Below are 230,686 nucleotides of genomic sequence, written 5' to 3' on the forward strand. Positions count from 1 at the left end.
TCAATTACCGAAAGGTAGACCACGAAGTTGCATCAAAAGTGTTACGTAACTTGGGTAAAAATCAATCGTTCCGTACAAAAAATAGTTTTATTTCATCAGCTTTATTCAAAGCTCTTGATGATGCAAATGAGGTTCGTGGTATTACAATGCAAACTGGTTATATGACGAATGAAGAAATTGCATTAAAGCTGGAAGATGCTAACACTATTATGAAATATAAGAGTATGATTGACACAGCTCAATTAAAAAAACAAATCTCTCCTGTAGAAGCAAGACAAATGAAGGAGTCTTTAGACATAAGGATGCTTTCTAATAGTGAAGGTTACGCATTTATGGATTACAAGTTAATGAAGGCTTTTGATGGAATGGATGAGGTTCGTATCAATATGAACGCCGAAAAAGTAATGTTCAACAACTATATTGAGGTAGCTATTGAAAAAGAAGCTGAAAAACAAGGTCTTGGTAATGGTTTATGGAAAGAGAAAGGAATCGCTTTTAATAAACCATTAGAGATTGATATCAATTCTATGTTCAATGAGAGAAATCATCTTACTCTTGGAAAATATGAACTTAACAATATCAAAAATAAAATTATTGATAAAAAACGTTTTAAGAAAGGTGATACAGTATCTATCCTTGGCTTCAACGTAGATGACATCAATAAAAAATCGCTTGTATTAGGTAGACAACGTGAAACAGGACATGGATTTAAAGTGGTAACTGAGGGTGGTTTCCGTGCTACTATGACCCCAATGCTTGGTGATATTATGGGTGATTTATACGGCGTAGAAGGGGTAGAACAGGTGATTTCTCATCAAGTGGAAAAGGACGGTTCTACTGATTTACCGGCCTTAATCCGTGGTTACGATACTCAAATTCGTCAACAATTCAGTGGTTCTGTAATGAATAAGAAAATCACTACTGACTATGCTACTGAAGAAAGAGCGTTATCTTCATTCTATAAGGATGTTGAACAAATGCTTGGTATTAAAACAACTAATAAAGATGGCCAGTATGTAGTGAATTCTAATTTTGGTTTAAATGGAAAACAGCTAGACTATAAAGGACGTGAGAAGCTTTCATCTAAGTGGATGAGGAAGTTAGGTCTTAACCGTGAAGTATTTGCTGACATCACAATGGCCTATGAGGCTTGGGATCGTCATGGTGGAATTAATCATAGTAAGAACACGGTTAAAGAGCCTGGGGTATTAGATGATTCTGATTTTCGAACAGGGTTATATGTTCCGGGAGAATCCTCTATATATTCTAACTTTATGCATGATATGGTTTATAGTTCTAAAGTAAAGCCAGAAATTAAAGCACAACAAAAAGTATTTAATGAAATGGTTAAGTTTGGTGGTAACTATGAAAATAATTGGGAACCTAAAACAGGAGATGTAGTTATTGATTACACTCCTAATAGTACGAGGCTAATGACTGATGTAAATGCAAAGATGAAAGATGGTGTACTTCATGTAAGTAAGGATTCATTTGAAGCAATTCCACAAAAGTTTGATTATACCCAACCTTTCAATGTTGAGGATTACAGAAAAACTGTTATTAACGCTGGATTGATGGAATTTAATTTAGATCCTGGTGTTAAAGGTAAGAAAATCCAAGAACACTTACTTAGAACAAAAGGAACGGCATACTTGAAGCTTCCAGAATTTGCAGCAAATCAATACATTCCTCTTTTGGATATTAACTCAATGAAACTACCTGGTAATGTTAATTTTGTTGAGAAAACAGAATTCCTTGATACATTAAAAGGCTACTATACTTCTATTATTAGAAAAACAGAAGAGTACAATGACTTGTTTACAACAGATAAGTTTTCCGCAAGCGATACAGTGACGCGACGTGGAGTTCTAGAAACGGAAATTAATAGAGAAATTTCTCAACTTATTGCAAATTTTAGTGATTCAACTTCAAAAACGAGTAGGGTTAAGCATATTTCTGGGAATTTTAGTGGAGATAACTTAGCGGTGTTTTTAACTCCTTCTGGAATAAATGATGAGAAACAAAGAAATACTGTGGTGAATGAGATCATAAGATTGCGTGATTCTGATAAGGAAAATAACAAATTAGCAGTTGATGTAATCAATGCTTCTGAAGCATTCTTCTCAGAAAATAGTGCTGAGAACCTCACTCTTGGAAATCTATATGGTGCTGGAGCATACGAAAAAAATCGTAAAGGTACGGGTGTATATAATGACTGGAGAACAGCTAAGAATGATGAACCTGGGGTTGGTAAAGCCGAACAAGAAAAATCAATTCTAGCTCGTGCTATCTTTTCTACAATTGACAGTATAGATAATACAAGTATGAGGATATCTGCAGAGTTTATGAAGATGACAAAATCAAAAAAAGAGCCATTCGATGAGGCAGAAGGTTCAGGTCAAAACGTAGAAGAAGTAATGGATAAAAGAATAGCTGTTGAGCCAGAATTTTTCTTGAATAAAGCAATGCCACTTCATCATACAATGCATAATGGGATGAATGAATCACTATTAGATATTGCGACTGTTGGTAAGAAAGTATTCAGTGGAAGTGCTACAAGTTTAGCTGGGATGGGGACTATAGGATTTGATGAATTATGGGCGACAAGCGCTCTAATGAAAGATACACCAACACCAGAAGGCCTGCAAGAGATGGCACCAGTAGCACCTGAAACTTTAGGGTCCCCTACGGCCCGTATAACACCTAATCAAAATGGTGAGTACATTAACATCTCTGTAAAGGCATCAGCTAGTAAGAGAATGAATCATAATAATCTAGCAGCGATGATAAACAATGAAATCATGGCAATGTCGAATGTCAAAATGAACACGAGTGTTAACGTAAATGATAATTCGAGAAAAATTGACAGCAAGTGGTTAGAGAGCGCTATTGCAAATGCTATGAATAAGGGTTATGCATATTAATAGACAAATGAGAGTTAACATTTTGTTAGCTCTCATTTGTTTTAATACAGAAAAAGAGGTGACCAGATTGAAAGAAAAAATATTAATTACCTCTCTAACAAGAGTTAGAAGAAATGCGCCTTGGCGTGTTGGTATATACATAAATGAAAACTACACATTTATTCATGTAGGAGGTGGTAAAGGGAATGTGGCAACTAGTCCAAGGTTTAACATGTTCCTTGGAGAGGTGGAAAAGAAAGTATCTCGTTATCCTGTAGATATTAGTTTCTATTCAATCGAGAATAATAGGGAGATGGAAGTCACAAAGATGCGTGACCAAATTGTTTATCTGGATTGTGGTTACAATTCTCATAGACTATTATCAAGTGCTCGTTTCTACTACGAAAAAGAAGTGCTTTCTAATCCCTTAGAATTAGCGCAGCAAAAGACAGAAAAAAACAATACAATCTTTAATGCAATGGAAGAACACAATGAAACAATTACTTCTTCAGACTACATCGCGGTTGGTAGAGTAGAGAAAGTTACAGACGGTGATACGATTGATGTGAAACTACTGAAGGTGTCTAATTTTTTATCTAATCACTTAAAAACAGAACAAATAGTCACAGTTCGATATAATGGTGTAGAAACACCAGAAACATTACAGTCGGGGGTGGAATCCAGCAAAGACTCTAAAAATACTAAGTTAGGAAAAACATACGGTATTACCATGCAGGATATGTATGCAATCGGAAAAGAGGCCCATGAATACAACGAGCAAATCTTAGGGTGGAACGCAATTCAAAAGCCACTTGTTGTTGTTCACTTTGATCGTCAAAAAAGAGGAGAGGCACCTAAAAAGGACGGGAAATCTAATCGCTACATTGCGGATGTATATGCAACAAATGAAAGAAGTGCAGATATCGTATTTGACAATGTTGAAAATGGAAAGCCATTTGTACATGTAAACAAGTCTCTTTTAGTAAAATACTCTAATCAGTTCACTCATGTTCCTCTTGGTATTTTCCCATTTGAGTTTGCAAATACCTTAACAGTTCTTAATCCCTTAAACTGGATTACTGAATTAAAATTAAAAGCATTTGATACAGGTATTGGTGCTCCGTCAGCAGGCTCAAATGATGAAGAGAGTACTCCTGATATTGGTGAACCCTATAATGAAGATATCAATCCTGAAACGACAAATATAAAAGGAACAACAGGCCCTGCATACAACGCTTTAGATTTTTTCAGTCCTTATGACGATAGATTGACGGTCTTTACAGAGGGCATAAATTCAATCGAAGATTTAAAAAGACATTCCAAAGTTAGGATTGGTGATGTAATACTTACAATCCCACCTACTTCTATTGAGGTAAACAAAACTTCGAATATCTCCAAAATAAAAACACTTCGTACAAAATCCTCTGTAATAGTTAACAACGGCCAATCGCTTACCACGTTAAGTATGGATCTTTATTTCCACGATCTTGAATCAGTTAATGGTAAGAAATATCCTTGGAAGAAAGAATACGGAAAAGGGGAAAAAACTCAACATTTTTATGTGGATGGACTTAGACCATTACTGGCACAATTCGCTAAAGCACCGTTTCTTCCAGTTGATAACTATTACATTAATAACGTGCTAGGTATTTGTGACGTAGCTTTAATGAATATCGAAGTAACTACAGTTCCTAATTTCCCAGAGTCTTTAACTGCCAAGTTAACGCTTGTTGAATTTAATTCAGAGGCATACTTAATGAATCATAGTACGTTAAATGACTCAATAAATTACCCAATGCTAAGATGGTACTACAATCAATCTTTAGCGGATCGTGGGGATAAATATCGTTTCTTTAAAGGATTAGAAGGCCCAATTAAAAGTGACATCAAATTCACTCTTGCTGACGAAACGTTCCTGGCTACACGAAAGCACGCTATTGATTACATGAAGAATGCAGATTCTCCAGAACAAAGAAAAGTCGAATTAGAGACAAAGGATAGGGATTACAAAAATAGAAAAGAAGATGCATCTGTTGTTAAAGAAATCTTGGATCAGTATTATCGTTATAAAGATTCTAAAATCAAAAAACACACAATCATTGACTACTTTAGTAAGCCAGGACTAGATAAAGCATCTACAAGTATTCAAGGATTAATTAGAGACAAGTACAAAATTAAAAAAGAGGAAGCAGAAAATGCTATTGTGGAGGCAGGCGAACTATTTTCTAATATATATGATAATAAATATAAGGATGTAAACACTATCTTAATGCATAAGGAAATCTTTCTCCCTTATGAGTCTCGTTTATTCTACAAAATCCGGTTTGATTGGAACTTTTTAGAGTCATTTAATAATCGTTATGATGAAGACCCTCCTGTGGATTATGATAAAAAACAATATCGTGGAAAAGAAAAAGATGGTCTTATTATTTTAAAAAGATTAAAAGATGCAGGTAGCCAAAAAATACTTGAAAATAAATTCAAGGAGTTTTATGAGAAAGAAACATTCCGTATTCCGGCTAACGATACTGCAATCGAAGCACTTAAAAAAATTGCAGAAGGCGCTAAGAAAATGGAAGAAGAAGTAGCTAAATATAAAGGCGAATTTGATGAATATATGAAAGTCATTGAAGCTAGTGAGCGCATGATTCCAATGAAAGAGTACCCTATCTCTGGGAAGGTTATCCCAATCTCTATCAATGCTCGTTTCTCAAATGAGTTTAGCGTTTCTCATATTCAATCTAGTGAAGCTGCAACTCTTCAATATATGGGCGGTGGAGATCCCTACATTGATTTACTTTTAGAAGTAGATGAAGATGGTGCAAGAGATTTTAACAATCTTATTGCGACTTCCGATTACTACGCTAAGACATATAATCAAGGTATTACAAATGGATTTATTGGTATTGAAAATGATCTTTCTCAATTATTTGGTATTCGATTTGTAATGTTCGAAAGTATTTCTGTAAACACAATTCCTAACTTCCCGGGAAGATACCAAATCATGCTACAAGGTATTGGGTTTGATAAAACACAACGTCAACATGAAGAATTAACTGCATTACCTGGTAACAGTAAGCAAATGGATCTTGAGAAATTGAAGGTTAACAAGATAGCATTTATGAATGACCGTATGATTGAAGCTAGACTTCACAAACTGGAAGTATATCCTGATATGGAACTTCCGACTTATGCCCAACTTAATGCCGTATTACCAAAGATGGATGCAGGAGTAACAGAGTATCCCAACATAACGTCTGGGACATATCTTGATCCTGACTTTTATTTCTCTACAGGTAGCACATTAAGACAGGTAATCGAAGAGTCATACATGGGAAATCATCAGTTAAACATGTTTGATGCTACAGGTGTAGCTGCTTTCACAAGTAATCAATCAGACAAGCTATTTGATACAACTGAAGCAGACTGGGCAAAGCTTAAGGAATTAGAAAAAACTGAAGGTGTAGGACCTCTTGGCTGGAAGTTTGATTGGGGTAAAAAGGAAGATGCTAAGAAATCTGACGCTCCAAATACATCGGCAGGCCCTGTCATGGCTGATCAAGGAGGTACTGTATCTGTAAAGAATGCAGATGTTCAAAAGTTTCTAACAGAGAAAAAAGATGATAAATTTGCTTATGAAACTTTCCCAACTATGGAAGAATGGAAAACACTGTTCCCTGACGGAGGAAATGACTATGGCACGATATCTCAAAAACCTAGTGGTGATGAAGCACTTATCTACCAAGAACTGAACAGTCTAGTTGATAAGTACTTTAAGAAATATTATTCAGCCCCTACATTCATTGAAGGGTGTAGAGGGGATTTAAAAGAGGCGGACAAAACTAAAAAGATAGTCTCTTATCAGCCTGCGGAAGATATTTATTATGCAAGTTTTAAAGTAAGAAGAAGTAAGTTAAGAGGTCCAGATACTACTGCGATTAGTGATTTAATTAAGAAAGAAGTCATTAAAGAGCCTAAACAACCGAATGATATGGATTATATGGACTTCGCTAAAACAGAATCAAAAATCACAAAAGAACGATTCATGACACTTATGAAAGCATTCCTTGATAAAACAAGTCAGTGGAAGCATTTCAAAGGGAAAAAACCTACTGTAAGTAAGGCTGGACGTGTAGGTTTAGCGCAAGTAGACGTTTCTTCAGCTGATATGAAGGTTGATGAAGTAAAACGCTTAATGTACAACTGGAGATACAATTTACAGACAGCAGTTAAGCAACTTGCGGAACACTACGAGAAGCTAGATAAGTTAGATAAGGATCGTGAGAACTATGAAGCTTATTGTCGTCCTTGGGATGGAATGTTTGCCTTGTATGAAAAGCCTGATGCTAAAATTAAATTTTCTAAGGATATCGAAGACAATAGTTTTGCAAGTGGTGTTATGAACCGGTTCAACCATTATGCGACTAAGCCATTTAATACATTTAGTGGTTACAATAAGGATGTCTATAAAGGATATGCAGGATTAACTCTAGATGAGGGCGTTACGATGGGTGACGGGAATAAAGATGACTATGTGGATCAACTCTTAGAGCTTGAATACTATGATTTAGAGGTATTAAAAGCAAACAACTTAAAAGTTGATTCTGATAAGAAAAATATCAAGAAGGTCATGAAAAAACATCTAGAAACAATGGATAAAAATTCACTATACTCGATTTATGAGAAGCATTTAAAAATGCTGTATGAATTAAGTAAAACAGATGGCTGGATTGAAAAAGCTGCAGACTTTGTTGGGAAGTATAATCTAGCTAACCTTGCTACAAGGGGCGCTGTTGGAAAGTTCGTCGATAAAGTTACAGACAAAATCGCTGGGAGTAAAAAAGATAAGAATGGATACGAGTATTCACAAAAAATCTTCGAAAAAGGTGCAAAGCTTTATGAAATAATTCATCAAGTTGATGAGACTGCTAAAGCCTCAACAGAGTCTACAGACCTGCGCTTGTATAATGATGTTGATCCACGCGTGCTGTATGAAGAAATGTTCTATGATTTAAGATATCATGATCAACGTGGAAGAATGCTTCGTGCATTTCCAGGATTCCAGATGTTTATCATCCATGAAGGTGATTACTTTGGTAAGTACAAATTCTGGGATAATATGTACGGATTCAATGCTATTCAAAGTATAGACGTTCATCGTTCTCGTAAGGTAGCTGCAGATACAGCAGTAATTTCTATGACTAATGTTTATTCGAACTTAACAACTCGTCGTACTGATGTTGACTATGTAGACCGTCAGTTAAAATGGTGGGACAACTATATCTGGAATGATATTCCTCAAGATTTAATTGAGAAAAAGGAAAACGAAATTCATAAGAATCTTTTCCTAGAAACAGGAGCGCGTATCCATTTGAGAATGGGGTATGGTGCAACAGCTAGTGCATTACCAATTGTTTTTAATGGTACGATTTCAGAACTTGAGATTGGTGATGTAATTGAAATCATTGCTCAAGGTGATGGAGTTGAATTAGGAAACGTAGTATCTGGTGACCCTGATGATGACAACGATGGAATCTTCAGTGTAACTGAACCACGAGACCTAATTTGTAGTCTTATGAGTTCAAAAGGAAGTTGGTTTAAAGACTTCATGAACGGTGTAGTAGATGAGCGGTTATTCAAAGACAACCCTCTAGGGATTATGCATTTTGGCCAACCATTTGACGTTAACAGTTCAAAGGATTCAAAACCCATGGGTAATCTAATTTGGTTTAATGATGAATATGGAGAAGTTGCTCAAAATATCTACTCTTCAAATGGGACTCCTACATTTTCGGAATGGTTGCACCCTAACGGAGAACGAAATAATATTTTCGAAGATTTTAGCTGGAAACGTCTATGGGAAAATAAGTTTAAAATCTTTAATCCAGGAGATGCAGACAATGTAGTTGTTAAATTCTACAACAACACAGTTTGGGATATTATACAAACGATTACCTATTCAACTCCGGACTATATAGCAGCTGTTCATCCGTTTGAATTACGATCGACACTATTCTTCGGTAAACCGTACTGGCGTTGTGCATTCGAGTACGATTCTCGATATGAGTTTGACCCTATACAGAAAACATGGTCAAGATATCTTACAGGGCAACCAAGACGCCCATACATGCAAAACAAGTTCTACATGTCGGCTTATGATATTATAGAAAATAATATTAAAGCTAGTGAGGATAATATTTTCACAAATGTTATCGTAAACTATGATGGAAAACAAACACCGGTGTTGTATGCAGATGCTGATATTCGTTTTGACAAGCAGAAAACAAGAGTAGTAGAAGCAGACATTGTAGCAAAGTTTGCAGACTTCTATACTTCAGAAGTAATGGCTACATACTTCGGACATTCTACTCTTAGAGATAGTATGAAAGATATGTATAAAGGAAATCTACTAGTATTGGGAGATCCTACCGCGAAACCTCATGACATGATGCACATCAATGATGAGATTAACGACCTTCAAGGAAATGCGTTAATCAAATCAGTAACACATCACTTTAGTATGGAAACAGGATTCGTTACTTCTATAGAACCAGACCTCTTGGTTGTAAACGATGATCAAGTAATGCTTGAAATGAGTAAGTGGTACACGAGTTTTGCTCAGTCATTAGCTGCTACAGCTGCAATACGTGCAGCTACTAATAAAGCTGGAAGAAACTTGGCTAAATGGATTACTAAATCTAAAGGAATCCCTGCGGATGTAGGAAAATGGGTATCTACAAAGGGACTAAGACATACAGTGAGCATGGCTAATACTGGCGGGGATATGGATAAAATCCTAAAAACCATGGATAGCATTATCGCACAAGGGGATGGAGATGTTTCAAATCTGCATAAGCAACTAGTACAAGACTTTGAAGAGGTAGCCCAAAAACTGCAAAAAACTTCAGGCAAAAATTCAAGTAAAGTAGGGTTTCTTAAAAACACAAGTAAAAAAGCTATATTGCAATCAGGAAATGCTTTTGCAAAAGTTTTATCAAGCTCTGATGATATAGCCAAGATTGGTAAAGGAGCATTAGGTATGATTCGGGGAGCAGCTTCCTTCACGCCAGTCGGATTCATTGTTAATGCAGGCATATGGATTGGTACAGAAATGCTGTTTGAACACTATCGCCGTTTTAAGGAAAACCTTCAATGTGTTGTCGCAATGCCATTAACTTATAGAGGGAAAGAATTAACAGCAGGTATTAATAACCATGCAGGGATGATTTATGGTGATGCACCAGGTCGATACGATAATATGTTCAATGCAACATTATTCCATGACGATGGGGATGCAGAGTTCTTCGGTAACGCATTTATAGAAATTGCTAACTTCTTTACCGGTTCGGGGGGAGAAGAAGGTGTATATGCAAAAACTGAGAAAGCTCATCAACTTAATAAGTTAGCTAAGAAAGAGCAATAATATAACGAAAGAAGAGGCATAGCCTCTTCTTTTTCTGTGTTAACTATAGCGAAAATCAAAATAAATGGTTAGTTTATCAAAATAAGGAGGAATAGCTATATGGCACAAAAAGACAAACAAACATATAATATCGAATTGTATATAAAGAAAATAAAAGCAGCGAAAGAAGTATATGCGGAACGTAAGAAGTTTCTAGAGGGTTTCTCACTTAAAAAGAAAAAAGACAAGCCTAAAGATGGAGGCGGAGAAGTTGCAGCATCAGGTGGTGGCGGTTCAGTAAACTTCAATGGAGAATTGCCTACGGTTGCTCAGTACACTGGACCAGATGTTTACACCGACAAACTCCTAAACGGAGGAGTATACCAAAATGGACTTAAAGGTAAAATAGCTGGTACTGATCAATGGAATCAGCATATTAAAGAACAAGCAGCAAAAGCTGGCGTCAACCCTCTTATGGTTAAAGTAATTATGGCAACGGAATCTGGTGGAGAACACAGTTCAACACCAAATCCTTGGAACTGCGTTGGCTTGATGCAGACGGAAAAAAATATCACTGGTGAACTCGGTTTAGACTTCGGCAAAGCATGTACTGACGAAATCTACAATATCTATGTAGGTTGCATGATTCTTAAAGAAAAACATAATTATGCTGGAGGTGTTATCTCTAGGGCTGCGGACAGATATTCACGCTTTAAAAGTCGAGGGTTTGAACTAAAGCAAAACGTTCATGGGGTTTCTTGGTTATATAACGGTTTTAGTGTACCTGATAACGCAGGTGATAAGCTTTTAGGCGGTGGCTATGTTTATGCGAACCAGGTAGCTGAGATGTATAAAGGTTTTGGAAGAGACGCATATACAGATACAATTTTAACTCTGGACGTTTTATCTGGCGGCGGGGGAGGAAGTTCATCTTCTGCTGGTGGTAAAGGTACAGGTGGTAAATGGGAGTATGGAAAAACATTTGCAAGCGGTGCAGAAGCAGTTAAATTTTTGGATACTGTAGATACAACGATGATTAATGGAATCTATGTCCACCATACTTGGGACCCAGACCATACAAAGGCTAAAGGTGTGTCATTAGCAACATTAAATGACAATATGAGAAGATTCCATACACAAACAAATGGCTGGGATGATATCGCGCAACACTTTACTATCGGTGTAGATGGACAAGTAATTCTTGGACGCAATATTTCATCCGTACCATGTAGTGCAAAAAATTATAATGGTACAGCTGATAATCATCCAGCAATGTATGAAATGATTGGAAACTTTGATAAAGGTGCGGATGTTTTGCAAGGTAAACAGTTGGAATCAGCTGTTGCTATCGCCAAGTATTTTGCTGGCAGACCAAATGGTGTGAAGTTTCACCGTGAAGGGTTAATTAATGGTAAAGAACCGAAGAGTTGTCCTGGTACTGGAGTAGATAAAACATGGTTTATGAATCTAGTTACAGGCAAGGCAAAAGTAAGTGCATTTTCTGCTCAATCAGTACCTGTATCAGATTCATATATTGAAGCGAATTATGCAGCAGGCTGTGACCTTTCTCAAGATCCGATAAGAGAAGATTTCATGGATACACCAGTCAAGCTACCACCAACAGAAGATGAATTAGCACACGCTAGAAGTTTTGCAGTTAAGATAAGTATCCCTACTGCACAATTAAAAGAGAACAGAATTATTGCTCCAAAGTACCCAAGGTCAAACTATGTGGAAGACTTTAAACTGTCATCCAGTTATGACATGAAGAAAAATTACTCCCCATTACCTCCACATGAGTTTATTCATCTAAATGGTCCTCAAGAGAATTTCTACACAAGTGAAGCAAGACAAGCTTTCCGTCTTCTTAAAGATCGACTTGGATACAAAATCTTAAGAATAGCTAGAGGGTTTGATCCTTCTGATGGAGAGTCTTCTCATTCTATTGGTATTTCTATGGACATATATACTGATTCAACAGAAGAAGCAATTTATATAGCTGATACTGCATGGTTAACAGGATTCCGAGCTATTGCGGTTGGTCCTAAGTTTGTTCATGTTGATATTGGTCCTGAATCAGCTTGGGGATATGATAATCTACCACTTTATCAGGGACCAGGTACATTAAGGGCGGGTGAGTTTAGTTATGGCTACAAACAAAGAAACCTATAATCTCGAATCATATAAGAAGAAAATTAAAGCAGGTAAGGAAGAGTATCAAAAAAGAAAAGAGTATCTTGCTAAATTTGAACTTCCTAAAACTGATGATGAAGAGGAAGAAGTAGAAGAAACTTCCGATGATAGTAAAAAGCCTGAAGACCAAGGTAACGCCGTAAAAGAACCTGATGGAGGAGTTGGTAACTTCACAGGTTCGGGTGAACTAGGCGTTCCCGCAGAACCAAAATCATATAGATTCACTTCTGTTATGGGAGCACGTTGGGGAACAAATCATAATGGAGTGGATTTAGCTCCAAACACACCTGGAGATACCAACTGTAAGATACTTTCTGCAGGTGATGGAGTTGTTCTTCAAGCTAGAAGTGGAGTAGGTGGATTTGGTACTTGGATAGTTATTAAGCATAAGGATGACTTATATACGATTTATGGTCACATGCCTCCTAATACATTAAAAGTAAAAACCGGTGATACAGTAAAAAGAGGACAACATATTGCCAATATGGGTATGCAGGGGCAGTCAACAGGTGTCCATTTACACTTTGAGGTTTGTACAGACTTTGTTAATAACAGAAGAGGAACTACAAAGAACCCTGAAGACTATGTTGATATTCGAGGCAGCGCTTCAGCTATTCAAGTAAAATCTATTGCACCTAAGGCTAGCTTCTCAGCAAAAGCGGATGAGAAAGAAGAAGGTAATGAAAGACCAATGCATGCTCTTTATGAGAAGGATGGAGCAGAATTATCGGAAGAAGAAAAACTAATTGATCAGACGTACAGAAGTTCTTTCCCGTACCTACCAGTTCAATTCATAGGAGATTCTCTTAAGAAAAGTGACATCACAAGAGAGTACTTTCTTCTTAATCGTATTGGTTGGGCCCGAACTACCAAGTATGAAAAGATGGTTTCCTTAAATAAGGAAAGATTTATTCATAGTGACAAATACGATGGTCATGAAGGAAATCTTTATTCACCAGATGCAAAAAGGTTGTTTGAAAGCTTGCTTTTGAAAACCAAAAAGCCTTATTTTGAAGTTATTAGTGGTTTTCGCTTTAGTAACCCTGGTCAACTTTCACCCCATGAAGCAGGTTGTGCAGTTGACATTCTTGTTAGAAGTATTGAAGAGGTAAGGGAAATTGCAGACTGTGCATGGCAATTAGGTTTGAGGTCGATTGCGATTGGTGGAGATTTCAAAAACAAAAAGGGTTTTATTCATATAGACATTGCGCCAAAAGGAAAGGACATTATGTACGATGGAGTTCCTATTTATGGGGGACCAGGAAAGTGGGTGACAGCATGAAAATTAAGAGGAAATTGAACAGTATAATAGCTGAACATGATTGACTATGGAAATCCATTCATTGCTATTAGTGAGAATTATGACAAATTATTTATCTATCATAATGAAGAAAGGAAAATAAAAAATCCGTATTAATTCTATGTAGCCTATGAGAATATGCACAAATCAATCTATAAACCTATGAAAGATGATTTCATAACTCAAGAAAGTATTAAAGAGAAGGTGATTCAATGAACTTTAATAGTCAAATCCATCAGTCTATTTATAGTAAAGTAGTTGTACCGTCTTTAAATAGACTACAAGGAACCATTGAAGGTTATGTAATTCAAGTAGATTACACAAAACTAACCTGTGAAGTAGTCTACTCAGATGAAAACAGTCATGCTTTACGAACAATGAAAGAAGTATCTTTACCTAAAGATGGAGACGGTGTATTTACACAAGCTGTTAAAAACGGTGATAGAGTTTCAATTTCCTTTAAAAATAAATCTAAGGAATCACCTTATATTTCTACAGTATATAAATCAAATCACAGCGAAGAAAATTATCTTAGTCCATATGGTGGAAGAACAATTAGACAATCCCGTGTTTTTTAGAAAGGAGGATTCCAATGAATGAAGCATATATAAATAAAACATATGGAGATGGAGACAAAGATATTCATTATCCTTATTGGCGCCAAGTATTACAAAATGAACTTGTTAACTTTAAGGCCAAGAGTTTAGAAAAGGAATTAGAGAACTGGCAATTTATTAGCGAAGATGAAATTGCATTAAAACACCCAGTGACAGGTTCAACCTTTAAGCTCTGTGATGACGGCTCAATCGAAATGTTTGTTAATGAGGATACTGGCATTCGTTTGGATGCGAAAGATAATACAATCATCTTTTATGGTGACAGTATTCATTTTGCTACAAAGGAAATGAGAATGCATACAAAACCATATGGATTCATTTGGAATAATCATAACCTAAATCCTTATTTATATTATGGTGATAAGGTAGGAGAGAAGAGAAATATTCCAAAAGCTTCAATGATTTCTACACTAGAAGATGGACAATCCGACATCAATGTTCCTTTGTTCCAAGAGCAAAAGAGAAAACATTATTACGATGCGAAAGTTACATCTATGATTGAAGATCTAGGAATAGAAACTTCAAGAATAAAGAGAGGAGGATAACAAATGAAAGTGGATTTTCGTTTTTCACCTGAAGGGGATTTAGAGCTTGGTTCTCCTAGTTACAATGACTTTGATGAATTACTCTATATCGATTCAGTAGGAAATATCTCAACAGATAGCTCAGAAGGATTATTAATAAGGGATATTCCATTACAAGTATCTTACTTAAGCGAGAAGCAAGTAATACTCAATAGATTAAGAACAGACAATCCGGACTGGTTTATACATCGGGAGATAGGGGCTGATTTATCGGAATTAATTGGTCTTCCTAACACAAGAGAAACAGGAGACTTAGGAAAGTCCCTAATTGAAAAAAGTTTAACTCGCGACAAGTTTCTACTTCCTAGTGATCTAAATGTTAGACCCGTCCCTGTTAATTCGAGCGAAATACTCTTCTATATTACTGTTAGAAGAAAAATAGCAGATTTAGTTATACCAGTTCTATTTAATTTAGAACATGGTTTATTATCAGAATATGAGGTGAACAGTTAATGAGAAAATCAAAGGATGAAATGCTCGAAGCGGTTTTGACTCGACTTCGAACTGAAGGTGGAATTACTGAAGCAAGTCCAGGATCGATTGCTCGAATGTTTGCAGAAGTAATGATAGAAGAATTTAGTCCGTTCTACGATGAATTAGATTTAATTACTAAGATGGGTTTTATTTCAACATCAACAGGCGGATATCTGGACCTTATTGGTGAACTGTTAAACTGTACTCGTGATGGAGATGAAACAGACGATAACTATCGTGCAAGAATCTCTAATCAAGTATCTGTTGAACAGAGTGCAAATTTAATTTCCATACGATTAAAAACACTACGAATTGATGGTGTTGCTGATGCTCAGTTTAAAAGATTTACAAGAGGAACAGGCTCGTTTACATGTTATGTTACTCCTCAAGTTTATCCGATTGAAAACGATTTATTAACTCGTGTAGAAAGCGTTATATCTGAAGTAGCTGCTTATGGCATGAATGTAGAAGTAAAAACAAGTGAATACAACCCCGTGGACATTACTCTCAACTTAATTTTCCACTCAAAAACAACTTCTCTTGAAAGACAACATATCCGCAATAAAGTAGTTCAAAATGTTGGAGCATACATGAAACAATTAAACATGGGTTCTCCAATTATTATCAATGAAATTATTCAACGTGTAATGGAAACAAGCGAACAAATTCTTGATATGGAATTTAAAAAACTTATTGTCGGTGAAAAAGAGTACTACATTAAGAATGTGGAACCTTCATTAGAAGAACGATACTTCTTAAGAAAAATTAACGTAGCATAGAAAGTAGGTGGCACATTGTTAAACAAACATACAACGAGTATGATGTCCATGCTTCCTCAATGGATGAAGATGGCCAAAGATCCGAAATCGATAGGGGCCTTATTTTTAGATGCATTTGGTGTTGAATTATCAGAGATTGAACGTTACATAGAGCAAGCTTGGAACAACATGTACATCGGTACAGCAAACTTACAAACAGCCGATTACTGTTATAAGATTCCGCTTGCTACTCGTGACGTTGTGGATGTTGAAACACCAGATCTTCACGTTCGTTTAGTTATTGATGGTGTAAAAAGAGATTGTATGCCAGTTGATACTTTGCGAATATTTTTTGAAAGTGACGACAACTCCTACATGATTGATACTATAGAAGGTTATGTGTATATCAAAGTAATGGATTACTATATGAAGGATAATATCTTCAAACCATTCGATGCAATTGAGGTAGGAGATACTCTTCATTATGAATATATGCTTCATCATATCTGGAACGTATTTGACGAGTTTGGTATGTTGTTAGGTATTTCTAGATTACCAGGTGAAAGAAACGAAGACTTTAAGAATCGTATCTTAGATGTCTTTAAGAATCCTGGTGGAGCAACAAAGAAAGGGCTTATTAATGGTATTAGTAGAGAACTTGGCATTGATAAATCTCAAGTTGAATTAGGCTCGCTATCTGATGATAAGTATGTTCAAACAAAACTTATGAATACAGATGGGACACCTTCTCAAACATATATCCAATACGTAAATCAGATTAATAGCAATCTAGGTTTCTCTTGGGATCATATGAACTGGGGAGAAGCTTATTGGCGTAGTATTGAAGAAAACAATATGGGGTTTCATTATCTACCTCATATCTGGGATGGTTTCTCTGCTTCATGGAAAGATAACGAAGTACAATCAGGTATTGGTAGCGGTGACGATTTATTAGTAACTGCTCCAAAAGAAGAGTCTTCTGTTCGAGAATTCAAAGCTTATGTTGGACTACATGGAACAGAGGAACAAATTGAAGAGAATCACCCAGAAATCCAATTCAAATACAAGATAGTTGCTAAAGGAAAAATACCAAATGATGAGTATGATTTAGAGAATTATAAATATACAGTAATGGCTTCTGAAATTATTCCGCTTCATTACGTATTAGTAGCTTTACGTGAATTCCTATATCAAACTCATATCACTTGGGACAATCGTTATGGTTATACATTTAGCGACAATACGTCCCCTGGTATGGAAATCGTTACCGGGGAAGATGCTCTTCATAATAATGAGGAGCCACAAATTAAAATTCATGTAGATATGAAAACTGCTGATAGAACAGTGACACCTGTTTTAGAAGAGCTTATAGTGGATTGGACCGATCAGAATGATACGCCTCAGTCTTACAAATTAACAACAGATGAAGACTTTACTCTAAATAATACAATGACCCAAACGACGTTAGCTGATGTAGAAGTAGGCAGCGGTTCTGTAACTCTTGGTAAAGGTTCATTCTCTGCCGTTATAGATACAGAGGGATCATTCTCAAGAGGATCACAAGGTATATCAGTAAGAGTTAACCGAAAAGGTTCTTTATCTCTTAATCTACCAAATTAACAAGGAGTGGATAAAATATGGCTGAAACTGGCTCAGTACAAAACGCAGTTGGGAATAATGTTTACCCAGATTTAGTTCTTACTCGTTTCCCAGAATTATTCGACGAGCGAAGTGGTTCTAAATCGAACCCCAACCTGCAACGATGGACAAACCTTAAAGATTATAATATGGCTGAGCATGTAAACTCTCTACAAGATGCTGTAATGGCAGTACAGCGTATGCTAGGAGAATTAGCTCAAATGCCAGCTGCACCAAAGGATGTAAACGGAAAACCTATTACAGACCCAAACGTGCTACTAAACCTTAAACGAACTTCTACCGTTAAGTCTCGTATAGATGCACTTGAAACTCATGACTGGTATGCTGAGTTCGATAAACGATACGGTGGACCAGTATGGAAGTTTGATAAGGACAAACCTACAAATCCTACAATTCAGCAACATCGTCACTTAGGTAGCACTTCAGGAATCCCTGGTATGCCAGAGAAGATTATGCTTACACAAGAAGTACAGGGTAAACTTCCGAAGGCAAACGTTGATTTAACAAAGACTGCTACGGGAATCACCGGTTCTGACATCTACGTAGAATCAACTTCAAATACGAGAGTAGCTGATGCGATTAACGACAAGATTTCTGAAACAACAGGTGGGACAATTGCACAAAATGCAGAGTTGAAAGTATTAGGGAAGACAAACACTCGATGGACAAGAGAGTTTGATTCAAATGATGCATCTTCAACTGGTAACACTGCAGTTGCTGACTCAAAAACATTATTAAACAAAGCAATTGAAAGTGGTGCTACTGCTGCTTCAGACCTGTTAAATGCTCCATTAGATGGAATGCATTATGGTCGTTATGTTGCGATTGTAAGATTATCAACAAGTAGTCTTCCTTCTAATGCGGTTGTTGAGATTTCTGCAGTTAACTCAAAGACAAACCAAGTTATTAACAAAGCTACTTTAAACGGAACAGACTTTGATACAAGTGGACAGTATAAAACATTCTACTTGATCTTCAATCATGACGGTTCTACAAAACTACGTGTTAGAAAACTAGCTACAACATCTTCTGTAAAAGTTCGTTTTGATTATGCGATTGTTGAACCAGTTCACCCAGCGGTATTTGATCGCTAAGAAAGGATGTTATACAAATGGCAAAACGACCAGAAGGATTATCTCCTAATTTTAACTCCATCGTTTCTCCAGACGTTCCTTCCTCACTCATTTTTTCATGGACATTCATTAAAGAAAATTCTGGTGATTATCAGAAAAATGCAGAAGTAAAGGTATATAAAACGGGCTCTAACAAAGCCCTTATTACCTTCTCTACAGGAACAGATCAACAAGTAGACATAACATCTCATCACGTTGTTCTTGACCTAGAGCAGACTTATGAATGGGAAGTAAAAGTAACAGCTGCTAACGACTCCACTGCTTTTAGTGGAAGAAAAAGATTTAAATTTGGACCTGTATTTTTACAGGATGGACTTGTATGGCGAGATGGACCAGACGCATATGAATACATCGGGACTCGTCAATACTTTGAGGAGATTAGAGAAAATGCTGCCTCAGTATTAGAGGATTATGTAATAGATTCTATAGAAGAAAACGATGCATTAGAAAAGGCTTTGGCTTTATTTACTCGTGAAACGGTTCCTAGTCGTACCGATTTTGAAAACCTCGAAAGTATCCTGTGGTTAATTGCAAAAAAAGAAGATACATATGGAGATGAAATTCAAAGACTTATTGAAGATGGCCTAGGGGCTCAAGACATTCATAAGATATATACAATCTTTGACCGTCTTATTAGAATTCCACCAAGAGAACCAAGTAATGTGTACTTAACATTTGGAGGTCTTGAGCCGCTTTATGTAAAAAGTGGAAGGGCGTACAATAATGGTAAAGAGGACTTATCTGTTGATGTTAACTGGCAGCCCTCAGATCTTAAACCAGGTACATGTACGGTTAACTTTTTAAATGAGCTATCAGAAGATGTTTCGTATTACAAGATTGAGCTAGAGGTTGGTTTCACTGATAAGACTTGTACTCATACATTATTTTATCGAGTAGAAGATGTAGAATCATTCGGAAGAAAAATTAATATCCCAATGGATCACATTAACTTTGTGCATCTTTCTTCCTCAAAAGAAACACGTTATGTTTTACGAGTTTCTGCAGTAGATAAAAGAAAAGAGCAATCAGTGCCTTACTACAAAACCTACAAAGTGGATAATGTTCCCCTTGGTGTAGCAAGTTATAACCTACGTGTTCAACAATACGATTTATCAAATCAGTGGATCACCCAGTCTTACTACGACATTTACAATGGTCCAAATACAGCTTATGTTCATAATGTAACAGGCAATGTAGATGGTGTTTACCATTATGCTGTTCGTGTATTTGATAAAAATGGACATGTAAGTGATTGGTTTTGGATTTTAGATTATATAAAAATTGATCCGTTAAAACCGCCCGCAGCTCCAAAACCTCGTATGGCGTGGTCTTCACAACATGAACTGAATTTCGTTTGGGATGCTGTTCCTACTGCTGAGTATTATGAGTACTTACCTACGTGGTGGGCAAACCCAACTATACAAAGAACAAACAACTTGGACTCACCTCATGAATGGTTAAATCCAGATACAACATATGTTGAAAAGGTAAGAGCTGTAAACCGAGCGGGCGCATCACCTTGGGCTACTGTTAGTGGTAAAACACAACCAAGACCAATTCTAGAGAAGTACCAAAAGGGTGTAGGAAGTAGAACATGGCGTACAAATTATGTTATTTTAATGCAGAGCGGTAGAGTTGTAAGAAATCCATCTGAATGGCGTAATGAATACGATGACCGAGAAGTGTTTCATGGAGAATGGATAGAGCTTCGAAACAAAGAGCAGGATGGTCTTTATGTTAAAAAAGGAACAAGATGGGGCAATAATAAATGCTTGTTCTTCCTTGATCACAACGACTGGAGACAAAAATTACAGGGGAAAGAAATCTTAGATGTTCAGTTTTATATTCGTAGAAGAAACACAGATCATGGATATGGTCAAGATGGACGCTTCCTTCATGTATGGGCACACAATTATGCAGGTAAATGGGATCTCCCTTCAGCAAAAAATGGACCCAATTTATTTAATCATCAAAAGATAGAAAGAATAGACTTTAATCGAGGAGAGTCTCATTGGATCTCTCTTAATAAGTCATTTGGCGAAGGCTTACGTGACGGGTGGATAAAAGGAATTGCATTCTATCATCCTGAAGCAGAGTATGGGCCATATTCCTACATGCGTTTTGACGCTTACACATTCCAATTTTACGTAAAATATCGATAGGGAGAGAGAAATCTCCCCCTCATTTTTTTAAGGTGGTGACACAGATTGGCACAGTACCAAAGAAACTTTTATTCTAGTTCATTGTATGGACGACTAAAAGCATTTTATGGAGATTATCTAACAGAAGAATTTGATGCTCAAGAACCTTTTAGCTATCATATTGATGCAAAAATCCAAGCACAATTACCTTCTACGTTTTACGCAGCAACCAGCAGGGAATTTACACGGATTGATTCAACGAAATGGACGGTATCAGGAAAAGATATTAAAACAAGAAATGCTAATACACCTGTAGAATTTGTAGCTACAGGTGATAACTTAGAAGTGCATGTGCGCCTTCAAAATGTGGGTACTCAGAACATCGAAGCAAAGCTATATAAAGAAGAATTGGTAGCAGAAGCATACCAATGGGTAGAGAAGCAAACAAAGTCAATCAATACATTATCCCTAACAAATCCAAATAAAGTAGATAAAATCGCTTTTGATTCTTACGGTTTTGGTGATTATAAGGTAGTTATCCAAGCAATTGATACGACAGCAGATGCAATCATTGTTGGAGGTAAATTAAGAACAAGTGATTTCAATATTGAAATTCGTACCTCTGCTAATAAAACTACATGGTCGAAATGGGAGCCAATTACTTTAAACAAAAAACTTATTCAAGGGCAGAATTATTTATCTACAGGACAGAGCGTAACGCTTTACAAAAACGTTCGTTACGTTCAAGGAAAAATAATTTTATTATCTTCAGATAATGCAACTTCCCCTATTATTGATAGGGTTGAGTTACGTTCGGAAGATAGTGGATTATATGACCAAAATGGTGATTACACCGTTAAAATTGATATGACACAGGTGGCAACTAGTGTTGGAAAGTCATTCAAGCATGTAGATAAGATACGTTTTATTCAGAGGCAACCAGCTGGTACTGAAATGAATATTCGTTCTTCTTCTAGTCGAGACAACATATTCTGGGGTCCAATAACAGCACCTTATCGTCAAAACACAAAGCGTCTTCGGTTAAAACGTGGGGCCACAAACCATAGTGTAACGTTAGGCCCAATTAATGAAGGAAGTAAGTTCGATTTTAGTAAGACAACTGCGCTATTAAGTTGGGATACACAAGCATTCTCTCCGAAGGATGCAAGTAATACCAAGATAACTTATATTTTCTCTAAAACAAGAACAAATCAGAAGGATCCTCGAAACCTTCTTCAAGTAATTGATAATCCAATGAATGTAAAAGATCGAGCGATTAAGTTCTCCCCTCAACCATATTTCTTAACTGTAGAAATGACACGTTCTTCAGCAAGGGGAACACCTGTAGTTGATCTTATAGATGTTTACCAAAATATTTTATACAAAGAGGTAGTCAATATAATTAATAAAGATGTATCTGCTGTAGATGGTTTAAGTACAGGTAGAAAATCACTTCAGAAAATTAGTGACTATCCATTCAAATATCCTAGTATCTCAAATCAAATTCCATTTAATCAGCAACAAATTACTGCTGCTCAGCAAAAATATGAGCTTACAGACCAAACAAGAAGACCTTCGGATGTTATGCTGTACCTTAAATCAGAGGAGAATAAAGGGTCTAGAACTGGTAAATCTACATCTGCATCTGATGAAGTAATCGCAAAAGCTATACAAAGGAAATTGGAATTTGGAGATAAAACAGGAGTCCTTATGCATTATCAATATGGTGCAGGGAAGGTTCAATATCTAAGACCTTACGAAAGAGAGTTAGATTCTACATTTACACCATTTTTATTGCCGAATCTTAAGTACCGTTATTACATTAAAAATGGATGGCCAAACGAAGTACACAAAGTCGTTAATGGACAAACATTAAAAGATGTAGCTGAAATGTATAACACGACGGTAAATGCAATTAAAGGAAGCAATAAGGACATTCTGCTGAATGAAGATACAACATTGGTAAAGGATCAGCTTATCACAATTCCGAACACATCCAAGAACGACGATGTTTCTCTATTATTTAAGAACGGTACAGTTTATACACAGAAATCTAGTCATAACTCAGTTTATGATAAAAATCATGGCTTAAACGTTACAGACTTTTCAAGTGAACCAATAAGTATCAAGGTTCCGAACACTCCTCCAAGAGGGTATGTAGATTGGGCATCAGAAGAAAAGATTTATACAGGTATAATTAATGCCAATGATATCCGCGGGGAGTTTGTTCGTACACAATTTAATCTTTCAACTCTTTCGGATTTTAATCGTGAATATGTAGTAGCAAATGGTGACACATGGGAAAGTATTGCTTCTAAATATGATATATACGTACAGGATTTGAGGGCAGCTAATAATTCAATTGAGGAATTAAAAGTAGGTAATACAATTATTATACCTCCAAATATTATTCTGCCAGCATTAGCTCCTGAAGCAGAATTTGAAGATGCGATGCCTTATAAGATTTCTATTATTGAAGATTCTGTTCATAAGAAGGATGGAGTTAGAATTGATGAATCTTTTGTTCCTATCGATTGGAATGGAAAACATCTTCCTCTTGAAGTTACATACAGAACATCTGAACTTCTTACAGCTGAAATGGTAAGAGGTTCAGATGCTAATGGAATGGATCCACTGCCTTTAAGTGAGGTTATCGAGATTGTCTCTTGTAAGAAAAAAAACGGAAGTGTAACATATCACATTTGGAACGACACTTTAAAAACAGGTGACTTCAAATTAAAGAGTAATTATATTGATTGGTCTCCATCTCAGGCAGGAGTATTAGAGCCTGCACCAGGGGAAGAGTACGTTGTTGTTTATAAACGTCGTGAAGTAGATAGTGTGAAAGTTCATCTAGATACAACTTATTTTGAAAAGGTGGGGACAGACATTGTATGGCGTTCACCTGAAGTGAAAGTATTTGATGGGGTCTGTACACCAACGGAAGACTTTAAGCTAGAGCTTCCTACACCTCAAACTTTTGAAGGATATGATGGGATTTATAAGAATATTAGTTACATTATAGAGGATAATGACTTGTGGGTAGAAACAAGTGTCCAAGATATTGACGGTAAGAAGTTCTTGGTAGGTACCTTGAATGGAAAAGATCCAAGCAAGAATTGGCATCCTGAAATTCAGAAAGGTTACTACTATCTAAACGAACAAGAGCATTATCTATATTCTGAGCCATTAAAAACAGTATTAGCTGAAAAAGAATTGCCGACAGCTGATGGTATCGAGTATGTTAAGGGGCCAACTGGAATGGGGGCAATGTTATTACCTGCTAGTAGCAACATAGTTAGAGATTCTGTATTTGTGAACGATGATTGGCAAAGGTCTAAAGTCTTTAATGCCACATCATTCTAAATGAGTTAGGGAGAGGAGAGATTCCTCTCCTTTTCTTATGGACATTAATAAGAAGTAAAGGTTAGATTGTCAAAAGAAATCAATAAAAAGGTGGTGCAGAAATGTTCACTAATCCGGGAACAATTATTAAACACGCTACAATTCCAAACGCGATTACGTTCCAAAGTGCAGGGTATGTTTCTATTTCAAATGAACTCTATGAAGATAGTAAAGTAATATTCTCGTTTTCCAAGCCGACGGAAAAGGTAGCATTAATCCCTAAATATTTAAGTGATGGAAACTATTTATTTACTTCTTTAGATAAAGAAAACAAGTTACATATAGGCGGAATTGTAAAAGATTCTGAGAAGATTTATGGAGTCGTAGATGTAAAGGATAATATTTTGAATTCTAACATTTTAACAATCTCTTCTAATGGATCTCATTTTACAGTTGACCTAAACAATAAAACGGTATTTAAATTTGAATCTGCTTTATTTGTAAATGGCCAAGTTCGTGTATGTGGTGAAGTAGGAGAAATCTTTTATTCTTGTGAAATACAAGAACCCCAATCTACTGCATGGAAAAGTAATGCAGAAAGTGGGGGAGTAGAGGTTAAGACGATTAAAATAGGGGATCACGAGTACATAAAGCTCTTAGGCTCTACTACTAAGAAAGCAACGTTCTCTCAATCTATTTCTTTACTTGCAAAAGACCATACACTTTCATTCAATGCTCAAGGAAATGGTGAGTGCTTAATTAAATCCGGGGAGACAATTTTAAAACAGATTGACATCTCACAAGGAGATTTGTCTTATATCTCGCAATCTTTTAATTTATTAACCCCGCAAACAATTACCTTAGTATTCCAAACAGACGAAATTCTTATTGTAGGAAAACATCAATTAGAAGACCGAGTTGATTCTACACCGTATATACCGAATTCTAGTATTATTGATTCAGTAGTTCGTAAGGGGTCATCATTAAAGTTCCCAGTAAAGAGCTTGTTTGATAAAAAAGCAGGGAGTATCTATTTAAAATTAACTACAAAAAAACGTATCGATAGAGACCAAACTCTTTTCCGCTCAGATACAAATGAACTATCTCTTGCAGTGCGTGGAACTAATTTATCCTATACTGTTGGTGCAAGTTCAATTACTATCCCTAAAACACTCGGAAGAAGTACGTCATATGAATTCCTTTGTAGTTGGAATGATGAAGGTATTGAGTTAACTATTAATGGTGAAAATGCGAAAGCTTTAAATACAGGGCTTTTACTTACAACTCCTCAAGAATTGATTTTTGCAAATGAAGAAACACCTATTCAGGAAGAAGTTATCTTAGAAGAGTGGGCACTGTTCAATAACAAATTACCAGATGCTTCTAATATTAAAACGCAGCTACCTTTTGCAGTTATGCAATCTTTATTTGATGGAGGAATTAGTGGCCAGAATGTTACTTGGTCTGAAATCCCTGTAGCGCCAATTGATCATTCACCGATCCTGGTTCAAAAAGAAAATGGAGACACGTTGCAAAAAGTTTCATTCTTTAATCATGAAACAGGAGCATATCAAACGTGGAATCAAGAACCATTCAAGTATGACGGCAAAAGTGATTACGTTGAGGTTGCTTACAATAACCTTGATGAGAAATTTAGAGATATTGCTATCCATACAGAGGATGGAGAAAAAATAGGTGAGCCTTACAGAATAGATGGTAAGAGGTTTTATTTCTCTTTCCACACAAATAGAAAGGCAGTATTAAAAAACAAAACCCTCTATGCAACGTATCAAGTAAACGATACCTACACAGTTGATTACAATATCAAAGCTGTTGATGGTTATCGAATTGATTTCGCTAAACACGATGGTGGGAAAAGAATTGTGTATCAAGAAGGAAACCGTTATGGTGAACCGAGGAAACTAGCAACAATGATTGATATGAATCCAATTCAAAATCAAAATCATGAAGGGTTCTTATATATTACGAACACAATAAATAAGACAGATAGCTTTAGAATCACAGCTACACCAGATCGATTACATGCAGATGGAGCAAGTTTCTCAACACTTATTATTGAACCGCTTGATTATGAAGGAAACTTTTTATCTCACTCTAATTTAGAAATTATTGCTTCTAAAGGATTTATTTCTAGACATATCTCAAGGGATGCAGTTGAGGCACAAAAACGTTCGGGACAGTATCTATATCAATACCATGCTCCATATATCCAAGCGAAGCGTACAGGTGAGATTATAGAGGATTATATTTGGATTATAGACAAAGATAACAATATCGGTGTTTGCTACAAGATGCTGTTGAGTCCTGTTTCAAAGCCAGATAAAGTTCAATTAACTCAAGATGAAAAGAACTTATTAACTACAAAAACAAAAATCATTAACTACCTCCTTATGTATGAGGGAGTAGAGAAATATGAAGATGAGGAGCTTTTCGCTATTTTAGATTTTAACCAAGACGGTCGCGTTACAATGGACGAGATTTTAGTCCTAGAAACGAATCAGAAAGATAATGAATTGATTGTTATCTTAAACAAGTTAAAAGAATGGGAGGATACAAACCATGCAGATGCAACCTCATAAAGATCTCGTTCGCAGTGGTCAAAGAAACCGAGGGTACGCTATTCGTATTGGTAATAAGGTTCCTAAGAATAGTGCAAACCTTGCATATGTACAATCAAAATCTGTATCACCCGAGGAGAACATCTTATTAGAGGATGTTTCTTCTCAAATTCAAGAAAACGGATTATCTAATTTCATAGAAAGAGATTACATGGTTTATCCAAATCACAATTTCTTATTAGAAACTGAATCCGGGCAAGCTATTTTTCCTACTGATGCAGTCTATGTAACGGATGAATTTACTATTCGTAAAAATCGTCAAGATACTCCAAAACCGGTATTCTATCAAATGGAGTTGAAAGGACGTTTCGATGCAAGAACTGCTCAAGTTATTCCTTATCTAGGCGGCTTCTCTTCTGAGACCGAACAAGAGGCTATCCCCTTAGAAGAAGTTGTGATAGACAAAAGAAATGACTTAATTTATATAGGTAATAGTATACGCATAGAAGCAAACAGTGGACCTTTACAGGACGGTGATGTGTTTAAGGTTCAATTAATTCGTGAAGACAACTTTGTATACCGTATTGTTGTATTTACAAATTTCCGTAACAACAAAGATGTTACATACAAAGTAATCTATCCTAATTACAAAAATGACAGTAAAGAGAGCGAATTAAAGGAGGAAGTCCTAAACGCATATCCATTCTTCGAACAAGTAACAATGGACAAATTTAAAGATACTGTTTCTGAAATAGAATCAAATCCGGATAAATACAAACATTTGAAAGTCTATGCAATTGAGGAGAAGGGGAATGATTTTTCTTTCTATGCAACATCTGATGTTATGATTGCAAACTATCAAACTCGAACACCTCAACTATTTAAACATCGCGTCGAAGCAAAATTGAAAACCAAATTAAGTGAAACAAACCCAGGTAAGATGAACATTGGATTTAGTTTTGTTCAATCGGTAGTTAATGTTGAAAATTTATCTTCTATTGGTAAAACAATCAATGAGCACCTGTCGCTTCCAAAATATATAGAATTACAAAATCCGCATCCAACAGAAGTAGATCTTTTGAAAAAAGATGTTCGATATTGGGCAGTTAACCTTGATATGCCAGATCACCATTATGAGGATTATGATTTACTCGTTATAACTGGTTACGGTAAAGCCGACTTATCTATGTTTAAAGACAAGTTTGAGCATTACTTAAAAAATGGAGGTACGATTTGGATAGATAATGCTGGTAGTGGAATTAATATTCTTGATTTCAAAACGAGCAAAGGGAATACATTTATTTCTGATATCGGGTTTTCGTCAAGTAGTAATGAATTTGGAGTTAAGGAAATTAAAAAAGACTCTCCATACATTAGTCGCTTGCTACCAATTCAAAACGTTGGAGATTTAGGCTATGCGGACATTTCTCCGGCTATCCTATTTGGACAAGATGAGGAAAGTAACCAGTGGGATACAATTGTAAAACACTTAAATGGTGGCCCTTCAATTATTAAGAAAACACTGTTTGATAAAGGTACTGTTCTTGTTTCTAACTGTGGAATATTCAGAGCATTTTACCACAACCAAAAAGAAAGTGTAAACCTTGTTTTAAACTCGATCCTTTATCATTCAGAAGAACAATGGGTGTTTACTCCTTGGAGAAATGACTTCGTATATCACCGAGATAATTTATTTGCTCAGGAATACAAAGTGAACAATACGGATGTTTATATTAATGACAGAAGTGATTACAATGTAAATCAAATTGTCGCAAAAAAAATTCTTTATAAGAACTGTAAAGAATACGTGAAAATCTACTGCAAACCTTGGTTCTATAATGCTACAGGAGTGTATGAACATGCTATAGATGGTGATAAATCAATTCCAATTAACAACAGTGGATTTGAAAGTGGTCAAGTAGATTCAGGTGGACAGCCTATTACTTCTTGGACAACTGATACAGTAAATGCAATCCCTTCATGGAATACAAAGAAGTTAGCTGGTCAAACAGTTACATTCACACATGATTCCACAAAAAGCCTATTCGGTGTTCGTCAGGTATCCTTAGACTCATCAAACGGAACAACAGGAGCTCATGTCTTTTGGGAAAGTGAAGATATCTATTTATCTATTGATGATTACAAGGTGAATGCATGGGCAAAAATTGATCAAGTACGAGGGATTACAACAGATGGTGTGAAAATCGGTATTTATAACTTACAGGGTGAAAAAATTTCTTCTTCTATTTCTATTACAGGGAAAAAAGATTGGGTTAAGTTAGAAACGAATTTCCACATCGATAAACCCCAAAAAATTAAGATTCGTTTAGGCTTTGTAGATGGAAATGGTTTTGGTAAAGCAAGCTTTGATGATGTTACATTAGATACAATCGGAGCAGTTAGAGGTGTTGCACAGAATGAAGGAGAGAAAACTCTCTATGCATTTAGTATTAAACCGAATGCTACAACGATTGATATTGAAGCAGAAGGCTTTGAAAATGCAGACATCACTAGAGCTACACCGGAAATTCCATTCACATATACGATTATGCCATTTATTCATCAGTGGATTTCCTTCGGAGTAGACCCAGGAACAGGACTAGAGTTTGGTCGTTATGAGCGAATGTATGGACCACCAGTTGCTTATTCTAAATCAATTCGTAAAACAGAAGGATTAAAGAATCTAGGCTACTTACATACGCTGCTTCCTCCAGTGCCAAGTGGAAAAGAGTGGTATGACAAGAACAAAATTTTCTACAAGATTTCACTTGGTTCAGAAAACTTAGAGGAAAACAATTTAGTTAACCTAAAACTGTTTGACCGTAAAACAGGCATGGAATGGTTCTACAGTGGAGATCTTGTTATTGGCCATAAAGATATTTTTTGGGCAACAGACAAACCAAGTTTTGTTCTTCATGCTGAAACTGGATTTGAAACAATAAGAGCTTCTAAGCGAAACTTTGGATTGAAGTTAATTGATGACCGTCGTATCTATAGTGAACTTCCTCAAACAAAGGATGCTAAAGAGAACTGGTATTTAAGAATTCATAACGGACAATTCATTAAGGATGACCTTGGATATAAAGAGTGGTCAGAGATGCATGCTAGTAATAATCTTGCTGTAATGAATCAATACAAAGAACGAGTTATGAAAAAAGAGAAGTATCAAGTCAACGAATACGCTTCTCAAATTTTTAATCCTTCTATCGGAATTATGACAGTAGAGAACGAGATGGAGTACATTACTCCTTCTACAGTAAAAGTACCTCACAATAATCTGTATGTAAGCCAAGGCTCTGTAGAAAAAGAACAGCTTTTAGTTGAGGGCTTAGCGAATTCTGCAGGAACATTGTTCCGAGCTAAACAAAAAAACTGGATTCGTAACGATAAGGTTCACATCTTTATAGATGCTGCAAACAATGGAAACATCGTGGAGATTTTCGAAGAGTATCCATTCGAGATTAATCATGACGAGGGTACTGTTTTCTTCCCAGGTAGAAATATAACTGGTAAAGTGTACGCTACTTATGAACATCGTAACTTCCGCCTTTATAAGCGAATCTACAAAAATACAAAAATGTCTAACGACTTATTGGAAAATAAACGTATCGATCCGGTTACGAAAGAAGTAATCATGTATGGTTCAAAAGAAAATTGGTTAATCCAACCAGTGCCAGTTCTAAAAACTACTAAAGGTAAGGCAACATCAGCTAATACAATTCCTGCTACAAATTATCGAATCGATTATGAAAAAGGGAAAGTGGTCTTTAAATTTGAACCAGTTGGGCCTGTTTATGCAGACTATGGTTATTTCGAAAACAAAGAGCTAACAGCAAATGATTATGATATCCAAAACGGAATCTTCTTCTTAAGGGAAAACATTTCGTTTAAAGATAATTTGTTTGCTAAGTATTCTTATTTTGATAACTTCTACGAATATAAGGGCTTCTATAGTGAAACACTTCGAACATTCCTTCATTTAGACCTCAACCCATCCGTAGGACATTACTCAACTCTTCCGATGACTACTTATGTGAATGGTGTTCAAAAGGTAGAGTACAAGAAAGTTCCATCTTCAAAGCTTCTCAATAAGCTTATCCATATTTACATTGTTCCTGATTCTGAAAACGGAAACTCAATCCGTCACTGTTTCAGTGGGGAAGAGTGGAGAAGCATCCAGCAGTCAAACCCTATGTATCTTCTACTTGCTAAAGTCCAAGTAAGAGAGCATACGAGTGTTAAAGATGTAGTTGTTATGGATGCACGTACTCGTGGTGGTGGCATTTCTGAATCGCTATCAACTAAGATAATTGATGAGAGAGTGCAAGGAAGACAGCGTTATTGGGACATTGGTAATTGGGATGGAAAAGCCTTCTACCGAAATGGCGTCCTAATTGTCACCCTTCCTAAATCCATATTAACCGAATACGGTGGTAACTTATCAGAAGAATATGCAAAAGAAGTTATTGATAAGTATGTTGCTTTTGGAACGCACTGCATTATTGAATGGGAGTGATTGGTTTGAATTATCCATTAGGAGTATTCCAGTATTACGACAAGGATACTAATACAACCCACGTACAGTGGAGTTATGTTGATGATCCAAATCTTACCCATTTCGAAGTTGAAATCTATGATCAAAACTTACGCAAATGGGTGAAGTGTGATGGGCGAAATGGAATTATAGAAAAGCAACCGAAAATAGGAAGTAATTATTAATTAATGGGGCGGATAATTCCGTCCCGTTTTTATGGCAAAAGTAATTTGTAATGGTTATAAAAGAAACATACTAAAGACAAAGTAGGTGAATGTATGAAAAAGGAATTAATTTTCCCTGTGCCTTATTCTGAGTTTGTCCGTAAGAAGGATGCACAGTATGACGGGGATCCCAATGGAGATTACGTCATGTCTGAAGATGTTAATGAACTTCAGGAATCTATTGAACGAATAGAACGTGTCATTAACTTTAAGGAACTAGGAAGCACAGTTTCAAATGAGCTTAATAAAAAAGTAGATAAGGCAACCATATCTGATTTTGGTAGCCCGTTATTCGTTGGTTATAGAGGTGCATCTATTAACACGTATGATTCTATCGAAAAACGAATCAATGCCTTTAGTTACATTCCCCATGTCATGATTAATAAAGAAGAATCTACTAACTTTAATTTCTTTGTAGATGAAATTAAGAAGAGTGGAACGCTGCTATATGGTATTATCAACTCTCCTAATGTTGTTTTAAATAACATTGAGGCTGCTATAACATGGTTCGAATCTAAAGGTTTTCATGGAGTGTTACTATCTAGTTTTGGATTTGAAAGCGGATGGAACAGATCGCAACAAAACCAAATTCTTCAATATATTCATGAAAGAGGAATGGCAGCAGTTATCACTGGTGAAATAGAAACCACATTATTTAATAAGCCTCATAAAAACAACCCTCAACAAGTAGACCTTAAAACATTAAAAGACGACATCTATCTGGCGCAGGATGTTTTTGTTTTAAATGGTGCTAAAAATAATTCCACGGTAATTCCTTCCGTTGTTTTCAATTTAAACAAAGCTCAAAAAGAAAGAGGAATTCAGATTTTCGTTGAAGATACAGCAGATGCAAGTAACGATAACAACAAGCTTTATCTATACGGGAAAATGTTATCTACACTGTACAACTTAGATGGATACAGTCTCGTTCCTCAGAGTCGATATGCTTTAAATGAAAAGGTAGAAAGATATCTTCATGGATTTGAGTTAGGGAAATGGAAAGCGCAGAATCCAGTCTACGTAGAAGAAGCAACTGCTACATCACGTTCTTTCTCTAAAGGAAGTCTTGTATTCGATAAAGTAAAAAACGAATGCTACATAAAAGGGGTAGGGTTAAATCCTTCAATCTACACATGGCAAGATAAACAAATCCCTGGTAGTGCAATTGATTTCGCAAGTGCCATTTATGGTTCTGAAGGTATTGAAACTCTTGTTGATGCAATTAATGACAATAATCATCTAATTCACTATTCGAAAATTGCTGGATTAACTGGAAGTGGTGCAACTCCGGATTCAATCAAGGATACTGTTATTAGGGCAATCAACAACTCACCTGCTGCTGTATCTAAGAATGGTCCTGGTGGTTATGATGCAATAGCAGGAAACGACTTTTTACATGGTGGCGTTATTGACTACATTGACGCAGGATCTATTAAATCAGGGGTACTGAACATTGAAGCAATCAAGACCAATATCATTGAAGCAATTAATGCTTATATTGGTACAGCTAAAATCAATACAGCTGTTATTGGTGAGTTATCTGCAGAGCACATTGCAGCAAATGTTATTGATGCAATCAATATTTATGCAAAGAACATATCTTCAGAGTCTGCACTAATTGACAATGCGGTTATCGGGGAGTTAAAAGCCGAGAACATTCAAGCGGCCGTGATTAAAGCTGTTAACTTATATGCAGGAGAGGCCGTAATTGATTCAGCAAAGATTGGCCAACTTGATGCAGACCATATTAAGGCAGCTGTAATTGAAGCAATTAACGCGTCTATTGAAACTGCGGTAATTGACTCTGCAAAGATTGGTACCTTAACTGCAAGTCATATTAAAGGTATGGTTGTTGAGGCTATTAACCTTTATGCAGGACAAGCAAAAATCGATGCTGCTCAAATTGGTGCCTTAAAAGCTGAAAACATTTCAGCCGGATTAATCGAAGCTTTAGAAATCTCAGCAGGTAGTGCGGACTTCGATAGATTACAAGCTTCTGTAATTGAAGCAATTAACGCAAGTATCAAACATGCTTTTATTGATGGAGCGATTATTGGTGAAGGTACAGTTGACTCTGCTCAAATTGCTGACGGTAGTATCACAGATGCAAAGATTGTTAGCTTAGTAGCTAATAAGATTGTTGCAGGTACTATTGATACTGGGCAAGTTACCCTACAAGGAACAAATGGTCATTTAAGAATTACAGGTAATAGATTACAAGTTTTTGATAATCAAGAAACACCTGTTGAGCGTGTATCTATTGGTGATGTTAATGCTGATGGATCCCTTTATGGGTTACGTGTTCGTGGTGCTGATGGAGTAACTGTTCTGTACGATGAAAAGGGTGTTTACTCAGAAGGTATTACAGACGGGGCCATTACGAATCCGAAAATCCAAAAAGGAGCAGTTGATGGTAAAAAGCATATTGCAGCCAATACAGTAACCGCTGATAAGTTGGTAGCGGAATCTATTACTGCAAGAGAGTTAGCAGCGAAATCTGTTAATGCTAATCACTTACAAGCAAACTCTATTGTTGCAGGTAGTGGAGTTATTGAGAAAGGTGCTATTGGTGAAGCTGAAATCGCACAAGCTAGTATCACAGATGCTCACATCAAAACGTTAAGTGCCAACAAAGTAACTGCTGGTTCTATTCAGATGACGAGTAGAAACTTAGTATCCAATGCAACATTTAGAAGAGGGACAATAGATTGGATTCTTGATTCAAACTTTAGCACTTATGAAGTAAGTGAAATTGTTCGTTTAAATACTACAAATAGTCTTCACTTATTTACCACTGGAAAACCTCTGCAAAATTCAAGTGCATATTCTAAGTTTATTCCCGCAAGTGTAGGAGAAAACTACTCTGCTTCTGTATATGTCCTCACAAAAAACCTCTCCGCTTATGATGGTGGACATCCTAGAGTGGAAGTCGAATACCACAACGACTCAGCTCGTATCACATCAAAAATCACCACATCTATATTAACAGGAAATGATATATGGCAACGTATTAGTGTTACAGAAACTGCTCCTGCAGGAACGACAAGAGTTCGTTTACGAATCTATCATCCTAAAAACGGAGATTCTTATTTCTGTAGACCAATGCTCCAAAAAGGAAACATCGTAACTGAGTGGACTGGTGACGGTTCATTTATGACTGAAGATGGTTTCTATACAGGAGAATTACATGCGGAACAGATAACTACTGGAAGGATCAAAGCTGGTATGGTTCAGATTGGACCAGGTACACAGTTTGAACCAGGTTATAGCCCCGGTGAGCTTCTTCAAGAAATAGAAAAACGAACTCCTTATCGTGTAGAAATAATAAGTACAAATGGAATGTTCTTTAAACAAGGTGTTGTTTCAACGACATTAAAGGCTCAGGTGTACAAAGGTTCTACTGACGTAACAAGCCAATTACAAAACAATCAGTTTCTATGGAGAAGAGTAGATAAAGATGGTAATGAGGATATTCCTTGGAATCAAGCACATGCAGGATTAAAAGAAGTGCCAATTACCAGACAGGATTTAAAACAAAGAGCAACATTTCTATGTGAGATTATTAATAATTAGGTGTTGCGATTCCATAATGTAATAGATTACTTTGATTGGGTAAAACAAAGTAGTCTATTACTTTTTTTAATAAAACATAAAACAGAAAGAAGGGAAGAATATGGAAGTATTAGCAACTGGGCACATATCACTTGTTGATATTAACGATGCGATTGTATCAGATGTACCGCCCGCTGACCCTTCATTAGGAGCACTTTGGATTGACACAACTAAAGATCCTAATACATTAAGTAGTTGGGACGGGACTAATTGGGTTGAACAATCATTATCTATTTCCTCATTAGATCCATCATTTTATCAAGACGTAGAAAAACTAAAAGATTTTGCTGATAAAGCAGGAAGTGACGGTATCATTTCTTCAGGCGAAAAAGCAAATATTAAATTAATTCTAATGGAAATCACAGGTGATGTTCTTTCTGGACAAACTCTTCCTACTCTTGAAACGATTGATAAGGCAAAGGGTGGACAAGTTTATTTAGCAAGAGCAGAAGCTAGAGCTTCAGGTATTCCAATAACTCATGCGGATTATACAGCTTTTGAAACAGCCTACATTGATTTAAAAACATATTTAGAGTCATTAACTCCGAGACCTTGGTTAACAGGGGATACAACAATTGATCCTGTTACATGGACAGCTAAATGGGATGCTTATTATGAAAAGCTTTCAAGATTAGCAGTTGCAACATCTACATATCTAGCAAATAGTATTAGACCAGGAGAAGACTACAACGGTGTTACTATCAATACTGATAAAGGTATTGTCGTTTTAAGAGGTGATGGTCTTTTTAGAACAATCCTGAATGCAACTGAAGGTATTTCTATTGAGAAGAACCATGCAGGTACATGGAACAAGATGTTCTATACAAACCTAGACGGTAAAATCTATGCAAACGGATTAGTTATTAGTTCTGATTCTAAAATAGCCGGAACAGATGCAAGCACAATCAAAGATAATGCTGCAGCTGGTAAAGCAGGTATTGATGATCTAACAAATGACTTAAAGGTTACTCCGTCAGAGAAAACAACAATAAGTAGAGAATGGGAAGCCATTAAAGCAGAATACGCACAAGTTTTAGCACAAGCAACTGCTCTTGGTGTTACAACTTCTACTTATACGACATCTTATACAAACCTAGATGGCGTTACTCCGAAAATAGCAGCCGAAGTATTAGCTACTATGACAACCACTTATACATTCGCTTCCGCATCTGCGAGAGATGCATTTAGAACAAAGATAAGTGCTTATTTCAATGAATCTGAAAAAATCAAAAAAGCGATTAATGATGCGATTAATAAGTCAGCAAATAATGCTAATGACAAAATCGACAATCTGAAGATCGGTGGACGAAACATCGTTAGAAAGAAACAGGTAGTGCCTGTTAATACAGCAAGTTCTTCATACGATGAAGCCACAAATACTTGGACTTTGACTGCAAATAATGGTGCAGGTGGTGCATGGGGTGCAGGACTAAAAGTGAGTGGTGACACTACTATTGTTCCAATCGGAAGTTGGTTGACTCTTAGTTTCGAAGTGTATTCACCAATTGATATTACATGGAATAATGACACTAATAACTTTTTTGTTGGTACGTCAAACACTCCAAATGACAATGATGATGTTGCACTAAGAAAAAACTCAGGTCGAAACATTAAGGCGAATACATGGACTAAGTGCTGGTTCATGTGGAAAAACAAAGATTCAGCAACTAACGATTTATATGACAATTCTAATTTTGGTCTTGTTAATAACAGTGGAAGCCCTGTAACGTTCCAAATGAGAAATGTTAAAGGTGAATTAGGAAACAGTGTGACTGATTTTACATTTGCTCCTGAAGATGTCGATGAAAAGACTCAATCAATTATCGATAGCATCTCCGTTGGTGGAAACAACATTGTTCCAAACTCTTTATTTAAAACAAAAGGTTCATGGAGAGATTGGGGATCTTCTTCTGGGACAAGAACTGTAGGTGTACCTGTTGACTTAGCAGGTTTTACAACTGGATTCCAATTTGATTCAACAGTCACTGGAGACTATGGTTATGCGCTTGATAATGTTGCAGTAACTACTGGTGAGACATACACTGCTTCTGCTTGGTTTAAATTAACTAAAGACGGAATGGCAAGGGTACAAGAAGGGAACTCAGATGTTAAGTGGTCATATACAAACGGAACGAAGGAACTTAATACATGGTTCAGAGTAGTTCATACCTTTGTTGCAAAAGCTAATTCTATTAGTATTTATTTTGGTCAAGATAGTAAATATGCTGCTACAGCTGGCTTTGTAACTGGAGTTCAGTTAGAACGAGGGAACAAAGCGACAGATTGGAGTTTAGCAACTCAAGATATAAACGATTTAATTACTGGAATAAGAGTCGGCGGTAGCCAAATGCTGACTGGAACCGACTTCAAAGATGCTTCAGGTTGGAATCGTTGGGGAAGTATTGGGTCTATTGGTCATTATGCACAACCTCAATTACCAACAGGAAAAGCATTGTTTATGGATACACGAAACGGAACTACGCAATTGCCTGTTCCAATAGGTTCTAAAGTTGGTATGGCAAGTGACGGAAGAAAGTTCGCAGTTAAAAGTGGACGGGAATATACACTTTCTATGAATGTAGCAACAAGCGAATTAGGTGATGTACTGGATTACATGTACTTAATGTATACAGTAGCAGGTGGTAATCGTCGCTTAGGTGATATCAAGACAACTGACTTCCCTAAATTCGCACCAATCGCTGATGGAAGTTTAACGAATTATTATAGTGTTAGACTAACGTTCACAGCCGATCGAGACGACGATAACGCGTACATCTTAATTGCTGGTAGCACAAAACGAGAATTAACAGGTACTAATGGTTACGCATGGATTCGTGTTAACTCATTAAAAATCGAAGAAGGAAACGTAGCAACATCTTGGAGCTTGGCTCAGGCTGATATTGACAAGGTAATTGCAGATGCAGATAAGAAAGCAGACGATGCTAAGAATGTACTTGCTGAAATGACAAGTGATATGAAAATCACACCTTTAGAAAAACAAACTTTAAGCCGAGATTGGGAAGCTATTAAAGCTGAATACGCTCAAGTACTTCCGCAAGGTCAAGTAATCCCAAGTGTTTCTACAGCAGCATACACAACTGCTTACAATAACTTAGATAGTGTATCCCCGAAAATTGCCTCAGAAGTTTTAGCTAACATGAATACCACATACGCATTTGCTTCAGCTGCTGCTAGGAATCTGTTTAAAACACAGCTTAATAAGTATTTCGATGAAGCAGAGAAAGTAAAAAGAGCTATTGCAGAAACTACAAATGATTTAAATAGGGAGTTAGCTCAAGCCATTTCAACCGGAAGAATGATATATACCGATCCGATATTCAAAAACGGTATGAATAATGTTGTAGTCTACAACAATAATAGCGCTGGCGGAGCAGTTACAGTGACTAGAATCGCTGCACCAGTTGATGCACCAACAACCTCTTCTTCTGTATTAGAAATTAAAACAACAGGAGCAGCAGCTCCAAGTCATGGTGGATTCCAACAACTTATTAACTCAAGAGCAGGTGCGAAGTTCTTAGTACGAATTATTGCTAAGATACCAGTAGGATACACCCTAAATACAGCAACTAATTCAATGGGAACTGGATATACGGACAGAATCTTAACATCGAACAAAGGAACAGGTAAGTTTGAAGAGTATATTCGTCTTGTTACTTGTGGAACTACTGGGACTTTTTCAAGTGGAGGACACTTCTTTTTAGCAGGTGGAGCTACAGCTACACCAGAAGCGCCAGTAGTTTGGCAATTAGCTTATGCAACCGTGTTTGATGTGGGAGATGCAGACTACACTGTTACAGATAACAAAGGGAAATGGGACGATGCTGCGAATAATGCAAACAATGCATTAAAGCAAGGTTACGTAGTAAATAACCCAACATTCTCCGACTGGACAGGATCATTTCCTGCTGGACTTGGTTCATGGAGCAGTTCAACAGTTTCAAAAGAAACAACTCTAACAAGAACAGGAAGTGCAATGAGGTTTAATGTTGGAAGTGATACTGCACAAATAGGTGCAACTATACTTCCAAGCTTCTTCATAAATAATCTACCAAACCGGCAGCATTATGTTGTCGAATTAGATTTCATGTTGGTAAGTGGTGCAATAACTGGAGCTTGTGTACTGTTGGATTGGAGCGGGATGAATCCATACCGAACTACGATTCATCTTTCAGATATAGAGCCGAATCCGACTTTAGGTAAATGGTATACAGTTCGGGCAGTAATGAAAAGGCCGCATGATAATTTAACGGGATATAATACTATGCAAGGTTTCCTTCTTGCTAACTATTCAGGTTCAACAACAAACAAAGTTAAGAACATTATCTTTGATCGACTTGTTTTCAGGGAGCCTACTCAGCAAGAAATCGATGCTTACGAAATCACAACTATCGAAAATGGTGAAACAGTAATTGATGGAGGAAAACTTAAAACCAATTCTGTAAAAGCAGAGTCTGTAGATGCAAGACGCTTAAGAGTAACGAACAATAGCGGTACTGTTACATTAGAAATTACCGATGAAGGGGAAGTCACTGTTAACGGTAAAGTTTCTATTAATAGTAGTTCTATGTTTGCTCCAGGGTATGATCCATCAAAGAATGATGGTGGGCGAAATATCTTATTAAACTCTCGTTTTGCTACGGCAGATGCGACAAACTGGAACAACTGGGGATCTCCTTCTGTAAGACAAATCGAGGATATTACTGACTTGCCTGGTTTTGATAAAGCAGTTAAGTTTACAACGACAGCAAACAACCAAGGGCTGAATCAAACCGTTTCCGTTGTTACTGGCAATACTTATACAGTTTCCTGTTATGCTAAATCAGCATCTGGACAACCTGTTCTTCAAATATATGACGGTTCAGGTTATCCTTCTGTAACAATGAAATCAGAAAATGTTGGTAAGAATCAATGGGTTAAACTATTCTTTACTTTTGCTGCTAAATCTAGTAATGCACGTGTGGAAATCGGTAAAAGTGCTGGAGGTACGCTAGGAACTTATTGGTTTACTGGTATCAAAATAGAAGAGGGAGACAAAATAACAGGCTGGACTCCTGCTAATGAAGATACTGATGGATTAATAGGAAAAGTAGTAACTCCAAATGGAGACATTAAAGCACTTGATATTGCTTCTTCTATGTCTGTCACACCAGGAGCTATTGATGTAGTAAGTAAAAATATCAACTTAAAAGGTAAAGTAACCTTCTCTGATTTTGCTTCTGGATGGGCACTTGATTCAAAAGGAAACAAGATTAGTAACTCTGACCAACCGGGTTATGACCCTGCAAAGCCGCTTTATCTGGATATGGATGGGAACTACAGACCTTTATCAGATGAAAAGAATTTCATGTCGAACCTATTTACTAAAGACGACACAAATGGAGTTACGGTTATTGACGGTAACTACATTAAAACAGGAACAATTCAAGCAAAATACGCCAACTTTAGAGATGTCCAAGTATACAATGATTCAGGTCAACAGACCTTCCATATTGATAAAAATGGTAACCTATCTACATCTGGTACCTCTCAATCTATTGGATATGAAAGACAGAAAAAAGGTTGGAAGATTGATGCCGATGGTTCTGCTGAATTCAATGCTGCTACTTTCCGTGGAGATATTGAATTAGGGTACTACAATGCACCAACAGATTCTTTTATTGTTACTGGTGGATTATTAAGTAGTATTGGCGGAACTGGTAAAGATTTAAGGTTCTGGGCAGGCCCCAATAAATCTACTGCTCCATTCAAAGTATTCTCAGATGGTACTTTAGAAGCGACTAAAGGATACTTCACAGGAACATTCTCTGGTGAAGTAGTGGTAGGAAATATCTCAATTCAAGATAGTAATTTAATAAAAGGTGATGCAAAAATCATCCTTACTGATGATTCAAAGATTCAGAAAGTTGTTCTTGGAGAATCTGCAGTAGAATTAAATACAAAAACGACTTTCGGTAACTTCTTAACGATAGATATCACTAATCAAAAACTCGATTTCGGAGCGAACGATTTCGGAATTGATTACAAAAACAATACAATCAGAATGAAAAGCTTCTCATTAAAGGGAACGACAGCTTTAGAATTTGTATCAGATGGTTCATCTGGTGATGATTTCATATTTAAAAACGTAACTGGTGATACATCGGTTAGAGTAGATGGTAGTTTTATTGCTAGGGACGATATTGAGATTACGAACGTCTTACGTATGAAAAAGTCTACAGATTCCGGCAATAAGGGTATAGACTATGTATTCATTTAGTAGATAAATAAATTAAGAGAGGAGTAAAACATATGGAGTTATTTTCAGCATTGGCGTCGGGTTCATACCCGACCATGCTTTATACAGTTTATGCAGAACAGACAAGTCGTTCTGCAAATTCAGTTACATATAGCGTTACATGTTGGGCTAGGTTAGATAACCAAACTTACGATTATTTTAACGCACTTGTTTATCCCAAGATTAATATAGGTGGTACTACTGCTTCTTTTGCTGCTTTAGGTAAATTCCCAAAAGGGGCAGGAGCTAAATTTAGCACAATCAGCGTAACTGTATCTGGAATATCAGCGGCAACATCTAGCTTGTCATACACATTCTCAGCAACGTCACAACTTGGTGGAACATCAAGTAGTACAACAGGTTATGTCGGAGGTAAATCAGGAACCGTACCTGTTTCCGTTTATGCTACGACTCCCTCATTAGGTGGCTCTGTTACCATTAGGGATGGTTCAACAGTGGTTTCTTCTTATTATAGAGAAAATCTTGGGACAGGCTCTTTTAATATTAGCTGGCCAAGCGCATCAGGTGCAAACGGAAATCTTGTTTATGAGCTACAAAGAAGTATTAATGGTCAAAACTGGACCATCGTAAATAGTGCTATAAGTGGTACGTCTATTAATGATGCTCCAGGAGCAGGTGCAAACTCGGTTCGATATGCTGTGCTGGCAAAGAACCGTGTAGGAACAGACGAAATGATGTCTGGGTTTATTTACTCTCCAACAGTAAATAAAAATGAATTAAAATCACCGTCATTAACTTCTAGTGCTAATGTTACTTACAATACAAGAACTTTTGTTGTAACACTTGGAGCTGCTTCTGACAATTTGGGTTCTTCAATAAGTTACACCATTAGTGGGATATCAAGTAAATACACAACTATTAATGGAACTACTAGTGTTTCTCCAGGGAACATTACAATCAATGCAAACAATGGTACGGGCGGTACTTATATGACGCTAGACAATCTAAAGGCCGCAGCACTAAATGGGGCTGCCCATTCAGATACAAACCCCTACAAAGGAACCATTGATTTACAGGTAACTGCTACAAATGGTAAAGGCTCATCGAGAACTGAAACAGTAGCTATTCCACTCAATTTAGGAATAGACGCTCCTGTAAATGGAACTCCTAGTGTATCTATAGCAGCCACTTCTTACTACTCAATAAATTCAGTAAACTATATCTTCCCTGAATATAAACCACTTTCACTTTCGATTGCCGGCTCAATCAAGGACATGCTTGGCCGAAATTGTAGCTATGACATAATAATGGAAGAAGGAGAAGCATTATGGGTTCTTAAAAATACAGGTATTGTTACTGCCGCAACTACAGCAACTCTCAACCACACTGAAGTCGGTTTATTAACTAGTAAGAAAAATGTTTCCTTCTTTATAGAAGCTAAAACAATAGGTAACGCATCGAAACTTTCTGCAAAAACCCAAAAAGTAGATCTTCACTACTACAAAAAGCCAAGTGTTACTTCAAGTGAACTATCTCGTATAGTTGGTAAAGCAACCTTCAAAGTTAGTATTACTCCTAATACTTCATTAGCAGGAGCTACAAATACCTCAACAATGCCATCAGGATATACAAAAGGAACTTCAACTATAACTTCCGGAACAGAGTCTTACACAGTAACAAGTAGTACAACTCTTGCTGATTCGTATACTGCGACAATTTCTGTTGTAGTTCGTGATTCAATAGGTTACATATTAAATGGTTCAAATGATGTTACCCTAAAAGTTACTATTCCTACATTTACACCTGCATTATCTATCCGTCAAAGAGGGGTAGGTATTAATGGTTTTGCAGGAACTACGGAAAAACTTTATGTTGGTGGTAATGTAAAAATTACTGGAAACTTAATTGTTGGTGGAATAATTGACATGGGTAATACGAACATCGAAAACGTAAACCATATTACAATCACTGATCCAGGTGGTGGAGAAGGGATAGAATGGAAAGACCCTACAAACAATTGGAAAATTGTAGTTTCACCAGATAATCTTTCAAACGCTACAGGGGATTTACAGTTCGCTCGAAATGGTGCAAGAAGAGCTACGGTAAGAGCAAACGGTGAAGTTGCTGCAACAGGTGGTTTTGCTGCAACTAACCCTGGTAATACCGCAGCATCAATCTCATTAAACTTCCTTAATAATATCGCAAGACTTCGTACTGGTGGAACAGGTGCTGGCGCAGATAATGGATTGGAAATTCACGGAACTGGTGATGTTGTTAGGTGGAAAGTAGACGGTGCTGGTAACGTAACAAACTATGGAAACCTTAATGTTGCTGGAGGTAGAGGAATTTACTTCTTAAACGCATCAGGAATGATGATGGATTCATTTGGGAACATCAAGGTTAGAGATGCAGCTACACATTCAACCGATGCTTCCTGGAGTGTGAGCGATAAAAATGGTTCTATTCCTTTAATAGTTTGGACTGGTGCGAATGGTGGTGGATACACGGAAGCAACAAGTAGGCCATTTACACAAGTTACAGCATTCACGAATGGTTGGCAGGATTACGGTGCCTTTGGTCCGGTTGCTTATACAAAAGACGTTGCAGGATTTGTTGTGTTACAGGGATTGTTAAGAGGTAATAGCGGTACTACTGGGTCTGCATTTCAATTGCCTACTGGATTTAGACCAAAAACAACACTTATCTTTAATGCTATTAATGGTGTTAATGGTAACTCCCGTCTTGATATAAATGCAGATGGAACTGTTGTAATGCAGGGTGGCGCTCATGAGTTCTGTTCTCTAAATGGAGTTAGGTTTCTAGCTCGACAATAAAAGGGGGGTTGTTTATGGGAAGTTTAGAAAATATTGAAGTCGTAGGTGAAGTAGGAATTATAGGGGAGCCTATTATAGAAGAACCTGTTAATGATTTTCCACTTACCTCTATAGATATGGGATTACCATGTTGGGAAGTAGATGAGGAAGGTTATGTGATTGAGCACTACTTAATGTCAGAGGACAAAATAGAAAAAGCTTTATCTGCAGGAAGAAGAATTATTAAGTTTTGCTGGAAAGAAAGTTATTACAAACCCCGATTTGATGAAACTTTAAATGAGTGGGTTGAGGGTGCAGATATGGAAGTTGTTTTAAAGGATGTTAAGGCAGTTAAATTTAATCAACTAAATGATGCATGCAATAAAGATATCTTAGGCTACTTTGATGCTTCTGTTGGTTCAGAGACATATACATTCTCTTTTGATACAGAAGCACAGTCTAATTTCATTGGTAGTTTAGCATTATTTAATGAAGGTCTTATGACAGAAGTTGAGTGGACTGCATGGAAAGGTGATACACCCCATAGAGTTACTTTAAATAGAGAGCAGTTTATGAGTGTTGCATTTGTAGCGTACCAAGAAAAGGATGCGAAAATATCTAAACTAAGAAATGTACTTCAGCCACGAATAGAGGCATGTACAACTATTGAAGAAGTAAATGCTATTCAGTGGGACGAAAAACCAACACAACTAGCTTGATATTTTAATAAGTAGTCCTTATGATTTGTTCAGAAAATAATATGTTCCAAATATTCAATAGGAGGAAAGACAAAATGAATCAACAAGGGAATACAACAAATTTAGATGTAAATCTACTAATCAAAGAATATGAAGCAACAATTACTACGTTAATCAGTGAAAATGTTAAATACAAAACACTTCTAAAACAAAAAGCTATCGAAGAGCAGCAGCTTCAGGAAGAAATGATGCGACATGCAGCACCCCCTGCGCCACCTGCGGTTCCGACAAAAGAAATAGTAGAAGCTGAAGTCGTAGCATAACAATAACTTATATATTGACTGGTCATATACGAATGGTTACGTTCATGAGGGAGCAATAGCTCCCTCTTATTATATTTTGGAGGTGTTTCTGAATGACACAGGTACGAATCCGAATTCGTTCTATTACAACAGACGAAAAATCCCCTTGGGTTTATATTCAAGAAGAGACCAGACAGGAAACTCCAAAAGCAAATGCATTCCAAGTGAAAGCGGAATCTGTTATGAAACGAACCACTAAGACAAATCAATATGGACATTTTCATTACAGCGAAATGCAATATGGAAGAATTGAAGAAATCTTAGCTTCTGCTTTAGAGATAGGTAAATCTCCTATGAGAATAAGAAACGAAAAAGGAGAATGGATTTATATTCAACAAACAACCATCGATAGTGCTTGTCCTGCTATTCGGATACGAAATCGATATAGTGAACAGGCAGGTCCTTGGGTTTATATCCAACATAAGGAGGTGTAGGTATGGAATATTTGAATAATTATTTATCTGTTCTACCTAATTATGATCGTAAAGAAGTAGAGCAGCTATTACAAGAAAATATGGATTTGTTTGATGTAAAAGTCATAACAAAAGAAGAGTTCGAAGCACTTATTCAACAACTTGCAAATAGAAAAGAAAAGGTTACGACTCTTACGACAACGGGTGAAAAAGTAGATGCCGAACATTTTAACCAAATTCACTCGAATGTAGCTTTGGATTTAAAGAGACTTTATAACTCACATCTTATTATTGAGAAAGTAATTGCGAATTACGACAGAATTCTTCGAGGAACATTAGATGATGTAAAAAGAGAAGTGGACTCACTTTCTACTCGTGTTGAGGAATTAAACCTAAAAGCAAAAGGAGAAGATGGTTTAGTCGTAAAGACATACGGTTTTGAAGAAAAAGAAAAGAGTTTGTACATGGAAACAGATCATGATCAATATGCACATTTATTCTTAGACCGCGACGGTAAATCTTTACAAAGCGCATCATTGAATCGTAGTTTTCATCAACACTATTTATCACTACCTATCAGAGAAGTGGAGAACACAATGCAAAATTCAAATGGGGCGACAACTGCAAAGATTGAAGTTATGTATCAAGCACCAAATAGCATTTCAGATAAAAACCATCCATTGGAACATGCAATAGATGATTCACTTGAAACGTATTGGGCGCAAGCAGTTAAAACGAATGCACCTGCTTATACGGAAATAAAAAAACTATAGAAAGGAGGAAAGAGAATGCCTACTCCCATTTATATTGAACAACATTATTCATTATCCATATCTGAATTTGAAGGACTATGGGAAATGACATTTATGCACCCATACAATCGACAAGAGCATTTTAGTATCTATCTAGTTGCTCCTAATAGTGATTATGAACATGCTGAACTTGATGATCGCCCGATTGTAGAAGCTGGACCAAGATTAACGGAAGTATTAAAACGATTACTTTATAAAATCGAATACTATCCTTATTCTTGGGAATTCGCGGGAAAGAAAATTGTTTCATATGGGTATGATTTTGAAACAGACTTTACAGGTACTAGTTTGACCTATATTGATTTAACGGAAATCGCCCTTAAAGAAGTAAATGAGTTTTATAATTTCTTCTCCGCGTTAGAAACAGATGTAGTAGATGAAACAGAAAAGGTCAGCGGAAAAGGTGTTATGGCCAAGCTGAAAATCACGTTAGACAAGCCTAAAACCGTAAATCATTTGTTCATTGATTTCTTTACAGAGTATCCAATCGAGTTACTTTCATTGATGTATCAAGTTGACCAGAATGAAGAATCGACTACTTACGAAATTCCTCTTTCAAGAGCAGTTCAAACAAATGAATCGATCTATCTCCATTTCTCTCCTGTATTTGCAAAGACATTCTATTTAATCATTAAGCAAGAGTCTTACACATTACTAGACCAAACAATGAAGGAAGAAGAAGTAATGAAAGCAGAGCTATGGGATCAAGCTTCAACAAGAAGCCAATCTATTTATGAGTCTGCAGTTGGAGAATATGTAGACCAATTATTCTCTTCTAAATCTGGTATTCAGCTGCATCAAGAAATCTTAGATAGTTACCAAAACATTAATGTAAGTCACTCATCTATTTCATCGGACCCTATGAATTTATACCGTAGTGATTTTGAACAAGCAAAAAAATCTTTAGATAGCCAACAACGATAGAAAGGAGGATTTAGATGGTTAACAGTTTTGAAAGTGCAAGTAAACCAAAAACAACTTTACTACAAAGTCAAAGTACTACAAGTAGCACAACACCTGGACCGCTTCCTCCAATCGTAGAAGGGATTGGTTCAAGTAATCGTACAAATAGTTCAACAGAATATGTTTACCAGTATGGAATAAAGAACATTCAATTAAATCATTCTCTGTATGAACAAGCTGGAATTTTTGTTACAAAACCAATTGAAGTAGAGGGGAATATTGTAGAGGTTTCATTATCTACCTTTGAAGACCATCCGCTGTTTAATGAGCTAAATGGGATGGCAACAGATCGAGTCACTTCTATTGAATACTACATCTCATTAGAAGAAAATCCTTCACTTAATGATTGGGTTTCAATCCTTCCTGAAGGTACAAGGAATGTGAAGTGTGAAAAGCTATTCTTCCGTGGCTCAAGTGCGGGACTTCGATTCCATGCAAACATTAGTGATGAAGATAATACAAGAGTATACCGCAATAATATTTTAATGAATAGGAGTGACTGGTACTTTACAGAAAGAGGAGCTGCTATTCAGTTGGCTGTGCCTCATGATAATAGTTCAATTTACACTATTGATTATGTACCAAACGCAAACCTATTTGACCCCTGGACAGTTAAGGTAGGAGATCGATTTTCTAAAAGGGTTCGTAAAGTGGAGTCTTTCCCAAATGGAACTGATTATAACAATACAATTAAGCTGTCTAAGTATCCATATGTTGATTATAAACAAGTGAACAGTGAAGAGAGTTATGATCCGAATACAAGTGATTACAGACCAATTGATGTATTTTTAACGAATGGTTCAATTGTAGTAGAAGGGGGAAAGACACAAAAAGAGTTCTTCCCAATCTCTTATTCAAGCAAAAATGAATTTACAACAAAAAACCTTACAGATTATAAAACTAACAAAGATGTGTTTTTAAATAAGTACAGCATTGTTCCGGATTCTGTTTACAATACATTTGAGTATAAGCAAGAGAAGAATAAACTTATTTTTACAGAAAGCTTTAATCGATCGGACCTTTATTATAATGAAGCAACAAATCATGGTAATGCTACAGTGGTTGTACACTACGATTACTTAGTGACAAACTTTCGATTAAAAGTTATTTTGCGTAAAAACGTTGGTGATGAACTAGTAGTAACGCCAATGGTCGATAGTTACCAATTAAAATTTAAAGTCATGAAGTAGGGAGGTGCAAGAATGAATGCCCCTGTTATTGAATCTAAAATATTAGAGAAACAAAGAGAATATCTTTTGGAGCAAGCGAAAATACGATTAAGTAGTTCTGCTACAAAAGAAGAAGTATCTCAATTAGCAGATGAAATCTTTTACAGGTATCAATCTTGTATGGGTAAGCCTTTATTCCAGGCACGTAAAGTTGTGTATGGAGAACTACCTTTTCTTGAGGATTACTATGATAACAACAAGGAAATGGAGAAAGACTTAGGTATCTTATTCTCAGAACTAAATACCATTGCTACATACCTGGTAGATTATTTTAATTATTCTCAGAGTGAGAAAGATAGAATCTTATCTATCGTGCGCAGTATTAATGGGGTCGTATCAGACCTTCAAATGTTAACTGAAGAAACAACCCCTAACACGGTTTATTTAAAAGAATCGTTTACGAATTACGATAATGTGGATTCTGCTTTAACTCCAGTAGAGAACAGAAGCATGATTCATACACAAGAAGGCGTATTAACACTGCGTCGTACAAATGCTTTAAATAGAAGCATAGGAAGTAAAGTTCGAGCTATTCAAGGTAATGGAATTGCAGGAACTTATTTTCTATCTCGTAAAGTTCAATCAGATTCAGATTTCGAAAATTACCAGTATGTTTCTTCTCAAATTAAGAATGATGATCCAAAAGCATTAATCGACGGAAATCCGGATACTGTATTTGAATATGAAATGGTAAATATCCCAGAAAGTTATAAGAAACAATCATTCTATTACGACGTTGAATGGGCAAAGGGAAAGGAACATGGTGACTTACTACGTGTAAAGATTGTTGTTCAATTACCTAAGAACGAGACAATCAACTGGATTAATTTAAATCCTTATCATGCTGCAGGTAGCCCAGGTACAGTTAATGTATATTCTATTCGAACGTCTAATGACGGTATTGAATACCAAGGTCTTTTCGAAAAAGACCAATTTGTATTAAACCAAGAAATCAATAAAACACCTCAAAGCTATCGAGCTGAGGATTTATTCGATGGTAGTGAAAACTTTGCTAAAACAAAATTTTCTGGCCAAGGTGTTTGGAGCTTCCCATCAAGAGAAGCAAAATATATTGAATTCGTACTAGAACAACCAAATTCTTATAAAGAATTATTAGGACAAGAAGCATTCTATAGAAGAAAAAAAGATTCTACTTCATTTACACGTATTCGCAAACAGGAGGTGCCTAGTAACATTGTTGATGAAAAATACGGCATCCATACTATTAATAGCGACTATGAGATTAAAAAGGTATTAGAAGCTGTTGAAGGTTGGCGTTACGCTATAGGAGTTCGAGACATCGACATTATGAGTTTCGAATTCGCTGACACGAGTGAATATATTAGCAAACCATTTCTATTTGAAGATGGTATTAAGAAAGTACTTCTATATGCAAATGAAAAAGTTCCTGCTATATACAAAGAGAAGGTAAGTGAATCCAATGATTGGATTCAATACTTTGTTTCTTTCGATGATATAGACTGGCATAGAATCTCCCCACAACATCAGCAACCAGTAAACGATAAGTTCCCTGCAAAGGTGCTTTCAGTTAATGATAACGAATCTGATATTGAAAATGCGTTTGCTCTTTACAAACAAAACCTTCAATTAAAAGAACTTCCAAAGCAAGTAAGGTTAAAAATCATTATGAAGAGACCGGAGAAAACAACAGAAGATGAAATACCTCTTCTTCATACAACACCACTCGTTGAAGACTTCGCTTTAAAAATTCTTACCGAACAGAAAGGGGTGTAGGGGATGTCTATCAATATTCGTCAAAAACGTTTTACTGTAGCGGTAAACCAAATCCTTCAAGAAGAACTGAGAAAGGGAAATCTTCCTACATCCAAGGAATTCGCTTCTCGTTTAAATAAACTATTAAGAGATCAAGAATTAAGTGCTCCTGAGTATACATTTAAGCGTATTCGTAATGGTGAATTAGCTGAGTCTGATTTTTTTAATGAAGTTGTTGAAAAAATTCAAAAAGATTTGATGATTCTTTACGAAAATACAATTGCTGTTCATAACCAGCTAAAGGGAAAGTTTCATTGGTTTGAAGTAGAAAAGAATCGATTAGAGTATGAAGCTAGAAGATTAGAGTCGGAATTAAAAGAGAAAATTTTGCTATATGGAAAGACAGGTTACTTAGCTAGTATCTTTGATACATTGGATGACCTATCTAAAATTGATTCAGAAGACAATGTATCTATCGATATAAAAAATCATCAAATAACACTTAAAAAACAGGAGAATACCTCATTTTTAATTAATCCTGCTAGTGAAATTAAGTTCGTTATGCCAAAGAGTTCTGTAAGTACATTTAAGAAGATTCCCATTTCAGGGAAGATTGAACAAGCATTAAATGTAAATACAAATGAAACATTCCAAGAAGTATGGTTGTCTAAAACGGAAGGGCCAGCTGATGGATATATAGATATCAAATTTAATGATAAACAGGTATTGAATCGAATTGATTTAAGCCTACATACAATTAAAAGTGCTACTGTGTATATTGAATTCACGCTAGATGAACTGAATTATTTCCACTTACCATATTATCCAGATGGTAAGCAGACGGGGAATAATGTATCTTTTTATTTCCCGACAACAGAAATGAAGAATATGCGAATTTGGATTCGCAAACAGGAAAGTGATAAAGAAATTGTCCATCCTGAAGGTTATTCATATCAGTACTTGTTTGGAGTTAAAAAAATTCAATTTTTCCAATTAAGTTATCCAGAAAGAGGAGAGGTTGTTACAAAATTTCTTACGCCAAAAACAGATGAGACATTCTCTATTGGGAAAGTATCATTGGTTACAGAAGAAGAGATTCCGGACGGTACGGATATCGAGTACTTTGTACGAGTAGATGATAGGGAAGAGAGCTGGAAACAGATTTCGCCTGTTAACAGGGATACTGCACAAGCACCTAACCTAATTGATTTTAAATATGTTGTTCATGCTAGTCCAACAAACTTGGGCATTAGAAAGAATGTCGGTGACCAAGAATCTGAGATTATTGAACTGCAAGCAAATGGAGTCGCATTCTACTCATTAGGTTCTATTGAGAAGCGTAAAATCGTTCCGCGAACAGAGCGTTTATATATGGGTAAAGATGCTTGGAGTGTTCAGAAGACAGTCGAGAATTTTGGTGAAACCCATATCCCTTCTCTCGATGATTGGAAGAAGCCATCAAATGATATCGTTCGAAATGTAATACCAATCAAGGAAGGGAATCGAGGACTGATTTTACAAGATGAACAATTCACACAACATACGCAACTGTATTATGGAATGGGTATTTTCTATGAAGGAAAAGAACAAGTGCTTTCTACAATCCCATCATCTACAGAACCGATTGCCATCTTCTTAAATGGAGAAAAGTTATTTGAAGGAATCCCTTCTTCTCAAACTAATGTAAACTACAAATTTAAACAGGGATGGAATGATCTAACTGTGTTGGTGTATGTACAGAATTTGAATAAGGACTGTACGATTGATTTAGGATTTGATCCGATTCGTGTAAGTACTCATTGTTATTTTTCAAGTCAGTTCCTGGAAAAGGTATCTGTATTCGACTTACGATATAACACAAAGAACAACGATTGGTCTAAGTACGCCCTTTATGAGAAAGATGGAAAGGTTTATATTGTGGTTAATCATTCACTACCGGGTGTAACATATGATTTTTACTATGACTATGTGGATGAAGTAGAGCACCGAAATATTCAATTAAAAATCGTTATGAAACAATTCTCAGTAGGGCAGTATACAACACCTGTATTACGTCGATATACATTACAATTTAGTTAGTGAAGAGTTATCAATGGGTAAAGAAATGCTAAGACATACTTGTTACAAGTCTCAGAATAAAAATAGGTAAGTACTGTCCCAATTAGAAATGACAAAACGTATGTGTTGGTAATTTACACAACTGTATTAAAGAAAAATACCTATCTAAAGCTTAAATAAATGAAAGGGATGGCAAAGAGATGAAAATAGAAAAGAAATATAAACCTTCTTTCCATAAAGCCAATGCTCGTTACCGTGGTGTTACTGAGCTTTCCCAATATACGAATTTTGTTCTTGAATCTGCCCACGACCTTTTATTATTAGGAAACATTACAGAAGGAAATGAAGCAACACATAAAGATGGACACAAAAAAGAAATGTACAATAATTTCATTTCTATCATGACAGGTGATCAGGAAGTAGGAAAGTCGAGTTTATTTACGGCTTCCACACTTCAAAAAATTGATTACTCACGAACAGTTCCTATTCCTGAATTAGATAGTTGGAGCCCTTTAAATGGCTGTACAAAAACAGCAGTGAGTGACGCAATTAAGCTCTCTTCAAATGGATTGCTAGATCCAGTAGGAATGTTTAGTACTCTTTATGTAGAACCAGGAGACAAGCTTTATATTCGAATGAAGGTAAGAAGTACAGGTGGTGCTTCAGACTTTTCCTTTGGTTCGAACAATATGCGTATGGGACCAGATAAGAATGGTGACACAAGGAAGGTTCCTTTAGCGAAAAGTAATGAATTTATCACTATCGATTACGTGTTACGTTTCCAATATGCTGAATCGGTATCAATTAATATAAACGTTCATGAAAAACCGAAAGAGTTAAAGGTGGAAAATGTTGAAATAAAAGATCTTGAGATATATTACTTTAATGAAACACCAATTCAAGCTTCATCTATCGACATGGTTATTAAACCAAATGTTGATGAACTAGAAGAAAAAATTAATTCGATACGATAGGGAAGGTGAGTACATGCGCCCGATTACATTAAGAAATCCGAATCTAAACAAGGGGCCTAGCTCTTCTGAAGAGTTTAATAAACTACGTAATGACATCCAGACTGATATTACAAATTTGTTTGATATTGTTAATAGTCATGATGGCATAATCTCTGAAAATATGGATCATATTTTACGTGAAAATTACTTCTTACAAAACCGTCTAAAGAAGTTAGAAGGACGGGTGTATGAGCTAGAAAAGGATTACCAAAATAATAGTGTAGACGGAGAGAGTATCCTAACTCGGTCCTTCTATCATGCAAGCAATATTATTTCCTCAAATGCAAATAATCCCATTAATATAGATACACTTCACGGAATTGTTACCCCAGTTGTTGTTAGATCTCATGATAAGATTGCTTATAAGAATGACTTAGGGGAATACATATTACCTAGCAACCTAGAAGTAAGTGTATTTGAGTCCTCAGATGTAGAGCCAATTGATGAAGAAACAAAACAACGCAAGTTCTATGCAGTAGATTCTAGTGGTATTACTAAAGCATTTGATGGAGATAAGAACTCATTTTGGGTTCGTCAATCTGAATCTAATGAAAACAAATGCGTAACAGAAGTGTATGGATTAATTCATGTGAAAATTCCACAAAATATTTCTAATAACATTTATACAAACACAATTACTATTCATCCATCTCCGGAGTACTCTATGAGTATTCTTGATATTCAATATAAGAATCAAAATGGAGAGTGGAGGCGTATTGAAACCTACCCAATTAAAAAGGTAAACAATACAGAAATTCCAGAAGAGATTGTTGAATCTGGTAAGTTAGTATTCTCATTCCCAAGAAGACAAGTAACAGAATTACAAATTAAAGTAAAACAACCTTACTGGTTTAAGCATGATAACAAACGAATTTTTATGTATGGATTCCAAGACATCGTTGTTGAATACCGTGAATATTCCCAAGATACTGCGGAATTCACAACAAAGTTCTCTTTAGAAGGAACAGATCGTCGTTTTACAAATGTAAACACGCCAAAGGTAACAGTACCCGTTGGATGTCCATCATTTAATGATTACACTGTAAAACATGAATTGTACTTTGATGAAGGACTAACGGAGAAGTTTGATTTTTCAACAGATATTTTCCAACCAATTCAAACTGTATATGTAAAAACACTTTTAAAAACAGCAGGGGATCAGGTACCAATCTTACGCGAGATTGAATTGCCTTACCGACATGAAGAATTAGAAGTGCTTTAAAAAGAGAAGGGAGCATAACCAAGATGGTGTGCTCCCTTCTCTTTTAATTTATTAAATGGTTCATCATTTTCATCAACAAAACAAATTTGTGATTTTTCCAGACACCATCATAATACTTACATTCCCCAGAGATAAAAGGAGGGATATAATTACCGTGTTCTTGATTATATATTATTAGATAATTATTTATTTTATAAGTAAAATACTACAATCACTATTCCTGTAATTAACGCCGCTCCAAAAAAGCCTACTAACATTTTTCCATTATTACCATTAATAATTTCTTTTAGTTCTTCTTTTGCTTTTTGTTTATTTTCTCCACTTGAAAAGAGATAACTAATAAAATAGGCAATTACTAAGAATAATGAAGCTATTATTTCTATCATTATTTATGTACCTCCGTAATTTAAAATATCTCATAAATTATACCAGCTAGAATACTCTAAAGTAAGAAAAATTTAATTATATATTATACTGTCCTTAAATTAAGTTTTAAATTATCACTAGAATAAGGATTTTTCCCTTTTATTCTTAACTACACGAATTTTAGCATCAATGCTTTAATATGATTGTTTAGCATTTCAACAATATGTTTATTATTATTTTAATTAGTAAACGAAAAAGACAGCCTAAGATGGCTGTCTTTTTCGTTTAGGGAGGAATTTAAATAATTAGGTAAAGTAGATAGGATGAAACAAGTTCGAATTCACGGGAGATGTGAAAGTACAAACTTGCGGGGTAACTTACTTACTTAATAAAACCTTTTCATCATGAATATGCAATCTTGTATTGTCAAAATATTAGAAAGAGGGGATTAGAGTTATTATCTAGCCTTTATACATAATACGTATTTAGTTGGATTAGTGTCAGAAAAATAAAATTATTAGAAAACCGCTGAGCAAAAAAATCAAGTTTATATTTAGCCATCGTTCCAAAATCTTCAATATATAGTTGTGAATTTTTACTAATTTTGATGTTTAGAAATTATATAGCCCGTCACTTACAGAGGTAGACACAGTTGCTAAAAGGCTGAGGGTAAAAGTATAGAAAATAGAATTACTGTAAAACGATATATTAAAGGATACACGCTGAATATAATAACAATATTTATAGAAAGGGGAATTTTATATAATTATAATTTAATATAAGATAATTAAAATGAATTAGCGGAAAAAGCTTTACATGCCATTAATTGAACGCCTAGCGAATGTTTCATCAAGTAAGATAAATAAGGAAGTAGATTTTATATACAATTATTTTTGTCAAATAAGATACACAATCAAGACATTCGATAGAGATAAAGTGTGAATAATGAGAAAGGTACTAACTTTTGGATGAAACTAATGTACTTGAAACGTATGTAGTGTACAAGTGCTGCAGAAACAAAGTGATTTGTGATGAATAACGAAGAGTCTTACAAAAAATTATATGAGAATGTATGTGCGGAGGGAATAGACAGTGTTTCCAAAGGAGGATTTAGAAACATTCAATTCAATGAATGTAATAGAGGAATTATATTATGAAATCTAATACGATATTATTTAAGAAACTACTCTTATTATGTACAACGTTTATATCAAATTTTAGTGCCTACCCTGCGAAGAAAGATAGGGATTACAAGTCATACAAGAAATAAGAATTTATTGAAGTTGCAAAAGAAGGAGAGGAAAAGGAAAAGTTGAATCCGACTAAGGACGAAGTATCTATCAAAAAATCTAAGAAGAAAAGCATGGTACAACGAGTGGGGGAATCTAAGAAAAAGAATGAGGAAATTAATGAAAAATATCCGCATTATAAAGATGTGAATGAAAATGCACTAACAGTATGATCAAATTAAGGTCGTAATTTCTTTCCACAAAGTCATAGAGGCAGCGGGAAATCCTAGATTCAGTGAGATAACTAAACTATTCTCTATTTTCGGATATTAGTTCATGGTGGAGAGAATTCAACGATTATAACGTTTGATTTTTATAGAAATGTAACGAAGAAAGAGCAAGATGGTGTTAAAAAATAATGAGGTTAAAGATGAGATGGCTAATAAAGAACAAGAGGACCCTAATCCTGAATCTGTTACGAAATCTAGTAATGTAATTCCAAATGATTATTGGGGGCATGGACATAAAAAAACAAAGGAGCTATTACACGACTAGGATTAAATTATTGATAATAAGGCACGTATAATACACCTGCTACACAAAAGAGAGAAGAACAAGAAATACAACTTAGAGGCGAAGAAAAGGAATTAATTGACTACAATCAGGAGGGAGCAGTTTACAAAGAGCAGCAACGCATATATGAACAAAGAGTTTAATAAAGACAAAAAGTCCTTCAAAGTATGAGAAAACTGTTGAAGGACACTGATGAAAAATTCGGATTTCGTAACCAGATGGTTTGTTTTACGAATAGTTCAAAGGTACCTAAACGATCGATTCATATTATTCTATAGGTTTGCTTCTTTTATATCACTAGTCCTAAATAACCGCAAAAAAACAAAAACGACAACAATCTGAATATATAATTTTATACATTCACTAGTATCTCATTGTAGTACTCAACATAAATTACCAAGTAATCAATAAATTATCCCTTTTGTATATAATTTTCGCAAAATCACTTTGACTCATTAATTACCATCATTATAAAATAATAAAAGGATATATCTTATTGGCAGTTATATGCTTAGGTATGTCCTTTTTATAATTATAAAGAAGAAATTCAAAAACAGTAAGTAAGTGTAAGGAAAACGAGCTGAAGCAACAGACAATGCAAATAATGAAGAAACTCAGGGAAATCTGTCTATTGCTGAAGAAAAGGATTACTAAAAGAAAAAGGGGATAAGTTTAAAATGAATATTAATAAATCATTTAAGGGTATCGCAATAGCAGGGTTAAGTGCTAGTTTCATGCTAGTAGGTTGCACATTAAATACATATGGACTTACACAGTCAGAGTATAGAAAAGTAGATAAGTATTATGATGCAGATAAAATGGTATCTGACCTAAAGAAATTGCACTATAGTGATGAACAGATTGAAAATCAACTAAGAAACGCATTGTCTAGAATTGAGTATGAAAAGGGAAGTAAGGAAGACGAATCAAGTAGTAAAGAAAGTAAATCAAATGTATCAGACACAGAAGGTGAAAACAAGGTAAAGGTATCTGAAGAAGATTACCCTTATCGTTTGACTGAACTACACTTAGAATTCCAGTATCATTTAAAAAAATTAGAAAAGAAAACTGATGAATTATTTACAGAAGAGGGTGTCTACCTAGGTGAGATAGATTCCTTAATTAGTCACATTAGTTTGGACATAAACCGTTTTGAAAAAATCAAACCACCAAAAAAGTATGAAGACTACCAATTTTTAATAAAAGAAGGGGTAGAAGAGATTAGAAAGCACCTAATAAAAGTAGAAGATGCAGTTAGACAGTATGATGCCCGTAAGTATGATGGTGAATATGATAAGGATAAAGCAAAAGAAAGCATACAAAACGGTATGTTTGGGATAGATGATGGTGTTTCTAAATGGGAGACAGTATTTAATGGGATAAACGAGAAATACCCTGATGTAGAGCAAAAGGTAAAAGAAGAGAACCAGAAACATGCGAAAGAGGGTCATCGTGAGGAAGATTTAAACGACAAAGTTAGTGGTTCAGAAGTTGATAAATACAAAGCAGCCATCGTAGAAAATACAAATAAGATGGATGAAGTTATGAGACTGATACAAGATATAGGGCATTCAGATATAAAGGATTATGAGTCAAAGAAAAGTGAAATCCAATTGAGTTTGGATATGGCAAAAATACACGTAAGAGACATCAAATACCTTGAGGCACCTAAAGGGTTAGAAGTTGAACAAAAAAAGATAAAGCAAGCAATGGATAATTACTGGAATGCTCTGCAATTACTCTCAGAGGCATTAGAAGAACAAAATGATAATAAATTGGAACAGGCAGAAAACAAAGCAGAACAGGCAATGAAACTATTTAAAAAAGCAACTGAGAGTATTAAAAGTAAAACGAACTAACCATGAAAATGGGCATATGGCGGTAGCCCTATTGCAAATTAACAAATAAAAAAAGATAAGATCGGAGAGTAGGATCTTATCTTTTCATAAAGAGAAATATATTGCAAGATATCTTATTATTGAATATCTTGTTTCCTCTAATGCTTTTCTTCTTGGTTAAACATCTATTGCGTCATAATTATATAACCAAAAATTATTATTAAAATTCCAAATCCTATAGCAGCATCCAATAACACTTGTCCATCAGTACCTGCACACAATTCTTTTAAATCTGCTTTTGCTTTTTTCTTATCTTCTCCTGTTGAAAAGAGATAAATAATAGAATATGCGACTAGTGAAAATAGTGCCGCGATTATCTCTATCATTACTTATGTCTCCTCTACTATATGTTTACTATTAATTAATAATTGCTTTATACATTATATCAGCTAGGGTGGAAGTATATTGCAGTGTGAGCCAGTCTGATGGGGCTTTATCGACTTAAAAAGAAAATAATATTAAGAGCGGATCATGTCTTTCTCAAAATGGGAAAGGGTTTGCTGTGCAACAAGAGCTTAATTGTATTAAGTGTAGGAGGAATTCGAATGGATGAAATACCAAAAAATAAAAACCTGTTGTTATTGATTTATCTTAGTTTAGGATTGAATTTCATCACAGATCCATTAGCATTATTTATAGGCGGGATGGCAACGGATCCTCCAGACAGCAGGCAACTTGATTTTTTGAAAGGATTTCTCTTCGTTCAAGCAATACCACTTTTTATATTGTTTATATTTTTGGCATGGTACTCTATCCGTAAGAGTAAATATGCTTATGCTGGAATAGCCTTTTTAGTCTGCTATCATTCTAGGTACCCCATTGTTTGGATATATGATATGTATAATTCTTTCGCTAAGAAGGTCTTTTTAATGCCTGATGGTTACAAAGGATGTGTGGGTGTCCTTCATAACATCAAGGATGCACCACCTCTAAAAATTGAAGATAAGAAAATAATATATCAAGTAACTAAAGATGGACTATTGAAAACATCATCGAATGAAAGGATTGATAGAGAAAGTTACCTTGATTCTGGGTGGTATAATGTAGAATTCTATTATGTAGACAAAAACGGAAACCAAGTTAAGAGGTTAGAAGAAAGCATTTGCGGTAGCCCCAAGTCGAGTGCATTCCTTTATTAACGTGTTATATACATCTAATCATAAAAACTAACAAGCGTAACTGAGAATGGTCATAAGACTCAAAGAACTGAGAGTTTTAAATATCAGGTACAAAATTATGATTTAAATATGTTACAACTTTATAGTGCAGACGAAGATGTTCGTATGAGATTGATTAAACAAGGGTAAATATATTAGTAGGGTTAGGTGAAAAAGCCTAGCTCTTATTTTAGGGGGATATTGCATAAATGGAGCGGGTTATACAAGAGTTTTTTTCTCCAAGTAAAAACTATAAGGTTCAAATCTCTAAAAGGAAGGATGGTCTTTACACAACAGAAGCGTATAGGTGGATGGAGGATTGTGGATATGAATTTTGGAGTTATATATCACAAGGATTGACTTTGATAGATAGTAAGGAACATGCGCAAAAGATTGCTATGGAACAACTAAAGGAATGTTCAAGGGATGAGTATTAAAAACATGCTATTTTATCTGTAAAATTATAAGTAATTATGATGTTTTATGAAAATATAGAAGTGAATTTCAATTAATCTTATTTTTCTTATGTGAATTATAGGTTATAATAAAATTGGGTGCAAAGATGCACTATTTGAAAAAGAGTGCAAGGCAAAGAGGAATCCGTAAAGGATTCCTTTTTTGTTTATTAGACAATGAAACAACTTTGTAAGTATCTCCTTCTTTTTTTAGTATAAATGAACTTCTACTTTATAAACATAAAAGGTTTTTTGGGGGAATTGCCATATTCCTGTAACAAAACAAAGGTATGTTATGTGTGTTAAATATAAAGAGAAAGAAGGAAAAGTTGTGAAAAAAGTTTTGCCAATTGTTGCGTTATTAGGCATGATGAGTTTTGGAGTACAGGAAATGAATGTAAGAGCTGATACATACCACAAGGGCGATTCAAAAATTAGTTTTTGGGATTCGAAAAGAAAGGGTACTAATTTCATGAATAGTACGTCATTACCTGAAAACTATAAAAGTGCAAAAGAAGCTAATATTGAATATGTACGTTTAGCACCTGATAAATGGGCAAAAGATAAAGACTTTCTATTTGAGGATAAACCAGATACTTCTGGAAAGGATTTTCTGATAGGTAATGCAGATAACTACCAGGGATTAGTAAAGGAAGATCTAGAAAAATTAAAGGCGGATTTAGATGCCGCACAATCACAAGGAATGAAAGTCGTTCTTACAATGTTATCCTTACCTGGTGATCGATGGCGCCAATTTAATAATAATAAGAATGACGACAGAATATGGGAAGAAGAGAAGTATCAAGAACAAGCAAGTCAATTTTGGAAGGACCTCGCTCTGGAACTAAAAGATAACGCCGCGGTGGTTGGTTATAATATTATAAATGAACCACATCCAGAAACAGCTAAAAATAATAGATATAATGATTTTTGGACGGAAGATTACGAGAAATGGTATGCAAAAGTGGAGGGAACCACAGCGGATTTAAACAGATTTTATCAAAAGGTAATCAATTCCATTCGTGAAGTAGATCAAGAAACACCGGTTATTTTAGATTCAGGTTTATATGCTACTCCATGGGCCTTTAAATACTTAAAGCCAGTAAAAGATAAAAAAACGCTTTACGCATTTCATATGTATGAACCATATGAATTAACGAGTCAAGGTGAAAAGAAAAATAAAGAATATCAATATCCAGGATTAGTAAAAGTAGGAGACTTAGAGAAACCTGTAATGTGGAATAAGCAGGGATTAGAGAAGTTTTTGAAGCCAATCCAACAATGGTCTAAGAAAAATCATGTACCATCTAATCGAATTATTGCAGAGGAGTTTGGAATTAACCGTACTGTTCCAGGTGCTACCCAATACATGCAAGATCTTATTTCTATCTTTAACCAAAAAGGGTGGCATAAATCATTCTATGCATTCCGTGAAGACACATGGACAGGGATGAATTATGAATTGGGAACAGGAAAAATAAAATGGGATGAAGAGGGTAAACCGATGCGTCAAGATAATTCACTCTGGGATGTAATAAAAAAAGATTTACAAACGCGTAAATAGTTTAGAATATTAGGCCTAAGGACTAAATGTAAGCATCTAATTCAAATAGAATTAGATGCTTTTTATTTCGAAAAAAGGTGGAGTTGAATAGAAGATTCCATCTTTTCTTTTGCATAAAGAGTACCAATCAGGTTTATTTACAACGAAAAATAAGATTTTTAGAGAATAGCTTAGAAAAAAATGTGGAGGTTCAAACAAATGTGGTCACAATTGTTTAAACCTTTAAAGTAAAATGGAAGTTGGACAGTTGCTATACAGGCAGCAAATTTACAATATGTTTCGGCTGAGCCTTCGGGAAATATAATAGCAAATCGTAATGCAGTTAATGAATGGGAGAAATTCGAATTAATTCCGACTGGGGAATTATATACGTACGCTTTAAAAACTAAAAGTAATGGGAAGTATGTTTTGTTTGAGCCAAATGGTAGAGTAGTAGCAGATCGTACATCAATTGGTGCATAGGAAAAGTTTATCTTATATAATGGTGGAGACAATAGGATATATGTATTACAAGCACTAAGTAATGGTAGATATATATCAGCAAATGGTGGTAGAGAATTAACAGCTACTAGTTATGTAGCTGGAAGTTGGGAAAGATTTGTTATTGTATACTTCTAAACTTTGAAGTGTTATATATCTAAATGATAATGGCATGTTTAGTTGGTATAAATACCTAATACAATAAAGTTTTAAGCATGTAATACAAGTGTATATTAACGTGTAAAAGGGCTGCAAATAATTAGCAGTCCTTTTTGCATGGACTTACTGAGGTTATAATGAGAAGAAAAAGAACCCTATAGGGTTCTTTTTCAAGGCATATTAACAGTAAGGAGAATCATGAAATGCTACTTCAAATCTTTATTAGGGGAAAGATTTTGAAAAAGCTTAACATGTATTTATTTTTACATAAATGTAAGATGTAGTAAATTGATAATATTTATACTTACTATTACTAATATTCAATTAAGATAGTTAATACTATTTATATAGTGTTAACTGGTGTATAGTACAGTATAGATTTAGAAATTTAATATTAGATTACATTTGTTAAAAAAGTTAATAGATATATTATTTCAAATTCTAACTAACATTTAAACAATTTTAATTGAAATTGGTTGTGTATTAACCCTTATAAGCCAATAAAAGTAAATAAAATAAACAAAGACCCTGTAATAAATACAGGGCCGGATACAGGGTTAAGGGAACGCATAGTTTCTTAATATCATAGTAGCATATATTCTTTGTATAGCTACATGAGGATTTTGACAGAATTAAGAACAAGACAGAAAATCTGTAGGAAAGCAAATATAGTGCTGGAAATGTGATTTTAAATTAAGCTATAGGTATATTGAAATGTATGAAAACTCTTGAGTACCATGATTAAATTGCCTTTAATTATGAGGTTTAGGTTAGAGGGATAATTGGATCTTACTGAAAAGAAAAAATGTTTTTTAGATTAAAAGAAGAAAAGACACCTTTTGGGTGTCTTTTCTTTAAGTAAACAGTTCACATATTGCTGAATTAGATACGAAACTATAATTCGACTACGAAGTAAATCCTAACATAATCTGAACAGAAAAAATATGTAATATTACATTTTTAGTTTTTAATTATTTTATTCAATATAGAGAAGCAACGTAAATAAAAGGGCATGCAGTCGTATCTGCAACCCTTTTTAGGAGGAATTCAAGACACCATTAGGACACGTATTGGTAAACAGGTTCAAAAATAGTATGTGTGAAAAGAAAAAGTCCTATACCAAAAGTAGACAGGACCTTATCTTTTTTACATTTTAAAAAATGAAATTCTGTCCTTTTGAAATCAGTACAGCACACACTTGGTTTGAAATGAAATTAGAAAAAGTATACATGAAAATGGCAGACAACTATTTTGTTGCCTGCCGGTGCCAGTGGGTTGAATGAGTTAGTCAATTCAATAAATTGTGCTATCCCATTACCAGAAGAGTGAAGCCGCTAGTTCAAACGGCTTAGACATAGTTTGTCTAATAAAGAAAAAATTATGAGTAGAAATTTTGTTTGCTCTATATGAAAAGATAAATAGATATTCATCAGACAAGGATAATTTAGCATATCTTGAATAGGGTGTAGGAACGAATTAAAGAAAGGGATATTTGTTTAGGAAGGGACTGACTCAGGAGTGGGACTTTCGGACAGGGGTTGGGGAGCGGTGATTGCCTTTGGCATTGCGACTAATATCGTTGCTTGTATAATGGCAGTATACATTCAAAAATATGAGCTAATGATAAATCATCTTACAAATATTTTATTTTTAATAATTATCTCTTTAACGTTTATAAAGATGAAAATTAACAGATGGGTGGCTTTAGGATTTACATTAGTTGTAATAGAGAAAGGTATTAAAGCGGGCTATGACTTCTACACACATAATTATTATAGTGTCAGTTGGAGTTTAGCTATCATTGTCTATTGCATATACGAGATGGAAAAGTATCATATTGAAATAAACGAATAGGCGCAACAAAAAGGTGTTAGTAGGTGGAATTCTTTTTAAAATACTATAAAAAAGACACTACAAGAGTGTCTTTTTTTTGAAAATACTCTATAATTAACTTTGGGGAAGGTAATGTTAGAGTATTCGTTTAGCATTATCTTTATATTTGATAAACCATGAAATCGAAAGATTTTGTGGTTTATTTTATGAACAATAGATATTAAAGTATTGGTAGTGAGTTATTAATCATTTTAAGCATTAGGGGAGAATGGATTAAAAGTCTAACATCGAATAACGGTTCCGGAATATAGTGTTGCGAAATGATCTCCCATATCCCAAACGGTACTTGCCTGTATATAGCCCTTAAAGCCTTCTGAAGAATAATAAATCTCTTTTGGTATACTTTCTTTAGTTTGGAAATGTGCTTTAGAGTACTTTACATAATGGTTTTTAACAACTTTTGCTTCTGGAACAATAGTGTTTTTTTGTTCCAATTTTGGCCTAGCACTAGAAGGTGGTATGAATTTTACATTGTCTTGGTAATTAGGATCTAAGGTGTCAGCTTGTACACTGTGTGACGAAACAAAGGTGCTTAGACTACTTCCCGCGATTAAAGTTGCAAATACTAACTTTGAGAATTTTGTTAATCTACTCATTCTATAATCTCCTTTTTATTATTTTGTAAGGTATCTCCTTACACCTCACAGTCTATATCCACTACAAAAGGGTGTACATACATATTGATAGACAAAATTCTACAAAATACCGCATGTTTTTGGGGTTTATGTATAATAATCCAATGTCTAATAATCTACCAAAAGTAAAAAGGTAGGTCTTATATAAAAGAAAATGAATAATTTATGCAGGTAATGTATATGGAATTATTGTTTAAATATTCTAAAATGAGTTGATAAAGATGTTGGTAGGTTTTTTGGAAAACAAATAATTCCCTAGGTGAAATTTGGAGGGAACATTCTCTGTTAGAGTTTTTATAAGGGAATTCATTTTCGTAGATTCAAAATGTAAAAATAACTAAAAGAGCAAGTGTTTCAATGGGTAAAAAGCTATGTTGAGTCTTTTTTCTCTGTTGGTGGTCGTCTAATCAATGAAATGACGGATGCTTATGATAGTTTGTGTCTAGCAACATTCGTGTATAAACGAATGAATTAAGAAAAGGGTGAAATATTGGATAACTCGAAATGGATGCCTTTAAGTAATGTTGATGATGATGAGGAAATTTGGGTAGGAGCAAGAGTTAGGTTGTACAATGTTGGTATGAATAGAGAAGATAAAGAAAATAATTTCTATGAATATATTATTTCTTATATCTACGACAACACTAACTACTTACAACTAACTAATTTAACAACAGGAAAAGCAGGTTATATTATTTGTGTCATTGAAAAAGAATTACCAAATAATTATGCTTTGGGCAGAACATTAAAGCAAAGAATAGGTTTAGAAAATACCTATTTTAGATTTGAATAATCAACAAATAAGGGAAGCACCAACTCTAAGGTGTCTTCCCTTATTTAATACTTTTTATCAATAATCAATATTAACAGAGCCTAAATAAAAAAGTGAGAAAAATGATAAACACTCTTCTCACTTTCATCAATTAGGGTGGCATATACATAAATATGCGTTTGGGTGGATTTTGGATGAAAAATCCACATGCATAGTATAACAAAAAAATTATGGCTTTTCGCATGTAATATTGCATATGAAAAATAGTAAAGTTTTAAATTTTAATATTAACAACTTATATATATGTGTTACAATGTAATTCTCTAATTTATTTTATTCTCCTATTTAGAATTTATAGTTTAGTGATTCAATAAAACAAAAGTGGTTGTAATAAATAGATAAAACGATGAAATAATACAGTTAGAATGGTTAAAAGGCAGTTAAATATAAGTATTAAAAGAAATAAATTTACTTATTTATGTTTAGTGAATGTATTATGGTAAGAATTTCATCCGATTGGATTAGCGCTAAACTAGATTTTTATCCAAACAAATCCAATAATTATTTTTTAAATGAAGTATATGTTGCATCAAGTTTATTTGGAATAATTCGTAGTCTAATAATTGCTGAATCTAGAAAAATAACATATTCGAAAGGAGGACAGATAAAACTCTGTCTGTGAAAATTAAATCTCTAAATTATAAAGTATGGATAATAGGATGTAATTGTGGTTTCATTTCGAATGGTACCATAAATGAATGTGGAAAAGTAAAGGAGAAAAATTTAAATAAACTATATAAGTAGTAAAAATGAAAAGGAGAAGTAGCTAGTGTTTAATATAAAAGAAAGATTGGGGCAAATAAAGCTTAAAACGAAGTTGTCTATGGCATTTATAGCAATATTAATTATACCAAGCCTTATCGTAGGAGTATCATCTTATAATAAATCAAAAACAGATCTTAATGAAACAATTCTACAATCAGCAAAAGATAATATAAGTATTTTAGATAAGATTGTTGATGATGAATTAGAAAATAAGCATACAGATATCACTCATTTTGCAAAGGTACTCACACAAGGGGATTATAATCCTGAACAATCGCAAAATGTACAGAATAAATTTGATCAATATATACAGTTACATCCAGAGATAGAAACGATTTATACGGCATCCAGTAACAATCAATTTATTCATGCACCTGTTGGAAAAATACCAGAAGGGTTTAATCCGCTAGAAAGCAGTTGGTATAAGGATGCAGTAAAAGCAGATGGAGAGATTATTGTTTCATCTCCATATAAATCAAAGTCTACAGGAAATATGGTAATTGCAATTGCAAAGCAGAATGCAGATAAAAGTGGTGTCATTGGCGTAGATTTGAATATTAAAGATATCGTAAAAACATCCAAAATGATAAAAATTGGGAAGCAAGGATTTGTATCTATAGTTAGTCAAGATAAAACTATAGTTGTTCATCCATCACTAAAACCTGGAGAGAAATTAGATAAAACTTTAGTGGATGAATTGTACAAGACAGAAGATGGAGTAATTACTTATAGCCTCAATGGTGAAGATCGAAACATAAGCTTTAAGACAAATAAAAAAACAGGTTGGAAAATAGCTGGCGTAATGCCTACGAAAGAAACTGAAGAAGCTACCAATCCTATTTTTTATAAAACGCTCACTATAATAGGTGCTTCATTATTGTTAGGTGGAATTGTAATTCTATTCATACTCAAATCTATAATTACTCCACTAAGACAATTAGTCATTTCAGCTCAAAGAATTAGTCAAGGAGATTTAACCGAGAAAATAGATATTCGTTCAAAGGATGAACTTGGTCAATTAGGTGGTAGTTTCAATACAATGGCAGAGTCGTTACGTAATATTATTTCTCAAATTAACACATCTGCAGGACATGTAGCTGCGTCTTCTGAGGAACTAACTGCTAGTGTAGAGCAAGCAAGTGTTGCGACAGAACAAATTACAAAAGAGATGGAAGAAATCTCGAACAGTGCAGAGGTTCAAAATAATGAAGTTGAGTCTGGAGCTGAATTAATTGGTGAGGTAACACGAAATATTCAATACGTAGCTGAGAATGCTTCTGAAGTATCGGCTTCATCCATATACACTAAACAAAAAGCCAATGAAGGTGAACAATTAGTAGAACAAACTGTAACACAAATGCAGTCTATCCATCACTCTGTTTCTCAATCCGATAATGTCATAAAATTATTAGATAAGAAATCACAGCAAATTGGCAGTATATTAGAAGCGATTCAAAATATTGCGGAACAAACAAATTTATTAGCATTAAATGCAGCGATTGAAGCAGCTAGAGCTGGGGAACAGGGGAGAGGGTTTGCAATTGTTGCTGATGAAGTTAGAAAGTTGGCGGAGCAATCATCCGAATCTTCAATGGAAATTGGAAGTTTAATTAAGGAAATACAAGCAGACGTACATGAGACTGTAAAAGCTATGAATGAAGTAGGCGTAGAAGTACAGTCGGGAATTAAGGTTGCGAATGATACAAAACAAAGTTTTTATGAGATTTCAAAATCTGCAAATGATATTGTATCAAAAGTGCATGGTATGGTAGAACTATCAAATAAAATGACAACTGATGCAATGAAAGTTGATACATCGATTGATCAAATAGCTATGGCTGTAAAAGAAAATTCTTCAAGTATGCAAACGATAGCTGGTTCATCTGAGGAACAACATGCTTCTATGGAAGAGGTAAATTCTTCAGCAATACAATTAGCACAGATGGCGGAAGAACTTCAAGAGTTAATTGGTGGATTTAAGATTTAAGTTGAGATTCTAGGAGAGAATGCTAGAATCTTGTTACAGAGTGGAAATGAAAAATCTTATAACATAGTAAATAAGTATAATATGTACTCTCTATGCGTATTGAACAGGCAGATAAGCCATTTAAAAACCCTCCATTTGGAGGGTTTTTAAATACATTTACATTAAATTTGTGGTGGTGCACCACCATAATCGCCAACACTATATGAAGGAGCAGGATAATGCCCATGAGTAGCAAGCTGATCTGTTTTAGAAAACTGAAAAATTCCCACCGTTAATACCCCAATAAAAGCAATGCCTGATAATAATAAGCTAATTTTTTTCATTATTTTAACACTCCTTTTGCGATTGATTTTTGTCTTGCTTGATAACAAATATGGAAATAGTCACTTACTTTTTGGTGGTTCTCTAATTGTCTACATTTTGTGGCAAATAATTCGGCGTATTCGACAACATATTCCCATAATTCTTCTTCCTCAAAGTATAAGATTCCTTCTTGAATGATTTTTTCTAATTCTTCCAATGGAATATTTTCGTTTAATTTTTTTAAAATAGAGAAGTGGTGTGTGTATTCTTCGTTATGAATTTCTCTACAAATCTGTAGTCCCTTATCAATGAGTTGGCTGGCCGTTGATTGTTCTCCTAACTTATAATGTTCCTTAGCTTGTAGGAAGATGGCCTTGAAGTGTGTAGGGATTTTCTCTGTTACTTCTGAAAGGTGACGAATAGCTAAAGTAGACATACTTTGATCAGAATACAGCCACCCCATAGTATTTTTTACGTATAACAAGGAATCTTCTTCCCTATTTTTTTGTAGTAAATCAATTGCGCAATGTAGATATTCTTCTGCTTGTTCGTACTGTTTTAAATAGATGCAGCAACCACCTAGCAAACTATTACAAAAGGCTGTTTTTACTTCATAACCTTCGTACTTTGAAAAGATTGCTCTCGATTTATTTGCGTACTCGATAGAAGCGAGATTGTTATAGGTATGGTGATAGAAAGTAGCAATTCTATAGTAAAATTCAGCATGTTCAATTTCATCTGGTATAGCTACCAATATTTTTTCTGCTAGTTTATAATGTTCCTCTGCCTCAGTATAATTAGATATAAAAGTGGAATGAATGGATTTGAAAAAATGATAATAGAATTGTAGAAATTGATCTGTAGGCATATCATAATCGCTAATAGTATCAAAACTATTTTGTTGAATACCAAGGCTATCTGTTAAGACCTTGTAACGAAATTCGAGTAGTGAATAGTATAGTAACAAATTTTGATCCTGATGTTCTTGATCCGGCTCAATGCTTAACTTATTAATTTTTTCATCAATTTTCTTTTTTAGATTAGTAGCTTTTATAACTTGTTGAGATAGCATAGCTCGATACCAGTCGTTCAATAGAGAGGTTAATTGCTCATTTCCCTTTACTGAAACACTCATAATATACGCCCCCATTTTCTAAAAAAATCCTAATCCAATTTAATTATAAACATCATAACAAAATAGAAGAAAAAATGGAGTGATATTACAATATTTTTCAAGAAAATTCATAAAAAACAATCAATTTGTGTCGAATATACTTAGAATAAAACATCCAAAAATTATCAAAAGATGATATGAGTCTTTATACGTTCTATCAGGTGAACTTAGAAACTGTGATTGAAGATTTATGAAATTTCCTTTTCTTAAAACGGATCAATTACATATTAATTTTTAAATTATTTTATCGGATACATATAGTATGTATCCGATAAAATATATAAATCTTGCGTATGTAAATAAGAAGACAATAAAGAAAACAAAAAAGAACTTGTAAGAATTCCTACAAGTTCTTTTTTAGATAATGTAAAAAGGTGAAACAGAACATCTCATTATTTGTAATAGTGAAATTATCTTACTTATGGTTTTGTTTTATAGAAGATGTACTATATTGAAGATTTGTTCTTATTGTTGATTAAAGGCAAATTAAAGACTGGTAGGGAGGAAGTGCATAAAAGAGAAAGCCTTCTTTACTTATTCTGAAAAGATAATTCAAAAAGCAATTTGTGTATAGAATAAGCAATGCATGAATTCATCAACATTGGTGATAATAAATCAGAGAATCAATATATAAGCATGAACTTTAGTGGAATAGCTACAAGAAGGGGATAATTCTATAATAGTAGATATAATTATCAAAATTTTCATCTTAGTTACTTTTCGGGTAGGATAAGTAGAAGAAAATAGGAAGTTTTTCTTTGAAGAAAGCTCTTTTGACAGGAATAGATTTTTTCATAACTAGAACAAATAAATTAATAATCGCATATACTGTATTGTCGTTAAAGCAAGACATTATTTTCTCAGAATAAGGGAATCACTAGAAAAATATGTGATTCCTTTATGCTTAAGTATAATGTCAATAGTTGATTTGAAATAACCGAAGAAATAAAATCTTTGTTAATGGACAATCACATAATTTTAGGTATAGTAGGTTTATAATTTAGACTATAAAAATTAATGTATCTTTTATTATTTTAACCAAGAAGACTCCCTCCATAAGGAACTCACAGCAAGTATGGGGAAGTGGGAGTAGTTCAAAGCATACAATATTGTTTGATTTGGCTAATACATAGATTTATCATCTCAGAACTGGTGTAAGAATTATAATGTTTATACCATTCTATTGTATTTTCTAAAGTCTGTTGTAGGGACCATTTTGGCTGCCAATTAAGATTGAATTTTGCTTTGCTAATGTCAAGATTTAGTAAATTTGCTTCATGAAAATTTATTGGACCTATATTTTCTGCTGTCCAATCCCCGCAGCCCCAAATATCTAGTAAACTGGTCACTAATTTTTCTACTGGAACAATATTGCTTAGGGATGGCCCGAAGTTCCATGCTCCTGAATAAAGGATACCATTATTTATAATTTTTTCTGTAAGGAGTAAATACCCGCTTAAAGGTTCTAGTACATGTTGCCAGGGTCTAATAGCAGTAGGGTTTCTAATAATAATGTTTTTGTTTGATTCTAATGCTCGTATACAATCAGGAATAATTCTATCTATTGACCAATCACCACCACCAATTACATTACCAGCTCGAACGCTTGCAATTATTTTCTTGTGTTGAGAAAAGTTTTCTTCTGAAAAGTAAGAATTTCGATAGGAAGAAATTAAAAGTTCACAGCATCCTTTGCTTGAGCTATATATGTCATGGCCGCCCATAGGGTCAATTTCACGATAACCCCAAGGCCATTCTTTATTTTCATAGCACTTGTCACTTGTCACCATAATTCCTATTTTAGCTGATTCATGTAATCGAATTGCCTCTAGTACATTCATAGTTCCTACAACGTTTACCTCGTATGTTTCTCTAGGATATTCATATGAATAATTAACTAGAGGTTGGGCAGCTAAATGGAATACAATTTCAGGTTTATAATCTGTAAAAACCTTATTTAATTTATTAAAATCTCTAATGTCTCCACGAATATCAATTATATTATTTTGAAGGTTAGTAATGTTAAAGTTATCATTCTTATTTTTAGGATCTAATGAATATCCGATTACAGTAGCACCTAATTCATTCAACCATAGGGATAACCAAGAACCTTTAAAACCAGTATGTCCAGTAATTAAAATTGTTTTTCCGTAAAAAGCATTATTAAAGTTTTGGTTTAACAATTAGTCCACCTCCTTTAGTACCCTATTTTTAGGGGGTTAGGTATAAATGTTTATTATTTTTATACCAATTAACAGTTTTTATAATTCCTTCTTCAATATTAATTCTAGGTTCCCAGGAAAGAGAGTTTTTTATTTTTTGCACATCCGCTTCAGGAACCCATCTTTCATTTGTTCTAGAGGAAATTGCACCGTAATTTGGTCTGGAATTGGTTTTCAAATGTTTGAATAATAATTCTACATAATGTTTCAAGGGGTGAATAGTGCCGCTCCCAATATTAAAAATTTCATTTTGTACAGTAGTATTTTCTACTGCTAGGATACAGGCATCTATTACATTTTCTATATAACAATAATCTCTTAATTGATTACATAAAGTTAAATTTACATCTTTGTTTTGTAATACTCGCAAGATTATATAGCTAAAAATTTTATGCGGCTCTTCGCCTTCTCCGAATATGCCAAAAGGTCTTAATGTTATAAGATTAATATTGTTTTCGCTAGCAATTTGATGGGCGAGTATAGTAGCAGCAGCTTTGGTACTTCCATAGATATCCACAGGAGTTAGTAACATATTTTCATGAATAGGTTCCATCTTGTTACCGTATTCAGAACTACTCCCAAAATTGATGATTTTTTTACAATTCACCAATTTTGCTGCTTGAATAATGTTACAAGTCCCTATAACATTTGTTTCTATAGCATGGATGTAATCTGTATGGGCAGAATTTACACCATAGGCTGCCAGGTGAAAGATATAATCGGGATTAATTTTCTTTATTGCATCTTGTACTTGTTTTTTATCTCGTATATCTATTTCATAGGTTTCAATATATTTTAGAATATCCTTTAGTCTCCAAGAGTTTGATGGTGTTCTTATGAAAAGAACAATTTTTGCTTGTAAATTTAAAAGTCTTCGTGCCAAGTGAGAACCAATAAAACCGTATCCACCAGTAATAAGGAAAGTTTTATTTTTAAATGAAGCAATCATAGTGATAATCTATCCTTTATTAAGATGTATTTTTAGTTGCTGAAATAAATAGATTTATTTTTAAATAAGGAAAGTATCAGTCTTAATTGTGATGAGGGGAGGGGTATTTAAAATAATTTTTTATTGTTGTTGTATCAATTTGATCAGCAAATAAAGAGGAGGAAGGTTTTTGAAAAGTATTATGAAGGGTATGACATGTCTTATTCAATTGTTCAATATAAGGAATGTATATATAATCTAAAACTGCTGGAGGTAATTCTAAAGTTTCGTGTTTCCATAAATCGAACTCATTTGGATTAATAATTTGCATACTTCCAAAATGAAAAGCTATTAATTCATCTTGATCAATAAAAACTTTATTATCTGTTTTGGATATAGAACTGCTATTTAAAATGACATTCCAAGGTGCTGCATCAATACCTCTATGAGTCATGATTTTTATATTAGAAAAGATGTTAGGAATGTGATTTAAATATTTTTGATCACCCCATCTATCCATTTCAACATCATAATGATTATTACAATATTCTAGGCATTTATCTTTCCACCATGTTAAAATTTCTTTACTATTTTGATCGTTTTTGAAGCCTACTAAACCAGCTTGGTATATACCGTGTATGCTTTCAATTTCAGTAGAGCTTCTTTGAGGGCAAAGGAATACAGAGTATTTCCACCACTCATCAAGAATGATATTAGGTGCTGTAAAGAAATACATATCAGCATCACAATATATAATGTGATCAACTTCCGGATAAAGACTAAGGACATGTAGACATAGGGGCGCTTTTAATGTCCAACAATACTCTTGTAAACTTCTATCATTTTTTATACTGAGGAGTTCATGATTTTCAATTTCTTTTACCGGAATTAGTATGGCGTGCTTTAATTTTAATTTCTCTAATATTTGATAAGTTAGATCATCCATACAACAGATCCATACAGTAAATTTAGCGTTGAAATTTTCTAAGGAATAATAAGAGGTCAATCCTTGAATTAATCGTTCTTTACTTATAATCATGGAAAAGTTCATAAAATGATTGGATTGATTCATTTTTCTTCTTAATTGTGAATCTTTATATAAAGTTTGAGCTTTATTTATATCTTTTTTACTTAAAAATTGTTTAGTATCTTTATTGAATTTATCCTTTAATTGCTTTAAAACAAATTGAATTCTCTCTAAATACGGAGTGTAAATATGGTTTAATATATTATTGGGTATTGAAATTTCTCCCAAAGACCAAAGATCAAAATCATTTTCAGTAAAGATAGTAATACATGCAAAATGGTAAACAACTAGTTTGTCGTTTTCAATAAATATATCATTTTTAGTCTTGTCAATTTTATAATCGTTATTATATATACAGTTCCAAGGCGCAGCATTTATACCTAAGTTATTTGAAATTTTTACTTTTGGAAAATATATAGGGATATAATCTAAATACTTTTGGTCTCCAAATTTCCCCTCTTCAGCCTCGGCACTGCACCAATCTATACATTTATTTTTCCACCATCTTACACTTTTTAGTCCATAGAGATCATTCTTAAATCCAATTAGACCAGCCTGATATTTTCCGTACATTTTTTCTACCCAATCACGATCTCTTTGGGGGGTTAGGAAGATAGAATGGTCACCCCATTCCTCAAAAATAATATTAGGGTCAGAGAAAAAGCATAAATCACCATCACAATATAGAATAGATGGTAAATCATAATTGACCAATAAATATTCTATCAAGACAGATTTTAAAGTCCAACAATATTCATTTACTTTTCTTTTTCTCTTAATTGCTTTTAGTTCACGATCTTCTAATTCTTCAACTTGTAAAAGGTTTACATTAATTAAACTCATTTCTTTTAATAGTGAATATGCAAAAGGATCTATACAACAAATCCACAATGTGAATTTTTCTGAGTACTGCATTAATGATTGCTGTAAAGCAATAATTTTCAAGACATACTCACTACCTACAATGACGCAGAAATGATTATTTAGATCATGTTGTTGATTATAGAATTGGGGATTAATTCTTTTTTGAGTATTTTTTTTGGAGAGATTTGAAGCTTTAATTCCTGTTGAAAGTGGGTTAACTATTTTCTCATTAGAGGGGATGTACAATCGAGGTAAACTTATTTTTTTATCATTAGAGTTCAATGCTTATTCAGTCCTCTCCACTAAAATTTATTTGGATTCCAACTTTCATTTACAGTTTTTAAATCTTTAGGTGTATCGACACTAGCCCAAAAGTCATTGTGTTCATAGACGGCGAGCTCATTGTCTTTTATTAAATTTCGAAGAGGATCTTCTTCTAGAACACAATCATCATTATTACTTAAATAATTGAATATTTCTTTGTTAAATACAAAAAAACCGCCATTAATTACTTCATCAAGTAATGGTTTTTCTTTAAAATCAATAGCAATTCCATCTTCGACCGCCAATAGGCCGTATTGACTATTTTTTTTAATTCCAGTTAATGTAGCAATTTTTCCTTTTTCTTTATGGAATGCTATTAGTTGATCAATATCTATATTGGCTAATCCGTCACCATAAGTTAATAAAAAGGTTTCACCCTGTACAAAGGATTCAAGTTTTTTTAGTCTTGCCCCGGTCATTGTATCAATTCCTGTATCTATAAAGTGTATATTCCAATTTTCTAATTTCTGAAGTAGCGTATATTGACTGGTTTTAAAATTCAAACTAAAGTCATTCTCTTTCCAGCTAAAGTCCATAAAATATTCCTTAATTTTCTCACCTTTATATCCTAAGGGTAAAATGAAATCAGAATGTCCATATTTTCTATACCAATTCATTATATGCAAGAGGAGAGGCTTTCCTTGAACTCGAACTAATGGTTTGGGAATGTCCTCTAAAATTCCTTGCATCCGAAGCCCTTTTCCGCCACACAAAATTATGACTTTCATAGATTTATTTCCTTCCTCTCTATATATTTTACTAATTTAAACTATGTAGTTTGTTTGGTAAATGGATACACGGTTGTACCATAATGACAATCAACTAAAAAAAATATGTTAGATTTATAATTCAGATGCTGATTAAACGTGGAGAATACACACTGTAGTTTATCATGAATTATATGTAAATTAGGTTCTTTTAAAATCTATGCTGTAGTTTATTTAATATTAATGAAAGAAATTGCTTGTTCTTAAGATAAAAGAAGGGGAAGGAAATCAAGGGAATTGAAGAAGCTTATAATGAAATATCCAAGAAGACAAAATATAAGATAAAGTATGGAAGTAAGTAGTCGTGAATGCACTACATAAGCAGAATATGCTGATCGCATAAATGATTATACAGAAATCAATAGAAGAATAACAAAGGGAATTATCCATTTAAAGGAAAATGGAACAACTATTTTTACATTTTATAAATTCAAAAAAGAGCACCGCATAAAGGTGCTCTAGTGATGGAACTAATTTTGTAAAGAACTATTTATTCAATAAAGAAGGACTTACGAATTATTATATGAACGTTTTGTTAATTAAGTGTGTATCAATTAGACAGGAATTTTATTTTTCTACACCTATTTGATTTTACGGGCCAAATCATGTTAAAAGTAAGAAGAAAATTATTAAGTTAATGTTATTTTGTTTAAAATAACATCCCAATCGGAATCATCACCTTCCCATCTATCCTGATAACGTGGGAGTTCAATTGAACAAACCCTCGATATTCCCCAATTTTGTTCAACAATATTAGATATACCCTCCTTGAAATTAACAATAAGAATATTAAAATCCTTATTTGTAATTTCAGATAATACGTTTTGTAATTCAACCGCTTCATCTCGATTTCCCCAAATTCTAATGAATAAAATGGATTCACTACTATTTATTTTTTCAAGGAATCGATTAATTCTAGTGTCTAATTTAGCTTTAAAAGAAGGATAGGTTGATTTCAAATCCTTTTCGGAATTAATAGGAAAATCATGCATTGAAAAACAATTATAATAAGTGTCCTTTATACAGTAGGTAATTCGTTCTGCCCATTTAATTTGATTATCAAATTCTGATTCAATAAGACCGTAACTTTCTGAACCTTCTATAACCATATTTTCCAACTTCATGAATTTTTTAAATCGATTTTGAAGTAATCTGTTTACATCTGAAAGTGATGGATAATAAAACCAATCTAAAGGTCCAGAAAATGTTCTTAAATTGTGTCTTTTGATTTGGTTGGTGACTTGACACAATCCTCCTAAACTTACAATTACGCCATAGGATTTTTGTATATCTTCTAGGTTCATCCTCATCATCCTTTATAAAAGTAATTTAAATTATCTGTTCAGTATATGATGCAATAACATATTGATGTGGACCTATATATCACAGTACATAGAGCTAAGACATTTGTATAAATTTAAAAAGTCAAATACCTAAGTTGAGGGATTTCATCTTTGACGTTATATCATGGAGTTATTATTGGAATGAAAGCTGGTAGGGATATTGCGCCAGAGTTATATATTCTCCAGTAACTTAATTTAGAAACCTGTTCTTGATTACTGTAGTAAAATTGTTGTTCTTTTAAAAGAATCCTTAGATAAAAAAGAAAAATCTATTGGCTAGCATTTAACCAGTAGATTTTTCTTTTCATCTTCATAGTTTTTCTGCCTCTCTTAAAGTTATGATATATAATCTTTTAAAGACTGACACGGTGCATTTTTTTTCATAATGCACGCAAAAAAATCAGTTTAAGAATTATGTGAAATCGTGTCAAAAAATTAAAGGTAATTATATATGTATTTAAGATGATATCCATCTGCGTGTATTTTTTAAAATTTTTAGATAAATGCAATGATAATGGCTTCTTAAGAATTAATTTAGCACCTTGTTTATTTAGAAAAGCCATATAAACCATTTAGTTCATAGTAAAAGTAATATATTTAATATTAAATGTCTTGCATAATGCGATAAAATTTCACAATTTTTTATCAATATATACAGAAAAAGGTAACGAAACTTAAGCGATATTTAATACTTTTCATATTTGTGAAGTATGTGAATTTGTTTATTTTAACATCTAAGATGTTAGATGTTGTTTTTAAACATTACTTATCCGGATTCATGAAAAGTATTTTAATGCATTATTTTTATTTTATATAATAATATTTAGTTTTAATATTAAAACTAAAATATGGAAGTAACATAGGGGATTTACGCATATAGTAATGTTGATGGTAAAATTAACAAAATTTTCATTTAAATCAGATAAAACTATGATGTTTTTAACTTATAATCATGTTACTACGATGAAAAAATGGCTACTAATTAGTTAATTTAAAAATCAATTTTAGATAGGAAGAGGATAATGAAGACCAGAGATAGTTATAAAATTATTGTAATTGGTGCTGGGACAGCAGGACTATCTTCTACTGCACATTTATTACGAAATGTACCCCTATTGAAAGAAAGTATAGCAATTATTGATCCATCAAAAAAACATTACTTTCAGCCACTATGGAGTTTAGTGGGGGGAGGAATTGTTTCAAAGGAAAGTACGATGCGTAATCAGGAATCGCTTATTCCAAAAGGGGCAACGTGGATCCCTAAAAGTGTTGTTGAGTTATTTCCATCTGAAAATAAGATACTTTTAGATGACGGACTGCTACTTGAGTATGAAATTCTTATTGTAGCAGCTGGTATCCAAATAAATTGGGACAGTATTAAAGGCTTAAAAGAGTCTATTGGCACTAATGGGGTATGTAGCAATTATTCTTATACATATGTTGATTCTACTTGGAGAGAAATCGAAAAATTTAAAGGAGGAAATGCGCTTTTTACCCACCCTAATACTCCTATTAAATGCGGTGGTGCTCCACAAAAAATTATGTACTTAGCAGAGGAGTATTTTTGTAATAGTGGTGTAAGAAACAGAAGTAAAGTAATATTTTATTCTGCAAACAATAACATATTTCAGGTTCCACGATATGCAAATACTTTAGAACAAGTACTAGAAAGAAAGCAAATTATAACGAATTATAATAAAAATCTAGTGGAAATTATCGCCGAAAAGAGAGAGGCAATTTTTGAAGATACGCAAACACTAAAAAGAGAAACCGTACCATATAGTATGATACATGTTGTTCCGCCAATGGGGCCACCTAATTTTATTAAAGAGAGTGAGATAAGTGATCATCAGGGGTGGGTAGATATAAGCCCTTATACTTTGCAGCATGTGCAATATAAAAATATTTTTGGACTTGGAGATTGTACCAATTTACCTACCTCTAAAACTGGAGCAGCAATTCGAAAACAAATACCCGTCTTAAAACAAAATATTATGGACGTACTTAGCGGAAGAGATTTACAGGCTAAATATGATGGATATACATCATGTCCGATTGTTACAGGATATAAAAGTCTTATACTTGCTGAATTTAACTATGAACATGAGCCTCAAGAAACGTTTCCATTTAATCAAGCGAAAGAACGGTATAGTATGTTTTTACTTAAAAGATATATGTTGCCATATATGTATTGGAATTTAATGTTGAAAGGGATTCTATAGGAGAAGATAAAAAGTGGTTACAAAAATTGAAAATTAATTTGAAATAACTAATTGGAGGGAATAGCTATGCTTTTAAAATATTTTTATGATGAAAAATTAGCACATGCTTCCTATTTAGTCGGTTGTCAGAAAGAAGGCGTAGCAATCGTTATTGATCCTAGTCGCTATATAGAACAATATATAGAATTTGCTAAGAAAGAGGGGATGGAAGTAATTGCTGCGGCTGAGACTCATATTCATGCTGATTTTCTTTCTGGGTCTAGAGAACTTTCTAATCTTTACCATGCAAATTTATATGTATCTGATGAAGGAGATTGTGATTGGAAATATCAATATCTTAACGAAGGTCGATACAAATTGGTTAGAGAAGGCACAGAGTTTAAAGTAGGTCATATAAAATTTAATGTAATTCACACCCCAGGGCATACGCCTGAAAGTATTTCTTTTTTAGTAACTGATACAAGTCAAAATAATTATACGAATGATAAACCGATAGGAATATTCACAGGTGATTTTATATTTGTAGGAGATATAGGAAGACCGGATTTATTAGAAACTGCAGTCGGTATTAAAGATACTGCAAAAATAGGAGCGAAACAATTATTTGATTCTATACAAAAAATAAAAATACTTCCTGATTATTTGCAAATATGGCCATCACATGGTGCGGGAAGCGCATGTGGAAAAGCATTAGGAGCAATTCCAACTTCTACATTAGGTTATGAAAAGATGTTCAATTGGGCATTTCGGTGTAATGAAGAAAGTGATTTTATATCGACTTTATTGACGGCACAGCCAGAGCCTCCAAAGTATTTTTCATTAATGAAGAATTTAAATAAGTATGGTCCGCCAATTCGTAAGAAGAGAAAAAGTACTGCTATTAATACAGTAGAAGAACTTCAAGAAATTTTGAAGAGCGTTTATCAAATAGTTGATATAAGGGATGTAGAGAGTTTTGCTGCAGGTCATATCGAGAAGTCAATTAACATACCTTATAACAATTCTTTCACAACTTGGTGTGGATGGTTATTAGATTATAAAAAAGAAACTTTAATAATTCTAGATGAGGAAAAGGTTAAAGTAGAGGCAGTTATTAGAGAATTTGAATCTATTGGGTTAGATAATATTATTGCTTTTGCACCCTTAAAAGTAATACAAAGACTTGATAGATTTGAAAGTTACAAAGAAAAAACATCGATTGAATTATATCCGCATATAAAAGGTGGAAGCGTTAAGGTTATCGATGTGCGTAGTAAAAAAGAGTGGGAGGAAGGACACCTTCATGATGCAATACATATCACTTTAGGTAATCTATTTGAACAACTAGATTATATACCGAAAAATTTTCCAATAGTTTTGCAATGTCGAACCGGATTACGTTCCGCTATAGCAGCTAGTATTTTACAAAGAGCTGGTATAAAGGAAGTAGTGAATTTAAAGGGAGGATTTCTTGCATGGAAAGAAGAAGGGCTTCCTTATACAACATGCAATCTCAATGTGTAGGAAAATATTATATGCTAGGTAAGAATAATTAAAAGAAGTTATAGATGACGTGTTAGAAAAGGGAATCATAATTGTCGCAGATTCAGGAAATACATTAGGATTATTAATTGATTATCCAGTTAAATATGAAAATGTAATATTTGTTTTAGCATTAAATAATTTAACATTGGATCCATCTTTTATGGAATGGCAGTGTTGGAAGTACTTAGGTATTATCAATAAGAACCCAATTTAAAATTCTCTTGGATGCAAGAGAATTTTTTTATTGGGAATAGTAAGGGGGAGGGGAGGTGCATTACATATGGGAAAAGGTAGAAGTAATAATGCTGGTAAAAAGCAACCGAATTTTGATGATTCATCTAATTTTGCTAAACAAAGCCAGCCGACAGAAAAGAAGAAGAAATAAGAACAGGAGCTCTCTTGATAAAGGGAGCTCCTGTTAAAAGTGGACTGACGTTTCAGAATAACATATCGATGGATTAACCCAATAGCCATAAATACAAGGTTTTAATTTTTCGAAGGGCATCTAATTTAATATTATTGTCCCGCTTTTTTATACTTATTGACGCGTTAAATCCATTTAAAATGCTCCTTAATGGCGTTGGGCGTGATCTTCATTAAAATTTTTTAAACCTAATGGGACTTACCATTAAGAGGGCGAGGATTAAAGTAATCCATGCATTACTATATGAAAACAATGCCATACCAGCCAATGATAATCCTGCAGCTGGAATAGGTAATCCCTTAAAATATCCAATAGTTGGTTTAATACTAAATTTAGCTAATCTTAAAGCACCCATTGTTGGGAATAGGATAAATGCCAAAGAAGTTAAAATAGAAGGTGTTGCTATCGTATGAAATAAAAGCGCAGGAGCGACGCCGAAACTAACAATATCAGCTAAGGAATCCAATTCTACGCCAAACTCACTGTTCACTTTTAATTTTCTTGCAATTCTTCCATCAAGAAAATCTAAAACAGCTGAAAAGAAAATGAGAATGGAGGCTGCTCCTAAATATTCACTCATATTCAAGGTGATTGAGAAAACACCGCACAATAAATTTCCAATCGTAAATAAATTCGGTATAACTTTTACAAGCTGATTAAACAAGTTTGTTCCTCCTAAATTAATTAAACTTCACATTTCTGTAGCAATTTCTATATATTCTTCCGTTATTCTTAAAAATATATGACCACTGTATTACTGTAAGCTAATTAAATTTCGATAAGAGAAAAATTGATTTCTTAAATGTTCCACTGGTTTATAAAAATGTTTAATCATTTTCAGTACGCGTTATTGAATATTAGCACCTGATAGTTGATATTTCGAGTAGTCAGGGATTTTCCGGTTCTGGTGCAAAAAATTCAAGGTAATTAAAAATAATCTCTAAAAAGGAGACATAATGATATTATTATTATTTTAAAAAGGTTCGTGGTTGGTATCGAATATAAAAAAATAGAATTTTTATACAAAAATCACCCGAAAGGGTGCCTTTTGTACCTCTTAAAATGACTGAAGATGTGTTTACTTGAGTTCATTAGGTAGTTAGAGGTTGATAGACTATCTTTAACGAAAATGTTGAGTAGTTCATCTTCATTATATATCAATTTAATAATGATTGGGGATTTAGAAAGTTCCATGGAAAGTACATATCAACCTGATTGGAAGATTGGAAATTTAATAACTGGTGATACATGTTACTTAACGCAACATTTTGGTGCGCAAATGAAAATTTTTAAAGTCCACACAAATGGTACCCTAGAACGATTCCAAACAATAGAACCAGAATTAAAATAAAATTTTTGTAGCATCAATTAAATTCATTTCTTTTTATGCAAACACACTTTCAGCGGAACTAACTTCTTCACTATTTTGCGCTGGAAAGACTTTATAAAAAATGGTTACGTTTTCTGATCTTGAAATAACCCTCTCAAATTGCAATCCTGCTTTTTCCAAAAGCTTTACTGCATCAACAATAGAAGTAATTGCTACAAAAGTTTTTCAAATAAAATTTATAAAAGCTTGATAGGTAATACCAAGGGAAAAGACCGTAGCTACTATATGTGCAGTCCATTTAGGCATATTTAAATTTAATACGGTATTGTACAACATTCCATATACGATACAAATGATTAATATGAATGCAATGAATTGAAGAACTAATAAAAATAGAGGTTGTTCCATTTATTCTCACTTCCTTTATTTGATATATTAATATAATTTATTTAAATGTGAAAGTTTTATTTCTATGAATTTCCAAAAAATGTGATATGAAAGGCATAGTAGTAATCACAAGAATTACTGCAAAACTATAATGGAACTAAAAGTATTATGACGAGATCAGTAAAATAGTAAAGAAGGTCACCATTCACGGCGACCTTCTTTACTATGCGTTATACCCAAATAATTTTAAATCTTCTCCTGAATCTGAAATGATTTTCTCAAATCGTAATCCTACTTTTTCTAAAAGCTTTCCTGAGGCGATGTTATCTATAGAAGTAATTGCTACAATTCGTTTCATGTTGAGCTGTTGTACACCGTATTCGATTATCGCAGAAGCTGACTCGTAGCCGTATCCTTGTGAACGGAATGTCTCTAAAAAGGCAAATCCGATATCAACATCTTCTAATGAATCTCTTTTAATAAGGCCACACATACCAAGTGGAGTGAGATCTTCTTTTCGTTCTACTAAGTAAAGGCCAAATCCGAGTTTGTTATACATATCGATGGGACCGTTTACAATATAATTTTTTGCATCTTCTAAGTTTCTAACTCCTTTGTCACCGATAAACTGAATCCATGCAGGATCGTTTACTAACTCAAGAATAAAAGGAGCGTCTTTTATATCAAACCAACGAAGGTTAAGACGTTCGGTTTCAAGAACTATCAATTATTACACCACCTTTAAAAAGTTATAACAATTAGTATGGATTGTGTAAAACAAAAGTGCAACATATTTTAATGGAGCTTTGTTTGTTCACATAAAGTTCGTTTGTTTTGTATAGAGAGATATTTTATAATTAGGATTGATTGTAAAGAGTGAGATGCTTATACAATGACTCCTAGGTGACTAGGAGTTTTTACTATATAACTATCATTATTACTAAATATGACACACTACACATTCTACTCAAGGAGGTACATAATGAAGAAATTATATAATGCATCGTTTACGTATTTGATTATCGGTTTATTATCAGGGATTTTCGCTAGGGAGTATGGTAAGTATAAAGGGATTTTAGGATCTACTTTGTTAAATCTTTTGCATACACATACACTTGTACTTGGCTTTTTCTTCTTTTTAATTGCTTTAGGATTAGCAAAAGTATTCGCGTTTCATGAAGTGCAAGGGTTTAATAAGTGGTTTGTTTTACATAACATTGCATTAACATTAATGTTAGGTTCGCTAGCAGCGAGAGGGCTTCTTCAGTTAAATGGAGCTGACTTTAAAGGGTTAACTTATATTGTAGGATTTTCTCATTCGTTGATGGCAGTTACTTTAATTTGGTTTATGTTGTTAATAAAGAAATCGTTTAAAATGTAGTGGAAAAGAACTTGTAGCGTGTGCTGCAGGTTCTTTTTTGTATGTTTAGGTTTAAAAATCTCATTTTTCTAATTATTTTGTATAAAGATGGTATACTTGTTTTAAATTTAAAAAGGAGAGTTGATTATGGAAATAACAATTGAACATGTAGTAAATGAATTAAAAGGCATACTTCCTGAAGATCGAGTAGTAATAAATATGACAGTACGAGAGTTACATAGTAAAGATGAATCTTACCATGTTAGTAGTTTACCTGATGTAGTTGTTTTTCCAAAAACGACCGAAGAAGTTAGCGCGATAATGAAAATAGCGAGTCAGCACGAAACAGCTGTCGTTCCATTTGGAGTAGGGTCCAGTTTAGAGGGACATGTAATTCCTTACGAAAAAGGAATTACAATGGACTTTTCTCTTATGAACAAAATACTTGAAATAAGAGAAAAGGATTTTCTTGTGAGAGTACAGCCAGGGGTGACGCGCTCTCAGCTTAATAAAGAATTGAAAAAGTATGGATTATTTTTTAGTGTAGACCCAGGAGCTGATGCAACGTTAGGAGGAATGGCTGCTACAAATGCGAGCGGAACGACAGCGGTAAAGTATGGGGTAATGCGTGATCAAGTCCGAGATTTAGAAGTCGTTCTTGCTGATGGAGAAGTAATACATACCGGGAATTTAGCGGCGAAGTCATCATCAGGTTATCATTTAAATGGTATTTTCGTAGGCTCAGAAGGAACACTTGGATGTTTCACGGAGTTAACTTTAAAAGTATACGGTATACCAGAACATGTTATGGCTGCGAGGGCATCGTTTCCAACTATAAATGATGCAGTAGAAGCTGTAATTAACATATTACAGGCAGGTATTCCAATCGCGAGAATTGAACTCGTTGATGAATTATCTATGAAACAAGTAAATCATTACAATGAAACAAGTTACAGAGAAGAACCGACACTGTTTTTAGAGTTTCACGGTAATGAAGCAGGGTTAAAGCAAGATATTGAATTTACGAAAGAAATCGTTCTTGATCATAAATGTATAGAAATTGCATTTGAGATGGAAACAGCAGCGAGAAATAAACTGTGGGATGCAAGACATAACTTAGCGTACTCTTACGTGCATAGTTATCCTGGTAAAAAGCTAATGAGTACAGACGTATGTGTGCCAATTTCGGAATTAGCTGGAGCGATTCAACATGCGAAAGAGGTATTAGATAAAGTAGGGCTTATTGGCGGTATTCTAGGTCATGTTGGAGATGGGAATTTCCATGTACTCTTAATGATTGACACAAATGATAAAGAGGAAGTAAAGAAGGCAGACGAAATAAACGAAAGTATCGTTTTGTATGCTCTTAAACGAGGAGGAACGTGTACAGGAGAACATGGCGTTGGAATCGGAAAACGAAAGTATCAAGAAGAAGAACATGGGGCGGCATTATTTGTAATGGAGAAAATAAAGAAAGCTCTTGATCCGCAAAATATTTTGAATCCGAATAAGGTGTTTCAATTAAAAGATAGGGGCTGAGTGGATGAAAGTACTAGAAGCGATAAGTAATATAGCTGGAAAGTATTTTGCATTTTGGACCGGCTGCTGCACTCCCAAGTGTATTAGCGGCAGTATGGCATAACATTGCAGGGCCAATATTAGCAACCATCTGGTCAAAAAATGCAAAGAATACTTTCAGCGATGAAAATGTATTAATAAATATAGAAAAATAGGAATGATAAATAATGCAAAAACGTATTGTACATTTTGAAGGAATGGTTGTATTTTTAGCCACGATTTATATGTATTCAATATATGAGTTTAGTTGGATTATATTTTTTGTATTCCTTTTAGCGCCGGATTTCTCCATGTTAGCGTATGGGATCAATAATCACGTTGGTGCGAAAATATATAACGTATGTCATACATATATCATATCCATATTAATTGTTCTAATAGGTGTCTATTTTAAGATAGATACCGTTATAATGATTGGCTTAATATGGACAGCACATATTGGAATGGATCGAATGTTTGGATATGGATTGAAATATGAGACGGATTTTAAGGATACTCATATTCAGAGGTTATAGTTGCTTTTGAGGAGAGGGATACTTTGAAACAGAGAATTACTATCGAAGGGTATAACATCCAATGGGAAAGTGAATTTAATAAGCTACACACTTTCATTAACGATGTAATGGAAGACCGCATTTTATCCATTGAACATGTTGGGAGTACATCTATTAAAGGACTTGTAGCAAAACCAATATTAGATATTGATATCGTAATAGAAGATTATGAAATCTTTCCTGAAGTAGTAACAAAGTTTGAAGCGATAGGATACTATCATCAGTTAGAATGGAGCTTTAAAGGAAGAGAGGCGTTTGGAAGAAAGGATACGTTCGTTCCATGGAACGAGGGAAATACAGTTTGGATGGAACATCATTTATAGGTGTGTGATAAAAATAGTGAAGAATTGAGAAGGCATATAGCGTTTCAAGATTACCTTCGTGAACATACTGAAGTAGCTAATGAGTATGGAAACTTGAAGGAAGAGTTAGCAAGAGAGTCGAAAAATCGATCTAGTTATATTGAGGGTAAGACCGTATTTATTACAAATATATTAGAAAAAATAAACTAAGGTAGCATGGAATACATGCTGCTTATTGTTTTGAAATAGAAAGCTGCCATTATAAAACAAATACAAACTGGCCCTGTTGATTGATGCGGTTACTAAATATAATAGGAAATAAAATAGAAAAGAGCGGAAAAGAGGGAGCTTATGTACATACCAAAATATTTCGTAATACAAGATGAAGAGATGAAGTACGAAATAATGGAACAAAATAGCTTTGGGACATTATTTTCTCAACATAACGGAGAACCATATGCAACGCACTTGCCGTTGTTATTAAATAGGGAGACCCTTACTTTACATGGTCACTTCGCACGGCCGAATGAACAGTGGAAAGATATTGGGACTCAGCAAGTACTAGCTATATTTCAAGGACCACATAGTTACATCTCTCCGTTATGGTATGAAACAAACAATGCAGTACCAACATGGAATTACGTTGCAGTGCATGTATATGGTGAATTAGAAATTGTTGAGGATGAGAAGACATTAGTAGATTCTCTTCAAGATTTAGTAAATAAATATGAAGATCCAGAGAGCACCTACTCACTTAATGATGTAGATCCAAATTATATGGGAGGATTAAGTAAGGGAATAGTTGGATTCAAAATAAAGATAAATAAAATAGAAGGAAAAGCGAAGTTAAGTCAAAATCATTCTGTAGAGAGACGGAATTTAGTTGTGGAGAAACTTGAGAAAGTTGGTAGTGAGGAGAGTAAGAGGATTGCGGAGTTGATGAGAAAATAAAGCCTACATGAAAGGGAAATATTCTAAATAAGCGTATTTAAAAAGACCTTCTTAATTGAAGGTCTTTCATTTTTTAAAGTGCTTTTTCAGTTGTTGTTGAGTTGTAGTCTTTACTTACGTCAATAGATTGAACAAGGTCAGGTCTTTGTGGTGCAGGGGTGTCCCCAATGTTTAATGCTACATATCCTAACTGTGTTTTCGGTGTTTCTGAGGTGAAGCTTAACCCAAGAGTTGTGATGCTAATAACAGCTAAGCCAATGATGCTCAATTTAATCTTTTTCATTATATCAAAGCTCCCTTTTCTTCATGTTTTTTTCTTGCTTGATTGGCCATGTAAAAGTATTGACTAGCTTTTATATGGTCTTCTTTTTCATAAAACATATTTGCTAGAACATCAGTGTACTCTTGTATACATTCCCAAAGGTTTTCTGTTTTAAAGTAAGAAATTCCTTCCAAAATTATCATTTCTAAATCATTTATAGAAGTTTTATTATTTAGTTCTCTTAAAATCATGAAACGATATTGAAACTCTTTGTTTTCTAGTTTATTTGAGATGTTTAATCCTTTTTTTATAAGTTCTTTAGCCTGGGTATATTCTCCAAGCTTGTAGTATTCACGTGCTTCAACAAAAAGTGCTTTAAAGTGATTTGGTTGCTTAGTTGTAACCTCTGAAATATGACGCATTGCTAACTCTGAAAGGTTTTGACTTGCATATAGCCAAGCTAAATTATGTCGTACTCTTAATGATAAAGTCTCCTCTGAATACTTCTGTAGAATATTTAATGCTGAATCAAGTCTAATTTCAGCTTGTTCAAACTGTTTTAAATCAATACAAGATAAACCAAAGATGTTATCACACAAAGCAACATTAATTTCACAGTTTATATGTTTTGAAAAAATCGCTTTAGCTTCATTTGCAGATTGGATTGCTACTAGTGGTTGATATGTTTGATAATAATAGGCAGCTAAGCGGTAGTTAAATTCAGCATTCTCTAGTTCGTCAGATACGTGTATTAGCAGCTTTTTAGCGTTCTCGAAAAGGTGTTTTGCTGCATTGTAGTTTCCAATAATTGTATTGTGAATAGCCTTAAAAAAATGATAATAATAAGAAAATAGCCCATTCTCTGGAAGTGGGAAAGAATCAATTTTATTAAAATCATCTTTATTAATATTTAAACCATCTGTTAAGATTTTGTATCTGAAATTAAAAAGTGAATAATACAATTGTAGGTTTGTATCTTCTTCTGAATTAGAGATGGTATTTTCAATATCTTTTTTTATTTTTGTTGCATGGGTAGTTTGATGCTGTAACATAGCTCTATACCAGTCATTAAATAATTTTGTAATTTGTTCATTACCTTGTAGTTGAACGTTCATGAAATCCCCTCACTTTTTGAATATTCTTATAAAATATAGTATCAAAAATAAAAATATTTAGAAATGATGTTTTATATTTCTCAATATTTGTTTAACAAGCTTACGAGTAAGTCTATTGGAATAGTGTAGAATTTGTTTTGAACTAAAGAAATGGCATCGGGGGATGTGCATTTTAAAGTTTTAGTTGAGTGGGGGGATATAAAAAAGGTGCGTTCACACAATTTATATGAACGCATCTTTTTACATATTAAACAATCAAGTGCCACAAAAAGTACGATAAGGGCGATTCGTCGGTGCAGGTGGAATGCAGTATTCTTCTTGATCTGTAGAATACGCATAAGGGTTTGATAAAGCTTCAAGAAGTTTCTCCATTACGCTATAGTCGTCATTTGTAACAGCTGCTTCTAATGCTTCTTCTACACGGTGGTTCCTCGGGATGATTGATGGGTTATTATTTTTCATCATCTCGTAGGCGTTTTCTTTCGATTGTTCTTGTCTGTCTAATCGAGATTGCCACAGTTTGTACCATTCTTTAAATTCAGGACTTTCAAATAGAGCTGTATTTTCGATAGCATCAAGAGTTAATGAACGGAATGTATTTGTGTAATCCGCTTTATATTTCTCCATCATTTTTAAAAGTTGCTCAATAAGTGAGTGATCTTGTTCTTCGTTGCTAAATAGTCCTAATTTCTTTTTCATTCCAAGGAACCACTGTTTTTCATACTGTACGCTAAATTTCGAAATTTCGTCTTGAGCGATTTTTAATGCTTCTTCTTCATCTTCGTGCAGAATTGGTATTAAAGATTCAGCTAGTCGTGCGAGATCCCATGCGGCCATATATGGTTGATTTCCATATGCATAACGACCTTGTGTGTCAATAGAGCTAAATACAGTTCCTTGGTCGTAATTGTCCATAAATGCACAAGGACCGTAATCAATTGTTTCGCCACTGATCGTTATATTGTCAGTGTTCATTACGCCGTGAATAAATCCAACAAGTTGCCATTTTGCGATAAGACTGGCTTGTCTTTTAATGACTTCTTGTAGTAATGCAGTATATTGGTTTTCATGAGATTCAATTTCTGGGTAATGCCTTTTTATCGTATAGTCAGCTAGTGATTTCAGGTCCTCTATTGAACCACGAGCTGCAGCATATTGAAATGTACCGACGCGAATATGGCTACTAGCTACTCTAGTTAAAATTGCTCCAGGTAACTTTGTTTCACGATAGGTTGGTTCACCGGTTGTGACAACTGCTAAACTGCGGGTAGTTGGAATATCGAGTGCATACATTGCTTCGCTAATAATATATTCACGTAGCATCGGACCGAGTGCAGCACGGCCATCTCCTCGGCGTGAATAGGGAGTAGGGCCAGAACCTTTCAGTTGAATATCGAAACGCTCACCTGAAGGAGTAATTTGTTCGCCAATTAAAAGAGCACGACCGTCGCCTAACATATTAAAATGTCCGAATTGATGGCCAGCATATGCTTGAGCTAATGGATGAGCTCCTTCTGGGAGTGCATTACCAGCGAAAATAGCAATTTCAGCTTCCTTTTTCAGTTCTTCAGGGGTCAAGCCAAGAGATATCGCTAATGAATGGTTTAGTTTAACTAACTCCGGTGAGCTTACGGGAGTAGGGGGGATTTCTGTATAAAATGATTGTGGTAAAGTCGTATAACTATTATCTAAATTCCAACCTGTTTCATTATTTTTAGTCATTGTATCTCCTCCTTTTTGTATTTTAAGTTATGTATTTGTACGTATGTATTCTTTGTAAAGTTAACTAAAAGTATAATATAATATTTCCCCTTGCAATCTATTGTAAGGACTTCATTGCACTATGTCTATTTAACAGCAAATTTAAAACCTCCATTTTAAGAAAATGGAGGTTTTATTATTATTTAATTTTTACAATTATTTTTCCTTTTGCTCTTCCAGACTCTGAATATTCCATTGCTTTTTGCGCATCTTCAAAAGGGAAAACTCGATCGATTACCGGTTTAATTTTTCCGGCTTCAATATAGTTTGCAATAGTACGTAATTGATCCCCGCTTGGCTTCATAAATAAAAATGAATATTGAGCATTATGCTTTTTTTCAAGTGCAGTAAGTTTTTTGCTGGCTAATGAAAATAAGAGAGTTTTAAAGAATCCTGAACCAAATTCTTTACCGAAGCGAGCATTCGGCATACCTGAAACGGAAACAATGTTTCCTCCGCTTTTTATAATATTGAATGATTTTTCAAGTGTTGCACCGCCGATTGTATCAAATACCGCATCATAATTTTTTAGTATATCTTCAAATTTTTCTGTTTTGTAATTAATAATTTCATCTGCGCCAAGAGACGTTACTAAATTTGCACCAGTTTCACTAGCAGTCGTTGTGACAGTAGCACCCATTATTTTTGCTAACTGAATAGCGAAAGTACCAACACCACCGGATCCAGCGTGAATTAAAATCTTTTGTCCTTTTTGTAATTGCATGATGTCATGTAAAGCTTGATAGGAAGTTAAGCCAACGAGTGGAATCGAAGCCGCTTCCTCAAAACTTAGATTTTTTGGTTTTAAAGCAATATCATCTTCATGAATGGCTATATACTCCGCGAAAGTACCAATCTTATTTTTTCTTGGACGAGCATATATTTCATCACCGACTTTAAAACGAGTCACTTTTGATCCAACCTTCGTGATGACACCGGAAAAGTCATTCCCAAGGATTAGAGGCATTTCATATTTCAGTAACATTTTAACTTTTCCATCACGTATTTTAAAATCAATTGGGTTAATACTAGCTGCATGAATTTCTGCGAGCACTTCATACTCATTAATTTCAGGAGTAGGTACCTCTGCCATACGCATTGGGACTTTTCCATATCTATCAATTATCATTGCTTTCATATCTTATACCTCCAAGTTTTAATAAAAGTTTTGCAATAGCTTCTCAATATCTAATACAAGATTTTTTAATAAACCTAATTTTGTACGTATATCAATATAATAAAAATTCTTTGTACCTTCTTTTCTCATTAAAATAATGCCAGCTTCTCGTAAAATCTTAAGGTGATGTGATACTGCTGGACGGGAAAGGTGTGTTTGCTTCGTGATTTCTCCTACACGTAATCCTGTTTGACATTCCGTTTCCATTAGCACTAATAAAATAGCTTGACGCGTTTCATCACCAATTGCCAATAATACTTTTTGAGAATCAATAAAATCTTTCTTTATAATATTTAATTGTTCTTGTTTATTCATTTCAATCACTTTGCCTCCAGGTAATTAGTCGAAAGGTTTAAGATGATGAACCATTACTTCGATACGGTAATGCTACATGATTGTTGTATGAGGTGCAATATTGAGAAAGAAAATCGAGACGAATGAATTTTTTATTGTTGAAAATTATAGGGAGATAGAAAAGGGATTGGAAGGACTACATAACACAATAGATGAGGTTTTAAAAACAAAAAATGATGTAACAATAAAATAAGCGGTCGTAACCTTGTATAATCCATAAGGTTACGACCGCTTATAATGTTTGTATTATTTTTGAATTTTACGATAGAACATGGTTCAACGTAAAGTACGTTCTTTTGTTTTACACTTTCATACAGACACAATTCAGGTGGATTATAGATGTATGAAAAGGTAAAAGGAATTTTGGGGCGTAATCTATCTATATGATAATTTAAAATGAAATATAAGTCTATATTTTAATGTTTTTTTTGATTATATTTATGTCACTGAGCTCAGAACAATGATTTGGAGGGGAAATATATGAAATCGAATTATGTACCAGTTTTAATTGTTGGAGGGGGATTATCTGGGTTAGCGTCTGCGTTATTTCTTGCAAAACATAACATTGAGTACTTACTTATTGAAAGGCATCCGTCTACTGCCATTCATCCGAAAGCAGGCGGTCTTACTTTACGTACAATGGAGTTATTTCGAGAATTAGGCTTGGAAAAAAGAATTAAATTGGCAGGTAAAGCATTAGAGAACTGCCGAGGAAGAATAGCGGTTCATACAATAGCTGAGGCGAATAAAGAAGAATTGGAACAAATGAGAGCGACACAATACGGAAACGATGAAGAGTTACTTCAAAAAATAGAAAAGATTAGTCCATCAAAACAAACTGCATGTTATCAAATTATTTTAGAAGAGATGATGTTACAAGAAGCGAAAACATTAGGCGGGCAACTATCTTTTTATCATGAATTAGTTTCATTTGAACAAAATGAAAACGGGGTAAAAGCAAAGATTCGAAATCGTGAAACAGAAAAAGAAAGTGTCATACATTGTGACTATGTAATTGCAGCAGATGGAGCGAAAAGTAAAATACGTGAGCAGTTAGGGATTAAAACTGAGGGGCGTGGAACCATTGGTGGCTATTATATGAATATTTATTTTGAAGCAGACTTAAGTGAGTTTATACAAGGAGACGCATTCGGTTTTTCTATGGTACTTCATCCACAGGTTCTTGGTGCACTGATCCCAGTAGATAACGTAAAAAAATGGATTTACCATGTAGCCTACGATCCATTAAAAGGAGAGGGACCAGAGGATTTCACGATGGAACGTTGTAAACAAATTATTGAAATAGCAATTGGAAGTACAAATGTTGAGTCAGAAATATTAAGTGTTTTACCGTGGGAAGCGGCCGAAAGTACAGCAATGAAATTTCAAGGAAATCGAGTCTTTCTAGTTGGAGATTCAGCACATATTATGCCGCCAACAGGCGGATTTGGTTCAAATACAGGAATACAAGATGCGCATAACTTAGCTTGGAAATTAGCGGCTGTTATAAAAGGGAAGGCAAAACCAAAATTGTTAGAAACATATCATGAAGAGAGACACTCTGTTGCAAAATTAACGACAGCTTATGCAAGTAGTTTACTGTTTCGTGCTGCGAATAGAGAGGAAGGCAGTTTGAATAATATGGATGGTTTAGCTGTTACAGTTGGATATCAGTATTGTTCAGAGGCAATTATAGATGATTCAGTCACTCCGCATAGAATGGATAGCATAGAGTTGAACGGAAGACCTGGAACGCGCGCGCCACATTTATGGGGAACGTATGAAGGGAAGAAAGTTTCTACATTAGACTTATTCGGTAACAGTTTTGTATTACTTACAGGAGTAGAAAATAGTTCTTGGGCTGAGGCAGCACATGCTGTTTCAGCTAAATTAGGAATAAATATAAAAGGGTATCGTGTTGGCTTAAGTGGAGACTTTGTTGTTCCAGAAGATATTTTTAGCAAATTATATGGTATAGAGAATGGAGGTGCTGTATTAATTAGACCAGATGGCTTTATCGGATGGCGTTCGGAAAAAACGGTAGTAAATCCAGATATAGTATTGGAAGAGGTAATGAGAAATTTATTATGTGATTTTTAAGTAACTACAGAAATATTGTTTTATGTGCTTCACTCTACTGAAAAAAATATTCACAAATTTCAATAGGTTTGATATGATTAAATTCGACAAGTTAATAGAGGCCGGAGATATTTGAGAAAAGCCATAAATTTATTTAGGGACACAGGAGTGTAGCCTAAATAATTTATGGCTTTTTTTATTGAATGAACCGTACAAAATAGGGAGTTACATGTGAAAAGGAGGGCTATAGGAATTAAATAGGATAATACTAGTTTTCTATATTAATAATATAGAGAAAGTATATTTGTAAGATTGGAATTTTAATATAGGTTTATAAAAATATTGAAAGTGTGTCTTCTATTTCGTGTAAATCTCATTAGCTTGTTGAAATTTGCAACGTAGGAAGGGTTAGAAGGATGAGAAAGATTATTAGCGTTTTAGTTATTTTCTTTATGACGGGGAGCATTTTTGCTGGGGGAGCTGTTCATGCGAAAGCAGAAGGAAAGCATGAATGGAATACGAATAAGTTTTTAAATATTGCACATCGCGGAGCAAGTGGACATGCACCTGAGCACACTTTTGCTTCTTATGATTTAGTGAAAAAAATGAAAGCGGATTATTTAGAGTTAGATATTCAATTAACAAAGGATGGCCAATTAATTGCAATGCATGATACAGCGGTTGATCGCACTACAAATGGAACAGGCGAAGTACGTGATAAAACGTTAAGCGAAATAAAGAGTTTAGATGCAGGATCATGGTTTAATAAAGCGTATCCAGAAAAGGCTAAGCATGAGTATGTTGGGCAAAAAGTTCCAACTCTTGAAGAAATTTTTCAAAAGTATGGAAGAAGTATGAAGTATTATATTGAAACAAAATCACCAGATGTGTATCCAGGAATGGAAGAGAAATTGTTGGCGTTGTTACAAAAATATAATTTAGTAGGTCAAAACATGTCTTCTAGCCGTGTTATGATTCAATCATTTAGTAAAGATAGTTTGAAAAAGATTCATAGTATGAATGAAAATATTCCATTAGTTCAATTGCTTTGGTATTATCCAAATGAAAACAATGAAATTGTTGAATGGTCTGGCATTACACAGGAACCGAAAAGTGTAACAAATGATGATTTTCAAGAAATTAAAAAGTATGCAGCTGGTATTGGACCAAACTTACGTAATGATAACGGGGAACTAATTATTGATGAGTCCTATATGAAAATGGCTAGGAAAAATGGACTGTTAATTCACCCTTATACAATTAATGAGAAACCAGATATGAGACTGTTAATCAAATGGGGTGCTACAGGAATGTTTACAAATTATCCGGATCGATTACATAGTGTATTGAAGGAAAAATAAGTGGAACAGGGTATACCAGTGTTTTAGGTATACCCTTTTTAATCTAACTCTCCGATAAACAGAATCTCTTTTTCATAGCATTCATCTGCATCATAAATAATTTCTTGAAAGTGAAGCGCTTTGAAGGAATGACAAACTGACATTTCCCATGTCTCCCAAAAATCAATTTCATTTGAAAGAAGAATCCATTTTTGAAATTCACTATCTCTATTAAAGAAATTATGAAAGTAGTCCTCATTTTTAAATATAATGATTTGCGAATCCCAAAAATTATTTATAGAAATCAAAACAACAACTCGATATGTATGTGTATCCCTAGGTTTTATATTTATTAAATGATTTGCTTGATTTAATAAGGTTTGAATACATAATCGTTTTACTTTTCTAGCCGTTTTACAAGAATCGATAAAAGCTTGAGAAACTGGCAATAGCATATTCCAATATTCATCGTTATAGAAAGTAGAAGGGAACGGTTTTGTATGTTCCTCAATTCGCTTTATCATAGTGTTTGTTTTTCGTTTCATACCACGTATTTTCTTTTCACGCATTGTGAGTCATCTCCATAAATTTTTGTAATGCAGCAGAGTGATATATATCTTTTCTAGTAATAAAAGTAGTAGGAACTTTTTTGAAGCTATTTGGCAAAGGGTTGAATGATATGTCATGTTGATGACCATTTAAAATAGACTTCATCATAATTGCTATGCCTATACCTGATTTTACACATGCGAGAATCGCTTCAATTGTTCCAAACTCTAATACTCGCTTAGGTGAAATTCCTTCTTCTTGAAGCCAATCTTCTAATAAATTTCTATAATAGCAACCATGACTAAATGCAAGTAAATTCATGTCTCCTATGTCTTTAAAGGAAGATAAAGGCTTTTTGCTAATGAGAACTAATTCTTCTTCACGAAATATATTTGTATGAAGTTCAGCATGCTGAGTAGAGCCAGCTATAAACGCTCCGTCCAGTTTTCGTTCTAGTACAAGCCTAATCAATTGTTCCGTCGTATTTGATTCTAAAATCAATTCGACTTTTGAGTATTTCTCATAATAGGCCGTTAATATAGATGGAAGTCTTACAGCGGTTGTAGATTCTGTACATCCAATTTTTAAAGTGCCTCTTGGTTCGATCCCATTACTTTGAACTGCTTTAACAGATTGATCCATTAAGTAGATAATTTGTTTGGCGTATGTTAATAAAATCTCACCGTTAGAAGTTAAAGTTACACCTTTTCCGTTTCGGTAAAATAAAGGCACACCTAATTCGTTTTCTAGTTGTTTCATACGCATTGTTACGCCAGACTGTACATAGTTTAAATTTTTAGCTGCGTGAGATATGTTTTTTTCTTTCGCAACTTCGTAAAATACAGTTAAATCTTTTATATCCAAGTATCATCCCTCCAGAAAAGGTATCATTTTTTTTGATGAATTACATGATAAATCTTTATTTTATATGATATCAGAACTTTCATACAATGGAAGGGGATGGAGGGATTATTGTGTTAATGGAAGAAAGGGTGAATAGTACTTATAAGTGGGTTATGTTAATTTTTGCGACGGTTGCTCAAACAACAGCGACACTTATAACGTATGGTGTTGGAGCGTTTGCTTTATTTTGGAAAGAAGAATATACACTTACGAATACGGAGATTGGATTGTTAGTAAGTGTTGTAAATATAGGACCGCTATTTTGTATGCTTTTTGTCGGGCGGCTACTTGATCAATACAATGAAAAGTTGTTAATTTCGATAAGTTCATTTTTACTAGGAGGTTCGTTTTTACTGACTAATATGGTCAATGGATTTAATGGGTTACTCTTTGTACTTTTATTAGTAGGAACGTTTTATAGTGTTTCGCAGCCAGGAGGAAGTAAGGTGATAATGAAGTGGTTCTCAAAAGAAAATCGCGGGTTAGCGATGGGGATTAGACAAGCCGGTATACCGATTGGTGGTACATTAGCGGGAGTATTGATCCCGTTTCTTACAATAAAATATAATATGGCCTATGCGGTAAATAGTATTGCATGTATTTGTATAATTGGAGGGTTTTTATTTTTTATATTTTATAAGGAACCATATATTCAAGAGAAAGTTAAACAAGAACGTAGTAAACTTTCTTTTTGGATGCAGTTAAAAGAAGTGATGTGTAAAAAAGAGTTATATGCAATTTATATAACTGGCATTTGTATGATTTCATTGCAAATGGTGTTAGTTGCGCACTTTATAAAATTTTTAGTATTGGAACAATCAATCACGCCAATTTTAGCTGGAAAAGTATTTTCCGTTATGTTCTTTTCTGGAATGGTTGGTAGGGTTATATTAGCAGCTACTAGTGATTTATTTTATAAGGGGAATAGGCGTACCCTCTTATTTATAACTGTTTGTATTTCTATTTTCTTCATTCTAATATTAGTAATGAGCATACATACAATAACGAATGTATTGTATGGTGTAAGTGCATTGTTAGGGTTCTTTGCAATTGGATGGTTTAGCCTTTTCATAACTGAAGTTGCGGAATCAGCAAGTGAAGAATCGGTAGGGATGACAGTGAGTTTTGCACTTACATTAAATCAAATTGCCATTATTGCTGCGCCTGCTTTATTTGGTTATATTGTAGATAAGAAGGGATATACGTATGCGTGGTTATGCATAGTTGTATTACTAACTATTTCAGCGGTTAGCTTATATAGGGAGTATAGAAAATGAAGGAATGTTAGCAATGTAAATTTTTTATGAAGAAAGTCTAAAGAAATGTTGAATGAGCGACATTTCTTTTTTATTTGTTGTATAATCAAAATGTAAATGAGATTCGTTTTCAATTTCGTTCATTACCTCTTTTGAAATTACCTGTAATTTTAGCCATAATTAGCTGTTTTTCTTTATCGTTATTTGCATGATTTATTTTATTTAAAAATTTTTCAGCATCATTTCCTTTTAATATCATAATCTGTTTTCCGTAATATTAAATTGATACAATGTTGTTTTTTGTTATCCGATAATGAAACATCTTATCATCTAAACGATTGCGTTTATCGGTGTTTTTCATATTACATCTCCATTCTTTTTAGTATGTAACAAATGTTACAAAAGAATTTGAAATTATAGTGTAATGCATCCGATTGTATGTTGGAAATTTTGCAAGAAAGAAATACAATAGAGAGTAGTCAAAATTGAAAATGAGAAAAAGGAATCTAGTTTTAACAGAGTGAATATTAAATAATATTATAATATACTTGATAATTAAAAGATATAAAATAGAATGGATGTACGTTAAGTGAAACTAGATAAAAGAGGGTTCCTAGTATGTTAAAGAAATGGTTAATCGTTTTCTTTATTTTTGCAGTTTTTTGTGGAAGTATTGTTACACTAATACATGCAAATAAAGGAAAAAAATATGATGCAAAGGCATTTTCTAATGTAAATAGTAAGCAAAAAGATGTTAAGCAGGAAATTGATGCGAATGAGAAAAAGCGTTATGAAATTGCAGCTGGAAAACTAGATCAGTACTTAAAAGATAAAGGGTTTAATGGAAGTGTTCTTGTAGCAAGTAAAGGTCATGTGATTTTACGAAAAGGCTACGGTTATGCGAATGTGAAAGATCAAGTATTAACAACGCCAAGAACGAAATATCGCATTGGTTCTATTACGAAAACAGTTGTTGCAATATCTATTATGCAACTAAAAGAAAAAGGGAAGTTGAACATTGAAGACAATGTAAATAAATATATCCCATCGTTTCCAGCAGATAAAAATATTACGTTACGAAACTTGTTAACACATACGTCTGGATTACCAGAACAGGGACAAGGTAGTGTTGACGCAGCATCACGGTTAAAATTAGTAACGTGGATTGGGGCACAAACGTTACAATTTCCAGCAGGGACAGGATGGAAATATACAGATTATAATTATATGGTGCTTGCATATATTGTAGAAAAAATATCGAATAAACCACTTGCTGAATATGTGAAAGAAAATATTTTGACTCCCGTTGAAATGAATGAATCTGGAATGGGCGCAACACTTCCAGAAGATATTTTCTTAGCAGAAGGGTATACGAAAAAAGATAATAAGTTAATAGCCACGCCGCGCTTAAAAATGAACTGGCTGTATGGTTGTGGTGAAATGTATACGACTGTTGAAGATATGAAAAAGTTAGATGAAGCTATTATGGATGGTAAACTACTTTCTAAACAAAGTGTATCAGATATGTTTTCTGCATCACCTGCAAGAAAATATGGATTTAGTTTCTATATTTACCCAGATTATTATCATAACCACGGTGTATTAGCTGGCTGGAACACTTTTAATAATTTTAACTGGGATAAACGAACGTTTGTCATATTATTTTCTAACGTCCAAAATGGTATGAATGACGCATTTAATCAAGAATTCAGGAAAATGGCGAATGATTTAATAGAAGGAAAATAATTATAAAAAATCGGTATTGATATGTAATTATCAATACCGATTTTTTTATTTTGTAAAGTTTTACTTACTGAATAAAGTGAAACTTTAATCCGCAGGACCCCACCTAACTTCTTTGCTTCCGCTGAATTTTGAGGTGAGGGTCTTACTGCCCACAAATAGCGGGATAAATAGGTAAGAAAGGTGATTGACATATGAATAAATCTAAATAGGTAGTTAAATGCTAAGTAATGCAAAGAAAAATTGGTAATTTTTACATTGATAAAAAAGCTTGAGCTTCACACTATGTGAAGCTTTATATTATTGGAGACAAGAACAGGAGGTTGAAAAAATGAAAAAAGCAATAAAGTTTTGTTTAATAGCTACATTATCTACAACGATTATTAGTGGATGCTCTTTTGAGGATAACAATGAAAATGTTAAAGGGAAAGAAGGAGAAAAAGTAGAGGTACAGAAAAATGCTGGGAAATATACGATGCCAGATGAAAAAGATAAACATGAAGGTACATGGCTACAATGGCCACATGAATACACATATGGTGAAGAGTATAAGCAGGAAGTTGAACCTATTTGGGTTAAGATGGCAAGTGCTTTAACTGAGGGTGAGAAAGTCCACATTGTTGCATATGACCAGGAAGAAAAAGAAAGAATCAATAACCTTTTAACAGATGAAGGGTTAAATATGGAGAAGATTGATTTCTTTATCGCGCCTACTGATGATGTATGGGCAAGGGACAGTGGACCAATTTTTGTTTATGACAGCAATAAAAATCTCAAAATATTAGATCCAGCATTTAATGGTTGGGGGAAGAAAACACCTTATAAAAATGATGCTCAAATACGTAAGAATGTGAGTAAACAATCAGGAATTGAAAGAATTGATTGGGGGAAATTTGTCCTTGAAGGCGGCGCAATTGAATTAGACAGCAATGGGACTGCGTTATTAACTCGAAGTGCGGTAACGAATAAAAATAGAAATCCTGATTTATCAGAAAAGGAAATTGAAAAATATATAAGTGATCTTGGGGTATCAAACTTTATTTGGTTAGACGGAGTACCTAATTTAGATATTACGGACTTTCATATTGATGGATTTGCTAAATTCCATAATAAATCTACCATTGTAACGATGAAAGAAGATGACCTAGCTGAATGGGGTTTATCCAATAAAGATATGGATACATTGTTAGATGCCAAAAATGCTTCAGGACAGAAATATAAGTATGAATACTTGCCGCTTAGTAAAGAAAAGGTTGCTTTAGAGAATGGAAAAACTCTCGATTATAAGGGATCGTATATCAATTATTATATTGGGAATACAGTTGTATTAGTGCCTAATTATAATGATCCGAATGATAAAATCGCAAACGATACGATTCAGAAGTTATACCCAGATCGTAAAGTAGTCGGTATTGATGTGAGGGAGTTGTATAAAAACGGCGGTATGATACATTGTGTGACACAACAACAACCAATTGCATTGAAGTAATTAATTGTAATTTCGTTGTGCTGCTATATAGACAAAATAGGTGAAATCTTATCTGTACCTATTTTGTCGTTCCTTATTATTTGTAAAAATAAAATTTAAATATAATGATAATTGGATTTTAGTGTATGTTCGCTTTTCGTTTTATATGGTAAAGGAGAAAAATGTTTGTGTTAAAGAATTTTAAAATAGTGTTTTCGTATTTCCCTATCGTTTTACAGTACATTTTAAATGTAGCTTTAATTTGCTTAGGAGTTGTTCTAAGTGTGTTTCTTATGAAAGAAGTCATTCAGTTTATACAAGAACTGAAATTGGATGGTAATGAATCTAGTTATCATTTAATTGATAGTATCGTCGTATTCTTTTTGTACTTTGAATTCATCGTAATGATTATAAAGTATTTTCAAATGAATTTTCATTTTCCATTACGATATTTTATATATATAGGTATAACAGCTATTGTGCGTCTCATTATTATAGATCACGATAGTCCGTTAGATTTATTGTTATATGCCTGTGCAATCTTTGTATTAATTAGTGCGTTGTTCATTGCGAATTCTAAAATGATGCGTCGGGATTTAGAATAGGGAACATTTGTTGTTGAATTAAATAAGATATTTTATCTTTTTGCAAAAAGGAGTAACGGTATTGAAAGAAATAATCTTAACCAGCCTCATAATGATAGGGTTTATGATTCTATTATTTAATTGTATACTTTCATGATTTAAAAGAATAAAAGGTTAATAGAGAAAGAGGTTTTTGTAAATATGATTCATTACAATAATCAAAATAGTTTACATTTATAAGTTTTGCATTCATAGGTATTGAAGCAATAGGGGTTGAAATTGAAGATCCCTTTGGTCAGGATCCAAATGATCTTCCGCTAGAAGGAATTTGTATAGGAGTAGAAACGCATTTAGTGAATTTATTCAATCAAAACGATCTATTAGAAGTAATGGGTTTGAATCTTGATAAAAAAATCATTTAATCATTTATTGTTGTTTTAAAATATGGTATTTAAAAAAATTGTCAAGAGTCAATTTAAGGCTTAACGTCAGCTTTATATTTTTTATATAAATATATAATATTTCTCCATGCTATAATCCATTCATGAAATGTACATGTTGCATGAGTTGTAATGAAAAAAGACATAAATTGAGGAATAGTTGGCTTTGTAAAATCAGTTATGTAACTACTATTAAAAAGCGAGGTAAATAATATGGAACAAAAACATAATGGCATTATTTTTACTGCAATACCAAACGAATCAAATGAATATTATCAACCATTTTATGAAGACTTGATTTACTTTAATGAATGTTTAAATGAAAAGAAATCAATTGCGGATCAACTTATATCTTTATCTGTTGAAGAACAAGACTTTCATACGAGCTGTTTTGAGTATGATGATATTTGGCTAAGAGATGTTGCACCGGTTGTCACAAATCATCTAGTTAAATTTAAATATCGACCAAATTATTTGCCAGATGATCAAGGGCGATATTTAGATCAACAGTTTAATAAATGGTTGAAAAAGAATGACTTTGAATATGTGAAATCCCCATTAATATTAGATGGTGGTAATCTTATTTGGAATAAAAAAGATACCGTAATATTAACAGAACGTATATTTGATGATAACGATGATTGGACAGAAGAGGAAATTATTGAGCAGTTAGAATGGGATTTAGATGTGAGCCGAGTTATTATTATTCCTGCTGAAGAAGGGGATGTACTAGCACACGCAGACGGAATGGTTAAATTTATTGATGAACATACAATGTTTATTAGTGATTTTTTAGGGGATCATGAATTTAGATATAGTGTTGAAGAGATTATTCAAGAACAAATGCCAGAAGCTGAATTTATAGTTGTTCCTTCATCATATACAGAGAAAGGACAATATGATCAAGAGATAGCATCAGCAAAAGGGTTGTATATAAATATGTTAGAATCATGTGATGCTCTTTATGTTCCTAAGTTTGGACTAGCTAAAGATGAGGAAGTTTTACGATATATTCAACAGTATACGGAGAAACAAGTTATTCAAATTCATGTAGGAGAAATATCAACAATGGGAGGCGCGATGAATTGTTTAACGTGGTATTGTCCAAGTCATTTGTTACCTTCGAAAATGAGAAGATTGAAAAATCAGAATGAAGATTTTTCAATGAAGAAGATTTTTGATTGGTTTTAATAAATAAGTAATGAAAAGAAAATATATTCAAGGAGTATTGATATGTATACCATCGCTGAGTTTTCTCGGATTTGTAAAATGAGTACGCGGATGTTAAGACATTATGACAAAGAGGAGATATTAAAACCGGCATATGTGAATCCGGTTAATGGGTATAGGTATTATGAACAAGAGCAGCTGGAAGTAGCATTGAAAATAAAAAAGCTAAGGGAGTATAAATTTCCTCTTCCAAAAATTAAAATTGTTTTGCAGTCATCGGATCAAGATTCGTTTGTTCAACATATACAATCACAAATTATCGAGTTGTCTCATGAAGTGAAGCAAAATTTACAGGTTATTTCAGAAATGAATGAAATGGTAATGGTGAATAGTAGTCTAAATATTGCTCGCCATAGAAGTTACGATATATTAATGGGAATGAGGAACGAAGTAACGATAATTACTCAAAGAGTAAAAATAGATATAGATGATATGGATGATTATTTTTATGACTTATATGAAGAGGTACAAAAAAATAACTTTCAAATAGTCGGTTCTCCATCTGCAGTCTTTTATGATGAAGAATATATTCCAAGTAACAGTGATATTGAGTTAAGAATTCCGGTTATGCAGGGGAATGATGAAGACGTAGCACCAGAGTATGAAATGAAACAACTAAGTCCACATCATATCGTTACTACTATGCATTATGGAAGTTATGACTATATAGGTTACGCTTATATAGCGTTAGAAGAATGGATTGAAAGAAATGGGTATGTGATAATTAATTCGCCATATGAGGTTTATATAAAGGGACCTGAATGTGATTGTTTAGCAGAAGAGTATGTGACACAAATTTGTTTTTTAGTTACGAAAAGAAATTGAAATAGAATTAACGAAATATTTAGGAGTAACGAATTTTATATGGATAACTGGTATACGCGGAGAAGATAATTATGATGAAGATACGGATTATCATATTGATGGCGCGGCACGGTTTGTAAATGAAAATACGATACTGTATGAATATGATCCTTTCGGTGAAGGAGAGCCATACCTTTTGGAGGCGTACGAAAAGCATTATCAAGAATTGCGACAAGCGAAAAATATAGATGGAAAGCCATTTCAGCTCATTCCAGTACCAGTAACAAGAAAATTGGTAAAAGAAGCAGACTGTAAGGGTTCATATTTGAATTTTTATATTGGTAATGAAGTTGTATTGGTACCTATATACGGTGATGAACATGATAAATTAGGGCTTCAAATCATTGAAGGTCAATTTCCAGGGAGAAGAATTGTCGGTATATATGTTAACGAATTGTATGCATACGGTGGTATGATTCATTGTGTGACGCAGCAGCATATAGAATAGAGTAATTCAAATAAAAAGCATGCAGAGCATATACTCTGCATGCTTTTTATAATGTTGAAAACTCCTCAACAAGTTGAGTGAATTGTTTCAATGCACTTTCAATCGGTTCTGGCGTTGTTAAATCGACGCCAGCTTTTTTCAATAAGTTTAATGGGTAGTCTGAACTTCCACCTTTAAGGAATTCAATATAATTTTTCTGAGCATTCGGATCACCGCTTAATAGTTTATCAGCGATTTGAATGGCAGATGCGAATCCAGTTGCATATTTGTATACGTAAAACGGGCGATAGAAATGAGGGATTCTAGCCCATCCGTATTTTACTTCTTCATCAAATACAAGTGAATCACCGTTATATTCTTTAAATAGCTTTTCATAAATTTCACTGAATACTTGTGCATTTAATGGTTTACCTTGTTCAGCCATTTCATGTGTGATTTTTTCAAATTCTGCAAACATAATTTGTGTAAAGAAAGTACCTTTAAATTTCTCAATAAAATGGTTAACTAAATGGTTACGTACGTTCGTTTCTTTTGCTTCTTTTAATAAATAGTGAATTAATAACACTTCATTTACTGTTGAAGCGACTTCTGCGACAAAGATAGAATAATGTGCAGAAATTCTTGGTTGGTATCCATGTGAATAGTGCGTATGCATACCGTGTCCGCATTCATGAGTAAGAGTGAACAGGCTGTTTAAATCATCGTGATGATTTAAAAGAATGAAAGGGTGAACACCATATACACCAAAGTTATAAGCACCAGAACGTTTTCCTGGTGTTTCCCTTACGTCTATATATCGTTTATCTTTAAAACTTTTTAATGTTTCAATATATTCTTCTCCTAAAGGAGCTAGTGATGCAATCATAATGTCAAATGCTTCACTATATGGAATGTCTTGTTTTGCATCTTCTACTAAATCGACGCCTAAGTCGTATTGTCTTAGTTCATCTACGTTTAATTTTTCTTTTCGAATTTCATTGTATGTATGTAATGTTTGAATGTTTTTTTTCGTTGTATCAATTAGGTTTTCATATACTTCTTTCGGAACCATATCGCCAAATAATGATTTCTCTAGCGCTGATGGATAGTTTCTTAGCTTCGAAACAGTAACATTATTTTTAATAGCAGCGGATAAAGTAGATGCGATGGAATTCTTTAACTGAACATATGGTTTGTAATATGCTTTATAAGCTTCTTTACGCTTTTCACGATTCGTATCTTCTATTAATTTTGCATACATTCCGCGTGTTAAGTTCACTTTTTCTCCATCGTCAGTCGTCACTTCACCAAATAATATATCTGCATTGTTTAACATACCAAATGTGTGCTGTGGAGAAGAAAGAGCTTCACCCATTTGTGATAAAATTGCTTCTTGGTCCTTATTCAATACGTGTTTTTTATAACGATATAATTCAAATAAGTCTTCTTTATAATATTGTAAGCCTTCTGTTTCTTCTATGTAAGAATGTAATGTGCTTTCGTCTATGCTAAGTAAGAAGGGAGAAAAGAAAGATTTAGCTGCACTTACTTTCACGTGTAATTGTGATACTTTATCGACAAGAGATTGCGCGTCAGTATCGCGTGTATCAAGGTCAGATTGTAATCGTGCATAAGCGAACATTAAAGATATTATGCTAGAAATTTCTTCACTCTTCGTTAAATAAGCTAATAAACTATTGCCATCGTGAATATTGCCATTAAACTCGTGTAATTCCTTCGTTAATACTTCAATTTTATGAAAATCACTTTCCCAATCTTCAATTGTATGGTAAATGTCTGTTAAATCCCATTTTTCTATATCAGCTACTTGTAATCGATCTTTAAGTTCTGTCATAATCATTTCCTTTCTAAACATGTAGTTATATTTCTATATAACTATGAAATACAACAAATTGCAAAAAATCCCTGCTGAAAATTGAAAAGCCTTGCTAAAATAACAAGGCTTACATACTTATAGTGTAATTCCGAATTTTGAATGTAAAAGGTTTGTATATTGCATGTCTGTAACGGTTTCTTTCGTTTTTTTACCATTTTTCGCTACTGTAAGGCTATCTTTCGTTAAAGAGGCATGCCCATCTTCAGTTAGTTTTACAATAAGAGGTACTTTATTAAAGGGTGATCCTTCATGTTCAACGATAATTTTTTGTGCTGTATTTGCTTTTTCTTCATCCACTTCTTCTATATAAAATGCATAGCCTAACGTCCAATCATCAGCAGCAGATTGATCCAAGAACTCATTGTTTTTCCGCATCTCTAAAATGTAGTTTCCCTTTTCGGTCATTTCTTTACGAATACGATAATCTCCTGTAGCAGAGTGAATGACTTCACCTGAGAAAGGGACAGGGGCAAGAGGTAAGTATGATCCGAATCCTACTTCAATTAAATAAAGTTCATTATGATGTGTTAAAACGGTTGCGATATGGCCAGAATCAACAGCCCATATGGAGTTTGCAGCGTTATAAACTGTTCCTGAAACGAGATGAACATCGAATCCAGAATCTTTCAGGAAGTAATACATAGTAGGATTGAGTTCATAACAAAGACCGCCACGGTTATTTACTAAAATTTTCTCTTTCAAATTTTCTTTTGATATTTCTTTAAAATTCTTTTCGAGAATATTTAAGTTTTCAAAAGGAACAGTTTGTGCCATTGCGTACATAATGTTAGATAAATCTTCAAATGAAACTGTGTCTTTTTCTTCTATATGTAATCGTGCGAAAAATTGTTTTTGAAAGTCTGTCATCGAAATCCCTCCGTTATGCTTTTATAGGTAAATTGTAAACAATCTTGAATAGGATGTGAAATTAAAACTACGTTGAATATTTGAAATTAGATTAAAAATAATATGGGAGAGTGAGAGATTGCTACTTTACTAACGGTGGGACGAATATTATAATAATTCTGATAAACTATGCAAACGCTTTCTTGGAAGGGGATGGTGTACAGATGTTTAAAAGAATAACAATAGTCGGATTGTCAGTTGTTATGTTTTTACCTAGTATATATGAGGGGAGTAAGGCATATGCAGACACAGTTAACAATGGAACGTTAATGCAGTATTTTGAGTGGTATGCTCCGAATGATGGGAATCATTGGAATCGTTTGCGTACTGATGTTGAAAATTTAGCGGAAAAAGGAATTACATCTGTTTGGATACCACCTGCATATAAAGGAACTACGCAAAATGACGTAGGATATGGAGCATATGATTTATATGATCTGGGGGAATTCAATCAAAAGGGCACAGTGCGGACGAAATATGGGACGAAAGCACAATTGAAATCTGCAATTGACGCTTTACATAAGAAAAACATCGATGTATACGGTGATGTAGTTATGAATCATAAAGGTGGGGCTGATTATACAGAAACTGTAACAGCAGTTGAGGTAGACCCGAGCAATCGAAATGTTGAAGTATCAGGTGATTATGAAATTAGTGCGTGGACGGGATTTAACTTTCCAGGACGTGGAGATTCTTATTCTAATTTCAAATGGAAATGGTATCATTTTGACGGAACGGATTGGGATGAAGGAAGGAAATTAAACCGAATTTATAAATTTAGGGGCATAGGTAAAGCATGGGACTGGGAAGTGTCTAGCGAGAATGGGAATTATGATTATTTGATGTATGCGGATCTTGATTTTGATCATCCAGATGTTGCGAATGAAATGAAAAAATGGGGAACGTGGTATGCGAATGAATTAAATTTAGATGGTTTTCGTTTAGATGCTGTTAAACATATTGATCATGAATATTTGCGCGATTGGGTAAATCATGTTAGACAGCAAACAGGGAAAGAAATGTTTACAGTAGCTGAATATTGGCAAAATGATATCCAGACTTTAAATAATTATTTAGCGAAGGTTAATTATAATCAATCTGTGTTCGATGCACCACTTCATTATAATTTTCATTATGCTTCAACAGGAAATGGAAATTATGATATGAGAAATATTTTAAAAGGAACGGTAGTTGCGAATCATCCTACACTTGCGGTTACTCTAGTTGAAAATCATGATTCACAGCCTGGTCAGTCATTGGAATCTGTAGTGAGCCCTTGGTTCAAACCGCTGGCATATGCATTTATTTTAACGCGTGCAGAGGGGTATCCTTCTGTTTTCTATGGTGATTACTATGGTACAAAAGGAAATAGTAACTATGAAATTCCAGCGTTAAAGGACAAAATTGATCCGATTTTGACGGCACGAAAAAACTTTGCATATGGTACGCAGCGTGATTATTTTGATCATCCGGATGTGATTGGCTGGACAAGAGAAGGTGATAGTGTACATGATAATTCTGGTTTAGCAACATTAATCTCTGATGGACCAGGAGGGGCGAAGTGGATGGATGTTGGAAAGAATAACGCAGGGGAAGTATGGTACGATATTACGGGTAATCAAACAAATACTGTAACAATTAATAAGGACGGATGGGGGCAGTTCCAAGTAAGTGGAGGATCAGTTTCCATATATGTTCAACAATAATTTGGTGATGAAAAAGAAGAGGTAGACTGAAATATAAGTTTTCCTCTTCTTTTTATATTGTGCATATTTATCCCGCTATTTGTGGGAAGCCCGATTGGTGAGGGCTTATTAAAGTTTCACTTTATTTTTCATAAATCTTTATTGTAATAAAAGAGCTAGTCGACCTTTATAACAACAAGAGAGGCATTGGAATATATAATGTCACCCGTGGCTTCTCTTATTCGTACTCGAAGAACATCCCCTTGATTTAAAGGTAGTAAATCAGTTCTGGCGGATGTAGCTCTCACCCCAGAAGCACCACCAACTCGCGTTTCAATTGCGAATTGAATGGAATCGTTTATTGTAAGATTTAATATACTAGACGATATAGCTTGTATTACAAATACAATTGAAAAGGATACAGAGTACACGCCAGTGGTATCAATTGTAATAGAATTATTTAATGGATTTAGGGTAGTTCCACTAGCAGGTCCTGGAATGGTAAAATTAATATTTGTACTAACTACTGCTGAAAAACCGATTCCTACTTCAGAAGTTATTGTTCCAAATATGGGAAGAATCCCTAAACCGGTTGCGCCAGTAGGACCAGTTATTCCGATTCCGGTAGGACCTGTAACCCCAGTAGGGCCAGTTATTCCGATTCCGGTAGGACCTGTAGCCTCAGTAGGACCAGTTATTCCGATTCCGGTAGGACCTGTAGCCCCAGTAGGACCAGTTATTCCGATTCCGGTAGGACCTGTAACCCCGGTAGGACCAGTTATTCCAATTCCGGTAAAACCTGTCGCGCCGGTAGGTCCTGTGATTCCAGTAGGTCCGGTGGGGAATGTAAATGGTGGAATTGATGGTAGTGTGGGACCGATTAAATTTGGTTCCAGAGCAGGTCCGTGTAAAATACTATACTCTTCATTCATATAGTAAACCTCCTATCATTGCTTGTCATAATTATTAAATGTATTTTGGGAAGTAAATGACATTCGCAATAGCGGAGGCGCTTCTTATAATTTCTCTTCAGCGAATATAGACCTAATTTAAGCAATATTGAAATTTATAGTTACGTACTACTAAAGTATGACACCTTTACTTCTCACGTAACATATAGTATGATGATTTCAATAAATTAGATTTCAATGACTATAATATAAATTAATGAGAGGTGCTTTTTGTGAGTGCGGTAGGTATTAAATAGGAAAAATTTAATGAAATAAATCGGATAAGACCAGGGGATTTTTATGTACATCATACCCCTAATTTTGTCATGCATTTATTTCAAAACCTATGAAGATACCTACAATACTTTATAAAGCGTGTAATAAGGGACTGCCATCTATTTTTTATGGCTTATTTCCTCATACGTTATTACACATGCCTTGTAAATGTAAAAGCTGCGGTATCCCCGCAGCTTTTTTGTATATGTTTTTATTGTATAATTATGGAATTTTATATATGACTCATTGGAATCTAATGAGTAGGTATCTTCATTTATGATAAAAATCAATCATAGTGAGGAGAAACAAAATGAATACGATGACTTTTGAAAAGTTACAATATAACGAATTAAAGGATATAGTGAAATCTTATTGTGTAAGTGGATTAGGTAAGGAATTATTAAACAAATTAGAGCCGAGTACGAGTATAAAAGTAGTGAGAAATCGGTTGAATGAAACGACAGAAGCACGAGCTATATTAGATGCAGAAGGGCATGTTCCTTTCTTCGGCATTTCTAATATTGCTAGTACAATTCAAAAATTAGAAAAAGGGATGATTTTAGATCCAGAAGAATTAGTAAGTGTTTCAGACTTTTTACGTGGGTGTAGAAAGATTAAAAAGTTTATGTTAGATAAAGAATTTTTTGCACCAGTATTAGCTTCTTATGCAAATTCAATGACTGAATATAAAAGTATTGAAGAGGAAATTAACTTTTCAATTAAAGGAAATAGTATTGATGCAGCTGCAAGTAAAGAGTTAAAACGAATTCGAAATAATATCGATTCTGTAGATGGGAAAATAAAAGAACGTTTAACGAAGTTTTTAAATAGTAGTGCAAATAAGAAATTCATTCAGGAATTCTTTATTAGTAAAAAGGATGACCGTTATACGATTCCAATTAAATCTTCCTATAAAAACCAAGTTGCCGGAAGTATTATTGAAGCCTCGGCAAAAGGTTCTACTGTATTTATAGAACCGCATACGGTTACGAAATTGAATGCAGAACTAGCAGGTTTGAAAGCAGAAGAAGCGGTTGAAGAATATCAAATTTTAGCGACTTTATCAGGGATGGTATTAGAAAATATTTATAGTATAAAGATTAACATGGAGCTAATTAGTCAGTATGATATGGTATTTGCGAAAGCGAAGTTTAGTAAATCGATTGATGGAATAGAACCGAAGTTAAATGATCATGGCTACATTCATTTAGTGAATTGTAAGCATCCGCTTTTAACAGGGCGAGTTGTACCCTTGAATTTTAAAATTGGTCAAGAGTATCGTAGTTTAATTATTACAGGGCCGAATGCGGGCGGAAAGACAATTGTGTTAAAAACAATTGGATTGTTAACATTAGCTACAATGTCAGGTCTTCATATTGCAGGAGATAAAGGGACAGAAATCGCTATTTTTGAAAATGTATTTGTAGATATTGGTGATAATCAAAGTATCGAAAACGCACTAAGTACATTTTCATCTCATATGAAAAATCTTTCTGAGATTATGAGGATGTCAAATAATAATACGTTACTTTTATTTGATGAAATAGGGAGCGGTACAGAGCCAAATGAAGGTGCAGCACTTGCAATTTCTATTTTAGAAGAGTTGTACTTTGCGGGATGTATTACCGTTGCGAGTACGCATTACGGAGAAATTAAACGATTCTCAGAAATGCATGATGACTTTATGAATGCAGCGATGCAGTTTAATAGTGAAACGTTAGAGCCGCTTTATAAATTAGTTATCGGAAAATCAGGAGAAAGTAATGCACTTTGGATTGCGAATAAAATGAACGTAAAAGAACATGTACTGAAAAGGGCGAAAGAGTACATGGGAAATAAAGAGTGCGCTTTAGAAAAAGTGAATGAAAGTAAAATTAGAAAACCGAAATTCGTACAAGAAAAAAGAGAATCTCATTATGAGTACAAAATCGGCGATCGTGTTAATTTATTGGATCATGATGATTTTGGTATCATCTATAAGGAAAAAGATAATTTTTATAACGTTGTTGTATATTATAACGGTGAATTCGTTGAAGTAAATGTAAAACGTATTACTTTAGAAGTAGCAGCGAAGGAGTTATATCCAGAAGGATACGATTTAAATACACTATTTGTTGATTATAAAGAAAGAAAAATGCAACACGATATTGAGCGCGGATCGAAAAAAGCACTGCGTAAAATTCAAAAAGAAATAAGAAAGAATAGAGGATAAGTTAAAATGGTAACGATTAGACAAGAACAAAAAAATGATTATAGAAAAACAGAAGAAGTCGTAAAAGAAGCATTTTTAAAGGAAGAATTTAGTGATAAAACAGAACATGAATTTGTAAAACGTATTAGAGAATGTGACGCGTTTGTTCCAGAGTTATCAATTGTTGCGGTAGATGAAGATATAGTTGGTCACATTATGTTATCGAAAATTACAATAGAACAAGATGGAACTTCTGTAGAATCGTTAGCGCTTGCACCAGTTTCAGTTGCTAGGGGTCATCAGAAAAAAGGAATTGGTGGAAAACTGATTGTAGCTGCATTAGAAAAAGCGAAAGAACTTGGATACGGATCAGTTGTAGTATTGGGACATCCAGAGTACTACCCGAAATTTGGTTTTAAGAAAGCAAGTGAGTGGAATATAAAAGCACCGTTTGAAGTGCCTGAAGAGGTATTTATGATAATGGAATTAACAGAAAATGCTCTTCGAGGTGTAAAAGGAATTGTACAATATTCGAGTGCTTTTGCTGAGTAGGAGTAACGGTTAAGAAATGTAATCATAAAAGATGCTATCTTTTTGTATGGATATACAGAAAGATAGCTTTTTTTATTAAGCGGATCTACTGACGTATATTTTGCTCAATGAATAATTGAGGTGGTAAAATTGATATAGAAACGTAAAGGGAGAGAATGAAATGAATAAGCGAGAAACAGATAGCAATGAGAATGCAGTTACGTTATATGTTACAAGACACGGTAAAACAATATTAAATACGAATCATCGCGCGCAAGGTTGGGCTGATTCTCCATTAGTAGAAAAAGGTGTTGAAGTTGCCACAAATTTAGGGACAGGATTAAAAGATATTCATTTTATGAATGCATATAGTAGTGATAGCGGCCGCGCAATTGAAACTGCTAATTTAGTATTAAAATATAGTGAGCAATCAAAATTAAAACTTGAGCAAAGAAAAGATTTGCGAGAATTAAATTTCGGTATTTTTGAAGGTGAAAAACTTGAGAATATGTGGGATGTGGTTGGAAAAGCTGCAGGCGTTGCATCACCAGAAGAACTTATGAAGTTTTCTATTCAAGAAGTGATTAATCTTATTAGAGTAGCAGATCCTACAAAACAGGCGGAAGATTGGGAATTATTTTCTACTCGCATAAAAGCTGAGATAGATAAAATTAGTGAAGAAGCTGCTGGAAATGGTGGCGGTAACGTTTTAGTTGTCGTTCATGGGCTTTTGATTACTACCTTAATAGAAATGTTAGACAGTAGCAAAACAAAACTTGGGGTGGAAAATGCTAGTGTGACGAAGATTGTATACCAAGATGGAATATATACAGTCGAGTCGGTTGGAGATATGAGTTATGTTGCAAAAGGGAAAGAAAGTGTGGAAATATAATTAAATCTCAAATAGAAATAAGAAAAGGAAGGTAGAGAAATCTAGCTTCCTTTTCATTTTGTGAATTATGGGATTAATAAAATCTTCCCTGTGCTTTTACGGCTCTCTAATAATTCATGAGCAAGAGCACCGTCTTGTAAAGAGAATGTAGTAGGATTTGAAATGTTTAATTTTCCAATTGCGATCCAATCGAATAATTGAGTAGATCGTTTTTTACGTTCTTCATAAGTGGTAAGCACGTTCCAAAGGTCTCCACCAGTTAAAGTTTTTGAAGTATCCATAAGCATACGCGGATCAACTGGCGCAGGATTACCACCAGCCATTCCGTAAAATACGACAGTACCGCCAATTTTAGTAGCGTTAAAACTTTCCCCTAATGTAGAACCTACTGATTCATACACAACATTTACTCCAGTTCCATTAGTCATTTCAAGTACTTTCATATGCCATGCTTCGGTATATAAAAATACGTGATCGGCACCAGCTAATGTAGCAATCTTTGCTTTTTCTTTTGATGATGTAAGACCAATTACTGTTCCGCCCTGTAGTTTAATCATTTGAATAAGAAGTTGACCGACGCCACCAGCTGCAGCGTGTACTAAAGCTATATCACCTTGTTTTAGTTGATAGCTATCGTGCGTTAAATAATGTGCAGTTAATCCTTGTAATAAGACAGAAGCGGCTGTTTCAAAAGAAATAGAATCTGGTAGTGGGATTACTTTTTCAGATGGAACGGCAACTAGTTCTGCATTTGCAAATGGGACGTCCGCAAATGCAATACGGTCTCCTAGGTTGATAGTAGTAACGTCAGCTCCTACTTTTTCAACAATTCCAGCTCCTTCATAACCTAATACATAAGGCGGATTGCCAGCAAGATGATAATCGCCGCGGCGTCTATAAATATCAGCGAAGTTTAATCCGATTGCTTTCGTGCGGACAAGAATTTCATTTGGACTTATGATTGGATCGTGTATTTCTTTATAGTGTAGAACATTAGCGTCTCCGAATGTTTCGAAACAAAGTGCTTTCATATGGAATACCTCCATTTATATTGTTTATAGATGTTCTTTATCATACAATACAAATATCAATAGACAAAGAGGATTATTTCGATGGAATCAATCGGAAATATCGATTGAAAAGAGGGATGATAAATGGAAATAAAACAGTTAATTACATTTAAAGTAGCGGCACATACTTTGAACTTTACACAAACTGCGAAGAAATTAAACTTTGCCCAATCGAGCGTTACAGCACAAATTAAAACATTAGAGGCTGAGCTCGGTACACCACTATTTGAGAGATTAGGGAAACGTCTTTTCTTAACTGAAGCAGGTAGGAAGTTTCAACTATATGCCGACAAGATGATTGCACTCAGTAACGAAGCGAAAATGGCTGTGAAAGATGATGAAGAAATAGCAGGTACGTTAATAATTGGTGCACAAGAAAGTCAATGTACATACAGACTGCCTTCTATATTAAAGAGGTTTAAAATACAATTCCCAAAAATAAAACTTATATTTAAACCAGCACATTCCAATAGAGATGCGAAGGAACAATTGATGGAGGGAAAAGTAGATCTTGCATTTATTTTGGATGAGTGTAAAACAGAAGATGTTTTACATGTGGAACCGCTTATGAAAGAAGAATTAAAAGTAGTAGCTGCTCCTACACATCGTTTACTTGAACAGACTACTGCTTCTATAAAAGATTTAGAGAGTGAAACACTGTTACTAACAGAATTAGGCTGCTCGTATCGGACTTTATTTGAAGAGCTATTTCGCTGGGAAGATGTATATCCAGCAAATAAAATTGAGTTTGTTAGTGTTGAAGCAATTAAACAATGTGTTATTGCAGATTTAGGCATAGCCGTTTTACCAGCAATAGTAGTAGAAAAAGATATACGAGAGGGGACGATAAAAGAGTTACATTTAGAAAATACAATCTCTCCGATTTATACGCAAATCGCTTGGCATAAAGACAAATGGATGACAGTGCCACTGCAGCAATTTATTGATGTAACGAGGGAGTTCTTTACAACGGATTAAGTGGAGAAATATTTATTTTATAAAAAGAAAAAATGGCAATTTTGTATAAAGAACTGATGCTTGCATGTAACAAGTATCGGTTCTTTTATGTTTGAAATAAAGGATGTCTTCAAATTTGTATTTCTCAACTTTTTTTCTTAAAAGGATAAGTAAATTTCTTTGTATATTCCAATAATCGTAAGGGAATTTACAACATTTATTCGTTTCTGTAAGATGCCTCTAGGAAGTGTGAAAGGAGGACTTACATAGCAGTATAGCTTGTCTTTTGTATACGTACTTATTGTGAGGAGGAATTTAAAATGTTTAAAAAGTTAATGAAAGTATGCGTGTTAAGTGTGGCAAGTATAGGTGTATTATTTAGTTTTCAAGGAAGTACATTTGCAGCTACTGATTTAAGTAGTTATTATGACGGGAAGAATCCAGCAACAACGAAAGTATACGGGGGAAGTACGACGTGTGATGCAGATGGATTTAATGCAAAATCTACAGATGTATATGAAGGTAGTAAAAAAGTAGGGACAGTGTATTTACGTTACAGTAATAAATGTCATGCAGCATGGGCTAAGTTTGTTTTAGATCAACCAGCACCAGCTGTTTCGGGAGGAGTGTACGCGTACGCTGTTGTGAATAAATACAAAAATGGTGTATTCCAAAAATCAGTTACTTCTAATCAGGGGAACGGCACAATAAAAACAGGTCAAACGAGCACTTATACAGGAATGGTATTTGATTTAACTGCTGATTTCGGATACACAGCAGATGCTGAAGCAGTTACGTTTAATAACGGTTACGGAAAAACAGCACGTTATTAATAAAGGAGTGAAATGATATGAAACTTTTAAAAAAGACGAGTGCATGTTTATTGCTATCTTTACTCATTGTAACTAGTATGTTTAGCACGACTAATAGCGATAAAGTATACGCAGAAGATCATTCATATGATGGGAAAAGTCCTTACTATAACAGCTGTGATCAATCCGCAGTAACGAAAGAAAAGAAGTGGATTGATTCAAATTCTTATGTAGAATTAAAATTTAGCACGACGTGTAAAACAGCGTGGGCAAAAGTTACTGTAACTCGCCTGGCAGTTTATAATAATGAAGCTGATGCAAGGATTGTTAGAAAAACAGATGGAAAGGCATACACTTGCGGAAGTGCTGGAGGAAATGGTGTTGTAAATAAAGGGCAAACATCATGCTATACACCAATGGTATATGATTTAGATCCAAGAAAGGCACAAGCACAAGGGAAACATGCAATTCCGAATAGTGATGCATATAATTATGCGGAGACTATTTGGTATTAATAAGATTATACATGTTTTAAGAGCTGTTATTTGATATAAAAATGAAAGAGCCTTACTGCATTTTATTGTGGTAAGGTTCTTTAAATTTGTTTAATAGATTAACTGTATCCATTTACAAAGGTCTCTCTATATAATCGCTTTTAAGTATGGCCATAATAATTTCATCTGAGTATGTATCGTTATAAAATAAAGATTGACGTAAGGTTCCTTCTTTTACAAAACCAACTTTTTCATAAGCTTTAATTCCGCGTAAATTATGGCTAAATACTTCTAACTGTAAACGATTTAATGATAGTTGTTCAAAAACAAATCTTAAAACTATTTTAATAGCTTCCGTTCCATAGCCTTGTCCTGTTAATGCTATTGAAAGCATTGATATTCTGAATCCTGCTCTTTTGTTCTCCTCATCGATATCTAAAATCGACAACTCTCCAATCATCTTGTCAGTACTTTGTAAACAAATAGCGAAATCATAGCGACTTGAATCATTATTTATATGATCTATATGTTTCGTAATTTGCTCCAATGAAAAAGTGGACTTAGTTCCAGTCATATATCTTATTTCATCATCCATTGTACTTTGTAATATAATAGGAGCATCTAGCTGACAAAGAGGCCTTAAATAAATTCTCTCGCTCTCTAATCTCATTATAATTTTCTCCTTTAGTTAGTAATTGAATGTATAAATACTTAACTTTCTTCAATGAGTTACATAAAAAGTATGAATCTTAATTCGATGTTACATGAATTTTATAATGGCATGGTATACCTAAAACAAATAATAAATGTTTTATACACAACAAAATGTATCAACGAGTTTTTTGATCATACTATTATTCTTGCTGCTCATTCCGCTTTTAAATGAACACGAATGTATTAACTAAGGTCTGTATCAGGAGGAGTATATCCAAGGTGACGAGCCATAGATACAATTTGTCCTTTATGGTGAAATTCATGCGTCTCCGTATGAGTTAAAAGCCATAGCGGAGTTGTGCTCCAAGGTTCTTTTTGCCATTTCACTTCATTTGCTATATTTTCGAGCCAACGGTCATTGTATTCATCTAAAAAACGTTGTACAGTCTCATCTACTAACTTAAATCTAGCGCGAACTTTTTCCACATCTGCATGCTCAATTTCGTAATCGCTAGCAAATGAAAAATCTGCTCTTTTTTGCTTGAATGCGAATGATCCAAGCCAGTATCGATAGCAATCGGCTACATGAATATGAGTCTTTATAATGCTACCGCTTCCGAAATTAGGAACTGTGCTATGTAATTTTTCTACTGGGATTTCTTCCAAAAACGAAAATAGAGTTTCTCTTGTAGAGCTAATAAGATTATATTGTTGTTTTAAAATATGTAACATGCAAGTACACTCCTCTTTTATTAACATAGTAAGTAATTCTATATTTACGAGGAGTGAACCTTTTTATTATTTTTAATAAGCATATTAGATGTATTTCTTATTTGTTTCTGATAGATTAAACAAGGTGAAACTTTAATAAGTTGAACATTCTTAGTTCATAATAAATTGTACATCAAGAAGGGGAACGATAAAATGAATAGACTAGTGGGTTTAAAACAATTTGAAATAACGCGCGGGGCGTTACTTAAATTTATGGAAACGTTAGATGATAAAACTGTGGATACGCAGCCAGAGGGTTTTAACAATACAATTCGTTGGCATATCGGTCACGTGTTAACAGCAGCAGAGACTTTCATGTTCGGAAGAGAATTTAAACAATTGCCAACTGAATATCCAGGTATGTTTGGATATGGATCAAGACCATCTAAATGGACGACAGAAGGACCATCGTTAGAAGTGTTAACGGCTCAATTAAAAGAACAAGCAAAACGTATTAACGAAATTCCAGCAGAAGCATTTGAAAATAAACTGCCAGAGCCATTCCTAGGATTGGAAACAGTAGGGGAGCTTTACGGTATGATGCTTTATCATGAAGCTGATCATATTGGGCAAATGAAGGCGATGGAACGTATTATTAAAGCTCTTTAGTCTTAATTGCATATAACAAGCAATACAGTTGTAATGTTAAATAATATATACAAAAAAGGTAGATAAATTATTATCTACCTTTTTTGTATAACTTCTTGAAGGATTAGAGAATTTTATAATTTTTTATGTTGTGATTATTAATTATAGTATTCCTAAATATGGAATATACGTATAATAATAGAGAAGAACTAGAAATAGGGGTGAATACTATGATTACATTAGAGCAAAAGTTGGAGCAATATAAACATACATATGTACAGTTAAAGGGAGAACTAAAATGGAAAACGAGTGATTCTCGAACAGGAATGATGATTGCTGCTATGTATGCAGGTAGTGATAAATTGTTTGATCTCGGACGTTTTTTAGAAATTAGTAGTTATATTAAGAATCAGGTAGGGATGTTTTCATACTTAAAGTCTTATCATCGTTTTGTAGTGGCCGCAACATTAGATATTCACTTTACAGATTACAAGGAAGCTTTTCGGAAGTTTTTAGATTTATATGAACAATTGGTCACTGGTGGCTTTAGCCGGAGTATATTTACTTATCTCGCAGCAGCTGTGCTTTTAACAGAAGAAAATGAACAGCATGGCGCGCACATTCAGCGTTCGATGCAAGTATATAAACGCATGAAAAAGGATCACCTCTTTCTTACAAGTACAAATGATTATCCGCTCGCAGTTTTATTAGCAGGACAATCAGAGCATGTAGAAACACTTATGGACCGAGTGGAACGTCTTTATCAGAAACTAGCGACAGCTGGTTTGCGTAAAGGGAATGATCTTCAATTTTTGAGTCATATTCTTTCACTAAAGAAGGATGTCAGGGAAGAACTATTAGTTGCAAAATGTACAAATATATGGAATTTGTTAAAGCAAGAAAAGGTAAAAGTAAAACAGATGCATTACCCAGCTATCGGGCTACTAGCGTTACTCGAGGACGGAGAAAAAGAGATTCATTCTATTCGAGCATTTATTGAAAAATTGCAGGGGGATAAATTGTTCCGTTGGCATACAGATACAACTATTCTTATTGCTATTCAACTGTTCGTAAGTCAGAAAGGTGAGGAAAGTAAAGCTACTAACACAGGTTTACAAACAATGATAGAAGTCCTCATACAAGCACAACAGGCAGCCATGATGGCAACGATTGCCGCTTCATCTGTAGCAACATCTTCTGCTAGTAGCAGTTCATAATGTGTAATTGCTTATACTCTTGTAAATTATAACTCCCTTGATAAGGACGGTTTAAAAAATATTACTAAAAACAGTTAGCTCATCACTCTCTAATGAGTGATGGGCTAACTGTTTTTACATAATCAGCATTATCTTTTTGATTCCTTCAAATGTTTGAGCTGCGTGACAATCATAATGCTAATAACAACGAGTAAAAACCATGAACTAATTTTGCTTAAGTGGACGAGATTCCATGCTTCCCGTTGATTTGGATATTGCCATGCTCCGAAAAATGTTGCGATGTTCTCTGCAATCCAAATGAAGAAACCGATAAGGAAAAAGGAGAGAACGAGTGGTATTTTATATGTAACGCCTCGTAATGAAAATTCCACAAATGTCCGAAAGAAAACGATGAATAGAAGTAAAGTTAAGAACCATCTAAAATCGTATAGAAAATGATGCGTGAAAAAATTGAAGTAAATCATTGCTCCTAATGGCACGGTAAAAATAGCTTTCGGCCAATAATGCATTTGTAAATGCAACCTTCTCCACGCTTGGCATATGTAACTTGCGACACTTGCGTACATAAAGCCGCTGTAAAGCGGAACTCCAAAAATCTTTGAATACGCCTCTTCAGGATAACTCCATGAACCGAAATGAACTTTATATATTTCTAGTAAAAGGCCGATGAGGTGAAAGGCAGTAATTACTTTTAATTCGTCTTTCGTCTCAAGTCCAGTCTTGTACATAATCCACTGCATAAGAAGACATGCGATGAGTATGAAATCATAGCGATATAACCCTGGAATAGAAACGATTTTTGAAAGGGCTAGTGTTAAGAAAATAACGACTGGGAATAAGCAAGATAATGCTTGCTCGTAAGTGAAGTGTAGTAGTTGTTTTATATAGAACATTGTGTCACCTTCGGTATTTTTATTTGAAAACTCAAAATAATGATTAAGTATACTACACTTTTAAAAATAAGCTAGTATTCTATTTTGCGTGTATTTGTAAGTTTTGGAAGGGAATTGTAATAAGTATTTTAATATTTAGCGAAGTGAAAAAATAGTTTGCTATTTAAAAAAAGTGGGGATATAATATCTAAATGAAAATGATAATTATTATCAATAATAATTATAAATAAAAAATAATTATAAAAAACAACTGAATATAAAGGATGAAATGAAACATGTTACATAAGTCTACTGTACATGCTGGTAATAACCGCTGGATACATATTAAGTTCATATGTTTCATGAGCTTAACAATTTTATGTTTAATTGGATCTATATTTTTAGCCATTTCATTTGGTGCAAAAGATATTCATTTACAAACGGTGTGGGCAGCGATTTTGAATTACGATCCGAAATTAACGCAGCACCAAATTATTTATGAATTAAGGCTCCCGAGAGTAATTGGTGCAGCAGTTGTAGGGGCAGCTTTTGCGGTTGCTGGTGCTGTTATGCAAGGTATAACACGAAATCCTTTAGCTGATGCAGGTGTACTCGGAATAAATGCAGGTGCGATGTTTGTAGTAGCACTTAGTTTTGCTTTTTTTCCGCATATGCCGTATTCCTATTTAATGATTGTTTCCTTTATTGGAGCAGTCTTAAGTACAGTACTTATTTTTGTTATTGGATCAGCAACATCAGGCGGGTTAACACCAATGAGGTTAACGATTGCTGGAGCGGTTATGGCAGCGCTTTTACATTCATTAAGTTCAGGTGTTGCGATTTATTATGATTTAAGCCAGGATTTAGCGTTTTGGTATGCTGGTGGTGTTGCAGGGGTTAAGTGGGAACACTTGAAATTTTTAGTTCCTATTATTCTTATAACGATTATTTTCGCGACAATGCTAGGGAAATCTATTTCACTCATATCAATGGGGGATGATGTTGCTATAAATTTAGGAGTGAAAACGAACCGAACGAGAATACTAGGGATGATTATAGTAGTTATTCTGGCAGGTGTTTCTGTTTCAGCTGTTGGTTCTATTGGATGTGTGGGACTAGTTATCCCACACATTGCTAGAAAATTAGTTGGTGTGAATTATAGACTCATTATTCCTATGTCAGCATTATTAGGAGCTATGTTATTAGTTGTAGCTGATTTAGGGGCAAGAACAGTAAATCCTCCTAAGGAACTTGCGATAGGGATTATGGTAGCTCTTGTTGGAGTTCCGTTCTTCCTCTATATAGCACGTAAAGTTGGGAGGGAGTTATAAGTGAAAGATCTTTTTAACACGGATAAAAAGAGAGCTATTACTGTAACTACAATCTTCGGATGTATAAGTATCGCTGTAATTTTAATTAGTTTAAATACAGGGACGCTGAGTATAGCACCACTTAGAGTAATTGAAACACTTTTGGGTTATGGTGATTTTGAGAGTGCAACCGTGCTATATGATTATCGTATGCCAAGAATAATAATCACGATGTTAGCCGGCATTGGTCTTGGTATTTCCGGTGCGATTTTGCAAGGGTTATCACGTAATGCACTTGCAGATCCTGGTATTTTAGGGTTGCATTCAGGTGCATCTTTCGGTCTTATCGTATTTGTTACTCTCTTTCATTCTATTAATGAGAGTGCATCCATTTTAATACCGTTATTTACATTTGGCGGAGGAGTATTAGCTGCATTTCTTATTATTTTACTTGCGAGTGATCGGTCAAAAGGTTTACTTCCCATTAGACTTATTCTCGTTGGTATTGCAGTTTCAGCTGGCTTTAGTGCAATTTCGCTATTTTTCTCTCTCAAGTTAAATGATGAGACGTATACATTCGCTTCTAGATGGCTAGTTGGTAACGTGTGGGGAAGGGATTGGATTCATGTCCTTGCATTATTACCATGGATTTTCATACTAACCCCTTATGCGTGGCTAAAATCTAAAACGTTAAATGCATTGTCACTAGGTGATAGTGTAGCAGCAGGACTTGGTGTTTCTGTTCAAAAAGAACGGTTATTACTTTTAGCTACAGCGGTTGGATTATCTTGCGCAAGTGTATCGATGGCAGGAGGAATTGGTTTTATCGGTTTAGTTGCTCCGCATATCGCAAGGAAGTTAGTAGGTACTACATATCAACACTTTCTTCCTTTAGCTGGCATTATCGGAATGATTATTTTAGTGCTAGCAGATACGATAGGTCGTTCTATATTTGAGCCAAACTCTATTCCAGCTGGTATAGTAGTGGCAACTTTAGGAGCACCGTATTTTCTTTATTTACTTACAAAAACAAAATAAATACTTCAAAGAGGAGAACATATGAAAAAGAAACTTACTATTTTATTTAGCATGATGTGTATTTTAGTATTAGCAGCATGTGGTCAAACGAAAGCTAATGAAGAGGCAACGAAAAAAACGGAAAAAAGTAATGACCCAAAAATTGCTTCAATGTCTATTCATTTAACGAATGATTTACTTGCATTAGGAATTACACCAGTAGGTTCTGTTATTGGTGGAGATTTAAAAGATTTCTTACCGCACGCTAAAGAGAAGTTGAAAGATACGAAGAAGCTTGGTGTTGTAACAGATCCGAATATGGAAGCGTTACTTCAATTAAAGCCAACTGACATTTATGTTGATGAAAAATATGCTGGTAAAGATGTAGCGAAATACGAAAAAATTGCAAAAACACATTCTTTCAATTTAGATGAAGGTACGTGGAGAGAGCATTTAAAACAAGTTGGTAAACTTGTAAACCGTGAGAAAGAAGCAGATAAATATATTCAAGATTACGAAGAGCAATCAAAACGAGTAAAAGGTTTAATAGATAAAGAGCTAGGTAATAACGAAAAAGTAATGGCAATTCGCGTTACTGCAAAAGAATTGCGTGTATTTAGTACGAAAAGACCGATGGGACCAATTTTATTCCAAGACCTAGGGTTACAACCTGCAAATGGTGTAGAGAAAATTGATGGAAACCGTCCTTTCGAAGTCATTTCACAAGAAGTATTACCTGACTTTGATGCAGATGCGATTTTCGTTGTTGTAAATAGAGATGACAAAGCAAAAGCAGCATTTAAACAACTTCAAGAAACACCAATTTGGAAAGACTTAAAAGCAGTTAAAGGCAAGCATGTATACATTATCAATGATCAACCATGGCTTGACTATTCTGCTTTAGGAAACAAAATGGCAATGGATGAAGCAGAGAAAATGTTTACGAAATAATATAGTTTTGTTATTAGGAAAGGCCCTCTAAATTTGGAGGGCCTTTCTATTATTGTTAGAATAAATGAAAAATTATACAATGAAGTTAATTCGATATGGAGGAGATGTGCCAATGTCAGCGCTTATTGTAAGTATCCCGTTTATGAAACAGTTTATGAAACGAGGGGGTAAATAGGCTGGAATAATTATCCCCGTTATTTAATAAAGGGGGAGTTTGAAATGACAATGAATCTTTTTCGAAATAAAACGATTAAATTATCAGCTATGAGAGAAACAGATGCTGAAGTAATGGCTATGTGGCAAGAAGATAGTGAGTATTTAAGAAATGTTGATACAGATGTAGCATTCCCGCAATCTTTAAATGAAATAGCAAGTGATGGGTTATTAAAAGGACGAAGATCGAATAGTGTTTCTTTCATGGTAAGGACAGTTCAAGAAGATCGCTTAATTGGTTTTGTGGCGATTCATGGTATAGAGTGGAATAACAGAACAGGTTTATTAGCCATTGGTATAGGAGATGTGAATGATAGAGGAAAAGGATATGGGAAAGAAGCAATACATCTTATTTTAAAGTATGCTTTCTATGAATTGAATTTACACCGCGTCGGTCTGGATGTAATTTCTTATAATAAAGCAGCCATTGCGTTGTATAAAAAGATAGGTTTTCAGATGGAAGGGTGTATGAGAGAAGCGGTTCAAAGAGATGGGAAGTGTTTTGATCGTATCATTATGGGGATATTGCGGGATGAATGGATAGGGTTGCAAGATTAGCGAATACATTCAATATTATATATGTAGTATGCAGGAGATATAATGATAATTGGCGAAAATTTACAGTGAACTGATTGAATTTATAAGGAGTTATGTAAAATGAATTTAGAAAAAGCAAAACCAGTAAATGAAGAGGTCGCTGAATTAAAGGAACTAATTAAAGAGTTACACGGAAGTGTACATCAACTGCAAAGCGAAGTGCAGCAACTAAGGCACGAAAGACCAGTTGTTGAAGTGAGAAAAGGTGTTCAATTATCACCAACAATTGTCGGACAAATTGGTGGTATGATTTTAGGTGGGTTAGCAATTATCGGTATATTTTGGTGATGAAAAAAGGTTTGCAGCACGATGCTGCAAACCTTTTGGATTTGACGATATAATTTCATGCAATACAACTTTTACATTAAATAACGTAAATATATATAAGCATGTGATAACAAGAGTGCAACAATAGTTAATGGTAAACCAATTTTTAAGAAGTCCATATAAGAGAAAGCATGTCCTTCACGTTTTGCAATACCAGCAACGACTACGTTTGCAGATGCTCCGATTAGCGTTCCATTTCCTCCTAAGCAAGCTCCAAGAGATAACGCCCACCATAGTACTTCGATTTGCGGAGAATCGACAGATAGTCCGAGTCCTGTAGCTAAGTCTTGAATAAGAGGAATCATCGTAGCGACAAAAGGGATGTTGTCGATTGTCGCAGATGCGATGCCAGATACCCATAAAATAAGTATAGCTGCGAATCCGATGTCACCGTTTGTTACGCCGATTACTTCTTTTGCAAGTGAAGAGATAAGTCCGATATCAATTAACCCGCCAACGAGAACGAATAGTCCGGCGAAGAAGAAAATGGTTACCCATTCAACGTGGGCAAATACATCTTCAATATCATGTTCTTTCACGCCGATTAACATAAGAAGTGTAGCGCCTGTCATCGCTATAACGGCAGCGTCTACATGAATAATCGAATGAAGTACGAAGCCTAAAATAGTTAGTCCTAAAATCGAAATAGATTTTAAAAGGAGGCTTTGATCCTTAATATAATCTTTTTCATTTAATGCCATTAGTTTTTCGATTTGTTCAGGTGTTGTTTTTAGTTTGTTACGGTACATGAAGTAAATAATGCCAAGTGTCACAATAGAAATAATAATTACGATTGGAGCTAAGTTAAGTAAAAAGGCGTTAAAGTCTAAATGCTTGTTTGCTGATCCAATCATAATATTAGGTGGATCACCGATTAATGTTGCTGTTCCGCCTATATTTGAAAACAGCACTTCTGAAATCAAATAAGGCACAGGATTTACTTTTAAAATACGTGTAATGGATAATGTAACAGGAACGATTAATAAAACAGTCGTTACATTGTCCAAAAATGCTGATCCGACAGCAGTTAATAGGGATAGTAATAATAAAATGCGAATCGGTTTTCCGCCAGCTGCTTTTGCCGCTTTAATGGCCACAAATTCAAAGACGCCTGATTGACTCGTAATATGTACGAGAATCATCATCCCAATTAAAAGGGTAATCGTTTCCCATTGAATATGTGATGTGAAAGCAGTATGTAAATCTACAACTCCAAAAATAATCATAATAGCAGCACCGAATAGTGCGATTACAGCACGATTCAATTTCTCAGAAATAATAAATCCGTACGTGATTAAAAATACGGCAATTGCAAAATAATATTGCCAATTTGCTACTTCATGTGCTGACTGTTCCAATCATGTCACCTTCTTTAAATTATGTATTCAATTGTCGAAATGTATCTCGCTGCAATAATACGGGATAAAATATATTGTAGCAAATTCAAAAAAGAAAGAAAACTATTTAACAAAGTGAAGGAAAAAATGTATTTTTTACATATCATATAAAAAATATAAAAAACACAGTGCAAATTATTAGGAAAAGTGAGCGTTGTCCTCTAATATAGAGATAGCAATTTACATTATTTTTGCGTAAAATGGTTTAAAGAGGTGAATTCCGATGGAAATAGTAAAAGATAGTTCTCTTATTCAAAATGAAATTGAACGTTTTGTAAATAAAGATGTATATATTCATTTAGAAACGACAAACGGAGCGTATGCATCACACATAAATGAAAAGATGATGACAGTTGGTGCTTTCATTCGAAATGCGATTATCCGTTTTGAACGCGGGAAGATAACTGGAACAAATCCATACCGAGTTGGTCTGAAAATGGATCACGGTTGGGTATATGCTGAAGGTATTACGCACTGGGAAGTAGACGATCAAGAGCGTTTATTATTAGCTGGACATGATAATTTAGGTCGTCTAGCAGTTGCACTTGAGTTAAGCTTAACACCATTTAAGTAAGAAGGAGGGAAACTTATGGAGAGACATGTACTTGTTGTATTTCCGCATCCAGATGATGAAGCATATGCTGCGGGAGGGACAATTCGCTTATTAACAGATCAAGGAGTACCTGTAACATATGCATGTGGTACTCTAGGACAAATGGGACGTAACATGGGTAAGAACGTATTCGCTAACCGTGAAACGATTCCACATATCCGTAAGAAAGAATTGAAAGATGCTTGTGAAGCGATGGGTATTAAAGATTTAAGAATGCTTGGCTTCCATGATAAAACGTTAGAATTTGAAGATGTTGATTTCGTTGCTGACAAAATTCAAGCAATCATTCAAGAAGTAAATCCATCTCGAATTATTACATTTTATCCAGAGCACGGTGTACATCCAGATCATAATGCATTTGGCCGCGCTGTCGTTCGCGCTGTATCACGTATGCCAAAAGAAGAGCGCCCAGTTATTCATGCTGTTGCGATTACGAAAAATCGTGAAGCAGTATTAGGAGAACCGGATGTTGTAAATAACATTAGTGAAGTATTTGATCATAAATTAACTGCATTAGGTGCGCACCGTTCACAAACAGAAGCAATGCTTGAAGACACGCATGCAAAAATAAAAAACAAAGATGCAGCAACATTAAAATGGCTGCAACTTGAACAGTTTTGGACTTATAAATGGGAGTAGGCTAGAAGGATATCTTCTAGTTGCTCTTACATAGAAAAAGCGCCGTCACTTGTGATGGCGCTTTTTCTTGTTGAAGACTATATATTTTTTAGGGTGCTTCAAAATTTTTAAATTAACGTGCAGTATAGCCTCCATCAACAAGAAGTGTTGTGCCGTTAACAAAACTAGCATCATCACTTGCTAAAAATAAGACAGCTTTAGCTACTTCTTCTGGTGTTCCAAGTCTGCCTTGTGGATGAAGTGAAGCTAAATATTCTTTCTGTTGAGGATTAACACTACCTAGTAAAGGGGTGTCAATATAACCAGGGCACACCGCGTTAATACGTATTCCATATTTAGCGTAGGCAGTACATAAATTTTGAGTTAATAGTTTCACACCACCTTTTGCAGAGGAGTATGCTGTTGGTGTAGGTAATGAAACAAAACTATGAATCGAACCAGCGTTAACGATGACACCACCTGTACCTTGTTTAAGAAATTGTTCAATCGAATATTTATCAGAAAGGAATACCCCAGACAAATTAATATCAATAGTTCTTTTCCACTTTTCATAGGATAATTCGTTTGCCGGTGCATCATCAGCAACGCCGGCATTGGCATACATAATATCTAATTTACCGTATGTACTTACTGTCTCATGAATTAGCTGTTTAATATCTGCCTCTTTTGTTACATCGGTTTTAATAAATAACGTATTATATCCATGTGCATTCAATTCATCTGATAGTTCTTTTCCACGTTCAGAAAAGTCAGCAATAACTACTTTTGCACCTTCTTCGATAAAAAGACGAACAGTAGATTCGCCAATTCCACTTGCACCACCAGTTATGATTGCTACTTTGTCTTTTAATTTCATATAAACCTCTCCATTCATTAATGAATTTAAGTCGAATTTTTAAATCTTGTTACTAAACTATTAACCTTAAATAGTAAGTAGATAGAAGAAAAAAGCTCGCGTTTACTTAATCGTGAGAGTGCTATTTTTTCTTTAGTGTACTTTTTGATACAGTTATGGACGAAAATATTAATTTGGTAAAGAGCTCTCGAACAGAGCGAGTAAGGATGTTGAAAAAGTAAAATAAACATTCAGTATTATTTGTAGGGTAAGGAACAAAGGGGAGAGATGCATAACGAAAACTACTACTCTAGTTAAATAGGAAAAAGCCTTGCAGGGGGGCAAGGCTTTAAACAGGGTATTAAAAATGATTGATTTATTAAGAATAACTTCTTCTTGTGAATAAACTAATTTTAGCATAATAACTCATATATATGTGTTACGAATTTGTGAATAAAAACTCAATGATAAAAGTATGAGTGAAAGGAAATAATGTATTTGAAATATGCATTATTACACAAAGTTAAGTTGAAATAGGGGATTTGTATATGTAATTTCTTTTTGCATTTAATTCTTTAGAACTGATTTTTAATAATGTATATGAGAAGCGTATATTTTGAATTATTTAATAGAATAATATATATTTATATTGATTTAATGATTTTAGTTTGTTAAAAATGGGGAAATCGATATGAAGGTTAAATTTGCCGTAATAAAAGATGAGAATTTTGATTGTAGTTTATTGGAAACAAAATTATTGAAAACTTTTAAAGAAGTAGATTGTGAAGCAGATATTGTAAAGGTTGAGGATGAAATTTTTGAAAACAATGATATACAAACGTATTTATCAGAAATAACCATTCATGTTACTGGAAAAAATATTGGATATAGATCCGTTTCAGCCAGTATATTTATTGTTCTAGAGAGTTTATCAATACAGCTATTTCGTATTCATATTAGTATACTTTAAACAGTTCAAAAAGTGGCTTCTTCAGAAAATCATACTGATTATATGGAGTTGTAAATATGAAAACAATAGAAATTATCGTAGGTGCTCCCGAATGTTGGATTGCACCTTGTTTGTTGTTAAATAAACAAGGGATTCCTTTTTTAATTTATCTTAACGCTGATTTATATAGAAGATAGGAAACATATGAATAATTCAATTAGATTGTACAAATAATTTGGTACGCGGATGTACGCAATGTATTCACAGGTAAGAGGGTTGTCTCATAATATATATAGATTTTTCTATTAAGATGAACAGAGGGTGTGAATATATGGAAGATGTTTACGCTAAAATTGACAGTCTCAAGGCGGAGCAAAAAGAAATTATGAGAGACATTCGTGCTTTAGAAACGCGTACTACTATTAATGAGAAAGATATAGCAACAATCAATAAGCAATTAGAAAAAATAAGTACAAACACAACTTGGATTTTGCGAATTATTATTAGTGCGATAATAATGTCAGTTTTAGGATTAATATTAAAAGGGATGATTTAAAAGAAAGAGGGGAGCTCCCTCTTTCTTTTATGTAAATGAGAAGCTATAAATTTTCCGTTTCCCCTTCATCTGCATACTTATCCTCTAAGGAAATTAATAGAGGGATTGATATAGTTACAAGAATGATTAAAGTAGTTATAAAAGATTTAGAAAGAGAAAAAGAACCTTCAATTAAAGGTGATAAAAACTTGAATGAAAGTATGCTTGTTATTAAGGAAATTACTAAAAAGCTCAAAAGAGATATATTTTTATTCTTTATAGATGTCTCTATAAAGTCTTTAACACAGGTTATTACGACAAATATAGTTAATATGATAAGAGAAACAAAATAATGTGTTAAATTCGTCATACTAATAGTAGGATCGTCTATTATGTAAGCAAGTAACTTAGATACTAATATTCCTCCAAACAATAAAATAATAAAAGCAAGTAATCCTTCCGATATATAAGTGCTGAAATTGCCTTTCTTGTTAAAGAGTTTATAGTTTAGAGTAGATTGGGTTATTTGAATTAGGAATAGGGTAATAATCCATACATAATATACAAATGGTAATTCTCCTGAGAATAGAGAAATTAGAAAGTTTACTACTGTCCTTAAAATTTCAATCATTACGAAAGGCCTCCAGTTTGTAAGCTTGTGACATTAAAATATGCTAGTCTATCGTTTAATAATTAAACTTATGAATTCAAACTATTTCTAATTATTCCATAAAAAGGTGACTGCATCAAGTTATCTTTTTAACAATCCTCCAAGGCCGAGCACTAGTAAAAGAAACGCAGTATGTAATATAATTGAAAAAGTATATTTAAAAATCGATGTTAATATTACCCTCCTATAAGTATTAACATACGTAATTGAGGTGTTTTCTTTGTTGTTTTATGAACGGATTTCTATAATGGCCCCTCCTGTTCCGTAGCTAAGGAAAGTCTTTTTATTTCTGAGATTTTCAAAGTTATAGGAGGGTATGAAAAATGAAAAAAGTCTCAGTACCATCACTTTTGTTAATGATTGTTCTTGTCGCATTTCCGCAAATTAGTGAAACGATTTACACACCGTCTTTACCAGACATTTCAAAGGCGTTACATGTAAGTAATAATGAGGTGCAGTTAACACTTAGTGTGTATTTTGCTGGTTTTGCGTTAGGTGTATTTTTTATTGGGTGGTTATCAGATATAATTGGTCGTCGCCGGGCGATGTTACTTGGAATTGTCGTATATGGCGCTGGGAGTTTCTTATGCTATATTGCAAGTTCCATTGAAGTTTTATTGATAAGTCGTTTTATTCAAGCGTTTGGAGCAAGTGCAGGATCCGTGGTTACACAAACGATTCTTCGGGAAAGTGTAGAAGGGCATAAGCGGCATGTTATGTTTGCTCAAATCTCGGCAGTCATTGCTTTTACACCAGCGATAGGACCGTTAATTGGTGGCTTTCTTGATCAAATGTTTGGATTTAAAATAGTATTTTTAAGTTTAGTAGTTATGAGTATCGGTATTTTTCTGTATACGTTTGTTTCTCTCCCTGAAACAAAAACGGTCTCAGTAACGAATAAAATAAATGTATTTTCAGTCTCGAAGAGGTTAATTACAAATCCGAAAGTGGTAACATATGGGCTGTTAATTGGAGGAGCAAATGGTGTTTTATTTAGCTATTATGCAGAAGCGCCGTTTATCTTTATTGAATATTTTCAATTATCGCCTAGTATGTATGGATTTCTAGGAATTGTTGTTGCATCTGCTTCTATTGTTGGAGCGAAAATTTCAAAACGTTTACTTGCTACTTATAAACCAGAGAAAATTATATATATCGGTTGTCTCGTAATGACAGGGGGAGCTATCCTTTTATCTGTTATTACGTTTATTGGATTAAATCCGAATGTAATATATATGGTTGTATTTTTAATAGCAATGTTTATATTGTTATTAGGGATTGGAGTAGCGTTACCTAACTGTTTAAGTTTAGCGTTAGTAGATTTTCAAGATGTCATTGGTACAGCAGGTGCATTGTTTAGTTTAGGGTACTATGTAATTGTAACGATGACAATTTTGGGAATGAGTCAGCTGCATACAGGCTCGTTACTAGTGATGCCACTTTATTTTCTGGTTATTGTAGTTATAATGGTAGTGTTTACTAGGGTATTTATCTTTGGTAAGCAAACTTCGAAATCGATTTAAATATGAAATTGTAAAAGAGTCTCATTTTTTAATGAGACTCTTTTATATTTTGGCTGGGGTAAAGAAGTTAGTAGTTTATTAATATATTAAATTTCTCATTGGTATATAAATCGAATGTGTGGGAAATTACGTTATTAACTATAAAGGTTGAAGTATTTGACATATGAAACCGAGGAAGATATACTTTCCTCGGTTATTTATATTGTAATAATATTCATGCCGGAATCATATTGAATAGATGTATTTTATTGTTAATTTAGTTAAAAATTAATCAGACTTATGTATAATAATTTATTGAAAAAATAATTGAATTTTTCAGATTAATGAATTAATATAAGGTAAGTAATTTTAAGATTTATAGAATATTGGAAGATGAAAGGTTTTGAGAATTTTATTAGGAGCGCAAAACGATTTTAGGATAGCTTTAAAGCTAGTGTAAAATGACGTTTGCTTCATCATTTTCAGGGCCGAAAGGAATTAGGGGAAAGCATCTTGTGTTAAAATGCGGCTATGAATCATCTAAGAGGGGGAAGTGAAGTGGCAAACAAAGAATTGAAAAGAGGTTTAGAAGCACGTCATATTCAAATGATTGCTTTAGGCGGAACGATTGGTGTTGGTTTGTTTATGGGGTCAGCCAGCACAATTAAATGGACAGGTCCGTCAGTAATGCTTGCTTATGCCATTGCAGGTATTTTTATCTTCTTCATCATGCGTGCCATGGGAGAAATGTTGTATATGGAGCCAAGTACAGGCTCATTTGCGACGTTCGGTCATAAGTATATTCACCCGTTAGCTGGTTATATGACAGCGTGGAGTAACTGGTTCCAGTGGGTTATCGTTGGGATGTCAGAAATTATCGCGGTTGGAGCATATATGCAATATTGGTTCCCGGATTTACCAGCTTGGATACCAGGTATAATCGCAATGGTTATTCTTGGTGCAGCTAACTTAATTTCAGTTAAGTCATTTGGTGAATTTGAATTTTGGTTTGCGATGATTAAAATCGTTACGATTCTATTAATGATTATTGCGGGATTTGGCCTTATTTTCTTTGGAATTGGTAACGGCGGAGAAGCGATTGGCATATCTAATCTTTGGTCAAATGGCGGTTTCTTTACAGGTGGTTTTTCAGGATTCTTCTTTGCATTATCACTTGTAGTTGGAGCGTATCAAGGTGTGGAATTAATCGGTATTACTGCTGGTGAAGCGAAGGATCCAAAGAAGACACTTACAAGAGCGATTCAAAGTACAATTTGGCGTATTTTAATTTTCTACATCGGTGCTATTTTCGTTATTGTAACTGTGTATCCGTGGGATCAATTAAGTACAATTGGTAGCCCGTTCGTAGCGACTTTTGCGAAAGTTGGTATTACGGCAGCAGCTGGACTTATTAACTTTGTTGTTATTACAGCAGCAATGTCTGGTTGTAATAGTGGTATTTATAGTGCTGGTCGTATGCTTTATACGTTAGGTGTAAATGGACAAGCACCGAAATATTTTACGAAACTTTCTGGAAATGGTGTACCTTTATTTGGTACAGTTGGCGTAATTATCGGTCTGGCGGTTGGTGTTGTTTTAAGTTACATCGCACCGAAAAACTTATTCGTATATGTATATAGTGCGAGTGTACTTCCTGGTATGGTACCATGGTTTGTCATTTTAATTAGTCAAATTAATTTTAGAAAAGAAAAGGGAGCAGAGATGAAAGATCATCCATTCAAAATGCCATTTGCTCCTGTAACAAACTATTTAACGATTGCCTTTTTAATTATGGTATTAATCGGAATGTGGTTTAACGATGATACTCGTATTTCATTAGTTGTAGGTATTATTTTCTTAGCTATCGTTACAATTAGTTTCTATGCTTTCGGAATAGGAAAGCGAGCTCCGTTAGACGTTCAAAATAATAAAGAGATTTCAAGTAAATAAAGAAAAGGCTGTTCATCTGGAACAGCCTTTTCTTATTGTTGCTATTTGTCGATAAATCGATATAGCTTAACGAATCGTTGATATAATTTGATTTATGATAGATATATTTGAAAAATCGTTGATATATTGTACGTTATGATAGATATATTCGAAAAATCGTTAATATAGTTTCACATACTATCTGTCACTATCATGATTAAAATCTCTCTAATACGATTTTCCCAATGGTGTGCCCGCTTTCAAGTAGTGCATGTGCTTTCTTTTAGTTTTCAGCGTTAATCGGTGTTAATGTTTCATTTTTATGTAAGCTGTACTGATAGTCTAGAAGGAGTTTATTTCTAAAAAGAAGAATTTTTTATTGTATTACTTTATCCCAAACTAAATGTAAAGGTGGATACATAATGACAGTAAAGAAGCTTTATTTCATCCCAGCAGGTCGTTGTATGTTAGATCATTCTTCTGTTAATGGTACACTCGCGCCGGGGAATTTATTGAACTTACCTGTATGGTGTTATCTTTTGGAGACAGAAGAGGGGCCTATTTTAGTAGATACAGGTATGCCAGAAAGTGCAGTTAATAATGAAGGGCTTTTTAACGGTACATTTGTTGAAGGACAGATTTTACCGAAAATGACTGAAGAAGATAGAATCGTGAATATATTAAAGCGTGTAGGGTATGAGCCGGACGACCTTTTATATATTATTAGTTCTCACTTACATTTTGATCATGCAGGAGGAAACGGTGCTTTTACAAATACACCGATTATTGTGCAGCGAACGGAATATGAGGCAGCACTTCATAGAGAAGAATATATGAAAGAATGTATATTACCGCATTTGAACTACAAAATTATTGAAGGGGATTATGAAGTGGTACCAGGTGTTCAATTATTGTATACGCCAGGTCATTCTCCAGGCCATCAGTCGCTATTCATTGAGACGGAGCAATCCGGCTCAGTTTTATTAACAATTGATGCATCGTACACGAAAGAGAATTTTGAAGATGAAGTGCCGTTCGCAGGATTTGATCCAGAATTAGCTTTATCTTCAATTAAACGTTTAAAAGGAGTTGTGGCGAAAGAGAAACCAATTGTTTTCTTTGGTCATGATATAGAGCAGGAAAAGGGTTGTAGAGTGTTCCCTGAGTATATATAGTGCAAAAAGTCATGAGTTCGCGTGCTCATGACTTTTTCGTTTAAATAATTTTTTTAAATAAATTATAAACTTTTTTTGAACTATCTTCGTTTAACTGATAGTACGTAAGGTTTACATCATCAGGAGTATCTTGCTGAGCAATCATCACTTCGCTGCTGTGATGATCAACTACCCATATGAAATATTTTTTATAAGTTCCATCCTCGAAAGTAATCCACATATCACAATCTATTAAGTCTGATCCTTCTTCATCTAATGTTAATTTACCTTTTTTTGCGGTATTCATACTGTTAATAAACGTTTTTAATTCATCTGTTTTTGTGAGAAAGATATCCTGTTTTGTTTTAATTGATTCGACATGTATATCTTTTATTTCCTGTTTACCTAAAAAAACAGAGGGCTCATTTGGATCTCGCGAGCTTGAAATAATAGTAGCTTTCTTTTTCGGCTTATTTGCAGTATAGAGATCTTGAATAGATTTTCCCGAGTTTATAAACCATGCAATTCCAGAAATAATTAATACGCTACCTAGCAATAAAATAATTTTTTTAATAGGATTTTCTCCTCTCTATTACTTCGTGTGAAGAGCTTTTCTATTAATATATGATAGGTAAGCGTAAAGTATTATAGTTGAACTTGGTTATGCTTCACAGTTTTTATCGGGCGATCTATGAGTAAATTGTAAGTGAGCCCAATTAATACGAAAATGCCACCGATAACTTTACCAATTGAGAGTTCATTTGTCAGGAAGAAATCAATAATAGTCCCCGCAAATAATTGTCCGATAAAGATGAGTAATGTTAAATAAAAGGCTGATATTTTAGGAGTAATATAGTTGGATAATGAAATAACGATAACTCCTACTAATCCGCCTAAGTATACGGCGATAGGAATAGATTGCAACTTATGAATAGGGATATACAATGAATCTGAACTGAAAATTAAAAATAACATAGAGAAAAATAATCCAGTAATATAATTGAAAAACGTGCCTTCCCAGTTTCCAATTTCCTTTGCTAAATTCGCGTTAATAATTCTAGCAACAACGATAGAAACACCAGCTAAAATAGCGATCGTAATATATAACATTTTCTTGCCCCCATTAATAAATTGTCATGATTATAATTCCAGAAGAGATGAAACATAATCCAATTAGTTTTTTCTTTTCAAACTTTGCAACTTTCATTCCTAATAAGCCGAAATGATCAATAACGATGGAAGCAATAGATTGACCGAGTAAACTTAATGCGATCGTAATAGAAGCACCAAGGACGGAGAAACTTATATTGTTAAAAAGAACAGTGAATACTCCAATCGCTCCAGCGCTATATAAAAAAAGTGGAATACTTTTATCGAAACGAATTTTATTTTTGTTTATGATTAAAATGAAGATAACTGCAATTAAACCGACAAGGTGAATGACCACGCTTGCTGTGTACTTGCCAATTAACTCAGATAAAATTCCATTCAATGGAAGCATAACGGCGATGAGCACACCAATAAAGACAGAAAGAAAGTTATACAATGTAATATCCCCTTTGTATTTCATATTTGTAATGACTGTATCATGCTGAAATTGTGTATTGTTATGACATATGTCATAGTGGAAGAAGAAAATTTTGATTACAATGGGGATGAGTTGTAAAGGTGGGGAACTATGAAGAAAGTATGTAATTCTATTAAATTAGCAGAGTATATGAAGAAAAATAATATTGATTCATTTTTTAGTCATGATATGAAGCCATATATGAAACTTATATTTTTTAAAAAGAATGAGTTTATTTGTAGAGAAAATGAAGAGATAGATTATTTATTTTTCTTCGTTGAAGGAAAAGCGAAAGCGTTTAATACATTAAGTAACGGGAAATCTGTATTATTATGCTTTTATGATAGCTTGCAGCTGTTAGGAGATGTGGAGTTAATTCATTCTCAAAAGACAACTTCAAACGTACAAGTGATGGCAGATTCATATTGTGTTGGTTTGCCTTTAGGGAAAGTGAGAAATCAACTATTTAATGATGCGAAATTTTTACGATGTATTTGCGGATCGTTAGCGCATAAGTTAAATCGGCTTTCAAAAAATAGTACAATTAATTTACTATATCCTCTTGAAAATAGACTTGCGAGTTACATGTTAGCAGCAGGAGAACGGGCAGTACAGCACGGAAATAGAATTGTATTTAGTGGGAATTTAACGGAAACAGCGGAATTGTTAGGAACGAGCTATCGGCATTTGTTGCGCACATTAAATGTTTTTTGTGATAAAGAGATAATAAAGAAGAATGATGGTTGTTTTGAAGTAGTAAACGTGGAAGTTTTGAGAGAATTGGCAGCAGATGTTTATAAATAGGAGGAGAGTATAAATGATAACACCTATATTTAGAATTTTTGATATTGAAAAAGCAAAACTATTTTACTTAGGTTTTTTAGGATTTAAACTGGATTGGGAACATCGGTATGAGGAAAATATGCCATTATATTTGCAAATTTCGTTACAGGATGCTGTGATACATTTATCAGAACATCATGGTGATGCCTCACCAGGTGGTGCGATTCGGATCAAAATAGATGATGTAAAGGATTATCATTCTGTAGTATTAAGTAAAGAATATGCTTATTCGAAGCCGAATATAGAAAAAACACCTTGGGGTACAATTGAATTAACCGTAATTGATCCGTTTTCAAATAGAATTACACTATACGAGGAAAAATTGTAGAAATGGAATGAAGAGTAGTTCATAGAGCAGTGAACTGCTCTTTTTTATTTTGAGTAGATATTGAATCATATAAAAAGAAAATGTTATGATTATGGAAACGTATGAATATATGAACAAGTATTCATGCGTTTAAGAAGAGGAGGGATTAGAATGAAAGATCTAATTATTATTGGGGCGGGTCAAGCTGGATTAACAATGGGATATTACTTGAAGCAAGAAGGGCATAATTTTTTATTACTTGAGGCAGGAAAACGAGTTGGTGATTCATGGAGAAATCGATATGATTCTTTGCAGCTTTTTACCCCAAGGTCTTACAGTAGCTTGCCGGGTATGGCGTTAATAGGTGAAAAAAATGAATTTCCATATAAAGATGAAATTGCAACTTATTTAGAAGAATATGCAAGACATTTTCAATTACCGGTACAATTACAAACGGAAGTTCTAAAAATAAAGAAAGAAAAAGAAATATTTGAATTACATACTCCTACAGAAATTTTACAAACGAAAAAAGTTATTATCGCATCAGGTGCTTTTCAGCAACCGTTTATTCCCTCAGTTTCAGCAAATCTATCATCACATATTTTTCAAATACATTCATCACAATATAAATCACCATCACAAATTCCTAAGGGAAAAGTACTAGTAGTAGGTGGTGGGAATTCAGGAATGCAAATTGCAGTAGAACTGGCAAAGACTCATGAAGTTACGGTGTCTATTAGTCATCCTTTAACGTTTTTACCGTTACAACTTTTTGGAAAAAGTATTTTTAATCTGCTAGAAAAAGTGGGTTTATTGTACGCTGAAATAAATACAAAGAGGGGAAGATGGTTTCAGAAGAGAAAGGACCCTATTTTCGGTTTTGAAGGTAAGAAACTTATTCGTAATGGAGCAATCAAACTGCAAGAAAAAGTAGTAAGTGCATCAGGAAATAACATTATGTTTCAGAATGGTGATACTTATAGTGCAGAAAGCATTATATGGTCAACTGGTTTTGTTCAAAATTATAATTGGATTGAAATTGAACAGGCAGTGAATGAGAAAGGATTTCCTAATCATATAAAGGGAATCAGTCCAGTAAAAGGATTGTATTATATCGGTTTACCATGGCAATCTCAAAGGGGTTCCGCACTTATTTGTGGTGTAGGAAAGGATGCAGAGTATGTACTTTCTGAAATCAAAAAAATAGATCAGTAGCAATAACTACTGATCATCCATATGTACATGAATTAGGAGAGGTCAAACATTTATTAACTTTATTATAATAGATTTTCATAGGATTAAAAACTGAAAATTCAAATTTAATGTTGAGAAAGTTTTTTGTATCGAAATATATGAAAAAATAGGGATTTTTATTAAAACAGAAAAAGATATTTCTATTTTAGTAAATTATGATATAGTCTAAATAAGTGTGTTTTTCCATAAATGTAATTATTTTCATTGTAATTTTGTTTATATGAGGGAAGGAGAAGTAATTATGAAGTTTGATGATCAACGCTTACTAGGAGTCCGATTAGGTTCTGTACTTGTGACAGAGGAAAATCAATATTTAGTAATTAAGAAAAAAGATCATTATGCACTATTAAATATACATAATTTAGAATGCACTCATGTTGAAGTGCAGTTAGAACATTTGGAAGAAATGTTGCGGGAAGATTTCCAAGAAAGTATAACGGAGATTATCGCACCAGAACATATAAAAATTGTTGCGAAAAATGTTATATAGATAAAGAAGCTGGAAGGAACAGCTTCTTTATTTTCATTATAAGGATAACGTTTTTACAACCTCACCAATGAAGTGTTTTCTTTTTTAGTTAGTTTGAAGTGAACTTTTGAAAAAATTTGTCTCGGTACATGTACATAACCCATGAGATTGTTATTAAAGAAATAATGATTTGTTTGTTTTTAATTGGTGCATTGAAAACAAGCCAACCAACTATATCAAATAATAAATGTAGCACGATTGAAAGAACTATAAATTGAAGTAACGTATTTAAAACTCTTTTCATAAAGTGTCCCCCTAAAATAATAGGTTTTATTAACAGTTTGATATAGTGATATTATACAGTAAACGCGTCATGTGGTAAAATTTACATAAGTTGGTGAAATAAAACAAATGAAAGTTAGTAAAGGGGAACATTTATGGAATTCTGGATGGTTATACTGATATTAGCCTTTGGTTTCATTTATATCGCTGAAAAATTAGCTACAATTGAAAAGAAAAATGATGCGCGTTTAAAGAGAATTGAAGATAGATTACAATTAATTACGAAAGAAATGGGAATTGTAGAAAGAGAACCTGAAATTAATAAAGAACTACGCCAGCTTGTAGAAGAAGGAAAAAAGTTACAGCAGTTAAGAGAGTAAGAGAAGCTTTTGGTTTTTCCTTACTAGAAGCGAAGCAATATGTTGATAAATTATAAAAAAGATCATCCATTTGGGTGATCTTTTTTCACTGCACCATGCGTGTATTTACATAAGCGGCGATAATAAAGTGTCCAATTATATGGAACAAACATTTGAGATAAATTGTCTAATATAGGTAATAACTATTTAGCTTGAAAGAAAGGGTTGATGACATGAAAAAGAATACGTTGTTAAAAGTAGGATTATGTGTAGGTTTACTAGGAACAATTCAATTTGTTAGCACAATTTCTTCTGTACAAGCATCACAAAAGGTAGAGAAAACAGTAATAAAAAATGAGACGGGAACCATTTCAATATCTCAGTTAAACAAGAATGTATGGGTTCATACGGAGTTAGGTTATTTTAATGGAGAAGCAGTTCCTTCGAACGGTCTAGTTCTTAATACTGCTAAAGGACTAGTGCTTGTTGATTCTTCTTGGGATGACAAATTAACGAAGGAACTAATAGAAATGGTAGAAAAGAAATTTCAGAAGCGCGTAACGGATGTCATTATTACACATGCGCACGCTGATCGAATTGGCGGAATAAAAACGTTGAAAGAAAGAGGAATTAAAGCGCATAGTACAGCATTAACCGCAGAACTAGCAAAGAAAAGTGGATATGAAGAGCCACTTGGAGATTTACAAACAGTTACGAATTTGAAGTTTGGCAATACAAAAGTAGAAACGTTCTATCCAGGGAAAGGACATACAGAAGATAATATTGTTGTTTGGTTGCCGCAATATAAAATTTTAGCTGGAGGCTGTTTAGTAAAATCTGCGGAAGCTAAAAATTTAGGAAATGTTGCGGATGCGTACGTAAATGAATGGTCCACATCGATTGAGAATATGCTGAAGCGATATGGAAATATAAATTCGGTAGTACCTGGTCACGGGGAAGTAGGAGACAAGGGATTACTTTTACATACATTGGATTTATTAAAATAAGAAATTGTAGAAATACAAAAGAAAGGAGAAATAATTTTCTCCTCTCTTTCTTCTAACTATATTTAAATGCTGAATCTGTCGATTACGTCAGCATATATTACTGAGATTTTAATTCCAAGTATACAAATACTAGTACTGTCATAATTGCAATAACAATGTAAGTAGCATCAAGCATTATAAGTGTTTTTAAAGTTTCAGTCATCGTAATTCACCCCTGTTATAAAAATATAACATGATCTTTTTATTGATTAGATAAGAGATCATAAAGATAAAATGTATATGAAATTTCTTAAGTAGCTTCTATATAAATATATCATATAAATAATGTAAGTAATGTTAAGATAATGTAAATGTATTGTAAATAAAAAGGTTTACAATAAAGACTTTAATAAAAAATGATAGTTCCTTAAAACGAAAAATACGCTCTTCTTTCTATTGAATGATAGAAAGAAGAGCGTATTTTTATGTCTATTTTCATATGTGATGAATTGCAACTATTTGTACATGGGATTCAAAAATTTTTTTCGTTGTATATATTTCTCCAAATTAATTAGCTATTTAAAAGTATCGAAAGATGTGTGCACACTAATGCATATTTTTAGTGTCAATAAAAATATTATGTCAACAATATGAACTGTCACAAATCTTTATATATTATTGTGATTGATATCACATCACTTTTTTTCAATGGGTATTATGCTTAAGGTGTAATGAATGATTGGGAGAGGGTGGGATGATATGTTTTGTTATCAATGTGAACAAACGCCAACAGGCGGATGTAAAGTAATGGGTGTTTGTGGCAAGAATGAAACGATTGCGAGTTTACAAGATACGATTGTGTTTGGGCTAAAAGGAATTGCAGCTTATCGCACACATGCTGCTCAGCTAGGGTATACGGATGCATTTGTAGATGCTACAACACAAGAAGCTTTATATATGACATTAACAAATTCTAACTTTAACGAACAAGAGCATATTGATATGGCTATGAAAGTGGGGAAATCAGCTCTACGGGTGATGGAATTATTAGATGAGGCACATACGAATCATTTTGGTGTGCCAGAACCTGTACAAATTACACAAAATCGTGTAGAAGGTAAAGCAATTGTAGTTACGGGCCATAATTTATTTGCATTAGAAGAACTATTAAAGCAAACAGAAGGAAAAGACATTAATATTTATACACATTCTGAAATGCTACCAGCACACGGATATCCGCAGCTGAAAAAATATAAACATTTAAAAGGAAACATCGGCAAGGCATGGTATGATCAAAGACGCCTTTTTGAAAAATTTACTGGTGCCATATTAGCTACAACGAACTGTGTTATGCCAATTAAAGGATCGTACTCTGATCGATTCTTTTCATATGATATTGCAGGTTTAGAAGGTGTACAAAAAATTGAAAATGATAATTTTACACCATTGATTCAAAAAGCGCTAGAACTTCCAGAAGTACATATGGAGTCAGATGAACAGTTAGTGACAGGCTTTCATCATAATACAGTATTGTCATTAGCTCCAGAAATTATTGATGCAGTAAAAGAAGGGAAAATAAAGCGTTTCTTTGTTATCGCCGGTTGTGATGCACCGGGAAAAGGCGGAGAATATTATCGTGAATTAGCAACGTCGCTTCCGCAAGAAACAGTTATTTTAACAACTTCTTGCGGAAAATTCCGCTTTAATGATGTAGATTACGGTGTTGTACCTGGTACGGAAATTCCGCGTTACATTGATTTAGGACAGTGTAATAATTCCATTTCTACAGTGAAAATAGCGGCTGCATTAGCTGATGCTTTCCAATGTGAGGTGAATGAATTGCCAGTAAGTATTGTGCTATCATGGTTTGAACAAAAAGCGGTTGCCATTTTACTCGGGCTATTTAGTCTTGGGATTCAAGATATTCGCATCGGTCCAAAGGCTCCTGAATTTATTTCACCTGGCGTGCTTGATGTATTACAAGAAACATTTGGTTTAAAACTAATTACAAATGCAGCAGAAGACATAGGTATGATGTTATCGTAACAAAAAAATGATCTGTCTTATTAAATAAGAAGAGCTAGCCATATTTATTAACTTTGGTATAGTATAGTGCCCCAAAACAAAAATGTAGAATTTTTATTTTGGGGTAGTTTCTTTTCTTAGTGGGATAGGTATGGGGAAATTAAAAAAAAGAAAACAGGCTGTATCGAATAGGTAATAGTTGATTTTAGAAAAAAATATAAAATCGAGTTGACATTCATCGCTACTTAGTCATACAATGTAGTTGTAATAAGCAATACTGAGTAGTGTTGTTTCTCAAAATATTTTCAGTAGACAATAGGTAATAGCGGATTATAGAAAAAATTTGAAAATCAGTTGACATTCATCGCTACTTAGTCATACAATGTAGTTGTAATAAGTAATACTGAATAGTGTGGTTTTACTCAAAAACTATTCAGTAAAAAATTCGCCTTAGTACTCTGTGATACTAAATATAAGTCAGACAGAATAGGGGGTAAAGGAGGATCAGGACATGGAAAATTTAACTGAAATGCTGAAAGGTTCACTGGAAGGGTGTGTACTGGAAATCATTAGTCGCCGTGAAACGTATGGCTATGAGATTACCCGCCACCTGAATGATCTTGGGTTTACCGAAGTTGTGGAAGGTACGGTGTATACCATCCTCGTACGATTAGAGAAGAAAAAGCTTGTGAATATTGAAAAGAAACCATCAGATATGGGACCGCCTCGTAAGTTTTATTCATTAAATGAAGAAGGCCGCCAGGAGCTTGAATTGTTTTGGGAAAAATGGGATTTTGTATCGTCAAAAATTAACGTCTTGAAGTCAAAATAGGTTCATAAGATAAAATGTTCCGGCCGATACTTTGGAAATTTCTTGTTCGGTTTTATAAAAAAGGAGGAAAATAAGATGTTAGAAATGTTCAAAAAGTTAATTGGTGATAAAAAAGAGTACAAAATGATGATGGCACGAGTTGAGGCTCTGCCAGAGGACTACCAATTTGTATTTAAGAAAATTCAAAACTACATGTGGAATTTTTCAGCGGGTAACGGGATGGATATGTTACACATACAGTATGAATTAATCGATTTGTTCGAAGCGGGTGCAGCGGAAGGAAGACAAGTGCTTGACATTACTGGGGATGACGTGGCTTCCTTTGCTGACGAACTAGTGGCAAATGCTAAAACTTACGTCTCCAAGTATCGTGAAGATTTGAATGAAAGTATTATGAAGAAATTGAGAAAAAAATAAATGGAATAATTAGTACCGACTGATTAGCTGGTTACACATATGAATTGCCATCATAGCTATTCAGTTATATTTTTAACTCGGTACTAAGTAATACAGAATATCGGTGATACTAAATAGATAGAGGTAAATAAATAGTCTTCGCAAAACATTTTTATAGGGAGGAAAAAAGTATGAGTCATGCAGCGATTTCTGTAAAAGGCTTGAAAAAATCCTTTAAAGACAAGGAAGTTTTAAAAGGGGTAGATTTTGAGGTGCAGCGTGGAGAAATTTTCGCGCTGCTAGGCTCAAATGGAGCGGGAAAGACGACAACGGTCAACATCCTTTCGACACTAATGAAGCAAGATAGCGGTGAAGTAAGTATTTGTGGATTTGATGTACAGAGTCAATCAGATCATGTTCGTCAAAGTATCAGTTTGACAGGGCAGTTCGCAGCTTTAGACGGTATGCTGACTGGGAGGGAAAACTTGATAATGATCGCCAAATTACGTGGTGTTTCCAATCCCGCTCAAGTTGCTGACAATCTACTTGCAAGATTTAGTCTGACTGATGCGGCAAACCAAAGGGCAGATCAGTATTCAGGCGGGATGAAGCGCCGGCTTGATATCGCGATGAGTTTGATTGGGGCGCCAGCAGTTATTTTTCTTGACGAACCAACGACTGGACTTGATCCTGAAGCGCGAATCGAAGTGTGGGATACAGTCAAGGAACTTGCTGGTAGCGGTACAACTATTTTGCTTACGACTCAGTACTTGGAGGAAGCAGAACAACTGGCAGACCGTATCGCTATTTTGCATGGCGGAAAAATTATTACGACAGGTACTCTTGCTGAACTAAAAGAGATGTTCCCGCCAGCAAAAGTGGAGTATATCGAGAAGCAACCGACATTGGAAGAAATATTCCTTGCGATCATTGGCAAAAAGGAGGAGATGTAAATGAAAAGTAAAACAGGTGTATTACTAGGTCGTTTAATGCGTAACATTATGCGCAGTCCGGATACAATTATTACAGTAGCGATTACACCGATTATGATGATGCTATTATTTGTCTACGTGTTTGGCGGCGCAATAAAAACTGGAACGGAAAACTACGTTAATTATTTATTGCCGGGAATTTTGCTAATGGCTATCGCATCCGGTGTAGCTTACACTTCCGTGCGACTCTTTACGGATGTAAAGAGTGGGCTGATGGCACGTTTCATTACGATGCCTATTAAGCGCTCATCGATATTGTGGGCTCACGTTCTAACCTCTCTGGTTGCTAATGTACTTACTATCGTGGTGGTTATTCTTGTTGCACTCTTAATGGGTTTCCGTTCCAGTGCTAATATTCTAGATTGGCTCGCGGTAGCTGGGATACTTGGGATGTTTACGCTGGCGCTAACATGGCTAGCTATCATTCCAGGATTGAAAGCGAGGTCTATGGAAGGGGCGACTGCTTACTCGTACCCGCTAGTTTTTCTTCCATTTATTAGTTCGGCCTTTGTGCCTACCGAAACGATGCCAAAAATTGTTCGTGCGTTTGCAGAGAATCAGCCTGTAACTTCAATCGTGAATGCGATTCGTGCTCTTTTATATGAAGGAACTGTTGGAAACGATATTTGGATTGCGCTCGCTTGGTGCGTAGGTATAATGATTATTTCTTACTTTTTCGCCAGTAAAGCATTTAAACGTCAGTTAGGGTAAGAAACGAGATAAACGAAACCTTCAGGAATAATATATATTTAGAAAAGCACGGGAGATTTTCCGTGCTTTTATTATTTATCATGCTCTCATTGTAGTAAATGAAATGGTATTTAAAAATAGAATAATTGTCCATAAAGCTTAATATTTGAGGCTCACTGCTTATGGAATGTATAAGCACACTCGTTTTTGTAAATCTGCTAATACTTCATCGGGAATTTCTTTGATTTTAATATCCTTCCCTAGAAAAAGCAGCCAATTTATTATTTCCGTCATTTCATCGGGATTGTTAACATTGATAAAAGTTTGTAAAATGGCTGTGGATTGGTAAGGATTAGTATAAGATATTGAAATTTTTAAAGGATGGTATTTTTTGAACTGGGCAATTGCTGTCGGACCAAGTTCAAATACAAGGTTAATTGCTTCGTCCTTCTTACTTAGTTTTTCTAAAATCTTTTTCTTATTTAGCCTTTTGTTCGTCGTGTATGGTTCGATATTAATGAGATCATCGACAGGAAACATCATCTTCTTTTCTTTTTTTAAGTCAAACCCTTCAATGATCCAATGGCTTTTTTCTTGATAAAGGTGCAATAGATAAATTGGATAAGACTTGATTTCTTCATCTTCTTTCATAGTAATCAATAAATGGTTATCCAAAAGAAGGATTTGAATGAGTTTTTCTAACATAGGATGGGGGAGATCAGAAAGCTCAAGTAGATCGGGATTATGAGGGTTAGTCCCTTGGAAAAGCAAGAGTTGATTTAAAAGAACGAGATCATCTTGCTGGGTTTCTGAGATGAGGCCTAGTAGTTTTTCGGCTAAAGATTGACGACTCTTTAGGTAGGGAAGTTGTTGATTCCTTGTAGCCATAAAGGCAATAAAAAGAGCTTTCACTTCATTATCAGTAAAGCGAACAACGGGCAGGATAGAGTTGTGCATAACAAAATATCCCCCGGTCCTCCCAACTTCAGCGACAAGTGGCATTCCCATAGCTTCAATTTCTCTAATGTCTCTAATAGCTGTCGACCGTGATATGTTAAATTCTTGTATAATTTCAGAAATTGTAAAGTGAGAGCGGTTGTTGATATACCGCATAATTGTATTAATCCGTTCAACTTTTTTCATTTTAGTCTCCTAAACAGTATCATTTTTTGACATGGTTTAAAGGTATTATAAACGTATCAGATGAAAAGATAAATCGTTTGATTAATAAAAAAAGAGGCAGGTTTTGAATATGAAAAATTATTCTATAGAAGAAAAAGATAGCTTTATTGTGTTAGGTATTGGAACTGAAATTAAGAGTGAATACACAGACTTTGCTGGAATAAATAAAGAAAAGGAAGACTTTTGGTCGGCTGTTAAAGAAGATGGAAGGCTGGACACTTTAAAAGCTTTAGCTACAAATGAATACATTTTTTCCGTGAGCGAAGCGGTGAATAACAAAATGATGTATTATGCGGGTGTCATGACAGAAGCACAAATAGAAGAAGAATCTAGAGTGATTCAGTTTCCGAGGGGAGAATACTTAGTAGTGAAAGGGGAAGACAAAACGGCTAAAGAGCTAAGTAATAAGCTTACTGGCATCGCCTTCGGTCAAGCTTTACCAGAAGCAAAGGATTTTGCCTACGTTGGTGGACCGAATACAACGGTTGAGATGGGACAGAGAAATGGCTTAGTATTTGGTGAAATGTGGATTCCGGTTGTTAGGAAGTAAAGTGATAAAAGGTGCGAATATAGAAAGTAGAGGCTAACGATCTTGTATTGTTGGCCTTTTTGAAATGAATATAATATTCATATACTGCTACACAGTATGTTCTGATAAAATGGAATAAAAGGGAATTGCTGTAAGGTGGTGGCAGATTGAATAAAAAAAGATTATTTGAGCTATTCATAGTAACGTTTGTTTTTCTATTCCTTCATGTAAGTACATTTACTAATGAAAAATTTAACGATAAATTGGGATCTTTTACTTACATTGTTTTATTTCTTATGCTTACTATCAACGCTATATTTATAGAAAGGTATTTTGGTGATATACAAAAGTGGATTCGAAATATTACATGTTGCTTTGCTTTATTTGTAGTGGTTTTAGTAGCTCTATGGATAGGTTATTTTTAGTCCTTACTTAAGAGAATGAGAAATATGTGATTACACTACATTTGATCCGATACTATTACTTAGCTGCATCGGTTTATATTAATCTTTTCTCTCCTCAATCATGATAAAATGTACAATAGGAAATTTTATGTAAGATAAAGAAGGAAGGTTTATGGTGAGCCTGAGTACTTTGCTAGCTTTTGCGCTTGTTTTACTTAGTATGGTTTGTTCACCTGGGCCTATTTTGATTTATCTTATTTCTCGTTCCATTACACAGGGGCGTATGACAGGATTTATTTTTTTATTAAGCATCATGCTTGGATTTGTAATTCATATAAATGAAGCAACTTTAGTATTCACTCAAAAATCCATTGTCTATGAAACAACTAGATTTGTAAACGGCTTTAATAGAAAGATGTCTATTGTATTTTTTGCGGCAAGATTAAATAGCTTTTTTGTTACTTTACAATAAAGTATACTTAATATCAGTAATTCATGTAATTAGGGGTGGTTTCTATATTTAGAGAAAATACAAAAAGGATACTTCTGTCATTAGTAACAAATCCAATACTAATAATTGTATACGGAATTTTTTGTTATGAGTTGGCCTTATACTGTAAGTACGGAAGAATGAATTATAATATTTACATTTTGTTATTATGTATAGTACTTTTTATATCCATAACTACATTTACTACAATGCGGGTGATAAAAAATAGAGAATATGAATCTAAAAAATTAACAAATTCAATAGCATGGAGATCCATTTCTATTATCATTATTGTTGCAATTACATCATTTTATGGGATGCAGATTTATAAAAGTGCAATAAATTACAATGGTAAATTGGCATGGTTTATAGAAAAGTTAAAACATGAAAGGTCAGTTAAACTTAAACATAATAATATATATAAGTCTGGAGTAGAAGGTATTTTTGAAGATATAAATAAAAAATATCCTTTGCCAAAGAAATTGTATATGGCAACTGATTTTGATCTTACATTTCATTCAGATGGAACAATCACAGCGTTTGATACATTTGTTTATGGGAAAAATGATGATGGGAAAGAAGAAACTTATTTAATCTCTTATAATAAGAAGAAGTCAGAAGATATTACTATAATACGAGACGGATACGCAAAGCCTGATTATAATGATGATAAATTAGTAGAACCTTTAATTGAAACGGTTAAGGCGATTCCAGTTAAGCAAACGGTTAGAAAATGGAATGAAAGTAAGTATGGGTTGATTTATTATGGAAAAAGAAATTGGGGATCCAATACAGAGGGAATTATTAATATTACTGAGGATGGTAAGGGACAGAGTCTTAAAAAAGCAGCTTCTGATATCATTGGATATACTGTATCTATATTTGTCCCTGGAAAAGAGCAAGAGCTAGTCCCTGCTAGATATAATTTAATAAGTGACGCAAGTTGGAGTAAATCAAAGACGCCTCCAAAAGAAGATATGCTTAAAGAGAAGAAACAACAAGATTTAAAGAATGAAAAAGAACAGTTTTTCCTATCGAAAGAAGTTGGTTATAAACTAAATATGACAGATAAAGCATTAGGGAGCGCCTTTTATTCATTAAGCAAGACTAGTGATGAAGGGAAAACATGGGAGGTTATCAATCCAGACCCATTTAATGGGGGGATTGGTAGTGTATCAGGAATCACTTTTATAAATGATAAACTTGGGTTTTTAGGAGCAATTAGGCCTTCTGGTAATGAAGGAGAGTTATATCGCACAGATGATGGGGGAGTATCTTTTAAAAAGGTAGAATATCCGCCGCATGAAGTGAAATTAGATCATACACAGTCCACAATAAGTCCTTTTGATTCACCTAGTATGCCATATGAGAAAGATGGGGTTTTTAATATGTTAGTTGGACAAGGGGCAGATGGAGACTACAATGGCGATAGTAGTGCACTTTATCAATCAAAAGATAACGGAGAGACATGGGAATTTGTAGAAGAAGTGAAAAAGAAATAATCAGAATTTTTTTTGAAAAATAAGGTAACTACTTAGCTATACATTTCATTTAGAAGTTTGGTAAGGAGTATAATTCCAGCCATGAAGATAAAAATGGACCTATACCTCGCTGCCTTTCTTTCTTTGTTTTATTTCTTATGCTTACTATCAACGCTATATATAGAAAGGTATTTTGGTGATATACAAAAGTGGATTCGAAATATTACATGTTGCTTTGCTTTATTCGTAGTAGTTTTAGTAGCTCTACGGATAGGTTACTTTTGAATCCAAAGATTGCTATTTTGTATGTATCACTTCTACCTCAATTTGAAGATTCAGAGAAGGGATCGTTGCTTTTTCAAGGTGCAGTTTTGGGACTTACGCAAATCACTGTTAGCTTTATAGTTAACCTTGTAATTGTATGTACAGCAAGTAAAATTGCAAAATGGTTTGGCACACGCCCGACGTGGCTACGAGTACAGCGTTGGCTTATGGCAAGTGTTTTAACGGGGCTTGCTGTACGTCTTGCTTTTGAACGTCGACAGTAAGAGCCTCTTTACCGTCAGTTTCTATAATATAACCTAATAAATATTAATATAATTTATGTATAGTAGATATTTACCTTATAAAATAAGGGGGGAATATTATGACTGAGACAAACGAATCTTCAGGAGTTAATTTGAAAAAAGATGTGAAGTTTTCTATTATAATTCCTGCGCATAATGAAGAAAAGTACATTAGAAAATGTTTAGATTCAATTGCAAAGGCATCAGAGGCATATAAAGAGCAAACGGAAGTTATAGTTGTTTTAAATCGTTGTACAGATAAAACAGAGGAAATAGCAAAATCTTATAATTGTGTTACATTGAAAAATAACGATAAAAACTTATCTAAAATTCGAAATGCAGGGGCTAAAATAGCTAGTGGAGAAATAATCGTTACTATAGACGCTGATACCATAATGACAGAGTCTATGTTGTTTAATGTAGATAAATATTTAGCTTCAGGTACATACATTGGTGGTGGGGTGAATGGTAAGTTTGAAAGAATATCTTTAGGAATATTTCTCTCCGCAATGTTAATCATAATCCCCTTACTTTTTAAGTACGGAGCTATATCTGTAGGGATTTTTTGGTGCTATAGAAAAGACTTTATGGCAATCAACGGATTTAATGAAAACATGCTTATGGCAGAAGATGCAGATTTCGCTAAACGTTTAAAAGAGTGGGGAAAGAAAAATAATAAGAAATTCGGTACTATTAAAAATGGAATGATAACTTCATGCAGAAGATTTGATACATATGGAGACTGGACTTTACTTAAAAATCCAAAAGTAATTTTAGCTTATCTAAAAGGAAATGATAGAAAATACGCAGATAAGACATATTATGATAACCAAGAAAGATAAAAATGGAGAAAATCAGAAGAGGATAGCTAGTACTTTTTTAGATATAATGAGAATCCAACTTAATTTAATAGATATTATAAGAAAACCACCAATTTGATTATCCTTTTTCAAATTGGTGGTTTTTATTTTTGAAATAAATATGTATTTTTTTATAAAAATATTTTTTGACCCCCATAAAACTATGTATTCCTTCGAATATGTATAGTGAAGAAAATAAATAGAAGAAAAATGACTATGAAAGAATATAGAAGCATTAATAAAATTACTAGATTAGGTGGGCATCCAAAATAAAAGGATGAAATTACCAATGGTATAGAGGAGAGTTATTCAAGGATTGCAGATAAAATAGAAAAAGAATAAGCAAAACGAACGGTAGAAAATAAGAAAGTAGATAAAAATACAAACCTAACTGTAGTGCCGAGAGAAAAGGAAAAATCATTAAGAAAACGTTAGACTCTAAAAATATAACTAACAGCAAGAAAACAAGACCGAAGAAAAGTACCAAGAAAATCTGGTTAAATGGTCACTTGTGTAGTGGCCATTTTGCTATTTGAAGGAGGCTGGGAGATTACAAGTGTTGAGTTTAGTAATGAAGATCTTAAGAAAACCGAAAATAGAAGATATCGTATGTAACATACAAAACAACGAAGAAGATAAAGAAGCGTTTATCGTACAGTATCAGCCTTTTATTAGAAAATCAATCTCATCTGTCTGCCGCCGATATATTACAGAACAGGATGATGAATATAGCATTGGATTGTTTGCATTTAACGAAGCAATTGAACAGTATTCCTATACAAAAGGAAAATCCTTTTTAGCGTTTGCTGATCTTCTTATAAAAAGAGATGTAATTGACTATATACGTAAGGAGTCTAAACATAACTTTGTCTTTTTAAAAGAAGATGAGCAAGAGGAAATGTTAGAAATGCAAGTGTCGCTTACGGAGTATATGAAAGAGATGGAAAATAGTAACCGTAAGGAGGAAATTCTTCATTTTCAAAGTGTGCTAGCTGAGTTTAAAATCACATTCTCAGAGCTTGCTAAAGAATCTCCTAAGCATCGTGATACGCGTGAGCACTTAATAGAAATTGTAAAAATTATTATAAAAGAAGAGGAAATGATGGAAGAGCTGTTCCGAAAGAAAAAGTTACCGCTTAAACATATCGAACCGCGTGTTAGGGTAAGTCGTAAAACGTTGGAACGACATAGAAAATACATTATTGCAATGTGTATTATTTTTGCAAACAACTATACATATATTCTGGATTACATAAGAGGGGAAAAGCATGATGAATAAAGGAATTGTGATGGATATAAAAAAGCATAGCGTAGTTGTTTTAACACCAAATGGAGAGTTTATTACGTGTAAAAGAAAAGGGGATTCTTGCATGATCGGGGAGGAAATCTCATTTGATGAGCAAGAACAAAAAGCATCGTATTTTTCGATCCCTTCCTTTTTAAAACCTGCATCAATACTTGTTGCTTGTTTTCTATTTGCAGTGCTGTTTTTCTACAACCAACCAGAAGAAAAAGTATTTGCTTACGTCTCAGTTGATATAAATCCAAGTTTAGAGGTGAGCGTAACAAAGGATTTTCGTGTTATAGATTTGCAGGCTTGTAATGATGATGGAAGGCGTATTTTAAAAGAATTGAAGCATTGGGAAAATAAACAATTGCAAGAAGTAATACGGACTATTATAAAGCAAAGTCAAGAGGATAAGTATTTAACGAAAGATAAGCAAGTTATGCTAACAGCTGTTGCAAAGGACAAGGCACTAGAACCACTTTTGGAAAAGGCAATGAAAGAATTAAAGAAAGAATATGAGTTAAAACATATTACAGTTGAATATCAAAGTAGCACGATGCAAGTACGAGAGAATGCTAGAAAAGCTGGAATTGGCACAGGTGTCTATATAAAGCAAGAGAATGAGAAAAACAAATCGCTTACTCCTCCTGCCACGCCGCCTAATCCGGTGGAAAATGAAGAAGAGGTGCAATCACAGCCGGAGTCATCTCCTGATGCATCAATGGATTTATCTCCTGTAAAAGAAAAAAAATATGAAAAGCAAGAGCAGAAAGAACAAAAGAAAACAGAGGGACAGCCATCGAAGCAAATAAAAGAAAACAATGGAAGAGGATCTCAGCAAGAAAATAGAGGGAATCAACAGGAGAATAACAGTAGAGAATCTCAACAAGGAAATAATGGGAATCAGCAAGGGAACAACGGAAGAGAATCACAACAAGGAAATAATGGAAATGGGCAAGGGAACAACGGAAGAGGGTCACAACAAGGGAATAATGGAAATGGGCAAGGGAACAACGGAAGAGGATCACAACAAGGGAATAATGGAAATGGACAAGGGAACAACGGAAGAGGGTCTCAACAAGGAAATAATGGGAATCAGCAAGGGAACAACGGAAGAGAATCACAACAAGGAAATAATGGAAATGGGCAAGGGAACAATGGAAGAGATCCTCAACAAGGAAATAACGGGAATCAGCAAGGGAACAATGGAAGAGGATCCCAGAAAGAAAATGACGGAAACGAGCAAGGGAACAACGGTAGGGGGTCTCAACAAGAAAATAGAGGCCACCAGCAAGGGAATGAAAAGAAGAATCAATAGAATATGGAAGTGAGAGATTCATTTCAAAGCTAAAAGGATTTATCCCGCTATTTGCCGGGCAGTAAGACCTCCATCTCAAAATTCAGCGGAAGCAAAGAAGTTAGGTGGGGATCGGGCTGCCCGTAAATGCCCGATTGGTGAGGGCTGATTAAAGTTGCACTTTATTATTCTATAGTTCTATTAAGAAGGAGTATGTGAAAAATATAATGGAGAAAAACATTCAACAAGAAAAAGATAAAGAAAAACCTGTTTTTTATGATCCGAAAGGAAGGAGAAACATAGCCTTTATTTCGTTTCTATGTATTTCAATAGTTAGTGTAGGTGTTGTATTCTATTTTTTCTTTCAAAGTATTTTTTCAACACCAGAAATTCCAAATATGAATACCGCTGTACAACAAGATACTAAACTTGTACCAATTAATCAAAAACTTAGTGATCAGCAGTTAAAGAAGGAAGAATTTAACCCAAATACCGAAACGAAGGATAATAAAAATTTGGTGAATCCGCCGAAGGATAGTAAACAACCTAAAGAAGTGTATGGTTTTTACGTAAACTGGGATGAAAATAGTACCGCTTCTTTAAAAGAAAATATCGATTCCTTAACTACGTTAGTACCAGAGTGGTATCATTTAAAAGCAGATTTAACGATTAGAAGTGAGATCAAACCTGAGATAGTAAAGTTGGCAGAAAAAAATCAAGTGAAGATTATGCCTTTGCTTACTAACTATACTGAGGAAGCTTCTGGTCCTGATAGTGGGCTAATTCATAAGCTACTGAATTCCTCAAATGATGTAAAGACAAAGTTTATTAATGATTTAGTAAGCCAAGTTAAAAAGAATCATTTTTCAGGAATTAATATTGACTTTGAGGCCGTACCTGAAAGTGATAGAGAAAACTTAACAAATTTTATGAAAGAACTTACTACGGAATTTCATCAACATGATTTGCTCGTTACACAAGATGTTCCAGCTAATGATAAGGCTTTTGATTATAGTGCGTTAGCAAAAATAATAGATCGAATGATTGTAATGATGTACGATGAGCACTATGGAGCCGGGGAACCAGGACCAATTGCTTCAAATAAATGGTTCCAACATACATTGAAAGAACTGAATATTCCGTCTAATAAGCTTATAGTTGCTTTCGGTAACTATGGATATGATTGGCAAGTAAATAGTAAAGAAGCTGCGAAGTCTTTAACTTTCTCAGAAGTTATGGCAATGGCTCATGATTCAAATATGAAAATTCAATGGGATAAAATGAGTGGAAACCCTTATTTTAGGTATAAAACAGAAGGGAAAGAACATACTGCTTGGTTCTTAGACGGTGTAACTCTTTATAATCAAGTGAAAATCGCAATGGACAATAATGCAAAGGGATTTGCGTTATGGAGACTAGGAGCAGAAGACCCTACAATATGGAAAGTTTTAAAAAATCCGATTGAGGCACAAAAAAATCCTAATGTATTACATAAAATCAATAGTTTAGATGAAGTAAATTATTCTGGACAAGGTGAAATTTTACAGATTGAGAATGAAAGAAAAAATGGATTGAGAGATTTTAAAGTAGGCAAAGATGGTTACCTTACAGATGAAGTATATCAATCCTTACCATCTGCATATGAAGTGCAACGATATGGAAAACCAAATGGGAAACAAGTAGTATTAACATTTGATGATGGACCAGACCCGAAATATACGCCAGAAATTTTAGATATATTAAAAGAGAATCAAATAAAAGCTGCTTTTTTTGTACTTGGTGAAAACGCACAACTAAATACTAGTATTGTAAAAAGAATATACGATGAAGGGCATGAAATTGGCAATCATACTTTCAAGCATCCTAACATAGCTGATACGTCTTTACTACGAACGAAAGTAGAACTTAATACGACGCAACGTTTAATTCAGGAAGTAACTGGACATTCTACGGTTTTATTTAGACCGCCATATGAAGCGGATGCTAACCCGGATTCATCAAATGAAATATTGCCTATTTTACGTGCACAAAATATGAACTATACAATGGTAGCGGAAAAAGTTGATCCCGAAGACTGGGCAACACCATCAACAAATGAATTAGTAAAGCGTGCTCTTAATCCCATTTATAAGGGAGAGGGAAATATTATTCTTCTCCATGATGCGGGAGGGAATCGTACACATACAGTAGAGGCGCTCCCAATCATTATTAAAGACCTAAAAAAGCATGGATATAGTTTTGTAACAATTTCAGATTTAATGAATAAAGAACGAGATGAAATTATGCCTCCTGTTTCTTCTGAGGGGAAGCAATATTTACTTTACAATAAAGCTGTCTTTTCAGGAGCGGGATACTTTAAACATATATTAACTACTATTTTTTATATTGCTATTGGATTAGGGATTTTTCGATTTTTATTCTTAATTTATTTTGCATGGAAGCAGAAAAGAAAAACGTTATCTCGCTATATTAATTCGTCTTATCAACCTTTTGTTAGTGTTGTCATAGCGGCATATAATGAAGAAAAGGTGATAGCCAAGACGATTCACTCAATTTTGAATAGTAATTATAGAGAATTTGAAGTTATTGTTGTGGATGACGGATCGACAGATGGTACGTCAAAAGTAATGAAAGAAACATTTTATAAACACCCTAAAGTTCGTTTCATTCAGAAAGAAAATGGCGGGAAATCATCGGCAATGAACCTAGGGTTTCAACAATCGCGAGGAGAAATCATTGTCACTTTAGATGCGGATACTATTATTGCGCAAGACGCTATTTCTTTAATGGTTAGACACTTTGAAGATCAGAATGTAGCTGCAGTTTCAGGTAATGTCAAAGTGGGGAATAGACGGAATTTGTTAACTACTTGGCAACATGTTGAGTATATTACAGGGTTTAATTTAGAACGTAGAGCTTTTGATGAGTTAAATTGTATTACAGTCGTTCCAGGAGCTATTGGGGCGTGGCGCAAGAAGAATGTAGTTGAATCTGGATATTTAAGCGAAGATACATTAGCAGAAGATACGGATCTTACTATTACATTTTTACGTCAAGGGCATAGAATTGTATATGAAGAAAAAGCGCATGCTTTTACGGAATCACCTGAGGATGTGAAAAGTCTCATTAAACAGCGATATCGTTGGTCATATGGTACACTTCAATGTCTTTGGAAACATCGAAAAGCGTTGTGTAATTCTAAACATAAAACATTAGGGTTTATTGCACTGCCTAACATGTGGTTATTCCAATATGTTCTGCAATTCATTGCTCCTTTTGCAGATATATTAATGATTATAGGACTATTTAGTAGTAATCCGCTAAAAGTTTTAGGATTTTATTTTGTATTCTTTTTAATGGATCTTCTCGCTTCTCTGTTCGCATTTAAATTAGAGGAAGAGAACCCAAAACCATTGGCATGGTTAATTTTACAACGTTTTATTTATCGTCAATTTATGACTTATGTTGTCATTAAATCTATATTCTCATCGCTTCGAGGAGTAGCGGTAGGGTGGAATAAACTAAAGAGACTGGGGAGTGTTAAACATTCCACGGAACATAAGGAGGCATCATAAAAGAGCGGACTATCTGCTCTTTTTTTCATTAGTTTTAGTTAGTTGAATGTAGAGTTGTAGCATAAAAACTGCTGCTTCTATAACGAGATTCCTATTCATTATGAATAGTGAGACAGTATGTTAAGCTAATCCTTTAGTTTCGGACAAAAGTTTTTTTATATTTTTTTAAAATGACGGACACAAAAACGCATATACCTTCGAATTATATATATGGATAACATAAATATGTATATAAAAGGGGAGAAATAAGATGAAAGAAAAAAAAGAAATGTTTCAAGAAATCGCTGAGGTGTTAAAGGTATTGGCGCATCCAGTTCGTCTATCTTTAGTAAAAATAATGCTTGCAAAAGGTCCTACTAATGTAACAACAATGTATGGGGATTTACAAATGCCTCAAAGTACAATTAGTCAACATTTATCTAAACTAAAAGCTGCTAAAATGGTTACAGGTACTCGGAAAGGATTAGAAATTTATTATGAGGTAACTGACAATCGCACAAAATCAATATTAGCATGTTTAGTTTAAATAATGACTTCTATTTCAAAATAAAAAACGCTATTCTTTTCTATGATTTTACAGAGAGAATAGCGTTTTTTATTTTTAAGGAGTATCTTTTTATATGCCTATAGAATGGAGTGAAAGGTTTATGGGTTTAAATGTACCTACTATTACCTTAGGTTCTAATGCGTCTAATAATGAAAAAATTCTCGGTTTAGGGGTGCTTCTTTATAGCTTACGTACAATTGAGATTAGAAAAAGTAGAGCGAGCGCTTAATGAGGCGGAAGTAGTGTTTATATGCGAAACTTTATAGAAATCTCATTTTTCTAATTGTATCTTTTTAGATTGATGGATGTGGGGTCACGTCCATCAATCTAAGAAAACAAGTTAGCTAAAAAACAATGAAAATAAACTTTATAAAAACAAAAAATATGAACGTAGAGGATGAAACAAAGTATATATTGCTTTTTTAGTCATGTAATCTTTTAATTTGATGATCTTTTCCCCATTCAAACAGATTATCCATTATTTGCATTAAAGATTTTCCGTATTCACTTAGTGTGTACTCAACCTTTGGTGGTACTTCTTGATATACGGTACGATAGATAATCCCATCAGCTTCAAGTTGCCGAAGTTGTTGTGTAAGAACCTTTTGTGTAATGTTTGGGATTTCTCGTTTAATTTCATTTGTTCGCATTTTTCCATCCGACAAAATACATAAAATATGAACTTTCCATTTTCCACCGATTACATCGAGTGTTGTTGCAATTGGGCAATTATCATTTTGATTCATATAACACCTCCAAAGGTACTTCAAGGTTCCTATAGTACCTGAAAGTACGTACTTTTCAATTATATGTAACTCATTCATACTAATACGTAAAGGATTGATTAATTTATAAAGGGGCTGGAAAATGATGAGAACACTTGTAATTGTAGCACACCCTCATATTGAAAAATCAAAAATTAATAAAAGATGGATAGAAGAACTTGAGAAACATTCAGATGAAATTACGGTGCATGAATTATATAAGGTGGCACCAAATTGGGAGTTTAATATTGAAGAAGAGCAAAAGTTATTAGTAGAACATGACAGATATATATTTCAATTTCCGCTTTACTGGTACAGCACACCACCATTATTAAAAAAATGGTTCGATGATGTATTAACATATGGATTTGCGTACGGATCACAAGGAGATAAAGTGAAGGGGAAAGAATTTGGTGTAGCTATTTCTATAGGTGGATTAGAAAAAGACTATGAAAATAGTGGGATTACAATGGATGAGTTGACGAAACCATTCCAAGCTACATGCCTATATACAGGTATGGAATTTATACCTTCCTTTTATTTATATGGTGCAGAATATAAACTAAGTGATGAAGAGATTGATAAAAGTGCACCTGAGTATGTGCAATATGTAATGAACAAGAAGTATTCTAATATATAATGAAAAATAGCCATTTACTTGTGAAGTAAATGGCTATTTTATATTTTTCTTATATTCACTAAGTGTAATCTTTAGTAAATTAATAGTTAATCTGGTAAAATAAAAAACCTAACATATATAAAGGGGAGTTTTACTTGAGAACGATGCGACAATTATTACAAAAGAGAGCAATGCAGTCACCAAATTTGGAAGCGCTTGTAGGAGGGAAGAAAAGATATTCGTTTCAGCAATATAATGAACGAGTAAATCAGCTTGCACATTATTTGTTACATAATGGTGTGCAAAGAGGAGATCGTATAGGAATACTATGCAAAAATAATCACCCATTTCCAAGCGTTATGATGGCAAGTTTAAAAATTGGAGCGGTATTTATTCCGCTAAATCATCAGCTTACTGTATACGAATTAGAAACAATTGTAAAAGAAGCGAAATTAAAAGTGTTAGTTATTGATGAAGAATTTAGTGAAGTGTTATTAAATGTTGATGCTGTTAAAGAAATTCCTTATGTAATTCAAACGACAAAAGAAGGTTTTGGTTCATTTGAATTAGAGCTGCAAAAACAGCCAACGACAGAACCGAACGTAGAAGTTCATGAAGAAGACGACGCCATTTACTTATTTACTTCAGGAACGACTGGACAGGCGAAAGCATGTGTAATTGGACATAAAAACTTACATCACTATTTTGCTGAAATTGCGGGACAAAGAGAAATCCCAGCAGGTGAACGCTTTTTATCTGTGCATCCATTGTTCCATATGAGTGGCGTGCTTTCTATTTTAAATTGTATTTATCATGGCGTTACGATGATTTTCTTAGCTGATTCGAATCCTGCTATTATTTGGGATAAGATTGAAGAAGAGAAAATTACTACGATGCTTGCGTTCCCTGCTGTTTATAGTTACATGCTTGATGAATTAAATAAAAAAGAACGTAATATTTCAACCTTTAAAGTAGCACAAAGCGGTGGTACAAAAGTGCCAGAAACACTCATTCAAAAATATATGGAAAAAGGAATATATATGGTGCAAGGTTATGGTAGTACAGAAGGTTGGGTTGTAACCTCATGGCATCCAATGATGGGAAAAGAAAAGATGTCTTCTGTAGGAAAGACCTTGAAAAATGTAGAGGTGAAAATTGTTCATCCGGAAACAGGACATGAACTAACAACAAATGAAGTTGGAGAGATTCATGTGAAAAGTCCATACATGTTTAAAGGGTATTGGAATAATGAAAAGGCGACAAAGAAGGTAGTAAAAGATAACTGGTTTAACATGGGCGATGCTGGCATGATAGATGATGATGGATTCCTGCATATTATGGGAAGATATAAAGACGTTATTATACGCGGTGGTGACAACGTATATCCAGATCAAGTAGAAGATGTTATTCATGAAATACAAGGTGTTTTAGAAGTTGCAGTAGTTGGAGTTCCAGATGACTTTTGGGGAGAGGTTCCAAGAGCTTACATTGTGAAGGATGGCGAAACAACATTAACAGAAGAAAGTATTATTCAGTATTGTAAGGAGAAGTTAGCAAGTTATAAAATACCAGAAGTAGTATTCATAGACGAGTTACCGAAAAACGCTTTAGGAAAAGTGTTGAAGAGGGAATTACGAGATGTAGTTCTTGTGAAATAGAAAATTATAAAACGATGGAGAACCCAGTTATGTATAAGGCATGACTGGGTTTTTATGTATCAAAAACATAATGATTTACTAGATTTTGTATTTTGTGTAAGATAATAAAGAATATTCGAAAAACAATTGAGGGAAGAGATATAAATGAAGCTGCCGCTATTACAGGTAGAGACAGAGAGACTGATGATCCGTCCGTTCCAAAATGATGATTATGAAAGTTGGTTAGATCAATTTTCTTATTGATTATAAAAATAAAGAAATGGACAAATAAGGGGAAAAGAAAATGAAGACTATAAACGTATTTCATTATGACGCATTTACGAATAAACCAAATAAGGGAAATCCAGCAGGTATTGTATTAGAAGCAGATGGATTAACGGAAGAGGAAATGCAAATTATTGCTGAAAAAGTTGGATATAACGAAACAACTTTTGTTCTTTCCTCAGAAGTAGGAGATATAAGAATGCGCTATTTTACACCTGGTTTTGAAATGGATTTATGTGGTCATGGGACAGTAGGGACGATATATGCCTTGCGCGAAAAAGGTTTATTAGAAGAGAAAAGTAACCTTACGATTGAAACGAAGGCAGGGATTTTACCGATACAAATAGGTGTAAATGAAAATGGAGAAACCTTTATTAAAATGAGGCAGACAGCACCTCAGTTTAAAGAATTTACAGGTTCAAAAGAAGAATTAGCTCATAGTATTGGTTTAGAAGTAAATGATTTAGATGTAAGTTTACCGATAGTATATGGAAGTACAGGAAACTGGACTGTAATTGTGCCGATTAAAAATCTAGATGCGTGTGAGAGAATGAAACCTAATAATGCTGCATTTCCATCGGTATTAAAAGAAATACCTAATGCTTCTATTCACCCAATTTGTCTAGAAACTTATGATGAACTAGCACAAATGCATGGCCGTCATTTCTCGTCAGCTTATGCTGGGACGATTGAAGATCCAGTGACAGGAACAGCTTCAGGTGTAATGGGAGCGTATTATGCGGAGTATTTAGAGAAAGATTTTGAACATGAATTGGGTTTAATCGTTGAGCAAGGACAGGAAATAAATAAAGATGGCCGTGTAACTGTTTATGTAACGAAAGGGATAGAAAACGAAAAGTTACAAATAGATATTGCTGGAACAGCGGTGTATGTGAAAGAGTTTGAAGTTTCAATATAAAAAAAGAAAGCCCGGCATACATCCGGACTTTCACTATCTGTTCAATACTTCAATATACGAAGCATCTCCAGTTGTTCTTAAAGCAGAGCGAAAATTGTTATTTTCTAGCGTTTTAGCGACTTGTTGTAATTGCTGTGCATCATCATGATGGATAAGTAAGCTGTCAGCACCGCTTTCTTCTATATGAATATGTTCGACGTTTCCAATGGCATCATGTACAGCTTTTAAAAATTCAGGTTTCATGGTGTCCTCCTATATGTATGTAACGTTTTTATTTAGTATTTCCTTATTTTTGAAATATAAAAGTAAATGAAAGGAGAAATAAAATGAATATAAAGCAGTTTAACGAACATATAACATCACTATTTGGAGAGCATCTTCATAAATACGGCGATGATGAATATGGTTTTACTCATATAAGTAAAGATGAATTTCACAAAATCGGTTACACAACAAATTTAACGTTAGAAACTATTGAAGAAGCGTATAGAAATGGAGTCGATATGATAGTTACACATCATGCGCCGTGGAGTTTTTTATTTGGTATGGAAGAGGCTTGTATTGAGAAATTGAAGCAATATGAAATGAATCATTTTTGGGTTCATTTGCCGTTAGATTTTGTAAAGTTTGGCACATGTACATCGTTATTTAACGGAATTGGGATAGATACAATACTGGAATATTCCACGTATGAGGAAGAAGAACTACCGGGAATAGGAGAATATAAAGAAGCGATTCCTTTTTCAAACTTAGTTGGAAAACTTGAAGAAAGAATGGAAGAGAAAGTGAAGAGCTGGAGAAATCACGATAAACCAGTAAAACGGATTGCGATTTTAACCGGTGCAGGAAACAATACAAATTTGATTGAACGTGCATTAGAAAAAGGGTGTGACACGTACATAACAGGTGAAAAAACATTATATACAGTGCAACATGCGAAATTTAAAGGGATTAATTTAATTGTAGGCAGTCATACGTTTACAGAAGTGTTTGGTGTAGAAAGTTTGGCTCATAAGTTAAAAGAAAGAGATAATTCAATAGAAATTACTAGATTAAATGAAGAACATTTGGAGTGAAGAAATTACATCGCATTACCATCAATGGAATGAACTATATGATGGAATATTGAAAGACGCAGTTGCAATGAGATAAAATTATCTTTTGTTATATTAAGATTTTTAGGAAGAATTCCCTTATGTTTGTCAAATAATAGTAAAGTTGTCTTTTGAATTAAGGGAATATTCGGAGTTAAAGGGTGAGAGAATGGATATTTCAATAATCACTGCACAACTAGTTAAGGAGAAAGTGATTTCACATTATCCAAATAGTGTAAAAGTGTTAAACGGGGGAACAACAAGTACTATATATTTGTTAGATGAACAATACGTTGTAAAGTTGAATGAATCGGATGTCATACGTGAAGAAGCTTATTTTCTTCAGTTTTATAAAAAGGATGAATTATTTCCAAAGCTTTTTTATAAGGAACCTTTAAATCGCTATATTGTTTACTCATTCCTTGAGGGCACAACTTTTTGCAAACTAGGCCATAAACGGAGCGTTCTTTGTAAACTTGTAAAGGAAGTTATCAATAAGTATGAAGTAGCTACAGAGATTGATGGCTGGGGATGGAAAGAAAACCTAGTTCAATCTTGGAATGAATTTTTAACGACAAATGTGATGGAAGCTCATGAAAATGTAAGACGTTACATAAGTGAGGAAGCGTATAGAACGGTTTTTAAGTTAGCAAATAGTCCAAGTAGGGGGACTGGAATAAATCAGCCATTTTTATTGCATGGTGATCTTGGATTTCATAATTTTATATTTCAAGAGAATAAACTGCACGGTGTAATTGATCCTTTACCAGTGTTAGGAGATCCTATATATGATTTAATTTATGCGTTCTGTTCAACTCCGGAAGATTTAACAAAAGAAACGATTGGTTATGCGATGAAACAATGTGTATTTCATAAAAATGACCGTGATTTATATGAAGAGATAGTCATAGGATTATATTTGCGTATAGATACATGTTTACGGCACCACCCGAAAGATTTAGAAGATTATTTAGCAGCTTGGCGTTATTGGATGGGTGAGGTTGAGGTGACTTTATAGTACAAATATTTTTAGGGGAGATGGTGAGATGAATGTTGTAGAAGCGAAAAAGGATTTACTGTAATTCCATTATCGGTTACATTTGTCTATTTACTTACTTTTATAAGTTTATTAATTGAACATAAAAAAGCAGCTTAATAAAAATTTAGGGATAGGGGGAATTATGATGAAAAATTTCGTTTGTACAACGTGTGGCGTGCAGTATGCAGCGAGTGTAGAAGAACCAGTGAGTTGTCATATTTGTGATGAAGAAAGGCAGTATGTGAATCCGAAAGGGCAGTCTTGGACGACTTTAGAAAATTTGCAAACAGATGATACATATAAAAATGAAATAATTAAAGAGGAAAATGGACTTTATAGTATTACGACAAAACCAGGATTTGCGATCGGTCAAACGGCATTTGTAGTGAAAACAGAGTCATATCGTTTACTGTGGGACTGTATTACGTATTTAGATGAAACGACAATTACGAAAATAAAAGAGCTTGGCGGATTAGATGCGATTGCATTGTCTCATCCTCATTATTATTCAACGCAAGTAGAATGGGCAGAGACATTTGATGTACCAATTTATATACATGAAGATGATAAAGAGTGGGTGATGCGTCCGAGTAGTCGTATTATTTATTGGTCTGGTGAGTCTTTACAATTAGCTGATGGGATTACTGTACATCGTCTTGGAGGACATTTTAGTGGTGGTTCTGTATTGCATTGGGAAGAAGGTAATGATGGAAAAGGGATTTTGTTAACAGGTGATATTATTCAAGTTGTAGCAGATGAGCGGTGGGTAAGCTTCATGTACAGCTATCCAAACTTAATTCCACTACCAGCGAGGAAAGTGGAAGAAATGGTGAATCGAGTGAAGCCGTTACAGTTTAATCGTTTATACAACGCTTTTCATCGAGTAGTAAAAGAAAATGCAAATGAGGCAGTTGAACGTTCTGCTGACAGATATATAAAAGCAATAGAAGGAAAGTTGTTTCATACGTAAAAGGAGAGTAGCTTAATGAAAACGTTAGTATGTTTTGGAGATAGTATTACAGCTGATGAAACATTTTTTGATGGAATTCCGAGATTAACACCACGTTTGCAAGAGATGTTTCCGAACTGGAAAGTAGTGAATGCAGGTGTTCCAGGTGATAATACATTCGATGCGTTAAATAGGATTGAAGAAGATGTAATATTATATAAACCAGATTTCGTAACAGTTTTTCTTGGTACGAATGATGCAGTTTCTTTTTCTCAAGTGTCATTACAAGCATATAAAGAAAACTTAGAGAAGATTGTGAACCATATTTCGTCAGGTAAAGTGCTGCTTATTAGCCCTGCGCCAGTTGATGAAGAGAGGCAGCATAATAGAACAAATGAAGTGCTCTGTCAGTATGCAGACGTGGTGGAGAAAGTGGCGAAAGAAACAGGAAGCTATTTTCTAAATTTGTATGCTGAAATGATTCAAGAACTGAATTATAAAAGGTTTGTAGAAAATGATGAAAAAGATGGATTACACTTTGGTCCAGAAGGTTATGAGTATCTAGCGAAGTTAATTGGTGAAAAGTTAAAAGGGATTTTATAAAAAAAGCAAAGCGATATCGCTTTGCTTTTTCGTATTTCTTTCGTAGTCCATAAACTTATTGATTGCTGTAATTTGGACAGATATTTTGCATTTTTATCCCGCATTAACTGCCCGTAAATGCCCGATTGGTGAGGGCTAATAATCAGTGGGGGATGAACAAAAAAAACCTGATTAAAGTTTCACTTTATGTGGGTAAAAGGCTAGTGCTGTTTTAAAGTAATATAAATTTATTTTTAAAAATTTATATTTCGTAGTTGAAAATTAATAATGGTGTAACTATAATAGTTACAGTAAGTTTGTTATTTTGAAATGTCCACATTGAATTACAAGAATGAAGGGAGTTTTATGTAAATCAAAAAGCTATAAAATCTATTAATTTTTATAATAAGATAAAATACTTTTCAGTTCATACACATTATTAAATATGTTATTTCTAATAGAAAACTAGAGGTGGAAAAATGAAAAAATTTAAAGGTATGTTAATATCATCACTTGCAATTACAACTTTTGCTGGGGTAGGTACGACATTTGTAACAAATACAGTATATGCTGCTAATGACGATTCTAGTAAAATACAAGTTCGTTCTAATAAGAGTATAAACACAACAACTGGCTCGAGATTGCCTGTATTATCAGTCAATCCTTATGATGAACCTAGATTTTCAAGACAGGGATATCTTGAAGAGGCACCTTTAGGAATTAATGCTCCTTATGCTTGGGGAATTAAAGGAGGAAATGGCCAGGGAGCAACTTTTGTAGATTTGGAAGAAGGCTGGTTATTAAATCATGAAGATTTAGTCGGTCAAAATATTGAATTTATGTCTGGAAAAATGAGTAATGATCTTTCTCACGGTACTTCAGTTCTAGGTGTTGTTTCGGCAGCTGACAATGGGATTGGGAACATTGGGATTGCACCAAAAGCAAAGGCAAAAGTAATTTCAGTGATCCGAGATAATGGGAGAATCGATGTAAGAGATGCTATTTTAAGTGCCGTAGATTCTTTACAGGCTGGAGATGTTTTATTAATAGAAGAATCCTTTAAATATGATGGATATGGAGATGACCCTTTACCAGTAGAAGTATACCCGAGTATATTTAACGCAATTCGCAAAGGTACAGATAAAGGCATTATTATTGTAGAAGCAGCTGGTAATGGTGGGATTGATTTAGATGAATTTAAAGACCGTAATGGTAAGCAGATTTTAAATCGAAATAGTCCAGACTTTAAAGATTCAGGAGCTATTATAGTTGGAGCATCTACTGCAAGAGTTCCTCATAAACGTTTAGCTTTCTCTAACTATGGTAGTAGAATTGATGTATATGGTTGGGGAGAGTATGTTGATACATTAGATACATATCAAAATCAAAATAGTAAAGGACAAAAAGTTACAGATCAGAACATAATTAATCGTTATACTTCTAATTTCCGTGGTACTTCTAGCGCTTCGCCTATAATTGCTGGGGCTGCTGTATCGATTCAAGGGATTGCTAAAGAACATTTAGGTAAGGCATATACACCAAAAGAATTGAGAGCAATTTTAAGTAATCCTAATACAGGCACAAAGTCTAATAACCCATCATCTGATAAAATAGGTGTTTTACCAGATTTAAAAGCGATTTTGTCTAACCTTGGATTTCATAGTGATTTGACTACCAATGATCCTATGGTATTTCCAGATAACGTAGAAAAAAATGAAGGAAAAGAAAATTCAACTTTCGTATTTCCAGGTGAAGAAACAAAAAGAACAGGTGATAAAAATTCAACTGTAACCTTCCCAGAAGAAGATTTAAAACAGGAGGAAAAAGAAGAGGGATTAATTGTTTTTCCTGATTAATAAAAAAATACTACCTTCCATTTGGAGGTAGTATTTTTTATTTCTTGTCAATAACAAGCAGGCATGAAATTTGTATTTGTTTATCTTTCATAATGAATTTAACTAAAAAAATCGAATATTTGACTGTTAATTTACTTTTTCGTCTCAATCAATTACATGAATTAATCTAGAAATGCTTGCTGTAATGCTTTCAGTCCATCGCTGTAAATACCATGAAACAGATTAATTGCCTCTTCATCACTAACCTCAACAGGAGTGAATGTACCAGACCACTCTACTAACGATGTGTTACTTTCAGTACCTTCTTTCACCTGGATTGTAGATAGATAATTAGTGACTGGGAATGGTGCATTCATGATTGAATACGTGTAGTAGCGCTCTTTATCATTGAATACTTCTAATCGTTCTATAATTGTATCCCCATCCGGATTAGCTAGATGACGTACACGACCGCCTTCAGTTAATTTACTGCTAGGTATATAAGGTAACCAGTCTGGAAGGGAGTTGAAACCTCCGATTAATTGCCATACTTGTTCAGGTGAACCGAAAATTTCCATAGATGTAGTAGTATGTGCCATATTCATTACGCTCCTTTTCATCCCGGTATTTACGGGTAAATAATCAGTGGGGGATGCTCTCACTGATTAAAGTTTCATTATTATTTTACGTTGATTGGTAGTGGTGCATTAGGTGCTACTAGTTTTTGTTCGCGCATTTCTTCCCAGAATGCTGCTGGAATTACTGTATTTAAGGCGTTTTGGTCTTCTACAATTCGTTCCGGTTTACTTGCACCAGGAACAACGGCAGCAACTGCTGGATTTGCTAGTGAAAATTGTAATGCAGCAGCTTTGATGCTGATTTCGTAACGATCTGCAAGAGCTTTGATTTTCTCAACCTTTGCAATAATTTCTGGCGATGCTTTTTGATATTCGAAGTGAGCGCCTCCAGCAAGAATACCTGAGCTATATGGGCCACCAACAACAATATCCATATTATGCTTTACAGCTGCAGGCATTACTCGTTGCAATGCACGTTCGTGGTCTAATAATGAATAGCGACCAGCTAATAAGGATATATTTGGTTTCGCTTCTTCTAAATCAAGCATAAGTTCAATTGATTCTACTTTGTTTACTCCAAGCCCCCAGCCTTTAATGACTCCTTCTTCACGTAAACGTGTTAGCGCACGGAATGCTCCTGTTCGAGCAATTTCAAATTGTGAAATCCACGCATCACCATAAAAGTCTTGTGCTAAATCATGAATGAAAACAAAGTCTAGACGATCTGTTTTTAAACGTTTCAAACTTTGCTCGATAGAACGAAGTGTTGCATCTGCGCTATAGTCATTGATCATTTTATTTTTGCGACCAAATTCGAAAAGCCCGCCTTTTTCACCTAAATCACGTGCAGATGGATCTTCTAATTCATCCGAAATAGTTCGACCTACTTTCGTACTTAAAAAGTAATCATCACGATTTCTTTTTGATAGTGCTTCACCAAGACGAATCTCCGCTAAGCCAGATCCATAAAGTGGAGCTGTATCAAAGTAACGAACGCCATTCTCCCAAGCAGCATCCACTGTAGCGATTGCTTCTTCCTCTGGGATATTACGGTACATATTTCCTAGTGGTGCTGTACCAAACCCGATTTTTTCTTTTAGTAATTTACTCATTATAGATATCCTCCTAAAATGTATTTGCAAAATATTTATTCATTGTGAATGGATGTGAAAATGAAAACATGTCATTTTATCGTCTGACAAAATGTATGAGAAAAATACTCACTTTAAAGTAAAGGTACTAACAGGTAATTTCTAACACTGCATGACTCACTCAACTCTTACAAATGCTATTATGAAATGTATTTTACATAATGAAAAGTACGTACTTTAAAGTGATATAGATACTAAAAAGTAATACAGGTACTTTTTGGTGCCGTACTACTCATCTGCTGTTTACGTATGCTATTATGAAACATGTTTAACAGGGTAAAAAGTACGTACTTTAAGGTGCTATAGATACTTAAAAGTAATATTTAAATATTTTAGCTTATTTGTCTTATAAAATTATTAAAGGAGATTTTTATATGAAAACATACAATATTCCTGTAGAGGCAACTTTAGAGGTTATCGGTGGAAAGTGGAAAGTAGTTATCCTTTGTCATTTAAAGAAAGACAAAAAGAGAACGTGCGAATTAAAACAATTAATGTCTGGTATTACACAAAAGATGTTAACGCAACAATTACGTGAATTAGAAGAAGATGGTGTAATCGAGAGAAAAGTGTATAACCAAGTGCCACCAAAAGTAGAGTACTCTTTAACTGATTACGGTCATTCTTTAGATTCTATACTCGATACTCTTTGTAACTGGGGAGAAGTTCATCTTGAAAAGAATGGGAACACATCTATGCTTATAACAGCAGCTGAATAAAGAAAGAAAAAACGAACGAGAATACGTTCGTTTTTTCTTTTTGTATAGAGGGAGATTTTTACGCAGCATAATTACTTTTTTGTAATATAGGTACTTTTTTGTGCTGTAGGAACTAAAATGTGCCGTATAGAAAATTATTTGTTTTTACGCAACAATAGAGAAGAAATTTAGAAAAAAGGAGGGAGATCGTGTGAAACAATACAATATACCGATAGAAGCAACTTTAGAAATTATCGGGGGAAAGTGGAAAGTCGTCATTTTATGTCACTTAACGAAAGGAACAAAGCGAACGAGCGAGTTGCAGCGTCTAATTCCTGAAATTTCTGTTAGAATGTTGACGCAACAATTACGTGAGCTAGAAGATGATGGTGTGATTACACGTGAAATCTATAAAGAAATTCCACCCCGAGTAGAATACTCCTTAACTGATTATGGGTGGTCTTTGCAAAATGTATTAAATCAATTGACCGTATGGGGAGAACGATGCATAGATAGAAAAAACACAGAAGTTAAGTGAAATCTCTATATGTAATATTGAAAACACCACCTAATGACGAGGTGGTGTTTTTCGTTTTAAAACTTTAGAAAGTTGTTATGATGAAAAGTAAAATTTTTGAGGACCTGTTTCAGTCATGGGTACTTAAAAGTGCCTACATCACTTTAAAGTACGTACTATGCTTCATAATATAACCGTTTTATAATGACACTCGTAGCAAGAAGTCAGTACAATAACGATTTTAAGCTATGTTCAAAAAGACTTATTAACTAGTATAGTTTTTTGTTCAATTTTTTAGTAGGAGATGTTTTTATGGTTGAAGAACTTTTTTATAAAAAAATACTCAAAAATCTGTTTTCAGATCCAGTTCAAATTACACTTTGGAATGGAGAAACAATCCAATATGGCGAAGGGGAACCTCAATTTCACATAACATTCCATAAGCCACTTTCAAAAAAAGAAATCGCTAAGGATCCTTCTATTGCATTCGGTGAAGCATATATGAATGGGGATCTTGAAATAGAGGGTAACCTTGAAAAAGCAATTCAATCTATTTATAAAAGGCAGGATAGCTTTTTAGGTGATAGTAAGTTGCAATATTTCAAAAGTAAATGGAATTTCTCAAAACAAAAAAATAAAGATGATATTGCTCATCATTATGATATTGGGAACGATTTCTATAAATTATGGCTTGATGAAACAATGACATATTCTTGTGCATATTTCCAAAATGAGCAAGATTCTTTAACGACAGCGCAGCATAATAAAGTGAATCATATTTTGAAAAAGTTGAACCTTCAAAAAGGTGATACGCTATTAGACATCGGTTGTGGGTGGGGTGAACTCATTACAGCTGCCGCTAAACAGTACGGTGTGAAAGCGATGGGAGTAACGTTAAGTGAGGAACAATATGCTAAGACTTCTGAGCGAATTAAACAAGAGGGACTTACGGATTTAGTTGAAGTATCTTTACTTGATTACCGCGATATTAAGAATCATAAATTTGATAAAATTGTTAGTGTAGGTATGATCGAACATGTAGGAAAAGACAACATTACGCAATACTTTGAAACAGTTAACAAATTATTAAATGATGGCGGGATTTCTCTGCTGCATTGCATTACTTCTCCGGCTAATGGTGGTGCTACGAATGGTTGGATTGAAAAATATATATTCCCTGGTGGGTATGTTCCTGCTGTGAACGAATTAATCACGAACATGACAAACGAACAATTTTTTATTGTGGATGTAGAAAGCTTACGTAGACATTACGGAAAAACATTACAACATTGGGCTCGAAATTTTGAAAACGTACTAGAGGAAGTTCGTAAAACGAAAGATGAGCGATTTATCCGCATGTGGCGTTTATATTTAAATGCATGTGCAGCTTCGTTCTTTACAGGTAATATTGATTTACATCAATTTGTATTTACAAAAGGGATTAATGATACAATTCCGATGACACGTTCGTATATGTATGAATAAGAGCATGTAACCAAGTAGCTCTCAAGTCATTGAGTATAAATAAAATGATGATAGGATATAAGTCCATAACGTAAAGTCGAGATGGGAATCAGAAAATGATTTCTATCTCGACTTTTTAGTATATAATTTTAAAATTAAAACTATATACTTTTAAAGAAAAAATATATAATAAATGTAGAAACGAAAATTTATGAGCAAGGAAGTTGAAGAACATGACATTAACAATGGGCTTTATTGGATTTGGAAAATCAGCTAACCGTTATCACCTACCTTATCTAAAGACACGTAATAATATAAAAGTAAAAACGATTTTTGTACGTCAAATAAATGAAGAATTAGCGGCTCCATATGAGGAAAGAGGTGTTTACTTCACTACTGATTTGGACGAATTGTTGAATGACAAAGAAATTCAAGTCGTGACGATCTGTACGCCAGCACATACGCATTATGAATTAGCAAAAAAAGTTATACTAGCCGGAAAATCAGTTATCGTTGAAAAACCATTTTGCGATACAGTAGTACATGCGAAAGAATTATTAGCTTTAGGACGAGAGAAAGGTGTAATCGTTATGCCTTATCAAAACCGTCGTTTTGATGGTGATTTTTTAGCTGTAAAGCAAGTAGTTGAACAAGGATTCCTTGGTGATATTATTGAGATTGAATCACATATTGATTATTTCCGTCCTGGTTCAATCACTCATGAAGCTCCAAAAGAAGAAGGTTCATTTTACAGTTTAGGTATTCATACGATGGACCGCATGATTTCACTATTCGGCCGTCCAAATACAGTGACATACGATATTCGTAATAATGAAGTGGAAGGTGCGGTTGATAACTATTTCGATGTTGGTCTACATTATGGAAATCAGTTGAAGATTAAGCTGAAAACGAACCATATCGTAGCAAAAGATTATCCACGCTTTATCGTTCATGGAACAAATGGCTCATTTATTAAATACGGTGAAGATCAGCAGGAAAATGATTTGAAAGCGGGTATTATGCCTGAGAGTGCAGGATTTGGTGAAGATTCGCCGATGTATTATGGAATTGCTAAGTATCGTAATGCAAATGGTGACTGGATTGAAAAACAAATTAAAACGCCGCTTGGTGATTACGGTCGTTTCTATGATGCAGCGTATGACACAATTGTAAATGGTGCACCAAAACTTGTGAAAGATGAAGAAGCAGTAACGAATATTGAAATCTTGGAAAACGGATTTGCTGCCCCATCACCTTCAGTTTACAAACTTGAGGCTTTACATTTGAATGAATAGAAGAGAGTTTGCAGTATAAAGGAGGTATGGAAATGGCAAGCGGATCAACACAAGTAAAATACCTCGGCATTTATCAAAAGATTAAACAGCAAATTTTAGACGGTGAATATAAAATCAACGAAAAAATTCCGAGTAGCTCCGTCCTTGCTGAAGAATTCGATGTTTCAGCACTTACGATTAAAAAAGCGCTGGATCTATTAGTAAGAGACGGCTACATTATCCGTCGGCGCGGAAGTGGAACAGTGGTACAAGATTGGCATCAGCAGGAAAAGGCACGAATGATTCAAACTTTAACAGGTACGAAAGCTGTTTACGGTAGTGAGGTAGAAAGTAAAATTATCGAGTTTGCGATTGTAGGTGCTGATGAAGTAGTTGCTGAGAAATTGGGAGTTTCAATTGGTGATTTCGTCTATAAAATCATTCGCCTCCGCATCATTCACAGCATTCCGACGATTATGGAGCATACATGGATGCCAATTTCGGTTATCCCAGGTGTTGAAGCTTCTGTTTTAGAGGAGTCGATATACTCACATATTCAAAATAAACTTGGTCTTGAAGTAGGGACATCTGTTGTCAGGGTTAAAGGGATTCGCCCAGATGATAGGGAAAAGCAGTTTATGAACTTAACAAATCAGGATTTCCTAATGCGAGTTGAGCAAGTAGCTTACTTAACGGATGGACGAACTTTTGAATATTCTTATGCAGATCATCTACCGGAAACCTTTGAGTTTGAAACAGTCATTACGGCAAAAAAATTATAAAGAGACATAAAATAGGTTGAGGCAAGCATTGTCTCAACCTATTTTATGTCTTCTACAGTTATGATTCATCTGCTGTAATCAGCATGGATGTGTTCCCGGTTTTTTCAAGATGAACTTCTCCCCAGGAACAGAGGGAATCGAGTATAGCTCCTAAAGACGAACCGTAATCCGTTAAAGAATACTCTACTTTTGGTGGTACTTGGTCATATACTTTCCTTTGGATTACACCATCTTCTTCTAGTTCACGTAATTGTTGCGTTAACATTTTTTGCGTAATACCAGGCATTAAACGTTTTAATTCACTCGTTCTTTTTGTTCCTTTTTTTAAATGACAAAGGATAACAACTTTCCACTTTCCGCCAATAACTTCTAAAGTCGCTTCTACAGGAATATTGTATGTCTTCATAAAAAAAACTCCTTTGATGAATTTAGATTACAGTTGTGAGCCTACATCCGTTGCAATACTAAAATTATTTCTTTTTAGTACCTATAACACTTTAAAGTGCGTACTATTTATTGTGCTAAATATCGGTCATAATAACCGATGTAAGAGAGAAATAAGCAGAACGGCACTTGAAAATGCATATGTTACTTTTTAGTACCTATAACACTTTAAAGTACGTACTTTTTATTAGGATGAATATAATCCATAATAGCACTTGTAAGCAAGAAATGCGTGAAATGTGCTTTGAAGGAGCCATCATGCTATGGGGAATTTTACATGAGAATAATTTGTTGTGTTATTAAAATTAATCCAAGACTTAACAGTTGATTAATTGAACTGTAAAGTTTAAAATTACAGTAAGATTTTTAAAAGTGAGTTGTTAACGTCTGTAAAATGTAGCATGAATAATAGAGATAAATGAAACATTGCTGAATAATTAACATTATGTGAATTTGATTCTAAACTGTAATTTTTTTTAATACATTTCAATAAGCGATATTTAAAATGTACGTTTAATAACATTAAAGGAGTGAGTTAAATATGGTAATTCTATATACAACAGCAAGCTGTGCTTCATGCCGAAAAGCGAAAGCATGGCTTGAAGAGCATCAAATTGATTATATTGAAAAAAACATCGTATCAAATTCTATGACAGTTGATGAGCTTAAATCGATTCTTCGTTTAACTGAAGAGGGGGCTACTGAAATTATTTCAACTAGATCCAAAACTTTTCAGGACTTAAATATAAATATTGATGAGCTCTCGCTAAATGAATTTTATACATTAATAATTGAGCATCCACTAATGTTGCGTCGCCCGATTATGCTGGACGAAAAAAGATTGCAAATTGGTTTTAACGAAGAAGAAATTCGCAAATTTTTACCACGTAGTGTCCGAACATTTTTAAACATTGAACTGCAAAAGTTGGCTAATTAATAAGTAATAGTATGAAAGAGAAATTTTTTGAAAGGAGGAAACTGAAGGTGATAGAAGTATGCGTTACAGTTAATTATAAAGATAGAAACTATCAAACAAATGTCATTGTGAACAAAGATACGATTTGGACAAAAATTGAACAGTTGGCAGAAGAACAAGTGAAGAAACAGTGGGGTTTTTAAACTTAATTATTTAAAAAAATGAAGTTATATGCTAGAGATTATAACTAAATTCAAAATTTTTCAGGTATTAAATATAAATAAGAAATTTTCTTGAAAGGAGGAAGCAGAAGATGATTGAAGTATGTGTTACAGTTAATTATAAAGATAGAAATTATCAAACAAATGTTATTGTAAGTAAAGATACGATTTGGACAAAAATTGAACAGTTGGCAGAAGAACAAGTGAAGAAACAGTGGAGTGTTTAATTTTCTTTTTAACTTAAAAAGCTAAATGAAGTTATCAGATATAGGTGGGACGGGATAGAATATAAGGGAATTAATTTTTTATGGCAAGAAGCATTCCACATGTTTTAACGTTCTAACCAATCTGTAATATTTATGGCTACAGTATGTTAATATATGAGAAACAATATTTTTAATCGTAGGAGGAAAATCATGAACAGCGACTTTACCTTGGCCATACACAGTTTAACTTATTTAGCTTTACAGCCAGACCGGATGTCAACAAGTAATGCTATTTCAGAAAGTGCAGGTGTTCATCCAGTACGCATTCGCAAAGTACTAAGTTTGTTAAAAAAACATAAGTTTATACAATCGAAAGAGGGGACTGGTGGCGGTTTTATTTTCGCTCGCGATTTAGATGAAATTAATCTTTGGCATATTTATCAGATAACCTCTGAAGGTGCTTTGCAGCCGAAGTGTCCAGAATCAAACAATCAGTGTGTTGTAGGTTCGAACATGCGAAAAGTTCTTTTCGCTATTTTCTTAGGTGCTGAAGAGCATCTAGGTGAATACTTAAAGAATTATACAATGAAAGAAGTTGTTGACCTTATCAATCAAGAGCGTTAAGCGGCTTAATTATTATATAGCCGTGAGTTCTTAACACTTAAATGTAATGAAAAATATTACAGTATAATTTGTTTTTATATCTTTTTTATCGTCACAAAAAATATTTATAGGAAGGTGAAACGGTATGATGTCAAATAATAATCATGTTTTAAAAGTAGGAGATTGGGTTCGTGGAATATCAAATGAAGGTGAATTAATAGTTGGTTATATTGTATCACTTGATGATGTAGAGGATATAGTTACAATTAGTATTGTGAAACGTGACGGCCAGTACACAATAAACGAAGCGATTTTACTCTTTAGTAAACACGTTAACAAACTCCCTGAATCAAAGGTAATAAATAAGGAACAAATCCTTTATCTTATAGATCTTGCATTATTAACAGGGGATGAAGAATGGTTTATCGAGCTTTCTTCAAAATTAAACTCGATAAAAGAGCTAGTTAATGAGGGATTTTAAAATTTAAACTTTTGAGGGTGCACACAATCCGCCTTATGGGACACAATTACTTTTCGCATAAAAGGAAATGATGTAAAAACGATTCATTACTAATATAGAGATATCCCTGAAGAAGAGCCGAACAAACTACAATTAAGATGATATTGAAGTGATTTGTTTGTGTATTCCTGATAACGATAATTATGTAAATGAGCTGTCCATATGGGGCAGCTTTTTTGTTTTTTGCTCAGTGTAGCTTTTTAAATTGTATATGAATTCAATATTAATAATATATATCCTAAAATTTGGTTTTTGTATTTTGGGATTTTTTTCTTTTTACCTACATTAATTATTTATTAGAATATCTTTTATGTTTAAAATAAAATTTTTTGATAAAAGGGGATATAAGTATTTTTATAATAAGTCACCTAGAAAAACAATGTATTATTGTATTTTTTTACTAACTAATTCAGCTTTAAGCGATAAAAACAATGGCTACATGCTAACTGTAAAATATTATCCATATAAAATTATTCCTCTTTAATATTTCTGAAAATATAAAAATATTAATTTTATAAATATACACGTTATAATGAGGGCGTCGAGAGAAATTTTATTATCTCTGGAGAAAATATAAAAAATGCGATTATTAGTAAGAAAGGTGTGTGATTAGAGGCGAAATGTATGTAATGTGCTTCAGTGGCTTGTGTGAGCAATATCATCAGTGCTACCGAAGTTATGAAAGTAATGTATAGAATTGAGAAAGAAATGCCTCGCAAATGAAGAGAGGCCGGTTTAGCTAAAATTACTGTTAAAAGTAAAAAAGAGAAACCATTAAAGTAATACACTGTTATTAGAAATGTTGCAACGTATTTATGAAGTCTATTCTATATTGTTCTCTTAAGGGTTCTTTATATAAAGAGCGGATATTACGAGTAAACTTTTTTGTGAACGCTAACAATTATATTAGGACGCTAATTAGCGAATGTTTCAATTTGGATTCATTATGATGAAGGACATACAATGTGGGGCAACTTGTAAGGAATTCATTTTCCGAAAAGGGAATATTTGTTAGGTGCAAAGAGAGATGCAGGAATAGATACAAGGGGGAGTTATTATATGAACGGGAATACTGCAAAGAAAATAGAAGTTCAAGCTGAAAATACCGCACTAAAAAATGAGCAATATGCAGATCCGAAAAAGTGGCATAAGCAGGATACTACATGGGCACTCAGTCTATTTGGAACTGCAATTGGAGCAGGGGTGCTCTTTTTACCGATTAATGCAGGTTCAGGTGGTTTATTATCTTTACTACTAATTACATTGCTTGCATATCCAGTTATGTACTACTCACATAGGGCACTTGCTAAAATGATATACGCTTCTAATTCTGCTGATGAGGGGATCACAGGTACAATTAGAGAGTATTTCGGAAATAAAGCGAGTATCATTTTTAACATCGTATATTTCGGTTCAATTTATACAATCGTACTAATGTATTCGGTTGCGCTTACAAACACTGCAAGTAGTTTTATCGTGCATCAATTGCACATGCCAGAACCTCCAAGAGCTATTTTATCACTTGTATTAGTTCTTGGTCTTATCGCTATACTGAATTTTGGTCAAGATATTACTGTAAAGGTAATGAGTATGTTAGTGTATCCTTTCATAGTTTCTCTACTGTTTATCGCAATATCTTTAATTCCACAGTGGAATACGTCAATGCTTAGTTTTTCAGCTGTTTCAACTGCTTCAACAGGAACAGGCTATTTTGGGACGATATTGATGATTCTACCAATCATCGTATTCTCATTTAATCATTCACCTATGATTTCATCATTTGTTGTGAAACAGAGAGCTACGTATGGAATCGAAGCCACTGATGCTAAATGTGCGCAAATACAAAAGGTTTGTTATATCATGACATTCGCTGTTGTTATGTTCTTCGTTTGGAGTAGCGCATTGAGCTTGACTCCAGATGATATAAAAATGGCAAAAGAACAAAACTTATCAATTCTTTCATATCTTGCTAATGAGCTTAATTCGCCTGTAATCACTATTGCAGCTCCAATTATTGCTTTTGTGGCTATTACAAAGTCTTTCCTAGGCCATTATATAGGAGCATTTGAAGTAATGCGTGACATGATTATTAAGTTTGGTAAATCACGTGGAAAAGATATTGAAGAAAAAACAATTAAGACAATAATTCTTACTTTTGTTGTATTATCATGCTGGTTTGTTGCTTATACAAATCCAAGTATTCTTGGACTTATTGATTCTCTAAGCGGTCCTTTAGTTGCTGCTATCTTATGTCTATTACCGATGTATGCGATTCAAAAAGTGCCAGTACTAGCTAAATACAAAGGGAAAATGAGCAACGTATTTGTTATTATTGTAGGTGTACTTACAGTTTTAGCAAGTATTAAGTCATTATTCTAATTCACTATTGTTGATTTTAGTGTCAAAGTAGTGGAATATGAAATATCTATTTTTGGACAAACTTCTCAAGTTGGAGAGTTTGTCCTTTTTATTCAATCTATTAACAAACAGCCACCTTTCAGATAAGGTGGCTGTTTCGGTATTAATTTATTATTCACGTCTAAATGGACCTTTTGGAGCAATTAGCTCTAAATTAGTACCATCTGGATCACGGAAGTAGGCAACTCTTGTACCAAATCCAGATTTCAAGCCGTTTTCTTGAAAGATAATTGGTTCTCCATATGGGTGCTATCTTATGCACATCAGGCTAACAAAATGGATTGCCTCTGAAACAAAAAAATGATTTTTATTACTATAAAAAACGTAAAGTATCTGTTTTTAGAAAAAAATTAATTTTTATAAATTGATGGAGATATAACTTAATTCTTTTATATATTTAGTTAAATATGATTGTCAGAATGAACTTAAAGTAATTATGATTTCTAGAAATGCGAACTGATGTTTTGAATTGGTTTAAAGTTGCTGGAACAAAATAAAACCAATTGAGCAAAAAAACTTGCAAAAATAAAAAGAGAGATGTATATTAATTGATGTATCAATAATTGATATATCAATTAATGTTTTGACAAGAAAGAAAAGGAACGTTTCATGAAGGGAATGTTCGTAAATATCAGTGGAGAAGAACGCAAAATACTTATTCATGTTCTATTACAGATGCAAAAAAATGTAGGGAATATTAAAGAATAGAGAGTGTAGGGGGCAGAATAGTGTGGAAATAATCGTAGCTATTTTAGTCGGGATCGTAGCATTAGAACATTTGTTTATCATGATCCTTGAAATGTTTTTTATTGATTCAAAAGTAGCGAAACGTGTTTTCAAATTACCGAAGCATTTAGAAGGAGATCGAAACGTAGCCATTATGTTTGCAAACCAAGGTTTATATAATGGATTTTTAGCGGCTGGTCTCATTTGGGGACTTATACTTGGACTCAATCCAATTGGTTATATGGTCCAATTATTTTTTGTGATTTGTGTGGTGGTAGCAGCTATTTTCGGAGGTTTCACATCTAATAAATCAATTATTGTGAAACAAGGACTTCCAGCTGTTTTAGCAATGGTTGCCCTTTTATGTATGATATAGAATCAAAGTTTCTCAATAAAAGAACTCATTTTTGAAAAGAATACGCTATTCTTTCTTTAGAATTATAGGAAAGGATGGCGTTTTTGTATGTCTATTTCTATAAGTAGTGAATTATAACTATTCCCTCAAGGGACTCAATTGCTTTTTAGCTTTTGGATATATGTTCATCCATCTATGTTTCCTCCTATTGTTGGATAGTGTAATAATTGATAAAAATTTTGATGAAATTGGATTATAACGATTGATCAAAAAAGTTAGTGATTAAAAATATTATTCTTTAGTACATACATTTTTAAGATGTTAAATATATTTCATAATAGTCTCTGTAAGATAGGGATAAGTAGAATAGTACTTTTTATAACTTTGAATATCATTCATAATAGCATCAGTAAGAAGAAAACAAGCTTTACGGTACTAGTTACCAACGATGTTACAGCAGTTTATTTGGAATCAGATTGATTGAAAGGTTGTACTATATGGCCTAATAATTTCGAAAAAATGTCGGTGTGGCATAAAACAATTATGGAGGTTAAAGATATGAGTACTTCAAATTTGAATGAAATAAGTAAACAAATTTTAAAAGAGGAGGAAACACTTCAATTTTCCTCTTTTACAAATGAAGATGCCTTGCAACTAGGTTTATTTATCGTTGAAACAGCGAAGCAAGAAGGGAAATTGATTGCTGTTGATATAACGAAAAATGGTGTGCAATTATTTCATTTCAAGATGACAGGGACAAATGAGGAAAATACGAAATGGATTGAGCGTAAAAAACGAGTCGTTTCCCTGCATGATCGTAGCTCGTATTATATGCAGATACAAAGTGAAATAACTGGAATTTCATATAATGAAAAATATCTTTTAGATACTTCGGAATATGCTGCGTTTGGTGGATGCTTTCCTATCAGAATAAAAAACGTAGGGGTTATTGGAATGATAACAGTTTCAGGATTACCACCAGAAGAAGATCATGAATTGGTTATAAGAGCGGTGAAAAATCAGTTAAATCAGTAATGAAAGTATTTTTATACTTTCATATTAGATAATGGAGTATTATAAGCAATTACTAATATGTAAATCCTTATGAGATGTTAATTATTAAATAAGTGACCAGTATGGTTTCTACTACAGTTCATTAGTAATATTTAGTTAAATTTAAAATGTAAAAAGCCAGGTAATGCATTATTCATGCTACCTGGCTTTTTAACTATCAATTTAAGTTTATTTTCATGTTTGTGTAAATATGAAACACGCAGGATACATGAATAGAGAATGGGTAAAATAGTACCGAATGATCACTAGATTTTATGAATGATGTTATAAGTCTTTTTTAGGGAAATTGAAGGAAGTGATGTGTTTAGATTTAGAATGACTGGCAATGGGTGTTAGGAAGTTCAATGATTCAAAAATGAACTCATTTAAACGCATATTATCTTTGAGATGTATCCTTTTGAAGAATATTAAAACTTAGGAGGAAATGAATTATGACAAAAGATTTCTATACTGCACTGAAAGAAAGACGTACTTACTATGGAATTAACAAAGAGGTACAAGTATCGGATGAAAAAATTAAAGAAATCGTGGAGTTTGCTGTGAAATATACTCCATCAGCTTTCAATTCTCAAACTGCGCGATTAGTTGTATTATTTGGTGAAGCTCATGATAAATTATGGGATATTACAACTGAAACATTAAGAAAAGTAGTTGGAGATGGAGATTTCTCAGGAACGCAACAAAAAATGGATTCTTTTAAAGCTGGTTATGGAACAGTACTATTCTTTGAAGATGAGGCTATCGTTAAATCGCTTCAAGAAAAATTTGCTGCATATGCTGAAAACTTCCCAATTTGGTCACACCAAGCATCAGGTATGCACCAATTAGTCGTGTGGACAGGTTTAGAAGCAGAGGGATTAGGGGCATCTTTACAACATTATAATCCATTAATTGACGATGAGGTAAAACAAGAATGGAATGTCCCTGCTAATTGGAAACTAATTGCACAAATGCCATTTGGTAATCCAACTGCTACTCCAGGTGAAAAAGAATTCCAACCGCTTGAAGAACGTGTGAAATTTCATAAGTAATATTCAAATGTAATAATACGATTTAGTTATAGTAGAGTTATTCGCTCTTTTTCGGGATAGGACTATGCTATTGATGAAATCGGAAAAATACTATTATATTTTTAAAAAGAACAAGGCGATCATTTTTGATCGCCTTGTTTGACATTTGTACAATTAATCTACGCATTACGCTTAATAAGCTAAACAGCATGAATTATTATGTATATTATCTAGTTATAGTTACCAAACATTTTTCAATACTATTTTACCTATTGCATTATTCGACTCCAAATACTTGTGTGCTTGTGCAACTTCATCAAACGTGAAAGTTTTCGAATCTAGCAATGGACGAAGTTTTCCTTCTTCTACTATTTGAGTTAGTTTAGTCAAAATTTCCCCGCAAGCGTCACGTTTATCGGTATGTAATATTTTTAACGCCATAAAAGTAACGTGCAGAGTAAGTCCTTTTGCGTGTAAAGGAGAGAGGTCATGGGTTGAACGAGCTGCAATTGTTACGACAGTTCCATTAACTGCGGCAGCTTCAAAAGAATGATCAAGATTCTTGCCGCCTACTGTATCAAATATAACTTCAAATCCGTTTCCGTTCGTATGTTTTTGTACATATTCTTGAACAGATTCTTCTTTATAATTAATAGCTATATCGGCTCCTAAACGATGGGCTATTTCTATTTTGCTTTGCTGAGAAGCGGTTGTAAAAACTTTAGCACCTGCCCATTTAGCTAGTTGAATGGCTACGTGTCCTACGCCACCAGTAGCTCCATGAATGAGAACATTTTGACCAGGTTTAATATTTGCACGATCAAATAAAGATTCCCAAGCTGTAATTGCCACTAATGGTAGAGCAGCTGCTTCTTCCATTGTTAAATTTTTAGGTTTGTGAGCAATTAATCGCGCATCAGCAAGCATAAATTCTGCAAGTGCACCTCCAGTTTCTTTAAAACCTCCGGCACATCCGTATACTTCATCCCCACATTTAAATTTCGAAACACCTTCTCCTACTTCAATAACAATACCAGCTACATCGCCGTGTAATATAGCTGGAAACTCAGGAGCGACTGCTGAAACGGCACCACTACGCATTTTTGTATCGATTGGATTTACACTTGTTGCTTTTACATCGATTAGAACATGACCTGGTAAAAGTTTTGGTTTTGAAACTTCTTCTAATTGAAATACAGATGAATCCCCAAAAGAATGGATAATTTGTGCTTTCATAGTTTATACCTCCTGTTTGTGGTTATAGCATAGCAAAGTACGAAAAATAAGTATAATATTTTGAATTTGGTTAGTGAGAATTTTATATAAAGAAGAGGAAAGTGCATGAAATGAAATAATGTAACGTACTTCTAAAAACTACTGTAAAGCTTTTTGAAGAAAGGGTAGATGTTATTTTTGCAGCATGATTTATTCATTACGTTTATCCCGCATTAACAGGCAGTAAGACCCCCGCCTCAAAATTCAGCGAAAGCAAAGAAGTTAGGTGGGAGTTGGGCTGCTCGTAAAAGCCCGATTGGTGAGGGCTGATTAAAGTTTCACTTTATTCGGAGCGACAGGGGATTTAGCGAAACGCAAAATTTACCCTGCTTTATATAAACTATTTAGTAATCAAAATATACCACAATCTATTTCGATTATCGGTATTGGCAGAAGGGCAATGTCAGATTTGGAATTTCAAACAAAGGTAGAACAATCCCTTGCTACATTTTCTAGAATATCTTCTGATGACGAATCAGGAGTAGAAGAATTTATTAGCACATTTCGTTATTGTCAATTAGATACAGCGAATATAGTGGGCTATCAAGATTTACTGAGCCTTGTAAAAAAGCGTGAAACAGAATTAAACATTCCTGAAAACCGTATGTTTTATCTATCTGTTATACCAGAAGTATTTGATGTGATTGCTTTAAATATTAAAGAGAGTGGATTGTGGGCTACAAAAGGATTAAACCGTCTTATTATAGAGAAGCCTTTTGATTATAATGTAACGTCTGCTCGCGAGTTTAACGGAAAATTAATTGAAGATTTCGATGAAACTGATATTTATTATATTGATCATTATCTTTGAAAATGAATGGTAACTAGGAATACACTTAGAAAAGTATTATGAAATAAATAGTATTTAATTCAAGACATTTTTATTGACGATAATAATTTATGTGGTTAATATATTAGACATAAGATTACTTAATTACTAAAAGTAATTAGATATAAAATATTTCGTTAAGTTCTATAAATAAGTAAGTTGCAGTAGAAATGCTTTGAATTGCCACTATTAATATTGGGGACAATGAGAGAGCGAAAGGTATAAAAAGAATTGGAATTAGATAACTCTTTGTTTTTTATAAAAACAGGAAGTATAAGAGTATGAGCTTCTGTACAATTCATTTTTAGTATATTGACGAGGATTATACAACAAGAGGGGGACTGAAATTGGAATCAATGACCTTTGTTTTATTTGGAGCGACAGGGGACTTAGCGAAACGCAAAATTTACCCCGCGCTATATAACTTATATAGAGATCAAAAGCTTCCAAAGCAGATATCTGTTATCGGGCTTGGAAGACGTCAAGTATCTCATGAAGATTTTCAAGAAAGAATAAAAGAATCAATAGAGACGTTTTCTCGTCAGAGGGAAGAAGGTACTCCGGAACTCGAAGGTTTTTTAGATAATTTTCGCTATTGTCCATTAGATGTGAGTAAACCGGAAGACTATGAGAGGTTATTACAAGTCGTTCGTGAAAGGGAAGAGGAACTACATATAAAAGGTAATAGAATGTTCTATCTTTCAGTTGCTCCTGAATTTTTCGAGACGATTGCTTTAAATATTAAGGAAAGCGGACTTGATAAAACAGATGGATGGAAACGCCTGATGATTGAGAAACCGTTTGGGCACGACCTTACATCTGCTCGTGAGCTTAATGATAAGCTTAGTCGCACGTTTGAAGAAGACGAGATATACCGTATTGATCACTATTTAGGTAAACCGATGATTCAAAACCTTGAAGCACTAGAATTTGCAAATCCTGTTCTCCAATCGATTTGGAACAAAGAACATATAGCAAATGTACAAATTACAGCTAGTGAAACAGTTGGGGTTGAAGAAAGAGCCGGATATTATGATCATGCAGGAGCCATTCGAGATATGGTTCAAAATCATATGTTACAAATATTAATGATGACTGCTATGAATCTGCCGGAAAAGGTTAATGCATGTGAAATTCGAGAGGAAAAACGAAAGGTAATGGAGACGCTTCGTAAAGTGAAAAAAGAAGACGTTCAAAGCCATATCATTCGAGGTCAATACTCTTCAGGAGAGATAAAAGGCGGGCAAGTTGTAGCGTATAAAGAGGAGCCAGGAGTAAATCCTTCTTCTAACATAGACACATTTGTTGCTGCTCGTTTGTGGATCGATAATCCATTTTGGATTGGCGTTCCCTTCTATATACGAACAGGAAAACGAATGAAAGAAAAGTCCACTCGTATTGTAATCGAGTTTAAAAATACGTTAAAACAGCAATATCAAGATAATAATCCAAATGCAGCACCTAACTTATTAATAATTGAAATTAGCCCAGGTGAGAATGTTTCATTACAGTTAAATAGTAAAAATCCATTGAAAAATGGAGAGATTGAACCGATGCGTATTAACTTTACTTGCGAGCAAGTGGATGTGGGAGTACCTGAAGCGTATGAAAGACTCATTCATGATGCGGTGAGTGGAGACGCTACATTCTTTGCACATTGGAGAGAAGTTGAATTGTCATGGGAATGGGTACAACCAATTCTTGAAGCGTTCGAGGAAAACTTATTACCGCTTCATGAATATGAGTCTGGTTCATATGGTCCAGAAGCGTCTAATGAACTGTTGCAAGAAAGTGGATTTAAATGGTGGTTAGATCAAGAGACGGAAAAATAAGTACTTTCTTTCATGAAAGCATTTAGGGGGACGATTACTATGACACAAAACATAAATCAATTAGCAGTGAATACACTTCGTACGTTATCGATTGATGCTATTAATGCGGCAAACTCAGGTCATCCAGGTCTTCCGATGGGAGCAGCACCAATGGCTTATGCATTATGGGCGAATCATTTAAATTACAATCCTAATCACCCAGAATGGTTTAACCGTGATCGTTTCGTTTTATCGGCGGGACATGGATCTAGTCTGTTATATAGCCTACTTCATTTAGCTGGATATGACGTTTCAATTGATGACTTGAAAAACTTCAGAAAGTTAAATAGTAAAACACCAGGACATCCTGAGTTTGGTCATACTCCTGGAGTTGAAGCGACTACAGGCCCGTTAGGACAAGGGATTGCTAATGCTGTCGGAATGGCAATGGCAGAAGCTCATTTAGCAGCGAAGTTTAATAAGGATGGTCACTCTATTATAGATCACAATACGTATGCTTTAGTCGGAGATGGTGACTTAATGGAGGGTGTCGCTTATGAAGCGATGTCAATGGCAGGACATATGAAACTTGGCAAGTTAATTGTACTGTATGATTCAAATGAAATTTCACTTGATGGTGAATTAGGCATTGCTTTCTCTGAAGATATTCAGAAAAGGGCAGAATCTGTACATTGGCAATATGTAAGAGTTGAAGATGGAAACGATGTCGATGCTATTACAAAAGCCATTACATTAGCGAAAGAAAATACGGATCAACCTACTCTTATAGAAATTAGAACCATTATAGGTTATGGAAGTCCAAAAGTTGCTGGAACGAACAAAGCACATGGTAATCCGCTTGGAGTAGAAGAAGCGACAGCGACAAAACAAGTGTATGGTTGGCACTATGAGGAAGACTTCTTTGTGCCTGAAGAAGTAACAGCTCATTTTAATGAACTGAAACAAAAAGGTATTGAAAAAGAAAATGACTGGAATGAGCAGTTCAATTCATACAGAGAGTCGAACCCTGCACTAGCAGATGAATTAGAAAAAGCGATTACAGGTGAGGTTTTAATTGAAGCGAAAGACATTCTATCCTTTGATATTGAAAAAACGATTTCCACTCGTGTTGCAAGTGGGGAAGCTATTAATCATTATGTGAAATCGATTCCTTCTATTTTCGGTGGAAGTGCAGATCTTTCTCATTCCACTATGACAGATATAAAAGGTGAAGCTGTGTACGCGGTAGAATCGTATGCTGGACGAAATATATACTTCGGTGTACGTGAACACGCAATGGGCGCGGCAGCGAATGGACTGGCTCTCCATGGAGGAGTAAAACCTTTCGTAAGTACATTCTTTGTATTTAATGATTACCTTCGTCCATCGATTCGACTGGCTGCACTGCAAAATTTACCTGTTACTTACGTATTTACACATGATTCGATTGCTGTAGGAGAAGATGGTCCAACGCATGAACCAATTGAACAATTGGCAGCGCTTCGAGCAATTCCTGGTCTAACAGTTATCCGTCCGTCAGATGCAAATGAAACAGCAAGTGCTTGGGCGTATGCTTTACAGCAAACGGATGGTCCAGTCGTTTTAGTACTGAGCCGTCAAAATTTACCGGTGTTTAATGAAACGAAAGCGAACATAGAGAATCTCTCTAAAGGAGCTTACGTATTAACACAAACGAATGAAAATCCGGATGTAATTTTAATTGCGACAGGTTCTGAAGTATCCTTAGCTACTAGTGCGAAAGCAAAATTAGAAGAAGATCAAGTTTCTGTTCGCATCGTTGCAATGCCGAGCTGGGAGTTATTCGATCGCCAATCGAACGAATATAAAGAATCCGTTCTTCCGTCTTCTATAACGAAACGAGTATCTCTTGAAATGGGTGTATCTCTAGGTTGGGAACGTTATGTAGGACAAGAAGGAAAAGTACTATCAATTGAAACATTTGGAGCTTCAGGAACTGGAGCTGAAGTCATGAATCTATTTGGATTTACGACAGAAAATGTTGTTCAAATTACAAAAAATGTGTTGAATTCTTAAGCTATGACTGTGAATACCTTTCTGTACATACTAACATTTCAGTGCTGAAAGGTATTCCAGATTGTAGTGATATGGATTTTTAATAAAAGATGATTTGAGGAGGAATTATATTATGCAAGTAGGATTAATTGGGTTAGGTAAAATGGGATTAAATTTAGGGAAAAATTTAATGGATCATAAACATGAAGTAGTAGCATTTGATTTAAATACGAGCGCAGTAGAAGAAATGAAAGAGTACGGGGCAACGGGTACATCTAGTTTAAGTGAACTTGTTCAGTCATTACAATCACCAAGAATTCTTTGGGTAATGGTACCACACGCTGTTGTTGATTCTGTTATTGATGAGGTTACACCACTTTTATCAAAAGGAGATATTTTAATTGAAGCTGGTAATTCACATTATAAAGAGTCTATCCGCCGATATGAGCAATTAAAGAAAGATGGCATTCACTTTATGGATGCAGGAACTTCTGGCGGAATGGAAGGCGCTCGTAATGGTGCTTGTTACATGATCGGAGGAGATCAAGAAGCTTGGGACATCGTTGAACCTATCTTCCGGGATACTGCTGTAGAAAATGGATTCTTATATGCTGGAAAAGCTGGTAGTGGTCACTTCTTAAAAATGGTTCATAACGGAATTGAATACGGTATGATGGCTGCTATTGGTGAAGGATTTGAGATTCTAGAGAAAAGTGAATTTGACTACGATTATGAAAAAGTATCAAGAGTATGGAACAACGGTTCAGTCATTCGTTCTTGGTTAATGGAATTAACAGAAAATGCATTTTCTAAAGATGCAAAACTGGATGAAATTAAGGGGGTTATGCATTCTTCTGGTGAAGGAAAATGGACAGTAGAAACAGCATTAGACCTTCAAACAGCAACGCCTGTTATCGCAATGTCTCTATTAATGCGCTACCGCTCATTAGACAATGATACATTTACAGGAAAAGTTGTAGCAGCTCTGCGTAATGAATTTGGCGGACATGCAGTAGAAAAGAAATAAAGTGAAACTTTAATAAGTAGGGGCTTTATTCCACATCAATCGGGCTTTTACGGGATAAGCATATTAAACATGTAACTCATCAACGTTTAAAAACTGGAGGGAATTGATCATGAAATTTTTTATTGATACTGCAAATCTTGAGGACATAAAAAAAGCATATAAACTTGGAGTTTTAGCTGGTGTTACAACGAATCCTTCTTTAGTAGCAAAAGAGGGCGTTAAGTTTGAAGACCGTATCGCAGAAATTTGTCAGGCAGTACCTAAAGTTGAGTCTGTTTCGGCAGAAGTAACGCCAGATGCTGTTACAGCTGAAGAAATGATTGCTCAAGCAGAAGAATTAATTAAAATTAACGGTGGCGATAAAAACGTCACGATAAAACTTCCAATGACGCTAGCAGGATTAGAAGCTTGTCGCTATCTTACTGAAAAAGGTGTGAAAACGAACGTTACACTTATTTTCACTGTGAACCAAGCACTTTTAGCTGCTCGAGCAGGTGCAACGTACGTTTCTCCATTTTTAGGACGTTTAGATGATATTTCTGAAGATGGTGTACTATTAGTTGCTAAAATTGCTGAATTATTCGATGTTCATCAATTAGATACACAAATTATTGCGGCTTCTGTCAGACATCCAGATCATGTAACTCGTGTAGCGATGGCAGGTGCTCACATTGCAACAATCCCTTATAAAGTAATCGAGCAACTTGCTATGCACCCATTAACAGACCAAGGTATTGAGAAATTTGCTGCGGATTGGGCGAAAGCTCCTAAATTATAATGCATGAAAGTGAAGGTGCTTTCCGAAAATTGCTTTTCATGAGAGGACAAATCCTAAGTAACTTCATCGTTTAAACTGGATCCTGATTTTGTAGTCTTACTACGTGAAAAAAGCAGAGATGAAAGTGTCATTCACTTTTAAAAAAGGAAAAATTGATCGCGCGAAGCGTTTATCACAATAACATTATAATTATGAAAGAGAAATCCCCTTATTAGAGAGATGAGTTATAGTGTATCTCTAATAAGGGAGATTCTTTTTATATAAATCATTATAATGTGAAGATGCTTTTAAACGTATAGCAATATGTAAAGGTATCTTTTACTCAAGTAAGAACTATATAGGTTCTTTTCATTATATAGTAATTATGAAAGGGTTTACATAAAGGGGGATTGAGTATGAATATGTACCTTTTAATTATTACATTATTATCAATTGTAATTGTTATTTTAGGGGTATCGTGGTGGAGATGGCATGCGTTTATTAGTTTAACGGTTGCAAGTTTGTTTTTAGCAATTATGTCTGGAATGCCAATGGATAAAATAGTGAGTGCTTATGAAACGGGAGTTGGAAGTGTTCTCGGGCATTTAGTAGGTATTTTAGTATTAGGTACAATTTTAGGGGAAATGATGGCAGAGTCAGGTGCTGGAATGCAGGTGGCAGAGTTCTTTATAAAATCCTTTGGGATAAAAAACTTACCATGGGCTATGTTAATTGCAGGTTTTATTATTGGAATCCCGGTGTTTTTTGAAGTAGGTATTTTAATATTACTACCGTTAGTAATTTCAATTCATAAAACAACGAAACAAAATATTTTATTGATAGCATTACCAGCAATTGCTGGGCTATCTGTCGTACACGGCCTTGTTCCTCCGCATCCAGGGGCAATTGTAGCAATTGGTATTTATAAAGCGAATCTTGGGAAGGTACTAATGTATTCACTCATTATTACATTTTTTGCAGCGATTATTGCAGGTCCTATATTTGCGAAATGGATTCACAAACGTGTAATTCCTGAAAATGAGCCAGAATTGATTCGTGTAAATACAAAATCAACGAAATTACCAGGAATAGGAGTTTCATTTTTAGTTATATTGTTACCTGTTATGTTAATGGTTTTAGCTGCAGCAGCTCCTTATGTGCCTCTTTCTACTACTTTGATGAAGACTGTCACATTAATCGGTAGTCCTATCATTGCACTATTGATTGCATGTTTTGCAGCGTTTTATTTTCTTGGATTTCGCCAAGGTATCGATAAAAAGGCTATTAAGAAGGTAACAGAAGATAGCTTATTACCAATCGGTTCAATTGTTGCGATTATTGGTGCCGGCGGGGGATTTAAGCAAATTCTTATCGATAGTGGTGTAGGCAATGCTATTGCTCAAATGTCTGAGCATTTAGCTCTATCCCCAATTGTATTAGCATTTATAGTAGCAGGATTAATTCGAATTGCAACAGGGTCAGCGACAGTCGCTTTAACAACAGCAGCGGGTATCGTTTCGCCAATCGTTGAAAATACAACAGGTGTGAACTTAGAGTTACTCGTTATTGCAACAGGTGCAGGAGCATTAATGTTTTCACACGTAAACGATGCTGGTTTTTGGATGGTAAAAGAATACCTAGGTTTAACAGTGAAAGAAACATTTAAAACATGGACAGTATTAGAAACGTTACTTTCATTTATCGCTTTTGGAGGAGTTTTACTACTCGATATGTTTGTTTAAGATAAAGATGTTTCTATTTAGATAATTGTGGCATACAACGTTATCAATAGATAAAAGGAATGTATTTTTATGGTGGGATACTGTAACAATTTTTTGTTAGGAGGAAGAAATGGTGAGCTCAAAATATATGATTGGTGTAGACATTGGGACAACTAGTACAAAATCAGTTCTATTTTCTACTGATGGATCTGTTATTGCAAGTCATGGAATTGAATATCCTTTATATTCTCCTACACCTGAAATAGCAGAACAAGACCCAGAAGAAATTTTTCGTGCAGTAATAAATACGATTAAAGAAACTATACAATCAAGTAGTGTACAGCCAAGTGATATTCTTTGTGTCTCTTTTAGCTCGGCAATGCATAGTCTCATTGCTGTAGATGAAAAGGGGAATCCATTAACGGGATGTATTACTTGGGCAGATAATAGAAGTGCAAGCTGGGCGGAGAAAATAAAGAATGATATGAATGGTCATGAAATTTACCTTCGTACTGGGACACCAATTCATCCGATGTCACCACTTTCGAAATTAGTTTGGCTACAGAATGAGCAGGCAGAGTTATTCGCAAAAAGTTATAAATTCATTTCTATTAAAGAATATGTTTTTTACAAGTTATATAAAGAGTATGTAATTGATTATTCTATAGCGTCAGCAACAGGGATGTTTAATTTGAAATCTTTAAAATGGGATGACGAGGCTTTACATGTTGCGGGAATTACAAATGAAAAGCTTTCAAAGCTTGTTCCAACAACGCACAGTTTAACAGGATTAGATGAAGAGCTTGCCAAAGAGATGAATGTACTTGTTTCTACGCCTTTTGTAGTAGGAGCGAGTGATGGAGTCCTATCCAATTTAGGTGTAAATGCAATTGATCCTGGTGTTGTGGCTGTTACAATTGGTACAAGCGGTGCGATACGTGCTGTAACAAATCGTCCTGTAACAGATCCAAAAGGTAGAATTTTTTGTTACGCCTTAACTGAAGAGCATTGGGTAATTGGTGGACCTGTTAATAACGGTGGTATGATTTTCAGATGGGCTCGTGATCAATTAGGCACTTCAGAGATTGAGCTTGCGAAGCGTTTAGGAAAAGATCCATATGAAGTGCTTACTGAAATAGCAGCAAAAGTGAATCCTGGATCTGACGGTTTATTGTTTCACCCGTATTTAGCAGGAGAAAGAGCTCCTTTATGGAATGCAAATGCACGAGGATCTTTCTTTGGACTCGGATTGCATCATAAGAAAGAACATCTTATCCGTGCTGTTTTAGAAGGAGTAATTTATAATTTATATACGGTTCTTCTCGCTTTAAAAGAGTTAATTGGCGAACCGAAAAAAATTCAAGCGACAGGCGGCTTTGCAAGGTCGGAGCTTTGGAGACAGATGATGGCGGACATCTTCCATCAAGACGTATATGTTCCGGAAAGTTTCGAAAGCTCTTGCTTAGGAGCTGCAATCCTCGGTTTATATAGTTTAGGTGAAATAGATACATTATCTGTAGTTTCTGAAATGGTAGGTGCAGATTTCCATCATGAGCCAAACATGGAAAGTGTGGAAAAATATAAAGATTTAACGCCAATCTATATCCGTCTGTCCCGTCAATTGGAAGAAGAATATGAAAGTATAGCAGCGTATCAAAAAAAGTGGGTTTAAAAGCTATTTACCAAGAAAATATGGTAACGTATAAAGAGGTACTCCGATTTTTTAGGATACTCTTTCAACATAAAATATTTTAAGAAGCATGATGGACGAAAAATATAGGGAGAGAGGGTTATGAAAATGAAGGATAACAAAGAGTTTATTGGATATGTTGGAACTTACACGAAAGAAAATAGCGAAGGAATATATAAATTTACGCTAGATGTAGAAGCAAAAAAAATTAGTAATGTAACACTTGCCGCTAAGCTGGATAACCCTACATATGTAACGATTAACCGAAATAATGAATATCTCTATTCCGTTGTTAAGGAAGGCGAATCTGGCGGTGTAGCTGCGTATTCCATTGATAGTCATACTGGAGAACTAAAAGCGAAAAATAGACAAGTAGTAGAAGGTGCTTCTCCTTGTCATATTAGTGTTGATAGTGGAAATCATACAGTAGTTACAGCGAATTACCATAAAGGAACGATTGAGTCTTTTGAAATAAATGAAGAAAATGGAACTGTAAATCCTGCTTCATCTATTATGGAACATGAAGGTTCAGGTCCGAATAAAGAAAGACAAGAAAAACCACATGCACATTACGCGGGGTACACTCCTGATGAAAAATATGTAGTGGGCGTTGATTTAGGGATAGATAAAATAATTACGTATGAAGTAAAAGATAGTACATTAACAGAAGTGAATCGTTTATCTGTAAATCCAGGAAGTGGTCCAAGACATATTACTTTTCATCCGAATGGAAAGTATGCATATGTGATGACGGAGCTTAGTTCAGAGGTTATTGTGTTAACCTATAATCCTGCAGAAGGATCCTTTACAGAATTACAGTATATTTCTACTGTTCCAGAAGAGTTTGATGAAAATAATCAAGGAAGTGCGATTCATATTTCTTCTGACGGCTGTTTTGTATATGCAGGTAATCGTGGTCATAATAGTATCGCTGTTTATAGCGTAGATCAAAATTCAGGTCAGCTTACATTTGTTGAACATACATCTACAGAAGGAAATTGGCCAAGAGACTTTGTATTAGATCCTACTGAAAAGTTCCTTGTTGCTACAAATGAAAAGTCACATAATCTTGTGTTATTTTCAAGAGATGAATCTACAGGTAAGTTAACACTTTTACAATCTGATGTTGTTGTGCCAGAGCCTGTTTGTGTGAAGTTTTTAAATATATAATTTCAGATGCCTAAACAAAAGCAAAGCGATATCGCTTTGCTTTTTATTGTTTCTTTTTCGGCCTACGTACTAATTCGCCGCCGCAGTTTGGACAAACGTTATGCCTTTCTTCTGTACATGGTGCGCAAAATGTACATTCATATACACAAATGTATGCTTCAGAATCTTGTTCGAGCGATTGATCGCAAATTTGACAGTTTGTTTTCATTTCTAGTGCCATAATAAGTCTCCTTTTTAGTTAGAAAATTTATAATTTAATTATAATTCATTAAATAGAAATAGTCCTTTTCAATTGAAAGGAAATCGAATGATAAAGTTATGAATTGAAACGGAAGATGCTGGTTTATTTTAAAATTGATTATTTATTACAGTTGGAATATTATGAAATAGTCAAAAGACAACAGGGGGTATAGATTTTGACTAATCATAACGATCATTTAAAAGCAAACTGCGAAAAATGCTTCGGTCTATGTTGCGTTGCATTACCGTTTGCAGCATCGGTAGATTTTGCAGTGAATAAAGATGGTGGTAAACCATGTTCCAACTTACAATCAGATTTTAAATGTAGTATACATAAAAATCTTAGAGGAAAAGGTTATAAAGGTTGTACAGTATTTGAATGTTTCGGTGCTGGGCAGAAGATTTCTCAGGGTACGTTTAAAGGGATTGATTGGAGGAAAGATGCAAAGCATGCAAGAAAAATGTACGATGCTTTTCCGGTTATGCATCAACTTCATGAAATGCTTTGGTATTTGAATGAAGCGATTCTTTTAAAGGCAACACAGCCAATTCATAAAGAGCTGGAGACCGCAATTGAGGAGACAGAGCGACTTTCGAATTTAAATCCAGATGAGTTAATGAAAATAAATGTTCCAATGCATAGGGCAGAGGTGAACATTCTTCTTTTAGAAACGAGCGAATTAGTATGGAAGGAAATGAATACTGCGCGTAAGAAACGAATCATTCACCGCGGAGCAGACCTTATGGGAGCGAATCTGAAAAAGAAAAATTTACAAGGTGCAAATTTAAGAGGAGCTTACTTAATTGCGGCTAACTTAAATGGTGCAGATTTAAGAGGAGCAGATCTCATCGGAGCAGATTTGCGAGATGCAGATATTCGCGGGGCTGATTTTACTAATAGTATTTTTCTGACGCAAGTTCAAGTTAATGCTGCTAGAGGGGACAAACATACGAAATTACCGAAATTATTGTCTCGTCCATCGCATTGGAGTGCGTAAAGAGTGAGGAGTATTTAGTGTGGATATATTTCAGTATTTAGAAGAGATGCAAGAGGATGTCTTTTCGTTAGCAGTAGAGCAAATAGAAGCGAAGTATTATGATATTTGTTGCATGTTGGCGTCTACAGAATATGCAGAACGAATTAAAGTAATTGATGTAGAGTCATATAAGGTAAGTATTCGAGTAGGTTTGGATGCAGCTGTAGAAATGGCTACTAATGAAGAAGCAAAAGCGATTTATTTTGAGTATGACCTTGATAACGAGTGGACTAGTCAGTTTTATATTTGTGAGGAGTATGCTCCACTTGAAGAAGAGGATGATGATTGGGCTTCTGAATGGACATATGATGTTGAGGGACCGGGGTCTGTAGAATTAGCGGATATGTATAATGAAAATGGCTTTGACACAAGTGAAAAAGCAATCGGTATCACTTTATATTTAATTGCTAAAACGCTGTGTAGTTTTATAAGTGTACGTAGTGAAGTGCAAAATAATATACCGATTTGTATTGGTTTTCACGACCAAGATCCAATAATGCGAACAGGCAGAGACTAAGAATCTCTGCCTGCTTTTTATTTCTTTTCAAAAGTAGTAATTAAAACGCTACATATAATAAGAATACCACCAATAAAAAAGTTACTATTTAATGTTTCATTTAATAAGAGCCAACCAAGTAACGATCCAACGATAGGTTGGAAGAAGAAAAATAAGGAACCTATGCTTGCATCCAGTAATTCTAATCCTTTATTCCAAAGGAAAAAGGCACCTGCTGTTGAGACGATTCCTAAGTATAATACGCCTAATATTACGTACGTATTTACTGTTCCGATAGAGGCCGCTTGTAGCTCCCATATCATAAAAGGTGTAATAAAAAAGAGTGAAAAGAAAATTGCGTACGTTGTAATAACTAAGGATGAAAATTGGATTGAAGCGATTTTTACATAAATAGATAGTAAAGCCCACGTAATAGCGGCTCCAACTAAAATGATTGTTCCAATAAAATAGGAGCCAATTTCAATATCCCATCCGATTACGATAATGACACCGATTGTCGCTATTATAGTAGATAAAAGTCTACGAGCAGTTAGTTGTTCTTTCAAAATGAGCGCTGCAAATATAACCATAAATGCAGGTGTAGCTGATGTAACTAACGAGCCTGTATGAGCGTCGGATAATTTTGTTCCGATAAATTGGCATGTGATCGAAATGAAATAGCCGATAAATCCAATCCAAGCGAATAGGAGCCAATCTTTTTTGCGAATGGTTACTTTTTTCTTTTGCTTTTTCTCAGCTAGTTTCAAAATGCCATATAAAACAACAAAAGCGATAATAAAGCGTAGCCAAACGAGTATTAGTGGTGGAATGAAATCGAGTACGTATTTGCTAACAACATACATACCGCCCCATATACTTGCTGCTAGTGATAAGCATATAGCTCCTAAAATTGTTTGTTTCATTTGAAGTACCTCCGTCTATTTTTAGGGTAATATGAGTTCCCTAAGACGAGGCATAGTGTATGTGTTATAAGCCCGTCTTAGTTTATAGACGGCCTACAGGTTGATCGTTTTCGAATGAAGTGTTGTAGTACATGAGTGCATTCCTCCTCTTTAAGTTATAATGATATTATAACTTAATTTTCTGATTATTGGAGGTTGTTATGAAATATATCGTTATAAAATCACATGTTAGCAATTATCCTAATCCAATTCGCTTAGAAGAGGGGGATGTAGTGAAAATGATAGAGAGTTACGCTGGTCCGGAAAACTGGGAAAACTGGATGTTTTGTCACGAAGAGAAGTATAACCGGAAAGGATGGGTTCCGGAGCAAATTATAAGAAAAGATATGAATGGAACAGGAATTATTATAAAACAATATACTGCGAAAGAATTAAATGTGAGTATTGGAGAAAGATTGATCGGATTAGAAGAATTGAATGGATGGGTTTGGTGCGAAGGAAGAGATGGTGAGAAGGGCTGGGTACCAAAGGAAAACTTACAAAAATATTAATAATAATATTTGATCAATAATTAGGAAACATATTTTTGCTTATGAGTATATTGGTTGTAGGATAAAAAGTAGATTAATAGAGAAAGAGGAGGAGATTATTATAACTACAACCGTTATTTCACATTTTTACAATGAAGAGTATTTATTGCCATGGTGGCTTATGCATCATACGAAACTTTTTGATCATGGTATTTTAATTAATAAAGGTTCAACAGATCGTTCCGTTGAGATTTGTAAAAAATTCGCACCGCATTGGGAGGTGCGAGATTCTGTAAATCCAGAGTTTGATGCATATGCGACAGATCATGAAGTGATGAGGATAGAACAAGAAGTACAAGGATGGAAAATGATTTTAAATACGACTGAGTTTCTTTGCGTGCAAGATAAAAATCAGTTTTGGAAATCGCTAAATGAATTGGGGGGGAGGATGTATTGGCTGGACGGGCTTATTATGGTTGATGATCCTAACTACAACTATCCTGACCTTAACTTTGGAATACCTTTAATGAAACAGCGATTTCATGGTTATTTACCAGAAGATTGGCCGTTATGGAGAAGAGGTAGATTTATTCATAATCATGAGCATGGAAGTTATACGGTTGGAAGACATTTATCTGCGCATGAATCGATGATTTATCCACCTCTTGCTTGTATATTATGGTTTGGATTTAGTCCGTGGAACGATGTGATGAGAAAGAGAAAGTTACAAATTGGTCCGACTCTTTCTGAAGCTAGTAAGCATGGGGGAATGGGGACGCACCATATTATTACGCCGGAAAGATTAGAAGAATGGTATAAGGAATTAGCGAGAGGAACGAAGGATTTACGTTTTAGTGACGTATATCGTTATGTTTTTGTATAAATGATTCCCACCATAAAATTGTTTCTTCTATTCCTGTATTTAAATCGTATGTTGGTTTCCAGTTTACTTCAGTTTTTAAACGTTCTACACTAACGCCGACGAATAAAGGTTCATCCTTAGAGAAAGGAATCGCGTCTAGTTTAATTAAATGTTCTTTTCCTATCTTTTTAGCGATGATAGAAGCTAGTTCTTTAATTTGTACAGATTGACCTGAAGCGATATTGATGGTGCCTGTAACGCCATGTTCTAATACTGTTACGAGAGCGTCAGCGACGTCACTCACATGGAGGAAATCTCTCGATTGTTTTCCATGTGTACATAGTGCTTCCTCATTTTTTAATAAGGAAGTGATAATGTTAGAAACGAGCCGATTACCTTGTTCGTGAGGTCCATACATATGAAAAATGCGGCCCCAACACATGCTGAGGCCTGTTTGTTGTGCATACGTTTCTAGCCAGGAGTGCAGTGCATTTTTACATAAAGAATACGGGGTTTTATAGGAAAGGAGCGGTGAATCTTCAAATAATACGCCGTTAAACCATTCGTATTCTGCGCCAGTACCTGCAACGACAACACGCTTTCCACCGCATATTGTGAAGTGTTGAATCAATGAAATACTAGACTTTAGCCAATAGTAATTATTAATAGATATATAGCATGCTGGTGGCACTGCTTCCCAAGCAAGGTGAATGAGATGGCTAGGCTGAACATCCGAAATGAATTGTTTTACTTCGTCATCGCGAAGCAAGTTTACTTTATGCCAATGGCAAGGGAGGTGAGAGGGGTTATTTTTATTATACGTGGCGTGCACTTCATATCCCTTTTGTATAAGTGAATGTACAACATATTTACCTATCCAGCCACTACCACCTGTTACAACAACTTTCTTCATGGCTCGATCACCTCAACTTCTGGAACCGTCACTAAAAATTTACCGCCCCATTCACGAATGAAAGAGCATTCTTTCATAATTTCGTCTTTCAAATTCCAAGGAAGTATGAAAATGTAATCCGGTTTTGTACGTTTAATTTCTGCTGGAGATTTTACTGGAATACGAGTTCCTGGTAAAAGGAGATTTTGTTTGTGAGGATTTTTATCTACTGTATAAGCTAGAAATTCTTTACCTATCCCGCAATAATTCAAAAGGGTGTTTCCTTTAGCTGGAGCACCGTAACCGATAATTTGTTTGTTTAAAACTTTCGCTTCAATAAAAAACTTTAAAATATTTATTTTCAATTGTTCGATGCGTTTAGAAAAAAGGAGATAGTAATCTAAAGTATCTAACCCATGATCGACTTCTTTTTGAATTAATTTTGTAACATTGGAATGGATAGTTGATTGGGCACTTAGATGGTTTACAAAAATCCGTAAGGAACCACCATGCGTTGAAAGTTCTTCTACATCAATAATTTTTAAATGATGATAACTTAAAACTTTTTGAAGGCTTATAAGTGAGAAGTAGGAGAAGTGTTCATGGTAGATGGTATCAAATTGGTTAAAGGATATAAGGTTTAATAAGTGTGGGAATTCAATTGTTATCGTGCCATCACGTTTTAATAGTGTTTTTAAACCAGCGACAAAATCATGCAAGTTCGGAACGTGTGCTAATACGTTATTTGCGACGATTAAATCAGCTTGTGGCAATTTTTTTGCTAAGTCATTACTGAAAAAATTTACATGAGTAGGAATTCCTTTTTTGATAGCAATTTCTGCTACGTTTTTCGCGGGTTCAATTCCCAATGTCTCGATATTTTCTTTTTTAAAGTATTGTAATAAGTACCCATCGTTACTTGCGATTTCAATCACTTTTGAATGTTTCGTTAAGTTGAAACGCTTAATCGCCATTTCTACGTATTGTTTAGCGTGTAGTAGCCAACTTGAGGAGTAAGAGCTGAAGTATAAATAGTTATGAAAAATATTTTGTGGGGATTCAAATTCATCTAGCTGTACGAGTAAACAAGAGTTACAAACAAATGTGTGCAGCGGATAAAAAGGTTCCATTTTATATGAGCTTTCAGGAGCTACAAATGAATTAGCAAGAGGGGAAACGCCCAAATCTAAAAAAGTGTTGGTTAGTAATGAGTGGCAAAAACGGCATTTTTTCTGTTCCATTTTATAGCCCCCTTATAAATTTTTGAATGCATCGATTTGTTGTCGTGTGAAAGATTCTATATTTTCACCAGATGCATATTTTTTGTACCAATCAACAGTCCAAGCGATAGCATCATCTGTTGATAACTTAGGAGTCCAGCCGAGTTTATTTACTGCTTTTGTACTGTCGAGTGTTAAAACAGGTGATTCATAAGGAGTATTTGTAGAGGAGGAAATGATTGTTAGTGGGTTATTCCATAATTTTATTACAGATTCAATGACATCATGAACGGTTCTGTTAGGTTCATTCATTGGGCCGAAATTCCACGCTTCTGCATATTTATCATCATTCCAAAGTTTCTCAGCTAAAAGGATATAGCCATGTAGAGGATCTAAAACATGTTGCCACGGACGGACGGCATATTTGTTTCGAATACACAAAGTATGATTGTGCAAATATGCCCGAATGATATCAGGGAATAATCGATCTTCTGCCCAATCACCACCACCAATAACGTTACCTGCTCTTACAGAGGCAAGCGAAGTAGTATTCGTGTGAAAAAAAGATTTGTGATAAGATGTTGCGACTAATTCAGCGCAAGCTTTACTAGCGCTATAAGGGTCGAAACCTCCTAGTCGGTCATTTTCCACGAACGCTCGGTCGCCACTACCGTCATTCTCATAACATTTATCGCTTGTCACATTAATAATGGCACGTACGCTTTCGACGGACTTTGCTGCTTCTAGCACGTGGACAGTACCTAAAACATTCGTTTTGAATGTATCGATAGGATTTTTGTATGAAGCGGTTACGATTGGCTGAGCTGCTAAATGGAATATTATGTCAGGTTTATGCTGCTTCATGGCATGAAATAAAGAATGGTAATCTGTAATATCGCCTTTCATTGTCGTGCACTCTTTTGCTACGTTACTTTGTTCAAAAATGTTAGGAATGGATGGGGGATGAGAAGAAAAGCCTACTACTTCTGCACCTAAAGAAGTTAAGAAAAGGGTGAGCCATGAGCCTTTAAATCCAGTATGTCCCGTAATAAATACTTTTTTCTTATTCCAAAAAGATGATGAAGCCATATTACCAAACCTTCCATGGAGCGTTATTACTTTCCCATAGCTCGACTAATTTATTTTTATCGCGCAATGTATCCATCGGATGCCAAAAACCAGAATGTTGATATGCGGCCAATTCATTTTTGTTTACTAACTGAACTAAAGTGTCTGTTTCAAAAACAGACTTATCTCCACTAATGTAATTGAAAACTTCAGGATTTAAAACGAAAAATCCACCGTTAACCCATCCGCCATCACCTAATGGTTTTTCTTGAAAAGATGTTACAGACTGTTTATCTAATATGAGAGAACCAAATCTACCAGGAGGTTGTACGGCAGTAACAGTAGCCAATTTTCCATGTTTTTTATGGAATGTAATAAGTTCTTTTATATTTACATTACTTAATCCATCACCATAAGTGAGGCAGAAAGGTTCGTCTCCGACATAATTTTGAATCTTTTTCACTCGGCCACCCGTTTCGGTATTTACACCAGTATCGATTAGTGTAACTTTCCATGGTTCTACACGATGAGAATGGCTAGTAATTGTATTATCGTTTAACTGTATTGTGAAATCAGACATGTGTAAGTTGTAATTTAGAAAGAACTCTTTAATTGCATATCCTTTATAGCCTAAGCAAATAATAAACTCAGTAATCCCGTAATGACTATACAAACTCATAATGTGCCATAGAATGGGTTTTGTTCCAATTTCAATCATAGGTTTCGGTTTTAAATGTGTTTCTTCCCCAATTCTTGTACCGTACCCACCAGCAAGAATAACAGCTTTCATTTTTTCCTCCTAAAATAAAAATTTATTATTTATACAGTATTCATGTTTTATGCAAATGAGATTGTTTTTGATTAAGTGAATGAAAATGTTTGAGGTGATGACGATGCAGAAAATATTACGGTTTGAATTTTGGAAATAATTCTTGATATTCAGGGTTATGACGGAGGTCTTGTGTTAGGTTACTAAGCTCTAAAAAACGTATGTCCAGTACTTCAGGAGATTGACCGTAATGTGTTTGAAGTCCCATTTGAACACCCCTTTTTGAAAGGGTAGGTGTAATTTGTAATTTTCTTGCCTTTGATTGTTCATTCCAAGGGCTAAAATAAAATTTTAAAATAAATGAAGGATAGTCATAAATTATATATCCGTGCCGCGAATGATGTCTACCAGGTAAATATGCACCGTCTAGATGATTGTGAATAAATCTCCAAGCACATCCGAGATTTGGGTTATAAGGGAAGACACCGTGGTATCGCTGTTCTACTAAGGGGATAGAATATCTAGGCTTTGAATAATTATAATTATGATTATCTATCATTAAAATCATTCTAATCGCATACATGTTTTGGCCTAGTGTATGAAGAGATGAAAAAAATTCTTCAGTATTATTACAACAAAAGAATTCAGTAGTATTTAAAACGATTTTCCAACCTGAAACTTCTCTTTCAATTTCCATCACTTCAATATCAGTATTAGTTGGATCAAACTCAAGAAATCTTGAATTTCGTACTTCCCAGTGGGGTGCTAATAGCTTACAAATTTCTACGGAACGATCTGTAGACCCTCTATTAATTAAAATGCCGTGATCGAATATTTTCGTGTGATGCATAAGCCACCATGGAAGTAGGTATTCTTCATTATAAAAATGAGAAATGATTGTCTTTTTCATAGTATTTCCCTCCTATACAAGCAATCATTATTAGTAGGATATGCTTTTAAATAAGAAAGGTTAAAAGGGGCAGATAATGTAGTAATTTTATTGTATAAGTGTAGATTACTCGTATTGAATCATCATAGGAGGAGATTGAAATTTTGTATAAATTGTGAATAATAAACCATCACGTTTGACTGTACAGTTTATGTATTGTATGATGTAAGTAATATAAACAAGGGGGGAAGATCGTTGGGAAGGTGTATCGAATCGGACAGTTGGCTCTCATGGCTCACGTGTCGAAACGAACGATTGATTATTATACGAATCTAGGTATCTTAAAAGCGGAGCGATCTCAATCTAATTATCGCTATTACGACGAAACAGCATTTGAGACATTACAATTTATTGAGAAGTGCAAAGAAATGCATATGCCGCTTTGTGAGATTAAAGAGAAAATCGAGGAGAAGAAGAAGCTGCTCGGTATCAATGAACACGTTTCGAAACAAGTGAATGAAGTGACAGACCATATTCATCGATTAGAAGTGGAGCTTACTGAGTTAAAACCGCTTTTAGATGAATTGACTGATTCACAACGTGAAAAAATATCGAAATCTTTATCAGGTCAAACGACAGCTTTAATACAGACACTTGCTCTATTATTATAGAATAAGTGAAATCCGACCTCTTTAATTTTTGTATCGGGCTATGTTTTCTAACAAACAAATAAGAAAACATTATAGTATACAGGAGGTGGACACCTTAGTTTTTTAACTAAGGGGATTCATTGGAAATATTTAATTTAGTCATGGTTGCGATTTTAATCGCATTTACTGGATTTTTCGTAGCAGCAGAGTTTGCGATTGTAAAAGTACGTTCAAGTCGTATTGATCAGCTTGTTGCGGAAGGAAAACGCGGTGCTTTAGCAGCGAAAAAGGTAACAACAAATTTAGATGAATATTTATCTGCTTGTCAATTAGGTATTACAGTTACAGCTATGGGATTAGGTTGGTTAGGTGAACCGACAATTGAAAAGTTATTACACCCGTTATTTGAGAAATGGAACTTAAATCCTTCTATTTCATCAGTATTAACATTTGGTCTTGCTTTTATGTTAATGACGTATTTACACGTTGTAGTTGGGGAATTGGCTCCGAAAACGATGGCAATTCAAAAGGCTGAAAAAGTAACATTATTATTTGCAGCTCCACTAATGATGTTCTATAAAGTGATGTACCCGTTTATTTGGGTATTGAACGGTTCAGCTCGTGTGATAACTGGTTTATTCGGTTTAAAACCGGCTTCTGAACATGAAGTAGCTCATACAGAAGAAGAATTACGTCTTATCCTTTCAGATAGCTATGAAAGTGGCGAAATTAATCAAGCTGAATACAAGTATGTAAATAATATTTTTGAATTTGATAATCGTATTGCAAAAGAGATTATGGTACCGCGAACAGAAATCGTTGGTTTCTACCTGGAAGATTCAGTAGAAGAACACATGAAAGTAATCCAAAATGAGCGATACACACGTTATCCGATTTTTGGAGAAGATAAAGATGATATTATCGGTATGGTCAACGTAAAAGATTTCTTTATTCGATATATGACCGAGGATCAAAAAGATTTATCATCTATTCGCTCGTATATGCGTCCGATTATTGAAGTGATGGAAACGACTCCAATTCACGATTTATTACTTCAAATGCAGAAGAAGCGAATTCCGATGGCTGTTTTATATGATGAGTACGGAGGAACAGCTGGAATTGTAACGCTTGAAGATATCTTGGAGGAAATCGTCGGCGAAATTCGTGACGAATATGATGAAGATGAAGCACCACCAATTCAACATGTGAACGAGCAACATATTATTGTTGATGGAAAAGTGCTTATCTCAGAAGTGAAAGATTTATTTGGATTACACATCGAAGAAGATGATGTGGATACAATCGGTGGATGGATTATGATGCAAAATCATGAAATCGAAGAAGGACAACACGTTGAGGCGGAAGGTTATGAATTTAAAGTGTTAGAAAAAGACGCTTACCAAATTAAACGTGTTGAAATTCGTAAGATGGAACAAGAACAAGAAGAAGAGAAAGCAGCAACTGTGTAAGTTGCTGCTTTTCTTCTAAAGTACAAAAAATGAGAACTTAGGAGCGGATATTTTGATTCAAGAAGCCTTACGTGTATATCGATTACAATTGTATGTGATCTTTAGTGGTTTACTACTTATGTGGACGATTACTCCGTTTGGAAAACAAGTGACAGGGTTCGGTATTGGATTAGCAGTAAGCGCCTATTGTCTTTGGTTATTAGCTCGCAGAGTGGAGAAACTCGGAAAAAGTATCGTAATGAAGAAAAAGGCTCCTGGATTAGGAGTTTTAAACCGATTTGCAGCTGCTATTTTAGGAGCTATCATCATGTATGAAATTGAGCATGAAATGGAAATGTGGGCATTCGGTACAGGTATTTTAGGTGGTCACTTTTTAATGATTGCAAATTTAGCTTATGCAAATATGCAGTTAGTGAAAGAAGAAGAGAAGCAAAGAGAACATGCTTCAAAAAACATAGAGCTATGATGAAAGGGACCTAATCAGGTTCCTTTTTTAGTTTAGCGATATGATACAAGTAATCAAATTAACGGCAAATATAATACGCTTCTTTTTATTATTTTTCAATAGTATGAAAAAAAAAAAAATTAAAAACCCATCGATTTCTAAAGGTTATGTATGTTATTATGACAAAAGACTTTTTGAAAGAGGTGGATACCAATGTTACAAGCGCTACTTATTTTTGTGCTTCAAATTATTTACGTTCCAATATTAACAATCCGTACGATTTTGCTTGTAAAGAATCAAACAAGATCCGCTGCTGGTGTTGGATTGTTAGAAGGAGCTATTTACATTGTCAGTTTAGGTATTGTGTTTCAAGATTTATCAAATTGGATGAACATCGTTGCCTATGTCATTGGCTTTAGTGCGGGACTGTTATTAGGCGGTTATATAGAGAATAAATTAGCAATTGGTTATATTACGTATCAAGTTAGTTTACTAGACCGTTGTAATGAATTAGTAGATGAGTTACGTCACTCTGGATTTGGCGTTACAGTATTTGAAGGCGAAGGTATTAATTCTATACGTTATCGCTTAGATATCGTCGCAAAGCGTTCTAGAGAGAAAGAGCTTTTAGAAATCATTAATGAAATTGCACCGAAAGCGTTTATGTCTTCGTATGAAATTCGCTCGTTTAAGGGTGGATATTTAACGAAGGCGATGAAGAAAAGAGCGTTAATGAAGAAGAAAGATGAACATGCATCGTAAAAAAGAGGAATAGTGATGCATTAAAAGCGTAGTATAAGTCTAAATGTAAAAGGGAGGAATCTATTTTGATGTAGATTCCTCTCTTTTTTTATGAAAAATATTCATCTGTTAATTCAAAAAAACTAAATCGTATAATTATGTTTTTTACTCATTCTCAAATTAATGATTAGCCATATAATTTGAAAAAATACCGGTATGATAAACGTGATTAATAAAACGATAAGTGATATTGATTTAATTTCAGGTGTTTGAATAACACCAGCACCATCAACCTCTCGTAACCAAATAATAGCGGCCCATATTCCAAAAACGATAATCCAAAATAGGTTACCAATCCACCAAGAAATCCATCGTTTTTTCATGTTAGCACCCCCTACATTTATCTACTGTTAAAAGTATATTTTCTTTTGTTACATTTATAATGAAACAACTTTAAAATCAGTTTTTAACTGTATATCTAACTTGTTTGAAGGTTACTATTTCTCCATCATCATCATCGTCTTTCGTTTGTAAAAGTTGAACTTTTGGTTTGTAGTCCGTCCTATGAGCGTGTTCGATATCTTTAATGTTAAGTTTGTAGGATTCACCATTTTTTAGTTTTTGTTCCAACACTTTTTTATTAGCAATATAAATAAAAGTTACTTTATTTTCATCAATGCCTTTAGTTTTAATTTCTAATTCATTGTCTTTTGCTGTGATCGTTGGTGTTAATAATTCCATACTGCCTTTCCCGCTTTCTAAAGAATTCTCTGCTATAGTTGAACATCCTGATAATATGATTCCAGTGAATAGAAGAACAAGTAATTTCTTTTTCATAACATCCCCTCCGATTCTATGTGATTTTTGATTTTGGTATTGCTAGATTACTAGTGTGGAGCGTAAATGTTTAGTTAGTACCCCCTTAATTGTACCATAATATGTAAATTAAAACAGGGTGTATATCCAATTTAAGGGAGATTGAAGAATTTACTGATTGTTGTAAATTCTTGTGTTTTAGCTTCTATTTCAATCGAAATGTAGACGAGAGAAAGAAATTTTTTTATAGAAATTACAATTTTTACATTTTACAATAATGATAGGGAATAGATGAATTCATTCACTTCGGAGGTAGTTATTTGAACATTAATGAGAAGGCAATTGAAATGTTTGAACAAAATAAATATGAGGAAGAGAATGATGAGAAAGCTCTTGAATTAATAAGAGAAGTTGTTAAGTTGAATCCTTCTTCATACTTTCCCTATAACATCTTAGGGGAAATTTATATAAAACAAAAAAAGTGGGAAGAAGCGAAGGAAGTATTACAAAAATCTATTTCGATTCAACCATCGGATGAAGCATATCATAATGTAGCTGTAGCTCATTATAAACTTGGAGAGCTGGAAAAAGCTTCGGAATTTTTTTTACGAGTTGCAGGGGATTCGGACTATATCATGTATAGCTATGTAAAATGTTTAATTGATTTAGAACGAACGACAGAAGCAAAAGAGAAGTTAGATACTTTTAACAGGGAAGCTGATAATTTTTTAGGGGAAATTAATGTAGCAGATTTATATGTTGAGTTGAATTGCTATAAAGAAGCAATTGAATGGTTCGAAAAGGGATATAAAGAATGCTGGAAAAGTCCTAATTGGATTGGTAGATTTGTGTATGCTCTATATAAAACGAATAATTTCTCCCGTATAAATGAAGTTATACGGGAATGTATCGAAGCGAAAACAGCAGAAATAGAAGATGTTCAGAATGAAGAAGTAGAAGAAAACTGGACAGAAAATGATAAGAAAGAGTTAATTGAGGAATATACAGAAGAGAATAATTGTTATAAAACAATGGTAGAACGTATCAAATCTGGATACGTTCCAGGATTAGAGTTTGAAACTGATTATATAGGGGCTTGCTATTTATTTGGTTGTAAAAGACATAATCACCTTGAATATGAAAAATAAAAAGATTTGACTGTCAAAGATGATGGTCGAATCTTTTTCGTTATAGGTCGCTTGTATTACATAGGTGTATATCCTCTTTAGAGGCCACTTTTTTTATATTCAAAATATGTAGTGAAATAAAACCAATAAGTCCTATTCCGCCAAAAATAAGCCATGGTGTATACATTCCGCTTAAGTTGGATGTAAAAGATGTACCGGTATAATTACCAATGATAAAACCAAATGCGAGTGATAGTTGATAAAATCCGAAGAAAGTGGCTGTATATGATTCATTACTGTAATTTGCAATAGTGATATCAGCGTTAGGTAATACGAGTGTTTCACCGATTGTAAATAAAATTACACAAATAAAGAGCCAATATGGGTGTTGAAATAAAGGAATGAGTAAAAAGGAAATACTCATTAATAAAACACCGTATTTAATAATTGAAAGTGTGTTGTATTTGTGGAATAATTTTCGGAATAATACCATAAATATGACGCCTGTTATCGCATTTATCGTAATAACGAGTGTAGCAAGTTGATTGCTACTACTAATGTTTTTCATATGAAGTGGAAGTGCGACAGTAAGTTGAGTAAACATAATATAGAAGAAAATCATGATAAAGGAAAACAGAAGGAAAGACTTGTTTTGTAAGATGGCCTGTATTCCTAATGTAATAGACGTGTTTTCAGTAGTGACTTGGAAGTGATTTTTAAGTAAGTAAAAGATAAAAGCGAATAACAGCATAAGTGATCCTGTTAGAGAGAAGGCATAGATTGGATCAAGTAAGAGTAAGAACCCTCCTGCAATTGGTCCGATTATTGCACCGCAATTAAAGCTAAGGTTTAAATATGTAAATAAATTTTTTCTCAAATGAGCTGGTTGTGAACCGAATATGGCGCGCGCAGCAGGTTCGTAAAATGCAGTTCCGAAGCCAATAAGTGCAGAAGAAATAGAAATTGTATAGAAATCAGAGCATATTCCTAAAGCGATAAATCCGATTCCTCTCAAAAATAAACCGGCTATCATCATAATGATATAGCCTATTTTGTCAGCAATTAACCCTGAGAATAATGGGATAACTCGTGATGTAATTGTCATAACCGTCAACACTGTTCCTACTTGGACAGCAGAAAAATGAAGAAAGGTTAATAGATAAATAGCTAAAAATGCGTATACTGCAAAATACCCAAAAGACATAAAAAATGAAGAAATAAGCATGAAACGTATCGGTGTTGAGAAACTTTTCATAGAAATCCTCCTAATTATGTAACCAGTAAAATTATTTGATGGTTAACTATTTTATACTATAATTATACATAAAGTCAGAAAAAAGTAAATTTTAAGAAGAAGGTGGATCGAATTGAATCAAAACGCTCCAAATGAACTAGAATATATTCGGGAATTTTTAAATACATGGAGAATACCAAACGATACGAGAGAGCCAATTGATTTGCTGCAAACAGAAGAAGACATAAAGCTTTTTATGAAAGAATATTTTGATGAAGAGTTTCCATTTCATACGATAGAGGAATTAAGAGGTTTTCGAGAAGATATTCGGATGACAATTGAAGGCGAAGGATCATTGCAAAAATGGTTAGAGAAATACCCATTTCATGTACATATAAAGGATGATATGAAAGGTATTACATATGAACCGGTATATGAAGAGAATGTGTATACAAAAGTGTTAAGCATTGTGTTAATGTCAATTCAAGAAAATGTATGGGGAAGGTTAAAAGCATGTCCAGATTGTCGCTGGGTATTTTATGATCATTCGCGAAATGGAAGTAAAAGATGGTGCGGTATGTATGCTGGAGAAGAAGGAGGAAGAGCATGCGGTACGATTGCGAAAGTGAAAAACTACCGGGCGAAGAGAAAAGGGCGATCTGGTTATGATATGTAATTAATATTAGAGAAAGAAAAATGGATGGGGGAATGTAGAATATGAAAGGTACGCAAATGTTAGCTTTAAATAAAAAGTGTTGGGATACAGTTGCACCTTATTTCTTTCAAGTGGATTGTTTACCTAAATATGGTCCGTATACGGCGTCTGAAGATGAGATTCGTTTGTTCGATTCAATCAGAAAGAAAAAGGTTCTTGATATTGGCTGTGGAAGTGGGCATTCGTTGCAATATATGGCGGAACAAGGGGCAGAGGAATTATGGGGGCTTGATCTTTCGAGTACACAAATTGAAATAGCGAATAAGACGTTAAAGGATTGGAATCCAAAGTTAGTATGCGGAGCAATGGAAGAAGAAGGCGATATTCCGAAAGGATATTTTGATATTGTATATTCCATTTATGCATTAGGTTGGACTTCGGATTTAAGAAAAACGTTGGAACTGATTTATTCATATGTAAAGCCAGGGGGAAGTTTTATTTTTAGTTGGGAGCACCCGGTATATTCAAACTTACAGTATGGTACGGAAGAAGTTGCTATAAAGTCTTCTTATCATGAGGAAACGCCCATTACGTTTGAAACATTTAAAGGAGAAAATGTACAAGCGACATTATATAAGAGAAAAATAAGTACATACATAAATGAGTTAAATAGAGTGGGATTTAAAATTGAGAGAATAGAAGAGCCTGAACCATCAAGCTCGTTTGATGGAGAACTAGCTGAGCCGTCTACGAAGTATTATTCTTTATATAAAGCTAGAATGGTGCCGACTACTTTTATTATTAAAGCTAGAAAGTAAAGTGTTTTTATAAAAGAAGCCTATGATTTCAAATAGATGAAATCATAGGCTTCTTTATTTTAAAAAAATGAGGTCAAAGGTGTACTTTTCTTATAAAAATGCATTTCATATAAAAGGTGTAATTATTTTGGGGAAGGGGGATTGTTGTGCGTCATCATAGAAAGTGCAAAAAATTTGGAGTGGCACTGCCTCTTCCGCTTATAGGAGCAACGGGTCCGACAGGTAATAGTGGTCCAATCGGTCCAACTGGAGGGCATGAAGGTCCTGTTGGTCCTACAGGGGTGACTGGACCGACGGGAGCAACTGGGCCCCAAGGTCCTCAAGGTATCAGGGGAATACAAGGTCCCCAAGGGACAACAGGAGCACAAGGAATACAAGGGGCTATTGGTGATACAGGAGAGCAAGGTATAACTGGTCCGACTGGTCTCCAAGGTGCTCAAGGATTAATCGGTAACCAAGGTCTAATTGGTGATATTGGAGTACAAGGATTAGAAGGAATACAAGGAGCAACGGGTCCTGCTGGTAGTCAAGGTATACAAGGCACACAAGGAATACAAGGGGAAATAGGCGAGCGAGGACAAACAGGGGCACAAGGAATGCAAGGAGAGAGAGGCATAACTGGAGTCTCGGGTGTAACTGGTCCACAAGGCCCTCAAGGTGTTCAAGGAATACAAGGAGAGCAAGGGGCTATTGGTATACAAGGAGAAGACGGCTTCCAAGGTATACAAGGAATTACTGGAGAGGAAGGCCCGCAAGGAGCTCAAGGAATACAAGGGGAAGTGGGTCCAACTGGTTCTACTGGAATGCAAGGTGCCCAAGGTGTAGTTGGAGCAGTTGGAGTACAAGGAGCACAAGGTCCTCAAGGTAACCAAGGTATAACAGGTCCAACGGGTGCAGAAGGTTCTCAAGGAATACAAGGTCCGCTGGGAGTAACTGGTCCAACTGGTGCAGAAGGTCCTAAAGGTATTCAAGGTATTCAAGGTGTGATAGGTCCAACAGGTGCACAAGGAATGGTGGGAATACAAGGGATAGCTGGTCCAGTTGGTGTTACAGGAGCGGAAGGAGCTCAAGGAGCACAAGGAATCCGAGGAGCAACCGGCCCAGCTGGAGCACAAGGAATCCAAGGCGTACAAGGAATTCAAGGGGAAACAGGAGCAGCTGGAACACAAGGTCCTCAAGGTGTTCAAGGGATACAAGGGACTACCGGATTGACAGGTACACAAGGTGCCCAAGGTCCTCAAGGAGTGCAAGGAATAATAGGACCGACTGGAGCTATCGGTTTGCAAGGTCCTCAAGGATTACAAGGAATAACGGGTCCAACAGGAGCGCAAGGAGTGCAAGGAATACAAGGTGTGCAAGGAATTATCGGTCCAACAGGTGCACAAGGAATTAGAGGCCCCCAAGGAAATACAGGGGAAATTGGTATAACAGGACCTCAAGGAGTCCAAGGAGCGCAAGGTAGTCAAGGGCCCCAAGGTCCACAAGGAAATGTTGGAATTACAGGTGCAACGGGTGAAACTGGGGCAACTGGAGCAACCGGGGCAACTGGACCACAAGGTGTGCAAGGAGTGCAAGGGATTACGGGAATACAAGGAATAACGGGAACGACAGGTAATACAGGTGCAACGGGTTCGCAAGGAATACAAGGTATACAAGGAGTTCAAGGTTTGCAAGGCCCAACTGGAGCAAGTGGGGTGACAGGTGCTAGTGGTAGTATAGGCCCAGTTGGAGCACAAGGTAGTCAGGGCCCAAGTGGCGTGGTGGGACCGACAGGAGCAACTGGTAGTGCAGGTTCAATAGGTTTCTTTGGAATAGCGGGAGCGACAGGAGCGACTGGTTTACCTAGTGGGGGCGGTTATTTCTTTTCTACTTCAACGAGTACAATTGCAGCGAATGCGTTAATACCAATTAATTCTGGATCCACTGTATATGGAACTGGTGTATCTTTAACTAGTGCTACGACAGTCACAGTAACGACGCCAGGAATATATTTAGTAAGCTACTATTTTCAAGGGGATGCAAATGGTGGGAATGAGACAGTATCTGTTAGCTTGCTATTAAATGGAACGCAACTAACAGGGAGTTTTATACAAAACGTAACGACATCAACTGTAGTAATCGAACCAGCCATTTCAAATACACTTCTTGTGAATGTGACGAGTGCCAATTCAACATTAATATTACAAAATGGCCCGTTAGGTGTAGGGCATGTGACTACTATAGCAGGTGCGATTACAGCAAGCTTAAATGTAGTGAGAATTTTATAAAGAATATAAAAAACACAAGGAATGTCTTTGTAAGACACACCTTGTGTTTTTTAATATTAAATAAACATTTTCTTTATCTTTTCGGTTGAAAAATATGCTGAAAGAAGTATTTGTGATGTAAGTTATCTACAACCTTATTTGCTTGATATGTGCGTTGTTTTTCAATTCGAAGTCTTTGCTCCATCATTTTAATTGCGTGATCAGATAAACGTAACATAATACATTCTCCTTTTCTATAAATATAGGTGACTATTTGATATCGATCCCATATTTATAATTAAGGAGGCAAAATGTGTAACATAGGCAAAAAGCACCTTCCTCTCCCATTACGCTTACGAGGTTAGCTGTCGGACTCGGGAAGTGAGAGTTTCCCTACTTAAAAAAGATTCGCCCCAAGTAGCATAGCTACAAAAATGGTTCCCCCGCTCCAAAATTTGGACTCAGCAAAAGGTTTTATAAAGTAAAAAATAACATAAAGGAGCGAACAAGTCAAATTATTTTGTGTATTCTGTCTTTTTTAATTGCGTAAGAATCATACCGTCAGGAAGTATTGTATCTGATACTGTAATGAATCCGTGTTTTTTATATAAAGTAATAGCAGGGGTATTCGCTTTACCTGTTTGTACAATGTATGCCATTGAAGAGGGAAACATGTTAAATATATAAATTAGGAGTTTCGTTGCGATTCCTTTTTGAAAAAAATTGGGCGATACAACTAACCTGTGGATATCGATTAGTTTTTCTTCTTGTACAAAAGAAATAAAACCGACAAGTTTATTTTCAGAAAAATATCCATAGAATGTTTCAACGCAATTTTGAATATCGTTTACAGTATCATATAAACGAGGTATGGCAGTACTATTTAAGTAGTCTGCTTCAACTTTATAAGCTGGAATTTGAACCTGTAAAATGGATGTTGCTACTTCAAAAGAAGTGGAATTTAACTTAAGAATCATAGACAATGAAGCCTCCTTTAAATATGGTATATGAATATAATTGCTTTATGGGTGAGTTTGACAATATTTTTCTTTTTTGCATATAATATATGTATCTCCATATGTAAAATAGTAGTAAATATATTTCTATAGTGAAATATGATTAGCAATGATAAATACATATGTTTGTATTGAATCATACAAACTATAATAGAAATGGAGGACTAAAAATGGGATGGATTATCACATTAATAGTTGGTGCTATTATAGGTGCAATTGCTAGTTCTATAACAGGTAAAAATTTCCCAGGTGGTATGTTCGGAAATATTATCGCAGGTTTATTAGGTGCTTCGTTAGGTGGTAGATTATTTGGATCCTTTGGGCCATCATTTGGTGGGATTCATGTCGTGCCGGCATTATTAGGTGCAATCGTGTTAATTCTTATTGTATCATTTGTAGTGAAAGCTGCAAGGAAATAGAGATATAGATTATGATGAAGAGCCCTGAATAAGGGCTTTTCATCATTCGAAGAGGTGGTTTCATTGGAGAAAATAAATATAAGAAAAAGAGATAAGTTAAGAAAGTTTTTTAGAGAACAAAATTATTTGGCGGTATTACTTGGATTTGCGTTATTGTTCATTAATATTTTATTGCTAACAAAAATATCATTTGTTTTTACACCGTTTATCGTATTTTTAAAAACAATTTTCTTCCCAGTACTATTAGCAGGCGTGCTATTTTATATTTTGCATCCATTCGTTTCGCTTTTAGAAAAGAAAGGTGTTTCAAGAATCGTATCGATAGCTTCCATATATTTAATCGTACTAGGATTATTTGTATTTTTAGTTGTAACGGTTATCCCTATTATTAAAGATCAAATTGATGCATTAATTGATAACTTACCGTATTTTGGCCATGAGATTGAACAAGCAGCACGTAGATTCGGGGAAAGTAATTTACTCGGTAAAATTCAGGAGAATTTAAATATTAATGTTGCGAATATGGTAAAAGAATACACAGTTGATTTTACAAAGTCATTATCATCAGTAACTGGGAATGTAACTGGATTTTTGAGTACTGTTACAGAGGTTGTTTTGACATTTGTAATGGTTCCATTTATATTGTTCTATCTTTTAAAAGATGGTGAGCAATTGCCGAATCACTTTTTAAAGTTTATTTCAGAGCAAAGACAACCAGCAGCAATGAGAATACTAGATGATATGCATTATGCGATTAGCTCGTATATTAGAGGTCAAATTATCGTCAGCTTATTTATCGGTATTATGCTATTAATTGGTTATCTTATTATTGGTATTAAATATGCGGTATTACTTGCGATTTTAGCGATGATTGTAAATATCGTTCCGTACGTAGGACCAATTATCGCGATTACACCAGCGTTAATTATCGCATTTATCGACTCGCCAGCAATGGTGTTAAAAGTAATTATCGTTATGATGGTTGTACAATTAGCAGAAGGTAAATTTATTTCTCCGCAAGTTATGGGTAAAAAGTTAGATATTCATCCGATTACTATCATTTTTATCATTTTAACTGCCGGAAACTTATTCGGGATTATGGGCATTATTTTGGCCATTCCAGGATATGCGATATTAAAAGTGTTAGTTACACACGGTTATAGATTTGTTAAGTTGAATACGTGAAAAAAAGCGCTAAAACAGTTGGAACTGTTTTAGCGCTTTTTTATTAACAATTCATTTGCATATTGGCGTGCCCATTGATCTGCTTCTAATATAGCATCTAGTGAAGGATCTTTTACGTTATGATGAGCTTCAACTGTTTTGTAAATTGTTTTTTCAATATCGAAAAAGGCAATTTCATTTTTTAAGAATAGCGCATTCGCAATTTCATTTGCTGCATTTAATACAGCGGGAGTAGTACCACCGATTTTGCCACATTCATATGCGTATTGTAGACAAGGGAACTTCTCTAAATCTGGTTTTTCAAAATGTAAACTACCGATTTCTAATAAATTTAATTTTTCATAGGAAGAAGGCAGCCGAGTAGGATAGTGAAACGCATATTGAATCGGCATTCTCATATCAGGAGCACCGAGCTGCGCCATAACTGATCCATCAATAAATTCTACTAAAGAATGAATGATACTTTCTTTATGAATCATTACATTAATTTTTTTATATGGAATATCAAATAGCCATCTCGCTTCCATTACTTCGAACCCTTTATTCATTAATGTGGCAGAATCAATCGTTAGTTTTGCGCCCATTAACCAGTTTGGGTGCTTTAAAGCATCTTTTGCTTGTAATGTTTGCATTTCATCACGTGTTTTATCACGGAAAGCACCACCGGAAGCTGTTACAATTAACTTCTCAATCTCTTTATTATTTTCTCCGTTTAAACATTGGAAAATAGCTGAATGCTCACTATCTACTGGAATTAAGCGACATCCGTTTTGTTTCGCTAGTTCAGTTACGATATGTCCAGCTGCAACCAAAGTTTCTTTATTAGCAATAGCGATATCTTTCTTCGCTTTTAATGCTTCAATTGTTGGAAGTAATCCTGAAACACCTACAACAGAGCTTAATACAAGATTTGAATCAGGGTGAGTAGCTACTGCAATTAAGCCATCAGTCCCGTGTGTGATTTTTGTATTTGCTGAAATACGCGTACGAAGCTTGTCTGCTAAGTCTTTTGTCGCAACGCTTACAATACGAGGTTGAAACGTTTTGATTTGTTGCTCAAGAAGATTGATATTATAATTTGCGGTTAAACCGACGATTTTAAAATGTTCAGGATGAGCTGAAACGACATCTAATGCAGATGTGCCGATGGATCCTGTTGAACCTAAAATTGATATATATTTTACCATGAAAAAACCTCCAAAGTTGTTTCGAATATTTCAACAAACCTATATAACATTAGACAATTGAAGTGGAAATTCCTGCTATATAAAATAGAAAATTAGGGTTTGTTTGGAAGTGAAATGTGATAAACTGTAAAAAATAACGAAAAAGCAATGAAAGAGAAGAGTACATATTCGAAACTTTTTAGAGAGCTGATGTGTGGTGGAAATCAGTAAGGGATGAATATGGAATGGGCTCTGGAGCTTCTAACTGAAATGAGTAGGTAAAGACGGTTACTTCACGTTATTGAAGTATGAAGTGAGCTAATGATAGCTAATTAAGGTGGTACCGCGGGAGTCTCTCGTCCTTTTTTAAGGATGAGGGGCTCTTTTTATTTTGAGAAAGGAGGAGTTAGTGTGAGTGAAAAAATAATGTTAACAGGAATTAAGCCGACAGGTTATCCGCATTTAGGGAATTATATTGGTGCGATTAAACCTGCATTACAAATGTCAAAGAATAATGAAGGAAAAGCATTGTACTTTATAGCTGATTATCATGCATTAAATGCTGTGCATGATTCAGAAAAGTTCAGCAGTTATACGAAAGAGGTAGCAGCTACTTGGTTATCACTTGGACTTGGTGAAGATGTTGTTTTTTATCGGCAAACAGAAGTACCGGAAATTCTAGAATTAGCTTGGATTTTAGCTTGCCTAACTCCGAAAGGTCTTATGAACCGTGCTCATGCGTATAAAGCGAAGGTGGAGCAAAATAAAGAAGCAGGGTTAGAGGTCGATGCGGGAGTGAACATGGGGTTATATACGTACCCGATCTTAATGGCAGCCGACATATTACTATTTCAAGCTACACATGTACCTGTCGGAAAAGACCAAATTCAACATATTGAAATCGCGCGTGATATTGCGACGTATTTTAATCATACATTTGGCACGACATTTACACTACCGGAGTATGTCATACAAGAAGAAGGAGCTATTTTACCTGGTCTTGATGGAAGGAAGATGAGTAAAAGTTACGGAAATGTAATCCCATTATTTGCAGAGCAAGAAAAACTTCGAAAGTTAATATTTAAAATCAAAACAGACTCTTCACTTCCAAATGAACCGAAAGAATTAGAAACATTATTTATGATATATAAAGAGTTTGCGACAGAAGACGAAGTACAGTCATTACGTGAAAAATATGAGACTGGAATCGGATGGGGCGATGTGAAAAAAGAGTTGTTTCGCGTTGTAGATCGTGAGTTAGCTGGACCTCGTGAAAAGTACGCAATGTATATGAATGAGCCGGATTTATTATATGAAGCATTAGAAAACGGTGCTGAGAAGGCACGCGCTATTGCGAAGGTAAATTTAGCGGAAATTAAAAAACGGATTGGATTTGAGAGGGAACGTTAAGCGTTCCCTTATTTTTTTAGATAATCTGTAATAATCTTCTCGATAACAGGAGGAAGATTATTAGGTAATTCATCAAGTGAAAAGAAGCGTAGTTCTTTCGATTCCGTATGGTCGCATACAAGCTCACCGTGGAATTCGCGGCAAATATAAACAACGAGTACACCGTGTACTTGATCGCCATTTGGATAGATTTGAAAGAAATCTGGTCCTGAGTATGTACGGAATAGTTCTGGATTTTTAATAATAAGTCCAGTTTCTTCAAACACTTCTCGTTTTAAAGCATCTTCTAACGTTTCGTTATATTCTAAGGCACCGCCAATAATGCCCCAGCGGTTAAAATCTGTACGGAGCTGCAGCAATGCTTCATCTTTTTCATTTACTATAATGGCGTGTGATCCTATTAGAATAAGTGGATGATTTCCTACTAGATTTCTCATATCTTCAATATAACCCATGTCATTGCTCCTTGTATTTAATAATAGTTAGGAAGTTCTTTTAACATTCTTTCTGTTTTACGTGCTGTAAAGGCTAAGTTATGGTCATCTTTCGTTCTGAAAAATAATGTGCGTAAAAAGGTTTTAATATTGGCACATAAAATACAATACTCATTAAGCGAAAGGCGTTTTCTAATTTGAGGAAGCCTTTTTATTTTTTTATGAATAATAGAAATTAAATCGTTCTGAGGAAAATCATGATACAGCATTGCTAGTAATGGAGTAACAATGCGTTCATCTTCGTTATTATGAAAAAGGTCAGATGGAATAAAGATTTTATTTAATAAACAATGAATTAATTCTTCGTACCATTCAAAAGTTGTATACGTATTATGAACAATTTCAGTAAAGGCATCAGATACATGAGCAAGACAATGAGCCCATCCTTTATTTTCAATATAGCCCCGAAAATCCGTTTCTAAGTTTGTGTATGTAATGAGTTTATTTTTTATTTCTTCGATATCCTCCTCTGTACAAAAGTAGTGCGAATTAGCGAATTGGAGTATTAACGCAATTAACGAAACAGTGTAAGAACGTGTGAAAACCCCATCTGTATGTGGGGAGTAAATGTCACAATATAAATACTCATCACTTAAACAAGTTTGCAGAAGTAATTTCAGCTGATCGTCCATAAGGAATTCATGATGAATGAAATGCGCAAAACATTTATATATAAGTTGGTAACGAACGTAGCTATCAGTCGTTCCGATATACTGAAGCATGTTCAAAGTTAACTCATTTACGTCTATATGTTGCAGTTGCGTGTAGTCATTTTGTTGTATAAGCTCTAACTGTTGTTGCAATGCTGTAATATCCAATGGAGAACCTCCTCCGCACTTTAAAGATGCGATCTTTTCTAGTATTCTATATATTCAAGGACAATCCTGCTCATGCAAGGAGAACGATTAGAAATTCGAGTATGATATAGATGAGGGAAGAATATGACGACGATAGAACAGTTAGAAAAACATTTTAAAATAAGAAGAAGTGCTTCTTCTATTATGATAAAAGAAAATAATGCAGAGGTTTTTACAGAAGAGCAATTAGAAGAGATGGTGCAATATTACGTTGCTGAAGCTGAAAAAGATGGATTAGAAAAACTACATTTTGAAATCTCTTCAAAAAGTCCAAATTATGATGTGTATAAAAAATGTTTTGAAACGTATTCATTTGAATATGTTACTGAAAACATGATTGTATTTAAAGATATATATGAAGTAGAAGATGTAGAAAGTGAAATTGATTTTAAGCTTATTGAAGAAGTTGGAGAAGAGGCTTTTTATTCACTGTGGAATGAAGCAACGGGAGAACCAGTCGCTCATGATCAATTTGTGCATATGATGCTAGAAGAAATTGGTGAGCAGTGGAAAGAACATTGTTTAATAGCGAGTGTAGGTGAAGAGCTGATAGGAATTGTAATTCCACATATTGAAAGAGGTGCGTTAGAAGAAGGGAAACTTATGTACTTCGCAGTTACTCCAAATATGCGTAATAAGGGATATGAAGCTGCGTTATTTGCAGGTGCGATGTTTGTCTTAAAGGAAATAGGTGCATCTTATTATATTGGTGAGACAAATATACAAAATGAGTGGATGAAGGATGTTTTTGAAAAGAACGGATGTCAGTTGTTTAGTTCAACTGAGAGATATGTGAGAAAGTTTTAGGAGGATGAATGATGTATACTCTCGAACTCGTATAGCGGGAGGGGACTATATATGTTAAAGCAATCCATGCATTCATTCGTGTTATTGTATCCAAATGTATTGTTAGAAGGCTGGAATGTTGAAAAAGTTTCAGAACGTTATGAAGGTGAAAAGTGGGGAACTTTTTGGTTTCAGGTTGTTACTCCAACTGGGATGTTTCGAGTAAAGGAATTTTTTCTCGATATAATGGAACCAGTATTTCCGGATAGCTGTATTTCTCAAGCAAAAGGAGATTGTTTTCAATATAAAGGGCTTGTGTATTGGAAAGGTGTAAATTATAAAGGAAAAGAAAGTTACGTTACATCTATATGGAAAACACAAGTTGAAATTTCTGTTGATCATGGATATGTAAACCAAGACGAAATGGAACGATTTCTATTTGAATTACAACCAGTAAATATGGAGCTTGGGAAAACGATATTACATACATCATTTCACTTATTAAGCTTTCAAGCGAAGAGAAGTGAAATGGATGAGATAGGAAGATGTAGAGAGTGGAATGCTCCAGATGACGTATCCTATGTAAATTTGTTAATTCATGAAAAACTAAATTGGAAACTTGAATCGGTCGGTTTCGGAAATGACGAAACGCAGTATGTATACTGGGACGAAGTTAATAAACTATATGCACTTTGGGTTTGTAGACATAAAAACAAAGCGTATTATCCTATTTCTTCATGGACAATGAACTATGGCCCAAAACAAATTATAAACGGGTTAGAGTTTTATTCGCACCCTAATCGCGGAACAGTTGTATACGAAGATTTAGGTAATGAACAAATCGCATACGTATTTCGCGGTAATCCATGTACAAATTTTGAACAAGTAAAAGAACTTTTTGCCTGTTTGTAAGATAAAAAGAAAAATGAGAACGACAAAGTAGATATTTGTATAATACAATAGAGTGAGATTCGATTATAAGAGAAAGCGTTGGTGAAAGAATGGAGCAGCAAAGAAATTGGCTACAAGCAACTGTAGAAAGAATTGAAGATAATACGTTACAAATAAAGTGGGAAAATAATATAGAAGAAGTTCGTATTTATTGGAGTACTTCACCAGATCATATTGAAGAAAATGGAGAACTACTTGCAACTGTAAATGGAGGATTATCATATACAATTGAAAACCCGAGTGAAAATGAACGTCCATATTTTAGACTAGTAGGAAGTAATGGACAAGCAGTGACAGTAGCTGAGCGTAGATTGCCATTACAAGGTGCGTTTAACTTCCGTGATATGGGTGGATATGAAACGACAGATGGACGTAAAGTGAAATGGGGCAAATTATACCGTTCTGAAGAATTAGCAGGACTAACAGAGTGGGATATCGACTATTTACAAAAGTCTGGTTTAAAGTTAATTTGTGACTATCGTACAGACTTTGAGGTAAAGCATAAGCCAAATCCTGAGATTACAGGTGCTCGTCAAGTGTGCTTACCAGTTATGCAAGACTTAGCGAAAGACTTAAATATAAATGAGTTTTTCCAAGTTGGTGACCTTTCTATGTTAGGAAAACCAGGTGAGTATCTTGTGAAAATGAATCAAGATTTCGTAAGTGGTAACGAGGCATTCGTGAGCTTCTTAAACTTAGCGCAAAACCCGGAAAACTTACCGTTAGTAAACCACTGTACAGCTGGAAAAGATCGTACTGGATTTGGTTCAGCATTATTACTACTTTTACTAGGTGTACCAGAAAAAACAGTAATGGAAGACTACTTACTAAGTAACGGATTCCGTGAAAAGCTAAATGAAAAAATGATGGCCTTTTTAGGTGCGAAATTACAAAACGATGAGAGCAGAGTGATATTAGGTGCAATGTTTGAAGCACGTGCTGAATACTTGCAAGCTGCGATTGGTGAAATTCAAAAGCAATACGAATCAGTTGAAGCATACGCTGAAAGGGCTCTTGGCTTTACGAAAGAGTCGTTAGAGGAAATGAAAGAGTTATTACTAGAAGACTAATAAGTAAAAGGAGGCTGAGCGGATTAGCCTCCTTTTACTTATAGCGTAGTTGAAAATAGAAGATAATGGTGTATTCAATAAAGAGCAGGTTAAGCGCCTCATAATGAAATATATAAACTTATATTACTATCGTGTTATTATGTTAAGTGACGGTAAAGTCGTGTGATTTATAATGATTTCTATAATGAACTATAGGGAAAAAGCAAGAAAATGTCTATGTATTTGATGGAGGGTTATCATAATAGAAAGGAAATTAGGAGATGGGGAAATCAATAAAAAGTGAATTAATAGGATTGTTTACCTTTAATGAGACATGTAAAGCATATCAGCAAAAAAATGGGGAAATACATTGGCAATTGGATATTAGAAATGAATATGTAGATGTTAATGAGATGATTAAAAGGGCAGAGAAGCTTTTTTTATGTATAGAAGAATTTGATAAAAAGGCTAAAGTAGCCATAGCAGAAAAATTGATAAATTACAAAAATGATTTTTGGCCTGAGTATGATGAGAATGATGAACATTTAAATTGGGATGCTGTAGATGCAGGAAAATATGATATAACGAAAGAAAAATTTGCAAAAGCAATTACGCTCTATGAAATTGAAATTAGAGAAAATGATATATACTGTGAATATCATGATGGAGATTTATTTGGTGGACACATGATACATGCCTATTTTAATAATGATTATAAGTTATTAAACGCAGAGGTGTAGTTTTAGTTATATAAAAATTGAATTAAAGTGTGCTTTAGTTAAAAGAATTAAATAAATTTTAAACAATGAGAACGAAGCTTTTAAAATAGGAATTGAGGAGAACATCATGAAATACAAAGTTATATTATTCGACGTAGATGATACATTATTAGATTTCCCTGAAACGGAAAGACACGCATTACATAATGCGTTTGTACAGTTTGGTATGTCTACAGGGTATAATGATTATCTTGCAAGTTATAAAGAGATTAGTAATGGATTATGGAGAGATTTAGAAAATAAAATGATTATGCTAAGTGAATTAGCCGTAGAGCGATTTAGACAATTGTTTGCACTTCATAATATAGACGTAGATGCGCAGCAATTTAGTGATGTATACCTTGAAAATTTAGGGAAGGAAGTACATCTTATAGAAGGCGCAGTACAATTATGTGAAAATCTACAAGATTGCAAGTTAGGTATTATTACGAATGGATATACGAAGGTGCAACAATCAAGAATCGGAAATTCGCCTTTATGTAATTTCTTTGATCACATTATTATTTCTGAAGAAGTTGGTCATCAAAAACCAGCACGTGAGATTTTTGATTATGCGTTTGAGAAGTTTGGGATTACTGATAAATCAAGCGTACTAATGGTTGGAGATTCGTTAACTTCTGATATGAAAGGCGGAGAAGATTACGGCATTGATACGTGTTGGTATAATCCGAGTTTGAAAGAAAACGGGACAGATGTTAACCCGACTTATGAAGTGGAGAGTCTGCTACAAATTTTAGAAATTGTAGAAGTGGCGGAAGAAAAGGTAGCTTCATTTTAATCATGCTGATATTTGTCGAAAAATCGATATATTGAAAAAATCGTTGATATATTGTAAGTTGTGATAGATATATTGAAAAAATCGTTGATATATTGTAAGTTGTGATAGATATATTGAAAAAATCGTTGATATATTGTAAGTTGCGATAGATATATTTGAAAAATCGCTCATATAAATTCATATACTAAGATATAGAACAAAAAAATAGAGCTACTATACAAGGTCATTCACGTGTTATAATGCGTGAATTAAATATGCGTATATAAATAGTTTCCTAGCGTGATGCGATGTCATGTATGATTAGTGTAACAACTAGAGGTGAATAAAGGATGTTAACGTTTTTATTTGAGTTAGACAAAAATCTCCCGCAGAAGGATGAGCCACGGTATGATGCTTATTCAAAGGGCTTTATCGAAGGAGATGTAACGATTTGCGCGAGTGACAGCGTATTTTTTCAAAAATCATGTATGAAGGTTGCAGAGCTGGGGATTTATTTAGGTCAGTGGATGGAACAAGTTCAACATGGGCAGAACGTGCCTATGAAATATGAAACGGCTGACCGTGAAGAGGTAATTCTTGGTTTCTTCTATGAAGAGGATCATAATCAATGGAATGTTTTTTCCAGCTGGCAAGAATTTGAACTTCAAGAGCGTATAGCTACTACAACATTAATAGAGAGTGTTCAACGCTATTTGTATGAGTTAAATAAAGAACTGCGCATGATAGAATATCCTGTGACGTTTGATCAGTACTTAAGAGGAGAGCGAATGATGCAGCTCTCTTACAAACGACCGTGTGATAGTAAAGCAGATACGACACCGATAGAGGTTTATAATGGAAGTGAGCAAGTAGGTGTAGTAAGGGGCTATTATAAAAATACGCTGATGAGAGTGCTGGATTTTATTCCGAAAATTGGTAGTAATATTATTTATGAAATAAAGGATAGTAAGGACAATATTCGCGTCATTGCAAAGGATGTAAGTAGGCAGCGCCAAAGAAGGATTTTAGTAATGTACAAAGATAATCATGATGCAGAGCATGAAATACTTGTATGTGACGGAAAGTTATTGGATGCAAATTTCTTATTTACCTTTACATATAAGGCAGAAGAATATGTTGTTCATAAAACTTCATTTGGAATGGGAAAATTATTACGAAAAGGCTATGTAATTGCAGATTGGAATATTCGTCTTGAGGAAGATATGTATTACATTGAGATGAATGTATATGATGAAGATTACATGCAGGATCGATACTTACTATTAGGCGTATTTCATGCGGTTTTATATGGATAATCAATAAGAAATACCGTCATTCTTCTTGGAAAGAATGACGGTATTTTTTATTTATCTTCAAAAATAAAAATCTCATCAATCGTACTATGTAATGCCTTCGCTATATCGTGAGCAAGTTGTAAGGAAGGATTGTATTTACCTTTTTCGAGATGACTAATTGTTTCACGTCGCACACCAACGCTCTTCGCTAAATCTTCTTGTGTCATGTTCAATTTGGCACGGTATTCTTTTATTCTCGTTACGAACGCCATGGTGCATCTTCCATTTCATCAATTGGTTTATCGAAAAAGAACATAGAAAAGCCGAATGTAAGAATGAGTGTGCCGAAAATAAGAGCGATATCAATCTCTTGTAGCGTAGGGTTTGGAAATAACATTTCAATAAACATAATGATTGTGGTAGTTAGTAACGTAACGATAAATGCATTGCGACACGATTTATTGACAATTTGTTCAAACAGTTCATCGTGTTGAACTGTTCTATACGATGTGAAAAAGGAGAAGAAACAGAACATAGTAAACAATCCTTTTTCATAAAAAAATCCGAGGAAACCGAAGAAACCGAGAAATCCTAAATATTTTATCCAAGTTGTTTTCATGATAGTTCCTCCTTATAGTGTTAGAAATAAATCACGTTATGTTATAAATATATCACATATGGATAGGAATGGTAATAATAGTTTTCCAGTTTGCTTCATAATAATAGTAAAAAGAGGAAATATGCTGCGAAATAAAGAGGATAATATTGTAAAATGGTTGTAAGGAGGGGGAGGAAGAAATGCTAACTTGGATCATGATCGTTGTATTACTTGTAGTGATTACTGTCATTGCGACGGTTTTAATTGGGCGGAATGGTGATGCAAATTATAGCAAAGCGACAAAGGGGAATATTAAACGCTTAACAATGATTTATATTATACTAGCTGTCGTTTTAGTTGTTGGATTAGGGGTGTATATTTATTTTAAAGGTTAAATATACTGAAAAATGTAAAAATCTTAAAATAGAACTATGCTATAATATCAATATAGTTATTTGGTAATTAAGGAAAGGATTGGATGGAATGATTGAAATTACGAATGTGTCAAAAAGTTATAATGGGTCTACCTATGCAGTAAAAGACTTAAGTTTATCTGTACCTAGCGGCGAAATCTTTGGATTTTTAGGACCGAATGGTGCGGGTAAATCAACGACAATTAAGATGATTACTGGTATTCACGGGGTGGACAAAGGGACTATTACGATTAACGGAAAAAATATTATGGAAGAGCCGATGGAAGCGAAGAAGACGTTTGGTTATGTACCAGATAGTCCAGATATGTTTTTACGATTAAAAGGAATTGAATATTTAAACTTTATGGCCGATATGTATGAAGTGCCGAAAGAAGTACGACAAGAACGAATAGAGTCTTTAGCGAAGAAGTTTGATCTTTATAATGCTTTATCTGATCAAATTCAAAGTTATTCGCACGGTATGAGACAAAAAATCGTTATTATTGGTGTGCTCGTACATGAGCCAGATGTATGGATTTTAGATGAACCATTAACTGGGCTTGATCCGAAATCTGCATATATTTTAAAAGAAATGATGAGAGAACATG

At 34.4% G+C, this 230,686-nt stretch carries 203 protein-coding genes, 15 pseudogenes, 1 riboswitch and 1 other annotated feature (2 of these 220 only partly in view); of the genes and pseudogenes, 158 read left to right on the forward strand and 60 right to left on the reverse strand.

The window, feature by feature from the left end; all coding sequences use genetic code 11:
- The 28 genes from ACTFN4_RS11810 to ACTFN4_RS11945 form a co-directional block, all read left to right on the forward strand.
- A protein-coding gene (locus tag ACTFN4_RS11810) for a hypothetical protein (protein WP_439962326.1) crosses the window boundary here: on the forward strand, window positions 1-2,924 show its 3' portion. 3,319 nt of this gene lie to the left of the window's left edge; the window shows 2,924 of its 6,243 coding nt (coding positions 3,320-6,243); its start codon lies off the left edge, out of view; it ends in the stop codon at window positions 2,922-2,924.
- 67 nt (window positions 2,925-2,991) lie between these two features.
- Window positions 2,992-10,326 (forward strand): nuclease, encoded by a 7,335-nt coding sequence (locus tag ACTFN4_RS11815; protein WP_439962327.1) that lies wholly within the window; start codon window positions 2,992-2,994, stop codon window positions 10,324-10,326.
- A gap of 99 nt (window positions 10,327-10,425) precedes the next feature.
- The gene (locus tag ACTFN4_RS11820) at window positions 10,426-12,477 is read left to right on the forward strand and encodes a peptidoglycan recognition protein family protein (protein ID WP_025966523.1); all 2,052 of its coding nucleotides are present in this window, start codon (window positions 10,426-10,428) and stop codon (window positions 12,475-12,477) included.
- Window positions 12,452-13,780 carry a M23 family metallopeptidase gene (locus ACTFN4_RS11825; RefSeq protein ID WP_323654236.1) on the forward strand — a complete coding sequence of 443 codons (1,329 nt, stop codon included), beginning with the start codon at window positions 12,452-12,454 and terminating at the stop codon, window positions 13,778-13,780. The genes ACTFN4_RS11820 and ACTFN4_RS11825 overlap by 26 nt, the downstream gene beginning before the upstream one ends.
- A 230-nt stretch (window positions 13,781-14,010) precedes the next feature.
- Window positions 14,011-14,376 (forward strand): hypothetical protein, encoded by a 366-nt coding sequence (locus ACTFN4_RS11830; RefSeq protein WP_001010565.1) that lies wholly within the window; start codon window positions 14,011-14,013, stop codon window positions 14,374-14,376.
- 14 nt (window positions 14,377-14,390) lie between these two features.
- Complete coding sequence (locus ACTFN4_RS11835; RefSeq protein WP_001001211.1) at window positions 14,391-14,960, forward strand: hypothetical protein; 570 nt, start codon at window positions 14,391-14,393, stop codon at window positions 14,958-14,960.
- A 3-nt stretch (window positions 14,961-14,963) separates the two neighbouring features.
- The gene (locus ACTFN4_RS11840; RefSeq protein ID WP_000861690.1) at window positions 14,964-15,452 is read left to right on the forward strand and encodes a hypothetical protein; all 489 of its coding nucleotides are present in this window, start codon (window positions 14,964-14,966) and stop codon (window positions 15,450-15,452) included.
- Window positions 15,452-16,252, forward strand: coding sequence for a baseplate J/gp47 family protein (locus ACTFN4_RS11845; RefSeq protein ID WP_439962328.1), 801 nt, complete (start codon window positions 15,452-15,454; stop codon window positions 16,250-16,252). The genes ACTFN4_RS11840 and ACTFN4_RS11845 overlap by 1 nt, the downstream gene beginning before the upstream one ends.
- A 15-nt stretch (window positions 16,253-16,267) precedes the next feature.
- Window positions 16,268-17,851 carry a hypothetical protein gene (locus tag ACTFN4_RS11850; protein ID WP_439962329.1) on the forward strand — a complete coding sequence of 528 codons (1,584 nt, stop codon included), beginning with the start codon at window positions 16,268-16,270 and terminating at the stop codon, window positions 17,849-17,851.
- 17 nt (window positions 17,852-17,868) lie between these two features.
- The gene (locus ACTFN4_RS11855; protein WP_086692469.1) at window positions 17,869-18,984 is read left to right on the forward strand and encodes a hypothetical protein; all 1,116 of its coding nucleotides are present in this window, start codon (window positions 17,869-17,871) and stop codon (window positions 18,982-18,984) included.
- 17 nt (window positions 18,985-19,001) lie between these two features.
- Window positions 19,002-21,185 carry a hypothetical protein gene (locus ACTFN4_RS11860; protein WP_439962330.1) on the forward strand — a complete coding sequence of 728 codons (2,184 nt, stop codon included), beginning with the start codon at window positions 19,002-19,004 and terminating at the stop codon, window positions 21,183-21,185.
- Between the two features lie 45 nt (window positions 21,186-21,230).
- Entirely contained in the window at window positions 21,231-24,530 is a 3,300-nt protein-coding gene (locus ACTFN4_RS11865; RefSeq protein ID WP_439962332.1) for a LysM peptidoglycan-binding domain-containing protein, read from the forward strand.
- Between the two features lie 101 nt (window positions 24,531-24,631).
- Window positions 24,632-27,109 carry a hypothetical protein gene (locus ACTFN4_RS11870; RefSeq protein WP_086692463.1) on the forward strand — a complete coding sequence of 826 codons (2,478 nt, stop codon included), beginning with the start codon at window positions 24,632-24,634 and terminating at the stop codon, window positions 27,107-27,109.
- Window positions 27,090-31,604 carry a hypothetical protein gene (locus tag ACTFN4_RS11875; RefSeq protein ID WP_086692461.1) on the forward strand — a complete coding sequence of 1,505 codons (4,515 nt, stop codon included), beginning with the start codon at window positions 27,090-27,092 and terminating at the stop codon, window positions 31,602-31,604. The genes ACTFN4_RS11870 and ACTFN4_RS11875 overlap by 20 nt, the downstream gene beginning before the upstream one ends.
- A complete protein-coding gene (locus tag ACTFN4_RS11880; RefSeq protein ID WP_225321831.1) occupies window positions 31,601-31,807 on the forward strand; it encodes a hypothetical protein in 207 nt (68 codons plus the stop codon). The genes ACTFN4_RS11875 and ACTFN4_RS11880 overlap by 4 nt, the downstream gene beginning before the upstream one ends.
- Before the next feature lie 93 nt (window positions 31,808-31,900).
- Window positions 31,901-35,419 (forward strand): hypothetical protein, encoded by a 3,519-nt coding sequence (locus ACTFN4_RS11885; RefSeq protein WP_025966516.1) that lies wholly within the window; start codon window positions 31,901-31,903, stop codon window positions 35,417-35,419.
- 100 nt (window positions 35,420-35,519) lie between these two features.
- The gene (locus ACTFN4_RS11890; RefSeq protein WP_439962333.1) at window positions 35,520-41,735 is read left to right on the forward strand and encodes a phage head spike fiber domain-containing protein; all 6,216 of its coding nucleotides are present in this window, start codon (window positions 35,520-35,522) and stop codon (window positions 41,733-41,735) included.
- A gap of 32 nt (window positions 41,736-41,767) precedes the next feature.
- Window positions 41,768-44,548, forward strand: coding sequence for a beta strand repeat-containing protein (locus tag ACTFN4_RS11895; RefSeq protein ID WP_439962334.1), 2,781 nt, complete (start codon window positions 41,768-41,770; stop codon window positions 44,546-44,548).
- Window positions 44,549-44,562: 14 nt separating this feature from the next.
- The gene (locus ACTFN4_RS11900) at window positions 44,563-45,246 is read left to right on the forward strand and encodes a DUF4376 domain-containing protein (RefSeq protein ID WP_000535028.1); all 684 of its coding nucleotides are present in this window, start codon (window positions 44,563-44,565) and stop codon (window positions 45,244-45,246) included.
- A 74-nt stretch (window positions 45,247-45,320) separates the two neighbouring features.
- Window positions 45,321-45,548 (forward strand): hypothetical protein, encoded by a 228-nt coding sequence (locus tag ACTFN4_RS11905; RefSeq protein ID WP_001075732.1) that lies wholly within the window; start codon window positions 45,321-45,323, stop codon window positions 45,546-45,548.
- A gap of 92 nt (window positions 45,549-45,640) precedes the next feature.
- Window positions 45,641-46,021: a hypothetical protein gene (locus ACTFN4_RS11910; protein WP_439962335.1), complete on the forward strand. Its 381-nt coding sequence runs from the start codon at window positions 45,641-45,643 to the stop codon at window positions 46,019-46,021.
- A gap of 2 nt (window positions 46,022-46,023) precedes the next feature.
- On the forward strand, window positions 46,024-46,773 hold the full coding sequence (locus ACTFN4_RS11915; protein ID WP_000456148.1) for a hypothetical protein: 750 nt from the start codon (window positions 46,024-46,026) through the stop codon (window positions 46,771-46,773).
- A 15-nt stretch (window positions 46,774-46,788) separates the two neighbouring features.
- Window positions 46,789-47,736, forward strand: a complete 948-nt coding sequence (locus tag ACTFN4_RS11920) for a hypothetical protein (RefSeq protein ID WP_001142990.1) — start codon at window positions 46,789-46,791, stop codon at window positions 47,734-47,736.
- Between the two features lie 14 nt (window positions 47,737-47,750).
- Window positions 47,751-48,965 (forward strand): hypothetical protein, encoded by a 1,215-nt coding sequence (locus ACTFN4_RS11925; RefSeq protein ID WP_136363569.1) that lies wholly within the window; start codon window positions 47,751-47,753, stop codon window positions 48,963-48,965.
- Between the two features lie 12 nt (window positions 48,966-48,977).
- Window positions 48,978-50,759 carry a hypothetical protein gene (locus tag ACTFN4_RS11930; RefSeq protein WP_439962336.1) on the forward strand — a complete coding sequence of 594 codons (1,782 nt, stop codon included), beginning with the start codon at window positions 48,978-48,980 and terminating at the stop codon, window positions 50,757-50,759.
- Between the two features lie 3 nt (window positions 50,760-50,762).
- The gene (locus ACTFN4_RS11935) at window positions 50,763-52,817 is read left to right on the forward strand and encodes a hypothetical protein (protein WP_439962337.1); all 2,055 of its coding nucleotides are present in this window, start codon (window positions 50,763-50,765) and stop codon (window positions 52,815-52,817) included.
- Window positions 52,818-52,996: 179 nt separating this feature from the next.
- The gene (locus ACTFN4_RS11940; protein ID WP_439962339.1) at window positions 52,997-53,770 is read left to right on the forward strand and encodes a hypothetical protein; all 774 of its coding nucleotides are present in this window, start codon (window positions 52,997-52,999) and stop codon (window positions 53,768-53,770) included.
- A gap of 13 nt (window positions 53,771-53,783) precedes the next feature.
- Complete coding sequence (locus ACTFN4_RS11945; protein ID WP_025966510.1) at window positions 53,784-55,031, forward strand: hypothetical protein; 1,248 nt, start codon at window positions 53,784-53,786, stop codon at window positions 55,029-55,031.
- Window positions 55,032-55,222: 191 nt separating this feature from the next.
- Here ACTFN4_RS11945 and ACTFN4_RS11950 read toward each other — a convergent pair whose 3' ends face one another.
- A complete protein-coding gene (locus ACTFN4_RS11950; protein WP_029960707.1) occupies window positions 55,223-55,417 on the reverse strand; it encodes a hypothetical protein in 195 nt (64 codons plus the stop codon).
- A gap of 1,292 nt (window positions 55,418-56,709) precedes the next feature.
- Here ACTFN4_RS11950 and ACTFN4_RS11955 point away from each other — a divergent pair.
- The 3 genes from ACTFN4_RS11955 (at window position 56,710) to ACTFN4_RS11965 (ending at window position 59,058) form a co-directional block, all read left to right on the forward strand.
- Complete coding sequence (locus tag ACTFN4_RS11955; protein WP_179885249.1) at window positions 56,710-56,859, forward strand: hypothetical protein; 150 nt, start codon at window positions 56,710-56,712, stop codon at window positions 56,857-56,859.
- Between the two features lie 172 nt (window positions 56,860-57,031).
- Window positions 57,032-57,181 (forward strand): hypothetical protein, encoded by a 150-nt coding sequence (locus tag ACTFN4_RS11960; RefSeq protein ID WP_166572394.1) that lies wholly within the window; start codon window positions 57,032-57,034, stop codon window positions 57,179-57,181.
- A gap of 695 nt (window positions 57,182-57,876) precedes the next feature.
- A complete protein-coding gene (locus ACTFN4_RS11965) occupies window positions 57,877-59,058 on the forward strand; it encodes a DUF7018 domain-containing (lipo)protein (RefSeq protein ID WP_025966509.1) in 1,182 nt (393 codons plus the stop codon).
- Window positions 59,059-59,222: 164 nt separating this feature from the next.
- Here the strand turns inward: ACTFN4_RS11965 and ACTFN4_RS11970 are convergent, their stop codons facing one another.
- On the reverse strand, window positions 59,223-59,423 hold the full coding sequence (locus ACTFN4_RS11970; RefSeq protein WP_098398125.1) for a hypothetical protein: 201 nt from the start codon (window positions 59,421-59,423) through the stop codon (window positions 59,223-59,225).
- Between the two features lie 219 nt (window positions 59,424-59,642).
- On the opposite strand from ACTFN4_RS11970, the gene ACTFN4_RS11975 reads away from it, so the two are divergent.
- The 5 genes and pseudogenes from ACTFN4_RS11975 to ACTFN4_RS11995 all read left to right on the forward strand — a co-directional run bounded on the left by ACTFN4_RS11975 (window position 59,643) and on the right by ACTFN4_RS11995 (window position 64,766).
- On the forward strand, window positions 59,643-60,236 hold the full coding sequence (locus tag ACTFN4_RS11975; protein WP_025966507.1) for a DUF6843 domain-containing protein: 594 nt from the start codon (window positions 59,643-59,645) through the stop codon (window positions 60,234-60,236).
- Between the two features lie 227 nt (window positions 60,237-60,463).
- Window positions 60,464-60,691 carry a hypothetical protein gene (locus tag ACTFN4_RS11980; protein ID WP_136363565.1) on the forward strand — a complete coding sequence of 76 codons (228 nt, stop codon included), beginning with the start codon at window positions 60,464-60,466 and terminating at the stop codon, window positions 60,689-60,691.
- Window positions 60,692-61,004: 313 nt separating this feature from the next.
- Window positions 61,005-62,273 (forward strand): glycoside hydrolase family 5 protein, encoded by a 1,269-nt coding sequence (locus ACTFN4_RS11985; RefSeq protein WP_439962341.1) that lies wholly within the window; start codon window positions 61,005-61,007, stop codon window positions 62,271-62,273.
- Window positions 62,274-62,504: 231 nt separating this feature from the next.
- Window positions 62,505-62,891, forward strand: a pseudogene (locus ACTFN4_RS11990) (fascin domain-containing protein); the annotation flags it as partial.
- Between the two features lie 1,539 nt (window positions 62,892-64,430).
- Window positions 64,431-64,766: a hypothetical protein gene (locus tag ACTFN4_RS11995; RefSeq protein ID WP_335446443.1), complete on the forward strand. Its 336-nt coding sequence runs from the start codon at window positions 64,431-64,433 to the stop codon at window positions 64,764-64,766.
- A 260-nt stretch (window positions 64,767-65,026) separates the two neighbouring features.
- Here ACTFN4_RS11995 and ACTFN4_RS12000 read toward each other — a convergent pair whose 3' ends face one another.
- A complete protein-coding gene (locus ACTFN4_RS12000) occupies window positions 65,027-65,401 on the reverse strand; it encodes a hypothetical protein (protein WP_000088960.1) in 375 nt (124 codons plus the stop codon).
- 547 nt (window positions 65,402-65,948) lie between these two features.
- On the opposite strand from ACTFN4_RS12000, the gene ACTFN4_RS12005 reads away from it, so the two are divergent.
- Together ACTFN4_RS12005 and ACTFN4_RS12010 are read left to right on the forward strand one after the other, a co-directional pair.
- Window positions 65,949-66,233, forward strand: a complete 285-nt coding sequence (locus ACTFN4_RS12005; RefSeq protein WP_002024558.1) for a hypothetical protein — start codon at window positions 65,949-65,951, stop codon at window positions 66,231-66,233.
- A gap of 808 nt (window positions 66,234-67,041) precedes the next feature.
- Window positions 67,042-69,024: a methyl-accepting chemotaxis protein gene (locus ACTFN4_RS12010; RefSeq protein WP_439962342.1), complete on the forward strand. Its 1,983-nt coding sequence runs from the start codon at window positions 67,042-67,044 to the stop codon at window positions 69,022-69,024.
- Between the two features lie 161 nt (window positions 69,025-69,185).
- On the opposite strand, the gene ACTFN4_RS12015 is transcribed toward ACTFN4_RS12010, so the two are convergent.
- The 7 genes from ACTFN4_RS12015 to ACTFN4_RS12045 form a co-directional block, all read right to left on the reverse strand.
- The gene (locus ACTFN4_RS12015; protein ID WP_000724107.1) at window positions 69,186-69,347 is read right to left on the reverse strand and encodes a hypothetical protein; all 162 of its coding nucleotides are present in this window, start codon (window positions 69,345-69,347) and stop codon (window positions 69,186-69,188) included.
- Window positions 69,347-70,462: a Rap family tetratricopeptide repeat protein gene (locus tag ACTFN4_RS12020; RefSeq protein ID WP_000116953.1), complete on the reverse strand. Its 1,116-nt coding sequence runs from the start codon at window positions 70,460-70,462 to the stop codon at window positions 69,347-69,349. The genes ACTFN4_RS12015 and ACTFN4_RS12020 overlap by 1 nt, the downstream gene beginning before the upstream one ends.
- A gap of 1,133 nt (window positions 70,463-71,595) precedes the next feature.
- Entirely contained in the window at window positions 71,596-72,684 is a 1,089-nt protein-coding gene (gene rfbG / locus ACTFN4_RS12025; RefSeq protein ID WP_000934347.1) for a CDP-glucose 4,6-dehydratase, read from the reverse strand.
- Between the two features lie 28 nt (window positions 72,685-72,712).
- Entirely contained in the window at window positions 72,713-73,672 is a 960-nt protein-coding gene (locus ACTFN4_RS12030) for an NAD-dependent epimerase/dehydratase family protein (protein WP_000561952.1), read from the reverse strand.
- Between the two features lie 82 nt (window positions 73,673-73,754).
- A complete protein-coding gene (locus tag ACTFN4_RS12035; protein WP_001087527.1) occupies window positions 73,755-75,824 on the reverse strand; it encodes a glycosyl transferase in 2,070 nt (689 codons plus the stop codon).
- Window positions 75,825-75,844: 20 nt separating this feature from the next.
- The gene (locus ACTFN4_RS12040; protein WP_000864434.1) at window positions 75,845-76,594 is read right to left on the reverse strand and encodes a sugar phosphate nucleotidyltransferase; all 750 of its coding nucleotides are present in this window, start codon (window positions 76,592-76,594) and stop codon (window positions 75,845-75,847) included.
- Window positions 76,595-77,262: 668 nt separating this feature from the next.
- On the reverse strand, window positions 77,263-77,937 hold the full coding sequence (locus ACTFN4_RS12045) for a papain-like cysteine peptidase (protein WP_439962343.1): 675 nt from the start codon (window positions 77,935-77,937) through the stop codon (window positions 77,263-77,265).
- Between the two features lie 1,061 nt (window positions 77,938-78,998).
- On the opposite strand from ACTFN4_RS12045, the gene ACTFN4_RS12050 reads away from it, so the two are divergent.
- Together ACTFN4_RS12050 and ACTFN4_RS12055 are read left to right on the forward strand one after the other, a co-directional pair.
- On the forward strand, window positions 78,999-80,198 hold the full coding sequence (locus tag ACTFN4_RS12050) for an FAD/NAD(P)-binding oxidoreductase (protein ID WP_000857313.1): 1,200 nt from the start codon (window positions 78,999-79,001) through the stop codon (window positions 80,196-80,198).
- 66 nt (window positions 80,199-80,264) lie between these two features.
- Window positions 80,265-81,701 (forward strand): MBL fold metallo-hydrolase, encoded by a 1,437-nt coding sequence (locus tag ACTFN4_RS12055; RefSeq protein ID WP_000925318.1) that lies wholly within the window; start codon window positions 80,265-80,267, stop codon window positions 81,699-81,701.
- A 617-nt stretch (window positions 81,702-82,318) separates the two neighbouring features.
- On the opposite strand, the gene pssA is transcribed toward ACTFN4_RS12055, so the two are convergent.
- Entirely contained in the window at window positions 82,319-82,810 is a 492-nt protein-coding gene (pssA, locus tag ACTFN4_RS12060) for a CDP-diacylglycerol--serine O-phosphatidyltransferase (protein WP_000483080.1), read from the reverse strand.
- 504 nt (window positions 82,811-83,314) lie between these two features.
- On the opposite strand from pssA, the gene ACTFN4_RS12065 reads away from it, so the two are divergent.
- On the forward strand, window positions 83,315-83,497 hold the full coding sequence (locus ACTFN4_RS12065) for a DUF5065 family protein (RefSeq protein WP_002041581.1): 183 nt from the start codon (window positions 83,315-83,317) through the stop codon (window positions 83,495-83,497).
- Window positions 83,498-83,701: 204 nt separating this feature from the next.
- Here ACTFN4_RS12065 and ACTFN4_RS12070 read toward each other — a convergent pair whose 3' ends face one another.
- Window positions 83,702-83,884: a hypothetical protein gene (locus ACTFN4_RS12070; RefSeq protein WP_000437513.1), complete on the reverse strand. Its 183-nt coding sequence runs from the start codon at window positions 83,882-83,884 to the stop codon at window positions 83,702-83,704.
- A 202-nt stretch (window positions 83,885-84,086) separates the two neighbouring features.
- The gene (locus ACTFN4_RS12075; RefSeq protein ID WP_439962344.1) at window positions 84,087-84,590 is read right to left on the reverse strand and encodes a GNAT family N-acetyltransferase; all 504 of its coding nucleotides are present in this window, start codon (window positions 84,588-84,590) and stop codon (window positions 84,087-84,089) included.
- Window positions 84,591-84,845: 255 nt separating this feature from the next.
- On the opposite strand from ACTFN4_RS12075, the gene ACTFN4_RS12080 reads away from it, so the two are divergent.
- The 6 genes and pseudogenes from ACTFN4_RS12080 to ACTFN4_RS12105 all read left to right on the forward strand — a co-directional run bounded on the left by ACTFN4_RS12080 (window position 84,846) and on the right by ACTFN4_RS12105 (window position 88,608).
- Window positions 84,846-85,244, forward strand: coding sequence for a DUF2871 family protein (locus ACTFN4_RS12080; protein WP_000737896.1), 399 nt, complete (start codon window positions 84,846-84,848; stop codon window positions 85,242-85,244).
- A 126-nt stretch (window positions 85,245-85,370) separates the two neighbouring features.
- Window positions 85,371-86,762, forward strand: a complete 1,392-nt coding sequence (locus ACTFN4_RS12085) for an FAD-binding oxidoreductase (RefSeq protein ID WP_439962345.1) — start codon at window positions 85,371-85,373, stop codon at window positions 86,760-86,762.
- Window positions 86,763-86,812: 50 nt separating this feature from the next.
- Window positions 86,813-86,956: pseudogene (locus ACTFN4_RS12090) on the forward strand (bile acid:sodium symporter family protein); the annotation flags it as partial.
- Between the two features lie 12 nt (window positions 86,957-86,968).
- Window positions 86,969-87,316, forward strand: coding sequence for a DUF4260 domain-containing protein (locus ACTFN4_RS12095; RefSeq protein WP_001172061.1), 348 nt, complete (start codon window positions 86,969-86,971; stop codon window positions 87,314-87,316).
- A gap of 23 nt (window positions 87,317-87,339) precedes the next feature.
- Window positions 87,340-87,867 (forward strand): annotated as a pseudogene (locus ACTFN4_RS12100) (GrpB family protein).
- Between the two features lie 141 nt (window positions 87,868-88,008).
- Window positions 88,009-88,608, forward strand: coding sequence for an FMN-binding negative transcriptional regulator (locus ACTFN4_RS12105; RefSeq protein ID WP_000275841.1), 600 nt, complete (start codon window positions 88,009-88,011; stop codon window positions 88,606-88,608).
- Between the two features lie 73 nt (window positions 88,609-88,681).
- Here ACTFN4_RS12105 and ACTFN4_RS12110 read toward each other — a convergent pair whose 3' ends face one another.
- The 5 genes from ACTFN4_RS12110 to ACTFN4_RS12130 form a co-directional block, all read right to left on the reverse strand.
- Window positions 88,682-88,891: a hypothetical protein gene (locus ACTFN4_RS12110; RefSeq protein WP_000721430.1), complete on the reverse strand. Its 210-nt coding sequence runs from the start codon at window positions 88,889-88,891 to the stop codon at window positions 88,682-88,684.
- Window positions 88,891-89,985: a hypothetical protein gene (locus ACTFN4_RS12115; protein WP_016125000.1), complete on the reverse strand. Its 1,095-nt coding sequence runs from the start codon at window positions 89,983-89,985 to the stop codon at window positions 88,891-88,893. Before ACTFN4_RS12115 ends, ACTFN4_RS12110 begins: the two co-directional genes overlap by 1 nt.
- A 255-nt stretch (window positions 89,986-90,240) precedes the next feature.
- A complete protein-coding gene (locus ACTFN4_RS12120) occupies window positions 90,241-91,707 on the reverse strand; it encodes a protein adenylyltransferase SelO (RefSeq protein ID WP_000164915.1) in 1,467 nt (488 codons plus the stop codon).
- Between the two features lie 178 nt (window positions 91,708-91,885).
- Complete coding sequence (locus tag ACTFN4_RS12125) at window positions 91,886-92,884, reverse strand: NADP-dependent oxidoreductase (RefSeq protein ID WP_439962346.1); 999 nt, start codon at window positions 92,882-92,884, stop codon at window positions 91,886-91,888.
- A gap of 18 nt (window positions 92,885-92,902) precedes the next feature.
- Complete coding sequence (locus ACTFN4_RS12130; RefSeq protein ID WP_000571870.1) at window positions 92,903-93,247, reverse strand: ArsR/SmtB family transcription factor; 345 nt, start codon at window positions 93,245-93,247, stop codon at window positions 92,903-92,905.
- A gap of 91 nt (window positions 93,248-93,338) precedes the next feature.
- Between ACTFN4_RS12130 and ACTFN4_RS12135 the strand changes: the two genes are divergently transcribed.
- The 3 genes from ACTFN4_RS12135 (at window position 93,339) to ACTFN4_RS12145 (ending at window position 96,717) form a co-directional block, all read left to right on the forward strand.
- Window positions 93,339-93,470 carry a hypothetical protein gene (locus ACTFN4_RS12135; protein ID WP_001227549.1) on the forward strand — a complete coding sequence of 44 codons (132 nt, stop codon included), beginning with the start codon at window positions 93,339-93,341 and terminating at the stop codon, window positions 93,468-93,470.
- 287 nt (window positions 93,471-93,757) lie between these two features.
- Window positions 93,758-95,377: an FAD-dependent oxidoreductase gene (locus ACTFN4_RS12140; protein ID WP_439962347.1), complete on the forward strand. Its 1,620-nt coding sequence runs from the start codon at window positions 93,758-93,760 to the stop codon at window positions 95,375-95,377.
- Window positions 95,378-95,772: 395 nt separating this feature from the next.
- Window positions 95,773-96,717 carry a glycerophosphodiester phosphodiesterase gene (locus tag ACTFN4_RS12145; protein ID WP_001226333.1) on the forward strand — a complete coding sequence of 315 codons (945 nt, stop codon included), beginning with the start codon at window positions 95,773-95,775 and terminating at the stop codon, window positions 96,715-96,717.
- Between the two features lie 38 nt (window positions 96,718-96,755).
- On the opposite strand, the gene ACTFN4_RS12150 is transcribed toward ACTFN4_RS12145, so the two are convergent.
- Window positions 96,756-97,265 (reverse strand): DUF3916 domain-containing protein, encoded by a 510-nt coding sequence (locus ACTFN4_RS12150; RefSeq protein ID WP_439962348.1) that lies wholly within the window; start codon window positions 97,263-97,265, stop codon window positions 96,756-96,758.
- Window positions 97,258-98,109: a LysR family transcriptional regulator gene (locus ACTFN4_RS12155; protein WP_000351689.1), complete on the reverse strand. Its 852-nt coding sequence runs from the start codon at window positions 98,107-98,109 to the stop codon at window positions 97,258-97,260. Before ACTFN4_RS12155 ends, ACTFN4_RS12150 begins: the two co-directional genes overlap by 8 nt.
- A gap of 86 nt (window positions 98,110-98,195) precedes the next feature.
- Here ACTFN4_RS12155 and ACTFN4_RS12160 point away from each other — a divergent pair, with 86 nt between their 5' ends.
- A complete protein-coding gene (locus ACTFN4_RS12160; RefSeq protein ID WP_142384899.1) occupies window positions 98,196-99,425 on the forward strand; it encodes an MFS transporter in 1,230 nt (409 codons plus the stop codon).
- 109 nt (window positions 99,426-99,534) lie between these two features.
- Here the strand turns inward: ACTFN4_RS12160 and ACTFN4_RS12165 are convergent, their stop codons facing one another.
- Window positions 99,535-99,663 carry a hypothetical protein gene (locus tag ACTFN4_RS12165; protein ID WP_002044322.1) on the reverse strand — a complete coding sequence of 43 codons (129 nt, stop codon included), beginning with the start codon at window positions 99,661-99,663 and terminating at the stop codon, window positions 99,535-99,537.
- Between the two features lie 359 nt (window positions 99,664-100,022).
- Between ACTFN4_RS12165 and ACTFN4_RS12170 the strand changes: the two genes are divergently transcribed.
- The 7 genes and pseudogenes from ACTFN4_RS12170 to ACTFN4_RS12200 form a co-directional block, all read left to right on the forward strand.
- The gene (locus tag ACTFN4_RS12170) at window positions 100,023-101,150 is read left to right on the forward strand and encodes a serine hydrolase domain-containing protein (RefSeq protein WP_000915192.1); all 1,128 of its coding nucleotides are present in this window, start codon (window positions 100,023-100,025) and stop codon (window positions 101,148-101,150) included.
- 328 nt (window positions 101,151-101,478) lie between these two features.
- Window positions 101,479-102,636 carry an agmatine deiminase family protein gene (locus ACTFN4_RS12175; RefSeq protein ID WP_142285661.1) on the forward strand — a complete coding sequence of 386 codons (1,158 nt, stop codon included), beginning with the start codon at window positions 101,479-101,481 and terminating at the stop codon, window positions 102,634-102,636.
- A gap of 167 nt (window positions 102,637-102,803) precedes the next feature.
- Window positions 102,804-103,220, forward strand: coding sequence for a phosphate-starvation-inducible protein PsiE (gene psiE / locus ACTFN4_RS12180; protein ID WP_000916570.1), 417 nt, complete (start codon window positions 102,804-102,806; stop codon window positions 103,218-103,220).
- A gap of 209 nt (window positions 103,221-103,429) precedes the next feature.
- Window positions 103,430-103,621: pseudogene (locus ACTFN4_RS12185) on the forward strand (bestrophin family ion channel); the annotation flags it as partial.
- A gap of 231 nt (window positions 103,622-103,852) precedes the next feature.
- Entirely contained in the window at window positions 103,853-104,830 is a 978-nt protein-coding gene (locus tag ACTFN4_RS12190) for an agmatine deiminase family protein (protein WP_000435528.1), read from the forward strand.
- A gap of 42 nt (window positions 104,831-104,872) precedes the next feature.
- Entirely contained in the window at window positions 104,873-105,694 is an 822-nt protein-coding gene (locus tag ACTFN4_RS12195) for a MerR family transcriptional regulator (RefSeq protein ID WP_033695738.1), read from the forward strand.
- A pseudogene (locus ACTFN4_RS12200) lies at window positions 105,681-106,181 on the forward strand (agmatine deiminase family protein); the annotation flags it as partial. The gene ACTFN4_RS12195 and the pseudogene ACTFN4_RS12200, both read left to right, overlap by 14 nt.
- Before the next feature lie 46 nt (window positions 106,182-106,227).
- On the opposite strand, the gene pepF reads toward ACTFN4_RS12200, so the two are convergent.
- Window positions 106,228-108,015 (reverse strand): oligoendopeptidase F, encoded by a 1,788-nt coding sequence (gene pepF / locus ACTFN4_RS12205; protein ID WP_439962349.1) that lies wholly within the window; start codon window positions 108,013-108,015, stop codon window positions 106,228-106,230.
- A gap of 117 nt (window positions 108,016-108,132) precedes the next feature.
- Window positions 108,133-108,924 carry an arylamine N-acetyltransferase family protein gene (locus tag ACTFN4_RS12210; RefSeq protein ID WP_000129192.1) on the reverse strand — a complete coding sequence of 264 codons (792 nt, stop codon included), beginning with the start codon at window positions 108,922-108,924 and terminating at the stop codon, window positions 108,133-108,135.
- A 203-nt stretch (window positions 108,925-109,127) separates the two neighbouring features.
- Between ACTFN4_RS12210 and amyS the strand changes: the two genes are divergently transcribed.
- Window positions 109,128-110,669: an alpha-amylase gene (gene amyS, locus ACTFN4_RS12215; RefSeq protein WP_439962350.1), complete on the forward strand. Its 1,542-nt coding sequence runs from the start codon at window positions 109,128-109,130 to the stop codon at window positions 110,667-110,669.
- Between the two features lie 155 nt (window positions 110,670-110,824).
- Here amyS and ACTFN4_RS12220 read toward each other — a convergent pair whose 3' ends face one another.
- Window positions 110,825-111,580 (reverse strand): exosporium leader peptide-containing protein, encoded by a 756-nt coding sequence (locus ACTFN4_RS12220; RefSeq protein ID WP_439962352.1) that lies wholly within the window; start codon window positions 111,578-111,580, stop codon window positions 110,825-110,827.
- Between the two features lie 604 nt (window positions 111,581-112,184).
- On the opposite strand from ACTFN4_RS12220, the gene ACTFN4_RS12225 reads away from it, so the two are divergent.
- The 3 genes from ACTFN4_RS12225 to ACTFN4_RS12235 all read left to right on the forward strand — a co-directional run bounded on the left by ACTFN4_RS12225 (window position 112,185) and on the right by ACTFN4_RS12235 (window position 115,488).
- Window positions 112,185-114,086: an endonuclease MutS2 gene (locus tag ACTFN4_RS12225; RefSeq protein WP_439962354.1), complete on the forward strand. Its 1,902-nt coding sequence runs from the start codon at window positions 112,185-112,187 to the stop codon at window positions 114,084-114,086.
- Window positions 114,087-114,092: 6 nt separating this feature from the next.
- Entirely contained in the window at window positions 114,093-114,617 is a 525-nt protein-coding gene (locus tag ACTFN4_RS12230; protein ID WP_439962355.1) for a GNAT family N-acetyltransferase, read from the forward strand.
- Between the two features lie 160 nt (window positions 114,618-114,777).
- Window positions 114,778-115,488 (forward strand): histidine phosphatase family protein, encoded by a 711-nt coding sequence (locus ACTFN4_RS12235; protein ID WP_439962356.1) that lies wholly within the window; start codon window positions 114,778-114,780, stop codon window positions 115,486-115,488.
- A gap of 65 nt (window positions 115,489-115,553) precedes the next feature.
- On the opposite strand, the gene ACTFN4_RS12240 is transcribed toward ACTFN4_RS12235, so the two are convergent.
- Entirely contained in the window at window positions 115,554-116,519 is a 966-nt protein-coding gene (locus tag ACTFN4_RS12240; protein ID WP_439962357.1) for a quinone oxidoreductase family protein, read from the reverse strand.
- 123 nt (window positions 116,520-116,642) lie between these two features.
- Between ACTFN4_RS12240 and ACTFN4_RS12245 the strand changes: the two genes are divergently transcribed.
- The 3 genes from ACTFN4_RS12245 (at window position 116,643) to ACTFN4_RS12255 (ending at window position 118,842) form a co-directional block, all read left to right on the forward strand.
- Window positions 116,643-117,536 (forward strand): LysR family transcriptional regulator, encoded by an 894-nt coding sequence (locus ACTFN4_RS12245; protein ID WP_211477733.1) that lies wholly within the window; start codon window positions 116,643-116,645, stop codon window positions 117,534-117,536.
- 299 nt (window positions 117,537-117,835) lie between these two features.
- Window positions 117,836-118,348, forward strand: coding sequence for a YjfA family protein (locus ACTFN4_RS12250; RefSeq protein WP_439962358.1), 513 nt, complete (start codon window positions 117,836-117,838; stop codon window positions 118,346-118,348).
- Window positions 118,349-118,365: 17 nt separating this feature from the next.
- Window positions 118,366-118,842, forward strand: a complete 477-nt coding sequence (locus tag ACTFN4_RS12255) for a DUF2690 domain-containing protein (RefSeq protein WP_000771156.1) — start codon at window positions 118,366-118,368, stop codon at window positions 118,840-118,842.
- Between the two features lie 112 nt (window positions 118,843-118,954).
- Here the strand turns inward: ACTFN4_RS12255 and ACTFN4_RS12260 are convergent, their stop codons facing one another.
- Both ACTFN4_RS12260 and ACTFN4_RS12265 read right to left on the reverse strand, forming a co-directional pair.
- The gene (locus ACTFN4_RS12260; protein WP_001235433.1) at window positions 118,955-119,491 is read right to left on the reverse strand and encodes a GNAT family N-acetyltransferase; all 537 of its coding nucleotides are present in this window, start codon (window positions 119,489-119,491) and stop codon (window positions 118,955-118,957) included.
- 227 nt (window positions 119,492-119,718) lie between these two features.
- Window positions 119,719-120,207, reverse strand: coding sequence for a DinB family protein (locus ACTFN4_RS12265; RefSeq protein WP_000902404.1), 489 nt, complete (start codon window positions 120,205-120,207; stop codon window positions 119,719-119,721).
- A 192-nt stretch (window positions 120,208-120,399) separates the two neighbouring features.
- Here ACTFN4_RS12265 and ACTFN4_RS12270 point away from each other — a divergent pair, with 192 nt between their 5' ends.
- Both ACTFN4_RS12270 and ACTFN4_RS12275 read left to right on the forward strand, forming a co-directional pair.
- A complete protein-coding gene (locus ACTFN4_RS12270) occupies window positions 120,400-120,855 on the forward strand; it encodes a DinB family protein (protein WP_001081123.1) in 456 nt (151 codons plus the stop codon).
- Window positions 120,856-121,013: 158 nt separating this feature from the next.
- On the forward strand, window positions 121,014-122,051 hold the full coding sequence (locus tag ACTFN4_RS12275) for a DUF4003 domain-containing protein (protein WP_002041575.1): 1,038 nt from the start codon (window positions 121,014-121,016) through the stop codon (window positions 122,049-122,051).
- Between the two features lie 128 nt (window positions 122,052-122,179).
- Here ACTFN4_RS12275 and ACTFN4_RS12280 read toward each other — a convergent pair whose 3' ends face one another.
- Window positions 122,180-122,944, reverse strand: coding sequence for a DUF817 domain-containing protein (locus ACTFN4_RS12280; RefSeq protein ID WP_259591625.1), 765 nt, complete (start codon window positions 122,942-122,944; stop codon window positions 122,180-122,182).
- Between the two features lie 275 nt (window positions 122,945-123,219).
- Between ACTFN4_RS12280 and ACTFN4_RS12285 the strand changes: the two genes are divergently transcribed.
- From ACTFN4_RS12285 to ACTFN4_RS12305, 5 genes are all read left to right on the forward strand, one after another.
- Window positions 123,220-124,254, forward strand: coding sequence for a FecCD family ABC transporter permease (locus tag ACTFN4_RS12285; RefSeq protein ID WP_439962359.1), 1,035 nt, complete (start codon window positions 123,220-123,222; stop codon window positions 124,252-124,254).
- Window positions 124,255-125,271, forward strand: a complete 1,017-nt coding sequence (locus ACTFN4_RS12290; RefSeq protein ID WP_017656308.1) for a FecCD family ABC transporter permease — start codon at window positions 124,255-124,257, stop codon at window positions 125,269-125,271. It begins immediately after the preceding gene.
- Window positions 125,272-125,292: 21 nt separating this feature from the next.
- Complete coding sequence (locus tag ACTFN4_RS12295) at window positions 125,293-126,201, forward strand: iron-hydroxamate ABC transporter substrate-binding protein (RefSeq protein ID WP_000728218.1); 909 nt, start codon at window positions 125,293-125,295, stop codon at window positions 126,199-126,201.
- A 219-nt stretch (window positions 126,202-126,420) separates the two neighbouring features.
- Window positions 126,421-126,972 carry a GNAT family N-acetyltransferase gene (locus ACTFN4_RS12300; RefSeq protein WP_439962360.1) on the forward strand — a complete coding sequence of 184 codons (552 nt, stop codon included), beginning with the start codon at window positions 126,421-126,423 and terminating at the stop codon, window positions 126,970-126,972.
- Between the two features lie 99 nt (window positions 126,973-127,071).
- Window positions 127,072-127,299, forward strand: coding sequence for a hypothetical protein (locus ACTFN4_RS12305; protein ID WP_001047304.1), 228 nt, complete (start codon window positions 127,072-127,074; stop codon window positions 127,297-127,299).
- Window positions 127,300-127,370: 71 nt separating this feature from the next.
- Here the strand turns inward: ACTFN4_RS12305 and ACTFN4_RS12310 are convergent, their stop codons facing one another.
- On the reverse strand, window positions 127,371-128,696 hold the full coding sequence (locus ACTFN4_RS12310; protein WP_000437988.1) for an ArsB/NhaD family transporter: 1,326 nt from the start codon (window positions 128,694-128,696) through the stop codon (window positions 127,371-127,373).
- Between the two features lie 262 nt (window positions 128,697-128,958).
- Between ACTFN4_RS12310 and ACTFN4_RS12315 the strand changes: the two genes are divergently transcribed.
- A complete protein-coding gene (locus ACTFN4_RS12315; RefSeq protein ID WP_000407045.1) occupies window positions 128,959-129,309 on the forward strand; it encodes a YojF family protein in 351 nt (116 codons plus the stop codon).
- Between the two features lie 15 nt (window positions 129,310-129,324).
- On the forward strand, window positions 129,325-129,987 hold the full coding sequence (bshB2, locus tag ACTFN4_RS12320; protein ID WP_000439485.1) for a bacillithiol biosynthesis deacetylase BshB2: 663 nt from the start codon (window positions 129,325-129,327) through the stop codon (window positions 129,985-129,987).
- Window positions 129,988-130,099: 112 nt separating this feature from the next.
- Here bshB2 and ACTFN4_RS12325 read toward each other — a convergent pair whose 3' ends face one another.
- Window positions 130,100-130,843, reverse strand: coding sequence for an SDR family NAD(P)-dependent oxidoreductase (locus ACTFN4_RS12325; protein WP_000768018.1), 744 nt, complete (start codon window positions 130,841-130,843; stop codon window positions 130,100-130,102).
- Between the two features lie 670 nt (window positions 130,844-131,513).
- On the opposite strand from ACTFN4_RS12325, the gene ACTFN4_RS12330 reads away from it, so the two are divergent.
- The gene (locus ACTFN4_RS12330) at window positions 131,514-131,792 is read left to right on the forward strand and encodes a hypothetical protein (RefSeq protein WP_000865005.1); all 279 of its coding nucleotides are present in this window, start codon (window positions 131,514-131,516) and stop codon (window positions 131,790-131,792) included.
- 310 nt (window positions 131,793-132,102) lie between these two features.
- Entirely contained in the window at window positions 132,103-132,327 is a 225-nt protein-coding gene (locus ACTFN4_RS12335; RefSeq protein WP_000390461.1) for a hemolysin XhlA family protein, read from the forward strand.
- Window positions 132,328-132,370: 43 nt separating this feature from the next.
- Here the strand turns inward: ACTFN4_RS12335 and ACTFN4_RS12340 are convergent, their stop codons facing one another.
- Window positions 132,371-132,937, reverse strand: coding sequence for a DUF5823 family protein (locus tag ACTFN4_RS12340; protein WP_000570045.1), 567 nt, complete (start codon window positions 132,935-132,937; stop codon window positions 132,371-132,373).
- Window positions 132,938-133,299: 362 nt separating this feature from the next.
- Here ACTFN4_RS12340 and ACTFN4_RS12345 point away from each other — a divergent pair, with 362 nt between their 5' ends.
- From ACTFN4_RS12345 to aiiA, 3 genes are all read left to right on the forward strand, one after another.
- Window positions 133,300-134,499, forward strand: a complete 1,200-nt coding sequence (locus tag ACTFN4_RS12345) for a multidrug effflux MFS transporter (RefSeq protein ID WP_000758017.1) — start codon at window positions 133,300-133,302, stop codon at window positions 134,497-134,499.
- A gap of 537 nt (window positions 134,500-135,036) precedes the next feature.
- Complete coding sequence (locus ACTFN4_RS12350) at window positions 135,037-136,428, forward strand: amino acid permease (RefSeq protein WP_001284404.1); 1,392 nt, start codon at window positions 135,037-135,039, stop codon at window positions 136,426-136,428.
- A 401-nt stretch (window positions 136,429-136,829) separates the two neighbouring features.
- Entirely contained in the window at window positions 136,830-137,582 is a 753-nt protein-coding gene (aiiA, locus tag ACTFN4_RS12355) for a quorum-quenching N-acyl homoserine lactonase AiiA (protein ID WP_000216574.1), read from the forward strand.
- A gap of 40 nt (window positions 137,583-137,622) precedes the next feature.
- Here aiiA and ACTFN4_RS12360 read toward each other — a convergent pair whose 3' ends face one another.
- The 3 genes from ACTFN4_RS12360 to ACTFN4_RS12370 all read right to left on the reverse strand — a co-directional run bounded on the left by ACTFN4_RS12360 (window position 137,623) and on the right by ACTFN4_RS12370 (window position 139,131).
- Entirely contained in the window at window positions 137,623-138,117 is a 495-nt protein-coding gene (locus tag ACTFN4_RS12360; protein ID WP_000901702.1) for a hypothetical protein, read from the reverse strand.
- An 89-nt stretch (window positions 138,118-138,206) separates the two neighbouring features.
- Window positions 138,207-138,671, reverse strand: a complete 465-nt coding sequence (locus ACTFN4_RS12365; protein WP_000965811.1) for a DMT family transporter — start codon at window positions 138,669-138,671, stop codon at window positions 138,207-138,209.
- 13 nt (window positions 138,672-138,684) lie between these two features.
- The gene (locus ACTFN4_RS12370; protein WP_002039063.1) at window positions 138,685-139,131 is read right to left on the reverse strand and encodes a DMT family transporter; all 447 of its coding nucleotides are present in this window, start codon (window positions 139,129-139,131) and stop codon (window positions 138,685-138,687) included.
- Between the two features lie 108 nt (window positions 139,132-139,239).
- On the opposite strand from ACTFN4_RS12370, the gene yeiL reads away from it, so the two are divergent.
- The 4 genes from yeiL (at window position 139,240) to ACTFN4_RS12390 (ending at window position 142,022) form a co-directional block, all read left to right on the forward strand.
- The gene (gene yeiL / locus ACTFN4_RS12375) at window positions 139,240-139,932 is read left to right on the forward strand and encodes a transcriptional regulator YeiL (RefSeq protein WP_000754835.1); all 693 of its coding nucleotides are present in this window, start codon (window positions 139,240-139,242) and stop codon (window positions 139,930-139,932) included.
- A 13-nt stretch (window positions 139,933-139,945) separates the two neighbouring features.
- Window positions 139,946-140,299 carry a glyoxalase superfamily protein gene (locus ACTFN4_RS12380; protein WP_000632406.1) on the forward strand — a complete coding sequence of 118 codons (354 nt, stop codon included), beginning with the start codon at window positions 139,946-139,948 and terminating at the stop codon, window positions 140,297-140,299.
- A 150-nt stretch (window positions 140,300-140,449) separates the two neighbouring features.
- Window positions 140,450-141,493: a flavin-containing monooxygenase gene (locus tag ACTFN4_RS12385; RefSeq protein ID WP_059303561.1), complete on the forward strand. Its 1,044-nt coding sequence runs from the start codon at window positions 140,450-140,452 to the stop codon at window positions 141,491-141,493.
- Between the two features lie 280 nt (window positions 141,494-141,773).
- The gene (locus tag ACTFN4_RS12390; protein WP_000666948.1) at window positions 141,774-142,022 is read left to right on the forward strand and encodes a hypothetical protein; all 249 of its coding nucleotides are present in this window, start codon (window positions 141,774-141,776) and stop codon (window positions 142,020-142,022) included.
- Between the two features lie 88 nt (window positions 142,023-142,110).
- On the opposite strand, the gene ACTFN4_RS12395 is transcribed toward ACTFN4_RS12390, so the two are convergent.
- The gene (locus ACTFN4_RS12395; protein WP_075678094.1) at window positions 142,111-142,305 is read right to left on the reverse strand and encodes a hypothetical protein; all 195 of its coding nucleotides are present in this window, start codon (window positions 142,303-142,305) and stop codon (window positions 142,111-142,113) included.
- 133 nt (window positions 142,306-142,438) lie between these two features.
- Between ACTFN4_RS12395 and ACTFN4_RS12400 the strand changes: the two are divergent.
- From ACTFN4_RS12400 to ACTFN4_RS12430, 7 genes and pseudogenes are all read left to right on the forward strand, one after another.
- Window positions 142,439-142,719, forward strand: a pseudogene (locus ACTFN4_RS12400) (hypothetical protein).
- A gap of 156 nt (window positions 142,720-142,875) precedes the next feature.
- Window positions 142,876-143,649, forward strand: a complete 774-nt coding sequence (gene bla2, locus ACTFN4_RS12405; RefSeq protein WP_071741099.1) for a BcII family subclass B1 metallo-beta-lactamase — start codon at window positions 142,876-142,878, stop codon at window positions 143,647-143,649.
- Between the two features lie 738 nt (window positions 143,650-144,387).
- Complete coding sequence (gene hcp / locus ACTFN4_RS12410) at window positions 144,388-145,674, forward strand: hydroxylamine reductase (RefSeq protein WP_071741120.1); 1,287 nt, start codon at window positions 144,388-144,390, stop codon at window positions 145,672-145,674.
- A gap of 490 nt (window positions 145,675-146,164) precedes the next feature.
- Complete coding sequence (locus ACTFN4_RS12415) at window positions 146,165-146,485, forward strand: PadR family transcriptional regulator (RefSeq protein ID WP_000429487.1); 321 nt, start codon at window positions 146,165-146,167, stop codon at window positions 146,483-146,485.
- A 75-nt stretch (window positions 146,486-146,560) separates the two neighbouring features.
- The gene (locus tag ACTFN4_RS12420) at window positions 146,561-146,902 is read left to right on the forward strand and encodes a DUF1048 domain-containing protein (RefSeq protein ID WP_000891986.1); all 342 of its coding nucleotides are present in this window, start codon (window positions 146,561-146,563) and stop codon (window positions 146,900-146,902) included.
- Window positions 146,903-147,072: 170 nt separating this feature from the next.
- Complete coding sequence (locus ACTFN4_RS12425; RefSeq protein WP_000017473.1) at window positions 147,073-147,834, forward strand: ABC transporter ATP-binding protein; 762 nt, start codon at window positions 147,073-147,075, stop codon at window positions 147,832-147,834.
- The gene (locus tag ACTFN4_RS12430) at window positions 147,835-148,584 is read left to right on the forward strand and encodes an ABC transporter permease (RefSeq protein ID WP_000837815.1); all 750 of its coding nucleotides are present in this window, start codon (window positions 147,835-147,837) and stop codon (window positions 148,582-148,584) included. It abuts the gene before it with no gap.
- A 159-nt stretch (window positions 148,585-148,743) separates the two neighbouring features.
- Here ACTFN4_RS12430 and ACTFN4_RS12435 read toward each other — a convergent pair whose 3' ends face one another.
- Window positions 148,744-149,706 carry a helix-turn-helix transcriptional regulator gene (locus tag ACTFN4_RS12435; protein ID WP_063225552.1) on the reverse strand — a complete coding sequence of 321 codons (963 nt, stop codon included), beginning with the start codon at window positions 149,704-149,706 and terminating at the stop codon, window positions 148,744-148,746.
- Between the two features lie 109 nt (window positions 149,707-149,815).
- Here ACTFN4_RS12435 and ACTFN4_RS12440 point away from each other — a divergent pair, with 109 nt between their 5' ends.
- The 12 genes and pseudogenes from ACTFN4_RS12440 to ACTFN4_RS12495 all read left to right on the forward strand — a co-directional run bounded on the left by ACTFN4_RS12440 (window position 149,816) and on the right by ACTFN4_RS12495 (window position 161,011).
- Window positions 149,816-150,295: a GyrI-like domain-containing protein gene (locus ACTFN4_RS12440; protein WP_002041563.1), complete on the forward strand. Its 480-nt coding sequence runs from the start codon at window positions 149,816-149,818 to the stop codon at window positions 150,293-150,295.
- 146 nt (window positions 150,296-150,441) lie between these two features.
- On the forward strand, window positions 150,442-150,699 hold the full coding sequence (locus ACTFN4_RS12445) for a DUF3963 domain-containing protein (RefSeq protein WP_001036214.1): 258 nt from the start codon (window positions 150,442-150,444) through the stop codon (window positions 150,697-150,699).
- A 151-nt stretch (window positions 150,700-150,850) separates the two neighbouring features.
- Window positions 150,851-151,016, forward strand: a pseudogene (locus ACTFN4_RS12450) (LysE family translocator); the annotation flags it as partial.
- A 169-nt stretch (window positions 151,017-151,185) separates the two neighbouring features.
- A complete protein-coding gene (locus tag ACTFN4_RS12455; RefSeq protein WP_074048016.1) occupies window positions 151,186-152,670 on the forward strand; it encodes a WD40/YVTN/BNR-like repeat-containing protein in 1,485 nt (494 codons plus the stop codon).
- Window positions 152,671-152,792: 122 nt separating this feature from the next.
- Window positions 152,793-152,934 (forward strand): annotated as a pseudogene (locus tag ACTFN4_RS12460) (DUF3963 domain-containing protein); the annotation flags it as partial.
- Window positions 152,928-153,197 (forward strand): annotated as a pseudogene (locus ACTFN4_RS12465) (LysE family translocator); the annotation flags it as partial. The pseudogenes ACTFN4_RS12460 and ACTFN4_RS12465, both read left to right, overlap by 7 nt.
- A 98-nt stretch (window positions 153,198-153,295) precedes the next feature.
- Window positions 153,296-154,057, forward strand: coding sequence for a glycosyltransferase (locus ACTFN4_RS12470; RefSeq protein ID WP_000141007.1), 762 nt, complete (start codon window positions 153,296-153,298; stop codon window positions 154,055-154,057).
- A 574-nt stretch (window positions 154,058-154,631) separates the two neighbouring features.
- A complete protein-coding gene (sigI, locus tag ACTFN4_RS12475; protein WP_002082432.1) occupies window positions 154,632-155,354 on the forward strand; it encodes an RNA polymerase sigma factor SigI in 723 nt (240 codons plus the stop codon).
- The gene (locus tag ACTFN4_RS12480; protein ID WP_439962361.1) at window positions 155,344-156,681 is read left to right on the forward strand and encodes an anti-sigma factor domain-containing protein; all 1,338 of its coding nucleotides are present in this window, start codon (window positions 155,344-155,346) and stop codon (window positions 156,679-156,681) included. Before sigI ends, ACTFN4_RS12480 begins: the two co-directional genes overlap by 11 nt.
- A gap of 206 nt (window positions 156,682-156,887) precedes the next feature.
- Entirely contained in the window at window positions 156,888-160,235 is a 3,348-nt protein-coding gene (locus ACTFN4_RS12485) for a glycosyltransferase (protein WP_439962362.1), read from the forward strand.
- A 250-nt stretch (window positions 160,236-160,485) separates the two neighbouring features.
- Window positions 160,486-160,761, forward strand: a complete 276-nt coding sequence (locus ACTFN4_RS12490) for an ArsR/SmtB family transcription factor (RefSeq protein ID WP_000660066.1) — start codon at window positions 160,486-160,488, stop codon at window positions 160,759-160,761.
- A 94-nt stretch (window positions 160,762-160,855) separates the two neighbouring features.
- Complete coding sequence (locus ACTFN4_RS12495; RefSeq protein WP_001121201.1) at window positions 160,856-161,011, forward strand: hypothetical protein; 156 nt, start codon at window positions 160,856-160,858, stop codon at window positions 161,009-161,011.
- Between the two features lie 193 nt (window positions 161,012-161,204).
- On the opposite strand, the gene ACTFN4_RS12500 is transcribed toward ACTFN4_RS12495, so the two are convergent.
- The gene (locus tag ACTFN4_RS12500; RefSeq protein ID WP_001072981.1) at window positions 161,205-161,528 is read right to left on the reverse strand and encodes a winged helix-turn-helix transcriptional regulator; all 324 of its coding nucleotides are present in this window, start codon (window positions 161,526-161,528) and stop codon (window positions 161,205-161,207) included.
- A gap of 124 nt (window positions 161,529-161,652) precedes the next feature.
- On the opposite strand from ACTFN4_RS12500, the gene ACTFN4_RS12505 reads away from it, so the two are divergent.
- The 4 genes and pseudogenes from ACTFN4_RS12505 (at window position 161,653) to ACTFN4_RS12520 (ending at window position 165,006) form a co-directional block, all read left to right on the forward strand.
- Window positions 161,653-162,186 (forward strand): NAD(P)H-dependent oxidoreductase, encoded by a 534-nt coding sequence (locus ACTFN4_RS12505; protein ID WP_025921899.1) that lies wholly within the window; start codon window positions 161,653-161,655, stop codon window positions 162,184-162,186.
- A gap of 143 nt (window positions 162,187-162,329) precedes the next feature.
- On the forward strand, window positions 162,330-163,823 hold the full coding sequence (locus tag ACTFN4_RS12510) for a class I adenylate-forming enzyme family protein (protein WP_002195674.1): 1,494 nt from the start codon (window positions 162,330-162,332) through the stop codon (window positions 163,821-163,823).
- Window positions 163,824-163,967: 144 nt separating this feature from the next.
- Window positions 163,968-164,060 (forward strand): annotated as a pseudogene (locus ACTFN4_RS12515) (GNAT family N-acetyltransferase); the annotation flags it as partial.
- A gap of 46 nt (window positions 164,061-164,106) precedes the next feature.
- Window positions 164,107-165,006, forward strand: coding sequence for a PhzF family phenazine biosynthesis isomerase (locus ACTFN4_RS12520; protein WP_071741105.1), 900 nt, complete (start codon window positions 164,107-164,109; stop codon window positions 165,004-165,006).
- Between the two features lie 33 nt (window positions 165,007-165,039).
- Here ACTFN4_RS12520 and ACTFN4_RS12525 read toward each other — a convergent pair whose 3' ends face one another.
- A complete protein-coding gene (locus tag ACTFN4_RS12525) occupies window positions 165,040-165,249 on the reverse strand; it encodes a hypothetical protein (RefSeq protein ID WP_000801653.1) in 210 nt (69 codons plus the stop codon).
- 83 nt (window positions 165,250-165,332) lie between these two features.
- On the opposite strand from ACTFN4_RS12525, the gene ACTFN4_RS12530 reads away from it, so the two are divergent.
- The 6 genes and pseudogenes from ACTFN4_RS12530 to ACTFN4_RS12555 all read left to right on the forward strand — a co-directional run bounded on the left by ACTFN4_RS12530 (window position 165,333) and on the right by ACTFN4_RS12555 (window position 170,526).
- On the forward strand, window positions 165,333-166,082 hold the full coding sequence (locus ACTFN4_RS12530) for a Nif3-like dinuclear metal center hexameric protein (RefSeq protein ID WP_001022442.1): 750 nt from the start codon (window positions 165,333-165,335) through the stop codon (window positions 166,080-166,082).
- Between the two features lie 187 nt (window positions 166,083-166,269).
- Window positions 166,270-167,118, forward strand: coding sequence for a phosphotransferase (locus tag ACTFN4_RS12535; RefSeq protein ID WP_002204735.1), 849 nt, complete (start codon window positions 166,270-166,272; stop codon window positions 167,116-167,118).
- A gap of 42 nt (window positions 167,119-167,160) precedes the next feature.
- A pseudogene (locus ACTFN4_RS12540) lies at window positions 167,161-167,256 on the forward strand (DUF7010 family protein); the annotation flags it as partial.
- A 25-nt stretch (window positions 167,257-167,281) separates the two neighbouring features.
- Window positions 167,282-168,109 (forward strand): MBL fold metallo-hydrolase, encoded by an 828-nt coding sequence (locus ACTFN4_RS12545; protein ID WP_086404019.1) that lies wholly within the window; start codon window positions 167,282-167,284, stop codon window positions 168,107-168,109.
- A 15-nt stretch (window positions 168,110-168,124) separates the two neighbouring features.
- A complete protein-coding gene (locus ACTFN4_RS12550) occupies window positions 168,125-168,691 on the forward strand; it encodes an SGNH/GDSL hydrolase family protein (protein WP_016124973.1) in 567 nt (188 codons plus the stop codon).
- A gap of 458 nt (window positions 168,692-169,149) precedes the next feature.
- The gene (locus ACTFN4_RS12555; protein WP_000713609.1) at window positions 169,150-170,526 is read left to right on the forward strand and encodes a S8 family peptidase; all 1,377 of its coding nucleotides are present in this window, start codon (window positions 169,150-169,152) and stop codon (window positions 170,524-170,526) included.
- A 161-nt stretch (window positions 170,527-170,687) separates the two neighbouring features.
- Here ACTFN4_RS12555 and ACTFN4_RS12560 read toward each other — a convergent pair whose 3' ends face one another.
- Window positions 170,688-171,104, reverse strand: coding sequence for an SRPBCC family protein (locus ACTFN4_RS12560; RefSeq protein WP_000951521.1), 417 nt, complete (start codon window positions 171,102-171,104; stop codon window positions 170,688-170,690).
- Window positions 171,105-171,184: 80 nt separating this feature from the next.
- On the reverse strand, window positions 171,185-172,195 hold the full coding sequence (locus tag ACTFN4_RS12565; protein WP_000040526.1) for an aldo/keto reductase: 1,011 nt from the start codon (window positions 172,193-172,195) through the stop codon (window positions 171,185-171,187).
- A 413-nt stretch (window positions 172,196-172,608) separates the two neighbouring features.
- Between ACTFN4_RS12565 and ACTFN4_RS12570 the strand changes: the two genes are divergently transcribed.
- From ACTFN4_RS12570 to ACTFN4_RS12590, 5 genes and pseudogenes are all read left to right on the forward strand, one after another.
- Window positions 172,609-172,953 (forward strand): winged helix-turn-helix transcriptional regulator, encoded by a 345-nt coding sequence (locus tag ACTFN4_RS12570; RefSeq protein WP_000860822.1) that lies wholly within the window; start codon window positions 172,609-172,611, stop codon window positions 172,951-172,953.
- Window positions 172,954-173,143: 190 nt separating this feature from the next.
- Window positions 173,144-173,470, forward strand: a complete 327-nt coding sequence (locus ACTFN4_RS12575) for a winged helix-turn-helix transcriptional regulator (RefSeq protein WP_000816335.1) — start codon at window positions 173,144-173,146, stop codon at window positions 173,468-173,470.
- A 291-nt stretch (window positions 173,471-173,761) separates the two neighbouring features.
- A complete protein-coding gene (locus ACTFN4_RS12580) occupies window positions 173,762-174,934 on the forward strand; it encodes a cyclopropane-fatty-acyl-phospholipid synthase (protein ID WP_000229037.1) in 1,173 nt (390 codons plus the stop codon).
- Between the two features lie 212 nt (window positions 174,935-175,146).
- Window positions 175,147-176,208 carry an oxidoreductase gene (locus ACTFN4_RS12585; RefSeq protein ID WP_439962363.1) on the forward strand — a complete coding sequence of 354 codons (1,062 nt, stop codon included), beginning with the start codon at window positions 175,147-175,149 and terminating at the stop codon, window positions 176,206-176,208.
- 32 nt (window positions 176,209-176,240) lie between these two features.
- Window positions 176,241-176,979, forward strand: a pseudogene (locus ACTFN4_RS12590) (GntR family transcriptional regulator).
- A 48-nt stretch (window positions 176,980-177,027) separates the two neighbouring features.
- On the opposite strand, the gene ACTFN4_RS12595 reads toward ACTFN4_RS12590, so the two are convergent.
- Entirely contained in the window at window positions 177,028-177,375 is a 348-nt protein-coding gene (locus tag ACTFN4_RS12595) for a winged helix-turn-helix transcriptional regulator (protein WP_000860832.1), read from the reverse strand.
- Between the two features lie 579 nt (window positions 177,376-177,954).
- Here ACTFN4_RS12595 and spxA point away from each other — a divergent pair.
- From spxA to ACTFN4_RS12630, 7 genes and pseudogenes are all read left to right on the forward strand, one after another.
- A complete protein-coding gene (gene spxA, locus ACTFN4_RS12600; RefSeq protein WP_000236189.1) occupies window positions 177,955-178,350 on the forward strand; it encodes a transcriptional regulator SpxA in 396 nt (131 codons plus the stop codon).
- A 47-nt stretch (window positions 178,351-178,397) separates the two neighbouring features.
- A complete protein-coding gene (locus ACTFN4_RS12605) occupies window positions 178,398-178,532 on the forward strand; it encodes a BA3454 family stress response protein (RefSeq protein ID WP_000573515.1) in 135 nt (44 codons plus the stop codon).
- Between the two features lie 110 nt (window positions 178,533-178,642).
- Entirely contained in the window at window positions 178,643-178,777 is a 135-nt protein-coding gene (locus tag ACTFN4_RS12610; RefSeq protein WP_000573516.1) for a BA3454 family stress response protein, read from the forward strand.
- 189 nt (window positions 178,778-178,966) lie between these two features.
- Complete coding sequence (gene saiR, locus ACTFN4_RS12615) at window positions 178,967-179,380, forward strand: Rrf2-family transcriptional regulator SaiR (protein WP_001083465.1); 414 nt, start codon at window positions 178,967-178,969, stop codon at window positions 179,378-179,380.
- 124 nt (window positions 179,381-179,504) lie between these two features.
- The gene (locus ACTFN4_RS12620) at window positions 179,505-179,840 is read left to right on the forward strand and encodes an IDEAL domain-containing protein (protein WP_439962364.1); all 336 of its coding nucleotides are present in this window, start codon (window positions 179,505-179,507) and stop codon (window positions 179,838-179,840) included.
- Window positions 179,841-179,847: 7 nt separating this feature from the next.
- Window positions 179,848-179,933: pseudogene (locus ACTFN4_RS12625) on the forward strand (DUF3888 domain-containing protein); the annotation flags it as partial.
- A 1,005-nt stretch (window positions 179,934-180,938) separates the two neighbouring features.
- On the forward strand, window positions 180,939-182,258 hold the full coding sequence (locus ACTFN4_RS12630; RefSeq protein ID WP_001014168.1) for an aromatic amino acid transport family protein: 1,320 nt from the start codon (window positions 180,939-180,941) through the stop codon (window positions 182,256-182,258).
- Between the two features lie 150 nt (window positions 182,259-182,408).
- Here the strand turns inward: ACTFN4_RS12630 and ACTFN4_RS12635 are convergent.
- Window positions 182,409-182,543: pseudogene (locus tag ACTFN4_RS12635) on the reverse strand (VOC family protein); the annotation flags it as partial.
- Between the two features lie 484 nt (window positions 182,544-183,027).
- Here ACTFN4_RS12635 and ACTFN4_RS12640 point away from each other — a divergent pair.
- The 3 genes from ACTFN4_RS12640 to ACTFN4_RS12650 all read left to right on the forward strand — a co-directional run bounded on the left by ACTFN4_RS12640 (window position 183,028) and on the right by ACTFN4_RS12650 (window position 185,483).
- Window positions 183,028-183,399, forward strand: a complete 372-nt coding sequence (locus ACTFN4_RS12640) for a DUF1304 domain-containing protein (protein ID WP_439962365.1) — start codon at window positions 183,028-183,030, stop codon at window positions 183,397-183,399.
- A gap of 498 nt (window positions 183,400-183,897) precedes the next feature.
- Window positions 183,898-184,413, forward strand: coding sequence for a heme-degrading domain-containing protein (locus ACTFN4_RS12645; protein WP_140157131.1), 516 nt, complete (start codon window positions 183,898-183,900; stop codon window positions 184,411-184,413).
- 470 nt (window positions 184,414-184,883) lie between these two features.
- On the forward strand, window positions 184,884-185,483 hold the full coding sequence (locus tag ACTFN4_RS12650) for a nitroreductase family protein (protein ID WP_000158939.1): 600 nt from the start codon (window positions 184,884-184,886) through the stop codon (window positions 185,481-185,483).
- A gap of 219 nt (window positions 185,484-185,702) precedes the next feature.
- Here ACTFN4_RS12650 and ACTFN4_RS12655 read toward each other — a convergent pair whose 3' ends face one another.
- Window positions 185,703-186,698, reverse strand: a complete 996-nt coding sequence (locus ACTFN4_RS12655; RefSeq protein ID WP_063548088.1) for a zinc-dependent alcohol dehydrogenase family protein — start codon at window positions 186,696-186,698, stop codon at window positions 185,703-185,705.
- A gap of 334 nt (window positions 186,699-187,032) precedes the next feature.
- Between ACTFN4_RS12655 and ACTFN4_RS12660 the strand changes: the two are divergent.
- The 8 genes and pseudogenes from ACTFN4_RS12660 to ACTFN4_RS12695 form a co-directional block, all read left to right on the forward strand.
- Window positions 187,033-187,548: pseudogene (locus tag ACTFN4_RS12660) on the forward strand (glucose-6-phosphate dehydrogenase); the annotation flags it as partial.
- A gap of 365 nt (window positions 187,549-187,913) precedes the next feature.
- Window positions 187,914-189,398, forward strand: a complete 1,485-nt coding sequence (gene zwf, locus ACTFN4_RS12665) for a glucose-6-phosphate dehydrogenase (RefSeq protein ID WP_439962366.1) — start codon at window positions 187,914-187,916, stop codon at window positions 189,396-189,398.
- Between the two features lie 39 nt (window positions 189,399-189,437).
- On the forward strand, window positions 189,438-191,432 hold the full coding sequence (gene tkt / locus ACTFN4_RS12670; protein ID WP_088020577.1) for a transketolase: 1,995 nt from the start codon (window positions 189,438-189,440) through the stop codon (window positions 191,430-191,432).
- A gap of 112 nt (window positions 191,433-191,544) precedes the next feature.
- Window positions 191,545-192,438: a phosphogluconate dehydrogenase (NAD(+)-dependent, decarboxylating) gene (gnd, locus tag ACTFN4_RS12675; RefSeq protein WP_001195925.1), complete on the forward strand. Its 894-nt coding sequence runs from the start codon at window positions 191,545-191,547 to the stop codon at window positions 192,436-192,438.
- A gap of 109 nt (window positions 192,439-192,547) precedes the next feature.
- Window positions 192,548-193,216, forward strand: coding sequence for a fructose-6-phosphate aldolase (gene fsa / locus ACTFN4_RS12680; protein WP_000667692.1), 669 nt, complete (start codon window positions 192,548-192,550; stop codon window positions 193,214-193,216).
- Between the two features lie 395 nt (window positions 193,217-193,611).
- Window positions 193,612-194,937, forward strand: a complete 1,326-nt coding sequence (gntP, locus tag ACTFN4_RS12685) for a gluconate permease GntP (protein WP_322369065.1) — start codon at window positions 193,612-193,614, stop codon at window positions 194,935-194,937.
- 109 nt (window positions 194,938-195,046) lie between these two features.
- Window positions 195,047-196,588 (forward strand): gluconokinase, encoded by a 1,542-nt coding sequence (gene gntK, locus ACTFN4_RS12690; RefSeq protein ID WP_439962367.1) that lies wholly within the window; start codon window positions 195,047-195,049, stop codon window positions 196,586-196,588.
- A gap of 120 nt (window positions 196,589-196,708) precedes the next feature.
- On the forward strand, window positions 196,709-197,776 hold the full coding sequence (locus ACTFN4_RS12695; RefSeq protein ID WP_439962368.1) for a lactonase family protein: 1,068 nt from the start codon (window positions 196,709-196,711) through the stop codon (window positions 197,774-197,776).
- Between the two features lie 43 nt (window positions 197,777-197,819).
- On the opposite strand, the gene ACTFN4_RS12700 is transcribed toward ACTFN4_RS12695, so the two are convergent.
- Window positions 197,820-197,996, reverse strand: a complete 177-nt coding sequence (locus ACTFN4_RS12700) for a DUF1272 domain-containing protein (protein WP_001162789.1) — start codon at window positions 197,994-197,996, stop codon at window positions 197,820-197,822.
- A gap of 196 nt (window positions 197,997-198,192) precedes the next feature.
- Between ACTFN4_RS12700 and ACTFN4_RS12705 the strand changes: the two genes are divergently transcribed.
- Together ACTFN4_RS12705 and ACTFN4_RS12710 are read left to right on the forward strand one after the other, a co-directional pair.
- Window positions 198,193-199,014: a pentapeptide repeat-containing protein gene (locus tag ACTFN4_RS12705; protein ID WP_000181430.1), complete on the forward strand. Its 822-nt coding sequence runs from the start codon at window positions 198,193-198,195 to the stop codon at window positions 199,012-199,014.
- Window positions 199,015-199,033: 19 nt separating this feature from the next.
- On the forward strand, window positions 199,034-199,570 hold the full coding sequence (locus tag ACTFN4_RS12710) for a hypothetical protein (protein WP_439962369.1): 537 nt from the start codon (window positions 199,034-199,036) through the stop codon (window positions 199,568-199,570).
- A gap of 17 nt (window positions 199,571-199,587) precedes the next feature.
- Here the strand turns inward: ACTFN4_RS12710 and ACTFN4_RS12715 are convergent, their stop codons facing one another.
- Window positions 199,588-200,472, reverse strand: coding sequence for a DMT family transporter (locus ACTFN4_RS12715; protein WP_439962370.1), 885 nt, complete (start codon window positions 200,470-200,472; stop codon window positions 199,588-199,590).
- Window positions 200,473-200,672: 200 nt separating this feature from the next.
- Between ACTFN4_RS12715 and ACTFN4_RS12720 the strand changes: the two genes are divergently transcribed.
- Both ACTFN4_RS12720 and ACTFN4_RS12725 read left to right on the forward strand, forming a co-directional pair.
- Window positions 200,673-201,023 carry an SH3 domain-containing protein gene (locus ACTFN4_RS12720; RefSeq protein ID WP_000875289.1) on the forward strand — a complete coding sequence of 117 codons (351 nt, stop codon included), beginning with the start codon at window positions 200,673-200,675 and terminating at the stop codon, window positions 201,021-201,023.
- A gap of 61 nt (window positions 201,024-201,084) precedes the next feature.
- Window positions 201,085-201,885, forward strand: coding sequence for a glycosyltransferase family 2 protein (locus ACTFN4_RS12725; protein ID WP_075678122.1), 801 nt, complete (start codon window positions 201,085-201,087; stop codon window positions 201,883-201,885).
- On the opposite strand, the gene ACTFN4_RS12730 is transcribed toward ACTFN4_RS12725, so the two are convergent.
- The 5 genes from ACTFN4_RS12730 to ACTFN4_RS12750 form a co-directional block, all read right to left on the reverse strand.
- The gene (locus ACTFN4_RS12730; RefSeq protein WP_000758374.1) at window positions 201,854-202,777 is read right to left on the reverse strand and encodes an NAD-dependent epimerase/dehydratase family protein; all 924 of its coding nucleotides are present in this window, start codon (window positions 202,775-202,777) and stop codon (window positions 201,854-201,856) included. The two genes, ACTFN4_RS12725 and ACTFN4_RS12730, sit on opposite strands and share 32 nt — an antisense overlap.
- Window positions 202,774-203,997, reverse strand: a complete 1,224-nt coding sequence (locus ACTFN4_RS12735) for a class I SAM-dependent methyltransferase (RefSeq protein ID WP_000435778.1) — start codon at window positions 203,995-203,997, stop codon at window positions 202,774-202,776. The genes ACTFN4_RS12730 and ACTFN4_RS12735 overlap by 4 nt, the downstream gene beginning before the upstream one ends.
- A gap of 12 nt (window positions 203,998-204,009) precedes the next feature.
- Entirely contained in the window at window positions 204,010-205,065 is a 1,056-nt protein-coding gene (gene rfbG / locus ACTFN4_RS12740) for a CDP-glucose 4,6-dehydratase (protein ID WP_000168672.1), read from the reverse strand.
- A gap of 1 nt (window position 205,066) precedes the next feature.
- On the reverse strand, window positions 205,067-205,834 hold the full coding sequence (gene rfbF, locus ACTFN4_RS12745; protein WP_000648804.1) for a glucose-1-phosphate cytidylyltransferase: 768 nt from the start codon (window positions 205,832-205,834) through the stop codon (window positions 205,067-205,069).
- Window positions 205,835-205,949: 115 nt separating this feature from the next.
- On the reverse strand, window positions 205,950-206,723 hold the full coding sequence (locus ACTFN4_RS12750; protein WP_000750973.1) for a glycosyltransferase family 2 protein: 774 nt from the start codon (window positions 206,721-206,723) through the stop codon (window positions 205,950-205,952).
- A gap of 242 nt (window positions 206,724-206,965) precedes the next feature.
- Here ACTFN4_RS12750 and ACTFN4_RS12755 point away from each other — a divergent pair, with 242 nt between their 5' ends.
- The 4 genes from ACTFN4_RS12755 to ACTFN4_RS12770 all read left to right on the forward strand — a co-directional run bounded on the left by ACTFN4_RS12755 (window position 206,966) and on the right by ACTFN4_RS12770 (window position 210,028).
- Complete coding sequence (locus tag ACTFN4_RS12755) at window positions 206,966-207,373, forward strand: MerR family transcriptional regulator (protein ID WP_000285639.1); 408 nt, start codon at window positions 206,966-206,968, stop codon at window positions 207,371-207,373.
- 119 nt (window positions 207,374-207,492) lie between these two features.
- Complete coding sequence (locus ACTFN4_RS12760; RefSeq protein WP_000402275.1) at window positions 207,493-208,821, forward strand: hemolysin family protein; 1,329 nt, start codon at window positions 207,493-207,495, stop codon at window positions 208,819-208,821.
- A 52-nt stretch (window positions 208,822-208,873) separates the two neighbouring features.
- Window positions 208,874-209,287, forward strand: coding sequence for an ATP synthase subunit I (locus tag ACTFN4_RS12765; RefSeq protein ID WP_000613883.1), 414 nt, complete (start codon window positions 208,874-208,876; stop codon window positions 209,285-209,287).
- Between the two features lie 192 nt (window positions 209,288-209,479).
- On the forward strand, window positions 209,480-210,028 hold the full coding sequence (locus ACTFN4_RS12770) for a DUF2179 domain-containing protein (RefSeq protein WP_000938438.1): 549 nt from the start codon (window positions 209,480-209,482) through the stop codon (window positions 210,026-210,028).
- Between the two features lie 122 nt (window positions 210,029-210,150).
- Here the strand turns inward: ACTFN4_RS12770 and ACTFN4_RS12775 are convergent, their stop codons facing one another.
- Both ACTFN4_RS12775 and ACTFN4_RS12780 read right to left on the reverse strand, forming a co-directional pair.
- On the reverse strand, window positions 210,151-210,390 hold the full coding sequence (locus tag ACTFN4_RS12775) for a DUF3923 family protein (RefSeq protein ID WP_000747696.1): 240 nt from the start codon (window positions 210,388-210,390) through the stop codon (window positions 210,151-210,153).
- 76 nt (window positions 210,391-210,466) lie between these two features.
- A complete protein-coding gene (locus tag ACTFN4_RS12780) occupies window positions 210,467-210,844 on the reverse strand; it encodes a hypothetical protein (RefSeq protein WP_439962371.1) in 378 nt (125 codons plus the stop codon).
- A 326-nt stretch (window positions 210,845-211,170) separates the two neighbouring features.
- On the opposite strand from ACTFN4_RS12780, the gene ACTFN4_RS12785 reads away from it, so the two are divergent.
- Window positions 211,171-211,971, forward strand: coding sequence for a tetratricopeptide repeat protein (locus ACTFN4_RS12785; protein WP_439962488.1), 801 nt, complete (start codon window positions 211,171-211,173; stop codon window positions 211,969-211,971).
- Between the two features lie 40 nt (window positions 211,972-212,011).
- On the opposite strand, the gene ACTFN4_RS12790 is transcribed toward ACTFN4_RS12785, so the two are convergent.
- Window positions 212,012-213,205 (reverse strand): MDR family MFS transporter, encoded by a 1,194-nt coding sequence (locus ACTFN4_RS12790; RefSeq protein WP_000834867.1) that lies wholly within the window; start codon window positions 213,203-213,205, stop codon window positions 212,012-212,014.
- 112 nt (window positions 213,206-213,317) lie between these two features.
- On the opposite strand from ACTFN4_RS12790, the gene ACTFN4_RS12795 reads away from it, so the two are divergent.
- From ACTFN4_RS12795 to ACTFN4_RS12805, 3 genes are all read left to right on the forward strand, one after another.
- Entirely contained in the window at window positions 213,318-213,860 is a 543-nt protein-coding gene (locus tag ACTFN4_RS12795) for a CGNR zinc finger domain-containing protein (RefSeq protein WP_001072930.1), read from the forward strand.
- 41 nt (window positions 213,861-213,901) lie between these two features.
- Window positions 213,902-214,657, forward strand: a complete 756-nt coding sequence (locus tag ACTFN4_RS12800) for a class I SAM-dependent methyltransferase (RefSeq protein ID WP_000679198.1) — start codon at window positions 213,902-213,904, stop codon at window positions 214,655-214,657.
- Between the two features lie 146 nt (window positions 214,658-214,803).
- On the forward strand, window positions 214,804-216,924 hold the full coding sequence (locus ACTFN4_RS12805; RefSeq protein ID WP_439962372.1) for a collagen-like protein: 2,121 nt from the start codon (window positions 214,804-214,806) through the stop codon (window positions 216,922-216,924).
- Window positions 216,925-216,997: 73 nt separating this feature from the next.
- Here the strand turns inward: ACTFN4_RS12805 and ACTFN4_RS12810 are convergent, their stop codons facing one another.
- Together ACTFN4_RS12810 and ACTFN4_RS12815 are read right to left on the reverse strand one after the other, a co-directional pair.
- Window positions 216,998-217,141, reverse strand: coding sequence for a hypothetical protein (locus ACTFN4_RS12810; protein WP_000945243.1), 144 nt, complete (start codon window positions 217,139-217,141; stop codon window positions 216,998-217,000).
- Between the two features lie 96 nt (window positions 217,142-217,237).
- Window positions 217,238-217,380, reverse strand: a riboswitch (cyclic di-AMP (ydaO/yuaA leader).
- 38 nt (window positions 217,381-217,418) lie between these two features.
- Window positions 217,419-217,880, reverse strand: a complete 462-nt coding sequence (locus tag ACTFN4_RS12815) for a GNAT family N-acetyltransferase (protein ID WP_000601230.1) — start codon at window positions 217,878-217,880, stop codon at window positions 217,419-217,421.
- A 209-nt stretch (window positions 217,881-218,089) separates the two neighbouring features.
- Between ACTFN4_RS12815 and ACTFN4_RS12820 the strand changes: the two genes are divergently transcribed.
- Window positions 218,090-218,338, forward strand: a complete 249-nt coding sequence (locus tag ACTFN4_RS12820; protein WP_000539733.1) for a GlsB/YeaQ/YmgE family stress response membrane protein — start codon at window positions 218,090-218,092, stop codon at window positions 218,336-218,338.
- 63 nt (window positions 218,339-218,401) lie between these two features.
- Window positions 218,402-219,523, forward strand: coding sequence for an AI-2E family transporter (locus ACTFN4_RS12825; protein WP_000411484.1), 1,122 nt, complete (start codon window positions 218,402-218,404; stop codon window positions 219,521-219,523).
- Window positions 219,524-219,552: 29 nt separating this feature from the next.
- Here the strand turns inward: ACTFN4_RS12825 and ACTFN4_RS12830 are convergent, their stop codons facing one another.
- On the reverse strand, window positions 219,553-220,710 hold the full coding sequence (locus ACTFN4_RS12830) for a 1-deoxy-D-xylulose-5-phosphate reductoisomerase (protein WP_439962373.1): 1,158 nt from the start codon (window positions 220,708-220,710) through the stop codon (window positions 219,553-219,555).
- Window positions 220,711-220,848: 138 nt separating this feature from the next.
- Window positions 220,849-221,056, forward strand: a binding site (T-box leader).
- 44 nt (window positions 221,057-221,100) lie between these two features.
- On the opposite strand from ACTFN4_RS12830, the gene ACTFN4_RS12835 reads away from it, so the two are divergent.
- A complete protein-coding gene (locus tag ACTFN4_RS12835) occupies window positions 221,101-222,099 on the forward strand; it encodes a tryptophan--tRNA ligase (RefSeq protein ID WP_089171467.1) in 999 nt (332 codons plus the stop codon).
- Between the two features lie 8 nt (window positions 222,100-222,107).
- On the opposite strand, the gene ACTFN4_RS12840 is transcribed toward ACTFN4_RS12835, so the two are convergent.
- Both ACTFN4_RS12840 and ACTFN4_RS12845 read right to left on the reverse strand, forming a co-directional pair.
- Window positions 222,108-222,554 (reverse strand): NUDIX hydrolase, encoded by a 447-nt coding sequence (locus ACTFN4_RS12840; RefSeq protein ID WP_439962374.1) that lies wholly within the window; start codon window positions 222,552-222,554, stop codon window positions 222,108-222,110.
- 17 nt (window positions 222,555-222,571) lie between these two features.
- Entirely contained in the window at window positions 222,572-223,411 is an 840-nt protein-coding gene (locus tag ACTFN4_RS12845; protein WP_000355451.1) for a DUF2785 domain-containing protein, read from the reverse strand.
- A 123-nt stretch (window positions 223,412-223,534) separates the two neighbouring features.
- On the opposite strand from ACTFN4_RS12845, the gene ACTFN4_RS12850 reads away from it, so the two are divergent.
- From ACTFN4_RS12850 to ACTFN4_RS12875, 6 genes are all read left to right on the forward strand, one after another.
- Window positions 223,535-224,257 carry a GNAT family N-acetyltransferase gene (locus ACTFN4_RS12850; protein WP_439962375.1) on the forward strand — a complete coding sequence of 241 codons (723 nt, stop codon included), beginning with the start codon at window positions 223,535-223,537 and terminating at the stop codon, window positions 224,255-224,257.
- A gap of 51 nt (window positions 224,258-224,308) precedes the next feature.
- Window positions 224,309-225,148 carry a hypothetical protein gene (locus ACTFN4_RS12855; protein ID WP_439962376.1) on the forward strand — a complete coding sequence of 280 codons (840 nt, stop codon included), beginning with the start codon at window positions 224,309-224,311 and terminating at the stop codon, window positions 225,146-225,148.
- Window positions 225,149-225,237: 89 nt separating this feature from the next.
- Window positions 225,238-226,257, forward strand: a complete 1,020-nt coding sequence (locus ACTFN4_RS12860; protein ID WP_439962378.1) for a tyrosine-protein phosphatase — start codon at window positions 225,238-225,240, stop codon at window positions 226,255-226,257.
- Window positions 226,258-226,517: 260 nt separating this feature from the next.
- Window positions 226,518-226,976 (forward strand): DUF2262 domain-containing protein, encoded by a 459-nt coding sequence (locus ACTFN4_RS12865; RefSeq protein WP_439962379.1) that lies wholly within the window; start codon window positions 226,518-226,520, stop codon window positions 226,974-226,976.
- Between the two features lie 106 nt (window positions 226,977-227,082).
- Window positions 227,083-227,793: a YjjG family noncanonical pyrimidine nucleotidase gene (locus tag ACTFN4_RS12870; RefSeq protein WP_439962380.1), complete on the forward strand. Its 711-nt coding sequence runs from the start codon at window positions 227,083-227,085 to the stop codon at window positions 227,791-227,793.
- Between the two features lie 329 nt (window positions 227,794-228,122).
- Window positions 228,123-229,088, forward strand: coding sequence for a tubby C-terminal domain-like protein (locus tag ACTFN4_RS12875; RefSeq protein WP_103622653.1), 966 nt, complete (start codon window positions 228,123-228,125; stop codon window positions 229,086-229,088).
- A 47-nt stretch (window positions 229,089-229,135) separates the two neighbouring features.
- On the opposite strand, the gene ACTFN4_RS12880 is transcribed toward ACTFN4_RS12875, so the two are convergent.
- Window positions 229,136-229,339: a helix-turn-helix transcriptional regulator gene (locus ACTFN4_RS12880; protein WP_016122876.1), complete on the reverse strand. Its 204-nt coding sequence runs from the start codon at window positions 229,337-229,339 to the stop codon at window positions 229,136-229,138.
- Window positions 229,327-229,686: a DUF3796 domain-containing protein gene (locus ACTFN4_RS12885; protein WP_000859225.1), complete on the reverse strand. Its 360-nt coding sequence runs from the start codon at window positions 229,684-229,686 to the stop codon at window positions 229,327-229,329. Before ACTFN4_RS12885 ends, ACTFN4_RS12880 begins: the two co-directional genes overlap by 13 nt.
- A gap of 179 nt (window positions 229,687-229,865) precedes the next feature.
- Here ACTFN4_RS12885 and ACTFN4_RS12890 point away from each other — a divergent pair, with 179 nt between their 5' ends.
- Window positions 229,866-230,060, forward strand: a complete 195-nt coding sequence (locus ACTFN4_RS12890; protein ID WP_000958863.1) for a hypothetical protein — start codon at window positions 229,866-229,868, stop codon at window positions 230,058-230,060.
- Window positions 230,061-230,148: 88 nt separating this feature from the next.
- A protein-coding gene (locus ACTFN4_RS12895; protein WP_000570206.1) for an ABC transporter ATP-binding protein crosses the window boundary here: on the forward strand, window positions 230,149-230,686 show its 5' portion. It continues 188 nt past the right edge of the window; only the first 538 of its 726 coding nucleotides appear in the window; it begins with the start codon at window positions 230,149-230,151; its stop codon lies beyond the right edge, outside the window.

Source organism: Bacillus cereus group sp. MYBK95-2 (genome assembly GCF_051915225.1).
Classification (GTDB): Bacteria; Bacillota; Bacilli; order Bacillales; family Bacillaceae_G; genus Bacillus_A; species Bacillus_A cereus.

What these genes read in the sequence shown, in the direction of transcription:
- ACTFN4_RS11820 (WP_025966523.1), top strand. Translation starts at nt 10,426, where the DNA reads ATGGCACAAAAAGACAAACAAACATATAATATCGAATTGTATATAAAG.
- ACTFN4_RS11825 (WP_323654236.1), top strand. Translation starts at nt 12,452, where the DNA reads ATGGCTACAAACAAAGAAACCTATAATCTCGAATCATATAAGAAGAAA.
- ACTFN4_RS11830 (WP_001010565.1), top strand. Translation starts at nt 14,011, where the DNA reads ATGAACTTTAATAGTCAAATCCATCAGTCTATTTATAGTAAAGTAGTT.
- ACTFN4_RS11835 (WP_001001211.1), top strand. Translation starts at nt 14,391, where the DNA reads ATGAATGAAGCATATATAAATAAAACATATGGAGATGGAGACAAAGAT.
- ACTFN4_RS11840 (WP_000861690.1), top strand. Translation starts at nt 14,964, where the DNA reads ATGAAAGTGGATTTTCGTTTTTCACCTGAAGGGGATTTAGAGCTTGGT.
- ACTFN4_RS11845 (WP_439962328.1), top strand. Translation starts at nt 15,452, where the DNA reads ATGAGAAAATCAAAGGATGAAATGCTCGAAGCGGTTTTGACTCGACTT.
- ACTFN4_RS11855 (WP_086692469.1), top strand. Translation starts at nt 17,869, where the DNA reads ATGGCTGAAACTGGCTCAGTACAAAACGCAGTTGGGAATAATGTTTAC.
- ACTFN4_RS11860 (WP_439962330.1), top strand. Translation starts at nt 19,002, where the DNA reads ATGGCAAAACGACCAGAAGGATTATCTCCTAATTTTAACTCCATCGTT.
- ACTFN4_RS11870 (WP_086692463.1), top strand. Translation starts at nt 24,632, where the DNA reads ATGTTCACTAATCCGGGAACAATTATTAAACACGCTACAATTCCAAAC.
- ACTFN4_RS11875 (WP_086692461.1), top strand. Translation starts at nt 27,090, where the DNA reads ATGCAGATGCAACCTCATAAAGATCTCGTTCGCAGTGGTCAAAGAAAC.
- ACTFN4_RS11885 (WP_025966516.1), top strand. Translation starts at nt 31,901, where the DNA reads ATGAAAAAGGAATTAATTTTCCCTGTGCCTTATTCTGAGTTTGTCCGT.
- ACTFN4_RS11890 (WP_439962333.1), top strand. Translation starts at nt 35,520, where the DNA reads ATGGAAGTATTAGCAACTGGGCACATATCACTTGTTGATATTAACGAT.
- ACTFN4_RS11895 (WP_439962334.1), top strand. Translation starts at nt 41,768, where the DNA reads ATGGAGTTATTTTCAGCATTGGCGTCGGGTTCATACCCGACCATGCTT.
- ACTFN4_RS11900 (WP_000535028.1), top strand. Translation starts at nt 44,563, where the DNA reads ATGGGAAGTTTAGAAAATATTGAAGTCGTAGGTGAAGTAGGAATTATA.
- ACTFN4_RS11905 (WP_001075732.1), top strand. Translation starts at nt 45,321, where the DNA reads ATGAATCAACAAGGGAATACAACAAATTTAGATGTAAATCTACTAATC.
- ACTFN4_RS11910 (WP_439962335.1), top strand. Translation starts at nt 45,641, where the DNA reads ATGACACAGGTACGAATCCGAATTCGTTCTATTACAACAGACGAAAAA.
- ACTFN4_RS11915 (WP_000456148.1), top strand. Translation starts at nt 46,024, where the DNA reads ATGGAATATTTGAATAATTATTTATCTGTTCTACCTAATTATGATCGT.
- ACTFN4_RS11920 (WP_001142990.1), top strand. Translation starts at nt 46,789, where the DNA reads ATGCCTACTCCCATTTATATTGAACAACATTATTCATTATCCATATCT.
- ACTFN4_RS11925 (WP_136363569.1), top strand. Translation starts at nt 47,751, where the DNA reads ATGGTTAACAGTTTTGAAAGTGCAAGTAAACCAAAAACAACTTTACTA.
- ACTFN4_RS11930 (WP_439962336.1), top strand. Translation starts at nt 48,978, where the DNA reads ATGAATGCCCCTGTTATTGAATCTAAAATATTAGAGAAACAAAGAGAA.
- ACTFN4_RS11935 (WP_439962337.1), top strand. Translation starts at nt 50,763, where the DNA reads ATGTCTATCAATATTCGTCAAAAACGTTTTACTGTAGCGGTAAACCAA.
- ACTFN4_RS11940 (WP_439962339.1), top strand. Translation starts at nt 52,997, where the DNA reads ATGAAAATAGAAAAGAAATATAAACCTTCTTTCCATAAAGCCAATGCT.
- ACTFN4_RS11945 (WP_025966510.1), top strand. Translation starts at nt 53,784, where the DNA reads ATGCGCCCGATTACATTAAGAAATCCGAATCTAAACAAGGGGCCTAGC.
- ACTFN4_RS11950 (WP_029960707.1), bottom strand. Translation starts at nt 55,417, where the DNA reads ATGATAGAAATAATAGCTTCATTATTCTTAGTAATTGCCTATTTTATT.
- ACTFN4_RS11965 (WP_025966509.1), top strand. Translation starts at nt 57,877, where the DNA reads ATGAATATTAATAAATCATTTAAGGGTATCGCAATAGCAGGGTTAAGT.
- ACTFN4_RS11970 (WP_098398125.1), bottom strand. Translation starts at nt 59,423, where the DNA reads ATGATAGAGATAATCGCGGCACTATTTTCACTAGTCGCATATTCTATT.
- ACTFN4_RS11975 (WP_025966507.1), top strand. Translation starts at nt 59,643, where the DNA reads ATGGATGAAATACCAAAAAATAAAAACCTGTTGTTATTGATTTATCTT.
- ACTFN4_RS11980 (WP_136363565.1), top strand. Translation starts at nt 60,464, where the DNA reads ATGGAGCGGGTTATACAAGAGTTTTTTTCTCCAAGTAAAAACTATAAG.
- ACTFN4_RS11985 (WP_439962341.1), top strand. Translation starts at nt 61,005, where the DNA reads ATGTGTGTTAAATATAAAGAGAAAGAAGGAAAAGTTGTGAAAAAAGTT.
- ACTFN4_RS12000 (WP_000088960.1), bottom strand. Translation starts at nt 65,401, where the DNA reads ATGAGTAGATTAACAAAATTCTCAAAGTTAGTATTTGCAACTTTAATC.
- ACTFN4_RS12005 (WP_002024558.1), top strand. Translation starts at nt 65,949, where the DNA reads ATGCCTTTAAGTAATGTTGATGATGATGAGGAAATTTGGGTAGGAGCA.
- ACTFN4_RS12015 (WP_000724107.1), bottom strand. Translation starts at nt 69,347, where the DNA reads ATGAAAAAAATTAGCTTATTATTATCAGGCATTGCTTTTATTGGGGTA.
- ACTFN4_RS12020 (WP_000116953.1), bottom strand. Translation starts at nt 70,462, where the DNA reads ATGAGTGTTTCAGTAAAGGGAAATGAGCAATTAACCTCTCTATTGAAC.
- ACTFN4_RS12030 (WP_000561952.1), bottom strand. Translation starts at nt 73,672, where the DNA reads ATGATTGCTTCATTTAAAAATAAAACTTTCCTTATTACTGGTGGATAC.
- ACTFN4_RS12040 (WP_000864434.1), bottom strand. Translation starts at nt 76,594, where the DNA reads ATGAAAGTCATAATTTTGTGTGGCGGAAAAGGGCTTCGGATGCAAGGA.
- ACTFN4_RS12045 (WP_439962343.1), bottom strand. Translation starts at nt 77,937, where the DNA reads ATGAACCTAGAAGATATACAAAAATCCTATGGCGTAATTGTAAGTTTA.
- ACTFN4_RS12050 (WP_000857313.1), top strand. Translation starts at nt 78,999, where the DNA reads ATGAAGACCAGAGATAGTTATAAAATTATTGTAATTGGTGCTGGGACA.
- ACTFN4_RS12055 (WP_000925318.1), top strand. Translation starts at nt 80,265, where the DNA reads ATGCTTTTAAAATATTTTTATGATGAAAAATTAGCACATGCTTCCTAT.
- ACTFN4_RS12065 (WP_002041581.1), top strand. Translation starts at nt 83,315, where the DNA reads ATGATTGGGGATTTAGAAAGTTCCATGGAAAGTACATATCAACCTGAT.
- ACTFN4_RS12070 (WP_000437513.1), bottom strand. Translation starts at nt 83,884, where the DNA reads ATGGAACAACCTCTATTTTTATTAGTTCTTCAATTCATTGCATTCATA.
- ACTFN4_RS12080 (WP_000737896.1), top strand. Translation starts at nt 84,846, where the DNA reads ATGAAGAAATTATATAATGCATCGTTTACGTATTTGATTATCGGTTTA.
- ACTFN4_RS12085 (WP_439962345.1), top strand. Translation starts at nt 85,371, where the DNA reads ATGGAAATAACAATTGAACATGTAGTAAATGAATTAAAAGGCATACTT.
- ACTFN4_RS12095 (WP_001172061.1), top strand. Translation starts at nt 86,969, where the DNA reads ATGCAAAAACGTATTGTACATTTTGAAGGAATGGTTGTATTTTTAGCC.
- ACTFN4_RS12105 (WP_000275841.1), top strand. Translation starts at nt 88,009, where the DNA reads ATGTACATACCAAAATATTTCGTAATACAAGATGAAGAGATGAAGTAC.
- ACTFN4_RS12110 (WP_000721430.1), bottom strand. Translation starts at nt 88,891, where the DNA reads ATGAAAAAGATTAAATTGAGCATCATTGGCTTAGCTGTTATTAGCATC.
- ACTFN4_RS12115 (WP_016125000.1), bottom strand. Translation starts at nt 89,985, where the DNA reads ATGAACGTTCAACTACAAGGTAATGAACAAATTACAAAATTATTTAAT.
- ACTFN4_RS12120 (WP_000164915.1), bottom strand. Translation starts at nt 91,707, where the DNA reads ATGACTAAAAATAATGAAACAGGTTGGAATTTAGATAATAGTTATACG.
- ACTFN4_RS12125 (WP_439962346.1), bottom strand. Translation starts at nt 92,884, where the DNA reads ATGAAAGCAATGATAATTGATAGATATGGAAAAGTCCCAATGCGTATG.
- ACTFN4_RS12140 (WP_439962347.1), top strand. Translation starts at nt 93,758, where the DNA reads ATGAAATCGAATTATGTACCAGTTTTAATTGTTGGAGGGGGATTATCT.
- ACTFN4_RS12145 (WP_001226333.1), top strand. Translation starts at nt 95,773, where the DNA reads ATGAGAAAGATTATTAGCGTTTTAGTTATTTTCTTTATGACGGGGAGC.
- ACTFN4_RS12150 (WP_439962348.1), bottom strand. Translation starts at nt 97,265, where the DNA reads ATGCGTGAAAAGAAAATACGTGGTATGAAACGAAAAACAAACACTATG.
- ACTFN4_RS12160 (WP_142384899.1), top strand. Translation starts at nt 98,196, where the DNA reads ATGGAAGGGGATGGAGGGATTATTGTGTTAATGGAAGAAAGGGTGAAT.
- ACTFN4_RS12165 (WP_002044322.1), bottom strand. Translation starts at nt 99,663, where the DNA reads ATGATATTAAAAGGAAATGATGCTGAAAAATTTTTAAATAAAATAAAT.
- ACTFN4_RS12170 (WP_000915192.1), top strand. Translation starts at nt 100,023, where the DNA reads ATGTTAAAGAAATGGTTAATCGTTTTCTTTATTTTTGCAGTTTTTTGT.
- ACTFN4_RS12175 (WP_142285661.1), top strand. Translation starts at nt 101,479, where the DNA reads ATGAAAAAAGCAATAAAGTTTTGTTTAATAGCTACATTATCTACAACG.
- ACTFN4_RS12190 (WP_000435528.1), top strand. Translation starts at nt 103,853, where the DNA reads ATGGAACAAAAACATAATGGCATTATTTTTACTGCAATACCAAACGAA.
- ACTFN4_RS12195 (WP_033695738.1), top strand. Translation starts at nt 104,873, where the DNA reads ATGTATACCATCGCTGAGTTTTCTCGGATTTGTAAAATGAGTACGCGG.
- pepF (WP_439962349.1), bottom strand. Translation starts at nt 108,015, where the DNA reads ATGACAGAACTTAAAGATCGATTACAAGTAGCTGATATAGAAAAATGG.
- ACTFN4_RS12210 (WP_000129192.1), bottom strand. Translation starts at nt 108,924, where the DNA reads ATGACAGACTTTCAAAAACAATTTTTCGCACGATTACATATAGAAGAA.
- amyS (WP_439962350.1), top strand. Translation starts at nt 109,128, where the DNA reads ATGTTTAAAAGAATAACAATAGTCGGATTGTCAGTTGTTATGTTTTTA.
- ACTFN4_RS12220 (WP_439962352.1), bottom strand. Translation starts at nt 111,580, where the DNA reads ATGAATGAAGAGTATAGTATTTTACACGGACCTGCTCTGGAACCAAAT.
- ACTFN4_RS12225 (WP_439962354.1), top strand. Translation starts at nt 112,185, where the DNA reads ATGAATACGATGACTTTTGAAAAGTTACAATATAACGAATTAAAGGAT.
- ACTFN4_RS12230 (WP_439962355.1), top strand. Translation starts at nt 114,093, where the DNA reads ATGGTAACGATTAGACAAGAACAAAAAAATGATTATAGAAAAACAGAA.
- ACTFN4_RS12235 (WP_439962356.1), top strand. Translation starts at nt 114,778, where the DNA reads ATGAATAAGCGAGAAACAGATAGCAATGAGAATGCAGTTACGTTATAT.
- ACTFN4_RS12240 (WP_439962357.1), bottom strand. Translation starts at nt 116,519, where the DNA reads ATGAAAGCACTTTGTTTCGAAACATTCGGAGACGCTAATGTTCTACAC.
- ACTFN4_RS12245 (WP_211477733.1), top strand. Translation starts at nt 116,643, where the DNA reads ATGGAAATAAAACAGTTAATTACATTTAAAGTAGCGGCACATACTTTG.
- ACTFN4_RS12250 (WP_439962358.1), top strand. Translation starts at nt 117,836, where the DNA reads ATGTTTAAAAAGTTAATGAAAGTATGCGTGTTAAGTGTGGCAAGTATA.
- ACTFN4_RS12255 (WP_000771156.1), top strand. Translation starts at nt 118,366, where the DNA reads ATGAAACTTTTAAAAAAGACGAGTGCATGTTTATTGCTATCTTTACTC.
- ACTFN4_RS12260 (WP_001235433.1), bottom strand. Translation starts at nt 119,491, where the DNA reads ATGAGATTAGAGAGCGAGAGAATTTATTTAAGGCCTCTTTGTCAGCTA.
- ACTFN4_RS12265 (WP_000902404.1), bottom strand. Translation starts at nt 120,207, where the DNA reads ATGTTACATATTTTAAAACAACAATATAATCTTATTAGCTCTACAAGA.
- ACTFN4_RS12270 (WP_001081123.1), top strand. Translation starts at nt 120,400, where the DNA reads ATGAATAGACTAGTGGGTTTAAAACAATTTGAAATAACGCGCGGGGCG.
- ACTFN4_RS12275 (WP_002041575.1), top strand. Translation starts at nt 121,014, where the DNA reads ATGGAATATACGTATAATAATAGAGAAGAACTAGAAATAGGGGTGAAT.
- ACTFN4_RS12280 (WP_259591625.1), bottom strand. Translation starts at nt 122,944, where the DNA reads ATGTTCTATATAAAACAACTACTACACTTCACTTACGAGCAAGCATTA.
- ACTFN4_RS12285 (WP_439962359.1), top strand. Translation starts at nt 123,220, where the DNA reads ATGTTACATAAGTCTACTGTACATGCTGGTAATAACCGCTGGATACAT.
- ACTFN4_RS12295 (WP_000728218.1), top strand. Translation starts at nt 125,293, where the DNA reads ATGAAAAAGAAACTTACTATTTTATTTAGCATGATGTGTATTTTAGTA.
- ACTFN4_RS12300 (WP_439962360.1), top strand. Translation starts at nt 126,421, where the DNA reads ATGACAATGAATCTTTTTCGAAATAAAACGATTAAATTATCAGCTATG.
- ACTFN4_RS12305 (WP_001047304.1), top strand. Translation starts at nt 127,072, where the DNA reads ATGAATTTAGAAAAAGCAAAACCAGTAAATGAAGAGGTCGCTGAATTA.
- ACTFN4_RS12315 (WP_000407045.1), top strand. Translation starts at nt 128,959, where the DNA reads ATGGAAATAGTAAAAGATAGTTCTCTTATTCAAAATGAAATTGAACGT.
- bshB2 (WP_000439485.1), top strand. Translation starts at nt 129,325, where the DNA reads ATGGAGAGACATGTACTTGTTGTATTTCCGCATCCAGATGATGAAGCA.
- ACTFN4_RS12325 (WP_000768018.1), bottom strand. Translation starts at nt 130,843, where the DNA reads ATGAAATTAAAAGACAAAGTAGCAATCATAACTGGTGGTGCAAGTGGA.
- ACTFN4_RS12330 (WP_000865005.1), top strand. Translation starts at nt 131,514, where the DNA reads ATGAAGGTTAAATTTGCCGTAATAAAAGATGAGAATTTTGATTGTAGT.
- ACTFN4_RS12335 (WP_000390461.1), top strand. Translation starts at nt 132,103, where the DNA reads ATGGAAGATGTTTACGCTAAAATTGACAGTCTCAAGGCGGAGCAAAAA.
- ACTFN4_RS12340 (WP_000570045.1), bottom strand. Translation starts at nt 132,937, where the DNA reads ATGATTGAAATTTTAAGGACAGTAGTAAACTTTCTAATTTCTCTATTC.
- ACTFN4_RS12345 (WP_000758017.1), top strand. Translation starts at nt 133,300, where the DNA reads ATGAAAAAAGTCTCAGTACCATCACTTTTGTTAATGATTGTTCTTGTC.
- aiiA (WP_000216574.1), top strand. Translation starts at nt 136,830, where the DNA reads ATGACAGTAAAGAAGCTTTATTTCATCCCAGCAGGTCGTTGTATGTTA.
- ACTFN4_RS12365 (WP_000965811.1), bottom strand. Translation starts at nt 138,671, where the DNA reads ATGTTATATATTACGATCGCTATTTTAGCTGGTGTTTCTATCGTTGTT.
- ACTFN4_RS12370 (WP_002039063.1), bottom strand. Translation starts at nt 139,131, where the DNA reads ATGAAATACAAAGGGGATATTACATTGTATAACTTTCTTTCTGTCTTT.
- yeiL (WP_000754835.1), top strand. Translation starts at nt 139,240, where the DNA reads ATGAAGAAAGTATGTAATTCTATTAAATTAGCAGAGTATATGAAGAAA.
- ACTFN4_RS12380 (WP_000632406.1), top strand. Translation starts at nt 139,946, where the DNA reads ATGATAACACCTATATTTAGAATTTTTGATATTGAAAAAGCAAAACTA.
- ACTFN4_RS12385 (WP_059303561.1), top strand. Translation starts at nt 140,450, where the DNA reads ATGAAAGATCTAATTATTATTGGGGCGGGTCAAGCTGGATTAACAATG.
- ACTFN4_RS12390 (WP_000666948.1), top strand. Translation starts at nt 141,774, where the DNA reads ATGAAGTTTGATGATCAACGCTTACTAGGAGTCCGATTAGGTTCTGTA.
- ACTFN4_RS12395 (WP_075678094.1), bottom strand. Translation starts at nt 142,305, where the DNA reads ATGAAAAGAGTTTTAAATACGTTACTTCAATTTATAGTTCTTTCAATC.
- bla2 (WP_071741099.1), top strand. Translation starts at nt 142,876, where the DNA reads ATGAAAAAGAATACGTTGTTAAAAGTAGGATTATGTGTAGGTTTACTA.
- hcp (WP_071741120.1), top strand. Translation starts at nt 144,388, where the DNA reads ATGTTTTGTTATCAATGTGAACAAACGCCAACAGGCGGATGTAAAGTA.
- ACTFN4_RS12415 (WP_000429487.1), top strand. Translation starts at nt 146,165, where the DNA reads ATGGAAAATTTAACTGAAATGCTGAAAGGTTCACTGGAAGGGTGTGTA.
- ACTFN4_RS12420 (WP_000891986.1), top strand. Translation starts at nt 146,561, where the DNA reads ATGTTAGAAATGTTCAAAAAGTTAATTGGTGATAAAAAAGAGTACAAA.
- ACTFN4_RS12425 (WP_000017473.1), top strand. Translation starts at nt 147,073, where the DNA reads ATGAGTCATGCAGCGATTTCTGTAAAAGGCTTGAAAAAATCCTTTAAA.
- ACTFN4_RS12430 (WP_000837815.1), top strand. Translation starts at nt 147,835, where the DNA reads ATGAAAAGTAAAACAGGTGTATTACTAGGTCGTTTAATGCGTAACATT.
- ACTFN4_RS12435 (WP_063225552.1), bottom strand. Translation starts at nt 149,706, where the DNA reads ATGAAAAAAGTTGAACGGATTAATACAATTATGCGGTATATCAACAAC.
- ACTFN4_RS12440 (WP_002041563.1), top strand. Translation starts at nt 149,816, where the DNA reads ATGAAAAATTATTCTATAGAAGAAAAAGATAGCTTTATTGTGTTAGGT.
- ACTFN4_RS12470 (WP_000141007.1), top strand. Translation starts at nt 153,296, where the DNA reads ATGACTGAGACAAACGAATCTTCAGGAGTTAATTTGAAAAAAGATGTG.
- ACTFN4_RS12480 (WP_439962361.1), top strand. Translation starts at nt 155,344, where the DNA reads ATGATGAATAAAGGAATTGTGATGGATATAAAAAAGCATAGCGTAGTT.
- ACTFN4_RS12485 (WP_439962362.1), top strand. Translation starts at nt 156,888, where the DNA reads ATGGAGAAAAACATTCAACAAGAAAAAGATAAAGAAAAACCTGTTTTT.
- ACTFN4_RS12490 (WP_000660066.1), top strand. Translation starts at nt 160,486, where the DNA reads ATGAAAGAAAAAAAAGAAATGTTTCAAGAAATCGCTGAGGTGTTAAAG.
- ACTFN4_RS12495 (WP_001121201.1), top strand. Translation starts at nt 160,856, where the DNA reads ATGCCTATAGAATGGAGTGAAAGGTTTATGGGTTTAAATGTACCTACT.
- ACTFN4_RS12500 (WP_001072981.1), bottom strand. Translation starts at nt 161,528, where the DNA reads ATGAATCAAAATGATAATTGCCCAATTGCAACAACACTCGATGTAATC.
- ACTFN4_RS12505 (WP_025921899.1), top strand. Translation starts at nt 161,653, where the DNA reads ATGAGAACACTTGTAATTGTAGCACACCCTCATATTGAAAAATCAAAA.
- ACTFN4_RS12510 (WP_002195674.1), top strand. Translation starts at nt 162,330, where the DNA reads ATGCGACAATTATTACAAAAGAGAGCAATGCAGTCACCAAATTTGGAA.
- ACTFN4_RS12520 (WP_071741105.1), top strand. Translation starts at nt 164,107, where the DNA reads ATGAAGACTATAAACGTATTTCATTATGACGCATTTACGAATAAACCA.
- ACTFN4_RS12525 (WP_000801653.1), bottom strand. Translation starts at nt 165,249, where the DNA reads ATGAAACCTGAATTTTTAAAAGCTGTACATGATGCCATTGGAAACGTC.
- ACTFN4_RS12530 (WP_001022442.1), top strand. Translation starts at nt 165,333, where the DNA reads ATGAATATAAAGCAGTTTAACGAACATATAACATCACTATTTGGAGAG.
- ACTFN4_RS12535 (WP_002204735.1), top strand. Translation starts at nt 166,270, where the DNA reads ATGGATATTTCAATAATCACTGCACAACTAGTTAAGGAGAAAGTGATT.
- ACTFN4_RS12545 (WP_086404019.1), top strand. Translation starts at nt 167,282, where the DNA reads ATGATGAAAAATTTCGTTTGTACAACGTGTGGCGTGCAGTATGCAGCG.
- ACTFN4_RS12550 (WP_016124973.1), top strand. Translation starts at nt 168,125, where the DNA reads ATGAAAACGTTAGTATGTTTTGGAGATAGTATTACAGCTGATGAAACA.
- ACTFN4_RS12555 (WP_000713609.1), top strand. Translation starts at nt 169,150, where the DNA reads ATGAAAAAATTTAAAGGTATGTTAATATCATCACTTGCAATTACAACT.
- ACTFN4_RS12560 (WP_000951521.1), bottom strand. Translation starts at nt 171,104, where the DNA reads ATGGCACATACTACTACATCTATGGAAATTTTCGGTTCACCTGAACAA.
- ACTFN4_RS12565 (WP_000040526.1), bottom strand. Translation starts at nt 172,195, where the DNA reads ATGAGTAAATTACTAAAAGAAAAAATCGGGTTTGGTACAGCACCACTA.
- ACTFN4_RS12570 (WP_000860822.1), top strand. Translation starts at nt 172,609, where the DNA reads ATGAAAACATACAATATTCCTGTAGAGGCAACTTTAGAGGTTATCGGT.
- ACTFN4_RS12580 (WP_000229037.1), top strand. Translation starts at nt 173,762, where the DNA reads ATGGTTGAAGAACTTTTTTATAAAAAAATACTCAAAAATCTGTTTTCA.
- ACTFN4_RS12585 (WP_439962363.1), top strand. Translation starts at nt 175,147, where the DNA reads ATGACATTAACAATGGGCTTTATTGGATTTGGAAAATCAGCTAACCGT.
- ACTFN4_RS12595 (WP_000860832.1), bottom strand. Translation starts at nt 177,375, where the DNA reads ATGAAGACATACAATATTCCTGTAGAAGCGACTTTAGAAGTTATTGGC.
- spxA (WP_000236189.1), top strand. Translation starts at nt 177,955, where the DNA reads ATGGTAATTCTATATACAACAGCAAGCTGTGCTTCATGCCGAAAAGCG.
- ACTFN4_RS12610 (WP_000573516.1), top strand. Translation starts at nt 178,643, where the DNA reads ATGATTGAAGTATGTGTTACAGTTAATTATAAAGATAGAAATTATCAA.
- saiR (WP_001083465.1), top strand. Translation starts at nt 178,967, where the DNA reads ATGAACAGCGACTTTACCTTGGCCATACACAGTTTAACTTATTTAGCT.
- ACTFN4_RS12620 (WP_439962364.1), top strand. Translation starts at nt 179,505, where the DNA reads ATGATGTCAAATAATAATCATGTTTTAAAAGTAGGAGATTGGGTTCGT.
- ACTFN4_RS12630 (WP_001014168.1), top strand. Translation starts at nt 180,939, where the DNA reads ATGAACGGGAATACTGCAAAGAAAATAGAAGTTCAAGCTGAAAATACC.
- ACTFN4_RS12645 (WP_140157131.1), top strand. Translation starts at nt 183,898, where the DNA reads ATGTCGGTGTGGCATAAAACAATTATGGAGGTTAAAGATATGAGTACT.
- ACTFN4_RS12650 (WP_000158939.1), top strand. Translation starts at nt 184,884, where the DNA reads ATGACAAAAGATTTCTATACTGCACTGAAAGAAAGACGTACTTACTAT.
- ACTFN4_RS12655 (WP_063548088.1), bottom strand. Translation starts at nt 186,698, where the DNA reads ATGAAAGCACAAATTATCCATTCTTTTGGGGATTCATCTGTATTTCAA.
- tkt (WP_088020577.1), top strand. Translation starts at nt 189,438, where the DNA reads ATGACACAAAACATAAATCAATTAGCAGTGAATACACTTCGTACGTTA.
- gnd (WP_001195925.1), top strand. Translation starts at nt 191,545, where the DNA reads ATGCAAGTAGGATTAATTGGGTTAGGTAAAATGGGATTAAATTTAGGG.
- fsa (WP_000667692.1), top strand. Translation starts at nt 192,548, where the DNA reads ATGAAATTTTTTATTGATACTGCAAATCTTGAGGACATAAAAAAAGCA.
- gntP (WP_322369065.1), top strand. Translation starts at nt 193,612, where the DNA reads ATGAATATGTACCTTTTAATTATTACATTATTATCAATTGTAATTGTT.
- gntK (WP_439962367.1), top strand. Translation starts at nt 195,047, where the DNA reads ATGGTGAGCTCAAAATATATGATTGGTGTAGACATTGGGACAACTAGT.
- ACTFN4_RS12695 (WP_439962368.1), top strand. Translation starts at nt 196,709, where the DNA reads ATGAAAATGAAGGATAACAAAGAGTTTATTGGATATGTTGGAACTTAC.
- ACTFN4_RS12700 (WP_001162789.1), bottom strand. Translation starts at nt 197,996, where the DNA reads ATGGCACTAGAAATGAAAACAAACTGTCAAATTTGCGATCAATCGCTC.
- ACTFN4_RS12715 (WP_439962370.1), bottom strand. Translation starts at nt 200,472, where the DNA reads ATGAAACAAACAATTTTAGGAGCTATATGCTTATCACTAGCAGCAAGT.
- ACTFN4_RS12720 (WP_000875289.1), top strand. Translation starts at nt 200,673, where the DNA reads ATGAAATATATCGTTATAAAATCACATGTTAGCAATTATCCTAATCCA.
- ACTFN4_RS12730 (WP_000758374.1), bottom strand. Translation starts at nt 202,777, where the DNA reads ATGAAGAAAGTTGTTGTAACAGGTGGTAGTGGCTGGATAGGTAAATAT.
- ACTFN4_RS12735 (WP_000435778.1), bottom strand. Translation starts at nt 203,997, where the DNA reads ATGGAACAGAAAAAATGCCGTTTTTGCCACTCATTACTAACCAACACT.
- rfbG (WP_000168672.1), bottom strand. Translation starts at nt 205,065, where the DNA reads ATGGCTTCATCATCTTTTTGGAATAAGAAAAAAGTATTTATTACGGGA.
- rfbF (WP_000648804.1), bottom strand. Translation starts at nt 205,834, where the DNA reads ATGAAAGCTGTTATTCTTGCTGGTGGGTACGGTACAAGAATTGGGGAA.
- ACTFN4_RS12750 (WP_000750973.1), bottom strand. Translation starts at nt 206,723, where the DNA reads ATGAAAAAGACAATCATTTCTCATTTTTATAATGAAGAATACCTACTT.
- ACTFN4_RS12770 (WP_000938438.1), top strand. Translation starts at nt 209,480, where the DNA reads ATGTTACAAGCGCTACTTATTTTTGTGCTTCAAATTATTTACGTTCCA.
- ACTFN4_RS12775 (WP_000747696.1), bottom strand. Translation starts at nt 210,390, where the DNA reads ATGAAAAAACGATGGATTTCTTGGTGGATTGGTAACCTATTTTGGATT.
- ACTFN4_RS12780 (WP_439962371.1), bottom strand. Translation starts at nt 210,844, where the DNA reads ATGAAAAAGAAATTACTTGTTCTTCTATTCACTGGAATCATATTATCA.
- ACTFN4_RS12785 (WP_439962488.1), top strand. Translation starts at nt 211,171, where the DNA reads ATGTTTGAACAAAATAAATATGAGGAAGAGAATGATGAGAAAGCTCTT.
- ACTFN4_RS12790 (WP_000834867.1), bottom strand. Translation starts at nt 213,205, where the DNA reads ATGAAAAGTTTCTCAACACCGATACGTTTCATGCTTATTTCTTCATTT.
- ACTFN4_RS12800 (WP_000679198.1), top strand. Translation starts at nt 213,902, where the DNA reads ATGAAAGGTACGCAAATGTTAGCTTTAAATAAAAAGTGTTGGGATACA.
- ACTFN4_RS12810 (WP_000945243.1), bottom strand. Translation starts at nt 217,141, where the DNA reads ATGTTACGTTTATCTGATCACGCAATTAAAATGATGGAGCAAAGACTT.
- ACTFN4_RS12815 (WP_000601230.1), bottom strand. Translation starts at nt 217,880, where the DNA reads ATGATTCTTAAGTTAAATTCCACTTCTTTTGAAGTAGCAACATCCATT.
- ACTFN4_RS12820 (WP_000539733.1), top strand. Translation starts at nt 218,090, where the DNA reads ATGGGATGGATTATCACATTAATAGTTGGTGCTATTATAGGTGCAATT.
- ACTFN4_RS12830 (WP_439962373.1), bottom strand. Translation starts at nt 220,710, where the DNA reads ATGGTAAAATATATATCAATTTTAGGTTCAACAGGATCCATCGGCACA.
- ACTFN4_RS12840 (WP_439962374.1), bottom strand. Translation starts at nt 222,554, where the DNA reads ATGGGTTATATTGAAGATATGAGAAATCTAGTAGGAAATCATCCACTT.
- ACTFN4_RS12850 (WP_439962375.1), top strand. Translation starts at nt 223,535, where the DNA reads ATGACGACGATAGAACAGTTAGAAAAACATTTTAAAATAAGAAGAAGT.
- ACTFN4_RS12855 (WP_439962376.1), top strand. Translation starts at nt 224,309, where the DNA reads ATGTTAAAGCAATCCATGCATTCATTCGTGTTATTGTATCCAAATGTA.
- ACTFN4_RS12860 (WP_439962378.1), top strand. Translation starts at nt 225,238, where the DNA reads ATGGAGCAGCAAAGAAATTGGCTACAAGCAACTGTAGAAAGAATTGAA.
- ACTFN4_RS12865 (WP_439962379.1), top strand. Translation starts at nt 226,518, where the DNA reads ATGGGGAAATCAATAAAAAGTGAATTAATAGGATTGTTTACCTTTAAT.
- ACTFN4_RS12870 (WP_439962380.1), top strand. Translation starts at nt 227,083, where the DNA reads ATGAAATACAAAGTTATATTATTCGACGTAGATGATACATTATTAGAT.
- ACTFN4_RS12875 (WP_103622653.1), top strand. Translation starts at nt 228,123, where the DNA reads ATGTTAACGTTTTTATTTGAGTTAGACAAAAATCTCCCGCAGAAGGAT.
- ACTFN4_RS12880 (WP_016122876.1), bottom strand. Translation starts at nt 229,339, where the DNA reads ATGGCGTTCGTAACGAGAATAAAAGAATACCGTGCCAAATTGAACATG.
- ACTFN4_RS12885 (WP_000859225.1), bottom strand. Translation starts at nt 229,686, where the DNA reads ATGAAAACAACTTGGATAAAATATTTAGGATTTCTCGGTTTCTTCGGT.
- ACTFN4_RS12890 (WP_000958863.1), top strand. Translation starts at nt 229,866, where the DNA reads ATGCTAACTTGGATCATGATCGTTGTATTACTTGTAGTGATTACTGTC.